Genomic DNA, 225,000 nt, shown 5'->3' with positions numbered 1-225,000 from the left:
GCACGGCGCCGCCGACGCCGCCCGCGAGAAACACGGCGAGCTGCGCGTGTACATCCAGCACCGCGTGGGTCGTCTGCTGCCCGGCGAGGCGAGCATCCTGATCGGCGTGGCCAGCCCGCACCGCCGCGCCGCGCTGGAGGCGTGCGACGACATCATCGAGTACCTGAAGGTGCACGTTCCCGTCTGGAAGCATGAGGGTGACGAGGACGGGCAGCACTGGGTGCCGGGCCAGACCGGGCACGACACCTTATAAGGGGGGCCGGAATCAGCGGCGGCGCTGCGCCTGCTCGAACAGGAAGTACTCGCTGGGGCCGTGCTCACGGGCGTGCGCCTCGAACGCGAGGTAATAGCGGGTGGCGAGGCCGATCATCATCAGCACCACGGCGCCCAGCAGCAGCAGGTGCAGCCAGCCGCCCCCTCCGCCCAGCAGTCCGTTGAATACGGCGTGCAGCGCCACGCTGATCAGGAGGCCCTGTACCACCCAGGCGCGGCCCTGCTGCCAGTGCAGGCCGCCCAGCGCGTAGCCCTGAGGGGCGCTGAACAGCGCGTGCGCCAGCGTTGCCAGCACCGCGTGCCACGCGCCGGCGCCCGTGCCGAAGCCCAGGGTGTACGTGACGTTCTCCATGAACGCGAAGCCCAGCGCGGCCGTCACGGCGTACACCAGGCCGTCCATGGGTTCGTCGAAGGACAGTTCCGTGATGGCGGTCGTGGCCGCCACGAACTTGAAGCCTTCCTCGATCAGGGCCGTGAGCAGCACCACCAGCACGGCGACCAGCGGCAACGGTGAGGTCGTCAGGTGCCCCATGCTGGCGCCCAGCGCCGCCGAGATCACCCACGCCAGCATGCCCCACGCGAACGTGCGCGCCAGCAACCACAGCGGTTCCGGGTGGCGGTCGCGCCGCACGAAGAACCACAGCCACGCGAAGGTCAACGTGACCGACAGCAGCAGCGCGAGGACCAGGGTCATGCGCTCAGCGCAGCGCCAGTCCGGCCGCGCGGGCCTGCATCGGTGCGCTCGCCAGGTGCGTCAGCGCCAGCGCCAGGGCGTCCGCCGCGTGGTTGTTGAACAGTTCCCGGATGCCCAGGCTGGCCTTGACCATGTAGATGACCTGTTCCTTCTCGGCGCGGCCCGTGCCGACCAGCGACCGCTTGACCTGCATGGGGCCGTAGTGGTGCACGGGTACGCCCGCCTGCGCGCAGGCCAGTTGCACCACGCCGAACGCCTGCCCGACCTTGAACGCCACGTCCGCCTGCTTGCGCAGGATCTGATCCTCGATCGCCACGGCGTCCGGGCGGTACTCGGCGATCAGGCGGCTGACTTCCTCGTGGATGTACTGGAGGCGGCGCGGCATGATCCAGGCGCTCTCGGTGGTCAGGCACACGTGGTACAGGTGGCGGGCCTTGCGCACGTCACCCTCCACCAGCCCCAGGCCGAGGTTCGCAAGTCCAGGGTCGATACCGAGCACGATCACCACTGCAGGATACGCGACCCGAAGAGCAACAAATGGAAACCCCCGCCGGAGCGGGGGCGAGGAGCGAAGGGGTGGGATTACAGGCGGCTCTTGGGGTCGAAGGCGTCGCGCAGGCCGTCCCCCAGGAAGTTGAAGGCCAGCACGGTGATCAGGATCGCCAGGCCGGGGTACACCGCGATGAACGGGTGCTCCAGCACGACCTCGTTCGCGTTCGAGAGCATGTTGCCCCAGGTGCTGACGGGCGGCTGGATACCGAAGCCCAGGAAGGACAGCGCGGCCTCGCCGAGAATCGCGCCGCCGACGGCCAGGGTGCCGTTCACGATGATCACCGCGACGACATTCGGCACGAGGTGACGGAACATGATGCGGGGGCTGTTCGCACCCAGGGCGCGGGCGGCGTCCACGTACTCCAGGTTCTTCAGTTTCAGGACCTCGCCGCGCACGAGGCGGGCGGTGCCCATCCAGCCGAAGAAGGTGAAGATCCCGACGATGATGAACACGCTGGAGTTCGGGTTTTCCCGCAGCGCGGCGATGGCCGGGACGTCACTCACGGCGAACAGGCCGCTGATGGTCAGCTGCAGGGGCAGTTCGGGGATGGACAGCATGACCTCGATGAAGCGGCTGATGGCGGTGTCCACCCAGCGGCCCAGGAAGCCCGCCAGGAGGCCCATCAGGGTACCGAGGGCGACGCTGAACAGCGCGACGGTGAAGCCCACGATCAGGCTGACGCGGCTGCCGTAGATGATGCGGGACAGCAGGTCGCGGCCCAGGCTGTCCTGACCGATGACGTGCTGCGCGCTGGGCGGCGCGTAGATCCCCGCGAGGTCCTGCTCGTTCGGGTCGTAGGGGGCGATCAGCGGCGCGAAGATCGCGATCAGGATCAGCGCGGCGATCACCACGAGGCTGATCATGGCGGCCTTGTGCTTGCGCAGGCGCCGCAGGGCGATCTGCATGGTGGAGCGGCTCTTGGCCGGGGCGGCAGTGGCAGGCAGGGTGGTCATCAGGAGTACCGGATCCGGGGGTCAATGACGGCGTAGGCGAGGTCGGTCAGCAGCTGGAACACGACGGTCAGGATGGCCAGCATCATCAGGCACACCATGACCACGTTGAAGTCCTTGCTGACCAGCGCGTCCAGGATGGCCTTGCCCATGCCGGGCCAGGAGAACACCGTCTCGGTGATGACGGCACCCCCGAACAGGCCGGGGATGCTCAGGCCCAGCAGGGTCACGATGGGCGTCACGGCGTTGCGCAGCGCGTGCTTGTACAGCACCCGCCGGTCGGCGAGCCCCTTGGCGCGCGCGGTGCGCACGTAGTCCTGCGTGAGGGTCTCGAGCATGTTGGCGCGCATGAAGCGCAGCGTCACGGCGATCTCGCGCAGCATCAGGATCATCAGGGGGAGCAGCAGGTACTTCAGTTTGTCGGCGAACACCGCCCACCATCCGGCTTCCGGCGGGACGTCGCCGCCCAGTCCGCCGGGCGGCAGCGACAGCGCTCCACCGGTGATCTGCGGGAGGTAGATGGCGAAGAAGTACAGGGCCAGGGCGCCCACCCAGAACACCGGGCGCTGACGGCCAGGAACGCGAAGAACGTCAGGATGTAATCCAGCGGCGAGTACTGTCGCACCGCGCTGAAGATGCCCAGCGGCACGGCGATCAGCGTGCTGATGATCAGCGCCGGGACGGTCAGCAGCAGCGTGTTGGGCAGGCGGCTCTGGAACACGAAGTCCAGCGCGGGAATCCCGAAGTCCTGCGAGTACCCGAAGTTCCCGGTGACGGCCTGCTTCAGCCAGAAGAAGTACCGCGTGAACCACGGCTGGTCCAGACCGTACGCGGCTTTCAGGCGGGCGATGTCATCGGGCGTGATGTTGCTGTTCCCGAACACCAGCTGGTCGACCGGGTCGCCGGGTTGCAGGGCGGTCAGTGCGAAGATCAACAGGCTGATCACCAGCAGCAGCGGGATCATCTGGATGACGCGGCGTAATGCGTAGGTTCCCATGTTCGAACTCCTGAAACAGGGGGCAGGGGGAAGGCGGCGCCGAGGCCGTCCCTCCCCCTGCCCCGCGGCGCGCCCCACTGCAGGCGGCGCGCGGTGAGGCGGTTACTTCTGCTTGTACTCCTCGACGGCGCCCTTGCTGGCCCAGCCGATGTTCGCGGCGTTCCAGCTGGGGTACTGCGTGATGGCGCTGAAGGTGTAGTTCACGAGGCCGGGGACCTTGGTGTACACGTTCACGCGGAAGTACAGGGGCAGGGCGGGCACCTCGGCGTTCCAGATGGCCTGCATGCGGTCGAACAGCTTGATGCGGTCGGCCTGGTTGAACTCGACCTTCGCCTGCTCGTACAGCTTGTCGTACTCGGCGTTCTTCCAGCCGGGGTTGTTCTGGCCGGAGTAGCCGTTGGCGGCAGTGGGGATACCGTCGCTCTTCCAGAGATTGCCTTCCTCGAACACGGGGTTGTTCGACCAGGCGTACATCGCCATGTCCCACTTGCCGCTCTCGCCCTTGCTCAGGAAGTCCGGCCCGAAGATGACGCTGGCGGGGTAGTTCTGGATGTTCACCTGCACGCCCACGGCCTTCCACTGCGCCTGCAGGATCTGCTGGACGCGTTCGCGGGTGCTGTTCCCGGAGGTCGTGGAGAAGTTCAGGCTGAGTTTCTTCCCGGCCTTCTGCAGGATGCCGTCACTGCCGGGCGTCCAGCCGAGCGCCGCGAACAGCTGCTTGGCGCGGGCGACGTTCAGGTTGTAGTCGTTGACGTCTTTCTTGTACAGCTTGCTGACCGGGCCGATCCAGCTGTTGGACACGGCCTGCTTACCCTGGAACAGCGCCTTGGTCAGCGCGTCACGGTCGATGGCGTACAGCAGGGCCTGACGCATGCGCGGGTCATCCAGGTCGAGGTCCTTGGCGCGCTGGCCGCGGGCGTTGATGTCGATGTGCTCCCAGACGGCGCCGGGCACGAAGTACGTCTTGTACTTGCTGCGCTCGTTGCGGGACAGGTCCACGCCCTGGTCGAAGGTGAGGCCCACGGCACTCACGGCGTCCAGCTGCCCGGACAGGATGTTCACCTTCAGGGTGTTCGTGTTCGGGATGAAGCGGTACGTGACGGTCTGTACGTAGTTCTCGGGGTTCTTGGGCTGGTTCCAGTACACCGGGTTGCGGGTCATGGTCAGGCTGTTGCCGGTGCGCCACGCGGTGGGTTTGAACGGCCCGGCCACGACCTTGGGCAGGTTGCGGGCGGTCGTGAAGGACGCGATGAACTTCTTCCACTCCTCGTTGATGACCTTGGCGTCCTTCTCGTTCTTCGTCTTGGCGTCGAAGGCGTTCCAGGCGGCACTCATGACGTGGCTGGGGGCCATGCCGGGGCTGACCTGATCCGCGAACAGGTAGGGCGGCTCGAAGGTGATCGTGAAGGTGTCGGCGTCGTTCACGGTGATCTTCGCGCGGTCCCAGGGGTCACGGTCGGGCACGGGCACGCGGTCGTCGTTTTCCAGCTTCAGCCAGAACTGGAAGTCGGCGACCTTGATGGGCGTCCCGTCGCTCCATTTGGCGTCCTTGCGGATGGTGTACGTGACGCTGTTGCGGATCACGTCGCCCTTGCTGTCCTTCACGACCTTGTAGTCGCCGTTGCCCAGGGTGGGAACGCGGGTGGCGATGTCGGCCTTGGTCTCGCCGTTGTCGTCCTGGTAGGTCAGGCCCGCACCCATGTAGCCGTTGATCTCGCTGGTGATGGCGAGGTTGTTGGTGCTCCAGGGATCGTAGATGTTCGGCGGTTCCTGCGAGGTACCGACGACGAGGCTGTTGTTGGCGGGACCGGCCATGGCCGCGCCGAGCAGGAAAGCAGTGAGGGCAAGGGTCTTCTTCATGGAGCCTCCGTATGACTGACTGGGCAGATCCTGCAGCCCAAACTTTTGGTGATGCAGGCAGTATACGGGTCAGGTGAAGCCCGTCAAGGCTTGAATTCATCCGGCTGTCACACGCGATGGGGGATTGACACGAAAAAAAACCGGCCACCCGCAGGGATGACCGGTCCAGATTCAGAGGCTGAATTCAGTGGCTGCCGCAGCCGCCGGAGCCCTCGCCGTCGGGCGACTGGGCGCCGTCCGTGCGGAAGGAGGACCCACAGCCGCACGCGGACGTGGCATTGGGGTTATGGACGGTGAATCCACCGCCCATCATGTTCTCGACGAAGTCCACCTCGCTGCCGCGCAGCAGGGGCAGGCTCATGCGGTCGACCAGCAGCTTCACGCCGCGGTCCATGACGATCAGGTCGCCTTCGAGTTCGCGGTCGTCGATGGCCATGCCGTACTGGTAGCCGCTGCAGCCGCCGCTCTTGATGAACACGCGCACGCCGGCGTTCTCCTTGCCGCTGTTGGCGAGGATGCCCAGGGCTTTCTGCGCGCCGAATTCGCTGATGGTGATGTCACGGGCGGGCACGCCGCCGCTGGTTTCGGGGGTGGTGGTCGCGGTCATGCGTGAAGCGTACTACCATTCGGGAAAGAAAAAGGTGCCTGGAAAGCAAAGTGTCCAGCCGGGCCAGCCGGGCACACGCAGGGCCTGGGCTTACATTCCTTGAGCGCACCAGTGTTAAGATGGTCGGCATGACGAACCCCTACGCCGAGTGGTTCGAGCAGCTCCGCAGCGAGTACGGGGAGCAGCTCCGCGCCATGCCGCTGCCCGACGGGCTGCCCGAGCACCTGCGCAACCTCATCGATCAGCACGACGAGGACGCCATCCAGTTCATGATCAAACTCGCGTGGCAGTTCGGCGCGCAGGTCGGCTACGCCGCAGGCAGCCGCCAGGGCGACACGCCGGCCGCGAACATCCCCAGCACGCCCCGCGTTCAGGCCTGAACCCAGACCCGCCCGCATCGCCGCCTCCATCCCGGGGGCGGCGTTCACTCTGGTGACTAGTCCTGCCATCAGTGCAGCTCCGAGCGGGGGGCGCTCCAGCAGCCGACCTGCGGGTCCGGGTCAGGCAGCGCCCCACGGGCGATCAGTTCCTCCAGGACCACGCGGGCCAGGGTAGCCAGCACCTCCGGACTGGCGTCGGCGGGCACCTGACCGTCCAGGTTGAGGTCGCGGGCCACCTGCGCCAGATTCCGGGCCAGTGCATCCATGACGCCCAGTGAAGCACACGCTGGGCACAAAGAAAAACCCCGGCGCGGTGGCCGGGGCTTCAGGAGGTTCGGGTTCAGTCGTCCGCGTGGCTGTGCGCCAGGGCGTCGCGTTCGTCGGCCTCGCGCAGCGCGCGGATCATGCGCACGATGCCCAGCGTGGCGGCGTAGCAGACGGCAGGCACGCCGATGGTCAGGATCCACAGGATGGTGTTGGCGTTCGCGCTGGTCAGCAGGCCACCCTGGATCAGTTCGATCTTGTACCCGGCGACCGACAGCACGATCATCATCGCCAGGAACGCCACGCCTGCCGCCAGCCGCACCGGGTGGTTGGTGGGGTTCTCGGCGTAGTACATGTTGTCCTTGCTGCGGTCCAGCATGGGCACGGCGAACATGGCACCGACGATGATGCCGGGGAAGAGCATGGCGCCCACGAACTCGGCGCTGATCACGCCGCCCAGCACTTCCAGTTCGAAGCCGGGGATGATCGCCAGGGCACCGAAGACCCACAGAAGGTACCAGTCGGGCTTGATGCCGCTGATCGGATCAGGGCTGGGCGGACCGTAGTACTCGACCGGGTGGACCGGGATGAACGCGCTGAACAGCACGACCAGACCGGTGAACAGCAGGGCCAGCAGCAGCATGATGGGGGTCTGCTGGGTCATGAGCGGCACGCCCACGATCTTCTTGTACGCCAGTCGCTTGGCGTACTGGGGCTGGGTGTGCTTCTGCTTGATCATGATCAGCATGTGCGCGCCGGTCAGGGCCAGCAGGATGCCGGGCAGCAGCATGATGTGGTAGCCGTAGATACGCGGGATGATGCCGTCTCCGGGGAAGCGGCCCGCGAAGGCGGCCTGCGCCAGCCAGTCGCCCACCCAGGGGACCGACTTGGTGATGGCGTAGATCACGCTGACGGTGTTGTACGCGTAGTTGTCGTACGGGAGGATGTAGCCGGTCACGGCGGTCAGCGAGGCGAAGATCAGCAGCAGCATGCCGATCCACCAGTTGATCTCGCGCGGCTTCTTGAATGCACCCGTGAAGTAGATGCGCATCATGTGAATCACGGCGGCCGCGACCATGATGTTCGCCATCCAGTGGTGGATACGGCGCAGCATGTCCCCGAAGGGCATGGCGTTGATCTTCAGCGCCGAGTGGTACGCGGCAGGCACCAGGTTGGGGTCCGCCTTCGTGCCGGGGTCGAAGGAGTTCACGACCAGCGAGTTGCTGGGTTCGTAGGCCAGGGCCAGCAGGATCCCGGTGATGATCAGCACGATCAGGCTGAACAGCGTGATCTCACCCAGGAAGAAGGAGTGATGCACCGGGAAGGCCTTGCGCAGGAACTTGTCGTTCAGGCGCGAGAGGTGCAGACGGTCATCCAGCCACTGGTTCATCCGATGATCTCCTTGACCTGCTCCAGATAGGTTTCCCAGTCAGCCTCGTTCAGGAAGCCGTAGGGCGCCGTCACGAACGTTTCGGTCACCACCAGCTGGTCGTTTTCCAGCTTGATGGGCAGCTGCGGCATGGAACGCGGGGGCGGACCGCCGATGACCTTGCAGCCCTGCAGCAGGTCGTACTGACCGGAATGGCAGGGGCAGAACAGTTTGGTGGAGTCGTTGGGGTCGTTCGGCACAGCACAACCGGCGTGGGTGCACTTGTTCGAGTACGCCACGACCCCGTCGGCGGTGATGCCGTTCAGTTCCAGAACGACGTGCGCGTGGCCGCCCTCCTCGGGAACCTTGTAACGGTCCCGTTCAAAGCGGTAGACAGCCAGCTGGTTGTTCGGCTCACCCTTGCGGATGACGGGGTTGCCTTCCTTGTCCTTGCCCATCGGCCAGGCGGAGACGCCCTTCTCGCTGAGTTCCGACACGCGGATCGGCTGGCCTTCCTTGTCAGCGGCGGCGTGCACGAGGATGTCGCCCTTGATGGGCGGGGCCTTCTCGGGGGTCAGGCGGAACGCGGGCTTGGCGCTGCCCAGCGCACTCACGAGGCTCAGCACGCCGACGCCCGCGCCGGTGCCCATGGCCACGTTGATGAACTTGCGGCGCGTGATTTCAGGGTCTTGCTTCTTGTAACGGGTCATTTCTATCTCTCCTGATTACCAGGGGAACTCGCCGCTGGCGTCCTCGACGAGCACCTCGCCGTCCATGAAGTACTTCTTGTACAGCGCGATGCTGGCGGCCAGCATCAGCAGGATCATCGCGGCGTAGAAGCCCTCGGCAGTGACATTGGGCGCAACCGGCTCTGCCGCCGCCCAGCCCGCGAAGTCCGTAACCATCTGCCGGACGAACAGCACGCCGAACATCACGGTCAGGCCCAGGCTCGTGATGATCCCCAGGGTCGCCAGTGGCGTCGAACGCACCTTGTGAATGCCGGGGTGCAGTTCCAGACCTTCAGCCCACACGCTGTACAGACCGATCAGACCGTAGGTGAGCAGCACCATCACGAAGGTCGCCAGGAAGATCTCCGGCAGCTTGATGTGATCCGGCACGAAGCGGCTGCGGTTCTTCAGGACCGCCGGGTCGATCTTCGTCTGTCCCTCGGCCACGGTGGCAGGGGTCAGGGGTTCCTCGAGCTTGTTGCCCCACGAGTTCAGGACGTAGTTCGCCACGGCGTACACTTCCGTCTCGGACAGCTGGGACTGCGCGGGCATGCTGCCCTTGCCCTTCGTGATGATCGTGTGGACGTACACGGGGTCCTTGACGATCTTGGCGTTGTTCGCCAGAGCCGGGCCTACTCCGCCCTGCCCCTCGGCACCGTGACAGCCGGCGCAGCCCTGATAGACCGTCTTGCCGACCGTCGGCCATTCCTTGTTGATGGTCGCCACGACCGCCGGGTCCACCACCACAGGTTCCGGTGCCGTTTCCTTGTTGAACAGGAACAGCAGGATGATCCACATGATGGCCGCGCATACGATCGCGACCCAGGGCATGACAGCGTCGTTTCTTTCCACTTTCCCTCTCCCTAAGCGTGAAGTGGCCAGTCATTTCCCGCCGGCTCGCGGATGGAAACCCTGCTCTCAGGTGGCCTAATACGGGTCAGCATACCACGCGCCGAACATGCGCCCAGCCGCGCTTCTCAGGCTGCCCGCCAGACTTCGGCACCCTTTATTCTTCTCCTTACCGAGCGGTTAAATGTCCCCCACCGCTCACCGGAACCTCACCCAGCGCGGCCAGCAGCGACCACAGCGCCCCGGCCAGCGCCGACACGTCCCGGTTCTCCGGATGCTCACGCGGGTCCGCACCCCCCTCCGACAGCAGCGCCACCAGCAGCGGGCGGGGCGTGAACAGCACCCCGACGTCATGGTGCACGCCCAGCAACTCGCCGCTCTTGGTGCCGCTGCGGTACAGCCGCTCACCGTCCGGACCGCAGGGCACGTGCCGGGCGATCAGGTCGCGGTACTGCTGCCGCCCCAGGATGTCCAGCGCCAGCGCCGTGTGCGCCCCGTCCAGCACCTCCCCCGCGACCAGGGCGCGCAGCAGGGCCGTCTGATCGCGCGCGGTCGTCGCGTTGCGCTCGCCGCGCCGCTGCGCCTCGTTGCGCTGCTCGGGCGGCAGTTGCAGCTTCCCGACCAGTCGCGTCCCGGTCAGGCCCTGCGCCGCCAGCCACGCGTTCAGGGCCTCCACACCCAGCCGCCCGATCACGAGGTTCGTCGCCGTGTTGTCACTCACGACGATCATCAGGGTCAGCACGTCCCGCCACGTCAGGGCCAGTCCGCCGTCCAGGTCATGCAGGACGCCCGCGCCCGGCACGCGATCCCCAGGCTGCATGGTCACGCGCCCCGACAGGTCCAGCCGACCCGCCTGCGCCTCCTGTAGGGCGAGCACCAGCAGCGGCACCTTGATGGTGCTCGCCGCCGGGAACACCCGATCCGCGTTCCAGGCGACCAACTCGGTGCCCGTCAGGTCCGTGACCCGCAGGCCCACCACCCCAGGAAATCCGGCGGCAGTCAGCTGCGCCTGGAAAGCGGCCAGCCTCTCCCCTCCCCCACCGGTCACTCCGGCAGGTCCAGCCCGGCCAGCGCCGCGAACGGATGCGCGGTCCCCACCGGACGCAACGTGCAGAAAGGCGGACCACCGTCCGGTTCCACGCGGTGCTCGCAGGTCGGGCACTCCGGGAATGCCTGCTCGGTGTACGCCAGGTCCGCCTCGGCACTCGGGAGGCTCCACTCACGGCCGCACCCGGCACGGAACGTCACGGGCTTTACGGGTGCGCCCGGCCCCACCCGGCGGTTCTTACTCAAGGTTCGCGATGCCCTCGCGGATCGCGTACAGCGCCGCCTGCGTGCGGTTGTTCAGCTGCAGCTTCGTGAAGATCTCCGACAGGCGGTTGCGCACGGTCTTCTCGCTGATGTCCAGCCGCAGCGCGATGTCCTGATTCGAGAACCCCTGCGCGAGCAGCTTCAGGATCATGGTTTCGCGCTCGTTCAGGTCCGCGTGCTTCTCGCTGGGCAGCTCCTCGCGCTTGTCCCGGAAGTCGTCCAGCACGTTCTGCGCCATCTCCGGGTCCAGCAGCGCCTCACCGGCCGCCACGCGGCGGATCACGTCCAGCAGCGTCGCCGCGTCCGCGTCCTTCAGGACGTACCCGCGCGCCCCGGCCTTCACCGCCTCGAACACGTAGCGGTCCTGACGGTACATCGTGATCATGATCACGCGGGCATTCGGATCGATCTCCAGGATGCTCTGCGTGGCCTTCACACCGTCCAGGTCCGGCATCTGGATATCCATCAGGATCACGTCCGGGTGCGTGTCCGCGGCGTACCGGATCGCCTCGCGGCCATTGGCGGCCTCGCCGATCACGCGCATTCCCTCGGACTCCAGCAGGCTGCGCAGCCCCTGACGGAACAGCGCGTGGTCATCGACGAGCAAGACGCGGATCATGCCCCCAGTCTAGGCCAGTCGCCCCGTCCACACCGGGAGGAAAGCCCCAGACCGCCACGCCGCATGAGATCTGTCAGGTTCGCCCTGTACACTGCGAGACGTGATCACCTGGTTCGATGCGCTGCTCGTGACCCTCTGGGCCGCCGTGACCGCACTCGGCGCCCGGCGCGGCCTGGGCGGACTCGCGTGGGGCCTCGGCGGCGTCGCCGCCTGCTTCCTCGCGAACTCACTGAGCGGCAACGCCCTCATCGCCCTGATCCTCGGCGCGCTGATCGCCATGGGCGTCGGCACCGCCATCACCCGCCGCATCCAGAACCCCCTCGACCAGCCCTGGCACCTCGGCGCGGGCGCCGCCGGGGGCTTCGCACTGGGCGGCGTGCTGATCGCCACCCTCGCCCTGAACTTCCCGCTGGACGTGCAGGTCGACGCGCGCGGCGCACGCGGCGTGTACCCCTCGGTCAGCCTGCCCCCCGCGCTGTACACCGCCGTGCGCGGCAGCGCCCTCCAGAACGGCCTGCGCGGCGTATGGTCCGGCAACACCGCCCTGAAAACCCTGCTGATCCCCGACCAGGCCCGCCGCTGAACACCCACACACACGAACCCCCCGAGGCCCCCGACGCAGACGAACCGCGCCGGGGGCCTCCTCAACACTGACGGGATCACAGCGGTGTTCAGGCCCACCCCAGGAGCAGCGGCACGCCCTTCACCTCCACCGCCAACCGCAATCGTTCTCGGGTACTCGCTCCGCTCGATTGATACGGGATGAAATTGACTTGCTTGCACCGTGATCGCGTTCCGTTGTCCCCTCTCCCCCTGTGGGACTCGGAGAGCTGCGCAGCAGAGAGGGAAGGACTCGCAGAGCGGCGCAGCTGAGGAGCGAAGCGACGGAAGGGTGAGGGGGCCACCGGGCGACTCCGAATGATCTGGAATCACTTGAATCCCGTATCAGAGGCATCGAGGCAGACCCTCACTCCCTCTGATTTCTGCGGTCACTCCACCTGCACAGACGGCGTTTCCGCGTGTGGGGCGTCCGCCCGCTGGCTGAGCACCGTCGCCACGACCACCAGCGCCCCGCCCAGCGCGCCGCGCAGGCCCACCTGCTCGCCGATCAGGACGAAACTGAACGCGGTGGCCGTCACGGGTTCCAGCGCGTAGATCAGGCTGGCCTCGGCGGCGCTCACGCTGCGCTGCCCGATCGTCTGCAGCAGGGTGGTCAGGGCCGTGGCGGCCACCCCGAGGTACAGCAGCGGTCCCCACGCGGCCGCCGGAGGCAGCGACGGGACGCCCGCGAGCAGCATCCACACGAGTGCCAGTCCCGTCACGCTGAGGACCTGCGCGACCGTGAACGGCAGCGCCGCGTGCCGGTCCGCCATGCGTTCCAGGGTCACGATGAAGCCCGCGTACGTCACCGCGCACGCCAGCGCCCACACGTCCCCGACGACCAGCGCCCCGCCCTCCCAGGACAGCAGGGCCAGGCCCGCCACGGCCAGCGGCAGCGCCCCCCACAGCGTGGGCGGCATGCGCCGCCGCTGCGCGAAGACCAGCCACAGCGGCACCAGCACGACACTCAGGGCCGTGAAGAACGCCGCGCGGTTCGCGCTCGTGGACTGCAGCGCGATCGTCTGCGTGCCGTACCCGGCGATCAGCCACGCGCCCAGCACCAGCCCGTCCCGCCACAGGCTGCGGCTCCGCCAGCCGTCCGGGGTGCGGGGGGCGCGGCCCGCGTTGCGGCGCGTCCAGGCGATCAGCGGCAGCAGGGCCACAGAGGCGATCAGGAACCGCCAGAAGATCAGGTCCGCCGCCGGGAGCAGCTGCCCCAGCGTCTTGACCACCGCGAAGGTGCTGCCCCACAGGCAGGTCACCACGATCAACAGGAGGGCGCCACGCGCACGGGCCGACATGACGGGGATTCTATGCGGCAGCTCCTGCCCCCCGGTGTGGACTGTCCAGCAGGCGCGGCCCACCCCGGTACAGGGTGGGCCGCGCGTTCAGGCGGGTGAGATCAGCGGATGGCGGTGCGGAAGCACACGCTGCCCTGTTCCCCCACGGCCAGGGCCCCCAGGTTCACGGTCATCGTGCCCCGCCCGAACGACCCGCCGGTGCTGCTCAGCGCGCCCGCGTCACCGTCCGCCCCGCTCGTCAGGTACGAGGTGGTCGGGCTCGCGGTGCTGCGCGTGAGCTTCACGCCGAAGCCGGTCGCCGCGCTCGCTTCCTCAGCGTCGTACCCGCCCGCCTGGGCGTTCGTGTTGCCCGGCACGTGGTCGGTCACCACGAAGTTCGGCAGGGCCGCCCCACCGAAGTTCTCGAAGGCGATGCAGTACTCCAGCACCTCGCCGGGCAGACCGCCGCCGGACGTGCCGAAGGTGGTGTTCTGCGTGACGTTCCGCACGGACTTCGTGAGTTTCGCGCCGACCATCTGCGTGACGGCCGTGGCCGCGTTGTTGGCTCCGTTCGTCTCGGTGGTGGTGGTGCTGACGGACGCGGTGTTCGTCAGGGTCCGCGTGGCGGGCGTGCTCAGCAGCGTCACCTCGTCCGGGGCCGTCACGACCACCGTGATCGCCTGTTGCGCCCCGGCGGGCAGGGTGCCCAGCGTCCAGGTGAGGGTCGACCCGCTGACCGCCCCTGCCGGGGTGCTGCTCACGTACGTGACGCCCGTCGGCAGGGTGTCCGTGACACTCACCCCGTCCGCCGCGTTCGGCCCGGCGTTCGTGACGGTCAGGGTGTAGGTGATCGTGTCGCCGGGCTGCGCGAAGCCCGCGGCGGTCTTCGTGATGCTCACGTCCGCCGTCGCCGTCCCGATGTTGATCGGCACGGTCGCCGTGTCGCACGCGGTGGGGGTGGTCACCGAGCAGATCTGGTACGTCACGGTGTACGACCCGCTGCCCGTACCGGGCGGGACGTTCAGCTGTCCACCGTTCACGCTGAGGCCCGTCAGGCCACCCTTGTCCACGATGCTGACGGTCACGTTGGCGGTCGTGGCAGCTGCCGCACCGAGCGTGTCGTTGCCCAGCACCGTCACGGTCCCACCCGCCCCGAACGCCAGGTTCACGGCGGCGTCGTCCACCGCGTCCACGATCAGCGTCGTCACCGTCCCGCTCGTGTTGTTCCCCGTCACGCCGTCCGTCACCCCGCCCGGCACCACCACGCTCGCCGTATTGCTCAGCGTCCCACTCGTGGGCGCCGTGCCCGTCAGGGTGTACGTCAGGAAGTTGCCGTCCGGGGTGGCGTTCGTCGGTGCCGTGTCCACGCTGAGTGTCCCGCTCGTGATCGTCACGCTGCTCGCCGTGAAGCTCTGCGTGCCGCACGTGGCGGTCCCCGTCGCCGCGCAACTGATCCCCGTCACGGTGAAGCCCGCCGGAATGCTGTCCGTGACGCTCACGCCACTGACACTGCTCGGCCCGTTGTTCCACACGCGCAGGGTGTACGTGACCACCCCGCCGCTGCCGACGGCAGCGGCGCCCGACTTGTCGATGGCGAGGTCCGAGACCGGCGCGATGGTGTCCGTGTCGGTCTCGCTGTTGTTGGCGGGGGTGGGGTCGGTGGTGCCACCGGGCGCGGCGACCGTGGCGGTGTTGCTGACCGACCCGCTGGTAGCGGTGACGGTGGCCGTCACGCGGATCTCGTAGAACTGACCGCTGGCGAGGGCAGGAAGGGCGTACCCGGCCTGGAGCTGGACGATGGTGGGTGCGGCAGCGCACTGGCCGGGCGTGCCGGAGCAGGCCACTGAGGTGACGGTCAGACCCGCGACAGCCGGGTCGGAGAGGGTGGCACCCGTGACGCTGCTGGGACCGTTGTTGGTGACCCGGATGGTGTAGATGGTGCTGGTCAGCGGGGTGAGGCCACTCACCCCGTTCGTCTTCGTGACGCTCAGGTCCGCGACGGGCGTGACGGTGTCGGTGTCGGTGGCGCTGTTGTTCGTGGTGCTGGGTTCGATGGTCGTGGACGGCACGGCGACGGTCACCGTGTTGCTCACGCTGCCGCTCGTGGCGGTGACGTTCGCGGTCACGCTGAACGTCAGGGTGGCGCCGCTGGGAATCTTGCCCAGCGCCAGTCCGCTTTCCAGGCCGGACACGGTGGGTGACGTGGGGCAGACGGCGCCGCCCGTCGCGCCGGTGCAGGTCACGCCGGTCTTCGTCAGGCCGGTCACGACCGGGTCGGTCAGGGTGGCGGTGGTGGAGTTCGGCCCGGCGTTGCTGACCGTGATGGTGTACGTGGTGGTTCCGGCGGCGTTCACGCTGGTCACGCCGTCGGTCTTCGTGACGCTCAGGTCCGCGGTGCGCGGCGCCGTCTGATCAGAGCAGTTGATCAGCGTGAACGAGGACGAGTTGCTGGTCTTCAGGTCGAACGTCACGCCGCGCGTGGCGCTGGAGGTGGCACCCTGCACCCCGGCGCGCAGGGTGAAGGTATTGACGTCCAGGTACACGCCACCTGCCGCGTTGCGCGGGTCGTTCACGGTGTCGTTGTACCCGACGTACGTGGCACTCTGCGCGGCGAGCAGGCCGGTCAGGGTCAGGCGGGTCGGGGAGTTCAGGAACACAGAGTTCGCCCCGGTGAACTGCGCGTAATCCGACAGGGGGTTGCCCACCCCGACGCCGTCGATGTCGAAGGAGTACGCGACCACGTCGATCGGCGTGATGGGCGTGCTCGTCCCGGCCTGCACCAGGTCCACCTTGTAGTCCACGAACGCGCTGGAGGACGTGGTCAGCAGGGCGCTCAGGCCACCCTGGAGCAGCGTGGCGCTGGTCGCGGACAGGTTCGTGACCGTGACCAGCGCGTCGACGCCGGTCGCGACGTTCGAGAAGCGGTACACCGCGCCCTGCGTGTTCGCCGTGCCGCTGACCAGCGTGCCCGCCCCGCTGAAGTTCAGGGACGTGGGGCTGGCGCTGCTCAGCACCGAGCAGTTCTGCGTGCCGGTCGCGGTGGCCGTGATGCTGGTGGGGTCGGTGGCGGTGTTGTTCGCGGTGTTCGTCTCGCCGCCGCCGCTGACGCTGGCGCTGTTGGTCACGCTGGCGGGCGCGTTGGTGTCCACGTCCACGACCAGGGTGATGGGCGGGTAGCTGGCGCCGGGAGCCAGACTGTCACTGCGGGTGCAGGTCAGGGTGCCCAGCGTGCAGGTCCAGCCGGTCCCGCTGATCCGGTATGCCTTCAGGCCGGTGGGGAGCGTGTCGGTGACCGTCACGGTGCCGGTGGTGGCGGCGGCGCCGCTGTTCGTGACCGTCAGGGTGTAGGTGCGGTTCAGGTCCGCCTGCGTCCAGGTGCCGGTGTGCGTCTTGGTGATGGTCAGGTCCGGGACACTGACGGTGGTCGTGGTGGCCTGATTCCCCGCTGCGACGGTATCGCCGTCGGTGAGGATCGGGCCGGGGCCGTCCACGTACGTGATGGTGGCCTGGTTGCTCACCTGTGAGACGCTGCCCCCGATGATCACGCGGAACTTGATGGTGGCTTCCCGGTCGGTGGTGACGGAGGCAGTGGTGTCGGCGCGGAGGTTCCCGGCCACTTCGCCGGGACTCTGGATCAGGGCGCCGCCGCTAACGGCGTACGGCATGACGCCACTGACGTCCGCCACGGCCGTGCCGTTCAGGGTGGTGCTGCCAGCCACGTAGGTGGTGCCTGCGGGGATGCTGTCGCTGAAGGTGGTGCCGGGCGCGACAATGCTGCCACCGTTGCGGACGATGATGGTGTATTCCAGCGTGTCGCCGGTCTGGGCGCCGCCGCCGGTGTTGCCGCTGGCTTTCGTGACGACGCTGGCCGTCTTGGTAGCGGTAACGGCAGGTTCCAGGGTCGGGTACGAGCAACTGGTCAGGTCGCTGTTCCCGCGCGCGGCATTCGCAGCGGCGGCCTGCGTGACCGTCAGGTCCGCAAAGTTGACTTGAATGATGCGCCCACCCACGGAACTGCCGTAAATGTTGTTCCCGATGGCCGCAAATCCCCCGTACGTATCGGTCCCGATGTCAGGATCGTTCAGACGCCCCAGGAACGTCACCGTGCCGTCGGGGCGGATCTTGAAGGTGTCCAGGAAAGACCCGGCACTTCCGTTGTTGACACTCAGGTACAGGTTGCCGCCCGAACCAGCGAAGAAGTCACCACTGCCGACGATGGTAGGAGTCGGGGTCAGGCCGGACGCGTCCGTGTAGGTCAGGGTGGTGGGGCCCGTGATGGTGTAGGGCGCAGAGGTCTGGAAGCTCCACAATTTCGCGCCAGTGCTGAAGTAACCAACATTCGTGCTGGTCACGGCCAGACGCACCACACGCTCTGCGACGGGGTCATAACCGGTGACGGGCACACTGGCCACCCAGGTATTGGTCGTGACGTCGTAGACCTCCAGTGTGCCGACGTCAGTCACCACGAACAGCTTCGTGCCGTCACTGCCGACCCCGAGCGCCGCGTTGAGGTTCGTCGCCTTGGTCGGGACCGTGGTAATGGTGGTGCCCACCACGCCCGCCGGGGAGAGTGACGCGATGGTCTGGAAGCCGTTGGTGGCATCCCCCAGCAGCGCATAGAAGGTGTTGGTGCAGACCAGAGGCGGCGCCGTGACGCTCAGGCGGTAGTCCTCGACCTCACCGCTGTCCAGGCGTCCAGTGGGATTCTGCACGCCCGCAGTGTCATAGCTGGCGCGCAGCCGCACGTAGTTCTGCCCGGCACTCAAGCCACTCAGGCCCGACCAGTTCAGTGTGACGCTGGTCGCCCCGGCACTGAACGACGCGCAGGCCCGCTCTCCGGTATCGAAGATGCCGTTGCGGTTGTAATCCACCCATCCGCACACCTGACCAGCCTGACTGGCACCGCTGATCGGCACGGTCAGGCTGTAGGTGGAGGCGCTGGTCAGCAGGGACGGGAACGACGTGATGGCGTCCTCATCGGCGCCGTCACCGCTGGTGCCCGTGTTGTCAGTCCCAGCAGGAACCGCATTGGGACTGGGGGTGACGGCCGTGCCGCCGTTCAGGGTGCCCGTGTTGTCCACGTCGATGGTGCTGCCCAGTTTCAGGCCACCGACCACGTGGCTGGCAGCCGCCGTGGGATCGTAACTGGCGGGCGCGTCACCGAAGTCCTCGTCGACGCTGACGGCCATGTTAAAGGCATCTGCAGACGGCCCGCTGTCGACGGTGCTTCCGTTGGGTCCGGAATAGACCGCGTAAGGGTAGGGCGTGTTCGTCGAGGTATCTGCCACCACCTTTCTCGTGTCCAGGCGGACCTCGAACTGAAGCTGGGAAAAAGTCCCGTTGAACCTGAAGCTGCCACACCCTGCAGATGTGGTCCCAGCCGCAGGAGTGCACGTTCCCTGGATCACGTTGTACGTGTTGGTTGGCGTGCCAGTTGCAAGTAGTGCTCCGGACCCGAAGGACGTCACCCCGATGGATGGCGCGCCGGACAGCGTTGTGACAGACAGATTAGATGGTGTGCCGAGCGCACTGATTGAGACGCCACTTGTCAGCAGGCGTAAGCGAGAGGCCACTCCCCAGACGTCGTTGGTCCGTCGCGCGTTGCCCCCCATCCCAGTGATGTGCAGGACAGGGTTGGTCACAGGTCGGCTGAAGTTCACAGTCAGGAAGCCGCGAAGGCAACTGCCTGTGCTGCCTGCCGCACCCGTCGCGCCGTAACACGCCGGATCGTCTTTTTCACGTACGGTCTGCGTGTTGGCCCCGCTGGTCACGGTCTTCGTGGTGAAGCTGCCGTCCTGCTTGAGGGCGTTGGCGATGATGAACAGTCCCTCCACATTGGCGGGCGTGAAGTTCGGCGAGAAGCCCGTGAATCCAGTTCCTGCACGGGTCGACATTGGATCTTTCAGTGTCGTGCCACCCAGGGCGGCGTCACCCACGTAGACGGAGTTCTGGTTGTTGGTGGCATCACGACTGGCCGTGACTGTGGTGGTCAGTGCCGACCTGAATGTGGCGGACGCCGTGCCACCGACGTAGTTGGTGCTGTTCGTCTGATAGGTACCAATGGTCCCGCTCCAGGTGGTGGCGGTGCCGCTCATGTCGCCGACAATCTGGTACGCCCCGGCCAGTGTGGCCAGGGTCAGTCCAAGTGCGGTCAGGAACTTCAGGTGTGTCCAGCTGGGGGGTGAACTCATACGGGGCCTCGCTTTCGTGTGGTGTGGGTGCCTACGTGCAGGCTGGCGTGTGGGAACTTTCCTGAGCCTTACAGGTGCGCGGGGTGAAACGGTGTGAGGGCAGGTGAGCGGACGCTAAGGTTGCCGCTCCCTGCCCTGCTGGTGGGGGGTCCTTACTTGCCGAGGGTGTCGTCGAGGGTCAGGTCGAGGCGCAGGTAGGCGCCCTGGCGGGTGTAGGTGTTGCCGATGCCGGTGAAGCCCTGGGGGTTGTACCCGGCGGTGATCCAGGTGCCGGGCAGGGCGCGGACGCTGGCTTCGAGGCCGTAGCCGTACTGGGTGGTGCCGCTGCCGGGCTGGGTGAGGGCGCGGCCCCAGGCGCCGATGCCGATGCGGTCGGTGAGGTAGTAGGTGCCGCTCAGGCCGAGCTGGGCAGTGAAGCTGTCGGGGTCGTTCAGCAGGGTGCGGGTGTCGAGTCCGGCGCGCAGGGCCCAGGTGGGCTGGCGGTATTCGGCGGCGAAGTTGCTGCTGAGTTCGGGCTGGTTTCCGGCGAGGGTGCCGTTGACGTAGCGGGCGCTGCCCAGGGCGTTGAAGGTGCGGTTGCGGTACGCGAAGCCGATGGCGGCGCGCTGGCCGTTCTTTCCGGCGCCGAATTCAACGAGGCCGTCGGCGGTGAGGGTCAGGTGGTCGCTCAGGCTGCCGCTGACGCCGCCGCGCAGGACGACGCCGAAGCCCTTGTTGCTGTAGGTGAGGTCGGTGCCGGTGGTGGCGCTGAGGGTCTGGGTCTTGTAGTTCAGGTCGAGTCCGGCGCCGAGCTGGGGTTCGCGGGTGCTGATGGCGTAGGTGGCGCTGCCGCGTACGCCGGCGGTCAGCTGGTCGCTGAGGGCGACGGTGGTGGTGACGCCGAAGCGGGCGCGGTTGCCCTGGCCGCCTGCGGTGGGGAGGTCGTAGGCGACCTGGTAGTTGGTGCTGCCCAGGCGGCTGTCGAGGGTCAGGGTGGCGCGCTGGCCGGTCTTCCAGTTGATCTCGTCGGTGATGCCGAGGGTGATGGCGTCGGTGACGGCGTAGCGGGTGGTGACGGTGGTGATGGGGTCGAGGTTGCCTCCGGCGGTTCCGGCCAGCGGCTGGGTGTGGGTGATGTCCACGTCGACGGGGGAGCGGTGGTACCCGGCGCTGAGGACGGCGCCGACGCCGTACTGGTCGCCGTAGGCGTACTTGACGCCGGCGCCGACGCTGAAGGGCGCGAGGCGGTAGTCGGCACGGGCGGTGACGCTGCCCCCCTGTTTGTCTTTCGCGGCGGCGCCGAGGGTGTTGTGGTATTCGGCCTGGACGCTGCTGCTGAGGCTGGTGGTGTGCTGGGTGCTGACGCTGGCGTTGGCGTTCAGGCCGGGGGCGATCGGGGCGAGGCCCTGGTACTGGCCGTCCTGGTAGCGGATGCGCGCCTGAATGCTGCTGCGGCCCAGGGTGGTGCTGAGGTCGGCGCTGGCCTGGAAGCCGCCGGAGTACGCGAGCAGGCCGTCGGTGCGGGTGGTGCCGTTGTCGTAGGTGGCGCGGGCGCCGGCGGTGACGGTCCCGTCGAGGCTGATGACGGCGGCGCCGACCGTGGCCTGCGCGGCCTGGTACTTGATCTGGGCGCCGTAGGCGAGCTGGCGCTGGTCCAGGGGGTTGTTCAGGCGGTAGGTGGCCTGCACGCGGATGTCGTTCAGGCGGGCGTCGGTGTCGTCGAGGGCGCGGGCCAGGGTGACGATGCCGGTGCGGGTGTCGAGGATGTAGTCGACGTTGCGGGCCAGGGTCTGCTGGGCGAGGACCTTGCCGGTGCCCTGTTCCAGGGTCTGGACGACCAGGGTTTCGCTGCCCTCGGCGACGTTGCCGCGGGTCAGGCGCAGCAGGCGGGTGCCTTCGGGGGTCAGGGTGTCCTGGGCGCGGTCCTCGGGGACCAGGGCGACGAAGCCGCTGACCTGGGGGTTGCTCTTGCTGGTGACGGTCAGGGCGGTCAGCTGTTCGCCGACGGGCAGCACGTCGATGGGCAGGCTGCTGCGGCGGTACTCGGCGCGCAGGGTGGGGTGGTCGTAGCGGGCGGCGACGGGGTCGATGCCCTGCAGCGGGGTGCTCTGGACGCTGGCGTCCCCGAAGGCCGCGAAGCGCCTGAGGGTGTCCTGTTCGGTGGGCAGGCCGTCCTTGTCGGCGGCGACGTACAGTTTGCCGCCTGCCAGGGGGCCTTCGTAGCTGGCGCGGGCCTGCCAGGTCAGGTCGTCACTCAGGTTCAGGTTTCCGTCGAGGCCCAGGGTGGCGCTGATCAGGCCGACGCCGACGCGGCTGTCGTCGGGGGTGATGTCGAAGGTGCGGGTCAGGACGTCCTGGCCCTGCATGACCTTCAGTTTCAGGGTGGTGGGGGTGGACTGGGGTTGCAGGACGAGTTCGCCCTCGCCGCCCTCCAGGCGGATCTGGTAGCCGCTCTCGCCGGGGTTGGCGTCGGGGTTCAGGGGTTCCAGGGAGCTGCTCAGGGTGACGTTCGCCTGGCTGCTGGGGTTGCCGTTGGCGTCCAGGGTGCGGATCTTCAGGCGGATGGGCGTGGCGCCGTCGGCCTTGAGTGTCACGGGGGTGATCTCGGTGCGGGCGGTGGCGCCGACCAGTTGCACGGTGACGGTGTCGGCCCCGAGCTGCAGGGTGTTCAGGCCTGCCTTGAGGGGCACGCCGACGTAGGTGAGGCGGCGCACGCCGCGGGTGGGGTCGGTGGTGGTCTCGCCGATGCGGTCGTCGCTGATGACCTGGCCGTTGACGGTCAGGGGTTGCGCGGCGCCCTGCGGGACTTCCACGGTGATGTTGATGCGGTCGCGGATGCGGATCAGGCTGCCCTGCAGGGGGAACTTGATGGCGCCCGGGTTCTCGTTCAGGGTGTTCTGGACGCTGCCCAGGGGGCGGGCGGCGCGCAGGTCGCCCTCGTCCACGCGGCCCTGCAGGATCTCGCTGCGTTCGCCCTTGAAGCGGGCGAGCAGGGCGGGCGCGGGCAGTTCGCCCAGCGGGCCGGTGTGGCTCAGGTCGTAGGTGACGGCGCCGCGCAGGGCGCTGCCCGTGCGCTGGGCGGTGCCGGGCAGCGTCCAGTACAGGGTGCCGCTGGGGCCGCGCAGCGGGTCGGCGAGCGGCTGGCCGTTCATGCGGGCGCTGCCGGGCACGTACTGCGCGCCGGTGGGCACGGCGTGCGCGACGACCAGTTCGGTGGCCTGGGCGGGCGCGTCGAACGGCAGCGAGACGCTGCTGCTGCGCTGCGCCTGCGGGGCTGGTGCGGGTTCCGGGGCGGGGGTGGGCTGCGGGGTGGGGGCCGGTGCCTGAGCCTGGATCTGCGCGGAGGTCGTCTGGGTGGCGGCGCAGGTGTCGGTCCCGATGCGGGCGGTCAGGGTGTGCGTGCCGGGCTGCGTGACGCGGGCCGTGTGGGTCAGGGTGCGGGTCTCGCCTGGGGCGAGGACGCCGGTGAACTCGGTGCTGTCCAGCGCTTCGAGTCCGGCGGGCAGGTCGTCGCGCAGGCGGTAGGTGACGCGCTGGTCGCCGGTGTTGCGCAGCGTGAGGCCCAGGGTGATCTCGTCGCCGACGGTGGCCACGCCGGGGGCGCTGCGCTGGACTTGCAGGGCGGTGCTGTCGGCCAGCACGTTGACCTTCACCTGGCGTTCCAGACCCCAGGGGGCCAGGCGGGCGGTGATGGTCAGCGGGCCGGGCTGGGTGGGGGCAGCGGTGAAGCTCAGTTCGCCGGGGGTCGCGGCGTTCAGGGTGCCGGTCTTCTCCTGGGCGTCACCGAGGCCCGGCAGGTCCAGGCTGAGGGTCAGGGGCAGGTCGCCCTGGAATTCGGTGGCCGCGCGGGCGCGGAGGGTGACGGTGTCACCCACGCAGACGTCCAGCTTGTCGGTCTGCAGGTCGAGGTTCACGTCGGGGCGGATCTGCACGCGGGCGTCGCCCCGGCCGTCCTTGGGCACGGTGATCTCGCCGCTGACGCTGACCTGCGCGCCGGGGACGGGCGCGGCGGTCACCGGGTACGTCCCGGCGACGACGCGGCGCTCGAAGCTGCCATTGACTGTCACAGGGGTCTTACCCACGGTGACCTGCGCGGTGGTGGGGCGGGTCTCGCCGGGGAGGATCAGTTCGGCGGTGACGCCCAGCATGCCGGTCTGGTCGACGCGGGCGACCGTGATGGGCGCGGGGCTCCCGGCGCGGATCAGGCCGAAGCCGACGGTGTTGCTGAACTGGCGGGCGGTGGCCGGCTGGCGCAGTTCGACGGTGTAGGTTCCGGCCCGCTCTGGCAGGGGCAGGTCGGTGTAGGTCAGGTCGGCGCTGACCTGCAGGGGGTAGAGGTTGCCTTCGGTGTCGCGCAGGCGGGCCTGGAGTTCCTGGGGGCCGTCGCCGTCGTACATGCGCAGGACGTGGGTGCGGCCGTCGGTGGTGACGTTCACGGCCGGGACCCACTCGCGGGAGTGGACGTTGACGCTGATCTGGTCGGCGTTCACTTCGGCACTGACGCCCGCGAGGCGGATCGCGAAGGTGTTCTTGCCGTTGCCGCTGGTGGCGGCGCGGATGCGGTAGCGCCCGGCGGGAAGTTCCTGGTCGAGCAGGGTCTCCCAGTCGTGCTGGCCAGGGGTGAAGGTGCGGGTCAGCAGGGTGCTGCCGTCCTCGCGCAGCACGGTGAAGGTGGTGGTGACCTGGCTGCGGTTGGCGTCGTACTGCTCGTCCCCGTAGTAGGTGTCGGCGCGGTAGTCGCTCTGGTCCAGGCGCGGGCTGTACAGTTCCAGCCGTACGGGGCCGTCCAGCGGGACTTCCAGGGTCAGGTCCTGGTCACCAACGGTCCACATCAGGCGGTCGCCGACGGTGGTCAGGGGCAGGCTGGTGCTGATGTCCTGTGCGCTGGCCGAGACACTCACGGCCAGCAGGGCCGAGAGGGTCGAGGCGATGCGCTTGAAGTCCGGTTGCACGTTCAGTACCTCCAGCTCAGATCTGGATCGGTGGTGGCGGCCCGTGGCTCGCCCGTCCAGTCGAAGCGGTAGGTGAGATTCAGTTCACCTGCCTCAACGGTACCGTTGTGAATATTTCTGCCTTCTTTCAAAGTGGCGCCCGCTGGTAAGGGATCGGTCAGGTTCACCTCTTCCAGGCGGCGCGGGGTGATCAGGCGCAGCGTGACGACGTAGCCGCCGTCCACGGCGTACACGGTCTTCTCCAGGCGAACGTCGCCGACGGTCAGGGTGGTGCGGCGCAGCGCGTCGATCTGGCCGCCCAGCGGGGCCAGCGGGAAGTCCACGCTCGTCAGGCCGCGCACGAACACGGTGCGGGTGCCGCTCAGGCCGCCGTCCTGCGGGACGTGCAGCGGTGGGTAGGGGGTGGTGTTGGGGTCCAGGCGCAGGGCGTGGGTGCCGGTGGGCACGTTCGGGAAGGAGTAGCGGCCGCGCGCGTCGGTGAGGACCTCGCGGCCCCCGGCGAGCAGCACGCGGGCGCGTGGGACGGGCAGGTCGAGCAGCGGGTCGAACAGGCCGTTGCGGTTGCGGTCCACGAAGACCGTCCCGACGATGTCGGCCAGCGGGGAGAACTTCAGGGGGTTGAGTTTGGTGGTGGCGGTGGCGCGGTTGCTGGCGATCGCGCGGGCCACGCCCCCGGCGCCCTTGCCGCTGACGACCACGGTGTTCACCAGCTGCCCGACCGCTTCGGGGGTCACGCGGGTCTGGTAGGTGATGGTGATGCTCTGCCCGGCGGCGATGCGTCCGGCATTCCAGTTCAGGCTGCCGTTCTCGATCACCGGGTCGGCCAGGGGTTTGCCGCCCAGGGTGCTCGTGCCGGGAACGTACTCCAGGCCGCGGGCGGGCGTGTCGGTGATGAGGGCGTCGTCGATGTCGGTCGTCGCGGACTGGTTGGTGATCTTCAGGGTGTAGGTCAGTTTGTCGCCGTAGGTGGCCTCGGGGCGCTGACGGTCTTCTCGATGAGCAGTTTGGCGCTCCAGACGGGCGTCTGGACCTCGTTGCTGGGGAGCGGCTGGGTCAGTTCGGTACTGACGAGCCTGAAGATGTTCTTCAGGGCTTCGCCGTCCACGGCGCGGTCGCTGACGGTGGTGGTGATGGTCAGGGTGCGGGTCTCGCCGGGGGCGAGGGTGCCCAGGGTCCAGGTGGCGGTCTGGGCGCCGCTCACGCCGCTGAGGACACCGCCCTGGTCGACGGCGGTCGCGTCGAGGTGCGCGGGGATGGGGTCGGTGACGACCACGTTCGTCAGGGGCAGCGTGTACGGGTTGCGGATCGTCAGGGTGTAGGTGACGGTGTCGCCAATGGCGACGGTGCCACCTTCGGGGATGGGGACGGGTTGACCCTGTTCGTTCTTCGAGGTGGCGGCGTAACTCTTCCGGAGTTCTGGCAGGCCGCCCTGCACGCTGCCGACCCGGTCGCTGGTGGTGTTGCTGGTGCCGCGCTCACCCTGGATGGTGATCAGGGCGTTCAGATCGCCGGGCTGAGCGTCGTAGCAGATGCGGACGAACGCCGTCTGACCCGGGTCCAGGGTCAGGGGCTGGACGAGCGGCTGGCCGTTCTCGCCGTACAGCGTGGCGGTCGCGCCGCCCTGCGGGTAGGTGACGGTCACGCGGTAGTTGTCCTGCACGTCGCCGGTGTTCTTGGCGGTGTGGTCGAAGCACACCTGCTGCCCGGCGACGGCGAATGGTTTGCTCTGCTGGTCGGCGGGGGTAGCTTCGGGCGCCTCGGGGTTCCCGACCGGGCCGATGGCGACGGCCGGCTGGTAGCGGACGTCGGCCGTGGCGCTGCCGCTGGCCTGTTCCTGGCCGGTCTGGACGGTGGCGGTGTTCACGACCTGCTGCCCCTCGGCGGCGGCGGTGGCGAGCATGCGGAAGGTCAGCTGGACGCTCGCGCCGGGCGCAAGGCTGGGGACGCGCACGCGCACGCCGCGGACCGGGGCGGTTTCGGCGGCGCTCCAGGTGGTGCCGTCGGTGGTGTACTCCAGCGTGCCGACGTTCGTGCGGGCGCTGCCGGGCACGAAGCTCAGGCCGCGCGCGATCTGATCGGCCAGCAGGTCGGTCAGGATGACCTCGCGGCTCTCGCCCTGACCGGTGTTGCTGGTGGTGACGGTGACGGTGGTTTCCGTGCCGGGGCGGACCAGGGCGGGGCTGAAGGTCTTCTGGACGCCGAGCACGGGGGGCGGGCCGACGCGGACGACGCTGACGTTGTTCGCGTCGCGGTTCTCGCCGCCCGCGCAGGAACTGACAAGGTTCAGGTACGCGTCGCCCTGCGCGGTGCCGGGGTCGACGATCAGCAGCAGTTGCGCGCTGGACTCGGGGGCCAGGGTCACGCTGGTCACCTCGGGTTCGTCCGGGTCGGGTTGCCCGTTGCCGTTGCGGTCCTCGACGATGCGGGTGCCGGGCGTGATGGTTCCGGCCTCCTGCTGGACCGTGACGGGGAAGGCCTCGGTGGTGTTGCCGGTGTTCACGACCGTGTACGTGAACACCGCGTCCTCGCCGGGCAGCAGGGCGGCGCTCTGGCCGGGCTGCGCGACCGTGCCGTCCGGGGTGACGCTGACCGAGCACACCGCCTGCACGACGGTGCGGATCACGTTGGACACGGCAGTGCCGGGGTCCTGCGGGGTGGGAGGCTCGAACTCGGCCTGCGCCTGGTTGATGATCTCGGTGCCGGCGGGGGTCAGGGCCTGGGTGGTGGTGCTCAGGGCGAGCAGGGCGCTCAGGGTGGTCAGGGCTCGGTTCACGGTGGGCTCCTCGGGGGGGGCACCTGCTGTGCGGTGGGTGAGGCGGCGCACTCAAATGTGCGAAATTTCAAATGTGAGTCTGGTGTTGTGAAAAGGGCGCACCCCGCGGTCATGCAGGGCGCGCCCGGATGGACTTACTTGACGGTGACCACGAACTCGGCCGTCAGGGTGGTGGTGGGGGCCAGCGCGTCGGGGACGTTGTCGCCGTTGGCGTCCAGGGCGATGTAGATCACGCTGGGGTTGGCCAGGCCGGCGGCGGGGGCGGTGGCGCCCCAGGCGCCGCTGCCGACCTTGTAGATGACGTTGGTGCTGATCACGGTGCCGCTGGCGTCCAGCAGCTGGATGCTCTTGAACAGGGTGTTCGCGGGCACGGTGTCGCTCAGGAAGAAGTTGCTGATGGTGGTGTTGTAGTTGTTCTTCGCGATGATGCGGTAGGTGATGTCGTCGCCGGGCTTGGCGCCGGTCGCGCCGGTCGCGGTGAAGTTGGCGGGGTTGTCGATGCCGTTGACGGGGTTGCTGGCGGCGGTCACGCCGCTCTTGGCGACGAACTTGGCGACGGCGACGTTCCCGTCCGGGGCGACGCGGATGACGTCGTTGGTGTCGGTCATCGGGATGGTGCTGTAGTTCCCGACGGCGTTCTGCGTGACGGTGTAGTCACCGGTCAGCGTGCCGACCGGGACCTGCACGACCGCGTAGGGCTTGTACTCGGTGCCGGGGGCGATGACGGGCGTGATGAACTTGTTGTAGTCGGGGCTCAGGGGGTCGTTGCTCAGGCGGGGCAGCAGCGAGCCGTCCGGGGCGTAGTACAGCACGGGCACCACGACCGGGTTGCCGGTGGCGGCGTCGGTCAGGGTGACGCTGCCGCTCAGGGTGTAGCTGTCGTTGTACTGGCCGTTGTTCACGACGTCCATCTGGAAGACGGCGGTCGCGTCGCTCAGGTCGGGGCTGGCCACGCCGCTCTGGGTGCCGCCGGGGTTGACGGTCTGGATGGGCGCGGGGGTGCTGACGGCGCCCAGGGTGCCGGTGGCGTCACCGAACTGCGCCGAGGGCGGCAGGATGGTGTTGGTGGTGCTGCTGTCGGACTTGATCCCGGCGTCCTTCAGGGAGTCCGCGCCGATCACGACGGTCACGGGGGTGATCACGGCGCTGTCGTCGGGATCGGGGTAGGTGACTTCCGTGCGGTACACCACGGTGCTGCCCGAGGGCACGGTCACGGTGGGGTACACAGCGGCAGTGGGGTTGCTGGGATCGGTGGAGGCCAGGATGGGGTTGCCGGTCACCGGGTCCAGGAAGCGGATGACCACACCGGTCGTCGCGTTCGTGAAGGTGCCGGTGGCGGGGTCGTAGGTGTAGGCGGGGTCAGGAGTGCCGTCGGCCAGGGTGGGGTACAGCTGCACCTTGTCGGTCGCGCCGCTGGTGTTGGTCAGGTTGTTCGAGAACACCACGGTGTCGGGGTTGGTGTTGGCGTCGGCCTTGGGGTAGGCGATCTGGATGTCACCGGCCACGTTGGGCACGATGGGCGTGCCGCCGGGGGTGGGGTCGCTGGTGGGTGCGCCGGGGGTGATGTAACCGGTGGTGGGGACCACGGGGGTGGCGTCGCCGGTCGTCCCGACCGCTTCGGTGGGGATCTGCACGGTCTGGCTGGGCGGGACCAGCGCCGGATCGGTGATGGGGTTACCGGCGCTGTCGACCGGGGTGGTGGGGTCCACGTTGGGGTTGTTGTCCAGCGCGGGGGCGAACACCGTGATGCGCACGAACTGCAGGTCGGTGTTGACGGCCTTGCCGTCCTCGTAGACGGTGGTGCCGCTGGCGTAGCCGTTGCCGGGGGTCACGAGCGGGTCGGCGCCGGCGGTGCCGGTGACCGTGCCCTCGGGGGACGCGCCGAACACGCTGCTGGGCGTGATCAGGGCCGGGTCGGTGGGCAGGGTCACGACCTGGATGATCTTCACGATGCCCTCGTCGGCGGGGGTGCTGGGATCGTCCACGGGCACGATGACGCTGGTGATGGGGGTGGAGCTGTCGGCCACGCCGTCACCGTTGGCATCCAGGAAGTACTGCACGGTCTGCCCGCTGGCGGCGCCGGTGGTGTCGGCGGCCAGGTTCACGGTCAGGGTCACGTTGCCGTTGTTCAGCACGGAGTACTGCGTGGTGACCTTCTGGCCGGGGACGGCGCCGGTGGTCAGGATCGGGGTGCTGGTGATGTCGTTGCCGTCGGCGGTGCCGCCGGTGTACACGATGTCGAAGCCGGGCAGCGGCAGCACGGTGGTGCTGACGGTGTTGGAGTTGCTGGTCAGGGTGGTGCCGGCGTTGGCGGGATCCTGGAAGCTGGCGCTGGCGGTGTTCTCGATGGTGGTGCCGGCGACGGTGCCTTCAGCGGCGGCGGTGCCGGCGGCCAGGGAGACCATCAGGGCGAGCAGGTGGGACTTTTTCATGGGGTTCCTCCGGGTGGGGCGAGGGTAGGTGGGGGTGGGGTGAACGGTTACTTGACCTGGATGCGGTAGCCGAGTTTCAGGGTCTGGTCGGCGCCGAGTTCACTGACGGTCCAGCGGACGGTGGTGTACTCGCTGGGTTTCACCTCCACCTCCTTCACGACGCTGCGGCCGTTTTCCGTGACGGTCACTTTCTTCATGAGGGGCGCGGGGGCGAAGGTTTTGCCATCGATGGAGTACTCGGCGCGGACGTCGTCCAGGCCCTTCTCCGGAGCGAGGTAGCGGGTGTTCTTGGGGACCGGCAGTGTCACGGGCACGTTCTTCAGGGCCTTGCCGCTGCCGTTGCGGACCGTGACGACCTGGCGGATCACGTCACCGGGCAGGACGGTCTTGGGGCTGGGCGCGAACTGCTCGGTGGCCTTGCCGTCCACCTTGACCGTCTTCACCAGCGACATGACCAGGTTCAGGCTGACCGGACTGGCCGTCTGAGCGGCTGCGGCGCCGGCGAGGGTGATCATCAGGGCGAACTTGAGCTTCATGTGCTTCTCCTTCCAGGCGGGCCACTGCTTGGCCCCGTGTTCCGTTCACCAGAACTGAGCAAAGGTTAGGAGTGGTCGTCTTACGCTCTGCTTACACCGCTCTGAGCGGTCGGAAGTCCGGCTGGAACGCCTGGGGGCAGTCGAGGATCAATCTCATCTTACCGTCCAGCGTTTTCGCGGCAGATACGGCATTTTTCACAAATGAACACCTGCTGAACATGCAGCCCTCAGGGTGCAAGCAACTCTGACACACCCCTGTCGGGGGTATTCTCACGGCACACTCAGCGGATCAAGCCGGTACGTGATCCGGAGCGCGCCATGCCGTGCAACCTCGCCTCGGTCAGGTGACGCAGGTGCCCGGTCAGCGGCCGAAGCGGCGGTCGCGGCCCTGGTAGTCGCGCAGGGCGCGCAGGAAGTCCACGCGGCGGAAGCCGGGCCAGTACACGTCGCAGAAGTAGTACTCGGAGTACACGCTCTGCCACAGCATGAAGCCCGACAGGCGGATCTCGCCGCTGGTGCGGATGATGAAGTCCGGGTCCGGGGTATCGGCGGCGTACAGGTGCGCGCTGATGTGCTCGGGGCTCAGGGTCTGCGCGGCCTGCGCCAGCGTCTGCCCGGCCCGTTCCTGCGCGTGCAGGTGGGCCTTGACGGCGTCCACGATCTCCTCGCGGCCGCCGTAGCCGACGGCGATGTTCAGGCGCATCCCGTCGTAGTGCGCGGTCTTCGCTTCCAGGTCGTTCAGGGCGGCCAGCACCTGCGGCGGGAAGCCGTCGTGCTGCCCGATGGCGCGCACGCGCACGCGGTTGTTGTGGATGCGCGGGTCGGTCGCCAGCGCGCGGGCTTCCTTTTCCAGCAGGGACAGGATGTGCGCGAGTTCCTGCGGGTCACGGCCCTTGTTGTCGGTGGACAGCACCCAGATGGTCGCGGCGGGAATCCCGAGTTCCAGGCACCACTGCAGCACCTCGTGGGCCTTGTCCGCCCCGATGGAGTGGCCCAGTTCGCGCTGCAGGCCGCTGGCGCGCGCGAAGCGGCGGTTCCCGTCGAGGATCAGGCCCAGGTGCTGCGGCAGGCGGCCGTGCGCGCGGACCTCGCGGGCCAGCCGCTGTTCGTACCCCACACCAGGGCGTTCCGGACGGAGTTCCTGATGGTCTGGACGGTCCGGATGATGATCGTGGCGGGGGCAGTCGACTTCACCCGGACAGTCTAACCTCTGCCTGAAACGCCGCGTCGGTCGAAAGCAGCAAGGCGGCGGACCGGGCGGCGTCACAGGCTTCTGACAGCGGGTCGGTCCGGTTCCTGTCGGAGGTGGCCGCAGAGGGGGCGGCTCAGGTGAACAGCGAGTCGGCGTGCGCCTGCGCCAGATGCAGCGCCTTGTGGTCCAGGCGGGACAGCGCGGCGCGCGTGACGTCCTGCGGTGTGGGGCCGCCGCCGGCACGGTGCAGGTGCAGGGTGACGCGGCGGTGCGTCATGACGTGGGTCACCTGCCCCAGCGCCCCGGCGGGCGTGGCATGCAGGCGCGCGCACAGTTCACGCAGCGCCTGCGCCTGCGCGCCGGGCCGGGCCGGGTCGAACACCTGGACCGGGAGGCCCATCAGCCCGCCGAGCAGCGTGCCCTCGCGGCGTTCCAGCACGGCCCTCTGCGGCGTGCCGATCAGGACGGCGACGGCGTGCACCTCCCGCGCGGGCGGGCGGACCTTCGGGGCGGGGTACGCGGCGGGGTGCCCGCTGGCGTGCGCGGCGCACCACGCCCGCAGCGGGCAGGCGCCGCACTGCGGATTTTTCGGGGTGCAGACGGTGGCGCCCAGGTCCATGACCGCCTCGTTCCACGCGCCGGGCCGCGCCGGGTCCAGCAGGGCGTCCGCCTGCGCCTGCACCCAGGCGGGCGTGGGCTGGGGTTCGGCGTGCAGGCGGGCCAGGACGCGGCGGACGTTCCCGTCGTTCACGGCGCGCGGCTCGTTCAGGGTCAGGCTGCTCAGGGCGGCGGCGGTGTACGGACCGACGCCGGGCAGCGCCAGCCACCCGGCGTGATCCGCTGGGAAGCCACGCGCAGCGACCACCTGCGCGGCGCGGTGCAGGTTGCGGGCGCGGGCGTAGTACCCGCAGCCCTCCCATGCTTTCAGGACGTCGTCCTGCGGGGCGTCCGCAAGGGCCTGCACGGTGGGGAAGGCCGCCAGGAAGCGCGCGTAGTAGGTCAGTCCGCGCGCGACCTGCGTCTGTTGCAGGAGCACCTCGGCCACCCAGGCGCGGTACGGGTCGCGGTGACCCTCGCGGCCCTGACGCCAGGGCAGGTCGCGGCCCTGCCGGTCGAACCACGCCAGCAGCGCGGCGCGCAGTTCGGGAAGTTCGGCACTCAAAGCAGGCACCGCGCCAGTGTAGGGGCGCGGTGCGGGGCGGATCGTGTCCGGGGTGAGGGTTGTGGGCCTACGCGGGTACGGCCTCGCGGGTGGGGGCACGCATGCGGCGGCGCAGGCCGTCGGCGTACTCGGCGAGTTCCAGCAGCAGGTCCGACACGCCGCTGCGCAGCAGGTACTGCCCGCCGGGCAGGGGCGTCAGGGCCAGGAAGGGCGCGCGGGTCAGCGTGTCGAGAATGCCGCCCAGCTCGGCGTAGTTCACGCCGCTGCCCAGCCGCTCGGCGAGGCGCTGCACACTGACCAGCGAATGCGCGGGCTGCTGCGCCAGCGTCAGCAGGACCGCGCTGAACGCGCCGCGCTGCGCGAGGTGCGCCCCGACGAGTTCCGCGACGCTCGCGGCGGCCTCCAGGTCCACGCTTCCGGCCTTCCAGTAGCCGCGCAGGTCCACCGGGGTCAGCGGGGCCAGCTGCGCGTGCTCGATCAGGGCGTCGAGCGCCTCGCGGGTCAGGCGGGGGGTATTCACGGCCCGGTCGGCTTCACTGGTCAGCAGCACGCAGTAGTCGGCGCGTTCCTTCCAGGCGTCGGCGCGCACGGCCGCCTCGCTGGTGGCGACCAGCACGGCGTAGCTGTGGGCGCCCAGTTCGGCGTTCAGGCGCAGCACGCCGCTGCCCAGGTCCTCCAGGCGGTACCCGGTCAGGCGCGCGAGGTCCGCGAGGTGCTCGGCGTCACGCAGGTTCAGCGGCGCGGCGGTCTGAACAGCGGGCGCGCTCACCGGCGCGGCGGGCCGCGTGGCAGTCATGGCGACACTCAGGCTGGGTGCATTCAGGCTGGGGGCATTCAGGCCCGGCGTGGTGCCGGGTGCGCTGCGCGCCGGCGGGTCGAAGCGCACGTCGAGCGGGCGGACCGTGGCTGCCTGGGCACTGGTGGCCTGGGGCCGGGCGGCGGGCGGGGTCACGCGGGTCGTCTCGGCGCGCACAGGTTCCGGGCGGACGGCTTCCGTGCGCCCAGCCTCGGCGCGGGCCGGTTCCGGACGCACCGGCGTGGGGCGGACCGTCTCGGCACGGACCGTGTCGGCACGCGGGGCTTCGGGGCGGGCAGCCTCTGCCGGGCGGGTCGCCTCGGCGCGGGGCGTCTCGCTGACCGGCGCGGTGTTCAGGGCCGGGCGGACCTCCTGCACGCGGACCTCGCGGACGTGCGGTGTGGAGGACACGACCACGCGGCGCGTCTCGGGTTTCTTCGGGGCCTCGCGGCGCGGCGTGGTGATGGGCGCGTGAGGTTTGACGATCGCCTCGACCTGATAGCGGCCGGACTGGACCGGCGTGATCATCAGCACGTCGTTCACGCCGAGGTTCTGCGCGTGGTACAGGCTGCCCAGGCCGCTGACCGTGCGGGCGTGGAGGTCCACCTGCGCGTGGTATTCACGGCCCTGATCGTCGGTCAGCACGACCGGCCCGGCGCTGGGGAACGTGGCCTCGAGGTACTTGAGGAGGCGCAGGCTGCCGTCCTGCAGGCAGGGTCGGGTGATGATGTAGCGCTGGGCTTTCACGCGTGGGTTCCTCCAGTTGGGCCGTTTCCGGGCAGGGTGAAACGATTCACTGCTGAATAAAGTGTTCCTAAAGTAGCAGATTGTCGGCTGTCAAGCGCAGGAATTCGGCACGGAGCGCCGGGTCGGCCCTGACGACTGACTGAAGCGTGGACCACGTTCATGAAACGTCGGGGCCGTTCACCTGAACGCTGCATGAAGATGCGTGTCCGGCGGCGGGACGGCGCGGGGGGCGCGCTATGGTTTCAGGCATGACCGACGCGACCCGCACCCTGATCGAGCAGTACTACGCCGCGTTCAACGCCGCCGACTTCGCGGGCATGCTGGCCCTGCTGACCGACGACGTCCGGCACGACATCAACGAGGGCGGCACCCAGGTGGGCGTGGACGCCTTCCGGGCGTTCCTGGCGAAGATGGACGCCCACTACCGCGAGCAGGCGCGGGATCTGGTCGTCATGACGACCCCGGACGGCACGCGGGCGGGCGCGGAGTTCGTGATTCACGGGGAGTACCTGCGGACCGATCCGGGCCTCCCCGAGGCGAGTGGGCAGCGGTACGTGCTGCCGGTGGGGGCGTTCTTCGAGGTGCGCGGCGGGCGGATCGCGCGGGTCACGAACTACTACAACCTCGCGGACTGGTCCCGGCAGGTGGGTGCTTGAGCCTGACCGTACAGGCGGTGAGTGGCGCGGCACTGGCGCCGTTCATCGCGGATCTGGCGCGGCTGCGGACCACCGTCTTCCGGGAGTTCCCGTACCTGTACGAGGGCAGCGCCGCCTACGAGGAAGCGTACCTGCGCACGTACCTGGACGCGCCGGACGCCGTGGTGATTCTCGCGCGGGACGGGGAGCGGGTGGTGGGGGCCAGCAGCGCCCTGCCGCTGACGCAGGAGACCGGCGAGATCCGCGCGCCGTTCGCCGGGTCCGAGTTCGACGAGCGGGACGTGCTGTACCTCGGTGAGAGCGTCCTGCTGCCCGAGTACCGGGGGCGCGGCCTGGGGCACGCGTTCTTCGATGGCCGCGAGGCGCACGCCCGCACGCTGGGCCTGACGGTCACGGCGTTCTGCGCGGTGCAGCGCCTGGAGGATCACCCGCTGCGGCCGCAGCCGTACCGCGCGCACGACGCGTTCTGGGCGGCGCGTGGGTACGTGGAACGCCCGGACCTGCACACGACGCTGTCCTGGCCGGAGATCGGCGGTGGGAACGCGGCCAACGCGATGCGCTTCTGGGTGCGCCGGGACCTTACTTGAGGTTCGGGTGGTTCTGGGCGCGCTTCTCGGCGTCGGCCCGCTTCTTCGCCTGCGCCCAGCCGTAGGAGCGGAAGGCGTCCACGGTGAACCACACGGCGAACACGGCGGCCAGCACGCCCCAGATGATCCGGTCGCTCGTCAGGGCGGCGACGGCGGCCCAGGCGCACAGCGCGGCCAGGAGCAGGCTGAAGGCGAACACGATGTGGGGGGGGACACGGCGACCGAACATTCGTTCAGTGTAGCCAGCCGAACCTGACAGCGCTCTTGCCTCTCCCCTCCCCTCCTCTGCACCCCCGCGCTGCGGTACAGGCGCGCGGCCCGCGCCGGGGGAACCGGGTCGCGGGCCGCGCGGCTACGAGGGGGATTAGTGGCGTTCGCTCTGGAGCTGACCGGCACCCACGACGTCTTCGAGTTTCACGGCGCCGTGCTTGCGCATGACGCTCAGGGCCTCGTCGGCGCGTTCGCCGCTGGGGTCGCGGGCGATGACCATGACGTGCCCGCCCTTCATGCCGCCGTAGAACTGCTCGGCCTGCGCGGCGGGAACGCCCATGCGGCGCAGCAGGTTCACGAAGTCGCCGTGGTCGCTGCCGGCCAGCGCGCCGAACAGGCCGCCCAGGGCGCCGCCGCCGATCACGCCGAACAGGATGCCCAGCACGCCGCCGTCCGCGTAGATGCGGGTGGCGGGGATGATCAGCAGCAGCAGCCAGATGGGGACGGTCAGCACCAGGCCGCCGACGATGCCCAGCCACGCGCCCTTGAGGACGGCGGCGGACCCAGCGGGCTGCCCGGCTTCGGGGCTGACGCCGGTCTGCTGGGCGATGTCCTCCTGCGCGACGACGTCCGTCAGGGCGAAGCCCAGGTGATCACGGTCAAAGCCGCGCTGCAGCAGGGTCTGCAGCGCCCCCTGCGCCTGCTGGGGTTCGCGGAAGAGAGCAACGACACTTTCCATACCCTGTTTTGTAGCATGAGGAGCATGTGACCTGCGAGGGACAAAGCGCTCGGGGCGCTGCGGCGGCCTTCATGCCCGGGCGGACGCTGGGGGGGTGGTACGTTTGGCTCCCGGCGGCGTCCCTATACTGCGCGCATGACTGGCCTTCTCACCCTCGGCCTGCCGGATGCGGCGTTCGAAGCGCGGCTGCGCGAGGTGCTGCGCTCGCGGGTGGAGTTCATCGAGCTGATCGGGGACGATCTGGTCGCGGCGGGCGGCAAGCGGGTGCGGCCGATGATCGCGCTGCTCGCGGCGCAGGTGCTGGGCGCCAGCCCGGCCCGCGCGGACTGGGGGGGCGTGCGGGACCTGGGTGTGTGCGTGGAGCTGCTGCACTCGGCGTCACTGCTGCACGACGACCTGATCGACGACGCGGATACGCGGCGGGGGCAGCAGGCGGCGTTCCGGCGCTTCGGGAACGTGGTGAGCGTCATGAGTGGGGATTTCATGCTGGCGCGGCTGCTGGGGCTGCTCGCGGGCATGCCGGGCGGCGCGGCCCTGACCCGCATGTTCGGCGAGACGGCCAGCGTGATCTGCGAGGGCGAGGTGCTGCAGTTCCAGGTGGCGGCGTACCAGGAGTACGCGCTAGAGCACTACCTGACGGTGATTCACGGGAAGACGGCGGCGCTGACGCAGCTGGCGGCCGAGGCCCCGGCGGTGCTGCTGGGCGCACCGCCGGCACACCGGGAGGCGCTGGCGACCTTCGGGCTGGAGTACGGCATGGCGTTCCAGATGCAGGACGACCTGCTGGATCTCGCGGCGGACGAGGCGACGCTGGGCAAACCGGTGGGCGGTGACCTGCGCGAGGGGAAAGCGACGTTCCCGCTGCTGCACCTGCTTCAGGGGCCGCACGGGGACGAGGTGCGGGACGTGCTGGAACGCCGCGCCTCGCACGAGGGAGACGTGGCGCGCGTGCAGGCACTGGCGGCGCAGGAGGGGGCCTTCGAGGCGACCCGCGCCGAGGTGCGCCGCCGGGCGTGGCTGGCGGTGGACGCCCTGCGCGCCCTGCCTGCCGGGGACGCGCGGGACGCGCTGGAGCGGCTGGCGGTGCGCGAGATCGAACGCAGCCGCTGAGTGGGGACAAGCAGAGAGGGGGGGGCCAGCGCGGCTCCCCTCTTCTGCTGTTGTGCGCCTGCGGAGCTGGTGTGCTCTGGGGGAGCTGTCCGGTCTGCACCCGGTTCAGCCGGACGCAGTCGTCCCGGCGCGTGGGACGGTAACCGGTGGGCCGCGCGCCCCTGCACGCGGAGGGGGGTCTTGCCGTTCGGCAGGTTGTGGACGGTCTCGCCGCGCAGGCCCGAGGTGGAATCGATTCAGGTTTTACGCGTGTTCAGCGTGAGAAAGTGGGGTTGACGCCTCTGTGGATACTGGATACAACTTCGGAGGTTCACGCCTCAGTCCACGGTCGTCATCGTGGGACACGCCCCGGCCCGCACCTGTCTATGCGTCTCACCGGGCGCGTGTATGCTGCGCCTGAACCAACCACACCCACCACAGTTCCCACCGAAGGGAAGGAGAGCGTCGAATGCGGGCATCAGGACTCAACTGGCAGGGCCTCATGGAGCAACTCCGGCTGGCACTGCCCCACTGCGAGGTCACCGACCAGTCCCTCGCGTACTTCAAGTACCCCAAACGCACCGTCAGCGTGAACCTCCCGGTGCGCATGGACGACGGCAGCATCCGCGTGTTCCGCGGCTACCGCACCGTGCACAGCACCTCACGCGGGCCCAGCATGGGCGGCGTGCGCCTGCGTGAAGGCGTCAACGCCCACGAGTGCGAGGTGCTCGCCGCGATCACGACCCTCAAGACCGCCGTGGCCGACCTGCCCCTGGGCGGCGCCAAGGGCGGCGTGGACGTCGATCCCGCCACCCTCAGCCCCCACGAGCTGGAGGGCGTGGTGCGCCGCTACACCAGCGAACTGGTGGAACTGATCGGCCACAACGAGGACATCCTCGCGCCCGACGTGGGCAGCGACGCGCAGGCCATGGCCTGGATGCTCGACACGTACAACGAGAACACCGGCACGACCAGCAACGGCGTCGTGGTCGGCAAGCCCATCCCGCTGGGCGGCAGCTACGGCAGCAAGGACGCGCGTGGCCGCAGCGCCGCGCTGGTCACCGCGCGCGTGCTGGAAGACAGGGGCGAGAGCCTGGAGCGGGCCAAGGTCGCCGTGTACGGCTTCGGGGACGTGGGCCGCCGCGCCGCGCAGACCCTCGCCGCGCAGGGCGCGCTGGTCATCGCCGTGTCCGACCAGGACGGCGCGACCTTCGCCAGCGCCGGACTGGACCTGGACGCACTGTCCGCGTACCGCGAGGAGCGGGGCAGCGTGGCGGGCTTCGCGACCGACATCACCCCCGCCGAGGTCACCGAGCTGGACGTGGACGTCCTGATGCTCGCGTACGACTACGGCACCGTGAACGCCGGGAACGCCCACGCCGTGCGCGCCCGCTACGTCGTGGAGGCCACCAACCGCGCCGTGCTGCCCGAAGCCGAACGCTTCCTGACGCAGGGGGGCGTGCAGGTCATCCCGGACCTGATCGCCAGCATCGGCGGCGTGGTCGTGAACTACCTGGAATGGGTGCAGGACGCCAGCAACTTCTTCTGGACCGAGGAAGAGATCGAGGCCGCCATCGACCAGCGCGTGAACGTCGCCGTGAGTGACGTCATGGGCGTGGCCCGCACGCGCCAGACCGACCTGCGGACCGCCGCGTACGCCCTGGCCCTGAACCGCCTGCACAACGCCACCGTGATGCGTGGCGTGTACCCATGACCGCCTTCCCGGCACGCTGAATTGACCAGCGGCAACGCGCGGGCCGCCCCGCGCGGCGAAGACGAACCACCCATCCCCCTCTCCTTCCCTGGAGGCACTGCCATGACCGCCACGCAAGATCCGACCAACAACGCTGGCCCCAAATCCGGCGCGCACGCCATTCCCAGCTACCTCGACCCGAACAACATCGGGCCGTACGAGATCTACCTCGAGCAGGTCGAGCGCGTCACGCCGTACCTCGGCAAGCTCGCCTACTGGGCCGAGACCCTCAAGCGCCCCAAGCGCATCCTGGTCGTGGACGTGCCCATTCACCTGGATGACGGCACGGTCGCGCACTTCGAGGGCTACCGCGTGCAGCACAACACGTCGCGCGGCCCCGCCAAGGGCGGCGTGCGCTACCACCAGGACGTCACCCTCAGCGAGGTCATGGCCCTGTCGGCGTGGATGACCGTGAAGAACGCCGCCGTGAACCTCCCGTATGGGGGCGGCAAGGGCGGCATCCGCATCGACCCGCGCAAGTACTCCACCGGGGAACTGGAGCGCCTGACGCGCCGCTACACGACCGAGATCGGCCTGATCATCGGGCCGGAAAAGGACATTCCCGCGCCGGACGTGAACACCAACCCGCAGACCATGGCGTGGATGATGGACACGTACTCCATGAACGTGGGCCGCACCGCGACCGGCGTCGTGACCGGCAAGCCCGTGTCCCTGGGCGGCAGCCTGGGGCGCGGCGACGCCACCGGGCGCGGCGTGTTTGTGACGGGCGCGGAGGCCATGAAGAAACTCGGGATGCCCATGCAGGGCGCGCGGGTGGCCGTGCAGGGCTTCGGGAACGTGGGCGAGGCCGCCGCGCGCATCTTCCACGAGCACGGCGCGAAGATCGTCGCCATTCAGGACGTGACCGGCACCATCCACAGCGACGCCGGGATCGACCCGAAGGCCGCGCTGGAGCACCTGCGCCGCACCGGCAAGATCACCGAGATGCCCGGCACCGAGGAGATCAAGCGTGACGAGTTCTGGGGCGTGGACTGCGACGTGATGATCCCCGCCGCGCTGGAAAAACAGATCACCCTGGCGAACGCCGGGCAGATCAAGGCGAAACTGATCGTCGAGGGCGCCAACGGCCCCACCATTCCCGCCGCGGACGACCTGCTTGCCGAGCGCGGCGTGACCGTCGTGCCGGACGTGCTGGCGAACGCGGGCGGCGTGACCGTGTCGTACTTCGAGTGGGTGCAGGACTTCAGCTCGTTCTTCTGGACCGAAGACGAGATCAACAAGCGCCTGGACCGCATCATGAGCGAGGCCTTCGGCAGCCTGTGGGACGTCAAGGAACGCCACGGCGTGACGCTGCGCACCGCCGTGTACATCGTCGCCTGCACCCGCGTGCTCGAAGCGCGCGCGCTGCGCGGCCTGTACCCGTAATACGGACTCCGGTTGAATGGTTTGCGAAAACCGTTCAACCCGAGCGGATGCGAGAAGGAGAGAAACGGGTTCCGGGCGTGGAGTTGGCAGATCGGTGGTGTTCCGATCTGTCAATGAAACAGACGGAATTCGTATGAGCAGTTGATGGTCGAAGGTCGATAGGTGATGGAGGATGGGGAAGGGAACGCGTAAACGTCCCCTCCCCCATCACCTTTCAACCATCACCTTTTACCCATCACCCTGCCCCCGTCATCCTTCCCGACCGCTCTGCCGGGGTTCGATGCGCATGGGCAGCCCGCCGCGGGGCCGGAGGCTGACGGCGGGTTCCAGGCGCAGGGGGCGCAGGGGCGTGAACCGGAACTGCCCCGCCAGGTGCGCCAGGGCGACGGCGGCTTCCAGGCGTGCGAATTCCCGCCCGATGCAGATGCGTCCGCCGCCCCCGAAGGGGAAGTACGCGTACTTCGGCAGGCGGGCCTCCAGGCCGTCCAGCCAGCGTTCCGGGCGGAACTCGTCGGGGTGCTCGAAGAAACGCGGGTCGCGCTGCGTCACCCAGTGGTTGATGACGAACAGCGTGCCGGGCGGGGCGACGTACCCGCCGACCGTGACCTCCTGCCGCGCCTCGCGCTGCGTACTCCAGGCCGCCGGGTAGAGGCGCAGCGTCTCCTTGATCACGGCGTCCAGGAACGGCAGGCTCCGCAGGTCGTCCAGTCCGGGCGGACGGCCGTCCAGGCGGGTCAGTTCCTCCTGCAGGCGCGCGTCGGCGTCCGGGTGGGTGGCGAGCAGGTACAGCGCGAACGTCAGGGTGCTGGCGGTCGTGTCGTGCCCGGCCAGCAGGATGTTCTTCACCTCGTCGAGCAGCTGCGCGTCGGTCATGGGCTGACCCTGGTCGTCGCGCGCGGCGAGGAGCATGTCGAGCAGGTCGTCGTGCGTGCCGCCCTGCTGGCGGCGCGCGGCGATCAGTTCCCGCATGACGTCGTCCAGGCCGTTGCTGCCACGCCGGAACAGGCGCCGGGCGGGGGTGGGCACGCCGGGCGGCAGGGGCACGCCGAAGTCCCGGTTGAAGCCGGTCAGGGCCTGGTCCAGCGCGTGGGAGATCCGCTCGACCTGCGCGCTGTTCTCGGGGAGGCCCATGACGCTGCGCATCACGATCCGCAGGGTCATGCCGGACAGGTCGGCGCTCACGTCCCGCTCGCCGCCCGCCGCCCAGTCCCGCGTCAGGGCCTGCACCTGGGTCTGCATGACCTTCAGGTACCCCTGGATGCGGGCGCCGTGGAAGGCGGGCTGCGCGAGGCGACGCTGCCGCAGCCAGAAGTCCCCCTCGGAGATCAGCAGGCCGCGCCCCAGCAGGCGGGTCAGCAGGGGGTTGCGCCACAGGCCCTTGTCGAACAGGCGGCCGGTCTGAAGGTGCAGCGTCTCGATGTCGCCGGGGTGCCCGACCACCCACACGTCCTGGGCGCCCAGGCGGACGCGGACGACGTCGCCGTGGTCGCGGGTCATGCGGGTCATGAAGCCCAGCACGTCGCGCATCAGGGCGGGGGCGTGGCCCAGCAGGGGCAGGCCTGCGGGGCGGGGCGGCTGGGCCTCGGGGGCGGCGGTCATGTGCGGAGTGTACCGGTCGGGCTGGAGGCCGCAGGTGGTGCCGGGGGTCTGCCTTGAGGGAAATCTCAGACTTGAGCGCATAACACTCAAGTCTATTGACACCCAGCAACTGTGGGCCTATGCTGTATGGCGATCAGAACTGCTGCCCGCGCGGCAGCAAATCCCCATCCCCACAGGAGTCAACATGCCCAAAGCAGTCGGAATTGACCTCGGTACCACCAACTCTGTGATCTCCGTCATGGAAGGCGGCCGCCCCGAAGTGATCGTGAACGCCGAAGGCGCCCGCACCACCCCCAGCGTCGTCGCGTACAAGGGCGACGAGCGCCTCGTCGGGCAGATCGCCCGCCGTCAGGCCGCCCTGAACCCCGCCGCCACGCTGTTCGAAGTCAAACGCTTCATCGGCCGCCGCTGGGACGAAGTGAAGATGGAAGCTGAACGCAGCCCCTTCACCGTGAAAGAAGGCCCCGGCGGCAGCGTGCGCATCGAAGTGAACGGCCAGGACCTCGCCCCCGAGCAGGTCAGCGCCGAGGTGCTGCGCAAACTCGTGAACGACGCTTCTGCCAAGCTGGGCGAGAAGATCCGCGACGTGGTCATCACCGTGCCCGCGTACTTCGACAACAGCCAGCGCGAGGCCACCAAGCAGGCCGGTGAGATCGCGGGCCTGAACGTCCTGCGCGTCATCAACGAACCCACCGCCGCCGCGCTCGCCTACGGCCTGGAACGCAAGGGCAACGAGACCGTGCTGGTCTTCGACCTGGGGGGCGGCACCTTCGACGTGACCATCCTCGAACTGGGCGACGGCGTGTTCGAAGTGAAATCCACCAGCGGCGACACCCACCTGGGCGGCGCGGACTTCGACCAGCGCATCGTCGACTGGCTCGCGGGCGAGTTCCAGAAGGACAACAACTTCGACCTGCGCAAGGACAAGCAGGCCCTGCAGCGCCTGATCGAAGCGGCCGAGAAGGCCAAGATCGAACTCAGCAACGCCTCCGAGACCTCGATCAGCCTGCCGTTCATCACCTTCGACCCCGAGACCCGCACGCCCATGCACCTCGAGCGCACCCTCAGCCGCGCCAAGTTCGAGGAACTCACCAGCGACCTGCTGCGCCGCGTGCGCAAGCCCGTCGAGCAGGCCCTCGCGGACGCCAAGCTGGACGCCAGCAAGATCGACGAAGTGATCCTGGTGGGCGGCAGCACCCGCATCCCCGCCGTGAAACGCATCGTGCAGGACATCATCGGCAAGACCCCCAACGAGTCCGTGAACCCCGACGAGGCCGTCGCGCTCGGCGCCGCCGTGCAGGCCGGGATCATCCAAGGCGACAGCAGCCTGGGCGATATCGTGCTGGTGGACGTGACCCCGCTGACGCTGGGCGTGGAGGTCAAGGGCGGCATGATCGCCCCGATGATCACCCGCAACACCACCGTGCCCGCCAAGAAGACCGAGATCTACACCACCGCCGAGAACAACCAGCCCGGCGTGGAGATCAACGTCCTCCAGGGTGAACGCCCCATGGCGAACGACAACAAGAGCCTGGGCCGCTTCAAACTGGAAGGCATCCCGCCCATGCGCGCCGGACAGCCCCAGATCGAGGTGACCTTCGACATCGACGCCAACGGCATCCTGCACGTCACCGCCAAGGAGAAGACCAGCGGCAAGGAAGCCAGCATCCGCATCGAGAACACCACCACCCTCGACAAGAGCGACGTGGAACGCATGGTGCAGGAAGCCGAGCAGAACGCCGCCGCCGACAAGCAGCGCCGCGAGAAGGTCGAAAAGCGCAACAACCTCGACAGCCTGCGCGTCCAGGCCCTCGGCCAGATCGAGGAGAACGAGGGTGCCGCTCAGGACGCCAAGGACAAGCTCAGGGCCGCCGCCGACGAGGCCGAGGAAGCCGTCCGCAGCGACGACGACACCCGCATCGACGCCGCGCAGAAGAAGCTGGAAGAGGAACTCCGCACCTTCATGACCGCCGCGCAGGCGCAGGGTCAGGACGGCGCCGCGCAGGGCCAGCCCCAGGCGAAAGCCGACGACGACGTGATCGACGCGGACTTCAAACCCGCCGAATAACCGCGCGTCCTCCACGAACAGCACACACCCCAGGGGAGAGGACGGCCAGCGCGCCGCCTCTCCCCTGCCCCACAGACACGGCGGATCGGTGCTGTTCCGTGGACAGCCCGGAATCCGCATGACTCCGACTCGCATCCGCTCGGGCTGAGCGGTTCTCCCAACCTTCACCCGGAGTGAGACTAAGCTGGAACGAATGTTCCGTAAGAGAGGCCCCAAGATGACCGACGACCAGCACAAACCCACCGACACCGCCCCCACCGACACCACCGAAGCCACCGCCAAGACCGTCACGGAGGACGGCCTGGACATCCCCGACACCGAGGCCGACAACATGGCCGAGGACGCCGAGACCGCCTTCCCCGGCATGGACGGCCTGGACGAGGGGATGCTCGGGCAGGTGCAGGAGATGATGGCGAAACTGGAACGCGCCGACGAACTGGAGAAGGAGAACGCCGACCTGAAGAACCGCCTGGCGCGGCTGGCGACTGACTTCGACAGCTACCGCCGCCGCACCCAGGAGGACGTGAACGCCGCGCAGGGCCAGGGGGTCAGCAAGGCCGCCGAGGCGCTGATGCCCGTGTACGACGACATGGACCGCGCCGTGACCATGGGCGCCGCCGATCCCGCCAAGCTGATTCCCGGCATGCAGGCCGTGCAGGGCAAGATCCTGGGCGTGTTCGCGGGCCTGGGCCTGGAAGCGACCGGCAAGGAAGGCGAGGCCTTCGACCCGCAGTGGCACGAGGCGCTGCAGGTCGTGCCGGGCGACGAGGACGACGTGATCGTTCAGGTGTACCAGCTGGGCTTCCGCATGGGCGACCGTCTCGTGCGCCCCGCCCGCGTCGTCGTCAGCCGGAAGGGTTGAAGGGGGAACGTTGATGGTTGATGGAGAGAAAGGCCTGCCGCGTCAGTCATCAACGGCCCGCGATCCTTTACATGGCGTGACGCTGGAACGCGTCGTGACGCACCTCCAGGCCGAGTACGGTTGGGACGAGCTGGCGCGGCGCATTCCGGTGAAGTGCTTTCAGAGCAACCCCAGCGTGACGAGCAGTCTGAAGCTGCTGCGCAAGGAAGGCTGGGCGCGCGAGCAGGTGGAGGGCGAGTACGTGCGGCTCGTGCACCGCGAGAACGCCAACCCGCTGATCGAGGCGCTCAAGACCGGCACCCTGACGGACGACGTGCAGGCCCCAAGTCAGACGAAGACGCACGAGGCGCTGGGCTGGGCGCTGCGGCACGGCGTGGCGGAGGCGGACCTGCTGGCCTTGCTGGGCCGCATTCACGATGTGAACTTCTGGCCGGGCACCTCGACGCTGCCGCTGCTGAACCTCGCCATCGATCGGGACGCGCCGCCCACCTTCGTCCGGGCGCTGCTCCAGGCGGGCGCGCTGCCGGACGACCCGCGTTACTGGCTGCCGCTGCTGCACAGCGTGGACGTGGAAGGACAGGCGTACAAGGATGGGCGCCGCGCGCCGCGCACGGACGTGCTGGACCTGCTCGTGGCGCGCGGCGCGCAGCCGGGGCAGGCGGACCGGCGCGGCGTGACCGCCCGCGAGATCGCCACGGCGTACGGGCTGCGGGTGGTGCTCAACCGCCTGGAACAGCTGGGCGCCTAGAGACGTAACGATCAGGGACGTAACGGGGAACGGAGGGGAGTCATGGCGTACAAGGACTACTACGACGTGCTGGGCGTGTCGCGCGGCGCGTCCGACGCGGACATCAAGAGTGCGTACCGCAAACTGGCCAAGCAGTACCACCCGGACAAGAACGCCGGGGACGAGAAGGCCGCCGAGCGGTTCAAGGAGATCGGCGAGGCCTACGCGGTCCTCAGCGACCCGGAAAAACGCAAGGTGTTCGACCAGTTCGGGCACACCGGGCAGGTGCCCCCCGGCTACCAGGGCGGCGGGTTCCAGGGTGGGGACTTCGCGGGCTTCGACGGGTCGCAGTTCAGCGACTTCTTCCAGGGGCTGTTCGGCGGGGCCGGGCGTCGGGGCGGCGCGGGCTTCCAGGGGGGCGCGCAGGTGAACCTCGAGGATCTGCTCGGCGGCGGCCTGGGCGGCGCGGGGCAGAGTCGCCGCTTCGTGCAGAACGTGGAGGGTGAGCTGCAGGTCACGCTGGAGGAGGCCTTCAGCGGCTCCGACGAGGTCATCAACGTGGACGGCAAGCGCCTGAGCCTGCGCGTCCCGGCGGGCACGCGCGACGGCGCGCGGCTGCGGCTGGCCGGGCAGGGGCCGGGCGGCGGGGACGTGCTGCTGACCATCCGCGTGCTGGAGGACGCCCGCTTCGATCTGGACGGCGACCACCTGACCACCAGCGTGGACGTGCCTGCGCCCGTCGCGGCGCTGGGCGGGGACGTGACCGTGCAGACCCTGAGTGGCAAAGGGAACCTGAGCGTGCCCCCCGGCAGCAGCGGTGGGCGGCGTATGCGTCTGCGCGGGCAGGGCTGGCCGAAGAAGGACGGCACGCGCGGCGACCTGTACGTGCGCCTGAACGTCACCGTGCCTGCCACCCTGAGTGACGAGCAGAAGGAGCTGTACCGCAAACTGCGCGACCTCGGGTAACACCACCAGTGAAACGCCCCCGACCAGATCGGCGGGGGCGTTTCTGTTGCGGCTTTACTTCCCGGTCTGATCGATCAGCTCCTCGCTGAGGGTCCACAGGCGGCGGGCGCTGTCCGCGTCGAGCGCGTGGGGTTTGTACCCGAACAGCGGGTTGGGGCTGGCCTCGTCCAGCGGGGTGCTCTGCTGGAGGTCCTCAAGGAACAGGCCGCCCACGCCGTCCAGTTCGGGCGCGGTGGCCGCCCAGACGCTGGTGCTGGCGCCCTGCGCGGGGGTCTTGAAGGCGGGGTTGGGCACGCCATTCTCGTCCACCCAGCCGCGCCGCTGCGCCTCGCCTTCGGGCATGTGCTTCTGCAGCCCGGTCATGATCCCGCCGGGGTGGACGGCGTTCGCGGTGACGCCCTGGTCGGCGTAGCGGCGGTTGAGTTCCACGGCGAACAGGGCGTTGGCGGTCTTGCTCTGCCCGTACGCCTGCCAGGGCTCGTACGGGGTGCTCTGGAAGTTCGGGTCGTCCCAGCGGATGTCACTGATGCGGTGGCCGCTGCTGCTCAGCGACACCACGCGGGCGGGCGCGGCGGCCAGCAGGGCGGGCATCAGCAGCCGCGTGAACTGGAAGTGCCCCAGGTGGTTCGTGCCGAACTGGGTCTCGAAGCCGTCGGCAGTCTGGCCCTGCGGGGTGGCCATGACGCCCGCGTTGTTGATGAGCATCCTGATCTGTGGGGCGAGCACGAGGATCTCTCCGGCGGCCTGCCGGACCGACGCGAGTGAGGACAGGTCAAGGTGCAGCACGTGCACATCGCTGTTGCCGGTGGCCTGGGCGAGGTCACGGGCGACCTGCTGGCCGCGTGCGGTGTCGCGGACGGGCATGATCACGCGCGCCCCGGCGCTCAAGAGGGCGCGGACGGTCTCGACGCCCAGGCCGGAGGCGCCGCCGGTCACGACGGCGGTCTGCCCGTGCAGGTCGGTGTCCTTCAGGAGGTCGGCGGCGTCGGCGCGGGGGGCCAGTGGGCTCTTGATCGGGGTCATGGGGACACCGTAGTCCTTCGCGTGCGCTCGAAGTCAACACCAGGGTCACAGCATGGATGAACGCTCAAGAGGGGCGGCCCAGGACCAGCCCGGGCCGCCCCCTCTGCCTCAATTCAGATCGTGGGCTGGCTGATGCCCTGAAGCGCCTTCTCGTCCGCGCCGCCACTGGTGCGCGTGGCGAGGTCCGCGAGGCTCACGATCCCCACGACCTTCGCGCCGTCCGTGACGGGCAGGCGGCGCAACTGGCGGTCCGCCATGGCCTTCGCGGCGTCCTGCACGCTGGCGCCCGCGTCCATGGTGAACACGCTGCCGGTGGCGTAATCGGTCGCGGCGCTGCCCAGGTCGTGCCCGTACGCCACGGCGCGAATGACGATGTCCCGGTCGGTGATGATGCCGCTCAGCGTGTCGCCGTCTATGATCAGCACGTTGCCGATGTCCTGCTCGCGCATCAGCGTGGCGACCTCCTTCAGGGTGGCGCGGGGGTCGGTGGTGGTCAGGTCGGTGGTCATGATGTCGCGCAGGGTGGTCATGCCCTGACCGTACCGCCCGGCCCCGCGGGCTGCATGGGAGCTTCCCCAAGCCGGGCAGGGAAAGCCTTGAGGCAACGAACAGGGCCGCCCACGCAGGTGCGCCGGCGGCCCGGAAGAGGTGCGATTACTTCATCAGCCAGTCGAAGGCGGTCTTCATCAGCATGTTGCGGCTGTTGGGCGTCAGGCCTTCCATCCCGAAGCCCATGGTGACGGTGCGGTACTTCCCGGCGTCGTTCGCGACGATCGCCCCGGCGTTCTCACCGGCGGACTGGGCGCTGACGCGCGGGCGGTTCTGCCCCTGCGCCTGGGTGTTCCCGCCGAAGATCTGGCCCAGGACGGTGTTCACGACGCTGGCGGCCAGCTGCTCGACCAGCCCGCGGGGTTCCTTGACCTTCTGCGCGGCGCGGTTCCTGTTGGGGTCCACGCGGATGCTCTGCGCGGTGATCGTCCCGGCGGTCGCGTTGGCGGTGCCCCACGAGGCGACCACGCTGCTGCCGCCCTGGTCGGCGATCACGTCGGGGTAATACTGGTTGGCGGCGCTGCCCTGGGCGTTCAGGGTGAAGGCGGTGTTGCCGAAGGCGCCGCGCGTCACGAATTTCGCCTGGCCGCTGCTGTCCGCCACGAAGCGCGTCTTCAGGATGCCGGTGTAGAAGGCACTCGTGCCGATGTCGTAGCCGATGTCCTGACCGGTGATGAGCAGGTTGCCGCCGCCCGCCACGTACTGCTGCAGGGTGTTCTGGTCGGCGGGGGTGATGGTGTTCTGGTACTGCTCGCCGGTCGCCCACACGACGATGTCCGCGCGCCTGAGTTCACTCAGCGGCACCTGGCCCTGGCTCTGGGTGTTCCACACGAACGCCCCGCCGGTCGCGGCGTTGGCCTTGATGGCGTCGCGCAGCGCGGCCGTCACGTCCGGTCCCTGGCCCATGTCGTCATCCACGAGCATGACGGTGGGTTTCTTGCCAGTGCTGGGTGCGGGCGCAGGAGTCGGGGCAGGGGCCGGGGTGGGCGCGGGCGTGCCGGGGCGGTCCTTGATGAAACAGCCCTTCTTCAGGCCGGGGGCGGGGTCGCGGCCCCACTCGGCGACCGTGCAGTTGAAGCCGTCCGTGCCGACGCCCGTCAGGTACTTCCCGGCGGTGCCGAAGGCGGCGTCCTTCTGCCCGCTGAAGTTGCACTTGCTGCCTTCCAGCGCGCACAGGCTGTACCCGGCCGGACCGGTCGGCGCCGGAGCGGGCGTGGGAGCGGGGGCCGGAGTAGGCGCTGGGGTGGGCGTGGGCGTCGGGGCGGGGGTCGGTGCCGGGGTCGGTGCCGGGGTGGGGGCAGGCGTGGGGGCCGGGGTCGGTGCTGGCGTCGGGGCGGGGGTCGGTGCAGGGGCTGGTGCAGGGGCCGGAGCACTCACGTTGACACCCAGCTTGCCCATCGCGCCGGGCACGCTGATCAGGCCGAAGCCGACGTTGTTGTTCTTGCTGCCCGCGTTGCTGGCGCTGGTGTACAGCGCGTTCTTCACGGCGTCCACGCTGGTGCCGGGTTTCGCCGAGAGCATCAGTGCCACCGCACCCGCCGCGATCGGGCTGGCCTGCGAGGACCCGCTCAGCGCGCCGTACTTCGCACCGGGGAAGGCGCTGGTGATCTCCACGCCCGGCGCGGCGATGTCGGGCTTCACGAACACGCCCTTGATGATGCTGTTCCAGTTCACGGGACCGCGGCTGCTGAAGCTGGCCACCTGTCCGTCCTGGCCCACGGCGCCCACGCCGATCGCATCGGGCAGGTTGCCGGGGCTGCCGGTGCTGGCCGAGGTCGGCCCGAAGTTCCCGATGGCGAACACCGGCACCACGCCCGCCTTGAGCATGTTCTGCACCGGCACGATGAACTCGTCGTACGTGCCGGGAATGCCCAGGCTCATGTTCACGACGTCGGCGCCGTCGTCGGTGTCGGCGTTGTTGTCCGGGTCCAGCACATACTGCATGCCCGCGATGACCTGCGCGAAGGTGCCCTCGTTGTTCGGGAGGACCAGCGCGCTGATGACCTTGGCGCTGGGCGCCACGCCCACAGTGTCGCCGACCAGCAGGCCCGCCGTGTGCGTGCCGTGGTTGGTGGTGTCGCGCGCGGCGGCGTTCGGGACGCGGTCCCCGTCCGCGTTGAACTCCGCGAACGCGGCGACCTTGCCGTTCAGCTGGGGGTGGCTGGCGTCGATGCCGCTGTCCAGGTGCCCGATCTTGATGCCCTGGCCCTTGAACCCGGCGGCCCACGCCTGCGGCGCGCCGATCTTCGCGAGGTGCCACGCCTCGCCGGGCGCGGCGGCGGCGGCGCTCAGGGCGACGGCCCGCTGCGGCTTGGGAATCTGCACCTTGAAGTTCTCGAACACGTCACTGACGAAGGGCAGCAGGGCCAGGGCCCGAGCCTGCACGGGCGTCATGGGCAGGTAGATGCTCTGATCGAGCCACAGCTGGGTGGCCTGACCGCTCTTGAGGGCCTGATTGATGAATCCGGCGGATGGTCCCAGCGCGGCGAGTTTGCTGTTCAGCTGCGCCCGGAGGTTCTTGAACTGCGCGCGTCCCCGCGCGTCGTTGGCGAACTGGAAGCGCACGATGACGCCGACCTTGGTCTGGTCGCCCTTCTGGGCGCGTTGCAGCAGACCGGGGGAGATCCGGCCCGCTTCTGCCTGGCTCAGGCCGCCCAGGGTCAGGGCCGCGCCAAGCATCAAGAGGTTTCGCTTCTTCATGAGGCCCAGCGTAGGCGGTCGCGCGTGACGGCCCCTGAATGGAACGTGAGGACACCTTGACGTCCGGTCAGGCGCTCATCAGGCGGGCGTGCAGGAACCGCCCCCCGCCGGTCCAGCGGTGGACGTCCGCGGGCACGGCCATACGCGGGCGGTTCAGCGGGTGTACTCGACGATCAGTTCGCGGTCGAAGTCGTCCACCCGGCGGTCGATCATGCTCTTGCGCCGGTAGCTGAGCACGACCCGGCCGCTGCTCAGGTGCAGGAGGTTCAGGGTGCCGCGAACGCCGTTGCCGATCTGGGCGTTGTTGCCGTTCATGAGCCACTGGAAGCCGCTGCGGACCAGCAGGCCGCGTTCCGGGTCGTCATTGGCGGGAACCGCGACCGGGCGGGCGCTGAAGCCCTCGGGGCCGCGCATCTCGCCGGTTTTCAGGTCGATGCTGACGCCCTTCAGGACGCCGTTCATGTACGGGCCGTCACTGAAGGTGACGCGGCTGCTATCCCGACTGACGTTCAGGCGGAAGGTCTTGCCGGTGGAGGCCAGGGTACTCTGGAAGACGATGTAGCGCTTGAATTCCTCGGGGCTGACGTTCAGGCGCTTGTCGTAAGTGGGGGCGACGCCGCGCGCGGCGGACGCGGTGACCTGCCGCAGCGCCTCGCGGTCCCCGCCGGCGCTGGCGACGACCAGTTCAAGCGCGACGGTGGAGATACTGGGGCGCCGCTCGAGCAGCGTGACGGTCTGCCCGGTCTGCGGGAGCAGCGCGGCGATCTTCGACTGCCATCCGCTGGGCAGGAGGGGAGGGGTGACACTGGCGACGCTGGCGGCGGCACCCAGTGCGCCCAGCGTGACCATGACCCATGTGGTGTACCCCGCCGCTCTCATTCAACGTGAGGATAGAGCGGCAGGGTGAGAGTTTCCCGCTGTCACGCGGGCCGAAGATGAATGCGGCGGTCAGCCCCGGATCAGCCGACCGGAGCGGACCGCACGCGTGTGGACCGTGAACGGAGTGGTCGGTCAGGCCTTGCCGACGCTGCCGAGCACGCGCATCTTGTGCTCGATGACCTGGCTCATGACGTCTCTCGCCGGGCCGAAGATCTTGCGGGGGTCGAATTCCTTGGGGTTGGCCATGAGGGCCTCGCGGATGCCGACGGTGCTGGCGAGGCGCAGGTCAGTGTCCACGTTGACCTTGGCGATGCCGAACTGCGTGGCGCGCTGCAGGTCCTCGTCGGCGATCCCGGCGGCCTCACCGATCTGCCCGCCGGCGGCGCGGAAGCGCTCGACGATCTCCTGCGGCACGCCGCTGCTGCCGTGCGCGACGAGGGGAATGCCGGTGAGGCTGGCGATCTTCTCGATGCGGGCGTGGTCGATGTAGGGGCGGCCCTTGCCCTTGAACGCGCCGTGGCTGGTGCCGATGGCGATGGCGAGGTAATCGGTGCCGGTCTGCTCGATGAACTGCACGGCTTCCTCGGGGTCGGTCAGGAAGGCGTCCTTCTCGTCCACGACGATGTGTTCCTCGATGCCACCCAGGCGGCCGAGTTCGCTTTCCACGCTGATGCCCATGGCGTGCGCGGCTTCCACGACTCGTTTCGTTTCCTTGACGTTCTCGTCGAAGGAGTGGTGGGAGGCGTCGATCATGACGCTGGTGAAGCCCATCTTGATGGCCTTCAGCGCGCTCTCGTACGAGCTGCCGTGGTCGAGGTGCAGCGCGACGGGCACGGTGGCCCGCTTGGCGAGGTCGATGACGATGTTGGCGAGGTCCTGGCCGCCGTACTTGATGGCGCCCTCGCTCATCTGCACCATGACGGGGCTGCGCAACCGCTCGGCGGTGTGGATGATCGCCTGGGTGATCTCCATGTTGTTGGTGTTGAACGAACCGACGCCGTACTGGCCAGCGCGGGCGGGAATCAGGATGTCGTTACCGGTGACGAGCATGTGAATACCTCCTTGAGCGTCCCCACTCTACCCGGAGTGACCGTGATCACACTCGGGGGCCGTCCACATGACTGGGCCGCGCGGGGTAGACAGGGGACTACCATGCGGGCATGACCACCCCCTCCCCCGCCCCGCTGGCCTTCGATCTGGACGGCACGCTGTCGCGCCGCGCGCAGAGCATGACGGCCAGCGCCATCCGCGAGATCCTGAAGGTCACGCAGCAGCCGGACGTGATCAGTTTCGCCGGGGGCCTGCCCGCGCCGGAGCTGTTCCCGCTGGACGAGGTGCGCGCCGCGAGCAACCGCGTGCTGGACGTGTACGGCCCGGCGGCGCTGCAGTACTCGACGACCGAGGGCCACGCGCCGCTGCGCGAGTGGATCGGCGCGCAGGCGGGCATCCCGGCGCGGAACGTGCAGATCGTGACGGGCAGCCAGCAGGGCCTGGACCTGCTGGGCAAGGTGCTGATCGACGAGGGGGACGTGGTGCTCGTGGAGGCCCCCACGTACCTGGGCGCGCTGCAGTCCTTCCAGCCGTACCTGCCCAGGTACGTGCAGGTCCCCACCGACGACGGTGGCATCGACGTGGACGCGCTGGAGGAGGTGTTGAAGACCACGCGCGCGAAGCTGCTGTACGCCGTGCCGAACTTCCAGAACCCCACCGGCCGCACCCTGAGCGCCGAGCGCCGCCGCCGCCTCGTGGAACTCACGGCGCAGCACGGCGTCCTGCTCATCGAGGACGACCCGTACGGGCAGCTGCGCTTCACGGGCGAGGCCGCCCCCAGCCTCTACAGCCTGGGCCTGGACCTGCACGGCGACGCGGACCGCAACCACGTCATCTACTCCAGTTCGTTTTCCAAGACGCTGGTGCCGGGCCTGCGCGACGCGTGGGTGCAGGCGGCCGCGCCGATCATCAATAAACTCATCCAGGCGAAGCAGGGCGCGGACCTGCACACGCCGACCTTCAACCAGATGATCATCTCGGAACTCGTGGACAGCGTGCTGCCGCGTCAGATCGAACGGGTGCGGCAGGCGTACGGCGAACGCGCCCGCCTGATGCTGGAGCGCATCCACGCGGACTTCCCGGCCGGGGTGCAGTCCACCACGCCCGAGGGCGGCATGTTCCTGTGGCTGACCCTTCCGCACGGCGTGGACACCCAGGCATTGCTGCCCCGCGCCGTACAGCGCAAGGTCGCGTACGTGCCCGGCAGTCCCTTCTATGCGCTGGGAGGCGGGGAGAACACCATGCGCCTCAGTTACAGCAACGCCACGCCCGAGCAGATCACGCGGGGCATCCACGCGCTGGGCGACACGCTGCGCGAGGCGCTGGCCGGGAGCTGAGCGTCCCGTATCATCAGGCGCGATGAGTGACGCACCGCTTGGCGTGTTCGACAGTGGCGTGGGCGGCCTGAGTGTCCTGGGGGACCTGCGGCGGGCGCTGCCGGGCGAGGACCTGCTGTACCTGGCGGACACGGCGCACGTGCCGTACGGCGCGCGGCCCGACGGGGAGATCCGTGACCTGACGGCGCGGGCGGTGTCGGCGCTGCACGCGCGGGGCGTGAAGGGTGTGGTGGTGGCGTGCAACACCGCGTCGGCGTTCAGCCTGGGCGACCTGCGTTCGCGCTTCGACATGCCGGTGATCGGGCTGGTCCCGGCGGTGAAACCGGCGGTCCTGGCGACCCGGTCGGGGGTGGTGGGCGTGCTGGCGACGCCGGGCACGATGCGCGGGACGCTGCTGGCGGACGTGATCCGCGAGTTCGCGGACCCGGCGGGCGTGCAGGTGCTGAAGGCCGTCAGTACGGAACTGGTTCCGCTGGTGGAGGCCGGGCAGGCGGAGTCCGCGCGGGCACGTGAGGTGCTGCGAGAGATCCTGACCCCGCTGGCAGAGGCCGGGGCGGATGGGCTGGTGCTGGGCTGCACGCACTACCCGTTCCTGGCGGGCAGCATCCGCGCGGAGTTCGGGGAGACGTTCACGCTGCTGGACAGTGGCGCGGCGGTCGCACGGCACACCCGGCGGGTGCTGGAGGAGCGCGGCCTTGCTGAGCGCACGCACCTCGGGCGGGACCGAGGCGTTCCTCGTGACGGGTGATCCCGCGCAGGCCGCGCCGGTCGTCACGGACCTCCTGTCCCGTGCGCTGGGGGCCGCGAACGTGCAGAATGAGGGGGAAATTCACCGGGCTCCGCCCAGAATCGAGCGCATACAGACATGACCCAGCCCATCCGCGAAGGCCGCGACCTCCTCACGCCCCGTCCCATCACCGTCAAGCGGGGCGTGAACCCGCACGCGCCCGGCAGCGCGCACCTGATCATGGGCCGCACCGAGATCCTCGCGACCGTGACCCTGGAAGAGAAGCCCGCGCCGCACATGCGCGGCAGCAAGGAGGGCTGGCTGACCGCCGAGTACTCCATGCTGCCCCGCGCCACCAACGACCGGCAGGCCCGCGAGCGGAATCTGCAGAACGGCCGCCGTCACGAGATCCAGCGGCTGCTGGGCCGCGCGCTGCGCGCCGGGATGGACTTGCGTCACTTCCGCAACCAGACGCTGTACGTGGACTGCGACGTGCTGGTCGCGGACGGCGGGACGCGCGTGGCGAGCATCCTGGCGGGGCACGCGGCGCTGCATGACTTCTGCGACCGCCTGATCCAGAAGGGCCGCCTGACCGACTGGCCCATCTCGCGCAACATCGGGGCGGTCAGCGTCGGACTGGTCGGCAGCGAGATCCGCGTGGACCTGGATTACGCCGAGGACAAGGTGGCCCGCGCGGACCTGAACGTGGTCGCCACGAGTGACGGCCTGATCGTCGAGGTGCAGGGCGGAGCGGAAGAAGGCGTCCTGACGCACGACGAGTACGTGGGGATGCTCGCCACCGGCACGCGCGCCGTGCAGGACATCATGGCCGACCTGACCCGGCAGCTGTCGGTCATCCAGGGCATGTAATAAGAACCCCGGTTGAAAGGTCTGCAAAATCTTTCAACCCGAGCGGATGCGACTCGCAGAGCTGCGCAGCAGAGAAGGAGAGAAACGGGTTCCGGGCGTGGAGTTGGCAACCCGGTGCAGTTGCGGGTTGTTAACGAAACAGACGGAATTCGTATGAGCCCACCTCCGCTTCACTGAAGGCTTGCCCAAGCGCGGGGGCGCGCGAGGGCCGGGCGTGCCTGCGCTAGACTCCGGGACAGTTCAAGGAGGGCAAGGCATGAGTGTGACGAGATTCATCGGGCGGGCGCTGCTCGCGAGCATCTTCATCAAGAACGGCCTGGATCACCTGCAGAACCCCGACCCGATCGTGCGCGCGGCGCGCGGCGCGGAGGTGCCGGAGCCCGAACTGGCCGTGAAGGTCAACAGTGGCGTGATGGTCGGCGCGGGCGCGCTGATGGCGGCCGGGTTGATGCCACGCGCGGCCAGCCTCGCCCTGGCGACCAGTCTGATTCCCACCACCGTGATCGGCCACCCCTTCTGGGACAAGCAGGGCAAGGAGCGGCAGCAGCAGCAGGCGCAGTTCCTGAAGAACCTCGCGCTGTTCGGTGCGCTCCTGATCGTCAGCAAGGAGTAGAAGGTTGAAAGGTGATGGTTGATAGACGGGAGCACCCTCTGTCAACCATCAACCGTTCACCATCACCCTCTACAGCACGCGGAGGCGGTAGAACACCCCGGCAACGGCCACGGCGAGCGCCACGGCGAGGCCGAGCACGATCCAGATGCCTTCCGGGTTGTCGTGGAAGGGCACGGGGACGTTCATGCCGAAGATGCTGGTCACCAGGGTCGGGATGGCGACCAGGATGGTCGTCACGGTCAGGACCTTCACGACCTGATTGACGTTGTTGCTGATGACGCTGGCGAACGCGCCCGCCATGCTGGTCAGGATGTTGCTGGCGATGGACGCCATCTCGATGGCCTGCAGGTTCTCGATCAGGACGTCGTCGAGCAGGTCGCTGTCCTCCTCGTACATCTCGAAGATGCGGTCGCGTTTGACGCGTTCCATCATGGCCTCGTTCGCCTTCAGGCCGGTCAGGAAGTACACGAGGCTCTTCTCGAGCTTCAGGAGGTTCAGCAGCTCGCGGTTCTGCTGGCTGTTCTCCAGTTTGTCCTCGATGGCGTCCACGCGCTTGTTGATCTGCCGCACGTCGATCAGGAACCGCTGGGCGTTGCGCAGGAACAGCTGCAGCGTCAGGCGGTTCTTCTTGACGGTGCTGACGCGGCGCACCAGGCCGCCCAGCACGTCCTTGATGACCGGGTTCTCCGGCAGGGCGCACACGGTCACGAGGCAGTGGTCGGTGTGCAGGATGCCCAGCGGGACGGTGTCGTAGGGGATGTCGCTGTCCTCGGGCAGGCGGTAGCTGGTCTGCATGATGATCAGCAGCTGCCCGTCCTCCCGTTCGAAGCGGGAGCGTTCGTCCGGGTCGAGCGGGTACGACAGGTAGTCGAGGTCCAGGCCGGTCTCGCGGGCGACCCGGGCGAGTTCTTCCGGGCTGGGGTCGGCGGCGTTGATCCAGCAGCCGTCGATGTACCCGTCAATCGTGTTCAGTTTGCCGCCGACGCTGCGGTAGTACGTCAGCATGCGCGGCCTTCAGGGTGGGGCATGGGGCGACCTCCGGGGATGGGTGGGGCGTGGTCAGAGGTCGACTGGGCGGTTCGCCGTCCAGGGTGTGGGGGTCTGGGGTCACGTCATCACCTCCTCGGGGGCCGCGCGCCCGTGTGGGGGCGCAGCGGGAGTCATGCTAGCCCCGCCGGGCCGGACGGGGCAAGGGGAGAACGCCCCTCCCCCACCGGCCGGGGTCGGTCACAGCGGCGGGCCGCCCGCCTGTGCGTGCTCGCGCGGGTGCGGTCAGTGGCGCTCGGCGAGCACCTCGATCTCCACGCGGACGTCGCGGGGCAATCGGGCGACCTGCACGGTGCTGCGCGCGGGGTACGGGGCGGGGAAGTGCGTCTCGTACACGGCGTTCATGGCGGCGAATTCGTTCATGTCGGCCAGGAACACCGTGGTCTTCACGACCCGCGCGAGGTCGGTCCCGGCGGCGGCCAGCACGGCCTTGAGGTTCGCGATGACCTGTTCGGTCTGCTCGGTGATGCCGCCCTCGACCAGGGTCCCGTCGGGCGTGAGGGGAATCTGGCCGCTGGTGACGACCAGATTGCCGAACACGGCAGCCTGGCTGTACGGGCCGATGGCGGCCGGGGCGTCGGGCGTCTGGATGATGTCTTTCATGCGGGCAGCATACCCGGCGGCGGGGCTGTTAGCGGGTCTGCGTGACGCTCCGTTCGCGGGCCGGGACTGGCGCAGCCTGGAGGCTCGCGGCGGGCGCGCCGAGCGGCGTGTGCGCGCGGCGGCGCTGCGTGAGGCGCTGCCCGATCAGCAGCGCGATCAGGACGACGGTGCCGATGGCGCCGATGACGGTGCGGCGTTCGGGGACCAGCATGATGCCCAGCAGCGTGAAGTACGCGATCATCAGCAGCAGGTACGTCATGAGGCTGTTGCCGCGCTGGGTGCTGAGCAGCACGTCGATGTACATGGGGCCGTCGTCGCGCCGGGCGGGCAGCGGGTAGGCGGGCAGGGGGGCGTCGCGCTGCACGTCCACGATCAGCGCGGTGATGTTGTCGGGGCCGCCGCCGTCGTTCGCGGCGTTCACGAGCAGGCGGGCGGTCGTCTCGGGCGGCAGGGGCCGGGCGAGCAGGGCGCACAGTTCCTCGTCGGTGACGACGCTGCTCAGGCCGTCGCTGCACAGCAGCAGGCGGTCCCCGGCCTGGATGGGCAGACCGTGCAGTTCCAGCCGGACGCGTTCCTCGCCGCCCAGGGCGTTGCTGACGACGCTGCGCCACTGGTGGTCGCGCGCCTCGGCCTCGGTCATGTGGCCCAGGCGGACCTGTTCGGCCACCCAGGAGTGGTCCTCGGTCAGGCGGTGCAGTTCGGCGCCGCGCAGCAGGTAAGCGCGGGAATCCCCGACGTGCGCGATGAGGACGGCGCCCCGGTCGACCAGCGCGGCCATCAGGGTGGTGCCCATGCCGACGTACTCACCGACGGCGTGCCTGAGCACGGCGAGATTCGCGGCCTGCACGGCCTGCGCCAGGCGGGCCGGTGGGGTGCCGCGCCCGTCGAGGTAGCTCTGGCTCAGCGCGTCCAGCGCGAGGTTCGCGGCGAGTTCCCCGGCGGCGTGTCCGCCCATGCCGTCGGCGACGGCGTACAGGCCGCCCTGCGGCAGGTCCAGGGCCAGGGCGGCGTCCTGGTTCACGCCGCCCTGCCGCTGCCGACCGACGTCGGTCAGCAGACCGGACGTCAATGAGGGCGTCGCGGGGGCGCGCATGAGTTCAATATAAGCCACCTGACTGGCGGTTCGGGTGCAGACCCGTCACCCGGCGTCGCGGGGGGGAGTTGCGCCGCCGCGTGAAGTTCGGTGAAGGCCCGAACGCACGCCGGGTCGAACAGCGTCCCGGCGTGCTGGCGCAGGTACTGCAGGGCGTCCCCGTCGGTCCAGGCGGGTTTGTAGGGCCGGGCGCTGATCAGCGCGTCGAAGGCGTCCACGACCCGCACGATCCGTCCGCCCAGCGGGATGTCCGGGCCGCGCAGCGCGCGGGGGTAACCGCTGCCGTCCCAGCATTCGTGGTGGGACAGCGCGATCTGCGCGGCGAGGTGCAGCAGCGGGCCGCCGTCGGCCGCGCCGGGCTGCGTGAGCAGCTGCGCGCCCAGGGTGGTGTGCGTGGCGATGATGTCCCGCTCGTCGGGGGTCAGCGGGCCTTCCTTCAGGAGGATCGAGTCGGGAATGCCGATCTTGCCGACGTCGTGCAGCCGGGCGGCCAGTCCGAGCTCCTCGGCCTGGGGGGCGGGCAGGCCCAGGTGGCGGGCGACGGCGCCCGTGGCGTCCCCCACCCAGCGGGTGTGGGGACCCAGCGGCGCGTCGCGGAACTCGGCGGCGCTGGCGAGCAGGTCGATCACGGCCCGCTGGCTGCGCCTCAGTTCCAGCGTGCGGGCCTGCACGATCGCCTCGAGTTCGTCGTTGCGCTGCCGGTGCAGTTGCGCCTCGTGCCGGGTGACGTCCAGGGCCACGCGGGCCTGCGCGGCGCGGGCGCGTTCCTGCTGGTGCCCGCGCCGCGCCTGCGCGTCGAGCTGATGGTACTGACGGTGATGCGCCAGCGCCTGGGGGTAGTCGCCCAGGTGCGCGCAGACGTCACTGCCCACGAGGTGCAGCTCGGCATGCTCGTGCGGGTGGGCGGGCGAGGCGGGATCGCGCAGGGCCTCCTGCACGAGGGCCTGCGCCTCGGCGGGGCGGCCCAGCAGCAGCGCGGCGCGGGCCTGGGTGGCCTGGGTGCGCAGCGCGGCGCGCCCCTGCCCCCCGGCGCGCAGCAGGGGCGTGGCCTGTGCGGCGGCGTGCAGCGCAGCCTCGGGCTGCTGCTGGTGCAGGTGCAGCAGCGCCAGGGTCGCCCAGCTCTCCCCGCCGAGCGGTTCGCTCGGGGCGAGCGCCGCGAGTTCGCGGGTGCGGGCGCCCAGCGCGGCCGGCTGTTCGTGCGGCGGGAGGTCCAGTTCGGCCAGGGTCAGGCGGATCAGGGTGCGGGTCAGGCCGGGCTGCCGGTGTGCGCGGCGCAGCCCGAGGCTGGCGCGCAGGGTGTCGCACGCGGCGTGCAGGTCGCCGTGCGCGGCGTGCAGGGTAGCGAGGTCGTCCAGCAGGTCGAGTTGCAGTTTCAGGTCGCCCGCCGTGCGGGCCAGGCGCAGCGCGAGCGCGAGGTACTCCTGCGCGGCGGTCCCGTCGTCGAGGTTCAGGTGGGCGCAGGCCGCCTCGCGCCACACGCAGGCCTGCGCGTGCGGATCGTGTCCGAGGTACGCGACGCTCTCGAGCAGCGCCCCGATCGCCTCGCGCGGGCGGCCCAGGCGGTTCAGCGCGGCGCCCTGGGCGTGCAGCGCGGCGGCGAGTCCCTCGTCGTCCCCTGCCTGCCGGGCCTGCTCGTCGCGGCGCCGGGCGTCGCGCAGGGTCACCTCCCAGCGCTGACGGTCCGGGAGGCTCAGGGCGTCCGGGGGTCCGCAGGGCAGGCTGGTCCAGGTCATGCCTGCGTCATCACATCACCCGCAGGGTGAAAACGCATTCACCTGACAGGTGGCCCCCCGCCGGGTGGGGCCCCGGTCCGCGCTCAGGTAAGCTGCTCGCGCAGCCACAGCATCAGCGCCTCGGCGCTGGCGGGGTTGGTCGCCAGCGGGATGTCGTGCACGTCGCACAGGCGCACCAGGGCGCTCACATCCGGTTCGTGCGGCTGGGCGGTCAGGGGGTCGCGGAAGAAGAACACCGCCAGGACGCGTTCCTCGGCCAGCCGGGCACCGATCTGCTGGTCGCCGCCCAGCGGGCCGGACAGGACGCGTTCGACGCTCAGGCCGGTCTGTTTTTCCAGGATGCCGCCGGTCGTGCCGGTGGCGACCAGGTGGAACTGGCCCAGCACGTCCCGGTGGTTCAGGGCGAACAGGGCCAGTTCGAGTTTCTTCTTGTCGTGCGCGATCAGCGCCACCTGACGGCTGGGGTTGGGGGCCATGGGGGCGATTCTCGCACGCGCCGCGCGGCAGCCCTGGGGGGGCGGTTCAGGCAGCGTCCTCCAGTCGGATGCGGCGGTAACTGGCCTGCACGACGCACCACACGCCGTAGCACAGGGTCCCGAGCGCCACGGCGCCCAGCAGGACGTTCCCGGCGGGCTGGGTGCGCAGCCACGTCAGGGCCTCGCTGATGCCGACCGTCTCGCTCGCCTTGCGGTTCCAGGCGGCCAGCAGCGCGAACACGCCCATGATGACCATCAGCACGCCGCGCGAGGCGATGCCGACCTGACCGATGCGTTTCAGGAAGTCGCAGGTGCGCGCGGGCAGGTCGGTGAAGGTCACGCGTTTCATGAACTTCGCGCCGTAGGCGACGTACAGCTGATTGGCGGCGACGGCCAGCAGGATCAGGCCGCCCAGCGCCAGCCACAGCTGCCCGCCGGGGAGGTTCAGGACGGTCCCCGCCACCTGATCCTCGCTGTTCTGCGAGCGGGCGGCGTTCCCGGCCAGCGCCAGCCGCGCGGTGAAGAAGGCCAGACCCAGGTTCGCCACGCCGCTGAAGGCGTACCCGGCGCGCTTGACGATCCCCTTGGCCTCGTGCCCCTGGTCTTCGGGGTCCAGCGCGGCGCGGATCAGCTGCCACAGCGCGTAGCCGATCAGGCCCAGCGTGAGCAGCCAGATCAGCAGCGTGCCTGCCGGGAGGTCCTGCAACCGCAGCAGGGCGCCCTTGGTGTCGGTGGTGGCCCCGCCTCGACCCAGGGCGACACTCAGGGCCAGCAGGCCGACCGTGCCGTACACGACGCCCTTGCTGGCGTACCCGAAACGGGCCAGGGCCTCCAGCCAGGGCGCGGCGTGGCGGGTGGCGTGCGCGGCGGCCTGCTGCGCGCCCTCCACGCCGCCCTTGAGGGTACTGGCGGTCTGCTGGCCCATCTGTTTGAGGTCTGCCATGAGACCTTAAGTGTGTCCCGCGGGGAGAGCCGGTCGGGTGCGGCGGCCGTTCAGGGGCCTTGAACTGGCCTGGGGGTTTTCTTTACGTCCGCCCGGCGTGGCTGCTGTATTACTCGCCCGGCAGTTCTTCCTCGAAGGCGCTGACGTCCTCGAGGTAGTCGGCGATCCAGGCTTTCACGGTGGCCTGCGTGAACCCGCCGCGGATGGCCAGGGTGCTGTCCAGGTAGTAGCTGCCATCGTAGGCGTACGCCTGGGTGTAGTAGTTGCTGTTCCACTCGTTCACGACGTCCAGGTCGAGGTCCTCGGCGTCGCTGTAGTCCCAGGAGGTGCTGGCGGTGGCGCGGCTGCACACGCCGTTCTTGCAGGAGCTGAGCCACACCTGCACCTCGTGCCCGCCGCTGGTGAAGGTCATGGTGGGGTCGCGGTCGGCCTGGGCTGGTTCCATGGTGACCTTGTACCCGGCGGCCTTCAGGGCGGCCATGACGGCGGCGGGCGTGCCGGGCTGCACCTGCGTGACGGGCGCGGCGGCGCCCCCGGCGACAGCGGGCGCGGCGAGCGAGAGGACGAGGGTGGCGGCCAGCAGGGTGCGGGTCATGCCTCAGCGTACGCTGCCGGGTGCGGGGGCGTCCGGGCAGATGAGGCGGCTGCACCCGGTTCAAGTCTCTCCCTCCCATAACTCATGTTTTTCATGGTTGCTGCATGTCAACGTGAGGAGCATGACTGCGCCCAGCACCCCCTCCCCCACTCCGCGCCGCCGCCGCACCTTCGGGGTGTACATCGGCCGCTTCGAACCCCCCCATACCGCCCACCTCGCCGTGATGCTCGAAGCGCTCCAGAGCGTCCAGAAACTCATCGTCGTCATCGGCAGCGCCCGCGCCGCCCGCAACATCAAGAACCCCTTCACCGCCGAGGAACGCCAGGACCTCATCAGCCGCATGCTCCAGGACGCGGGCATCCCGAAACCCCGCGTGCTGTTCGTCCACGTCCGCGACTACCACTACAACGAAGCCCTGTGGCTCAGCGAGGTCCAGGCCGGCGTCACCGCCCACACGCGCGGCAGCAGCGACGTCGCCCTCATCGGCCACATCAAGGACGAGAGCAGCTACTACCTGCGCTCCTTCCCCGCCTGGGAATTCATTCCCACCCACGTCGTCAGCCCGCTCAGCGCCACCGACGTCCGCCGCGCCTACTTCGAGGGGCACCTGGACACCGTGCAGGGCATGGTGCCCCCCGCCGTCCACGCCTTCCTGACCACCTTCCGGACCACCCCCGACTACCGCGACCTGCGCGACGAGTACGAGTACCTCGCCCGCTACCGCGCCGCGTGGAAAGACGCCCCCTACCCCCCCATCTTCGTCACGACCGACGCCGTCATCACCCGCAGCGGTCACGTCCTCCTCGTGCGGCGCGGCGGGCTGCCCGGCCGGGGCCGCCTCGCCATGCCCGGCGGGTTCCTGGAGCAGAAAGAAACCCTCCTCGACTGCTGCGTCCGCGAGGTGCAGGAGGAAACCGGCCTGGGCAGCGGCCTCGACCTGAAAGCCGCGCTGCGCGCCCAGGCGGTCTTCGACTACCCCGACCGCAGCCTGCGCGGCCGCACCATCACCCACGCCTTCCACTTCGACCTCGGCATCGGGCAGCTCCCACGCCTCAGTGGCGGCAGCGACGCCAGCGAAGCCCTCTGGATGCCCCTGAGCGACGTCCTGGCCCGCCCCGAACTGTTCTTCGAGGACCACCACGCCATCATCGAACACTTCGTCATGCGCGGGTAGGCGCAGGTGCAGACCGGTCAGCGACGCGGACCTGGCATGCTGAGGTGGATGATCGGGACGCCCAGGTGACGCCGGACAAGCCGTACTACGTGTATGCCCTCAAGGACCCGCGCCAGCACCCGGCGCGGCCCTTCTACATCGGCAAGGGCACCGGCACGCGCGCACACGATCACCTGATCCGCCCGGACCACACCCCCAAGGGTGACCGCATCCGCGAGATCGAAGGAGCGGGCGCGCAGGTGCTCGTGAGCTATCTGGTGGAGCACCTGACCGAACCCGAGGCGCTGCGGCTGGAGGCGGAACTCATCGCGGCGTTCGGCACGCAGGCCAGCGGCGGCCTCCTGACGAACACCGTGCTGCCCTCGGGTCTGGGCGGCAAGGCGCGGCCCGGCCTGACCGTGCCCGCAGGCGCGCCGGAGAAGGCGCAGGTGGGCCTCACGCTGCTCAAGGACGCCGTGCTGGAGTTCGCGCAGGCCAACCCGGGCGGCGTGAAGAACGCCGAGGTGGCCAGCCTGCTGGGCCTGCGCAGCGACTACGGGGGCGGCTCGAAGGACTACCTCTCGTACAGCCTGCTGGGGCTGCTGATGCGCGAAGGAAAGATCGGGCGCAGCGGAAAAGGACGGCACGTCGCCCAAGTCAAATGAGCGCGCCCCACACCGGAGTGCGGGGCGCGCGGAGCGGGTGTGGGTTCAGCCCTTGACGGACCCGGCGAGCAGACCGCGCACGAAGTAGCGGCCCAGCAGGATGTACACGAGCAGGGTGGGCAGCGCGGCGAGGATCGCGCCCGCCATGGGCAGGTTCCAGCTGACGGCCTGTCCGCCCGCGAGCTGCGACAGGGCGTACGTGACGGGCTGGCTGGTGGTGTTGGTCAGGGTGGCGGCGAACAGGAATTCGTTCCAGACCTGCGTGAACTGCCAGATGATCACGACGACGAAGCCGGGGATGCTGATCGGGAAGATGACCCGGCCGTAGATCTGCCAGAAGCCCGCGCCGTCGATGGTGGCGGCCTCGATCAGGGCGTCGGGGACGTCGGCGTAGAAGTTGCGGAAGATCAGCGTGGTGATGGGGATGCCGTACACGACGTGCGCGAGGATCAGGCCCCAGATGCTGCCGTACAGGCCGAGGCTCTTGATGAACTGGAACAGGGGGATCAGGACGGCCTGGTAGGGGATGAACATCCCGAAGAGCATCAGGGCGAACAGGGTGTTGGCCCCGCGGAATTTCCATTTGCTCAGGGCGTAGCCGTTCAGGCTGCCCAGCAGGGCGCTGAGGATGGTGGCGGTGACGGCCAGGAACAGGCTGTTCAGGACGTTCCCGCCGATCTTGTTCCACGCTTCGCTGAAGCTGGCCCAGTTCAGCGCGGCGGGCCAGTGCCAGGTGGTGGCGAGGTTGATCGCGTCGGGGCTTTTCAGGGCGGTGGCGAACAACAGGTAGACCGGCACCAGGAAGAACAGCGCGGCCAGGATCAGCAGGGCGTACATGACGACCCGGCCGGGTTTGATGGCGCGGCGGGGCGCGGCGGTGGGGGTGGCGTTGGCGGGCGCGGTGGTGGTCATGCGTGGCCCTCCTCGGTGCGGAACTGGGAGCTGAGGTACGGGACGATCACGAATGCCACGAGGATCAGCAGGATGGTGCCGATCGCGGCGCCCAGCGCGAACTGGTTCTGCCGGAAGCTGGTGAGATACATGTTCAGCGCGGGCACGCTGGTGTTGATGTTGTCGGGTCCGGCCATGGCGTACACGAGGTCGAAGATCTTCAGGCTGATGTGCCCCAGGACGATCATGGCGCTCAGGGTGATCGGGGCGAGCAGCGGGAAGATGACGTGCTGGTACATGCCAATGTCGTTCGCGCCGTCCACGCGGGCGGCCTCGCGGAGTTCCTCGGGAATGCCGCGCAGACCGGCGAGGTACAGGGCCATGGTGTAGCCGCTCATCTGCCACACGGCGGCGATGATGATGCCGATCAGGGCGAGGTTGAAGCCGTGCAGTTCCGGGGCGGGCAGCATCTTGACGTTCGGGCCGATGAACAGCGCCCACAGGAACAGCAGCGCGGCGCATGCGGCGGCGACCAGGGTGCGGGTGCGGTCACCGCTGCGCGCGGCGCGCACGGCCATGACGGCCAGCACGAGGCCCACGACGCTGGCGGTCAGCAGCGGGAGTTTGTTCCAGTCGAATTTCCACAGGGCGTCGGTGCTGCTCAGCCAGCCGAAGGTGCTGGCCTCGCCGCCCAGCAGGGTGGGCGCCTGGTTCACGCCGCCGCCGGGTTGCAGCATCCAGCGCCAGATGGTGCCGGTCACGATGAACGACAGGCTCATGGGGAACAGGAAGATGGTGCGCCACAGGCCCTCTCCTTTCGGGTTACGGTCCAGGATCAGCGCGAGGCCCAGGCCCAGGCCCAGGCAGCCCAGGATGAAGAACAGCGTGAAGAAGATGGTACTGATCAGTTCCTGCCGGAAGCGCCCCTGGAGGAAGCCGGTGAACAGTTCCTGGTAGTTGGCCAGACCCACCCAGCGGATGATGGGGTCGAGCGCCAGAGCCTGGGCGGGGTCGTTGCCCCAGTCGGTCATGCTGACGTACACGCTGCGCGCGATGAAACCGTACACGAACACCGCGATCAGGATGATGCTGGGCGTCAGAACGGCGATGGACCACAGGCGGTCTTTACTCAGGCCTTTCATGCGGGCCTCCTTTCATGGGACGTGGAATGTGGGCTGTGGGGCGTAGGAAAAGCCGTTCCTACAGCCCACAACCCACATCCGACAGCCGGGGTTTACTTGCTGATGCCGGCGCGCACGGCCAGCTGCTGCGCGGCGGCGGCGGCGGCGGCGCTGTTGCGGCTGGACACGTACTGGTCGATCACGGCGCCGAAGGCGCTCATGAAGCTCTCGGGGGCGACGGCGCCGTGCACGAGGCTGCCGACGATCTTGTTGCTCTTCCAGTCGGCGGCGGCGCTCTTGCCGTAGGTGTTGTACTTGCTCAGGTCGCTGTCGGTGCGCGCGGCGATGGAGCCTTTCAGGGGGTTGAAGGCGTCCTGACCGGCCTTGCTGCCCATCAGTTTCAGCCAGTTCAGGGCCTCGGTGCGGTTCTTGGCGCCCTTGGGCAGACCGAAGGAGTCGGCGAGCATCACGAAGGTCTTGGTGGTGCCGGGGGCGGGCGCCCAGCCGAAGCCGGTGTTCGGGGCGAGTTTCTTGGTGGTCGCGAAGTACCCGGCGGCCCAGTCGCCCATCACGTTGAAGGCGCTGGTGCCGTCGATGACGCGGTCACTGGCCTGCTGCCAGCTGAGGCCACTGGCGTCCTTGTTGGCGCAGTCCATGACCTTGCCGAAGGTGGTGAAGCCCGCGACGACCTTGGGGTCCGTGAACTTCAGCTTGCCGGCCCACAGGTTCTCCCAGTTGGCGGCGCCCAGCGTGCCGATCATGACGCTCTCCCAGAGGTGCTGCTGGGTCCAGTTCTCACCGACGACCAGGGGAGCCGCGACGCCCTTGGCTTTCAGGGTGGAGCAGGTCTTGAGGAATTCGGGCCAGGTCTTGGGTACGGTGACGCCCCAGGCCTTGAGTTTGGCGGGGTTGTACCACATAACGTTGCTGCGGTGCACGTTCACGGGCACGCTCCAGGGCTTGCCGTTCGTGCTGATCAGCTTGACGAGGTCCTTGGGGAACACCTTGTCCCAGCCTTCGCTCTTGAAGAGGCCGCTGAGGTCTTCCATGCGCCCGGCGACAACCCAGGTGCCGATGAGTTCCTGACCGGCGTGCGCCTGGAAGGAGTCGGGGGGCGTGCCGCCCAGCATGCGGGTCTTCAGGACGGCCTTGGCGTTCGTGCCGGCGCCGCCGGAGACGGTCGCGTTGTCCACGGCGACCGTGGGGTACTTGGCCTTGTACAGCTTGACCAGGGCTTCCAGGGCGGGACCCTCGTCACCGGACCACCAGGAGAAGATCTCCAGTTTGCCAGCGGCAGAGGCGCTGGTGGTGACGGCGAGGGCGGCGGCGAGCAGCAGTGCTTTCTTCATGGTGTTCCTCCGTGTGAAACGGGTGCGTTCAGGGTCTGGGGGGCCGTCCGGATGGACGGGGGTGGGGCGCGGCTGCCCGCGAGGTCACGGGCGTTCTGGTTCATGCGGGCGATGCCGTACAGGTGCGGCAGGCCCCGTGGGGTGAACAGGGAGTCGAGCATCATGGCCCCGGCGCCCATCACGCCGGCGTCCTGCCCGAGCGTGCCGAGGTCGATGCGGGTGCGGTCGGCGTTGATGCGCATGGTGCGGCTCTGGGCGCTGACGCGGATGGCGCGCAGCAGCACGTCGCCCGCCTGCGAGAGGCGCCCGCCGATGATCACGGCGGCCGGGTTGAAGAGGTTCAGGGTGGTGCTGATCGCGACGCCCAGGTGGTGCCCGGCTTCCTCCCACACGACGCGGGCCAGGGGGTCGCTGCCCGCGTGGGCGAGCAGGTCTTCGAGGCTGATGGGGTCGGGGAGGCTGGTGGGGTGCCCCTGGAGGCGCAGGCTGCGGGCGTGATTCTCGATGACTTGCGCGGCGGCGTAGCTTTCCAGGCTGCCGGGGTTGCCGCTGCGGCCCACCGGGCCCTGCTCGTTGATGCTGATGTGCCCGATCTCCCCTGCCCCGCCGCGCGTGCCGCGGTGCAGGCGCCCGCCGAGCAGCACGCCGGCGCCGATGCCGGTGGCGACCTTCACATAGATGAGGTCCTGGATGCCGCGGTGCGCGCCGAAGCGGGCCTCGGCCAGGGCGCCCAGGTTCGCGTCGTTGTCCACGAGCACTTCGAGGTTCAGGGCGTCCTGCAGGGCGGCGCGGACGTTCTCGCCGTCCCAGCCGGGCATGTTGGGCGGCTGCACGACGCGGCCGGTATCGTGGTCGACGGGGCCGGGGACGCCCACGCCGACCAGGGCGACCTGCGCGGCGTTCAGGTGCGCGTCGGCGAGGACCTGCCGGGTCAGGTCGCGCAGCAGGGCGTAGGTGGCCTGGGGGCCCAGGGCGATGTCGTGCCCGACGGTGCGGCTGGCCAGCGGGCGGCAGTGGAGGTCCAGGGCGTCCACGCGGGCGTGGCTGGCGCCCAGGTCGATGGCGAGCAGCGCGGCGGCGCGGGTGTTGAGGTTCAGCAGCGTGGCGCGCCGCCCCACACCACCGGTGCCGCGCGTGCCGACTTCCTGAACCAGTCCGACGCTGATCAGTTCGGTGACGATGGAGCTGATCGCGCTGCGCGAGAGGCCCAGTTCACGGGCGATGTCCACGCGGGCCAGGTCCCGGTCCCACAGCAGGCCGAGCAGCAGCAGGGTGTGCCGCGCGCGGATGGCCGCGAGGTCCAGGGTGTCCGGGCTGTGGGTGTCGGCGTGCAGCATGAGGGGTCCTCTGTGACCGGGGGCGGTCAGCATGGAAAAGGCGCAGATGGAGCGTCAGTCGACGGACTCGACTGAGGGTCAGGTGGGGCTTGTGTGAAGGTATGCTGCGCCTGAGTAATTTTGTTTGTCAAACGAACGAATTAATGGAAGCGCTTCACAGGCCACTTTTCTGGACAACCGATCTAAGTCGACATCAAACGAAGCGGCCGGAGCCGCAGCCCCGACCGCCCCGGCGACACCTAAACGCTCAGCCGACCGTCACGTCCGGCGCGTCCTCCGCCCCGGCCCCCGTGCCCTCAGGACGCAGCAGCGGGAACAGCAGCACGTCCCGGATGGAATCCCGGTCGGTCATCAGCATCGCCAGTCGGTCCATACCCATCCCCATCCCGGCGGTGGGCGGCATGCCGTACTCCAGCGCCAGCAGGAAGTCCTCATCCTGCTCGTGCGCCTCGTCGTCCCCGGCATCCCGGCGGGCCGTCTGCGCCTCGAAGCGCTCCCGCTGATCCAGCGCGTCGTTCAGCTCCGAGTAGATCGGCGCCAGCTCGAACCCCGCCACGTACAGGTCAGCGCGCTCGGCCAGCCCCTGGCGGTCACGGTGCACCTTCACCAGCGGGCTGATCGCCAGCGGCATGTCCGTCAGGAACGTCGGGTTCTGCAGCAGCGGCTCGACGTACTCACCGCCCAGCTTGTCCAGCAGCTTGTAGTCCGGGGTCTTGCGGTGCTCCGGGTGGTGCACGTCACTCCACTCGCGCAGCTTCACGAGATCCAGCGGATCGAAGTCCAGGCCCGCCTGCTCCTTGAGCGCCGTCACGAAGTCCAGCCGCCTGAACGGCAGCGAGAAGTCCAGTTCGCGCCCCTGGTAGGTGAGTTTCGGCTCGCCCTTGAGTTCCACGACGAGGTCGTGCAGCAGCGTCTCGACCAGCACCATCATGTCGTTGTAGTCGCCGTACGCGAAGTACGCTTCGAGCATCGTGAATTCCGGGTTGTGCGTCCGGTCGATGCCCTCGTTGCGGTAGTTGCGGCCGATCTCGTACACCCGCTCGAAGCCGCCCACCAGCAGCCGCTTGAGGTACAGCTCCAGGCTGATGCGCATGCTGAACTCGTGCCCCAGCGCGTTGTGGAACGTCTTGAACGGCTTGGCCTCGGTCCCGCCGGGCACGACCTGCAACGTGGGGCCCTCGACCTCCATGAAGTCGCGGCTGTCGAGGAAGTTGCGGATGAAGCGCAGCATCTGCGAGCGCGTGCGGTACACCTCGCGGCTCTCGGGGTTGATCATCAGGTCCACGTAGCGGCGCCGCGCGCGGAGTTCCTCGTCCTGCAGGCCATGGAACTTGCTGGGCAGCGGGTGCAGGCTCTTGACCAGCGGCTGCCAGGACGTCACGCGCAGCGTCAGCTGACCGGTCTTCGTGACGAACGGGAAGCCCCGCACGCCGATGATGTCGCCCAGGTCGATCTTCTTCGTGACGTCGAACTGCTCGGTGTCCTGCTTGGAGAAGTGCAGCTGGATCTTCCCGAACTCGTCGGTCAGGTCCGCGAAGGCCGCCTTGCCCATGTGACGCATCAGGGTCACGCGCCCGGCCAGCGCGTACTGCGTCTCGGGCCACTCCTGCCCGGCCTCCCACTTCGGCGCGCCGTCCTCACCCACGGCACCTGCGGGGTGGGCGGACAGCACGTCACGGGCGTGATGCGTGCGCGGGTACGTGTAGGGGTGGGCCTCGAAACCCGCGGCCACCTGCGCGTCCAGGTTGTTCAGGCGGCTGACAGTCTGCTCGTGCAGACCCTCGCGGCGATTGGGGGAACCATCAGACATAACCGCCAGTATAGGCCGCGCCCCACACGCCGCGCCCGCCCGACGTCCAGTTCACACCCCGCCAGAGAACGGGTCGGAGGCAGACCGCACGCAGCGACCCGCCTCCCTGATTCTGGATTCCATCCGCTCCGTGGGCAGAACGGAACCCGTTTCCCTGCTGCCCGCGCCGCTCAGTACTCGATGCTCTTGACCTTGTACTTCATCTGCTTGCCGTTGTCGAGGTTCACCACGAAGGTCTCCCCTTTCTTGCGGTTCATCAGTTCCTTCCCGACGGGGCTGTCCTCGCTGACGCGGGGCAGGCTGCCGCCGGTGACGGTCGCCTCGGCGGCGCTGACAACCTGCACCTTCATGTCCTTCTTGGTGGTCTCGTTGGCGAGCACGACGATCGCGCCGAGTTCCACGCGGCCCTCGTTCTCGTGGTCCTCGATGACGGTCGCGCGGGCCAGGGTGTCCTCCAGCTCGTCGATGCGCGCCTCGATGTTCATCTTCTCGCGCTTGGCGTCCTCCAGCCCGGTGTCCTCGGTGTCCGAGTTGGTTTCCATCTGCTCCTGAAGGATGCGCGTCGCTTCCGCGAGACGGTTCATTTCCTGGTCCAGCGTCTTCTGGAGCCGTTCGAAACCTTCACGCGTGAGCTTCACCTGTCTGGTCGCCTGTGCCACTCTGGAGCCTCCGTTGCGCCGCCGGACTGAACCCGGCGAGGACTTGAATCGTGGGTTGCTGAGAATTCGCCGCGCATTCTGCCACACGTCCCCCCCGCTGACAACGAGGTTTGCTAGAACCCCCCCTCACACGCCCCCCGGCGCGGTCAGGCCAGTCCGCGCGCCCCCCGCCGCGCGAGCGCCGTGAACCCCAGCATCAGCGCCGCCAGGGCCGCCAGCGTCACGGGCACCGCCCCGGCCCCGAAACGTGCGAACACCTGCCCCAGCAACCACGGGGACAGCACGCCGCCCAGCGAGCCCGCCACGAGCAGCAGCGGCACCAGCCGCGCGCTGAGCACCTGCGACAGCCACGCCAGGGTCGTGCCGAACACCGGGGCGAGCACCAGCCCCGAGAGGATCACCGCCGCCGGGGCCAGCGCCGGGACGCGCAGCGCCAGCGCCAGGATGATCAGAGCTGCGCCGCAGGTCAGCACCACGCGCGGCGCGCCCACCCGGCCCGCGAACACGCCGGTCAGGACCCGCCCGACCGTCAGCGCACCCCAGAAGGCACTCAGGACCAGCGCCGCGCCCGGCAGGTCCAGTTCGGTCAGGTAGCGGGCCGCCCAGGCGCCGTACCCGGCCTCCAGGCCCACGTAACACACGATCAGCGCCGCGAACAGCGCCGCCTGAACGGCGGGCCGCGCCGGAGCAGGGGCGTCCGCCGCGCGGGCGGGTGCGTGGATGCCCGGCACGCCCCACACGCGGCCCACCACGAACGTCACCGCGCACAGTGCCGCGACCGTCAGGAACGGCCCCGCCAGTCCGCCCGGCGTGCCGTCCGCGCGGCCCAGGCCCGCCACGAGCAGCGGCGCGAGCATGCTGCCCACCCCGAACACCGCGTTCACGAGGTTCACGGCGCGCGATCCCACGCTCGCGTACGCGGCGTTCAGGCAGGCACTCACGCCGCCCAGCCCGAAGCCGCCCAGGAACGCCGACGCGACCGCCAGCGGCCACGCGGGCGCCAGCACCACGCCCGTCACGCCCAGCGCCAGCAGCAGCAGACTCCAGGACACCCCGGCCCGCACGCTCACGCGGCGCAGCAGCAGCCCCATCAGGGGCGGCGCGACCGCCGACCCCAGGAAGTGCGCGCTGGCGATCACGCCCACCGACGCGGTACTCACGCCGAAGCGCGCCTGGAACAGCCCGAACGCCGGGCCGTACATCGCCTGGATCACGCCCAGCGTGAAGAACGCCGCCACGCCCACCGCCAGCAGCGTCCACGAGAGCGGCGGCGGGGCGGCAGGAGTGCGGGCAGTCACGCCGGGAAGGTACCACCCGGCAGGGAGCGGCGGGGTGAACCCTGTCCACCTTCCGCCGGGGTCCCCCGTCAGCGGTCAGCGGCGGATGTTCACGATGGTCACGCCGTGCCCACCCTGGTTGGGTTCGGCGTCGTGGAAGGATTCGACTTTCTTGTCGTTCTTCAGGTATTCGCGCAGCAGGCGGCGCAGGACGCCCTGGCCCTTGCCGTGCACGACGCGCAGCGGGGTTTCCTTCAGGGCGTGCGCCTCGAGAACGGCGGTGCGGAGTTCCTCGACGGCTTCCTCGACGCCCATGCCGCGCAGCTGGAGTTCCTTCAGAGCGGCGGTGGGGGCGGTGCCGGTGAAGCGCGGGCCGCGCGTCTTGGGTGCCTGGGGTTTGGCTTCCTGCTTGAGGCGCACGTCGCGGCGTTTCACGCCGACCTTCATGACGCCCAGCTGCACGACCAGGTCGTCGCCGCGCAGTTCCAGGACCTGCCCGGTGGCGTTGTACGCGGGGACGTCCACGCTGCTGCCCACCCGGATGGGATCGCCGCGGTCCTCGCGGGGGGCGGGTGCGGGGCGGGTCTTCTGCGCGGCGACGCGCAGTTCGCGGAGTTCCTGCATGACGCGCGGGCGGGCGCTGTCCTCCTGCGCGCGGGCCCGCAGCGTCCGGACGCGCTCGACGGCGTCGGCGTACAGGGATTCGGCCTTCTGGCTGGCCTCGGCGAGCATCTCGTTGCGGCGGGCCTCCAGGGTCTCGCGCTCCTGGCGGACGCGGCCCAGTTCGGCCTCGGCGTCGCGTCTGGCAGCGGCGGTGGCGTCCAGCTGGGCGCGCAGGTCGGCCCGTTCGCGTTCCAGGCCTTCCAGCATGCGTTCCATCAGGCCCGCGTCGGGTCCCAGGAGGTCCTCGGCGCGGCGCAGCACGTCTGCCGGGAGGCCCATGCGCTGCGCGATGGCGAGCGCGAAGGACCGGCCCGGCTGCCCCACCTGCAGCACGTACGTGGGGGCCAGCGTTTCGACGTCGAAGCCCATGCTGGCGTTCTTCAGGCCCGGCGTTTCCAGCGCGAACAGCTTCAGGGGCGAGAGGTGCGAGGTGATCACGCCGCGCGCGTCCTGCGTGAGCAGGCACTCGATCAGCGCCTGCGCGAGTGCCGCGCCCTCGTTCGGGTCGGTGCCGCTGCCCAGCTCGTCCACGAGGACCAGCGTGTCCGGCGCGGCGTGCCGCAGCACGTAGCGCAGGTGCTTGAGGTGAGACGCGAAGGTGGACAGGCTCGCCTCGATGCTCTGCTCGTCCCCGATATCCACCAGCACGTCCCGCACGACCGGCAGCCGCGCACTCGCCGCCGCGACGTACATCCCGCACTGGTGCATCAGCACCGCCAGACCCAGCGTCTTGATGGTCGCGGTCTTGCCGCCCATGTTCGGCCCGGTGATCAGCAGCAGTTTCGTGTCCCCCAGCGCGAGGTCGTTCGCGACCGGGTTCTCGATCAGGGGGTGGCGCACCTCGCGCAGGTCGTACGAGCCGTCCTCGACCTGCTCGGGGCGGTTCAGGCGCCAGTCGCGCGCCAGTCGCGCCTTCGCGGCGATCAGGTCCAGTTCGCCGATCACGGCCAGCGTCATCGGCACCGCCGCGTCGGAGGCGAGCAGGCCCGACAACTCGGTGAGGATGCGGCGCACCTCGGCCTCCTCGTCGAGAATCAGGCGGGTCAGTTCGTTGTTCAGCTGCGTCACCGCCGCCGGTTCCACGAAGTACGTCTGCCCGGTCGCGGACGCGTCCACGATGATGCCCTGCACCTGCCCCACCCGGCTGGCCTGCACCGGCAGCACGTACCGGTCGCGGCGGATCGTGACGATGTGCTCCTGCAGCACGTCCGCCCACTTGTCCAGCGTCGCCGCCAGCCGCTCACGGATACGGCCCCGCAGCGGCTCGATGCGCTTACGCAGGTCCCGCAGGCGCGGACTGGCATCGTCCCGCACGCCCCCGTCGCGGTCCAGGGCAGACAGCACCCGCCGCACCAGTTCACTGTGATCCCCCAGGTCCACCGCGAGTTCCCGCAGCGGCCCGCGCGAATTCGCGCTGATGGCCCGCTTGACGGTCATCGCGCCGTCCAGCGAGTACGCCGCGTTCAGCAGTTCCTGCCCGGCCAGCACCCGGCCCTCCCCGGCGCGGGCATGCAGGTCACGGATGTCCTGAATGCCACCCAGGCTGAGACTCACGCCGAACAGCGCGTCCTCGAGCTCATCGAGTTCCCGCGCGATCCGCCCCGCGTCATCCGACGGGCGCAGGGCCCGCGCACGCTCGGCGCCCAGCGTCGTGGCACTCCGCTCCGCCAGGGCAGACAGGACGCGAGGAAAATCAAGGGCGGACAGGGCGCGGGCATCGAACGACATCTCAATGAGGAGCATAGCGGCCCCCGCCCGGAATGACCGTGCGCCGAGTGGCTTAGAAAGCCTTATCCCAATTCCCTCTGCACCTCTCCCCCGTCTACCCTTACCCTGCACGCATGAAACTCGCCGAGGCCCTGATCACCCGCGCCGACCTGCAGAAACGCGCCGCGCAGCTCGAGGAACGGCTCGTGAAGAACCTCCTCGTGCAAGAGGGTGAGGCGCCCGCCGAGGACCCCCAGGCGCTGCTGCGCGAATTCATGGATGTCACCGCGCAGCTGGAGGCCCTCCTGCCACGCATTCACCGCGCGAACCTCAGCGCCACGCTGCCCGGCGGAGAGACCATCACGGACGCCCTGACCCGCCGCGACCTGCTCGACCTGCGCCTGAAGGTCCTGCGCCGCGCCGCCGCCACCGCCAGCGAACGCCCCACCCGCTACAGCAACAGCGAGGTCCGCATCCTCTCCGCGCTGCCCGCCCGCGACCTGCAGGCGCAGGTGGACACGCTGGCCAAGGCGCGGCGCGAACTGGACACGCAACTGCAACAGGCGAACTGGTTGACGGACCTGCCCGAGTAAGCCCACACTGCCGCTCGGGGACGGCCGCGCGGGCGGAGACCTACCCCGCAGCGGGGAAAAGGCTGCACCCCTGAAGACGCCGGGGCGGCGTCGCCGGACCGACCGGCCCCACCGGGCACGCCCAGCACCCTGCACCCCTCACCCGGCACCGCGCACCCCTCACGACCACGGCCTCGACGCCGGTCCGCCCCCACCCCCGCCCTCCGCACCCCGGAGCGGCGGGGGTCTTCTGCGGCCGTCACGCCCGCGCGGGAACCCGGCCGCGCCGGGCGCGTACCTGGGGACATCCCCCAGGAGGTTCCATGACCCAGCGACCCACCCCCACACCTGTCCGCATCCGCCTGCCCCGCCCGCTCGGGGCGCTGCTGGGCCGCCTGATCGCCGCGCGCACCATTCAGCCGGGCGCGGTGGTGCCGCCGCCCGCCGCGCTGAACGTCACGCGCCGCACGCTGCTGTCCTTCAAGACCGAGGCGTGCGCGGCGTGCGACACGCTGGACGTGTTCCTGGGTCAGCTGGCGCACGCGCACGGCCTGGACCTGCGCGTGATCGACGCGCGGCGCGGCGACCTGCCCCCCCACGCGTACGGGGACGCGCTGCACCTCGACACGGACGGCAGCCTGCGCCGCCCGTACCGCGTGCACGCCTTCCCCACCCTGATCCTGACCGGCCCGGACGGGCGGATCGAGGCGGTCGTCACCAGCGTGCCCGAACAGGACGCGCAGGCCAGCGTCACGCGGGGCCTGGGACTGGCCTGACACAGGACTGATTGGATTCCAAACCAGACGGTGTCACCCGGTGGCCCCCTCACCCTTCCGTCGCTTCGCGCCTCCGTCCCTCTCTGCTGCGCAGCTCTCCGAGTCCCACAAGGGAGAGGGAACAACGGAACGCGATCACGTTGGATGCGAATCACTTCAATCCCGCATGAGATCGGCACGGGCGGCGTCCAGGGCGTCCATGAAGGCGCGGGGGTCGTCCACGCTCAGACTGACCGCCTCTGTCACCTGTGGCCGCCCAAGGAACCCGTACAGCGTGACGGGCCGCGCGAACTGCAACGTCACGTTCGCGCGTGCCTGACGGTGCAGGGGCAGCACGCCCGCCTCACTGGGCGCGCCCGCCTGCACCTGCGCGATGTCACCCAGGGCCACGCTGCCCGTCCAGAGCAGCCCGACGTTCAGGTGCAGCCGCTCGCCCAGCACCACGCCCCGCGCCCGCAGCGCCCGCAGCGCCCGCAGCTGCCCCGCGCACCACAGCACGCCCAGCACGTTCACGAGCAGATGCACCAGCGCCGCCCGCTCATCCCGCGCCGCCAGCAGAAAGTGCACCGGCACGGCCTCCAGGACGCTCAGGAAGATCAGCAGCGTGAACTCCGCGCCCGCCCCCGTGGACGACCGGAACGCCGCGCCGCGCGGCCCGCGCGCCCGCCCCAGCAGGTGCGCCCACACCGCCCCCTCCCACGCCAGCCACGCGCCCAGGCCCGAACGGGGCGTCACGCGCGACCACGACACGATCCGCCGCTCCAGGCCCTCCAGCCGCGCCGCGCCCGCCGGGAGGGGCCGCGTCAGGCCGAACACCACCACGCCCAGCCCCACGGGCACCAGCGCCGCCGCCACCGGCCACCACCCGCGCGACAGCGGCAGCAGCAACCACGCCACCAGCACACCCCGCACCAGCACCCACGCCAGCCCCTCCGGGTGCCGCTCGCCCCGCAACCGCGTGCGGGACGCGATCAGCGCCGCACTCACCGTCAGGTCGAACAGCGCCAACCCCACCAGCCAGGGCCGCACCTCCGGCGGCACCCGACCCGCCAGCAGGAACACCAGCGCCACCGTCACGCCCGGCAGCACCCACTCCGCATTCAGCCGAAACCACGCCCGCCCCGCCACCGGAACTGCCAGCATCACGCCCCCCTTCAGGACGCCCGAAAACAGGCTCCTGCACACCTTATGAAGTACGCCCACCGTACCCGGCCAGGGGGACCGGATTGTCCCGGCGGTCAGTAGCAGTCCCAGTAGTAGACGACGCGGGTGAAGTCCCCCTTCCTCAGATCGTCCGGCTGGATAAAGAAGTTCATGATCCCCACGTCGCCGAACACGAAGCCCAGGTCCTCATTGGAGGCCAGCTGAAAGAGCAGCTGATGCGGCTGCCCGGCGTTTCGCGGATCTAACTGCCTGAAGGCCGGATAGCCACCGATCTGGTCCAGGGTCGGATGCACGGCGGCACACGCCTCCTGATACACGTCGTGCAACTGTTCGCCGAGGACATATCGATCCGGTGTGAGATCTGTCCAGTTGAGCGCCGCGCGGAAATTTCGATCATCCGGCGAGATGGGAAGTTCGACCAGCGTCCCGGTCATTCTCAGCTCGACAGGCCGGATGAATGGACCGTCTTCTGGTTCCTCGTACGGCGGTACATCGGCACGCAGGAGCGCTGGGTCTTCACCAGGATGCTCGTGAAACACGACGCGGTAGGTGTCGTACACCGGCGCATCTTCGACGCTGAAGTGACAGCCCAGCCACCCCAGATCTCCACCCACGAAAAACTGAAGGATCCCTGCGTCCGGAAACCCTGGCAGGTGCGGCAGCTGCGCAAAATTGATCTGTGCCAGGAAGTGCAGCGGGCGACCGGCGGGGTCGGCAGGCCACTCCATGTCCAACGGACGGTACGGCACCCCACCGACCTTGCTGTCCCAGGGAGCAGTCGCTTCCGCATGGAAGGCCAGAGCCGTCACCGGACGGATCGTCGATTCAATCTCGGCCCGCCGGTCCTGCAAGGCGTCGGGCACCTCAAATCGGCGCGTCACTCCTCTCCTCCGTCCCCGTGCGCGTCCCTCAGCTTGCGCCAGCGTTCGGTGACGCGGGCTTCCCAGCCTTCGCCGGTGGGGGCGTACAGGTCCAGTTGCACGCCGTCGGGGAGGTAGTCCTGCTGGAAGCTGCCTTCGGGGTCGTCGAAGTAGTACGCGTAGCCTTTGCCATAGCCCTGCTGGCGCATGAGGGCAGTAGGGGCGTTGCGCAGGTGCAGCGGAATAGGCAGACTTTCTCCGTCGCGGACGGCGTTCAGGGCGTTCTTCCACGCGACGTACACAGAGTTGCTCTTGGGGGCCAGGGCGAGGTACACGACCGCCTGTGCCAGCGCGAGGTCGCCTTCGGGGCTGCCCAGGAATTCGACGGTGTCGCGCGCGGCAATGCAGAGGCGCAGCGCCTGCGGGTCGGCGAGGCCGATGTCCTCGGCGGCCATGCGGACCACGCGCCGCGCGACGTACAGGGGGTCGGCGCCGCCCTCGACCATGCGGGCCAGCCAGTACAGCGCGCCGTCCACGTGGCTGCCGCGCACGCTCTTGTGCAGCGCGCTGATGAGGTTGTAGAAGTCCTCGCCGTTCTTGTCCATCTGCGGCAGGTGCCGCCCGAACGCCTCGGTGATCGCGCCTTGCGTGACGGGGTTGCTGAGGGTGCTGGCGACTTCCAGGGTGCTCAGGGCGCGGCGGGCGTCCCCTTCCGCGAGGCGCGCGAGGAGGTCCAGCGCGTCCGGCTCGGCGGTCACGCCGCTCAGGCCGCGCGGGTCGGTCAGGGCGCGGTCCAGCAGGCCGCGCACTTCTTCCGGCTTCAGGGCCTCGAGGACCAGCGTGCGGGCGCGGCTGCGCAGGGCGGGGTTCACCTCGAAGCTGGGGTTCTCGGTGGTCGCGCCGATCAGGGTCAGCAGGCCCGACTCGACGTGCGGGAGCAGCGCGTCCTGCTGCGCCTTGTTGAACCGGTGAATCTCGTCGAGGAAGAGGATGGTCTTCTGCCCGCGTCCGCGCAGGCGTTCGGCCTCGGCGGTGGCGTCCCGGACGTCCTTCACGCCCGCCGTCACCGCCGACAGGGGGATGAAGTGCGCGCCGACCTCCCCGGCCAGCAGCCGCGCCAGGGTGGTCTTGCCCACGCCGGGCGGCCCCCACAGGATCAGGCTGCCCAGCCGCCCGGACCCCAGCACGCGCGTCAGGGGTTTGCCGGGGCCGAGCAGGTGCGTCTGACCCACGACCTCCGCGACCGTGCGGGGCCGCAGGCGTTCGGCGAGGGGAGCGGGCGGGTCGAACAACGTCACCCGCGCAGGATACGGGCGGGACGCCGGGGTGAATGGGAGGCAGCGCGCGGTGCAGGAGCGGCACAATGGCCGCATGGACGACACGCTGCGCCACCAGATCGACCTCGCCGCCTTCCCCGCCGACGTGCAGGTCACGCACGTCCCCGGCCCCGGCGTCGTGCTGCGCGCCACGCAGGGAGGGCGCGGCCTGGAACTCCAGGTGACACCCGACGCCCAGCGCATCTACGGCGAGGGTCCTGCCCTGTCCGCCGCCCTCGCGCAGCTGAAACAGGCCGCCGCGCAGGGCCTTCCCGAAGCGCACCCGGACGGCAGCTTCGAGCGGCTGGTGTTCATCGGGGACTGACCGCCGCGTGAACCCCTCAGTCGACTGCGCCGACAGCTCCCCTCAAGGGGAGCCAGGAGTTCACGTCGCGTCAGCGGGAGCCTCGTCCAGGCCGCGCAGCGCCCAGCGCAGGCCCAGCGCCGTCAGCACGCCGATGACGGCCAGCGTGAACCATGGCAGCGCCGGGACGCCCAGCCGAGCGCCCATGTCCACCAGCGCGCCGCCCAGGACGCTGCCCACCGCGCCCCCGACGCCCAGGCTGATGGCGGAAAACCCGAAGTAACTGCCGACCAGTGCGGGCGGCGCGAAGCGGGCGGTCAGGGTCTGCTGGGTGGGGTACACGGTCATGGTGCCCAGCGAGTACAGCGCCACGCACGCCAGCAGCGCCGGGAAGGTGGTCGCGACGCTCATCAGGCCCAGGCTCAGGCCGACCAGGGCCACTGCCACCACCAGCGCCGTGCGGGTGGGCAGATAGCGTTCCACGGCGCGCAGCAGCGGGTACTGGAGGATCACCGCCATCCCGGCGGACAGGCCGTACAGCGGGCCGGTCGCGCCGTTCCCCGCCAGTGCAATGGCTTTCAGGGTGACCGCCACGTTGATCTGCGTACTCAGGATGAAGTACCCGATCAGGACCAGCGTGAACCGCCGGAAGCGCGTATCCAGCGCCGCGACGCGCAGTCCGTCCAGGCTGCGGCCCGCGCCCCGCTGCGGGCGCAGGTGCGGCAGGGTCACCGCCAGCACCAGCGCCGCGAGCAGGTACACGCTGGCCGCCGCCAGCGCCGCCGAGCGGAACCCCAGGCCCAGCAGCGCCGCGCCGATCAGCGGGCCCGTCACCATCCCGGCGTTCCCGGACAGGCTGGTCAGGCTGAACATCCGCGTGCGGTGCTCCTCACGCGTCACCTGCGTGATGGCGGCGCTCTTGGGCGCGTCGAACAGGCCGCCGCCCACCCCGGCCAGCACCGCCGCCGCGAGCAGCACGCCCAGCGAGTCCGCGAAGCCCATCCACGCGAAGCCCGCCGTGCGCAGCAGGCACCCCGCCAGGATCAGCGGTTTCGGCCCCAGCCGGTCCGACCACGCCCCGCCGAACACCGTCAGGCCCTGCTGCGTCAACTGCCGCAGGCCCAGCACCAGCCCCACGCTCGCGGCACTCCAGCCCAGCCCGCCCCGGCGACCGAACCGCTGAAGTGCACGGTCACCAGCGGAATCACCGCGAAGAACCCACCCCACATCAGGAAGTTCGACGCGATCAACCCCGCCTGCGCCGCCGACACCCGGAACGGCGCGGGCTCCGGCGCGGGCGGCGGCGCAGACGGGATCACGGACACGGGCGCACTCACGCCGCGCAGGCTACACCCGCCCCGCGCGCCCCGGGGGTACGCTGTCCCGCATGAGCAGCCTGTCTCCCCTGGCCCCCGGCGTTCACTTCCTGCCGGGCGCGGTGAATTCGCTGGTGCTGGAGGACGGGCGAGGTGGGGCGCTGCTGGTGGATACCGGCCTGGACGACGGGCACGCGCGGAAGCTGCTGCGCGGCCTGACCGAGCTGAACCTGACGCCGACGGGGATTCTGAATACGCACAGTCACGCGGATCATCACGGGGGGAACGCGTTCATCCTGAAGAAATTTCCGGAGTTGAAGGTGTTCGCGCCGCCGCTGGAGGACGCGATCATCACGCACCCGATCCTCGAACCGATCGGGCTGTTCGGGGCGCGGCCCCCGAAAGAGTTGCAGTCGAAGTTCCTGCTCGCGCCGCCCAGTCCCGCGCGGCTGGCCCCCGAGCCGGGCCTGACGCGCATCGGTGGGGTGAGCCTGGAGTTGATCGAGGTGGCGGGGCACGCGAGCCTGATGTACGCCGTGCGGGTCGGCGGCGTGCTGTACGCGGCGGACGCGCTGTTCGGGCCGGAGGCACTGGCGAAGCACCCGCTGGTGTTCTGCCAGGATTCGGCGCTTCAGAAGGAGGCGGCGGCGCGGCTGGGTGAACTGGAGGGCGTGGCGGTGACCCTGCCGGGGCACGGTGACCCGACCGGGGACCTGCCGGGGCTGGTCGCGGCGAACCTGTCGGCGCTGGAGCGCGTGACGGACGCGGTGCGCGCGGCGGTACGCGTGGGCGAGGCGGGGGTGGATGACCTGCTGGCGCGCGTGTGCGACGGGCTGGGCGTGACCATGTCGAACGCGGGCGCGGTGGTCCTGAACCGCGCAGTGGTGAGCGCGCACCTGACCGAGCTGCTGGAACGCGGCGAGGTGGGCCTGCGCGTGGTGGGGAACCGGCTGGTGTTCTTCCCGGAAGCGTAAAGGTTTCCCGTATGGGCGCGTGTGGGGGCGCGGGGGTACGGTGACCGCATGACCAAGAAGAGCAAGGCCGCCCCGAAGAAAGCGTCCGCCCCCGAGAAGAAGGCGTCCGGGAAGGCGACGGGCGCCGCGAAGGCCGACGCCGCGCACCTGAACACCACCAACAACGCGCTGGTGGACCACGCGTACCTCTCGGAAACCGAGTTCGGGACGGTCGCGGAGACGCTGCAGCGGAACCTCGCCACGACGATCAGCCTGTACCTGAAATTCAAGAAGTACCACTGGGACATCCGCGGGCGGTTCTTCCGTGACCTGCATCTCGCGTACGACGAGTTCATCGACATGTTCTTCCCCGCCATCGACGAGCAGGCCGAGCGTCTGGTCGCGCTGGGCGGCAGCCCGATCGCCGCGCCGAGCGACATCGAGCGCTTCAGCGTCGTGAAGGTCCCCACCGAGACGGTCCGGGACGCGCGCACGCAGGTGGCGGATCTGGTCGCGGACCTGACCCGTGTCGGAAAAGGTTTCCGGGACGACAGCCAGACGGTGGACGACGCGAACGACCCCGCGACCGCCGACATGTACAACGGGTACGCGGCGACCATCGACAAGATCCGCTGGATGCTCCAGGCGATCATGGACGACGACCGGATGAACTGAGCAGTTCAACGCGGATGGCAGATGGCTGAAAGCGAAGGGCCTCTGCCATCTGCACTCCTATGCCGAAGTTCGATTACTCCCTGAATTACGCGGAACTGGACCTGCGCGCGCATCCGGAGCTGTACCGGGTGGGCGTGGGGGAGCAGGGCGTGCTGCTGGTGCAGCCGTACAAGTCCGAGATCCTACCGCACTGGCGGTTCGCGACGCCGGAGGTGGCCCGCGAGAGCAGCGAGGCGATCTACGGGATGTTCCTGGCGTACCTGGGGGCGGGGGATTTCGTGGGGGCGGACATGGCGCGCAAGTTCCTGCAGATGGGCTTCACGCGCGCCCGGCGGTACGCGAATCACCGGGGCGGGAAGAAGTACGAGGGGCCGGTCCCGGAGGGCAGGAAGGGCCAGAGTGGCGCGCATGGCCGCGCGGAGCGGCCCCGTGATCCGGAGGACCCGGTGAAGGCCGAGTCCGCCCGGATCTTCAAGGCGCGGTGGGATGAGGCGGAGGCGAACGTGGAGTACGCGCGGCTGAAGCGGGAGCACAGGGCGCGCTTCGGGTAGCGCACGTCCAGTCGCCCAGCCCAGCAGCGGTCAGCGGGCGCCGGGCAGGTCGGCGGGCGTGTTCACGTTGCGCAGCAGGGCCGGGTCCACGCCGGGCACGTGCCGGACGTGCGGGGCGGTCACGGCGAAACGCAGACGGCGTTCGCCCGCGTCGAGCAGGTCGGTGACGTGGGCGCGCAGGCTGGTGTGGTACAGCGCGGCGAGCGGCTGGGGGCGTTTCAGTCCGTCGAGGGCCTGCACGCCGAGCACGCCGGGTGCGCGGGCGGCGAGCAGGGTGTCCCAGTACTCGCGGGTCAGGCAGGGGAGGTCCACGCCGGTGAAGGCCACCCAGCCGTCCGGCGCGGCGTTCAGCGCGGCTTCCAGGGCCGCCAGGGGGCCCTCGCCGGGGCGGGTGTCGGGTGTAACGCGCCAGCCGGGCACCTGATACCGGCCCTCGGGCGCGATGATCAGGCGCGTGGCGGCGTGGTCCAGGGGCGTGCAGGCGCGGTTCAGCAGGGTGCGGCCCTGCCAGGTCACGAGGGCCTTGTCGCTGCCGAAGCGGCTGGAGCGGCCCCCGGCGGTGACGACGGCGGTCACGTCTGCCCAGGGGTCCGTCATTCGCGTGGTCCGCTCTGGCGTTCGAGGAGGCGCAGCGCCCACGCGACCAGGCGGGGGCCGGGGCGGCCGTAGGGGGGGTACAGGAAGCGCACGGGGCTGCGGGTGGGTTCGGTCAGGACGGCGCGTTCGTGGCTGAAGGTGCGGAAGCCGTGCTCGCCGTGGTAGTTGCCCATGCCGCTGGGGCCGACCCCGCCGAAGGGCAGGTGCGGGTTGCTGAGGTGCACGACGGTGCCGTTCACGACCATGCCGCCGCTGGTGGTCTCGCGCTGCACGCGGCGGGTGACGGCGTCGTCGCCGCTGAACAGGTACAGGGCCAGGGGGGCGTCCAGGCGGCGGATGAGGTTCAGCGCGTCGTCCAGCGAGCGGTACGTGACGACCGGGAGGACCGGGCCGAACAGTTCCTCCTGCATCAGGGGCATGTCGGGCGTGACGTCGGCCACGACGGTCGGTGAGATGAAGCGCTCGGCGGGGCTGAATTCGCCGCCCAGCACGATCCGGGCGCCCATCTGCACGCTCTGGCGGGTCAGGTGGTGCAGGCGCTCGACGCTGGCGGCGTCCACCATGCGGCCGTAGTCGGGTCCGGCGCGCAGCCACGCGCGGTCCCCGTAGCGGCGGGCGATGACCTCGTCCAGGCGCAGGATCAGCGCGTCCCGCTGCGCCTCGGGCACCAGCACGTAGTCGGGGGCGACGCAGGTCTGCCCGGCGTTGAGCAGCTTGCCCCACGCGAGCCGTTCGGCGGTCAGGTTCAGGTCGGCGCTGCGGTCGATCAGGGCGGGGCTCTTGCCGCCCAGTTCCAGCGTGACGCTGGTCAGGTTGGCGCTCGCGGCGCGCATGACGTGCTTCCCGACGGCGGTGCTGCCCGTGAAGAAGATGTGGTCGAAGGGCAGTTCGGTCAGGGTGCGGGCGGCGTCCGCGTCACCCTCGACAACCGCGACCAGCGCGGGGTCGAAGGTGGCCTCCAGCAGGTTCCGCAGCGCGCGGGCCACGTGGGGGGCCTTCTCGCTGGGTTTCAGGATCACGGTGTTCCCCGCCGCGAGGCTGGCGACCAGGGGCGCCAGGGCGAGGTTCACGGGGTAATTCCACGGGCTGAGGACCAGCGTGACTCCGCGCGCCTGCGGCTGGATCTCGCTGCGCGCACCCGCCAGGACGACCGGGGTGTCCACGCGCCGGGCGGCCATCCAGCGGGGCAGGCGGCGGATGGCGTGCTGGATTTCTTCCAGGACGGGGTGCAGTTCGGTGATCTCGGCCTCGGCGCGGCTCTTGCCCAGGTCGGCGCGCAGCGCGTCGGCCAGGGGCACGCGGTGGGCCTTGATGGCGTCATGCAGGCGGCGCAGGATCGCCTGCCGCTGCGCGGGGGTGCTCTGTGCGGCCGTCCAGCGGTGCGCCCGTTGACGCTCGAACAGCGCCTGGAGATCGGTGGGAAGCGTCTGGGTCTGCGTCATGGTCACACCTCTGCGTGCGGGGGGCGGGAACGGGCGGCGGGGTTTGCACCCAGTATAAGTCTGCACCTGCCCTTCAGGCCCCCTTCAGTGACCCGTCACAAAGCGGGCCGCCTGACACTCTGCCGCGCACCGGTCGGCACAGACTGCCCCGTTCAGATCAGTTCAACCAGCTCAGTTCGACGGAGGTTCCACCATGAAGATCCTGCTTCTGCCCGCCCTGTCCCTCGCCCTGGGGTCCTGCGCCATGATGTACGCCCCCATGACCTACACGCTCGCCAAGCAGCCGGCGGGCGGCGCGCTGAACTCCAGCGGCACCGTGACCGTCAAGCGGGACGGCATGACCGTCATGACCAGCGCGATGGTCAGCGGCCTCGCCCCGAACACGTACTACGTGGGCCACTACCACATGCAGGGCACGCCCAACACCGACCCGTGCAGCAGCGGCGGCGCGCCCATCATGAGCAGCAAGGTCGTCGGCATGACCGATGCCATGGGCATGCTGAGCATGTCCGGTAGCGCCTCGGCCAGTGACGTCATGAACGCCACGTACTTCAACATCCACACCGCCAGCGACGCCGCGGGCACCCCCGCCGACGCGGGCGTGACCTGCACCAGCGTCAAGATGTAAACCCAGCACCAGAGAGGAGGGGGCCAGAGGAATCACACCTCTGGCCCCCTCCTCTTGCAACTTTCAACCATCAACCATTCCCCTACAGCCCCAGCATCTCGCGGTAACTGCTGATCAGCGTGCCGCCCCACAGCAGCGCCACGACGGCGCCCAGCGCGAGGAACGGCCCGAACTTCACGCGGTTCTCGCTGCGCAGGGCCAGCTGCGCCACGCCGAAGATCGCCCCGGCGAACACCGCGACGACCAGCGCCAGCAGCAGCCGCTCCCATCCGAGGAACGCGCCGATCACGGCGGCGAGTTTCACGTCCCCGAAGCCCATGGCGCTGGCGTCCACGTTCGTGTCGTCGCTGGCGCCGTCGTCCTCGCGGTGGCGGCGCCAGTGAATCCACCAGTACACGCCGCAGGCGAGCGACACCGCCCCGGCGGCGGCCAGCGCACCCTGCACCATCAGGATCATGCCCGGGCCGTACCCGGCGCTGCCGAGTGTCACGCTGACGAGAAACCCGCCCAGCGTGAGCAGCTCCGGCACGCGGATCACGCGGCGGGCCGCGACGTTCACCAGGGCGGACAGCAGGCCCACACCGGCCCCCCACCACGGGCCCAGCCACGCGCCCGCGAGCAGGCCGAGGCTGATCTGCTGGTACCCGATGGGGAATTCCGGCCAGGACCGCTCGCGGAAGCGGCGCATCACCCACGACCCGAACTGGTTGATCGCCACGACCACCCCGGCGCCCAGCAGCGCGCCCTGCACCGCGCCCGCGAGGTCCGGGAGGCCCTCCACGCCCGCGCGGCCGTTCAGGACGCCGAACAGGACGCCCAGCGCCACGCCGGGCAGGGTCAGTTCGTCGGGAATGGTGTACGTGTCCAGGTCGATGGCACTGCCGACCAGCAGCAGGGTGAACAGGACCATCAGCCCCAGCGCGCCCCAGCCGACCGTCAGCGGGGGGAACAGCGCCGCGATGGCCGCGTACCCGATGCCGGTCAGGAGTTCCACGACCGGGTAGCGCGCCTTGATCGGAGCCTTGCAGTAGCGGCACTTTCCGCCCAGGCTCAGCCAGGAGAACACGGGCACCAGATCGAGGACGCCCAGGCGGTGGTCGCAGTTCGGGCAGTGGCTGGGCGGGAACGCGATGTTCTCCCCGCGCGGCAGCCGCCAGATGAGCACATTCGAGAACGAGCCCACCAGCAGGCCCAGCAGCCCGGCGAAGATCACGAGAAGGACGTCAGGGGTCACCCCGGCAGTTTAGGGAACATTCATCACACGCGTCTTGCGGTCCGTCACGGCAGGCCGCCTACACGGTCACGCTCCCAGCGTGTGCAGCGCGTCCAGCCACGCCCGCAGGAGCAGCGGCACCCACGTCACGCCATCGGGCAGCGGCGCGGAGGCGTGCGGGAGGTTCAGGCGGGCGATCTCGGCTTCCAGGGCGCGCAGGGCCGCCTCGACATCCACGTCGCCCTTCTCGCCCGGTGGGATCAGGGGAGTGCGGGTCAGCTCAGCGGCGCGTTCCAGGTCCGCCCAGGTCAGGCGGTACACGTCCTCGTAGATGAACGACACCTGCGGCTGGCCCGGCGTGTCGGCCGTGAAGCGCACCGGGGGGCGGCAGTCGCCGTCGGTGATCGACACCTTCGCGCGGCACTGGGTGCATGTGAACCCGCCCACGTACCCGTAGCGGCTGCCCACGTACCGCAGCGCCTCATGCGGCGTGAAGGTGCAGTTCGGGCAGACCGTGAAGATCGGCACGTCCAGCAGCCACGTCGTCGGCGGCCGCCCCGTGCGGTTGCCGGGTCGATTGAAGTGCAGTCGGATCACCCCCGCAGTCTCCCCCATCCCCGCGTGAGCTGCCGCCCGGAAACGGTGAAGGGGCAGGCCACCCAAGCAGCCCACCCCCCCTTCCGTAAGGTAGCCGGGCACAGGACCGCCCGGCCACCGGAGTTCAGTTCAGTGCTTGCCGAAGTGACCCAGCTGCGGCACGTTGGGGCGCCACTCGGGCGTCTCGACGACCTCGCCGTACAGGTCGTACTCGTCGCTGTCCTCGATGCGCACGCGGACGATATCCCCGATCTTCACGGCTCCGGCGAACTCGGCGGCGTACACGTACACCTGTCCGTCGATGCCGGGCGCGTCGCCCTTCGTGCGGCCGATCAGTTTCGTGCCGGGCTGGTCGTCCTCGTCGTCGTTGAACTCGTCGATGATCACGTCCATGACGGTGCCGACCTTCTCGGCGAGTTTCTCGGCGCTGATGCGCTGCGCGACCTCCATGAAGCGCGCCAGCCGCTCCTCCTTGACCTCCTGCGGCACGGCGCCGGGCAGCGCGTTCGCGTCCGCTTCCTCGACGTCGCTGTACGCGAAGGCCCCCACGCGGTCCAGGCGGGCGTCCTCCAGGAACGTCAGCAGCTCCTGGAAGTCCTCCTCGGTCTCGCCGGGGAAGCCCACGATGAACGTCGAGCGGATCACGAGTTCCGGGCAGATCTCGCGCCAGCGGCGGATGGTGTCGAGCTGCTTGCCCGCGCCGGGGCGGCGCATGGCGCGCAGCACCTTCGGGCTGGCGTGCTGCAGCGGCACATCCAGGTACGGGAGGATCTTGCCCTGCGCCATGAGTTCCACGATCTTCTCGACGTGCGGGTACGGGTACACGTAGTGCATGCGCACCCACGCGCCCATCTCCCCGAGTTTCACGGCGAGGTCCGTCAGGTGCGCGCGGACCTGCTCACCCTGGAATTCGGACTCGCGGTAGCGGACGTCCACGCCGTACGCGCTGGTGTCCTGGCTGATGATCATGAGTTCCTTCGTGCCGCCCGCGATCAACCGGAACGACTCGTACAGCACCGCGCCCGCGTCCCGCGACACCTGCAGGCCGCGCAGCTTCGGGATGATGCAGAACGAGCAGGTGTGGTTGCAGCCCTCGGCGATCTTCACGTACGCGTAGTGCCGCGGCGTGAGCTTCACGCTGGGCGCGAACACGTCCCCGTGCCGGGTGTCCTCCCGGGCGGGCTGCTCCGCCCCGGCGCGCATGCCGGGCGCGGCGACCGGCAACAGGCCCGTGAACGCGTCCGTCTCGATGGGCAGCAGGGTCCGCACGTGTCCCATCACGTCGTCCACGGCCTCGCTGCCGGTGATGGCCGCGACCTTCGGGTGGCGTTCCATGATCTTCTCCGGGCGCTCGCCCAGGCAGCCGGTCACGATGACCTTCCCCGTCGCGTCCAGCGCCTCGCCGATCGCGTTCAGGGATTCCTCCACGGCAGGCGTGATGAACCCACACGTGTTCACGATCACGGCGTCGGCGTCCTCGTAACTGGGCGCGACCTCGTACCCCTCCACGCGCAGCTGCGTCAGGATCCGCTCGCTGTCCACCAGCGCCTTCGGGCACCCCAGGCTGATGAACCCCACCTTCCTCGCGCCCGCGGTGGCGGGCTTCACTGCTTCCGTCATGCTCACTCCTCGCCACGCCACACCCGCTCAGGCGGGGGCACGGCATTTCAGCCCGCCACTCTACCGTGACGGGCCGCAGGGGGATGGAACTGGATTACAGGTGGGCGTTTACTGGCAGTTCTGGACGGTCAGCTTCGCGCGTACTTCGGGGCTCAGCGCGAGGTTGCGCGGCAGGAACTGGCTGGCGTTCTGCGTGATGATGCGGCGGGTCTCGTCGCGGGCGGCGGTGAGACGCTGCTCGCTGACGGAAAGGCTGCTGAGGTTCGGCTGCGCGAGGCACAGCGCGCCGTTCTTCACGGTCAGGGTCTTGACCGGAACGGTGTTCGCCTCACCGGGCAGGGGCAGCGCCGCGCAGGTGCTCAGCTTGCCGGTCGGCAGCTTGCCGGTCAGGAAGTACTCGGTGATCGGGCCGTCCACGCAGGCGGTGCCGTAGGGGAACGCGGCGTGCTGCGGCTCGTCGTCGATCATGATCATCTTGGCGCTGGGGGTGCTGTTCAGGGCTTCCAGCGCGCCTTCCTGCGGGGTGGCGGGGTCCAGTTCGTTCTGCAGCATCAGCACGGGCGGCATGTTCGCGGGCAGCGCGGGCTGTTTGACGCTGGGGCCGCCCTTCCAGCCGTAGCAGGGGTTCGCGGCGTCGTACCCGCCGATCAGCGGATAATTCTGCGCGTTCAGTTTGCCCTGCGCGCGGGCCTGGGTCAGGGTGCTGGTCCAGGCGGTGTCGTTGCAGGTGACGGCCGTGAAGGTCGCGCTCGACCCGCTGGCGTCGACCGGGAAGGGCGTCTGCTCGGCCATCATGTCGCGGATGAACAGCAGGTACTGGGCGTTGTCGATGCCCATGCTGTTCATGTCGGGATCGTCGAAGTACGTGGCCTGCGCCGCCAGCGCCATCAGCTCGGGGGTGGTCGCGGTCGGGTTGGCCTTGATCAGGTTGTCCACGACGACCGTGATCTTCAGCAGGACGCCCGCGAAGGGGTAGGCGTCACGCTGGTACAGGAAGCTCGCAATGGTGTTCCCCATGATGCTGCGCAGCGGTTCGGCCAGCCCGTTCTGCGCGGCGTACACCTGCGCGCCGGTGCTGCCCAGTCCGAGCGTGGCGTTCTGCCGGGCGAGGTACGGGGCCATGGCGTCGCGGAAGTCCCGTTCGAACGCGGCGGGTTGCAGGCCGAAGGCGTGCTCCATGCTGGTGTTCCAGGACATGTTGCCGTCGAGCAGCATGCGCCCGGTGTTCTGCGGGAACAGCTTGGCGTACCAGGAGCCGAGCCAGGTGCCGTAGGAGTACCCGATGTAGTTCAGTTTCTGATCGCCCATCAGTTGCCGCGCGAGGTTCAGGTCGCGGGCGGTGGCGTCGGTGTTGATGAACGGGGTCAGCGGGTTCTTCTGGCAGGCCAGCGCGCTCAGGCGGCCGTAGCGTTTCATGGCCTCGAAGTTCGCGTCGCTCTGGTCCTCGGTGGGGGGGTTGATGGGGTCGGCGAGTTCGTTCGTGCCGCAGCTCAGGCGGGTGCTGGCACCCACGCCGCGCGGGGAGAAGCCGATCAGGTCGTACTGCTCGGTCATGGTCTTCAGGTTCGCGGCGCTCGCGGAGGGGTACTTGCCGCCTGCCCACTGGTAGGCGTACAGCGGCGCGAAGATCAGGCCGTCCCCGCCGGGACCGCCGGGGTTGAAGAAGATCGCGCCCTGGCGTTTGGCGGTGTCGCTGGCCGCCACGCGGATCAGCGCGACGCTGGCCTTGCCGGCGGCGAGGTTGCTCCAGTCCATGGGGACGCTCACGTCCGCGCAGGTCAGGCGGGAGGCGACGCTGCCCAGCGCGCCCTGAACGTATTCACTCTGGCTGTCCCAGCCCAGGATGGTGGGGTCGCAGGTCGTCCAGTTCAGTTTCTGGCTGGTGAAGGGGGCCAGGGCGTCGGGGGCAGGCTTGGTCTCGGGGGTCTGGGGGGGCTTGCAGGCGACCAGGGTGGTCGTCAGGGTCAGCAGGGCGAGGGCCGTTTTCTTCATGGTGGTTCCTCCGGTACATGGAGCAGGACGGGTCTTCATGGAACGTGAATGGCACGCTCACGCTGCGACCCGGCCGGAGCGTAGCAGGCACCCCTGTGTGGGTGCGTCCCGAACTGACTTGACTTCCAGCTGAGGCCGTGGTTCACCTCTGTCCCCGCTGGAATGGGTGTCGCGCACCTGATCCACACCCCCTCATGCGCTCGCGCTACACTGCCGGGACATGAATGCCAAGGTGATTGTCGTCACGTCCGGGAAGGGGGGCGTGGGCAAAACCACGACCACCGCGAATATTGGAGCGGCCCTCGCGAAGCTCGGCGAGAAGGTCGCCGTCATCGACGTGGACGTGGGTCTGCGTAACCTCGACGTGGTGATGGGCCTGGAGTCCCGCGTGGTGTTCGATCTCGTGGACGTGCTGGAGGGCAAGTGCCGCATGAGTCAGGCGCTGATCCGCGACAAGCGCGTGGAGAACCTGTACCTGCTGCCCGCGTCGCAGACACGTGACAAGGACGCGCTGGATCCCGAGGTGTTCAAGGGCGTGGTGCGGGATCTGGTGGAGAACGAGGGCTTCACGCGGATCCTGATCGACTCACCGGCGGGGATCGAGTCGGGCTTCCGCACGGCGGCGGCCCCGGCGGAGGGCGCGCTGGTCGTGGTGAACCCCGAGGTGTCCAGCGTGCGTGACGCGGACCGCATCATCGGGCTGCTGGAGGCGCAGCAGGTCAACGAGATCCGGCTGGTCATCAACCGCCTGCGGCCCAAGATGGTCGCCAGCGGCAACATGCTCTCCGAGGCGGACATCCTCGACATCCTGGGCGTGAAGCCGATCGGGATCGTCCCGGAGGACGAGGGGATCATCGTGAGTACGAACGTCGGCGAACCGGCGGTGCTGGGCAAGACGAAGGCCGGGGAGGCGTTCATGGCGACCGCGCGGCGCCTGAAGGGTGAGGACGTCCCGTACCCGAAGTTCGAGGAGGACCGGGGTTTCCTGGCGGCGCTGCGCCGCCTGTTCGGGGGGGCCTGAGATGTTCTCGTGGATGAAACGCGGCCGGACGAAGGAGACGCTGAAGGACCGCCTGGAACTCGTGCTGGCGTATGACCGGGCGCAGATTCCGCCCGGGAAGGTGGACGCGCTGCGCAACGACCTGCTGGAGGTCGTGAAGCGGTACTTCCCGGCGGGGAACAGCAGCGTGGAGATCGAGCAGCGCGGCGACATGGTCGTGCTGATGGCGAACATCCCGCTGGACGAGCCGCCCGCGGGTGGCCGCACCCGCTGACCGCAGGCCTCAGGTTCAGAGTGGCGTCGGGGGCTGACCCTGACGCCTTCTCTTCTGGACTCATGCGAGACGGCAAGCAACTCGGGCTCCCTCGGGGCCACTGGATGAGAGCCGGGCCAGCGGCTCTTAGGTTTTTCTGTGTGCCGGGCTCTACGCTGGGGGGCGTGACCTGCCCCGCCCGGAGTTTCTTGTGAAGTACGACCTGCGTTTCCCCGTGATCATCGCGCTGCTGCTGGTGGCGGGTCTGTTGACGGTCAGCACGGCGGCGCTGTCGCCGCGCGCCTCGGAGGGCATCTTCGTGAAGCAGATGCTGGGGGTGCTGCTGGCGCTGGTGCCGCTGGGGGTGCTGTGGTGGGCGGGCCGGGACCGCATCTACCGCTTCGCGCCGCACCTGTTCGGGCTGGCGCTGCTGCTGCAGGCGAGTACGTTCGTGATCGGCAAGGAGGTGAACGGGCAGAAGAACTGGATCATGCTGGGGCCGCTGCAGTTCCAGCCGCTGGAGATCACGAAACTGGCGTTGATCCTGATGCTGGCGGTGGTGCTGCGCGGGGGTTTCAAGGGGCTGCCGACGTACGCGCAGGCGCTGGCGGTGTTCCTCCCGGCGGTGGCGCTGGTCGTCGTGAACGATTTCGGCGGGGCGATGGTCCTGAGCGTGATGTTCGGCGTGATGCTGCTCGCGGCGCGCGTCCCGTGGTGGCACGCGGCGCTGGCGGTCGTGGCGATCGGCGTGACGGTCCCGACGGTGCTGTTCCCGCACCTGGAGCCGTACCAGCAGAAGCGCCTGACGATCTTCGTGAATCCGTACCAGGATCCGCGCGGGGCGGGGTATCAGGTGATCCAGAGCATCATCGCGGTCGGGTCGGGCGGCGTGGAGGGCAAGGGGTACAAGCAGGGCAGCCAGTCGCACAACGGCTTCCTGCCCGAGGCGCACACGGATTTCGCGTTCAGCACCTGGGCCGAGGAGCAGGGGCTGGTGGGGGCGCTGGGCGTGCTGGCGCTGTACGGGGCGCTGTTCTGGGGACTGGCGGGCATGGCGGCGCAGTCGCCGAGGTTGCAGGATCAGGTGCTGTTCGCGGGCATCCTGGGGCAGATCGGGTTTCAGGTGATCGAGAACATCGGCGCGGCCCTGAGCGTGCTGCCGCTGACGGGCATCACCCTGCCGCTGATCAGTTACGGCCTGAGCAGTCTGGTGTCCACCCTGACGACGCTGGGCGTGGCGTACGTGGTGTACCGCGACCGGCTGGACGGGCAGATCTGACCCGGACGACTGGGCTGGTGGGGAACGGGTAGGCTGGGGACATGACGAGTTTCCGGGTGTTCATCGCGACCAGTCTGGACGGCTTCATCGCGCGGGCGGACGGGCGGCTGGACTGGTTGCCTGGGGCCGCGCCGGACGGAGTGCCTGCCCCGGCGGGTGAGGATCATGGGTTCGGGGCGTTCATGGCCGGAACTGAGGTGATCGTGATGGGCCGCGCGACCTTCGACACCGTGCGGGACTTCAGTCCGTGGCCGTACGCGGGCAAGCGACTGGTGGTGTTGAGCCGCACCCTGACGGCAGCGGACATTCCGGAGGACCTGCGGCGCGAGGGAGTGGAGGTACATCCGGGGCCGGTGGAGGCGCTGGCGGCGGAACTGCGCGAGCAGGGCGTGGGGGGCGTGTACGTGGATGGCGGGCAGACCGTGCAGGCGTTCCTGCGCGCCGGACTGATTGAGGAGCTGATCCTGACGCGGGTGCCGGTGCTGCTGGGCGAGGGGATGGCGCTGTTCGGCCCGCTGGGCGGGGACGTGTGGCTGGAGCATCTGGGCTCGCGGGCGTTTCCTTCGGGGCTGGTGCAGGACGCGTACCGGGTGCGGCGGGCGTGATCGGCGCGTGGGGCGTTGATCCAGGGGGCCTGTCAGGCGCGTGTGAACGTGGCAGGTGCTCAATGGGTGGATGATGCGGCGCGCGGCCCTGACTGGTCCGGACCGGAACCTGGTGAAGGTCCGGGTGCTGCTGATGTTCTTCTCGGCGGGGCTGGCGAGTGTCACGCTGATGGTGTGGGTGCGCGCCCGGTACGGTCTGAGCCCGCCGCGCCTGTGGGTGGTGGAGGCGCTGGTGACGGCGCTGCCGGTGCTGCTGACGGGGGTGGCGGTGGCGTACTTCCGGGGCGAGGCCGACCGGGAGGCGCGGGCGCTGGGGCGGGCGGTGCGGACCGATCCGCTGACGGGGCTGGGGAACCGGCGGGCGCTGTTCGACTCGTTCGAGGCGCGGGTCCCGCGTGCGGGGGAGCAGACGGCGCTGGTGATGCTGGATATCGATCATTTCAAGGGCGTGAACGACCGCTTCGGGCATGCCGAGGGGGACCGGGTGATCCGGGCGCTGGCGGACTCGCTCCGGGCGCACGCGGCGCCGGGGGATCTGCTGACGCGGCACGGCGGTGAGGAGTTCGTGTGGGTGACCGCAACCGGGGACGCGCGGACGCTGATGACGCGGGTGGAGGCGCTGCGCTCGGCGTTCACGCGCGGGGCGGGCCTGCCGGTGACGGTCAGTGCGGGGCTGGTGCTGACGGGAGAGGCGCGTCCGGACCTGCCGGACCTGCTGCGTCGGGCGGACGCGGCGCTGTACGAGGCGAAGGCGGCGGGGCGGAATCAGGCGCGGCTGGCCTCGTGAAGGTCCTGTGACGGTGGTGCCGGAGGACACGCCGGGGAGTTTGCACAGGCCAGCCTCATGGTGATGAGGCTTTCTTTATCCAGTCTCCATCTGACCCCCGGCAGATGCTTTAAGAGATAAAGTGTCGCGCATGGAATACCGGAACCTCGGTCGCAGTGGTCTGAAAGTCAGCGAAGTCGCCCTGGGCGGCTGGGAGACGTACGGCATCAACCAGGACGCCTCGGCGATGGTGCGCGAGATCGTCACCGCCGCGTACGACGGCGGCGTGAACTTCTTCGATCAGGCCGACATCTACGCCAAGGGCCGCAGCGAGGAACTCATGGGCGCCGCCCTCAAGGAATTCCCCCGTCACACGCTGGTCATCAGCTCGAAGGTGTACTGGCCCATGAGTGACGACGTGAACGACCGCGGCCTGAGCCGCAAGCACGTCCTGCACAGCATCGACGGGAGCCTGAAGCGCCTGGGCACCGATCACCTCGACATCTACTTCGCGCACCGCTACGACCCGGACGTGCCCATGGAGGAGATCGTGATGGCCTTCGATCAGGTCATCCGCGACGGCAAGGCGCTGTACTGGGGCACGAGCATGTGGCCCGCGGCGCGCATCGCGCAGGCGGTGGAATTCGCGCGGGCCAACGGCCTGCACGCGCCCGTCACCGAGCAGCCTGAATACTCCATGGTCCGCCGTGACCGCGTCGAGGGCGAGATCCTGCCCTACACGGAAAGCGCGGGCGTGGGCCTGGTCGTCTGGAGCCCGCTGGCGATGGGCCTGCTGACCGGCAAGTACGACGCGGGCAAACCCGAGGGTGCGCGCCTGACCGAGAAGGAGAACTGGGGCAAGAACTTCCTGACGGAGGAGAACATCCAGAAGGTCCGCGACCTGAAACCCATCGCGGACGACCTCGGCATCACCCGCGCGCAGCTGGCCCTCGCGTGGATCCTGCGTCAGAAGGGCGTGAGCAGCGTCATCACGGGCGCCACGAAGGTCCAGCAGATCGAGGACACCGTCAAGGCCGCGGGCGTGCGCCTGAGCAGCGATGTGATCGAGCAGATCGAGAGCATCCTAGGGCGCTGATCGGTGCGGGGCGGGGGGGAGGGAGAGGCGCAGGTCTCCCCTCCCCCCCGACTGTGACCTTTACGCGCGCAGCTGGCCGGGCGTGACGGGTTCGCGCAGCAGCCGCGCGTAGGCGTCCGCGCCGCCCCGGTCGAGTTCGGCGCCCACGAGGTCCCCGCCGACCGAGTACGTGAAGATGTACGCGCGGAAGTTCGGGTTCTGGATGAAGCGCAGGGACTGCGCGGCGCGGGCGTCACTGGCCAGGGCGTAGGTGCGCAGGAAGTCCAGCACCTCGGCCTCGGGGGCGCCGTCGGCGTGCAGGCGCATGGCGGCCTCGCCGCTCACGCCGCCCAGCGCCTTCTTGACGTGGCTGGCGGCCAGGAACGTGCGGATGTCCTCCGGGTCCACGCCCGAGAGCGCGGCGAGGTCGCCGGTCAGCCAGGCCTCCAGTTCCGCGCGGGTCATCACGGCGCGCAGGGCGTTCACGGCAATGCCCTCGGAGACGACGCATTCCGGCGCGTTGATCAGCTGGATGCCGTGTTCAACCCAGCCGCGTTCCCGCACGAGCAGCGCTTCCTTGGTGGCGTGCTCGGTGTGGTGGCCGGGGTAGCCCTCGTGCGCCATCAGGTCGGGCAGGGCGGGCAGCAGCACCGGGAGGTCGGTGTTGATGTCGATGCGGCTGCGCAGGTTCCCCAGCGGCCAGTTGTACCCGCTCCAGGGCTTGTCCGTCACGAGTTCGATGCTGAAGTCCTCGCCCTGGGGCAGACCGAAGCGCTCGGTGACGCGGGCGCGCAGTTCGGCCAGGATCGGCTGCGCCACCCGCAGGATCTCGCCGCGCGGCACGGCCAGCCGGGCGCGCAGGGCCTCCTCACGCGCGGGCAGGGGGCCGCTACCGGGCAACGTGGCGTCCAGTTCGGCCAGCGCGGCGTCCATGGCGCCCAGGTCGGCGCGGCGCGGTTCGATGTCGTACAGGCCGCGCACCTCGTCCGCGTAGGGGATCGCCTCGCCGGACAGCAGGCGGGTCATGGTGTGCATGGCCCGCACCTGCACCTCCAGCCACGCGCGCCGCTCGGGTTCGGGCACGCCCCCCACGTCACCCAGGAGGGCCTGCGCCTCGTCCCGCAGCGCCTGCGGGTCGCGCTTCTCCCGCACGGCCCACTCCTGCGGGCCGCCGTACCCGTCGATGAAGCCCTCGGAGTGCGCGTCGATGGCGTGCGCCAGCCGCACGTAGCGTTCTGCGATGTCGCTCATGCCCCGGAGGATAGGCCCTGCGCGGCCCCAGGGTCAGTGGGCAGCCGGCGATGCCGGACGCCGGTCAGGGCCGCCCGAAGGGGTTCAGGCCCAGGGTGGGCGCGCCGTTCAGGGCGTCCACCCCGGCGCTCAGGAGGCTGTCCACGCCGCGCGTGAGTTCGCGGGTGGTGGCCTCATTCTGCTCACGCACGACGTCCGGCGTGACACTGACCGGGTACGGCGTGCCGTCGGATTTGGCGTAGTTCAGGATGGTCAGTTGCAGCGCGCCCTCGCCCACCGGGAAGACGCGGGTGGCGGTGTTGCCCACCCCGGCGGTCTGCTCGCCCAGGACCGGGCCGCGCCGCGCGTACTGGATCTCGAACGCGAAGAACTCGCTGCACGAGGCGCTGCCCTCGTCGACCAGGACGGCCATCGGCCCGCTCCAGAGGTTCGGGTTGCGGACGCTGCCTGCCAGTCGGCCGTCCTCCAGGCGGGTGCCGCGGCTGACGACCGTGCGGGCGTTCCCGTCGGCGCTGCGGGCCAGTCGCGTCAGGCTGGGCACGAAGGCACTGACGGCACTGTCGCACTCGGCGAGGCTCCCGCCGGTGTTGCCGCGCAGGTCCACGATCACGCCGGTCGCGCCGCGCGCCTGGGCCTGCCCGACCAGATCGTGCACGCGCTGCGCGACGCCGCCACCGGACAGGAAGGTGGGGATGCGGATCACGGCGGCCTCGCCGGACCCGGTGGGCACGAAGCTCAGGCGCGGCAGGTCCACGGTGCTGCTCTCCCGCGCGGTGATCGTCAGCGCCAGAGGCTGGCCCAGTCGCTCGGCGCCCAGCGTGATGGTCTGGCCCTTCTCGCGCGCCGCGCGGAGGTTCTCGTAGGTGTACGCCGCGCCGTCAATGGTCACGAGGACGTCCCCGCGCCGCAGGCCCGCCTCCTCGGCGGCGCTGCCGGGCACGACCTCGGTCACCACGCGGTTCTGTCCGTCCAGTGAGCCCAGCTTCACGCCGAACTGCAGCCGGTTGCCGCCTGTGACGCTGGCGCGGAAGTCGCGGTAGTCCTCGGGCGTCTGGAAGAAGGAATGCTCGTCGCCCAGCGCGGTCAGTTCGGCCTCCACGACCGGGTAGGCCTTCGCCTCGGGGCAGGTGTCGGGCGTGGGCGCGCAGACGTTGTCGAGCCGCTCCTGGTACTCGCGGGTCAGCGCGGCGCGGTCCACGCCAGACAGCCCGCCGTACTCGTTCTGGATGAGCAGGTTCACGCGGTTGAACACGTCCTGCGCGGGCGACACCACCCCCTGCGCCCGCGCCGGGGCCAGACTGCCGCCCAGCAGCAGCGCCGTGAGGCCAGCCGCTCGCGCGACGCGGAGGAAGGGCCGGGCGGTGGGCGGAGTGTATGGGGCGTTCATCGGTCCCCTCATTGTGCGCCGCACGCATGGGAATTTGGTGGGGCGCGATTGCGACGAAACTCACAGGATTCACCCGCCAGGACGGATAAATCACCCCACGCCGGGGGCGTGACTGCGCGGCGGGTCAGAGGGGGCGGGCCAGCGGCGGGAGGGGTCAGTGGCTGGAGGGGTCAGCGGCGCAGCGCCGGGAGGAACGACGCGCAGGCCAGCGTGGCGGCCAGCCCGCCCAGCCCGGCACCGGTCACGCCGCCGAGCAGACCCGCACCACCGGCGCACAGCACGGCCAGCCAGCGCAACGTCCAGCGTTTCGAGAACGGCCCGGCCTCCAGAACCTGACCCGCCGCGTTCACCGTGAGTTCCAGCATGTGTGTCATGTCTCCGTCTACGCGCCGGGCTGCCCGGCGGTTGCCGCGCGTCACGGCGTGGGCGTGCCGGGGCGGGATAGACTGCCCCTTATGATCGGAAAGACTTACAAGACGATGCTCGGGGACCGTGAGCTGAGCATCGAGACGGGCAAGCTCGCCAAACTGGTGAGCGGCTCCGTGACCCTGCGCTACGGCGACACGGTCGTCCTGGTGACCGCGCAGGCCCGCGAGGAGAAGAGCACCCTGGACTTCCTGCCGCTGACGGTGGAGTTCGAGGAACGCCACTACGCCGTCGGGAAGATCCCCGGCAGCTTCCACCGCCGCGAGGGCCGCCCCGGCGAGAAGGCCATCCTGTCCGCGCGCATCACCGACCGCCAGATCCGCCCGCTGTTCCCCAAGGGCTACCGCCACGAGACGCAGGTGATCATCACGGTCCTCAGTGCCGACCAGCAGAACCTGCCGGACGTGCTGGGTCCCATCGGGGCGTCGGCGGCGCTGAGCATCAGCGACATTCCCTGGGCCGGGCCGACCGCCTGCGTGCGCGTGGGTCAGATCGACGGGCAGTTCATCCTGAACCCCACGACCGACCAGCTGGAGCGCAGCCGCATGGACCTCGTCGTGGCGGGCACCCGTGACGCCGTGATGATGGTCGAGGCCGGCGCGCAGAACGTCTCCGAGGAAGATCTGGTGGCCGCGATCGAGTTCGCGCACGCCGGGATGCAGGGCGTCCTGACGCTGATCGAGCAGATGCGCGCCGAACTGGGCCAGGAGAAGTTCAACTTCCTGGCCGACGGCGACCTCAGCACGGACCTCGTGCCGGAACTGACCGAGGCGGCCCGCGCCTCCGGCCTGCGGGACGCGCTGCTGACCGCGAAGAAGAAGGACCGTTCGGCGGCCATCAAGGCGCTGCGCGAGCGGCTGATCACGGCCCGCGTGCCCGACGCGGACGCCGACGGGGCCGCCGAGCAGATCGCCGCCATCAAGAGCGCGTTCGGCAAGGTCGAGAAGCAGGAACTGCGCCGCCTGATCCTCGAAGACGACCTGCGCGCCGACGGCCGCAACAGCCGCACCGTGCGGCCCATCTGGATCGAGGCCCGCGCGCTGCCCCGCGCGCACGGCAGCGCGATCTTCACGCGCGGCGAGACGCAGGTGCTCGGCGTGGCGACCCTGGGCACCGAACGCGACGAGATCCTCGTGGACGACCTGACCACCGAGACCGGCGACAAGTTCCTGCTGCACTACAACTTCCCCCCCTACAGCACCGGTGAGGTCAAGCGCATGGGCGGCCAGTCCCGCCGTGAGATCGGGCACGGGAACCTCGCCAAGCGCGCCATCCGCGCCGTGCTGCCCACCTTCGAGGAGTTCCCGTACGTCATCCGCCTCGTGGGCGAGGTACTGGAATCCAACGGCAGCAGCAGCATGGCGACCGTCTGCGCCGGAACGCTGGCCCTCATGGACGCCGGGGTGCCCATCAAGGCCCCCGTGGCGGGCGTCGCGATGGGCCTGGTCATGGAAGGCGACAAGTACCGCGTCCTGACCGACATCCTGGGCCTGGAAGACGCGCTGGGCGACATGGACTTCAAGGTGTGCGGCACCGCCGACGGCATCACCGCCCTGCAGATGGACATCAAGGTGGGCGGCATCACCCCGCAGGTCATGCGTGAAGCCCTCGCGCAGGCCCGCGAGGGTCGCCTGCACATCCTCGGCAAGATGGCCGAGGTGCTCGCCGCGCCCCGCGCCGAACTCAGCCCCACCGCGCCCCGCATCGTGAGCATCAAGATCAACCCCGAACTGATCGGCAAGGTCATCGGGCCCGGCGGCAAACAGATCCGCGAGCTCGAAGCCATGGGCGCGCAGGTCACCGTCGAAGAGGACGGCACCATCCGCATCTTCAGCGCGGACGGCGCCGCCGCCGAGGCCGTCAAGGCCCGCATCGAGGGCATCACCCGCGAGGCGAAGGTCGGCGAGGAATTCGACGGCACCGTCGTCAAGACCGCCCCCTTCGGCGCGTTCATCAACCTCTTCCCCGGCCAGGACGGCATGCTGCACATCAGCCAGATGAGCGAGGAACGAATCAATGCCGTCGAGGACGTCCTGAACGTCGGCGACAAACTCCGCGTGAAGATCGCGAACATCGACGACCGCGGCAAGATCGACCTGATCCGCCCCGAACTCGAAGGCAAGATCGCCCCCCGCGAACCCCGCCCCGCCCGCACCGGCGACCGCGGCGACCGTGGCGGCCGCCCACCCCGCCGCGACTGAGGGTCAGCGTCGCAGGTTGAAAGTTGATCGTTGAAGGAGGGGCGTGCGGATCACTCGCACGCCCCTCCTCCTTCTGCCCTTCCTACAACCCACAGCCCACACCCCTCCCCTACCGGTTCAGCAGTCGGTACAGACCGACCCCAGTGCCGATCAGTCCGGCGATCAGGGCGGGCAGCAGCGTCGCCAGGGGCGCGTCCAGCAGCAGCAGCGCCCCCAGCAGCGCGAAGGTCAGCACCTCGCCCACGATGCCGGGAATGGACACGCGCGGCAGGTCGCGGGTCAGGAGCGTCACGCTGCCGAACGCCAGGGCGGCGGCCAGCAGGGCCATCAGCCAGAACAGGGCCGTCATGCGCGCAGTGTAGAGCGCCGGGCAGCCCCATCCTCCGGAAGCGGGACTGGATCACGGGTTCCGTTTCGCTGCCACTCTGCTGAGCAGCTCTACGAGTCGCATCCACTCGGACTGAACGGTGTCTGCACGCCATTCAGTCGGAGTCCGCATCATACGGATTCCGTTTATTTCGTGAACAGATCGGAACACCACCGATCTGTTCACTCCATGTCCGGAACCCGCTTCGACTTCTACTCGCTCCGCTCGGATTGAACGGCTTTATAAGCCATTCAATCGGAGTCCAGATCAGTTCAGGGGCGGAACTTCGTTGATGGGCTGGTCCAGGTCCTGCCCGTCGGCGGGGATCTCGTCCTGGTTCTCACCCTGGTCTCCCTGCTCGCCGGGGTTCTGGTCCGGGATGACGGTGGGGTCCGGTTCGACCGGGAGGGGTTCGGGCGGGTTCTCCACCGGCACCTCCGGGACGGGGACGGGTTCCGCCTCGGGGGCGGGTTCCTCGACGGGCGTGGCGGGAATGGCGTCGACCGGGTCGATCGGGTCAGGTTCCGGAGCAGGCTCGGGTTCGGTCATCTCAGGCACGGGGGTGGGTTCGGGTTCCGGTGCGGGCTGCGCGGGTGGGGCGGGCTGGCGGCGGCGGCCGAAGAAGCCCGTGTTGCTGCCGCTGCCGTCTCGGGCGACGGGTTCGTTGTCGGCGTCCTCGGTGCGGAAGGCCATGTTCACGTTCCGCACGACTCGGTACGTGATGCCGTCCGGCTGCCGGAATTCCGCCTCGGGCTGCCCGGCCAGGGTGCCGGCGACCGACTGCTGCCAGATGGGGGTGGGAATCTCGCCGCTGTACGCCCAGCCGGGCAGCACGCCGCCCTCCTGCTTGCCCACCCAGACGGCTCCGGCGACGGTGGGGGTGACGCCCGCGAACCACAGGTCCTTGATGTCGTTGGTGGTGCCGGTCTTCCCGCCGACGGGCCAGCCGGGAATCAGGGCGCGCGTGGCGAGCCCCCCCTGGGAGGCCGTCAGGTCGTTGACGACGCCGCGCAGCATGTCCAGTCCCAGCCAGGCGGCGCGGGCGTCCCACACGCGTTTCGGGGTGGGGGCGGCGCGGGTGTAGATGACCTTGCCGCGCGCGTCCTCGACCTTGCGGACCAGGGTGGGCGCGTAGTACAGGCCGCCGTTGGCGAAGGTGGCGTACGCGGACGCCATCTGCAGCGGGCTGGCTTCCAGCGTGCCGATGGTCAGGGACAGTCCGGCGTTCGGGGGGGGCGTGAGGCCCAGGTCGCGCAGTTTCGCCTCGAAGGTCGGGATGCCGAGTTCCTGCCCGATGCGGACGGTGGGGAGGTTCAGGCTGTGGTCCAGCGAGTAGCGCATGGTGACGTACCGGCCGGTCCAGCGGCGGTCGTAGTTCATGGGCTGGTAGTCACCCTGGATGGGAGCGTCGAGGACGGTGTCGCTCTGCTTCCAGCCCTTCTCGAGCGCCAGGGCGTACAGCAGGGGCTTCACGCTGCTGCCCACCTGCCGCCGGGCCTGCGTGGCGTTGTTCCAGTCGCTGGGGCGCCCGTCCGTGAGCTTCTGCCCGACCAGGGCCAGCACCTCGCCGCTGTCCGGGCGGACCAGCGCCGCGCCCAGGGTCGCGCCGTCGGGCAGGCGGGCGCTGCGGCTGGCCTGCTCGGCGGCCGCCTGAGCCTGGGCGCTCATGCCGGTGTAGATCTTCCCGCCGCCGTACAGCGCCTTGCGGCCGATCAGAGGCAGCAGTTCCTTTTCCACCGCCTGCAGGTAGTAGAAGTTCGGGTAGCGCTGCGCGCCCTCGGTCCGCTGGAGGTTCTCGCCCAGGCGGTCCGGGCGTTCCAGGTTCGCGGTGCGCAGCGTGCCGTCCGCGTTCCAGCCGATGCGCCACCCGGCGGGGTAGATCGGGGTCTTCCAGGCGGCGTCCGCCTCGGCCTGCGTGACCTGCCCGTCCTCGACCATGCGGGCCAGCAGGCTCTTCATCAGGGGCCGGTACGACTTGAATTCCTTGTAGCGGCGGTTCGGGGCGGGAATGATCGTGGCGAGGTACACGCTCTCGGCGAGGTTCAGTTCCGCCGCGTCCTTCCCGAAGTACGCGTGCGCCGCGCCGCCCGCCCCGATGATGTCGCGGCTCCCGCCGTCGCCCCAGTAGATGACGTTCAGGTACGCGTTCAGGATCTGCTTCTTGTCGAAGTTGCGTTCCAGCTGGTAGGCCAGGACCGCCTCCTTGAACTTGCGTTCCGCGGTGCGCGCGCCCTGCAGGTCGGCCAGCAGGGTGTTCTTCACGACCTGCTGCGTGATGGAACTGCCGCCCTCCAGGTCGTTCTTCAACAGGCCCTTCAGGAGGCCGCGCCCGATGCCGATCACGTCCACGCCGCCGTGCTGGTAGAAGCGGCGGTCCTCGCTGGTCACCACGGCCTTCTGCAGCCACGGGCTGATCTGCCCGGCCTTGAGCAGGTCGCGGTTCACGCTGCCGCCACTGCTGAGGCTGGGCGTCAGCGTGCCGACCAGCGTTCCGGCGCGGTCGTACACGCGGGTCTGCCCGCTGAATTCCAGGACGTCCAGGTCGGACACGCTGGGCAGGTCGCGGCCCCAGGCGACCCACAGGCCGCCCACGCCAGCCGCTCCGGCGAGCAGCGCGCCGCCCAGGATGTTCAAGGCTCTCATCGGGGCCACTCTAGCGGGTGAAGCTGAACGGAAGCTGCGGCCACGGAAGCAATGAATGGGGGGGCGGCGGTGGCCGTCATGACAGGCAGTCTGCCACGCGCGGGCCGCTACGCCGTCCACAGAAAGCATGAGCGTCCCTTGCGGCTTGCGGACCCCCGGGGCGGGGTGCGGGAATCAGGGAACACTTGCCCCGCCCCGCAGCGCGTACCATGACCCGTTAGCGCGCCATGACCCAGACTGCCCCCACCTCTGCCACCGACCCCCGCCTCTTCCAGACGATCGTGAAGGGGGTGGGACAGGCGATCGGCGACTACCGCATGATCGAGGACGGGGACCGCGTGATGGTCTGCCTGTCCGGCGGGAAAGACAGCTACACGCTGCTGGACGTCCTGCTGCACCTCCAGAAGAAGGCGCCCATCGACTTCGAGATCGTCGCGGTGAACCTCGACCAGGGCCAGCCGGGCTTCCCGAAGGACGTCCTGCCCCGCTACCTGACGGAACTGGGCGTGCGCTTCGACATCCTCACCGAGGACACGTACAGCGTCGTCAAGGAGAAGACGCCGGAAGGCAAGACCACCTGCGCGCTGTGCAGCCGCCTGCGCCGCGGCATCCTGTACGCCCACGCCCGCAAGATCGGCGCGACGAAGATCGCGCTGGGCCACCACCGCGACGACATCCTGGAAACGCTGTTCATGAACCTGTTCTTCGGCGCGCGCCTGAAGGCCATGCCGCCCAAACTCCAGAGCGACGACGGCACGAACGTCGTCATCCGCCCCCTGGCGTACGTCGCGGAGGCCGACATCATCCGCTACGCGCAGGCACGCGAATTCCCGATCATTCCCTGCAACCTCTGCGGCAGCCAGGAGAACCTCCAGCGCAAGGTCGTCGGCGAGATGCTGGGGGGCTGGGAGCGGGAACACCCGGGCCGCCTGACGAACATCGCACGCGCCCTGACCCGCGTGACGCCCAGCCACCTGATGGACCGCACCCTGTTCGACTTCGCGTCCCTGAGCGTCACGCCCGCCGAGGGCGACCGGGGCTTCGACCCGGACGAGTACCCACAGCGTGAATTCCTGAGCGGCGTGCAGGAACTCGACATGCTCGGCTGACGCCGCGCGCGACAGGTGGGGCGGGTAGGCTGCCGGGGTGCGTCCCGACCTGCCCGCCCTGCTGCGCTTCCTGGCCTTCGATTTCGACGGCACGCTGACCGATTTCGTTGCGGCGGACATTCACGCGCTGGACACGCTGCGGCGTGCGGCCTGCCCGGATGTGCCGCAGACGGCGTTCGAGGACCGGGCGGTGGACCCGCCCGGATTCATCCGATTCCCGAACGTCCGGGACACCACCGGACGTTCGTCCATCTCCTGAAGTCCGGTCGTTGTTGCTTCTCCCTCCGGTCGGGTTCGTCTGCGACTCACCGCAATTCTTTTCGAGATCATGGCCTTCCACGACCGGGTGGAGGCCGGGCTGGCCGACCCGCTGCGGCAGGACGCCGAGCGGCTGGGGCGGACGCTCGCGGCGTCCGGCGTGACCCTGACGGAGGAGCACCTGGGCCTGTACACGCGGGCGCTGGTGGCGGCGACGGTGCCCATGCCGGGCGCGGCGGAGCTGCTGCGTGACCTGCGGACAGGCGGGGTGCGGCTGGCACTCCTGTCGAACGCGTATGACGGCCCGGCGCAGCGGTCGCGGGTGCAGGCCTGCTTCCCCGACGTGTTCGAGGTGGTCGTCATCGCGGGCGAGGTGGGGGCGCTGAAACCCGATCCTCTCCCCTTCCGGGTGATGCTGGACGCCCTGAACCTCCCAGCGGCAGCAGGGGCGTACGTGGGGGACAGTCCGGAGCATGACGTGCGCGGCGCGGTCGCGGCGGACCTGAGCGCGTGGCACGTCCACGCGCACCCGCGCGTGCGCGAGCGGGCACTGGCGGGAGGCGCGGCACTCAGCGTGGCGGCGCTGGCAGACCTGCCCCGGCCCTCATAACCCGTGGGGGATCAGGGCGGTGCCCACGCCCAGCGCGACGTACACCCCGCCGGACACCTGCTGCTGCCGCCGGGCGAAGGTGCGGCTCCCCTGCCAGCGCTGCCCCAGGCTGCCCGCCAGCAGGGCGTACGCGCCGTCACTCAGCGTGGCGAGCCCCAGGAACACCAGCCCCAGCGTGAGGGTCTGCGCCCACACCGGCCCGTGCCCGGGGTGTACGAACTGCGGCAGGAACGCGACAGCGGCTTTCAGTTCCGTGACCGGAGGAACAGCGCCCCCGGCCACTTCACTTTCACCCGCTGCTGGTCACGGTGACTCGCGCTGCTCGGTTCAGGTGAGACGCAGGAACAGTGCCTGCACCTCACCTGAACGCCGCCTGTGGAAGAACAGCGCCGTCTTGGGGTTCAGGGCGTTCACGACCGCGCCCTGCCGGTAGATCCGCGTCAGGGGCTGAGCGTCCGGCACAGTGACGGTCAGGGCGTCCGGGGTGGGGGCGCGCAGGGTGCGCAGGGTGCGCAGGCCCAGCACGATCAGGTACGCGGCCCCCACCCACTTCAGGACGCTGAACAGCAGCGCGCTGGACAGCACGAGCGCGGAGACGCCCAGCGTGGCGGCCAGGACGTGCACCAGTCCGCCGGTCTGCACGCCCAGCGCGGAAACCATCCCGGCGCGCCGTCCCTGGTGGAGGCTGCGCGCCACGATGTACAGCACGCTGGGGCCGGGAATGACGATCAGGGCCAGTGCCGCGACGCTGAAGGCGAGCAGGGTGGGCAGGTCAGGCATGCCCGAGCATAGCCGCGCCCTGCCAGAACAGGCGCGGACCGCCCGGTCAGGGGTAGGGCCGCGCCTGTCGGGGGTGGGTCAGGGCGTTTCGGTGTAGGCGCCCAGGCGGCGGAAGCGCGCGGCCCGGTCGGTCTTCAGCGTGGCGGGGTCCTGCGCGGCCAGCTCCCGGAGGTGCCGGGTGACGGCCTCACCGACGGCGCGGGCAGCCTCGTCGGCGTTCTGGTGCGCGCCGCCTGCGGGTTCAGGGATGACTTCCTCGACGATCCCGAGTTTCAGGAGGTCCGGGGCGGTCAGGCGCAGCGCCTCGGCGGCCAGGGGGGCCTTGCTGGCGTCCTTCCAGATGATGCTCGCGGCGCCTTCCGGGGAGATCACGGAGTACCACGCGTTCTCCTGAATCAGGACGCGGTTGCCGACGCCGATGGCGAGCGCGCCGCCGGAGCCGCCCTCGCCGATGACGACGTTCACGACGGGCACGCGCAGGTTCAGCATGCGGCGGATGCTCTCGGCGATCGCCCAGCCCTGCCCGCGTTCCTCGGCTTCCAGGCCCGGGTAGGCACCCTGGGTGTCCACGAGGGCCACGACGGGCAGCCCGAACTTGTCGGCCAGGTCCATCAGGCGCACGGCCTTGCGGTAGCCCTCGGGGTTGGCGCTGCCGAAGCGACGTTTGATCTTGCTCTTGGTATCGCGGCCTTTCTGCTGCAGCAGCAGCATGACGGGCACGCCCTGCCAGCGGGCGGGGCCGCCGATCAGGGCGGGGTCGTCGCCGTAGCGGCGGTCGCCGTGCAGTTCGGTGAACTCGGTGCACAGGCGGTCCACGTAGTCCAGCGCGGTGGGGCGGCCCTGCGCGCGGGCCAGCTGCACGCGTTCCCAGCGGGTCGGGGTGACCCTGGGCTGCGCGGCGCGCAGGCGGTCCACCTCGGCGCGCAGGGGGGTCAGGGCGGCGTCGAGGTTCTGCCCGGTGCGCTGCGCGGTGACTTCCAGGTCGCGTACGCGGGCCTCGAGTTCCTTCAGGGTGTCGATGGGGGCGGTCACGCGCTCACCTCCCGGCGGGTCAGCAGGCCCAGCAGCGACGCGAGGTACGCGCGTTGCTCGCGGCGGTCCACGACGGCGTCCACCATGCCATGCTCCAGCAGGAACTCGGCGCGCTGGAAACCCTCGGGGAGGTTCTGGCGGATGGTCTGCTGGATCACGCGCGGGCCCGCGAAGCCGATCAGCGCGCCGGGCTCGGCGACGATCACGTCGGCGATGGTCGCGAAGCTGGCGGTCACGCCGCCCGTGGTGGGGTCGGTGAGCAGGCTCACGTACGGCAGGCCCCGCTCGGTCAGGCCTTCCAGGGCGACGGTGGTCTTGGCCATCTGCATCAGGGACAGCGCGCTTTCCTGCATGCGGGCGCCGCCACTGGCGGTCACGATGATCAGGGGTGTGCCGTGCGCGGCGGCGTGCTCGGCGGCGCGGGCGATCTCCTCACCGACGACGCTGCCCATGCTTCCGCCGGAGAAGGCGAAGTCCATGACGGCCAGCGTGACCGGCACGTCCAGGATGGTGCCGGTCCCGGTCAGGATCGCGTCGGGGCGGCCAGTCTTCTTCTGCGCGCGGCGCAGGCGGTCGGTGTAGGCCTCGGTGTCCTGGAAGTTCAGGGCGTCGGTGGGCTGCACCCGACCGGACAGCTGCGTGAAACTGCCCTCGTCGAGCAGCACCTGCACGCGCTGAGCGGCGTCGAGGCGGATGTGGTGCCCGCACTTGGGGCACACGTAGGCGCCCGCTTCCAGGTCACGGTTGTACACCCCTTCCTTGCAGGCGGGGCACTGGGTCCACAGGTCAGGCACGTCCGTGCCCGGCTGCTGCTGGGGGCGACGGCGGCGGAAAAAACGGTCAAGGGCCATGCGGTGTACTCCTCCGTGGGCATTCTAGGCGGCGCGGCCCGCCGCTTTTGCACCGGGTGCAAGGAGCGTCCAGCCGCGCCGCCCGGCGCCCGCACCTCATACGGATTCCGTTTGTTTCGTTGACAGATCGGAACACCACCGATCTGTCAACTTCACGCCCGGAACCCGCTTCTCTCCCGCTCGCTCTGCTGCGCAGCTCTGCGAGTCCGCTCGGGTCGAAAGATTTTGCAAACCTTTCAACCGGAGTCCGTATCAGCCCAGCTTGGTCTTCAGGTAGTCGTCCATCTGCGCCAGCTGCACGTTCAGGTCGCGTTGCAGGGCGTCCACGCGGGCGGTCAGGGCCGCGACGTCCGCGCCGCCGCTGCCCTGACCCAGCACCCGGAAGCGCTCGTCGAGGTGCGTCTGCAGCTGCGCGAAGCGGCTGCCCTCCTGCTGGTCGAGGCTGACGCGCAGGGCTTCCATGTCGCGCAGCAGCTTGGCGCTGTCCGCCTGGGCGCGCAGGCCCGTGATGCCCGCCCAGAAGTAGAAGACCAGGCTCAGGAGGGTCGCCACGATCAGCAGGATCAGGCCCATGGGCACGCCGGTGTACGTGACGAACCCCAGGCTCAGCGTGTGGGGGAACATCAGCGCGTTGGTGTTCAGCACGGCGAACAGGCCCAGCAGCACCAGCACGACGATCAGCACGACGGTTCTCATCCGTTCAGCGTAACGGCGCGCGGTCCGGGTGGCCTTGCGGGAACGTTGACGCTGCGGGCGTCCCCTGCCGGGGATGGGGCGGGGTGGTCGTCCACGCTCGCGGGCCATGCCCCCTGGTGGACTCAGGTCTAAAGTGATATCACTTTGATAGTTATTCGAGATCGCCCGGAGGTTCCACCATGAACGAACTGCAGCAGGCTCCCACCCCCACCCCCCACGGCGGCGTCTCGACCCGCAGCGGCGTCGCCAGCACCGAACGCCCCGCCTTCGGCCTGCCCGGCATCCCGGTCTTCCTGGCATGGCTGATCGCCGCGATGGGCACCGCCGCACTGCTCATCGCGCAGATCCTCCCACTGGCCGTCCTGGCCCTGCTGCTCCTGACCTTCACCCTGGTCGGCTTCTTCATCGTGCAGCCCAACCAGGCGACCAACCTCACCCTGTTCGGCCGCTACGTGGGCACCGAACGCCGCAACGGCCTGTACTGGACCAACCCCCTGACCGTCCGCAAGAGCGTCAGCCTGAGGATCCGCAACTTCAACAGTGAACGCCTGAAGGTGAACGACGCCGCCGGGAGCCCCATCGAGATCGCCGCCGTGATCGTCTGGCGGGTCGTGGACAGTGCCCGCGCCGTGTTCGACGTCGAGGACTACGCCGAGTTCGTCGCCATCCAGAGCGAGACGGCGCTGCGCCACCTCGCCAGCCAGTACCCCTACGACGAGTACGACGGCGCGGGCATGAGCCTGCGCGGCAACGCCGACGACGTCGCCGAGGCGCTGGGCCTGGAACTCGCCGCCCGCCTGCGCCACGCCGGCGTGGAGGTCCTCGAAGCGCGCCTGTCGCACCTCGCGTACTCCCCGGAAATCGCCGGGGCGATGCTGCAGCGCCAGCAGGCCAGCGCCATCATCGCCGCGCGCAGCCAGATCGTGCAGGGCGCGGTGGGCATGGTGCAGATGGCCCTGAAGGAACTCAGCGAGCAGGACATCGTGCAGCTCGACGAGGAACGCAAGGCGCAGATGGTCAGCAACCTGCTGGTCGTCCTGACCAGCGAGCGCGGGACACAACCGGTCGTGAACGCCGGTAGCCTGTACTGATCATGCCGCCGCGCAAGAACTTCCCCCTGCGCATCAGCCCGGAGCTGTACGCCGCGCTGGAACGCTGGGCGGCGGACGACCTGCGCAGCGTCAACGCCCAGATCGAATACCTCCTGACCCGCGCCGCACGCGACGCCGGACGCCTGAAAGACAAGAAGAAAGAGGACGGGGAATAGAGGATCGAGGTCCCGTCACCCCTCCCCCCCCGGTCCCCCCGCGCGTGTCAAGGTCTTCATCCACCCTTGAGACTCGCGGGGGGCGCTATGCTGCGGGGCGCCATGTACGTCGTCGTCGAAGGGCCCATCGGGGTCGGAAAAACAAGCCTCGCCCGGCGGCTCGCCGCGCGCCACAACGCCGAACTGAACCTGGAGATCGTCGAGGAGAACCCCTTCCTGGCGAAGTTCTACGAGCAGCCCGACGCGTACTCCTTCCAGGTGCAGGCGTTCTTCCTGCTGTCGCGCTTCAAGCAGCTCTCGGCGCTGTGGCAGCCGGGCCTGTACCGCGACTCGGTCGTCAGCGACTACCTGTTCGACAAGGACTTCATCTTCGCGTCCATGAACCTCCGCGACGCCGAGTTCGCGCTGTACGAGGACCTGTACTCGCACCTGTCCCCGCGCCTGCCCACCCCGGACCTCGTGGTGTACCTGCGCGCCGACACCGACGAACTGCTGCGCCGCATCGCGCTGCGCGGCCGCCCGTTCGAGCAGGACATGCAGGCCGCGTACCTCGCCAACCTCACGGGGCGGTACGACGAGTACTTCCGCACGTACCCGCACCCGCACCTGATCATCGACGCGGCCGGGATCGACTTCGTGAACAACCCCGAGCACGAACAGCAGATCATGGCCCGTATCGGGGACGCCCTGCGCGCCGGACAGGCCGCCGACTGATGTACCTCGCGATCTCCGGAAACATCGGCAGCGGCAAGAGCACCCTGACCCGCATGCTCGCCGGGCGCTACGGCCTGCGCCCCGTGTACGAACCCTACGCCGAGAACCCCTACCTGGAGGACTTCTACGGCGACATGCGCCGCTACTCCTTCCACTCGCAGGTGTACTTCCTGTCGCGCCGCCTGGAGCAGCACCTGAACCTCGTGACCGGCGCCCGCTACGTCATCCAGGACCGCACGGTGTTCGAGGACGCCAACATCTTCGCGCGGAACCTCTACGAGAGCGGGCAGATGGAAGAACGCGACTGGGCCACGTACCGCAGCCTGTACGAGGGCGTGCTGCCCGCCCTGCGCGTCCCGGACCTGCTGATCCACATCGACGCCAGCCTGCCCACCCTGAAGCGGCGCATCGCGCAGCGCGGCCGCGAGTACGAACAGGCCATCCCCGAGGCGTACCTGGGCGGCCTGAACCGCCTGTACGACACCTGGGTCGCGGGTTTCGACGCCTGCCCGGTCGTGCGCGTCCCCGGCGACCAGCTGGACTTCGTGGCCGACCCGCAGGCCTTCGAATGGGTGTGTCAGCGCGTGCAGGCCAACGGCTACGGGCTGCCGCTGCTGCGCTGACAGGCCCGCAACCGGATGCCCGGTCAGATGAGGCAGTGCGCGGCGCGCCCACTGGGTACGCTGCGCGGGATGCCCACAATTCAGCCGTCCGTCCTGACCCTCGCCCTGCTCGGCACTGCTGTCAGTTCCGCCCACGCGCAGGCCACCCCAGATCCGCTCATGGGCTGCCCCGCGTGGCAGACCCTGAATCCCGGCGAACTGCGCGCCGCGCGCGTCGGCATGAACCGCGCCGTGTTCACCGACGCGGCAGGTAAACCCGGCCGAGCCTACGTGGTCAAGGGCGACCTGCTCCTCCAGGGCCCCGCCGTGAACGGGCGGCGCTGCAGCTACTTCGTGCGAGGCGGCGCCCCGACCGGCGTGGGCGGGTACCTGAACGCCATGCAGGTGCAGAACGTTCCCACCAGTCCCGCCCTGAGCGGCACCTGGAAGTCCGGGACGGGCACCCTGATCCTCGCGAAGACGGCCGCCGGCACGTGGCGGGTGCAGGGGGACGCGCTGTACCCGACGCCCGGCGGCAGCGCGAACCTGGGCGAGGTGGACGGGACCCTGACCCGCCAAGGCGGCGCGTGGCAGACCGCAGCAGACGGCTGCGAGCTGAGCCTGTGGCCGGTCGGCCCGTGGCTGGTCGCGCTGGACAACGGCGCGTGCGGCGGCCTGAACGTGACGTTCAGCGGCCTGTACACCCGCCAGCGCTGAGGGGCTCAGGTGGCGGGCCGCTATGATCCCGGCATGCGCCTTGCCGAGCTGGCCGACCACCTGCACGCCCACCTGACCCCTGTTGGCCCGGACCTGAATCCGGAAGTGACGGGCGTCACGCACAACGCCGACTGGGTGCAGCCCGGCTCGGCGTTCGTGGCGATCCGCGGGGCGCGCTTCGACGGGCACAGCTTCATCGACCGGGTCGCGGCGGCGGGCGCGGTGGCCGTGATCGGCGAGGGCCTCCCGGACGGCATGACCAGCCCCCTGCCGTACCTGCGCGTGTCGAGCGCCCGCGCGGCGCTGGCGGACGCCGCCGCCGCACTCGCCGGGCACCCCAGCCGGGGGCTACGGGTGGTGGGCGTGACCGGCACGGACGGGAAGACCACGACCAGCTGGCTGGCCCGGCACCTGCTGCGCGCCGCCGGTCTGCGCACCGGCCTCCTGAGCACCGTCGGGTACGAACTGCCCGACGGTGCGCTGCGGCACTTCCCGGCGCACTTCACGACGCCCGAGGCGCCGCAGGTGCAGGCCACCCTGGCCGAGATGGTCACGGCGGGCGCGGACGCGGCGGTGCTGGAGGCCAGCAGCCACGCCCTGGCGCTGGAGCGCGTGCGGAGCGTCGCGTGGGACGTGGCCGTCTGGACGCACCTGTCGAGCGAGCACCTGGACTTCCACGGCACCCTGGAGAACTACTTCGCGGACAAACGCCGACTGGTCGAGGCCGCGCCGTTCGCGGTGCTGAACGTGGACGACCCCTGGACGGCGCAACTGCGCGGCGTCGCCCCCGCCGAGACCACCTACTCCGCCGAGGGGCAGCACGCCGACTGGCGCGCCACCGACATCGAGGAACGCAGCACCGGCCTGCACTTCCACGTGATCAGCCCGCTGGGCGAGTTCGACGCGCACCTGCCGATGATCGGACGCTTCAACGTCGCCAACGCCCTGGCCGCCATGGCCGCGAGCGCGCACCTCGGCGCGGGCTGGGAGGCGCTGGCGGCAGGCCTCGCGTCGTTCCGGGGCGTGCCGGGCCGCATGGAACTCGTGCCCGACACGCGCGGGCGGCGCGTCGTGGTGGACTTCGCGCACACGCCCCCCAGCCTCGAGAAAGCCCTGGGCACCCTGCGGACCACCACTGCGGGCCGCCTGACCGTGGTGCTCGGCTCGGCCGGCGGGCCGCGTGACCCCGGCAAGCGCGCCCCGCTCGGCGAGGTCGCCACCCGCCTCGCGGATCACGCGGTCTTCACCGAGGAGGACTGCCGCGACACCCCCTGGACGACATCCTGCGCGAGATGCAGCGCGGCGCCCAGGAAGGCGGACACACGAACTTCGAGGCCATTCCCGACCGCCGCGCCGCCATCCGCGCCGCCATTGCCCTGGCGCAGCCCGGCGACACGGTCCTGCTGGCAGGGAAGGGACCCGAGGACACCCTGGAACGCGCCCACGAGACCCTCCCCTGGAACGAGACGCAGGAAGCCATGGACGCCCTGAAGCTGCGCTGACCCCACCCGGGAGGCATGATGGGGCATGCGACCCCTGTGCCTGCTGCTTGCCGCCTCGCTTCTGCCCGCGCACGCCGCGCAGGTGCCAGTCCCGACACCCACGGGCGGCATTCCCGCCGGGGCGACCGTCGCGCGGCACGAGGGTCCGAACCTGACCGTGCAGACCACCGCGCCCGCACGGGAGGGCTGGCTGACCGGGCTGCGCGTCACCGCCGGGGGCACAACGCGGACCTTTCCCGCATGGCGGACGATCAGCAACCCCACCTTCTGGCCCGGCCTGAGCGTCACGGACCTGGGCGGCGACGCCAGGCCCGAGGTGCTCGTGACCCTCATGACCGACGAGGGGACCGGCGTGGCCGTGTACGACGCGCGCGTCCTGAGCCTGCCGGACCTGCGCGAGTGGCCGGTCACGCCGCCCGTCCCGTACCTGCGGCAGCAGGTGCGCTTCGGGTCGAACACCCTGACCCTGCCCGGCCGCAGCGTGAAACTCCCCCACTGCCGGGCCTGCGTGGCGAGGCGGCCCGCATCGGCGATCAGGTCCGCTGGACCGTGCAGGGGGGCAGCCTGACCGCGCTGGTCGAGGTGCAGCGCGCCTGGGCGTTCACGGGCCGCCTCGTCCTGACGTACCGCGCGCAGGGCGGGCGGCTGATCCCCGACCGGGTCCGCTTCGACCCCACGCCACTGGACGAACTGCTGGAGTAGGCACTGGCCTACGCCGCCCATCCGCCACCATGCGGATGCCCGCTGCCCCACCCAAGCGGCACACTCACCCAGACCCGATTCAGGGAGAGGAGGCGACCATGCCCGCAGGAACACCCGACAGCACCACAGCCAGAACGCCCGACGCCCCGGACGGCGATCCCGGCGACCGGACACCCACACCCGGAGGCCCCACCCCCCAAGGCAAAGTCGCCTCCCCATCCACCTGAAAGAGAGAGACCCATGAACGGCAAACACCTCGTGAAACTCGGCCTGGAAAAGAAAGCCATCGCCCTCGCCCAGACCGCCGCCACCCAGCGCGAAACCGCCGGACTGACCCGCGACGACATCCTGAGCGAACTGCGCGCCGTGCAGCAGAACCCCGCCGCGTACGCTGCGGGCGGCGTGTACGCCCCGCTGGCCGCCGAACTCCTCGCGCAGCAGGCCATCCTCGACGCCCGCAAGGGCAGCGACCTGCGCCCCGCACCCCTTCCCTACCCCACCTGGGGCGCGGACCTGATCGATCCCGGCGCGCACCGTCAGATGGACGTCGCCATGCGCCTGCCCATCAGCCGCGCCGGAGCCCTGATGCCCGACGCGCACGTCGGTTACGGCCTCCCCATCGGCGGGGTCCTCGCCACCGAGAACGCCGTCATCCCCTACGGCGTCGGCGTGGACATCGGCTGCTCCATGATGCTGTCCGTCCTGCCCATCCAGCCCGGCGCGCTGCGCACCGACGAGGCCACCACCCTCCTGCTCAAGCACACGCGCTTCGGCGCGGGCGTCGCCTTCGAGAAACGCGACCGCCAGGACCACGACGTCCTCCACGAAAGCACCTGGCAGGACCAGCCCATCCTGCGGCACCTGTACGACAAGGCCGCCACCCAGATCGGCACCAGCGGCAGCGGCAACCACTTCGCCGAATTCGGCACCCTCACCCTCCCCCACGCCGACCTCGGCCTCGACGCCGGCGAGTACCTCGCCGTCCTCACCCACAGCGGCAGCCGCGGCCTCGGGGCGCAGGTCGCCGGACACTTCACCGCCCTCGCCGAACGCCACCACCCAACCCTCGCCCCCGAAGCGAAAAAACTCGCGTGGCTCCCCCTCGACCACGAAGACGGACAGGCGTACTGGCAGGCCATGAACCTCGCCGGACGCTACGCCCTCGCCAACCACCACCTCATCCACACCCGCCTCGCCCGCGCCCTGAACGTCACCCCCCTCGCGCAGGTCAGCAACAGCCACAACCTCGCCTGGAAACAGACCGTCAACGGCCAGGAACTCATCGTCCACCGCAAAGGCGCCACCCCCGCCACCCACGGCCAGCTCGGCCTCATCCCCGGCAGCATGGCCGACCCCGGCTTTGTAGTCCGCGGCCTCGGCCACGAAGGCGCCCTGCACAGCGCCAGCCACGGCGCCGGACGCCAACTCGGCCGCAAAGCCGCCACCAGCACCCTCAACAAAAAAGACGTCCAGGCGTACCTCACCGGGCGCGGCGTCACCCTCATCGGCGGCGGCATCGACGAAGCCCCACAAGCCTACAAACGCATCGAGGACGTCATCGCCCGGCAGACCGACCTCGTGAACGTCATCGCCAGCTTCCAGCCTCGTGTGGTCCGCATGGACACCGGGAGTGAGGACATCTAGCAGTTGGATTGGTTGCGCCTGCGGCGGGCTGCCCCACCCCCCAGCCCCCTACCCCAGAGGGGCAGGGGGGGCTTACGTTGCACTGGGCAAGAGTGTTGACTGGTGCGGCGGTCTTGTATTGGGCGATGACGGGTCCGGCTTCGACGCCATCCTCCGCCCCCTCGTAGGCCCGCGCGCTGCGCGCACGACGGCCGGTGGCGGTCTGCGGTCAGGTGATCAGTGGGACGCTTCGCGCCGCTGATCGACTTTCAAAACCACGCTTTTGCCCAAGCGAGAAAAAGTAGAACTTTCCGGCACGCACCAAGTTGACTGGCCCCACAAACGTCGTGGCAGACGAGCCCGTCGTGCGCGAAGCGCGCGGGGCGCCCGCAGCGATACCGGAGGTCTGCAGCCCCATCCGTGGCCGAACCCGCCAGTCACCCACCCATAAAGCCAGAGAAATACCTGCCGAGCGCAGCGACTGCTCCCCCTGCCCCCCTGGGGTAGGGGGCTGGGGGGTGGGGCAGCCCGCCGCCAGGCGCACCCCTTCCAATGGGGAACCCCAATGCGTCAGTCCCGAACGGTGGCCAGCAGTGATTCCAGCCCTCCCTCGTACCCGTCCACGCGTCCCCATTCGGGCAGGAAGGCTTGTGTGCGGGTGACGTCGTTGGGCACGACGACGACGTGGAGTCCGGCGGCGGCGGCGGCGGTGGCGCCGTTGAGGCTGTCTTCGACGGCGAGGCACTGGTGGGGGTGGAGGCCGAGTTGGTGGGTGGCGAGGGTGTAGAGCTCGGGGTGGGGTTTGACGCGGGTGACGTCGTCGCGGGTGGCGAGTGTTTCGAAGTGGTCGTAGAGGTGGTGGTGGTGGAGCCAGCGGGTGACCCAGGTGCGGTCGCTGCTGGTGGCGAGGGCGAGGCGGAGTCCGGCGGGTCGGATGGCGTCGAGGACGGCGCGGACGCCGGGGCGGAGGTCGCTGTGTTGGATGGTGTGGTAGATGTCGGTGCGCAGGCGCTCGTGGGTGGCGTGGCGGTCCTGTTGGACGCTGTCGGGGAGGCCGAGCCAGGGGTCGAAGGCGTCCCAGGTGCCGATGCCGCGTTGCCAGTCGTGGAGGTGGAGTTCGCGGTCGTGTTGTCGGTAGAGGGCTTGCCAGTGGGTGAATTCGGGGGTTTCGGTGTCGAGGATGGTGCCGTCGAAGTCGAAGATCACGGCTTTGATGGTCATGCGCCGAGTGTAGGGGTGGTGGGTCAGGGCGTGTGCGTGAAGTGGGCTTCACTTTGGGTGGACGCCTGCCCTGTGCTGGGGCGGGTAGGCTCGGGGGTATGGCTGAGTGGGTTCAGAATTTGATGGACAGCATGGGGTACCTGGGGATCCTGCTGTTGATGGTGCTGGAGAACGTGTTTCCGCCGATTCCGAGTGAGTTGATCATGCCGTCGGCGGGGTTCGCGGCGTCGCGTGGGGATCTGAATCTGGTGCTGGTGATCCTGATGGGGACGCTGGGGAGTGTGATCGGGACGCTGCCGCTGTATTACGTGGGGCGGGCGTTCGGTGAGGAGCGGTTGGTGGCGTGGGCAGATAAGCATGGGAAGTGGTTGACGCTGAGTGGTAAGGACATCCGGCGGGCGGACGACTGGTTTGACCGGCATGGGTCGAAGGCGGTGCTGTTCGGGCGGATGGTGCCGGGCATCCGGTCGCTGCTGAGTCTGCCTGCGGGCATGAGTGAGATGCCGATGGGGAAGTTCCTGCTGTTCAGCGCGATCGGGTCGGGCATGTGGGCGTCGTTGCTGGCGGGGGCGGGGTTCCTGCTGGGGGAGCATTACGACCGGGTGGAGGAGTACGTGGGTCCGGCGAGCCGGATCATCCTGGGCATGCTGGCGGTGGCGGCGGTGGCGTGGTTCCTGCGCCGTAAGCGCGAGCAGGAGCACGCCGAGGTGTGAGGGCTGTGGGTTGTAGGTTGTAGGAAGTCAGAGGGGCGACCGCAGATTCCGGTCGCCCCCTTTCTTTTGCCTTTCCCACTCCCCACTCCCCACTGCCCACTCCCTACAACCCCTGTTCAGTGTTCGAGGCGGATGTGCGGCAGGCGCTTGTCGAGCCACGCGGGGAGCCACCAGTTCCACTTTCCGGCGAGTTTCAGGAAGGCGGGGACGAGGACGAGGCGGACGAGGGTGGCGTCGAGGGCGACGGCGATGGCGAGGCCCAGGCCGATGCTTTTACTGGCGACGACGCGGCCGAAGATGAAGGCGCTGAAGACGATGAACATGATGATGGCGGCCGAGGTGATGATGCGGGCGGTGTGGCCGACGGCGAGGACGACGGCTTCGTCGTTGGGGTGCCCGGCGAGGTATTCCTCCTGCACGCGGGACAGCAGGAAGATCTCGTAGTCCATGCTGAGGCCGAACATCACGGCGAACAGCAGCACCGGCAGGCTGGCGTCGAGCACGCCGACGTCGCCGGGAATGCCCAGCGGTGCGGCCAGGACGCCCTCCTGCACGATCAGGGTGACGAGGCCGATGGCGGCGCCGACGGTCAGGGCGTTCATGAGGATGCTTTTCAGGGGGATCAGGAGGCTGCGGAACGCGACCATCAGCAGCAGGAACGTGCCCGCGAACACGGCGAGGACGACGGTGGGCAGGGAGTCGGTGATGGCGCGGCTGAATTCCTCGCCGCCGACGGGGGCGCCGCCGAGCAGGTAGGCGTAGCCACTGGTCTCGATGGTGTCCCGGATCTGCCGTTCGAAGGCGGGAATCTCGCGGGCGGGGAGCGTCCGGTCGGGGATGACGGTGACGCGCAGCAGGGTCCGGTCGCGGCTGAACGAGCGGGTGGTCAGGGCGCTCAGCGCGGCGAGCTGGTCGGTGCTGCCCCCACTCGTGCCCGCGAGGTCGCTGGGGGTCAGGAAGGGGCTGAGGACGCCCTTCACGCCGGGCAGGGCGCGCAGGTCCGTCACGAGCGCCTGGAACTTCGCGCGGTCCTGCGGGGTGTAGCGTTGTCCTTTCAGGTCGAGGATCACCTCGAACTGGCTGAGGAGGCCGCCGGCGCCGAGCGCCTCGACGGCTTTCAGGGTGTCGCGGCTTTCCACGCCGGGGGTGAGGCCCCACGCGCCGGCGTACCCGGTGCGGATGTTCAGGGCGGGTGAGGCGAGCAGCAGCAGGAAGGCGGTGCTGCTCAGCACGGCGATCCAGGGTCGGGCGGTGACGCGCCGCGCGAAGGCCGTCCACCCGCCGGACGCGGCGCCGCTCTGCGCCCAGTTCAGGCGCGTGAAGCGCGGGTGGTTCACGCGGTCGCCCAGCAGCGCCAGCAGCGCGGGGAGCGCGGTGAGGCTGGCGAGGACGGTCAGCAGGACGGCCAGCACGCCGCCGATCCCGATGGAGCGCACGAATGCGATCGGGGGGAGGATCAGGCCTGCCATGGCGATGGCGACGGTCAGGCCGCTGAAGGTGACGCTCCGCCCGGCGGTGTGGACGGTGCGTTCGGCGGCGAGGCGCGGGTCGGGCGTGCGGTTCAGTTCCTCCCGGAAGCGGTTGACCATCAGCAGGGCGTAGTCGATCCCGGCGCCCAGGCCGAGCATGGTGATGACGCTCTGCGCGAAGGTGCTGACGTCCATGACGTGCGTCAGGCCGTACAGGGCGGCCATGGCGACGCTGATGCTGAGCATCCCGACGGCCAGCGGGAGGCCGGTGGCGACGAGTGCGCCGAACACGACGAGCAGCAGCGCGCCGATCAGGGGCAGGGCGACGAGTTCGCTGCGTTTGGTGTCGCTCTCGGCGAAGTGGGTGAAGTCGTCGGCGATGGCCTGCCCGCCGGTGACGCGGATGTCCAGCGCGGCGCTCTCTGTCCGCGCGGTGTAGGCGCGCACGCGGCGCAGGGTGTCGCTCGCGCCGTCCAGCAGTGGAATCTGCGCGAGGGTCAGGGCCAGGGTGCCGTCCGCCGAGCGGGTGCGGTAGGGGCCGCCTCCCTGCGCGGCGGTGACGCGGGTGACGCCGGGGACGTCCTCCAGGCCGTCCAGGAAGCGCTGGTAGGTGGCGTCGCCGTCGCGGGTGCCCAGGGGCGGGGTGCTGCGGGTGACGAGGACGACGGTGTTCGTGTCGCGTTCTCCGAAGCGGTCGCGCAGCAGGTCGGTGACACGGGTGGCTTCGGACCCGGTCAGGCCCCCGGCGGGGTCGGCGGTCAGGGCGGCGGGGGCGCGGGCGGCGAAGGGGAGGCTGAGGGCGGCGGCGAGCAGCCACGCGAGCAGCACCGCCCAGGGGTGCCGGGAGACGAGTCGGCCGAGGGTGCGCATGAGCTCGAGTAGAGCACGGGTGGGCCGGGAAGACCGGGGGGCATGCGACGAAGCGCATTTATGATCAATTGGCGCCATCTTGCACCATCTGTTGACATCAGGCATCAGATGGCGCAAGATAACCTCACCTGAGAGGAGGTGCCGGTATGAACGAAGCGACGACCCCCACGGACGAGGTCCTGACCCTGGAGGAACTGGCCGCCTACCTGAAGGTGAGCGAAACCACCGCGTACACCCTGGTGCGCAGCGGTGAGATCCCGGGCCGCAAGGTCGGCCGGGAGTGGCGTTTCCTGAAAGCCCGCGTGACCCACTGGCTGATGCAGGCCGGGACGGAGGAAGACATGGAGAAGACCGGATTCGTGCAGCGCGATGAACTGGGCGGGGAATTCAAACAGGAAGGCGGCCAGGAATACGTGGCCCTCTGGCTCCCCATCACCCGCGAGGAGAAGGCCGCCCAGATCGAGAAGGCCACCCGTGACGGCGTGAACGTCAGCGAACTCGTCGCCGACTACCTCCGCAGCTGGGTCAAGGCGTAAGGGACATGGAGGCACTCATGGACAGGACCGGATTCGTGCAGCGCGACGACCTGGGCGGGGAATTCAGGCAGGAAGGCGGCCAGGAGTACGTGGCCCTCTGGCTCCCCATCACCCGCGAGGAGAAGGCCGCCCAGATCGAGAAGGCCACCCGTGACGGCGTGAACGTCAGCGAACTCGTCGCCGACTACCTCCGCAGCTGGGTCAAGGCGTAAGGGACATGGAGGCACTCATGGACAGGACCGGATTCGTGCAGCGCGACGACCTGGGCGGGGAATTCAGGCAGGAAGGCGGCCAGGAGTACGTGGCCCTCTGGCTCCCCATCACCCGCGAGGAGAAAGCCGCCCAGATCGAGAAGGCCACCCGCGACGGCGTGAACGTCAGCGAACTCGTCGCCGACTACCTCCGCAGCTGGGCGAAGGCGTAAGGGGGTTGTAGGCAGTGGGGTGTGGGGTGTGGGAAGGGATCGGAGCCCACACCCCACAGCCCACACCCCACACCCCATTCAGAACAGTTCGTCGTGCAGGCGGTAGTACGCGAGTTTCGTGTCGTCCACGAGGGCGCGGCCGTACAGGTCGAGGAACTGGGTGGCGTAGCGTTCGCCCAGTTCACTGCGGACACTGCGGTGGGCCAGGGCCAGGTCGGCGTGCCGGTCGGCGATGCCGAGGCGGCCCACGTCGATCAGGCCTTCCACGTACTCGCCGTTCAGGATGATGTTGTCCAGCGTGGCGTCGCCGTGCGTGACCACGAGGTCGTCCTGGGGGGGGCGGGTGCGGGCCAGTTCGTTGAAGACGCTCACGGCGCTGCGTCCGGCGCGCTCTTCGTCGAAGTCGCTCCCATCGATCAGTCCGGCCTGCACGCGTTCGCGGGCCAGGGGCAGGGTGACGTCCAGCGTCTGGCGGAAGGGGCAGTCCCGCAGGGGCAGGGCGTGCAGTTCCCGCAGCGCGCGGGCCAGGAGGTTCACGACCCGTTCGGGATGCAGGCGGGCGTCGGGGTGGCTCATGGGAATGCCGTTCAGGCGGGTCATGGCCAGGAAGTCCTGGTCTCCTCCGGTCTCGAAGGCCACGACCTGCGGGGCGGGAATGCGCCCGGCCAGCCAGCGCAGCCGCTCGCGTTCCTGTTGCAGGGTGCTCGCAGCGTGTGCGGTGCGGGGCTGCACTTTCAGGACGTAGCGGGTGGATTTCCAGACCTGCGCGCCGCTCTGGCCGCCGCTCACGCGTTCCCAGCGGGCGGCGGGCAGCACGCGTTTCAGGGATTCAGGGAGAGTGGGGCGGTCAGGCGCGGCAGTCACGCCGGGCAGTCTGGCAGCGCGGCGGACGTTCAGGCAAGCGTGAAGCCCGGCCCGCACGGCCCGCGCCGGGGGACCGCCATGATGAAGGGCGTGACCCGCTCCTCCCCTGCCCCGCGCCCACCGAACCCCGAACCGTCCAAGCGGGAGTGGTTCAGCGAGATCATCGGCCGCACGCGCTTCGTGGTGCTGATCGCAGTGATTGCCGTGCTGCTCGTGTCGTTCAGCCTGTTCCTGCAGGGGACGCTGCTGGCGCTGCACACCATCTACGATTCCTGGCGGGACACGTTCACGCAGGGCATCGCCAGTCAGGAGGGCAACATCGCCGTGGAATTCCTGGAGATCGTGAGCACCATGCTCAAGGCGGTGGTGTTCTACCTGATCGGGGTGGGCCTGTACTCGCTGTTCATCACGCCGCTGAACCTGACGTCCGCGCTGGGCGTCGAGAGCCTCGCGGATCTGGAGCAGAAGGTCGTGTCGGTGATCATCGTGATTCTGGGCGTGACGTTCCTGGAGCATTTCGTGCGCTGGGACAAACCGCTGGACACCCTGTACTTCGCGGGGGCGCTGGCGCTGGCGGGGGGCGCGCTGGTGTTCTTCCAGCGGGTGCACCGGGGTAGCGGTTCTGACCTGGGGCAGCCGCAGTCGAAGGTGCGCGCGCGGCAGGAACTGTTCGAGCACCACACCGAGCAGCGCCACATCGACGATCACGACGTGCAGCTGGCCGAGCAGGCCACCCAGGCCAAGCAGGAAGGCAAGGTGGACGCCGAGGAGGGCAGCGGCTGAGGTCCTGCCTCCGGAGCGCCCTGGACACCTGGCCCCCCGCGCGCGGGTACACTGTTCAGAATGAGGGTTGGTCTGCTTGAAACTCACGCCGCGCGCCTGCCGGGCTACTGGTCGGCGTTCCTGAAGGAACTGGGCTCAGAGCCGGTTCTTCCCGCCCTGGACGACGCGGAGGCGCTGGCGCTGGGCCGCGAGAGCCTCCCGAACGAACCGCTGAGCGTGCAGCTGACGCTGGGCCGCATCCTGTCGATGGGCCGCGTGGACGCCGTGCTGCTCGGGCAGTGGCCCGCCGTGAGCGGCGACGCCTGGAGTGAGGCGCTGCCGGACCTGCTCGCGCGGCGCATCAGCGGCCTGCCCACCCTGATCAGCGTGCCCGACGGCCCCGACGGGCTGGAGGGCGCGGCGACCGAACTGGGCCTGCGCGTGTCGCAGAACGCCGGTCGGGTGCGGCTGGCGCTGGAGAAGGTGCGCCCCATGGCGCAGGACCCGCGCGCGTCGCAGCCGGCCCTGACCCGCGCGAGCCGCGTGACGGTCGCCGTGATCGGCCCGCGCGCCCTGCTGAGCGAACCGCTGGTGCAGGGGCCGCTGCGCGCGGCGCTGGACGACCTGGGCCTGCACGCCGTGTTCAGTCACGAGCTGCCGGTCGCGGACGTCCTGAAACGCGCCGAGCGCCTGGAGCAGCCCCGCGCGACCGCCGGGGACCGCGAGCTGTTCGGCGCGGTGTCGATGCTGGGCGGCAAGGGCGCCGTGAAGGGCTTCATGTTCGTGAGCGGCGCGCGGGACGGCTCGACTGCGGCGGCCCTGTCCCGCCTCGCGGAGCGGCAGCACAAGCCGACGCTGCTGCTGAGCGTGGACGGTCAGGCGGACTTCCCGGAACTCGCGGCGTTCCGGGACCGCGTGACGCTGGGCGGCGTGACCCGCACCCCGGTCAGCGAGTCGGAGGGTGAGGGCGCGTGAAGCTCTGGCGCTGGCTGACCACCCCGGACCCCGCGCCGGGCTTCACGGCAGGCAAGATGCTGAAACTCACCGCGCGCGTCATGCTGTTCGCGCTGGTCGCCACGCTCCTGAGCAGCCTGCTGCAGCTGACGCCGCTGAAGGACACCCTGAACACTTGGTGGGGCAGCCTGCTGTTCGTGCTGCTGCTGTACATTCCCGCCGCGCGTTTCCTGACGATGGACACTTTCGCGCCCCGCCGCCCGGTCGCCACGCCGGGCACGGGCGCGAAGGGCGCAGCGGCGAAGGGCAGCAGCGCGCAGCGCCGCAAGGAACGCAACCGCTACGCCGGGGTCCGCAAGGGCGCACCCAAGTACGGGGGCCGCCGATAGAGTCCGGGCTCGCCCGCACGCGCAAGGCCCGTCCGGCGCGCGAGTGGGCGGGCGAACGGCTGTTCCGACCCGCCGCGCAGACCCTGGTGCCGCCCCTGGCGCGGCTGAATGTCAACCCGCAGCACGTGGTGCTGCTGCACACCGCCCTGGGCCTGTACGCCGCGCTGCTCATCCGGCGCGGCGAACGCGTGCGGCCCGCGCTGCTCCTGCAGGTCAAGACGCTGCTTGACGGTCTGGACGGGCAGCTGGCCCGCGCGACCGGGCAGACCACCGAGACCGGCCGGTACCTGGACACCGAGGGGGACCTGCTGGTGAACCTCGCGCTGAACGTGGCGATCCTGGGCCGCCCGGGCGTGCCGGTCACGCTGCTGCAGAGCCTGATCCTGACCGTGGACTTCCTGTGGGAACGGGAATACCGTGCCGCGCGCGGTGAGGTGTTCCGGGCACCCGCCGCGCAGGACGGGGATGACCCGATCGTGCTGGGGGCGCTCCAGGCCGTGTACGCCGCGTACTTCGTGCCGCAGGAGCGGGCGCTGGACCACGTCTTCCAGAGCCGACTGCGCCGCGTGACCGGGTCGGCCACGCCGGGGGCGGCGCAGCGGCAGGCGTACACGCCGCTGGCCGTGAACGCCCTGAGCGCCAACCTGGGGCTGGCCACACAGTTCCTGCTGCTGGGCGCATGCGTCCTGGCGGGGCGCCCGCACTGGTACGCGCGCAGCCTGGGGCTTCAGGTGCTGGCCCTGGCCGGCGCGCAGGTGTGGCGGGAAGCGCAGGCCCGGACAGTCGGCGCGGATCAGCCCTCCTCCAGTGGGTAGGTGCGTGCGGCGCGGGCGGCCAGGGCGATCAGGTGCGCGTAGAAGCCGCCCACGAGTGTGAACACCAGCCAGCCGGGGAAGTTCCCGATGTCCGCCAGGGAGAACGCCGCCGGGAATTCCAGCACCCAGCCCTTGGGCTGCGCGAGGTCCAGTTTCGCGAACCACGCGGCGAGGACCGCCGCGTAGATCCACAGGTAGTTGCGGTTCAGGCGCCAGCCCAGCGCGTCGGCGCGGCTCATGGGGCTGCGCGGCTTGCTCAGTTCCGCCAGCAGCAGCTGGTGCCAGCCGGGGTCCACGCGGTCGCCCAGCATGGCGGGGTAGAAGAACCGCTCCATGATCCGCACGCGGTGGTGCGCGATCTCGTACGTGCGGAACCGGCGGGCTTCCAGGCGCAGGAAGAAGTAGTTCATGAACATCGCGAACAGGAACGTCGCGTGGCTGTTGTTCACGTCGCCCAGCGCGAAGGACGACAGGCCCGCGGTGGTCACGACGGACCAGTTGGTCGTCATGTCCAGCCGCTGCCGGTACGCGGTCATCTTGCCGACCTCGGCTCGGTACAGGTGGATCAGGGCGTTGGCGGTGTTCGTGCTGTAGCTCACGTCGGTGAGGCCCGCAGCGGCCTGCGCGCCCGGTCCCAGCCCTGTTCCTGGCATCACGCCCTGCATTGTGGCACGCGCTGAGTGGCCTGCCGTTCATGAGTCTGCCCGTCAGACGACTGAAGGTCAGCAGGTGGCACACTGCCTGTGGCCTCACCCTCCCGGGGGGGGTCGGGCCGTATTGAAACTCACCCCACAAATGACCGGCCGCATATCGGCCTATGGTTTCCAGACCATTCCCACACGTCCCACTCACCGTGGCCGGGCTTTCACGCCCATCCACGCCGGAGGCTTCATGAACCGTACCCGTCTGACTGGCCTGCTGACCCTCTCCGTCCTCCTCGCCGCCTGCGGACAGACCCCCGCGCAGCTCACGCCCGACGCCACGCAGGCCAGCGCGCCCGCCTACGTGGACGGCGAACTGCTCGTGCAACTCAACGGCGGCCTCAGCAGCCAGGCCCTGACCAGCCTGGGCGCTCTGGGCGTGCAGAGCGTCGAGACGCTCGCCACCGTGAACGGCGCCGCGCTGCTGCGCGCCCGCATCACCGACGGGCAGAGCGTGACCGCCAAGGCGCAGCAGTTGCAGGCCAGCGGCGTCGTGCGCTTCGCGGAACCCAACTGGACGTACCAGACCCAGGCGCTGCCCAGCGACAGTTACTACACCAACGGCACGCTGTGGGGCATGAAGGGCAACTTCGGCTCGGGTGCCGAGACCGCCTGGGCCGCCGGGAAGACCGGCAGTGACAACGTATACGTGGGCATCATCGACGAGGGCTACCAGTTCGACCACCCGGATCTGAAGAACAACGCCTGGCTGAACCCCTTCGACGCGGTGGACGGCAAGGACAACGACGGCAACGGCTACGTGGACGACACGCGCGGCTGGGACTTCGCGAACCGTGACAATACGGTCTACGACGGCGGCACGCGCGGCAGCCTGGATGCGCACGGCACGCACGTCGCCGGGACGATCGGCGGCACCGCGAACGACGGCGGCGTGGTCGGCGTGAACCACAACGTCACGTTCATCAGCGGCAAGTTCCTGGGCCGCCGCGGCGGGAACACCGCCGACGCCATCAAGGCCGTGGACTACTTCACGGACCTCAAGACCCGCCACGGGCTGAACATCGTCGCCACGAACAACAGCTGGGGCGGCGGCGGCTACAGCCAGGCCATGTACGAGGCGATCGTCCGCGCCGCCAAGGCGAACATCCTGTTCGTCGCGGCCGCCGGGAACAGCGGCACCGACAACGACGCGACCGCCAGCTACCCCAGCAACTACGACACGACCGCCGGGGCCGGGTACGACGCCGTGATCGCCGTGGCCGCCATCGACAAGGCCGGCGCGCTGGCCTCGTTCAGCCAGTACGGGAAGACCAGCGTGGACATCGGCGCGCCCGGCGTGGCGATCACCAGCAGCGTGCCGTACAACAAGTACAGCAGCTACAACGGCACCAGCATGGCGACCCCGCACGTCACGGGCGGCGTCGCCCTGTACGCCAGCGTCAACCCGAACGCGACCGCCGCGCAGATCCGCGCCGCGATCCTCGGCAGCGCCACGCCCACCGCCAGCCTGAACGGCAAGACCGTCACCGGCGGCCGCCTGAACGTCAGCGGCTTCTAACCTCTTCCAGATCAGCGCCGTCCCCGGTGAACGGGGGGCGGCGCTGTGCTCATTGCAGGACTGTGCTCATAGCAGGAACGGGTTCGTCTGCGCTTCCGTGGCAATCGTCGTGCGCGGCCCGTGCCCCGGATACACCGCCGTGTCGCCCGGCAGGGTCAGCAGCTGCTCGCGGATGCCCGCCAGGAGCTGCGGGTGGTTCCCGCCCGGCAGGTCCGTGCGGCCGATCCCACCCCGGAACAGCGTGTCCCCCGCGACCACGAGGCCCGGCGCGGTGAACACCACATGCCCCGGCGCGTGCCCCGGCAGGAACCGCACCGTGAGGGTCAGGTCGCCCGCCGTGAACGCCTGCCCCGGCGCGATCGCATGGTCGGGATCGGCAGGCTGGATGAACGGGAGGTTCCAGCGCGCGGCACTCTGCGCGCCCGCGCGGTACAGCGGCAGGTCCGCCGGGTGCAGCCACACCGGCACCTGCAAGGCCTCGCGCAGGGGCTGCACCGCGCCGATGTGATCGAAGTGCGCGTGCGTGAGCAGGATGCCGCGCACCGTCACGCCCGATCCGCGCACCAGCGTCAGCAAGCGGTCCGCGTCGTCGCCCGGGTCAATCAGGAACCCCTCCTGCTCGGCCCCGGCGATCAGGACCGCGTTCTCCTGAATGGGACCGGTCGGCACCGACCAGAGGCGCAGCGCGCCGTGCGTGAAAGGAGCACTCATGCCCGGCAGTCTACGCCGGGGGGCCGGTCGGTCCGGTTCAGGCGTGCCCGAACGCGTCCCGCAGCGCCAGCGCGAACACCTGGAAGCTCAGGCTGGGACTGGCGTACGCCTCCAGCGCCTCCTGCAACGCCGTCAGGGCCGTGTCGGCCCGCGCGCGGACGTGCGGCGGCTGGTCCCGCCACGTGAAGCGCAGCGTCTCGGGATGCCACGCCGGGTCGAAGCGTTTCTCCAGTGCCTCGGCGGCCTCCAGCGCGGCCAGCAGGCTCTCCCCCAGCGCGTTGGTGAGTTCGCGGGCGTCCTGCAGCGCCCCGCGCACCGGGTCCGGGTCGTTCAGGACCCCGGCGCGTCCGGCGGCGAACGCCACGAGTTCCGCGTCGGGTCCCTGTCCGGCGCGCAGCAGGGCGCGTTCCAGGGCCGGGTCGCTGACCGGCGTGACGTTCAGGCGGGCGCTGCGGCTGACGATGGTGGGCAGCACGGCGCGCAGGTCCTCGGCGAGGAACACGAACAGCGCGCCGTGCGGGGGTTCCTCCACCAGTTTCAGCAGGGCGTTCGCGGCCTCCGGGCCGAGGTACTCGGCGCCCTGCACGATCACGACGCGCCGCGTGAAGGTGGGCCGCACCTCCAGGAACTCGAACACGTGCGTCTCGTACTCGCGGGCCTTGTCGCGACCGGACAGGACCGCGCCGATGGGAATCAGTTTGCGGCGCGCGACCTTGCCGGTGCTCGTCGTGGCGCGAGGCTCGACGAGCAGCAGGTCCGGGTGCGCGCCGGCCGCCAGCGCCCGGCACGACGGGCACGCCCCGCAGGCCTCGCCGTACATGCCCCGCGCGCCCTGACAGTTGTGCTGCGCGGCCACGGCGCGCGCCACGTCCAGCTTCCCGACGCGGGCCGGGCCGGTCAGGAGCAGCGCGTTGCCCCGGAAGGCCCCGGTCTGCTCCAGCAGCGGGCCGTGCAGGTCGGCGGCGGTCGTCACGGCGCTGATCGTCACCGTTACTTGCCGATCGCGAGCCGCGCGGCGAGCACCTGCGGCAGGCCCGCTTCCAGCGCCGCCTCCTGCGCGCGTTCGATGTCGTACGCGACGCGGAACACCTCGTAGTACCCGCGGACCGAGTCGTAGATGGCGTAACTGGCCTTCGGGTTCCCGTCACGCGGCTGACCGACACTGCCGGGGTTCAGGATCACGCGGGTGCTGGGCGCCACCATGTAACTCCCGCCGTCCGGGAAGGCCTGCACCTTCACCCAGTCGCCTACCGGGGAGTTGTTCAGCGTGGCGTACGCCGCCGGGACGTGCGTGTGCCCCACGAAGCCCAGGCGCCCCTGCCACTGCGCGAAGGCCTCGCGGGCCGCCGGGACGGAATCCGTGTAGTGATCCAGGCTGACGGGCGTGCCGTGTCGGTAGCGGGCGCCGACGTCCGGGTCGTCGATCCCGTCACGCCACAGCCGCACCCACGCCACATCCCGTTCGGACAGGCGGGTCAGCTGCCACGTCAGGGCCATACTGACGATCGAGTCCTTCACTTCCTTGCGCCCGTCGGCGTACTGCAGCAGCATCTCGTCGTGGTTGCCGAGCACGCAGATGGCGTCCAGTTCACGCAGGACGTCCAGGACCTCGCGCGGGTGCGGGCCGTAGCCGAGCGCGTCGCCAAGGTGGATGACCTGATCGTACCGGCGTTTCTCGGCGTCGTTCAGAACCGCCTGCAGGGCGGTGTGGTTCGCGTGGATATCAGAAAGCAGCAGCAGCCGCACACTGCCCATGATAGCGCGCCGCGCGTCTGGAACGGATGTGCGCGCCCCCCAGCCGGGGGTGAGGTCAGGGGAACACCGTCACGCGGCCCGCGCCGCGGTCCAGCCGCACCGGGGCGCCCAGCGGCAGGGTCAGCTGCGGACTGGTGTGCCCGAAATCCACGTTCGCCACGACCGGCAGGTCAGGTCGGTCCGCCTCGTGCAGGACGCGGCGCACCCAGGCGTACAGGTCCGCGACCATCTCGGGCGTGTAGCGGCGCGGGCGGGCCAGCAGCAGGCCCGCCAGCCCACCCAGGATGCCCTGCGCGGCGAGGTTGCGCAGCCAGTACCCCACCTGCCGGGGCGGGGGGACGTCCTCGCTGGTCTCCAGGGCCAGGACCGCGCCGCGCCACAGGACCGGTTCGGGCCAGCCGGGCGTGCCATTCAGCATGTCCAGCACCTCGATGCAGCCGCCCAGCAGGTGCCCCTGCGCGGGCGCGTCGCCCTGCAGCCACACCCAGCCGTCCCCGGCGTCGAAGGTCCGCGGCGTGTCCTGCGCGGCCTCGTCGGCCCAGTCCGGACTGACCTGCGTCCAGCCGGGCGCGGGCGCCAGATCGAACGGCGCGGGCGGATCGATCAGCGCACGCCTCACCCCCTGCACCACGAAGGGGTGCATCCCGCCGTTCTCCGCGAGGTCGGTCAGCAGCGCCGGACCGTGATACGCCATGACCCCGGCCCGCACGAACTGCGTGAGGGTCACGGTGGTGTCGCTGAAGCCCAGCAGCGCCTTGGGGTGCGCGCGGATCACCTCCGGGCGGAGGAACGGCAGCAGGCGCACGCTGTCGTCCCCGCCGATGATGCTCACCATCCCGTGAATGTCCGGCGCCTCCAGCGCCCAGTGCAGGTCGTCCGCGCGGGCTTGCGGGTTCGCCGCCAGGAACGCCGGGCCACGCAGCGCGTTCGGGGCGGCCACGACCTCCCACCCGAATTCCCGCGCGACCTGCCGCACCCCGGCCCGGTAGCGGTTCATGACCTCGGTCACGAAGCCGCTGGAGAGGCTCAGGGCCGCCACCCGCGACCCCGGAACCAGCCGCGGCGGACGCACGAAGACCGGGGAGTCTGCCGTCAGCACTTCAGGACCAGCCAGTGCTCGGCGTGCACGCGGCCATCGCGGTGAACGGCGTCCGGCTGGGTGCCCCACACGCGAAAGCCGCAGCGTTCATACAGTCGCCGCGCCGCGTCCTGCGAGTCCATGACGGCGAGGTGCAGGGACGTCACGCCCACCCACGAGCGCGCCAGCGCCACCCCCGCCCGCACGAGCGCCTCGCCGAGGCCCTGCCCGCGCGCCCCCGGGGCGACGGACACGCCGTACACATTGACGCGGTGCGCCAGCGGAGGGGCCGTTTCGCGCACCAGGGTCAGCAGGCCCAGCAGCTGCCCGTCCACGAAGGCCCCCAGCGTGACGCCCGCCGCGTCCGGCGCGAGACGGGCGGCCAGTGCCTCCTCAGCCTGCGCCGCGAACTCCGGGGCGGTCATCAGGAACGCCGCCGGGTCCTCCTGCAATGCCGCCAGCCGCGCCATGCGGTACGCCGGGGCGTCCTCGGGGGTCAGGCGGCGGACCTGCACGGCCGTCACACGCGCTCCGGGACGCCGCCCAGGCTCACGATCTGCGCGGGCGTCGGGCGAGTCGCGCCCACCATGCGGTCCCGCCAGTTCAGGACGTGCCCATCCGCGCGCACGTTGCGGGTCAGGCGCAGGTCCAGGTCCGTGACCAGCCAGCCCGGCTCGTTCCAGCCGAGCTGCGCGACGATGCCCTCCTCCGGGAGGCCGTTGTCCGACGGGGCGTACACGCTGGCGGCCCCGTGCGCGTCCTCGACGGCGTACGTCCAGGGGGCGTCCGCGATCAGCGGGGCGTGCAGCGCGTAGCACTGGTTTTCCAGCGCGCGGGCCATGCTGCCCACCCGCACCCGCGTGAAGCCCGCGCGGCTCCCGGTGAAGGACGGCACGACCAGCAGCTCCGCACCGCCCTCGGCGAGTTCGCGCGCCAGGGTGGGGAACTCGCTGTCGTAGCAGATGGCAATCCCGAAGCGCAGCGTCCCGCCCGGCAGGGGCAGGTCGAACACCGCCGCGCCCTCGCCCGGCGCGATGTGCCACTCCTCGGCCTCAAAGCGGGTCATCAGCAGCTTGTCCTGATGTGCGTGCGTGCCGTCCGGGCCGAACACGAACGCCCGGTTCACGAACCCCTGACCCTGCGCCACCGGATAACTTCCGGCGACGATACCCACGCCATGCTCGCGGGCCAGCCGGGCGTGCAGCGCCACGAAGTCCGGCACGAACGCCTGGAGCGCCGGGCGCATGCCGATCACATCATGATGCAGGTCCTGCGGGAGCAGGCTGATCAGTTCCAGCGGCGCGTACTCCGGGAACACCAGCAGCCCCGCGCCCTGCCCCGCCGCGTCCGCCACCCAGCGCGACACTTTCGCCTCGTACGCGGCCCAGTCCGCCAGGAAGTCCACCGGGTACGCCGCCACTGCCACCCGCACCGTCGCCACCCGCACCACCTCTGCCCGCACGCCATCACTCATGCGCCCGAGTGTAGACCCCGCGCCCACGCCGCGCCGCCGCCAGATGACCTATGTGGGAGGTTGTGGGTTGTGGGTTGTCGGCTGTGGGAGGACTGCCATTCTCCACGCGCAAGGCTCTGCTAGCGTGCGGGCATGACCACGGCAGGCGCAGTCCGGGAGAGCGTGTGGGACGACCTGATGGGCCGCCAGGCCTGCGCGTACCCGCTGCCGCCGCACGGGCACTGCCCGAACTTCACGCACGCGAAGAAGGCCGCCACGCAGCTCCTCGCGCACCCCGACCTGCAGGCACGGCACACGCTGATCGTCGGGCCGGAACGCGCGCTGCTCCCGCTGCGGCAGCAGGCGCTGAAGGCCGGGAAGACCCTGTACGTCCCCCACCAGAAAAAAGAAGGCTGGTACTGGCGCGTCACCGACCCGCGCGGCGCGCGCCTGAGCACCCTGCCCGAATACGGCGAGCCCACCCTGACCCCTGACGGCGCGCAGGCTGTCGTCCTCGCGTGCGTCGCCGTGGACACGCGCGGCACGCGGCTCGGGAAAGGCTTCGGCTGGGGCGCACGCGGCCTGAACCTGGACCTGCCCGAGTACACCCTGGCACACCCACTGATGCTCCGCGAGACCCTCCCCTGCCCCGCCGACTCCCACGTCACGCTGATCGGCCTGCCCGACCGGGTCCTGACCTGCCCCCCCTGACCCCCCCGGCGGACGGAACCCCACCCCCCCGAAGCGCGTACCATGCGGCATGAGCCAGCGAAGAACCAGCCCCGCCGTGCCCGCCCTGATCACGGTCGCCACCGTCGGCGTGGCCGCCGGCGCCGCGTACCTCGCCCGCACCCGCCAGCGCGACATCAAGGGCGCCGTCGTCAGCCGCGTCTTAGAGCGCCCCGCCGGCCGCAGCTCCTACCAGGAACTCGCCCACAGCCTCGAAACCAGCGGCACGCATCTCACCGGCCGCGCCGCGCGGGCCGCCGACACCCACGCCAACCGCGAAACCCTGGCGCACATCATCGGCATCGAACGCTGGGGCCAGTACCGCCTCGGCGCCGCGCTCGGCAAGCACCCCGACCTCAGCGCGCCCTACCACGACCACCGGCCCCCCCAGGACACCACCCTGCCGCAGCTGCAGGCCCTGATCACCAGCACCCGCGCCGCCAGCGTCGACCTCGCCCGGCGCCTCCACACCCGCCCGCCCAGCGACGACCTGACCATCCATCACAACAGCCTCGGCCCCATGACCGCCAAGGCCTGGCTGCGCTACCTGACCCACCACGCCGACCTCGAAAGCCGCAAGCTGCGCGGCGCGGCCCCCCCGACGGGGGTCATGAACGCGGCCGAAACCCACCCCGGCGCAACGAAACTGTAAGACCCCAACCCCTACCCTGAGGGCACCATGAGTGTCCTGAACAGCGTACTGACCGCCATTGTCAAAGAAGGAGCCAGTGACATCCACCTGCGCACCGGCAGCGCCCCCGCCGGGCGCATCAACGGCGAGATCAAACGCTTCGGGGAAACCCGACTCGGACACGAACACGTCGAAGCCTTCGCCCGCGAAATGATGAACGGCGCCATGTGGGACGACTTCACCACCCGCCGCGAAGCCGACTTCGCGTACGGCATCCCCGGCCTCGCCCGCTTCCGCGTCAACGCCTACTGGCAACGCGGCAGCATCGGCCTGATCATGCGCGTCATCGAGGACAAACCCATCCCCAGCTTCCAGCAGCTCGGCCTCCCCGTCGAGACCTTCGAGCAACTCGCGCAGCACGAACGCGGCCTGATCCTCGTCACCGGCCCCCACCGGCAGCGGCAAGACCACCACCCTCGCCAGCCTGCTGGACCACATCAACGCCACCCAACCCGTCAACATCGTCACCCTCGAAGACCCCATCGAGGTGCTGCACAAAGACCGCATGGCCATGATCAGCCAGCGCGAACTGGGCCTGGACACCATGAGCTTCTCCAACGGCCTGCGCGCCAGCATGCGCCAGGACCCCGACGTCATCCTCATCGGCGAGATGCGCGACAAAGAAACCGTCGAAGCCGCCCTGTCCGCCGCCCAGACCGGCCACCTCGTCTTCAGCACCCTGCACACCCAGGACGCCATCCGCAGCGTCAACCGCATCATCGACTTCTTCGCCCCCCACGAACGCGACCAGATCCGCCAGGGCCTCTCGGAAAGCATCGTCGGCATCGTCAGCCAGCGCCTCCTGCCCAAAGTCGGCGGCGGCCGCGTCCTCGGCCTCGAAATCATGCTCGGCACCCCCACCGTCCGCGAATGCATCAAAGACCCCGAACGCATGGAAGAAATCAAACAGGCCCTCCAGGAAGGCGGCGCCCGCGGCATGCACACCTTCGACCAGCACCTCGCCCACCTCGTCCAGAGCGGCCTGATGCACGAAGACGACGCCCTGCAAAGCGCCACCAGCCCCCACGAACTCAAGATCATGATGATGCGCACCAAATACGCCTGAGCGGAAGGCGACCCCTCAGTCAGCTTCGCTGACAGCTCCCCTCCCTACGGGCTCTCCGAGGCAAGGGGAGCCTTTTTTATTCCCCGGTGGCCGAGGCGATCAGGGCCGCCACACCAGGCAGGTTCCGCATGACCTCCGTGTTCCGCACGCGCAGCACCCGGATCCCCGCACCCGCCAGCACCCGCGACCGCTCGGCGTCATACATCACCGCATCCGGCGAATCATGCGACGAGCCATCCACCTCCACGCACAACCTCGCCGACGGCGCGTAGACATCCAGGATGAAGCCCAGCAGCGGCACCTGACGACGAAACCGCACGGGGTGCGACCGCAGCAGATCGAACCACAACCGCCGCTCCGCAGGCGTCATGGCCCGCCGCAGCTCACGCGCACGCGGCACCAGACGCCTCGAATGCAGGTCACGCATGCCCCGCAGCGTAACCCCTCCGACCCCTGCGGGAACCCCCTCAAGGGGAGGCAGAAAGCAGAAAAAGGCTCCCCTCTGAGGGGAGCTGGCAGCGCAGCTGACTGAGGGGTTCTCCGCGCAGCGGAGGGGTCCGCCCGCGCTTACGCCCGCATGCCGCCGTTCTGTTTGTTCATCCAGGCGGGTGGTTTGGGGGCGAAGCGGCCGAGGATGGTCTGCTGGTCGTAGGCGAGGTACGCGTCGGCCCAGGGGAAGGTGTGGTTGAGGACGCGGATGGCGTCTGGGCTGCCCATGCCGTGGTCGAGCTGGTACAGGACGAACTGTTCGGGTGTCTCGAGGCGGAGGTAGGTGGGCATGCTGCCGGCGTGTTCGTCGAGGAGGCTCTGGAATTCGCCGAGGGCGTCGGGGGTGGCGTTCTCGAGGTCAATGGTGACGTACATGACTTTGGGGACTTCGCCGAGTTGTTCGGTGCTGACGACTTCCTCGGCGATGGCGCGCAGGCCGCCGTCCTCGCTTTCGAGTTCGACGATGACGAGGGCGGGGGTGTCGTTGATGAGTTTGTCCTGAATGCGGTCGTAGGCGCGGCTGAAGGCGACGAGTTCGGTCTGGCCGCTTTCGTCGGCGAGGATGAAGCGGGCCATCATGCCGCCGGATTTGGTGGGTTTCTTGACGACGCTCTCGATCATGCCCGCGAGGACGGCCTTGATGCGTTTGCCGGGGGCGACGTTCTGCGTCTGGAACCACGTGTCGAGGTCGCTGATGCGGCAGCTGGCGGCTTCGCGCAGCCCTTCGTGCTGTTCGAGCGGGTGGCCGGAAATATAGAGACCGAGGGCTTCTTTCTCGATGCTGAGGCGTTCCAGGTCGGTGTAGGGGGTGATGCCCGCTTTGAGTCTGGGTTCGGGGGCGACTTCCTGCGCGCCGAACAGGGCGTCCATGCCGCTGTTGGCGAGTGCGGCGGCGCCCTGTGCCCAGGTCATGGATTCCTCGAGGCTCTCGAGGAGCTGGCGGCGGTCGCCGAACTGGTCGAAGGCGCCGCTCTTGATGAGGCTTTCCATGGCTTTGCGGTTGCAGACCTTGTTGCCCAGGCGGGAGCAGAAGTCCGCGAGGCTCTTGAAGGCCCCGGCGCGTTCGCGTTCCTCGAGGATCTTCAGCACGGCGCCCTCGCCGAGGCCCTTGATGGCGTACAGGCCGAAGAGGATGTCCTGCCCGACGACCGCGAAGTCGGGCGCGGACTTGTTGATGTCGGGGGGGAGGACGTGGACGTCCATCTTGCGGGCGTCGCTGACGTACTCGGCGACCTTGTCGCTGTCCTTGCGTTCGACGGTCAGCAGGGCGGCCATGAACTGCACGGGGTAGTTCGCCTTGAGCCACGCGGTCTGGTACGTGATGACGCCGTACGCGGCGGAGTGGCTCTTGTTGAAGCCGTAGTTCGCGAACGCGTCGAGCAGGTCGAACAGCTTGTTCCCCTCGTCCTTGGGCACGCCGTTGCCCTCGGCGCCCTCGACGAAGATCTGCCGCTGGCGTTTCATCTCCTCGGCGTCCTTCTTACCCATCGCGCGGCGCAGCAGGTCGGCGCCGCCCAGGGAGAATCCGGCGACTTCGGAGGCGATCTGCATGATCTGCTCCTGGTACACGGGGATGCCGTACGTTTCGGCGAGGATCTTCTGGAGGTACTGGGCGCTGTTCGGGAAGCCGTCGCGGACGTAGTCCACCTGTTCGAGGCCGTGGTGGCGGCGGACGTAGGTGGGGATGTTCTCCATGGGGCCGGGGCGGTACAGCGCCGAGAGGGCGATGATGTCCGCGAGGCGGCGCGGTTTGAGGCGGCGGCTGGCGTCGGCGATCCCGGCCCCTTCGAGCTGGAAGACGCCCTTGGTGTCCCCTCGGCTGAGGAGTTCGTAGGTGCGGGCGTCGTCGAAGGGAATGTCGTCGAAGGTGCCGTACTTCGCCTCGAAGTCGGTGCCGGATTCCTTGAGGATGCGTTTGGCTTCGTCCAGGAAGGACAGGGTGCGCAGGCCCAGGAAGTCCATCTTGATCAGGCCGATGTCCTCGACGGCCTTCATGTCGTACTGGCAGACCATGCCCGCGCCCGACGTGTCGCGCATGACGGGCACGAGATCGGTCAGTTGCGTCTTGCCGATGACGACCCCGGCGGCGTGGACGCTGGCGTGGCGGGTGAGCCCTTCGAGTTTCTGCGCGAACTCGTACGCTTCTTTCAGCTGGGCGTCCTCGTTGAGCATCTGCTGGATGTCCGGCACGGCCTCGCGCGCCTGCTCGAGGCTGTAGCTCTTGCCGAACTTGATCGGAATGAGCTTGCTGACCTTGTCGACCTTGGCGTACTCCAGGCCCATGACGCGCGCCACGTCCTTCAGGCACGCCTTGGACGCCATGGTCCCGAAGGTGGCGATCTGCGCGACCTTGTCCTCGCCGTACTTGTCCTGCACGTACTGGATGACTTCGGTGCGCCGGGCGTCGTTGAAGTCGATGTCGAAGTCCGGCATGGAGATACGGTCGGGGTTCAGGAAGCGTTCGAACAGCAGCTCGAATTCCAGCGGGTCGAGGTTCGTGATGCGCATCGCGTACGCCACCAGCGAGCCTGCGCCCGACCCACGGCCCGGCCCGACGCTGATGTCCTGATCCTTGGCCCAGTTGATGTAGTCCGCGACGATCAGGAAGTAGTCGGGGAAGCCCATGTTGTTGATGACGCTCAGTTCGTACTCGGCGCGGCGCAGGATCACCAGCGCGTGCCGGTGGTGGGCCAGCGGGTCGTCCTGCCCGGCGACGGCGGCCGCGTACGCGGGGAGTGTCCCGGCCTCGCCCTCCTGTTCCATGAGTTCCAGCGCGGGGTACTTCGTGTACTTCTCGCCCGCTGCCTTGCCGCGCGCCTCCCATTCGCTGCCCGCAAAGGCCAGCAGGGTGTACAGCGTCTCCAGGTCGCAGCTCTGCGGGTCGCAGTTCCCGGCGCGGTCCAGCACCTTCTGCGCGTCGGCGCCCAGCGCGGTCAGGGTGCGGGTCGCGTAGTCGCGCAGCAGCGCTTCCGTGGCGTGCGCCGGGTAGCGTTTCACGGTGCCGCGGTACGTCTGCACGCGCAGTTCCTCGGGCATGGTGCGGCCCTCGGGGATGGGCAGGGCGGGCATCTGGTACACGCGCTTCTTCCCGACCGGCAGGTCCACGTTGCACATCTCGGCGATCAGGGCGGTGTTGTCGAAGGGTTCCTCGCCCCACTCGCTGACCGGCAGGGACGCCTGCATCTCCTCGAGGTTCTTCACGTAGAACTCGTCGCAGGGGAACTTGAAGCGGTTCTCGTCCGCCAGGGTCGCCTTCGTCTGGATGGCCAGCAGCGTCTCGTGCGCGGTGGCGTCGCTTTTCTTGACGTAGTGCCCGTCGTTCGTGGCGACCATCCCGATCCCGAGTTCCTGCGCCCAGGCCCGCAGGATGGGGTTGTTGCGCTTCTGCTCGGGCAGCCCGTGGTCCTGGATCTCGATGAAGTAGTTCTCGCCGAACAGCTCGCGGTACCACAGCAGGCGTTTTTTGGCGTCGTCCTCGCGCCCCTGCAGGAGCAGCTGCTGCACCTCGCTGCCCAGGCACCCGGAAAAGGCGATGACACCCTTGTGGTGCTCCTGCAGCAGTTCGTGATCGATGCGCGGCTTGTAGTAGTAGCCTTCCGTGTACCCGCGCGAACTCAGGCGGCAGAGGTTCTGGTACCCCTCGAAGTCACGCGCCAGCAGCGTCAGGTGGAAGATGCCCTTCTCGCCGTCCTGCGCGCGCGTCCGGTCGCGGCGGGTGCCCTCGCCCGGCACGACGTACGCCTCGTAGCCGATGATCGGTTTGACGCCCATCCCAGTCGCGTAGTTGTAGAAGTGCACCGCGCCGTGCATGTTCCCGTGGTCCGTCATGGCCAGCGCCGGGGTCTGCCCTTCCGGCGTGACCTCCTTGGCCCACTTGAGCAGGTCCTTGAGTTTCGCCGCGCCGTCCAGCAGCGAGTACTGCGTGTGCTGGTGCAGGTGCGCGAATTTCTTCGGGGTGCAGCAGGAGCCGTCCGGAACGTGAATGTGAGGCTTCGCGGAATCGGCAGGGGCGGTCATCCAATCAGGATAGAGCCCGCCCGGTCACGGCGCTGTGACACCGGGACTTGACGCGCCGGGCGTCACGATCAGCACCGAATGGAACGCCTGCCCCCGCAGCCAGGAGGCCAGTTCAGGAGCCGGGGCCGCGCCCGATGCCGGGGCCGGGTCGCGCCGGGACACAGCGGTCACGGTGAACGGCTGGGTGTCGTCCTCGGTGATGCGGCGCAGCGGCACGGTCCACTGCCCGCCCGTCACGCCGCCCGCCTGCCGGAAGGGCAGGTCCAGCTCCACGGGCTGTCCGGCGTCCGTGAAGGTCAGCCGCTCGACCTGCACCCACGCGCGCACCGTGTCCGCGAAGGACCGCCCCTGCGGGAAGTCCTGCCACGCGACCAGACACAGCGAGTCCGGCTGCACGCGGCCCGCCGGGAAGTCCCGGCAACTCACCCGCGTGAAGCCCAGTATCTTGGCGGACGTCCACTGGCTGAGTACAGCGTACCGGGCGGCAGACTGCCTTCCCTGTCGTGTCACGTCCTGCATAGCCCACGCGAACATGCTCCCCATCAGCGCCAGCGGCACGGCGTACAGGAGAACAGCCGTCCGCAGCGGCAGGGGCGGCAGAGCAGGCAGCGTCCGCAGTTCCGGGTGCCGCCAGAGTTGAATGGGCGCGGGCGCCTTCCCCAGGGTGCCCAAGGCCCCCCAGTAGGCGTGCGCGTACGCGCCGAAGAACAGCGCCTGCACCAGGAACCACCAGGGGAACAAATCCATGACCCGGTCCGCCAGGCGTGACAGGGGACTGCTGACCAGCAGCACGGCCAACCCGGTCAGCATTCCCAGCAGGAACACCCCCTGCAGGACCAGCATCAGCCGGAACGGGCCAGGGCGCGGTCGGAACTGCGGGCCGTCCTCACGGGCCGGGGTCGAGGTGCGCTCAGTCATGGGCGCGCTCCAGGGTGGCCTGCGCCAGGGGCAGCGCCGAGTCGGGCAGGGGCGCGGCGCGGCCCACGATCACCGGGCCGTCGTACCGCAGTGTGAACGGCACCTGCCGCAAGCCAGCGCGCAGCGTAATCTTCGCTTCACCCGTCACGCGGTCCCCCTGGCGGGTCAGGGGCAGGGTGCCGCCCGCGATCCGGCCCCCGGCATCCGTGACCGCCGACTGCAGCAGTTCGGCCATCAGGGGACCATCCACGTTCGCCTGCACTCGCGTGCACGACCGGGCAGCACCGGACGCGCAGGAGGTGGCCCGCAGTTCGACCTCACGGGCGCTCTGCACAAACGCGTTCAGGCTCAGAGCGTCGCCACGCTGCGCCTGAACGCGGTCGATCAGCAGCGCGCCGCCCAGCAGCAGCGCCAGGGTGGGCAGCAGGTAGAAGGGCAGCGACGCCCGCCAGTCCCGGACCGGCCGCTCGCCCCGCACGGGCCACAGGGCGTGCAGCAGCGTCCCGAGGGCCGCGCCCAGGATCAGCGCCGCGCCGATCAGGCTGAACCAGGGGAAGTCCGCTGCGGGGCGCTGCACGTCGCGGATCAGGCCGGGAACCTGCAGGGCAGCGGCGGCGCCCATCAGGGCCGCGCTGATCAGCATCTGCCGTCGAAGGTTCATGTCCCGCCAGAGTACCGGCCCCGGTGGCGGTCCGCACGCCGATCCGCGGACCCGTTCAATGTGGAAGGAGCGTAAGAACCCTGCAAGGGCGGGCAGGGCACCCTGTACTCATGAAACCGGGTCAGCTGGAGTTGAGGGTGGCGTACATGCTGTTCGCCCTGCTGATCCTGGAGTCGTTCCTGGTGGCGCTGCTCGTGCCGCGCCCGCAGGCGTTCGTGGTGATCCTGCCGGTCCTGGCGACGCTGGGCGTGGCGGGCTGGCTGGCGCCGCGACTGGTGCGGATGCTGCGCGGGCACCGCGAGTTGAAGGAAGCGTACGGGCAGGAGCTGCACTTCGCTCGGCAGGTCATGGAGTCCGTCGAGCACGGCCTGACCGTGACGGACGAGGACGGGCGGTTCGTGTTCGTGAACCGGGCGTACGCGCGGATGCTGGGCCTGACGCCCGAGCGGGTGCTGGGACGCACGCCGTTCGAGTTCACGGTCCGCGAGGACCACTCGGCGCTGCGTGACGCGCGCGAGCAGCGCTCGGCAGGCACGTCGACCACGTACCGCACGCGACTGCGCCGCCCGGACGGGTCGCTGCTGGAGGTCGTGATCACGGGCTCGCCCCGCTGGCACGCCGGGCGGATCGTGGGGAACGTCGCGGCGGTCGTGCCGCTACGCGAGCTGCGGGACGCGGACGACGGGGCGTAGCGTCAGCACCGTTCAGGGAAGGTCAGTACAGCTTGTCGAGCACGTCGTCTTTCATGACGAAGGCGTTGTCGCGGGTGGGGAATTCGCGGGCGCGGACGTCGGCGGCGTACGCGGCGATGGCCTCGCGGGCGGCGCGGCCCAGTTCGGCGTAGCGCCGGGCGATCTTCTTCTCCTCGCCCTCGTAGATGCCCAGGAGGTCGTGCGTGACGAGCACCTGCCCGTCGCAGTTCACGCCCGCGCCGATCCCGATGGTGGGGACGGTCAGGCGTTCGCTGATGAGGCGCGCCAGCCGCGCGGGGATGGCTTCCAGGACCACGCTGAACGCCCCGGCGTCCTCCAGGGCCAGGGCGCCGTCCAGGGTGGCGCGGGCGCCCGCGTCGTCCTTGCCCTGCACGCGCAGGCCACCCTGCGCGGTGGCGGTCTGCGGCATCAGGCCCACGTGGCCCATGACGGGAATACCGTTGCGGGTCAGGGTCTGCACGACCTGCAGGATCTCGGGGGTGGCGCCTTCCATCTTGATGGCGTCCGCGCCGGTCTCCTGGATGACGCGCACGGCGTTGCGCATGGCGTCCTGCACGCCGGTGTGGTACGTGCCGAAGGGCAGGTCCACGACCATGAACGTGTCTGGGGCGCCGCGGCGCACGGCGCGGGCGTGGTGGATCATGTCGCCCAGCGTGACGGGCGCGGTGCTGTCGTAACCCAGCACGACGTTCCCCAGGCTGTCCCCGACCAGGATCAGGTCCACGCCAGCGGCCTGCGCGTGTTTCCCGCCGGGGTAGTCGTACGCGGTCACCATGACCAGCGGCTGCGCGGAGTGCTGCAACTCCGGAATGCTGCGTTTCATGCCCGGAGCGTAGCAGGGCGCGCGGGAGGGGAACGGTGACCGGCGCAGGGAACAGGCGGCGGGAGTCTGCGTCCGGTTCAGTCCCCGATGTCCGTGAGGTTCATGGCGCGCAGTTCGTGCGGAAGCCGGGTGGGGTGCGCTGCGGCAGGGGGGCGACCGGTCAGGCCGCCCCCCTGATCGGTGCCTGCGGCGTCAGTTCTTGATGACCTCGCCGTAGCTGTGCAGCACGAGGTAGATGATCCAGCCGGTCACGGCGACGTACAGCCACACCGGGACCGTCCAGCGGACCCAGGCGCGGTGCTTGTTGAAGTAGCCGCGCGCGGCGGGCAGGTCGATGTTGTTCAGGTTCCCGGCGGCCCGCAGGCCCCTGTACGCGTTCCACAGGGCGCCCAGCGCGAGCGGGAGGTTCGCGGCGGCCAGGATGATGTGGCTGATCAGCAGCACGAAGTACGCTGCGCGCCACTCCTCGGGCCCGGCGTATTTCTTCTCGTAGCCCAGGCCCAGGCGGGTCAGGTACAGCACGAGGAAGATGGTGGCCAGGGTGCTGGCGACGATCATGGCTTTCATGTGGGCTTCTTTCAGCCCGCGTTTGATGAGGTACACGCCCACGCACAGCGCCAGGCCGCTCAGGATGATCGTGATGACCGCCCACTGGTTGATGGTTTCCGCCATAGTCCCGCCCAGTGTACGGGCGTGGCCGAAGGTCAGGTGTCCGGGGTGGGGTGTGCGTCCGCCGGGGGTGGGGGGACAATTCTCAGCGGGGGGGCACGCATAGAATACCGGGCGAGAGACCCCCGCCCTGGCCCCTGCGGCCGGGCCTGACGGGCGGCGAGGATGGTGACGATGAGTGGAACGCTGACAGTTCCGCGCGCCCGCGCGGGCGTGTGGCTCCCCCGGCTGGCGTGGGCGGCGCTGATCTATAACGTGCTGGTGATCCTGTGGGGCGCGGTGGTGCGCATCACGGGGGCCGGGGCGGGCTGCGGGGATCACTGGCCGCTGTGTAACGGCGTGGTGGTCCCGCAGAGCCCCACGTTGCATACCGTGATCGAGTACAGCCACCGCCTGACGAGCATGGCCAGCGGCCTGCTGGCGATCGCGCTGATCGTCGTGGCGTTCCGTGCGGTGCCGCGGGGTCACCCGGCGCGGCTGGGCGCGGTGGTGTCGTTCGGGCTGATCCTGCTCGAGGGTCTGGTGGGGGCCGCGCAGGTGCTGCTGGGCCTCACGGCGGACAGTACCGACCCGGCGCGTGGGTTCGTGCAGGGCATTCACCTGTCGAACACGTTCCTGCTGCTGGCGGCGCTGCTGCTCACGGCGCTGTGGGCGGGCGGCGCGCCGGGCCTGCGGCTGCGCCGTCAGGGGCTGGTGGGCGGCTGGAGTTATGTGGGCCTGGGCCTGATGCTGGTGCTGGGCATGGCGGGCGCCGTGACGGCGCTGGGGGACCTGCTGTTCCTCCCGGCGGACGGCAGCACGCCCATCGAGACGGTCAAGCGTGACTTCGCGGTGACGGCCTCGATCATCGAGAACCTGCGCGTGGTTCACCCGATGCTGGCGGTGCTGACGAGTGCGTTCCTGGTGTGGCTGGGCGTGTTCCTGCGCCGCGAGCGGCCGGGCGCCGGGGTGCAGCGCTGGAGCGCCGTGGTGTGGGGTCTGCTGGCCGCGCAGATGGTGGCGGGTTTCGCGAACGTGATCCTGAAAGCGCCGGGCTGGATGCAGCTGGTGCACCTGCTGCTGGCGCTGGGCCTGTGGCTGGCGCTGGTGATGCTGGTGTACCGCGCGCTGACGGGTCTGTCGGTGCAGGGGCGCGCTAGGGTAGGGGTGAACGTATGACGACTTCCGATCCCATCCCCGCTGACCGCGTGCCCGCCCGGGCGACGTGGCGGGATTACCTGTCGCTGACCAAACCGAAGGTCATCAGCCTGCTGCTCTGGACGACCGTCACGGCGATGTTCATGGCCGAGCGGGGCGTGCCGGACCTGTGGCTGCTGGTCGTCGTGAGTCTCGCGGGGTACATGTCTGCGGGGTCGGCGGGCGTGTTCAACATGATCATCGACCGCGACATCGACCTGAAGATGGCCCGCACCGCCCAGCGGCCCACCACGAGCGGCCTGATCAGTACGCGGGACGCGGCGGCGTTCGGCGGGGCGCTGCAGATCCTGTCGTTCGCCATGCTGTGGGTGTGGGCCACGCCCTTGAGTGCGTGGATGAGCCTCGCGGGCTTCCTGACGTACGTGGTGGTGTACACGCAGCTGCTCAAGCGCAACACCTGGCACAACATCGTGCTGGGCGGCGCCGCCGGGTGCTTCCCGCCGCTGGTCGGCTGGGCGGCTGTGACGGGGGACCTGAACCTGTTCGCGTGGTTCCTGTTCGCGATCATCTTCTTCTGGACGCCCGTACACTTCTGGGCGCTGGCGCTGATGATCAAGGAGGAATACCGCGAGGTCGGCATTCCCATGCTGCCCGTCGTGCACGGTGACCGGCTGACGGTTGCGCAGATCGGCCTGTACGCGATCTACACGGTGGTCCTGTCGGTCATGCCCGTGTTCTTCCGGGAGGTCGGGGCGATCTACTTCGTGGCGGCCGCCGGGCTGGGCGGGTGGCTGCTGGTGCTGTCGTGGCGGCTGTACCGGCACGTGATGGCCGGGAAGGCCGTGGAACGCAAGGTGGCGGTGCCGCTGTACCTGTACTCGATGCTGTACCTGGCGTTGCTGTTCGTGGCGGCAGCGGCGGACCGGATGATCTTCGCGGCCCTGGGCTGAGGGCTTGCTGTCTGCGGCCCCCGCACCGTCAGGTGTGCGGGGGCCGCGTCCATGTGGGTGCGGTTCCCACCCGTGCTGGACCGGAATGGAGCATGATAGCGGGTGACTGGGAGGGTCAGGACACTTGCCCGCGCCTCATCTGTTCTCATGGGGGGTATGCCTGACCGGTCGGTAGAATGTGGGCGGAAGCTTGAGCGCTGACCGCGAGCGGCGGCCCACGCGTTCCACGCGCCCGCGTGACGCTTTAGACTGCAAGCAGAGGAAAGGAGTGACGTTGAATACCATCACACACCGCAACAGCGGCACACGGAGGCGGGGCCGACGGGTCCTGCCCAGCCTGACGATCCTGGGCGCGACCCTGCTGACCGGCTGCCAGCAGACGAACCAGTCCCTGAGCATCGGGGACATGGCGTCCGCGTACAACCGGGAAGTCTGGTGGATGAGCATCTGGGCGATCGCTCTGTCCATCATCATCTTCATCGGCGTGTCCTACGCGCTGTTCTACACGGTGCAGAAGTTCCGTGAGGACCGGCACGACGCGCCGCCCGCCCAGTTCCACGGGAACAACAAGCTCGAGACCATCCTGGTCGCCGTGCCGGTCGTGATCGTGATCCTGCTGAGCGTCCTGACCGTCAAAAGCATGGCGGTCCTGAACCCCACGCCCGACCAGGCGACGAAGATCGACGTGCTCGCCAAGCAGTTCTGGTGGAACTTCGCGTACCCCGAGACCACCAGCGACGCGGGCGGCGTGGTCACGAACGGCAACGAGATGATCATGCCCACCAAGCAGCCCGTGGCGCTCACCATGACCAGCGGCGACGTCATTCACGGCTTCTGGGCGCCGAACATCGGCGGTCAGCGCGCCGCGATGCCCAGCGTGAAGAAGACCTGGCAGGTCGACACCGACCGCGCCGGGGCGTACCAGGGCAACTGCTCGCAGCTGTGCGGTGCCAGCCACGCCAACATGCGCTACAAGGTCATCGCACTGGATCAGGCTCGCTACGACGCGACCCTGGCCGCCATGAAGGCCTACCGCGCTCCCGAACCCGCCCCCGGCAGCGCCGAGGCCCGCGGGTACACCCTGTTCATGCAGGGTAAGGCCAGCACAGGCGCGACCTCCTGCGCCAGCTGCCACCGCGTGCAGGGTACGCCCGCCGCCGGTGCGGTCGGCCCGGACCTGAGCTTCTTCGGCACGCGCCGCACCCTGGGCGCCGGCATGTGGGAAGCCATGACCGCTGCGCAGTGGGAGGACCCCAAGGCGGCCAGGGAACTCAGCGACTGGCTGAAGAACAGCCCCCGCGTCAAGCCCGGCAGCCTGATGCCCACCTATGACGGTAGCGAGTACATGGTCAAGGGCAAGATGGAAAAGGGTGGCACGCTGACCGACGCCGAGATCGACGACATCGCCGCGTACCTGCGCAGCCTCAAGCTGCCCGAGGAAGCGGACTACTGGAAGGGCACGCCCGTGAACGGCGCGCCTGACGGAGGCACCCAGTGACCGTTCAGCACGCCCCCGTTCAGGAGTCCGGGGCCCGTCCGGGCCTCTGGGCCGTCCTGAAGGACTACATGATGACGACCGATCACAAGAAGATCGGGACGCTCTATATCGCCACCAGCATCCTGGGCTTCGCCATCGCGGGGATCCTCGCGGTGCTGATCCGTGTTCAGCTGGCCATACCGGACAACACCTTCCTGGTGGGCAACACCTACAACCAGGTGCTGACCATGCACGCCGCGCTGATGATCTTCTTCTTCCTGATCCCGATCGGCCTGTTCGGCTTCGGGAACTGGTTCCTGCCGCTGCAGCTGGGCGTGCGGGACGTGGCACTGCCGCGCGTGAACACCTTCGCGGTGTGGCTGTTCATCTTCAGCCTGATCCTGGTGGTGCTGGGCCTCGCCAACGGCGGCGCGCCCGGCGTCGGCTGGACCTTCTACTACCCCCTGAGCGTCGACGCGAACCAGACCGGCGTGGCCGTGCTGATGGTCGCCCTGACCCTGAACGGCATCGCGTCCCTGCTGGGCAGCGCCAACTTCGCCGCCACCGTCGTGAACATGCGCGCCCCCGGCATGAGCCTGTGGCAGATGCCGATCTTCGCCTGGAGCATCTTCGCGACCTCCATGCTGCAGCTGGTGTCCCTGGGCGGCCTGACCGCCGCGGCGCTCGTCACGTACCTGGAACTGAAGCTGGGCATCAGCATGTTCAACCCCGGTATCGGCGGCGTGCCCGTGATGTTCCAGCAGTTCTTCTGGTTCTACTCGCACCCGGCGGTGTACGTGATGCTGCTGCCCTACCTGGGCATCGGCGCGGAAATTGCCAGCACCATGGCCCGTAAGCCCATGTTCGGCTACCGCGTGATGGTGTACTCGATCCTGGGCATCGTGCTGGTCAGCCTGCTGGTGTGGGTCCACCACATGTTCGCCGTGGGTCTGCCCGAGGCGTGGCAGATCGCGTTCATGATCGCCACCCTGATCGTGGCCGTCCCGACCGGCGTGAAGATCTTCAACCTGATCGGCACGCTGTGGGGCGGGCGGATCATCATGAAGTCCCCCACCTACTGGCTGGTGGGCTTCATCTTCAACTTCCTGATCGGTGGGATCACCGGCGTGTCGCTGGGCCTGATTCCCTTCGACTACCAGGTGACGATGTCGTACTACGTGGTGGCGCACTTCCACAACGTGATGATGTTCGGCACGGCGTTCCTGGCCATGGGCGGCCTGTACTACTGGTGGCCGAAGATGACCGGCCGCTTCATGAGCGAGAAGCTGGGCCTGGCGCACTTCTGGCTGTTCATGATCGGCTCGTGGATGACCTTCCTGCCCCAGTACATCCTGGGTCTGCTGGGCATGCCCAGGCGCTACTACACCTACCCCGAAGGCAACTTCGCGTGGACGGAACTGAACTTCATCTCCACCCTGGGCGCGCTGACGCTGCTGGCCGGCGGCATCGTGTGGGTGTGGAACATGCTCCAGAGCTTCCGTCAGCCCGCCACGGCCTCCGCCAACCCCTGGGGTGGCTTCACGCTGGAGTGGACGGCGGACAGCCCGCCCAAGCCCTACAACTTCGCGCACGACTTCCCCACCACCTTCCCCACCGAGCGTCCCCTGTACGACTGGGAGCAGAGCGGGCAGACCCTGACGCCCGTGGACCCCAAGAGCATCCACCTGCCGCAGGACAGCATCTGGCCGTTCATGACCGCCGTCGGCCTGCTGCTGATGGGCTACGGGCTGAGCTTCGGCTGGTTCACGAACTACTCCGCCACGGAGGGCCTGCAGCCCTTCGCCGACGCGAGCTTCGCGTTCAAGCTGGCCACCGTCGTGCTGTACCTCAGCTTCCCGGTGTTCCTGTACAGCCTGTTCAAGTGGGCCGGCACCCGCGAGTACGCCGTGCCGGTCGCGCACCATCACCTGACGAAGTACGACAACGGCTTCATGGGCATGGCGTGGTTCATCATCAGCGAAGTCGGCCTGTTCGGCGTGCTGATCGCCGGGTACGCGTACCTGCGCGTGATCGGCGCCGCCGAGCCGCCCGCGCTGCGCCCCAGCATCTGGCTGGCCGCGCTGAACACCCTGGTCCTCGTCGCGAGTTCCTTCGTGATTCACCGCGCCGAGCAGGACAACCACCACGGTAAACTCACCCGCTTCCGCATCGGCATGTTCGTCACGCTGCTGCTCGGCGCGATCTTCATGATCTTCCAGGTGTACGAGTTCACGCTGTTCGGCGTGGAAAGCGACTGGAAGCAGAACCTGTGGCAGGCGTGCTTCTTCACCATCGTCGGCCTGCACGGTCTGCACATCCTGATCGGCGGTACCGGCATCGCCCTGCCCTTCTACCAGTCCCTGACCGGCAAGATGGACAAGTACAACCACGGCTCCATCACCCCCGCCAGCCTGTACTGGCACCTGGTGGACGTCGTGTGGCTGCTGATCGTCGCGATCTTCTACGCCTGGTAACACCGCGCGGAAGACAGAGGGGGACGCCTGAGCGGGCGTCCCTTTCGCGTTGTGTGAGGTCAACCGTCCGAGGCCGCCAGCGTCGTCCCCCACTCCCCACTCCCCTGTCTGGGGACACGTCACCCCGCGCCTCTCCCCTACCCTGCGGGCATGACGGGTGTGTCGAAATGGGTGACGGCGGCGCTGCTGGTGGTGGCGGCGGTGCTGGGTGGACTGCTGGTGATGCGGCGGGCGGCGCCGGGCGTGTCGGCGGGCGAGGCGCTGGATCAGCCGAAGGCCCTGCCGGCCCTGGCGCTGGTGGATGATCGGGGGCAGGCGACGACGCTGGCGGCCGCGGATGGGCGGGTGCGGCTGGTGTTCTACGGGTTCGTGCGCTGCCCGGACGTGTGCCCGGCGACACTGGCGGTCCTGAAGAACACCTACGCGGCGCTGAGCGAGGAGCAGCGGTCGCGGGTGCAGGTGCAGTTCGTCACGGTGGACCCGGCGCACGACACGCCGGGCGTGGTGCGTGAGTACCTGAACCGCTTCGATCCGGCGTTCACGGGCCTGACGGGGAAGGCGGCGGTCATCGACGAGGCGGCGCGGGAGATGTTCGTGGCGAACGTGGCGCCCATGCCCGCCGAGGATCACAGCGCGCATATGACCGCCCCGCAGGGCCAGACGTCCAGCGGCGCGGCGAATGCGCAGGCGGTGGGCGCGGGCGCGGCGGTGGCGGCGCGCATTCACGGGGATCAGGTGAGTGTCGTGGATGGTCAGGGCCGTTTCGTGCGGGTGTACGGGAATCTGGACGTGGTGGGCGGCGCGCTGGCCCGGGATCTGCCGGGTCTGATCCGGCTGTACGCGGGGAGCTGAGGCTGAAACGGCCCGCCCATATTCCGCTGACAGCGAACTTGCGCTAGACTCTCTGTTATGACTGAACCGCTCGACGCCGCCCTGCGGCCCAAGACCCTGACAGAGTACGTCGGGCAGGCGCGACTGAAGGAGAAACTCGGCGTGTACCTCCAGGCCGCCCGCGGCCGCAAGGAAGCGCTCGACCATACTTTGCTGTTCGGCCCGCCCGGCCTGGGCAAGACCACCCTGGCGCACATCATCGCCGCGGAACTCGGCGTGAACATCCGCGTGACCTCCGGCCCGGCCATCGAGAAACCCGGCGATCTGGCCGCGATCCTCACGAACAGCCTGGAGGAAGGCGACGTGCTGTTCATCGACGAGATCCACCGTCTGGGCCGCGTCGCGGAGGAACACCTGTACCCCGCCATGGAGGACTTCAAGCTGGACATCGTCCTCGGGCAGGGCCCGGCCGCGCGGACCATCGAGCTGCCGCTGCCGCGCTTCACGCTTGTCGGCGCGACCACCCGCCCCGGCCTGATCACGGCGCCCATGCGCAGTCGCTTCGGGATCATCGAGCACCTGGAGTACTACACGCCCGACGAGATCGGCGTGAACCTCCTGCGCGACGCCCGCCTGCTGGGCTTCGGGCTGGACGAGGACGCCGCCGTCGAGATCGGCGCCCGCGCGCGCGGCACCATGCGCATCGCCAAGCGCCTGCTGCGGCGCGTGCGCGACTACGCCGACGTGGCGGGTGAGACGACCATCGGGCTGCCCCGCGCGCAGGACGCGCTGGACAAGCTGGGCCTGGACAGCGCGGGTCTGGACGACCGCGACAAGAAGTACCTCGAAACCCTGATCCACCGCTTCGCGGGCGGCCCGGTCGGCGTGGACACGCTCGCCACCGCGATCAGCGAGGACAGCCTGACCCTGGAGGACGTGTACGAGCCGTACCTGATCCAGCTCGGCTTCATCAAGCGCACGCCCCGGGGCCGCGTCGCCACCGCGCACGCCTACGACCACCTGGGCCTACCCGTCAGCGGCGACCACGACCTCGGCTTCTACGCAAACTGAGGAACGCGGGGAGCGGGCAGTAGTGAGGGGTGAGTGGATCGCGGCTGATCACGCCCGCATCGGCTGAATGCAGACGGGCGACGTGCCCGCCCACCTCCGACCAACCCACTGCCCACTTCCTACTCCCCACTGCCCCTCCCCTACACTTGAGGCATGAGCGAGTTGCAGGTTCAGGTATTCGGCACGCGCAAGAGCAAGGAGACGCGCGCCGCCGAGCGGTTCTTCAAGGAACGCAAGATCAAGATCCACTTCGTGGACCTGAAGGAGCGGCCCATCGCCAAGGGTGAGTTGAGCCGGTTCGTGCAGAAGTTCGGCCTGAACGCCCTGCTGGACCTGGAAGGCAAGGCGTACGAGCGCAGCAACCTCGCGTACCTGCGGACCACCGAGGACGGCGTGATCGCGAAGATCATCGACGATCCGGAACTGCTGCGGCTGCCACTGGTACGCGCCGGGAAGCACCTGACCGTCGGTGAGGACACCGAGGGCTGGAAGGCGATGGTGGCGGGCGGCTGATCCGGATTCCGTTGGTTTCGCTGACAACCCGGAACTACACCGGATTGTCAGCTCCACGCCCGGAACCCGTTTCTCTCCTCCTCTGCGGGGCAGCTCTACGAGTCGCATCCGCTCGGATTGAACGGCTTTGTAAGCCATTCAATCGGAGTCCGTATGAGCCGCGCGGCGTTCAGCGGCGGCGCATGAAACCCAGGCGGGAGCGTGGGGCTGCCGCGGCCGGTTCGGGGGCCGGGCTGACGAGTTCGTACTCGCGCACGGCACCCTGGAGCCATTCGGGTGCGCCACCCGGTTCGAGCAGTTCCGTGCCGGGAATCCACTCGGCGACCGTGAACTGCGCGGGGTCCGGGTCGAGAATCCCGGCGCTGTACTCGGTGCCGAAAATCAGGTGCAGGCGGGCGTCGCCGTGACCGCCCTGCGTGCCGCGCGCCACGTAGGACCCGACCAGGCGCAGGTCACTGACGACCAGTTTCATCTGCTCGCGGATCACGCGGCGCAGGTGCAGTTCGACCGGGTTGCTGCCGGGTTCGGCGTTCAGGATCAGGCCGGGGAGGCCCTGCGCGCCGGGCTGCAGCGGGTGCACGGGTCGGGTGATCAGGTACCCCCCCTGGTGGTGAATCAGGGCGAACGCGCCGACCTGGTAGGACATCTGGGTGGTGTGTTCAGTGTGGTGCATGGTCACGGGGGCACTCCTGTGAAGCGCGGGGTTTCATGAAAAATTGTACGCAACAGCGGACGGGCTGACCTTCCCCTCTCGGGTGTGTCGCGTGCGGGCGGGGTGGGACTTGCGTGCGGCGTGCGGCCCTCGGCGTCCCTTCTGGATAGCACGCGGGCCGCTTAAGATCGAACGGACTTCTCCCCTCTCCCCATTCGGGGGTACGGGGGGACCAGGGTGTGCGCGCCGAGGTCGGCGGCCAGCGCCAGGAACGCCGGGTCATGCGCGGGGTTCGTCCAGGCCGGGGACTGCACCAGCAGCACGCTGGTCACGCAGGCCGGGTCGGGCAGGGCCGCGCCGCGCCGGGCCTGCCGGGTCAGGGTCACGCGGTCCAGCAGCGCGGGCGGCAGCAGGTCGCGGATCTCACCGCGCGTGCGGTCCAGATCGAAACCCTCGGCGACGGGCAGGTCCGCGTGCCAGTCCGGGTACAGCGTCGTGACCGTGCGGATCAGGCCGCGCGCCAGCCCCAGCCCCGCCCAGTTGCCGGGCCGCACCCGCGCGGGGTCGCCGCTGCGGCTGCCCAGGTCATGGTGCGAATCGAGGTTCAGCACGTCCAGACCCGGGTACTGCTCCAGCCACGTCCACGCGTCCGCGTGACTGAGCGTCACGAACGCCGGAACGCCCGCATACGCACGCAGGGCTTCCCAGCCGGGGTACAGCGGGAAATCGGCTTCCAGCGCTGTCCAGGCGTCCCCGCCACGCTTCAGGACCCGCGCGGTCCAGGCGTCCAGGCGATCCTCCTCCCGGTCGCGGGTGCCCCAGATGGGCGCGTCGAACACCAGTTCACGCGTCCCCGAGAAGGCGTCCCAGTCGATACTCAGCAGCACGGGTCCAGCTTACGCGGATGTGCGGATGGCGGATGGCGGATGGCGGATGGCGGATGGCGGATGGTCAACAGCGTGTGCGCGGCGTACCCGCTCAGGTCAAGCCGACCCACTCCCCACAACCCACTGCCCACTCCCCCTCACCTGAAGCAGATCACGTACGACACGCTGGCGGGATCACGGACGAAGCCCAGGCGGTCGTTGATGGCGAGCATGGGGGCATTGTCGCTGGCGTTGTCGGTGCGGATGGTGGTGGCGCCCAGGGTGCGGGCGGCGCGGATCGCGGCGAGTTTCAGGCCGGTGGCGATCCCCTGCCCGCGCCAAGGGCGGGTGACGCCGGTCAGGCCGGTCAGGAGGTCGGGGCTGGCGTCGCTGCGGAACAGCGCTGTCTGCCCTGCCCATGTGCCGTCCACCTCGGCGATCAGGTACGCGTCGGGGAGGAGGCCGGGGTCGCCCAGCACGGCGTCCTCGAACACTTGGAAGCTCAGAGGCGTGGCGGGTTCGGCGCGCGGCACGTCCTGGCGCACGTCGCTCATCAGGGCGTGCAGCCGCCGCGCGAGGTCCGGTGTACCTGCGGCACGTAACTCGGCGAGGCTGCGGATGCGGACACCCTGGTCGTGCAGGCGGCCTTCCAGCGCGGCGTACGGGGCGGGGTCGAAGTCCGGGACGTGCAGGGCGGACATGAAGTACCGTTTGTCGCCGCTGAAGCCCCGGCGGGTCAGGAAACCGGGCGCGACCGGGTGGTCCTCGCGGGCGAGGATACGGGCGGATTCGGCGTTCCGGGCGCGCAGGGCGGCGTCCAGTGCCGTCCACAGGGCCGCGCCCGCGCGCCCGACCCTGTGCGTGCGGCGCGACGGCGAGGTCCAGGCCATAACGGTCCGGGTGGAACGCACCGGGGTTCTGGTAGTACACGGCGACGCCCAGCACCTCCGGTCCCTCGTGGGCGACGAGCACGGCCCAGCCGTATCCCCAGTCCTGCTGTTCGCGCATCTGGCGGCGCAGGTCCTCGCCGGTCAGGGGGTCGTTCGGGTTCGCGCCGGTCAGGATGGTGGCGGCGGCGTCCCACTCGTGCTCGGCAATGGGCGTGACGGTGATCATGCGTCCACCTGACCGCGCTGCATCTCGACCCACGCGACGCGCGGGCGGAAGCCCAGGCGGTCGTTCAGGGCCAGCATGGGCGCGTTGGTGGTGGCGTTCCCGGTCCAGACCTCGCGGGCACCCAGGTCCCGGGCGACGCGCAGCGCGGCGACCTTCAGGGCCAGCGCCAGCCCCTGGCGGCGCCACGCGCGGGTGGTGCCGGTCAGGCCGGTGTTCAGCCGCTGCGGGTCGTGCAGGTCGCGGTGCAGTTCGGACAGGGCCGCGACCTCGCCCGCCGGGGTGACGGCCAGCAGCGTGCCGTGGGGCATCGTCTCAGGCCGGTCCAGGCGCGTCAGGAAGTCCTCGAAGGCGACCGGGGTCGCGGCGGCGGTGCGGGGCACGTCCTCCCGCGCGGCCAGCCAGCCCGCGTAGAACGCGCGCCGGGCGGCGTCCTCGCCCAGTTCGGCGCTCAGGTCGGCCAGGGTCACGGCTCGCAGCCCATCAGGCAGGGGCGCCCGGTCCGTCCATGCGTCCGCGTCGAAGTCGGCCATATCCAGCACGTTGTCGAAGAACCGCATGACCTCCCGGAACCCCCGCGCCGTCAGGAAGTGCAGGCTGAGCGGTTCGTCCTCGTACGCCCCGGCCAGCACCTCACGCGCGCCCCGCTCGCGCAGATGCGCGTCCATGAGCGCCGCCAGTGCGGTCCCCACGCCCCGCCCGCGCGCGTCGGGGTGCACCGCCACCTCGGCGTGGTAGCGGTCCGGGTGGTACATCCCGCCGAACTGCAACGCGGACGCCGCGCCCAGCAGCGTTCCGTCCGGGGTGTGCGCCACCCACTGCGCGACGTGCAGCCCCAGCGGGTGCGCCCGCAGCGAGTGCAGGTCGTGCGCCAGCGAGTCGGCGGTCTGCGGGTGGCGGGGATTCACGGCACTCAGCAGGTCCGCCAGGGCGCCCAGGTCGGCGTCCGTGGCGGGCCGCAGCGCGAAGGGTCGCGGGGTGGTCACGCCAGCTCCGAAGGCACGGGCACGGGGCGCCGTTCCCCGGTCACGGGGTCCAGGTGCAGTTCGTAACGGCTGCGGGTCGGGCCGCGCCGGAAGCCCAGCGCGCGGTTCATGCCCAGCATGGCCTTGTTGGGCGGGTCGTTGAAGGTGCGGATCTCGCCGCCCCCGGCGGCGGCCAGGGCGCGCATCGCGGCGACCTTCAGGGCCTTCGCCACGCCGCGCCCGCGGTCCTCGCGGCGCACGCCGGTCATGCCGATGACAAAGAAGCCCGCCGGGTTGCTCATCAGGGTGCTGTAGCCCACGTACGGGCCGGTTTCCGGGTCGTTCACGTCGGGGCGCAGGGCCACGAAGGACAGCTCGTGGCTGAAGGTCGGGTCGTCCAGTTCCTGCTTCACCCACGCCTCGAAGGGCCGCCGGGTGAGGGTCTGCCCCATCGGCACGTCCTGAAAGAGGCGCCAGTCGAGTTCCCACAGCCTGCGGTTCCGCTCCGGATCGCCCGCCAGTTCCGCGATGGACCGCAGCTCCACACCGTCCGCCGCCACGGCCGCCATCAGGTCGTCGAAGGCGCCCAGGTCGGCGTCGACCGTGTGCAGGCGGGACTCATAGCGGTCCCAGGTGCGCACGTACCCCCGCGCGGCCAGGAACGCCCGGCCCGGCGCGTCGTGGTCCTGATCGCTGAGCATCGTGCGGATGTCCTGCGCGCCCCGCTCCCGCAGCCGCGCTGTCAGTGCGTCGTACAGCGCCGTCCCGATCCCCTGTCCGCGCGCGTCCGGGTGAACGGTCAGCCCCCCGAAGTACCGCCACTCCTCGAACGCGAAATCGTCGTGCCCGACGTTCCCGACGCCCACGATCCGCCCGCCCTGCTCGGCCAGCAGTTCAAGGCGGTACAGCGCCGGGTCGTGCGCCTCGTCCCAGGTGACCAGCATCTCGGCCGTGACCGGCCAGTCGGGATCGGCGGCGCTCAGCAGGGCCGCGATCTCGGCGAAATCGTCGGGTTTGCGCATCTCGCGCAGCGTGAAGGGCTGTGGGTCGGTCATGCGCCCATCATGCGAGCCGCCCGGCCGGAGGCGCATCCGCCAGCACGCCTACGCCTGCCCGCCGCGTATCCGGCGCGTGCCCCACGCGGTGACGGGCAGGCGGGCCTATGCTGGGTGGATGAGTGACGGACTGAAACTGCTGCTGATCGTGCCGCACCCGGACGACGAGGTGTACGGCGCGTCCGGGACGCTGATGGGCCACCTGGAGGCCGGGGAGGCCTGCGGGCTGGTCACGCTGACGCGTGGCGAGGCGGGCCGGACGCTGGGCCTGTGCGACACGCCGGAGGAACTGGCGCGGATGCGTGAGGTGGAACTCGCGGCTTGCCTGGACGTGATCGGCCTGACGGGCGAGGAGGCGCGGGCGGGTGGGAGCGTGTTCGAGCATCACCGCTTCCCGGACAAGTACCTGAAGGATCAGCCGCTCTCGGCGCTGACCGAGGTGGCGCGCGAGGCGATGGTGCGCCTGCGGCCCGAGGTGGTCCTGACGTTCCCGCCGAACGGCAGCAACGGGCACCCGGATCACGTGACCACGCACCGCGCGGTGAAGGCCGCCTGGGACGCACTGCCCGAAGAGGAGCGGCCCCGCCTGTGGTACTACGCCAGCGACGTGCCGCCGGAAAACGAGGCGCTGCGGGCCGAGTGGCTGCCGCCGAACGTGCGCCACGACGTGACGCGCTTCATCGTGCGCAAGTTGCAGGCGATTGCGTGTCACCGCACGCAGGCGCTGAGCACCGTGGATTTCATCCGCAAGTTCCCGGACCGCGTGACCGAGGAGACCTTCCACGAGGTGAAGTCATCATGCGGACAGGTTCATCACTTCAGGGCAGACCAGCGATGAACACGCAGTGTTGACCCCTCCCCCTTGAGGGGGGAGGCTGGGAGGGGGTGAACAGGAATGGCGTTACAGAAGACGTTTTCCATGCTTGTCCCCCCTGGCGCCCGAAGGGTGTCCGCACCATTGATCACAGCGGTTGGAGTTCACGGGGCGCGGCGCGCGGGAGGCCTTGACCGCTTCCCGCGCGCCGCGCCCCGCCACTCCCGCTCCTATTCCCATTCGCTGACGGGGATGAAGTCGACGTTCTCGCCGTCGGTGGCGGTGACGCGGTAACTGCGGTCGAAGCGGACGATCAGTTCGCCCCGGTCGAAGTGCTGGGGGCTGACGACGGGTTTGCGGTACAGGTAGCCGCCGTCGTCGTCCGCGCCGATGTGCGCGCCTTTCGTGAAGCGGAACTCGACGACTTCCCCGTGGGGGCGGGTGCGGACGCGCACGCGGTACGTCTGCGCGTCGTCCTGTTTCACGTTCGGGTTGGCGGGCGTCTTGCGGAACAGGTTGAACACGGGAGGCCTCCGGGGGGCAGGATAGCGTCCCTCCCCCCATCCGGGGGCAGCCGTCCGGATCGGCTGTGAGCTTTTCCGCGTTCTGGACGCGCATGAGCGATTCTGCCCCGCTGGGTCGCGTTCCGGCGCGTCAGGTCCGGTATGAATTCTGTGCGGAAGCGCTTCATACGCTCTGGTTGGAATGGGGGAAGGAGCCGCTGGACAACGTGAACTGCAGACCGCCTGGCGGCGCATGCTGCTGTGGGGACTGCCCATGGTGCAGACGTCGGTGCTGCTGGCGCTGCTGATGGGGCGCGGGGACGCCTGGGACCGGCTGGTGGACCCGTGGCTGTACGCCTGCATGAGTGCCCTGCTGGTCGTCAGCTGGGTGGCGGTGCTGCGCCGCTGGGCGGGCATCGGGCAGTTGACGCTGGTCCTCACGGCGGGCAGCGGCGCGTTCATGGGCGTGAAGGTGCTGCTGATCGCGCTGCTGTTGCGGGACCAGCGGGCGGTTCTGCCGGAACTGATCGAGACGCTGGTGTGGCTCCCGGCGGTGATCACCTGGACGATGCTGACCGACCTGTCGCAGCGGGTGCGGCGCGTGCTGAACCTGACGGTGGGGGGCATCGCGGCACTGAGTGCCGCTGTGGTGCTGCGGCCCGTGCTGGAAGGTCAGGGCGTGAACGTGGACGTCCTGCGGGCACTGGTGCAGATCAACTTGGCGGCGGCGGTCGGGCTGTACGGCGCGTCGTACTTCGTGCGGCGCAACGACGTGGTGGGCCGCGCGCAGGGCGAGCAGCAGGTGCTGCGGGAACTGGTGTACACCGATCTGCTCACGCGCCTGCCGGGGCGGGTGCGGCTGCGTGAGCGGCTGGACCTGCTCACGGCGCGCGGCGGGACGTTCGCGGTGCTGTTCGTGGATATCGACGCGTTCAAGGTCGTGAACGACACGCTGGGGCACGCGGTCGGGGATGACCTGCTGCGCGGCGTGGCGCAGGAGTTGCAGCGCCTGTCCCCGCAGGGCAGCTGCGTGTACCGCCTGAGCGGCGACGAGTTCGTGGTGCTGCTGCCGGGCCTCAGTGCCGACGCGGCGCACCTGGAAGCCACGCGCCTGCTGCAGACGGTCCCGGCCGTGCCGGGCGAGCAGGTCGGGATGGACATCACGCTGAGCATCGGCGTGAGCGTGTACCCGGACGACGCGACCGACGCCGAGGAACTGCTGCGGCACGCGGACAGCGCCATGTACGCCGTGAAACGCGCCGGGCGGCGGCAGGTGCGCCGCTACCAGCCGCAGCAGGACGCCGCGACCGAACGCTTCCAGGTGCTGGCCCGCGACCTGAGCCTGGCGCTGGCCCGCGAGGAACTCAGCCTGCACTTCCAGCCGGTGTTCCGCCTGAGTGACCTGCGGCCCGTGAAGGCCGAGGCGCTGCTGCGCTGGACGCACCCGCACCTGGGCGCCGTGTCGCCCGGCGAGTTCATTCCGGTCGCGGAGCGGGTGGGGTTGATCACACCCATCGGGACGTGGGTGCTGCGCGAGGCGTGCCGGGAAGCGCTGCGGTGGGAGGACGTGACGGTCAGCGTGAACGTGAGCGCCATGCAGCTGCTGCAGACGGATTTCGCGGAGCTGGTGCGGGAGGCGCTGCTGGACACCGGGCTGAGTGCCGCGCGGCTGGAACTGGAGTTGACCGAGACGGCCGCGCTGTACGAGGACGAGCGGGCCGCGCGGACCATGCTGGAGTTGCGGGACCTGGGCGTGCGCCTGAGCATCGATGATTTCGGGTCCGGGTACTCGAACCTGGCGCGGCTGCGGACCCTGCCGATCACGGGCGTGAAACTGGACCGCTCGTGCACGGTGGACCTCCCGGACGCCGAGGCGGGGCAGTTCTCACGGGCGCTGCTGCGCGCGGTGCTGGGCCTGACGCAGCACCTGCCGCTGGACCTGACGGCCGAGGGCGTGGAATCGGCGGCGCACCTGGCGGTCCTGCAGGACCTGAACTGCCCGCTGGGGCAGGGGCACGGCCTGTCGGTGCCGCTGACCGCGCCGGAGTTCCGGGCGCTGCTGGACCGGCCTCACCCGCTGGCCCCGCAGGCACTGGACGCGTCCAATGCCGCCGCGTCCTGACGAGGCGTGCCCCCCGGCAGCGCCGCGGTTCAGACGCAGCCCCGAGGTTCCCGCCTAGACGCGGCGCAGGAGTTCGGTCAGCAGGCGGACGTGGTCGGGCCAGCGGTCCAGGCGGACGTGTTCGTGCTGGGCGTGCGCGCCGTCGCCGGGGGCGCCCAGGCCGTCCAGGGTGGGGATGATCGGGGCCGTGAAGTTCCCGTCGCTGCCGCCGCCCACGACGGCGTGCGTCAGGTCGAAGCCCAGTTCCCCGGCGACCTCGCGGGCCTGTTCGAAGAGGGCCAGGGTGCCTGCGCTCTGCTCGAACGGGGGGCGGTTCAGGCCGCCCGTGACCTGCACGGTCACGCGGGGGTCGTGGGGCGTCCAGGCGCGCACGGCGGCGTCCACCCGGTCTGCTTCCGCGAGGGTGCTGACGCGCAGGTCGATCTCCAGGGTGGCGTGGGCGGGGATGACGTTCACGGCGCTGCCGCCACGGATCAGGCCGACGCTGACCGTGGTGCCCAGGTCCGGGCGGGCGAGGGCCTGGAGGTCCAGGGTGGCCTGCGCGGCGGCCGTGACGGCACTGGCGCCTTCTTCGGGTTTGTTTCCGGCGTGGCTGGCGACGCCGGTGAAGGTCAGAAGGTAACTGCCGGTGCCCTTGCGGCCGGTCTTGAGGGCGTGCGTGTCGGCGACGGGCGGCTCGACGACCAGCGCCACGCGGGCGGCGTGCGCGGCGCGTTCGATGTGGTCGCGGCTGCTGGGGCTGCCAATCTCCTCGTCGGGGGACAGCAGGATGGTCACGCCGCCGCGCGGCCACTGGCCCTGCAGGGCGCGCAGGGCGTGGAACAGGCCGACGATGCCGGCTTTCATGTCGTACGTGCCGGGGCCGTGCAGGCGGTCGCCGTCCACGCGCCAGGGCATGTGCTCCAGCGTGTCGTGCGGCCAGACGGTGTCGGCGTGCGTGAGGATCAGCACGGGCCGGTCGGCCCTGCCGGGCTGCACGCCGAGGTGGAACACGCGGGTGCCGCCGCCCAGCGCGTGCGTCTCGGCGCCCAGGTCGCGCGCCCAGCCTTCGATGACGTCCATGACGTGCTGAATAGCGGCCGGGTCGGTCGAGGGAGATTCGAGATCGGTCAGGATCTTCAGGTCGGCGATCAGCGCCTGGAGGTCCACGTCTGCCGGGGTGGTCATGCGGGAATGCTACCGCCCGCGCGTGAAGGGGCGCCCGGCACAACAGTCAGGCCCCACTCATGTGAGGGGGCCTGAGCGTGTAGGGGATTTCAGCTGAGCAGGGCGACCTGCTGGGGGTCGAGTTTCAGTTTGGCGCTGCCCTTGAGGTACAGGTCGTGAACGGCCTGCTTGCCGAACAGGCGGGCGAGTCGGGTGCTGGTCATCTCGATGGTGCGACCGGCGATCTTGAGTCGGACGACGTCAAAGGTGCCGGGAACCCAGGTGCAGGACAGTTCTTGCATAAGACCTCCAGGGATGATGGGGTGGCGGGCGCCAGTTCGGATTGACGGGGCCGGAAGGGAATGAGAAAGGCTGAGTTGAGTCGAGACGGGGGCATCATGGGTTCCGTCCGTCAGCGGAGTGTGCGCTGGCGCCAGGAACAGGGGCCTGTGGGGGCCGGGTAGGATCAGCGTACGAAAAGAGCGTTTGGAAATAGAGAGAGGCGTTCCACTTTCCCTTTAGCCAGTGATCATGAAGCTCTGGAATCGCCTGGACTCCCACCAGGACGGCATTTCGGGAGCGCTTCCACGAGGGATGATCCGCTGTCCGTCACGCGACAGGCGGATCGCCGTGCTTGACTGTGGAGCATGACCCAACCCATCCCTGGGCCTGACAGCCTGCTGCCCCTGGTGTTCCCTTCCGACCCGCAGGTCAGCCCGGACGGCAAGCGCGCCGCGTTCGTCCTGACCCGCATCGAGGAGGACGACCCGCACAAGCCCGACGCGGCGTACGCCAAACCCCGCTACAAGTCGCAGATCTGGCTGGCGGACGCGCAGGGAAAGCGCGTCCTGACGCGCGGCGAGGGCCGTGACGGCAGCCCCCGCTGGTCCCCGGACGGGCAGACCCTGGCCTTCACCCGCAAGGCTGGCGAGGGCGCGCAGCTGCACCTGCTGCCCCTCGCGGGCGGCGAGGCGCAGGTCATGACCCGCTTCCGGAACGGCGTCTCGGACATCCAGTGGAGCCCGGACGGGCAGTACGTGGCGTTCATGACCACCGCCGACGACGAGGACAAGCGCGACGAGCGAGGCGAGGCCCGCATCATCACCAGGCCCCGCTACCGCTTCAACGGCCGCGACTGGCTGCCCGAGCGCGCCGCGCGCCTCTACCGCCTGCACGTCCCCAGCGGCGAGCTGCGCGAGTGGCACACGCCAGAGGTCGAACTGGGCGGCGTGACCTGGCTGCCCGACAGCAGCGGCGTGCTGTTCATCGCCGCGACCGACGAACTGAGCGGCGCGCACTGGCAGCAGGAGGTCTGGCACCTGTCCCTGCACGGCACGCCCCGGCAGGTCACCCGCTGGGCGTCCGCCGTCAGCGCCGTCATCCCCCACCCGGACGGGCAGCACTTCGCGCTGGTGGGCCGCCCCGCCGGGCAGGGCAACACCGAGCACACCCACCTGTACCTCCTGCCCCTGACCGGCGACGCCGCCCCGGTGCGGCTGGACGCCGGGCATGACCACCCGGTCGGGAACGGCGTGGGCGGCGACTGCCACGTGGGCGCCATGCCCGACAAACCCGCGTGGCTGGACGACCGCACCCTGCTGTTCAGCAGCACCGTGCGCGGCAGCTGCGGCCTGTTCACCGCCACCCTCGCCGCCGACGGGCAGTCCGGTTCGGTGCAGGCCCACACCCACGACCCGCAGGGCGTCGTCCCAGCCTTCACGGCGCGCGGCGGCGGCCTCGCCCTGATCCGCGAACGGGCCGACCAGTTCCCCGAGGTGATCCTGAACGGCCAGCCGGTCACGGACCTGCACGCGAACCTCCCCTTCACGCCCCGCACCCCCGTGCGCGTGACCTTCCCCACCGAACTCGGCGAGGGCGAAGGCTGGATCATCCTCCCCGACGGCGCAGGGCCCGTCCCCGCGATCCTCAGCATCCACGGTGGCCCGCACACCGACTACGGGCACGCCTTCACGCACGAATTCCAGCTGTACGCCGCGCGCGGTCAGGCCGTGTGCTACAGCAACCCGCGCGGCAGCGTCGGTTACGGGCAGGCCTGGGTGGACGCCATCCACGGCCGCTGGGGCACCGTCGACGCCGACGACCTGCTGGCCTTCTTCGACGCCTGCCTGGACACCCACCCCCGCCTGGACCGCACGCGCACCGCCGTCATGGGCGGCAGCTACGGCGGCTTCATGACCAACTGGCTCACCTCGCACACCACCCGCTTCCACGCCGCCATCACCGACCGCAGCATCTGCAACCTGCTCTCATTCGGCGGCACCAGCGACATCGGCCTGCGCTTCTGGGACGACGAACTCGGCCTGAACTTCCACCGCCGCGCAGACGCCCTCAAGCTCTGGGACATGAGCCCCCTCCAGTACGTCGAGAACGTCCGGACCCCCACCCTGATCGTCCACTCGGTCCTCGACCACCGCTGCCCCATCGAGCAGGCCGAGCAGTGGTACGCCGCCCTCACCCTCCACAGCGTGCCAGTGCGCTTCGTCCGCTTCCCCGGCGAGGACCACGAACTGTCCCGCTCCGGCCGCCCGGACCGCCGCCTCACCCGCCTGACCGAATACCTGGGCTGGCTCGACCGGCACCTCGCGCCCAGCACCACACCCGCTGAAACCGCCACCGCCTGACCCAGCCAGCAGAGCGGGGCGGAGGTTCGCCGTGAACCTCCGCCCCACGTCATGCCTTCACTGCGAGTTGAACACGTTGTCCGGGTTGTTGCCCGACACACTCCCACCCGGCTGGGCGTACACACCGACCCGCGTGTTGAACACGCCGCCGCCATTCCGGGCCGAGTTGCCCGTCACGCTGCCACTCTGAATCGTCAGCTTCCCGTCGTTCCAGAACCCACCGCCATCACGACCATCGGCCCGGTTCCCGCTGACCGTCGCGCCGGACAGCACGAACGTGGACGTCGGGGAAGTTTGGTAAGCCCCATTGGTCTCCACACCCCCGCCGAACCACGCCGTGTTGTTGCTGATCGTGCCCCCACTGGCGGTCACGCTGGCCCCGGCATACAGGCGGATGCCACCGCCACCACCCTGACCCTCCGTGCGGCTCGTGACGGTATTTCCCGTGATGCTGCCACCGGTCATCTCGACCCGGCCCTTGTCTGCCACCACGATCCCACCGCCCGTCGTGACGACGGTATTCCCCGTGATCGAGCCGCTCACCAGCTTCAGCGCCGAGCCGGTCCACACCGCCACGCCACCGCCAGCCGTCTGCGCCGTGTTCCCCTGAATGGTGGCTCCCTGAATGACATGCGTGCCGACGCCCTGCTCCGCCGAGCCGATCGACACCCCCCCACCACGGTCCGCGCGGTTGTTCCGGATGACCAGCGTGCCGCCCAGCGTGACCGTGGGCTGCGTGCCGGACTGCGCGTACGTGGCGATGCCACCCCCGACACCCGGCGTGGTGTTGTCCTCGATCACGCCACCCGTCAGGGACATGGGCGAATCACTGTTGATGCCGCCACCTGCGAGTCCAGCAGTATTGCCACGCATGATGCCGCCGGTCATGCTGAATCCAGCACTGTTACTGTCAATCTGAAGGGCCCCGCCGTACCTAGTCGCGGTGTTCTTTTCGAACGTACCGCCAGAGATGGTCAGCGTGCCCCCGCGGAACTGATCGTAGACGCCGCCAAATGTGGCGGTATTGCCGGTGAACGTGCCCCCTGCGACGGTCACCTTGGAGGACTGGGCCTGCAGGATCACGCCGCCGCCACCATCACTGGCTGTGGAGTTTCCGGTGAATGTGCCTCCGGTGATGAGCGTCTCGCCTGTTCCGAAGGCGGCGATCACCCCTCCGCCACAGCCCTGAAGGGTGCAGCTGTTCGTGTCGAAGGTGCCTCCCTTGATGGTGAGCGTGCCGGTGGTGTGCCGGATGACACCGGCATGCGACGCAGAACTGTTGTTCCTGAAGCTTCCGCTCTCGACGGTCAGCGTGCCGCGGTTGGCAATCGCGCCACCCGAGCCCACAGTCTCATTCTCGATCGTTGCTGCAGGCAGGGTCGCGCGGTTGCCCGTCACCGTCACGTTCTTCAACGTGAGGGTCGCGCCCGGCGTGTTGAAGATCGCCCCACCGTTGTTGGCCTGCCCGTCCTGCACCGTCACTGAATCCAGTGTGAGGTTCCCCTGATTCATCAGGTTGCCGCCCCAGGTGGCGACGGTCGATCCACTGTCTGGGAGTTCAAAAATGGACAATGCCACCGTCGCCCCAGTACCACCCTTGAGCGTCCCGCCCTGCATGGTGACGGTGGCGCCCTTGGCGATGTCCAGTGCGCGGCCTTTTCCGGCGGCGTCGATGGTCACGCCCGTGGCGATGATCGTCACGTTCTTGTCGATGTTCAGTGGGCTGGCGAGGGTCAGGGTGCCGGTGCCGGTCAGGCGCAGCGTGTCGCCACTCTTGGCGGCGGCCAGCGTGTCCCGCAGGCTGCCGGCGCCGCTGTCCGCGAGGTTGGTGACGGGCGTGCCGACGGGTTCGGGCGTCCCGCCCCCACCACCACAGGCGGCGAGGGTCAGGGTCAGCAGCAACAGGGCGGGCATCCGGGCATTCATGGTCATGGTCTTCCCTCCATGCCCCCAGGGCGGCCGGGCGGAGGGAATGGTGCCCGCCCGCGCGCTGAAGGTGACTGGAGTGTCCGAAACGGGCAGTGACCGCACCGTGACCGGCTGAGTTCCGGGGAAATGAGAAAGGGCCGGACGCTGTGGCCCGGCCCTTCTGTCAGTAGGTGTTACTCGTCTGTGTTACTCGTCGTCGCGGCGGTTGTTCCAGCCACGGTCCGCGCGGGCGCGGGGGCGGAACTCGCCGCCCTGCTCGGCGGGACGGTCTTCACGGGGGCGGAACGCGGGGCGGTCGCCGCCACGGTCTTCACGGGGACGGAAGCCACCACGGTCACCGCCGCGGTCGCCACCCTGGAAGCCACCGCGGTCGCCACGGTCGTCGCGGGGGCGGAAGCCGCCACGGTCGCCGCCCTGGAAGCCACCACGGTCTTCACGGGGGCGGAAGCCGCCGCGGTCGCCGCCGCCCTGGTACCCGCCGCGGTCCTCGCGGGGACGGAAGCCGCCGCGGTCACCGCCGCCCTGGTACCCGCCACGGTCCTCGCGGGGGCGGAAGCCACCACGGTCGCCGCCGCGGTCTTCACGGGGACGGAAGCCGCCACGGTCGCCGCCGCGGTCGCCACCCTGGAAGCCGCCGCGCTCGCCGCGGTCCTCGCGGGGGCGGAAGCCGCCCTGGCCCTGGCTTTCGCGCATCTCGCGCATCTCGCGGCGCAGGCCACGGATTTCCTTGCCCTGCGCTTCGAGCAGTTCCTTCAGTTCGGCCAGGACGGCCATCAGTTCGTCGGCGTCGATGAATTCCTCTTCGAATTCCTCGCCTTCGGCACCTTCGGCGCTGACGCTGGTGTCGGCGGCGGCTTCCTCGGCGTCGAGGACGGCGTCCTCGTCGGGTTCACCTTCCAGCTGGGGGATCAGGTCACGCAGTTCTTCTGGCGTCTGCTCACCGGGGCGCAGCTCGTTGTTGTCGGTCATGGGTTTTCTCCTTTGATTCCTGCCGCCGCCACCTGTGCGCGCGCGTTTGCGCGGCCGGGGCACGGGCTCCCGGAGGCCGGGGCGTGTGCGGGCGTGCCCCCGAGTGTACCACCCGTCAGCGCGGGCCGGGCGTTGCGCGGGCGTTCATGCTGCGTGGGGCTTCAGCGGCGGAAGTACACGCGCAGGGCCGCGCGGGCCACCAGCCACACGATCACGGCGTCCACGGCGGCGAGCAGCAGGGCCAGCAGGGGGTTCCAGCCAGTACCGAGCCACAGGGCCAGGAAGGTGAACACGGCAGACGCCGTGGCAATCAGCGTGGCGAAGCGGCGAGCGTTGTCGTCCGGCGTCCAGGAGTTCAGGTCCATGCGCGCAGCGTGACACGTGCGGGCCGCGCCTCGTGTCCCACGCGCTTTTATCGGACTTGTGGATTCGGCTCATCAGGCGGGCTGATGGGACGGGGGTCGGGTCGGCAGGCGAGGGGAATGATATGAACTCCGGTTGAAAGGTTTGCAAAACCTTTCAATCCGAGCAGATGCGAGAAGGAGAGAAACGGGTTCCGGACGTGGAGTTGGCCATCCGGTGAAGTTCCGGATGGTCAGCGAAACAAACGGAATCCGCGTGAGGGTCACGGCGCGGTCAGCTGGCCCGCCTATACTGCCTCTCATGAAGCGTGCCGCTTTCCTCCTGCTGGGCCTGCTGGCCACCGCCGCGTCCGCGCAGCGCACCGTGAACATCGGGCTGGGGTACAACCCGGACGTGCAGTTCACGCCGTTCTACGTGGCGGACAAGCTCGGGTACTTCCGCGCCGAGGGCCTGAGTGTGAAGTACCAGCACGGGTATGTGTCGCAGCTGCTGCCGCTGCTGCTGCAGGGCAAGCTGGATTTCGTGGTGGGCGACCCGGAGGACGCGATCTTCGCGCGCAACCAGGGCGCGGACGTGCGCTACGTGATGACGATGTACCAGAAGAACCCGGTGACGGTGTTCAGCTTCTCACCCCTGAACGGCCCGGAGAGCCTGAAGGGCAGGTCGGTGGGGATTCCGGGGCCGTTCGGCAGTTCGTACCACGCGATTCAGGCGGTGCTGGACAGCGCGAACCTCACCGAGGGGCGCGACGTGCGCCTGAACAGCATCGGGTTCACGCAGGTGGACGCCGTGCGCGCCGGGCGGGTGGACGCCGCGGTGGGCTACGCGAACAACGACGTGCTGCAACTGGCCCGCACCAGCGGGAAGAAGGTGTACACGCTGGACGTCACGGACGCCTACCCGATGGTCGGCGTGGGCCTGATCGGCACCGGCAAGAGCCTGACCGGGGACCTGGCGAAGAAGGTCGTGCGGGCCAGCCAGCGCGGCGTGAAGTTCACGGTGGCCGACCCGGCCCGCGCGTTCAAGCTGGCGCAGCCCGTGTTCGGCGCGAGCGGCAGCCTGGACGTCCTGCGAGCCAGCGTGCCCCTGATGACCGGCCCATACACGCAGGCGAACGGCCTGGGCGCCATGAACCCCAGCGCGTGGACGAAAGCGGTTGCGGCACTGGTCAAACAGGGCAAACTGCCCGCCGGGGCGAAAGCGACCGATTACTACACGAACGCTTACATCAGCAAGACGCTGAAATAAGGGCGACTCCGGTTGAACGATCTGCAGCATCGTTCAACCCGAGCGGATGCGACTCGTAGAGCTGCTCTGCAGAGTGGGAGCAAAGCGGGTTCCGGGCGTGGAGCCCGCAGGTCGGTGGTGTTCCGATCTGCGGGCGAAACAGACGGAATCCGTCCAGGGGAGCGGGAGGCGGGGCGCGGTGGTGCGGCCCCGCCTCCTCTGCTGCTTACAGGACGCCGCCGCCGAGGAACAGGCGCAGCGCGGCCAGTCCGAGGACGACGACGTTCAGGGTGGTCGCGCCCCGGTCCTTTGCGAGGACGGCGAGGATCAGGCCCAGCACGGCGGGCGGCAGGACCAGCAGCCAGTTCAGCCAGCCCAGCAGGGGCAGCAGGCCCAGCAGCAGGCCGATGGCGGCGAGGATGCCCAGCAGGATCGCGGCGAGTCTCATGCTCCCAGGTACGCGGATCGGCAGGCGTGGGTTGCGGCCCCTGGCTGTCCCAGACGCGCGGACGTGCGTGACGGGCGGGGTGTAGCGTGGCGGGGTGACCGGGCAGACAGGTGGGACAGGGCAGACAGGTGGGAAGAAGAAGAGTGCGGCGAGGCTGCCGCCGGGCGCGCGGGTGCGGGCCCCGCAGGTCCTGACGGCGCTGGAGGGCCTGTACCCGGACGCGCGGACGGAACTGGAGTTCCGCACGCCGTTCGAGCTGCTCGTGGCGACGGTCCTGAGCGCGCAGGCGACGGACGTGAGCGTGAACGCCGCGACACCCGCGCTGTTCGACGCTTACCCGGACGCGCACGCCATGAGCCGCGCCGACGCGGAGGACATCGAGCCGTTCATCCGCCGGATCGGGCTGTACCGCGCCAAGGCCCGCAACCTCGCGGCGCTGGCGCGGCTGCTGGTCGAACGGCACGGCGGGGAGGTCCCGAACGATTTCGACGCGGTGGTGGCGCTGCCCGGCGCGGGCCGCAAGACCGCGAACGTGGTCCTGTCCAACGCGTTCGGGTACCCGGCGATCGCGGTGGACACGCACGTGGGCCGACTGGCGCGCCGCCTGGGCCTGAGCGTGCAGACCAACCCCGACAAGGTCGAGGCGGACCTGCAGCGGCTGTTCCCACGTGAACGGTGGGTGTTCCTGCACCACGCGCTGATCCTGCACGGCCGCCGGGTCTGCGCGGCCCGTAAACCCGAGTGCGGCGCGTGCGTCATGGCGAGCTTCTGCCCGAAAGTCGGCGTGGCGTGAGCGGCAACCTGGGGCCGCAGCGGGGGCAGACGTGGCGCTTCTCGCGGCAGGTGTGGCTGTTCCTGGCGTCGGTGTTCACGTTCGGGCTGTCGCAGGCGTTCACGGCGCTGTTCCTGAACTTCTACCTGCGGGCGCTGGGCCTGGGTGCCGAGTGGCAGGGCGTCATGAACGCGCTGCCCGCCATCACCCTGGCGTGCCTGAGCCTCCCGGCGGTGGCGGTCGCGCGGCGCATCAGCAACGCGCACGCGCTGAAGGTCGGCGCGGCCCTGAACCTGCTGGGCCTGGGCCTGCTGGTCCTGGCGAACGGGCCGGTGCTGGTCATCGTGGGCGCGATCGTGCAGGGCGCGGGCGGGGCGCTGAGCATGGTCGCCGCGTCGCCGTTCATGGCGAACAACAGCGACGAACGCAGCCGCGTCACGCTGTTCAGCGTGCAGAACGCGTTGATGACCGGCGCGGGCTTCCTGGGGAACCTGCTGGGCGGGCAGATTCCCACCCTGTACGCCCAGAGCACCGGCACCGCGCCCGACGCGCTGGGCGCGCTGCGGGCCGCGCTGCTGGTCGCCGCCGGACTGCAACTCCTGGGCGTGCTGCCCGTCCTGGGCCTGAAACCCACCGGGAAGACGAAACCCACCGGGCGCAGCTTCCACGTCCGGGACCGCGCCACCATGGCCCGGCTGGTCCTGCCGAACATCCTCGTGGGCCTGGGCGCGGGCGCGACCATCCCGTTCCTGAACGTGTTCATCGAGGGGAAATTCAACGTGTCCTACGCGGGCCTGGGCACCCTGTTCGCCTGGACCAGCCTGGCGACCGCCGCCACGGCTCTGCTGCAACCCCTGCTGGTGCGCCGCATGGGTCAGCTCCAGGCGGTGCTGCTCGTGCAGGCGTGCAGCCTGCCGTTCCTGGCGGTGCTGGGCTTCGCGCCGCAGCTGTGGATGGTCACGGCGGCGCTGTTCACGCGCGGCGCACTGATGAACGCCGCCGGGCCCGTGTACAGCGCCTACGCCATGACCGCCCTGCCCGAGGAGGACCGGCCCATGTACTCCGCCGTGAACCTCATCGCGTGGGACCTGGGCTGGGCGATCAGCAGCATCCTGTCCGGCGTGGTGCGCGGCGCGCTGCCCTTCACCACCGCCTTCAACGCGCTGTTCGCGTGGACGCTGCTGATGTACGGCGCGAGCGTCCTGGCGATCTACCTGGGCCTGTACCGCCGCGCCCAGCGCACGCCCACACCCGCGACACTCAATCCATGAACGCCGCGCCGCAGGGCGAAATGAATACTCAGTTGACCTCCGAACTCATGAACGGGGGTAGACTGCCAGTGATGAGCGACACCTCCCCCCTTCGCCGCCTGCACCGCGTTCAGGAACTCGACCTGAACCTCGACCGCCTGCGCGACGAGGAAGGCAACATTTCCACTGAACTGCGTGACGCCCGCGCCGAGCAGGAACGCCTGAACAACGCCCTCGAGGACACCGAGATCACCCTGGAAGGCGTCGAGAAGAACATCCGCCGCACCGAACTCGACCTGTCCAGCATCCGCGAGCAGACCGCGCGGGCCCGCGAGGAGCAGGAGAAGAACGCCTTCGACGCCCGCGCGCAGTCACAGTACGGCAGCCGCATCCAGATGCTCAGCGAACGCGCCGACGAACTCGAAGAGGACCTCACCCCCCTGCGCGAGCAGCAGCAGGTGCTGACCGCCCGCGCGGCCGACCTGCGCGGCCAGCACCGCGCCCTGCGCCCCACCCTGGGCGCGCTGGAAGAGCAGGACGAGACCCGCGTGCAGGGCCTGCGCGACCAGGGCGAAGCGGACCGTCAGGAACGCGCGCAGCTCGCCGGGAACCTCGACGCGCGCACCATCCGCGAGTACGACATGATCCGCCGCGCCAAGAAGGGCCTGGGCGTCGTGGAGATCAAGGCCGGACGCTGCAGCGGCTGCAACGTGAACCTCCCCGTGAACGTCCAGCAGAAGGCCGCGCAGGGCAAACTGCCCCCCGTGAAGTGCCCCAGCTGCGGCCGCTTCCTGATCCGCCTCGACCTCGCGTAAACCACAAGGGAGAAACCCCACCCCAGGCCAGCAAGGCGGGGTGGGGTTTCACTTGGATGTCCGTCAGAACTCGTCGCGGTCGAACACCGTGCGGATCTGCTCACGCGTGAGGCCCTGCCCGAGCAGGATCAGCAGCAGCAGCCGGGCCTTGTGGGCGTTCAGGAAGCTGGCGGGAATCGCCCCAGCCTCGACGAGGGTGGCGCCGCCGCCCGCGTAGCCGTACACCGGCAGGACGGGTCCGGCGTGGGTGCGGGTGGCGATCACGACGGGCTTCTCGGTGCCCTGGATGAGCGGCAGGAGTTCGGCGGGGAGGTTCCCGGTGCCGAGCGCCGCGATGACCAGTCCGTCGGCCCGCGCGGCGGCCTCGGCGTAGCCCTCGCCGGTCCAGCCGGCGTAGGCGTAGAGGATCTCCACGCGGGCACGCAGGTGGGCGGGGTGGTACGTGGCGCGCGGTTCGGGCATGGCGAAGTAATGCAGACGCGGCGCGTGCCCCTCGCGGTCGATGCGGCCGATGGGACCGGGGTACCCGCCGAAGGCGTCCACGGCGGTCGTGTGGATCTTCGTGACGGTCCGCGCGTCGAAGATGTCCCCGCCGATCACGACCAGCGGCCCCCGCCCGGGGCTGTGGGGGTGCAGGGCGACGTGCGCGGCGTCCAGCAGGTTGGCGGGACCGTCCCAGCTGATCTCCTCGGCGTGGCGCATGCTGCCGGTCAGGACGACCGGGACCTTCACGTCCAGCATCAGGTGCAGCGCGAACGCGGTTTCCTCCAGGGTGTCGGTGCCGTGCGTGACGACCACGCCGTCGTGCGTGGGGGCCAGTTCGCGGATCAGGGCCGCCAGCTGCCCCATGTGCGCCGGGGTCATGTGCGGGCTGGGAAGGCTGAAGGGTTGCGCCTCGGTGACCTGCACCTGTTCCAGGCCGGGCAGGGTGGGGGGCGTCTGGGGGGTGAGGCCGCGCCCGTCGGGGCTGGGGCGGCTGGCGATCGTGCCGCCCGTGTGGATCAGTGCCAGTCGGGGCGCGCGGGCGGGCGGGGTGGCGTCACTGGGCATCACTGGCATGGTAGTCGCGGCGGCGGGGGGCCGCAGCCAGGGGTCTAGGGTCGAAGGGTCTGAGGGCGAGGGTGGCCCGCTGGGCCGGACGGCCTCCGCAGAGCGCCCCCGGAAGTCTTCGGCTCTTCGACCCTCAGACTGTTAGACCCCGCGAAACGACAGCGCCCGCCAGACCTGTGTGCTGGCGGGCCGAAGGTGGTGTGCTCAGCGGGGGCGCAGGCGCTGCCAGACGATCGCCACGGCGAAGATCGCGGCGGTCAGGGGCAGTTCGGCCAGCAGCGCCGCCTGGAGGGACGTGCCCGCCTGGGTGCGCTGCCACAGGCCGATGCCCAGCCACAGCAGCGCGGCGGCCAGTGCGATCAGCAGCGTGCGCGCCAGGGGATTCACGGTCAGGCGCGCGCGGCGTCGATCAGGGCCTGCGCGCCGCGGTCGAGCATGTCGGCGGCCAGTTCGGCGCCCAGGTCGGCGCATTCGCTCGGGTCGCCCTGCGTGGTGGCGCGGATGACGTGCCCGCCGTCCAGGGCGCCCACCCAGCCTTCGAGGGTCAGCAGGCCGCCCTTGACGGTGGCGTGCGCGCCGACCGGGGCCATGCACCCTGCACCGAGGCCCGCGAGGAATTCGCGTTCGGCGGTGATGCGGTCGTCGGTGGTGTGGTCATGGATGGCGTACGCGACCTCGATGGTCAGGTCGTCGTCGGCGCGGGTTTCCAGGGCCAGGGCGCCCTGGCCGGGGGCGGGGAGCATGATGTCGGGTTCGACGAATTCGTCGATGCGGTGGCGCATCTCGGTGCGGATCAGTCCGGCGGCGGCCAGGATGATCGCGTCGTACTCGTTCCCGGCCAGCGCGGCGAGGCGCGTGTCGATGTTGCCGCGCAGGTCGATGATCTGCAGGTCCGGGCGGTAGGCGCGCAGGAACGCCTTGCGGCGCACGCTGCTGGTGCCCACGCGGGCGCCCTGCGGGAGGTCCGCGAGGCGTTTCATGCCTTCCTTGCCGATCAGCACGTCGCGCGCGTCCACGCGTCGGGGAATGGAGCTGACCTCCAGACCCTCGGGCTGCTCGGTGGGCAGGTCCTTGAGGGAGTGCACCGCGATGTCGATCCGCTTGGCGAGCAGCGCGTCCTCGATCTCCTTGACCCAGAAGCCCTTGTCGCCCTTCTGCGCCATGGCCTCCAGGCTGCCGCGGTTGCGGTCGCCCTTCGTGCTGATGGTCTGAATGCGGAAGTCCGTGTCCGGCCATTCCTCTTTCAGGCGAGCCACCACCCACTGGGTCTGTGCAAGCGCAAGAGTGCTGCCGCGCGTTCCTACCGTCACCATCCGCATAACCCGCGCATTATACGGGCCGCGCGCCCGCCCTGCACGCCACAGGTGGGGGGCGGGGCAGAATGTGAAGGATCATGGTACGGATTCCGTCTGTTTCGTTCACCGCCCGGACAGGACACCGGGCGGCTCACTGCACGCCCGGAACCCGCTCGACTCCTGCTCGCTCTGCGGCGCAGCTCTCCGAGTTCGCTCGGGTGGACGTGGTGCTGCGCCCCATGCCACCGGAGGCCGTATGACAGGCTTTCCGGACGGGTTCGTGTGGGGTGTGGCGACATCGGCGTACCAGATCGAGGGCGCCGTGCAGGAGGGCGGGCGCGGCGTGAGCGTGTGGGACACGTTCAGCCATGCGCCGGGGCGGACGCGGGGCGGCGCGACCGGCGACGTGACCTGTGACCACTTCCACCGCTTCCCGGAGGACGTGGCGCTGCTGCGCGAGCTGGGCGTGGGCGCGTACCGCTTCAGCGTGGCGTGGCCGCGCGTGCAGCCCGGCGGGCGCGGCCGGGCGAACCCGGCGGGCGTCGCGTTCTACGACCGGCTGGTGGACGAGCTGCTCGGCGCCGGCGTGCAGCCGTGGGTGACGCTGCACCACTGGGACCTGCCGCAGGAACTGGAGGACGCGGGCGGCTGGCTCAGCCGCGACACGGCGTACCGCTTCGAGGAGTACGCGTTCCTGGTCGGGGAGCGGCTGGCGGACCGCGCGGCGGCGTTCATGACCCTGAACGCGCCGTCCGTGGTGATGCTGCGCGGGTACGCGCACGGCACGCACGCGCCGGGGCGGACGCTGGGCCTGGGGGTGTTCCCGGCGGCGCACCACCAGCTGCTGGCGCACGGGCTGGCGGCGCGGGCGCTGCGGGAGGCGGGCGCGCGGCAGGTGGGCATCGCGAACCAGTACGCCCCGGCGCTGCCTGCCACGGACCGCGACGCGGACGTGCAGGCGGCGGCCCTGATGGACGCGCTGCACAATCACCTGTTCACCGATCCCCTGCTGCGCGCCGCGTACCCCGCGCCGGTCCTGGACCTGCTGCGCGAGCACGCCCCGCAGCTGCTGGAGGCCGTGCGCCCCGGTGACCTGGACGTGATCGCCGCGCCGCTGGATGTCCTGGGCGTGAACGATGCCCCGCCGGACTGGGTGCGGGTCGATCCGCGCCGTCCCTTCGGGGCCGCACGGAACGCCGTCCCGGAGGATGAGGCGACCCGGGCCGGAAGCCTCACCCAGACGCTGCTGGACCTGAAGGCACGCCACGGGGACGCCTGCCCGCCGCTGGTCGTCACGGGCCGCGGGTGCGCCCTGCCCGACACGCCGGACGCGGACGGGCGGGTGCGGGACGCGGCGCGCATCCGCTCCCTGGAAGCGCACATCGAGGCCACCCGATTGGCAGTCCAGAAAGGTGCGCCGGTCACCGGGTATCTTGCGTGGACTCTCATGGACAACTTTGAATGGGCGGACGGCTTCGACCAGCGTTTCGGGCTGGTGCACGTGGATTTCGGGACGCAGGTGCGGACCCGCAAGGACAGCTTTTCCTGGTGTCAGGCGTGGCTGCGGGAGCAGGCGTGAGCGCCGCCGCCCCCGCACCCCTGGTGCCCAGCACGCCCGTGTCGTGGCGGTTCATGCTGCCGTACACGCTGGCGACCCTGGCGATGTGGATGGCCTTCAACGCCCCCGGGCAGGTGCTGATCGGCGAGCAGCTCATCAGCCTGGACGAGGGCCGAAAGGAAGCCAACCTCGCCCTGATTCTCGGCGTGGGCGCGCTGATCAGCCTGCTCGCCAACCCCATCTTCGGCGCGCTGAGTGACCGCGCCCGCGGACGCCTGGGCCGCCGCCGCCCGTACCTGATCGGCGGGGCCATCGCCGCGACCGCCGGACTGCTGCTGCTGGGCGTGGGCGGCAGCGTGCCCATCCTGGTCGCCGGGTGGGGCCTGACGCAGCTCGCCCTGAACGCCTACCAGGCTGCGCTGACCGCCGTCATCCCCGACCGGGTCCCGCCCAGCCAGCGCGCCACCGTCAGCGGACTGGCGGGCCTGTCCCAGGTGCTCGGCACGATCCTCGGCGTGGGCCTCACCGGCCTGCTGCCCGTCATGCTCGCCAAGTACGCGCTGCTGGCCGCGCTGCTGCTCCTCGCCATGCTGGGCTTCGTCCTGACCAGCCGCGACCCGCAGGCCCCCACCACCCCACCCGCCCCCCTGACCCTGGCCGGGTTCCTCAGCCCCCTGCGGCACCGGGACTTCGCGCTGGCGTGGCTCACGCGCGGGCTCGTCACGCTCGGGTACGCGCTGGGCACCACGTACCTCCTGTACTTCCTGCGCGACCGCGTCGGCCTGAAAGACCCCGCCGCCGGAGTGTTCCAGGCGAACCTCGCCGCCGGGGGCGCGCTGCTGCTCACCGTCATGCTCGGCGGCATCCTCAGCGACCGCCTGGGGCGGCGCAAGGTGTTCGTGATCGGCTCCACCGTCGTCATCGCCGCCGGGCTCCTGACCCTCGCGCTGCTGCCCACCTGGCCCGGCACGCTCGCCGCCGCCGCCCTCATGGGCGCAGGCTTCGGCGTGTACCTCGCCGTGGACGTCGCCCTCATCACCGAGGTGCTGCCCAGCGCGCACGACAGCGCCCGCGACCTCGGCGTGATCAACGTCGCCCTGACCCTCCCTCAGACCTTCGCGCCCGCCCTGTGCGCCCTGTTCGTCACCAGCCTCGGCGGGTACACCCCCCTGTTCCTCGTCGCGGCCGTCATCACCCTCATCAGCGCCGCGCTCGTACAGGGCATCCGCGGCGTGCGCTGACGCACCCGGGCCGCCCCTTGCCGCACAATCGGTGAAAGGTCACGGCCCGCCCGCGCGCCGTGGCGTACCGTCAGCGCATGACCATGCATGCCTTCACGGCCACCCAGCCCGGTGAACCCCTGACCCTGCAGTGGACGCCCGTGCCCACCCCGGCGCCCGGCCCGGGTGAGATCCGCGTGCGGCTGGCGGCCGTGACCGTCAACCCGGTGGATTTCAAGCTGCTGCGCGGCGGGCATCCGGCCTGGACGTACCCGCACGTGCCCGGCGTGGACGGTGCCGGGATCGTCGAGGCGGTCGGACCGGGCGTGGAGACCCTGAGGCCCGGGGACCGCGTCGCGATGCACGTGGACCTCACGCGGCCCGGCGTGTTCGCCGAGGCGGTCGTCACGAGCGCCCACACGGTCGCGCGCGTGCCCGACGGGGTGCCGCTGACGGTCGCGGCGGCGCTGCCCTGCGCGGGCATGACCGCGTACCAGAGCCTCGACCGGCGGCTCGGCGTGCGGCCCGGTCTGTGGCGGCCCGGCGACTGGGTGCTCGTGAACGGCGCGAGCGGCGGGGTGGGCGGGTACGCCACGCAGCTCGCGCGGCGGGCGGGGGCACGCGTGATCGGCGTGGCGTCCGCCGCGAACCACGAGTACCTGCGGGCGCTGGGGGCCGAGGTGACCCTGGATTACCGCGTGGGGGATCTGGCCGCGCAGGTGCGCGAGGTGACGGGCGGGGCGGGCGTGCCGGCAGTGGTCGAGACGGCCGGGCAGGCGACGGCGCTGCTGGACGCCGTGGCGTTCGGTGGGGGCATGGCGTGCGTGTTGGGCCTGCCGGACCTGCCCACCTACCGCGTGCACCCGGCGAAGATCAGCGTGCACCCGATCGCGCTGGGGGCCGCGCATGCCAGCGGCGACCGTCGCGCGCAGGAGGATCTGGGCGTCATGCTGGGTGAACTGCTGGCGCTGGTCGTGGCCGGCGAGTTCGATCCGCTGGTGACGGATGTCCGGGAGCGGGAGGCGCTGCCCGCGACCCTGGCGGAACTCGCGGCGGGGGGCGTGCGCGGCAAGCTGGTCGTGCGCATGAGCGGCGAGGCGTGACCGGGACCGGCCACCCCCTCTGTCCCGCGCCCTGCGTCCCCATGTCCATGCGCCACTCGGCGGATGCGTTTCCAGCGCCGGGTGGCTAGCCTGGGAGGATGTCGTCTTCTGCCGCTGTGTCTTCGTCTGTTCCGCCTGATTCGCCGCCGCGGAGTGCGTTGGGGGTGCTGGGCACGTACCTGGGGCCGCTGCGGTGGCAGGTGGGGGCGCTGGCGGCGCTGCTGCTGACGGGGACGGGCCTGAACCTGCTGCTGCCGCAGCTGTTGCAGCAGTTCGTGGACAACGCGAAGCGGGGCGCGGGCGCGGATGTGGCTGGGCTGGTGCGGCTGGCGGGCCTGTACATCCTGCTGGCGGTGGGCGTGCAGCTCATGACGGCCGGGGCGACGTACGTGGGTGCGCGGGTCGGATGGACCGCCACGAACCGCCTGCGCGCGGACCTGATGGCGCACCTGCTGTCGCTGGACATGCGCGAGCACAAGGAGCGCACGCCGGGCGAGATGATCGAGCGGATCGACGGGGACGTGACGGCCCTGAGTAATTTCTTCTCGCAGTTCGCGGTTCGGGTGTTTGGCGCGGCGCTGCTGCTGACCGGCGCGCTGGTCATGTTCTTCCGGGAGGACTGGCGGATCGGGCTGGGCGTGACCGTCTTCACGGCCATCACGCTGACCGCCATGAACCGCGTGCGGAAACTGGGTGTGGAACCCACCCGCCTGGAACGTGAGGCGAGCGCGCGGCTGTTCGGTTTCGTCGAGGAGCGACTGGCGGGCCTGGAGGACGTGCGGAGCCTGGGCGCCGGTGGGCATCATCTGCGGCGCTTCCTGGACGTGCAGCGCACCTTCTTCACGCGCTCGATCAACTCGTGGCGGCGGCGCAGCGTCGTGTGGCAGCTGAGCATGGCGCTGTTCGCGGTCGGGTACGTGGGCGTGCTGGGCGCGGCGGTCGGCCTGTACGCGAGCGGCGCGATCACGCTGGGCACGGCGTTCCTGCTCTACCAGTACATGACGCTGGTGGAGGAACCCATCGACCAGCTCACGCAGCAGCTGCAGGACCTGCAGAAGGCCGGGGCGAGCCTGGGGCGCGTGTCGGAACTGCTCGCGCTGCGCAGCGCCGTCCGCGGCGGGACCACCTCCCTCCCGGCGGGACCGCTGCCGCTGGCGTTCCGGGACGTGACGTTCAGCTACGCCCCCGAGGACGCGGCGGCGCGCGGCGTGCTGCGCGGCGTGACCTTCGACCTGCCCGCCGGGCAGACCGTGGGCCTGCTGGGCCGCACCGGCAGCGGCAAGACCACCCTGACCCGCCTGATCTCGCGCCTGTACGACGCGACGCAGGGCGAGATCCTGCTGGGCGGCGTGAACGTGCAGGCCACGCCCCTGCACGACCTGCGCTCCCGCGTGGCGGTCGTCACGCAGGACGTGCAGCTGTTCCAGGCGAGCGTCCGGGACAACCTCAGCTTCTTCGACCCGCACGTCACCGATGCGCAGGTGGAGGCCGCGCTGCACGAGGTCGGCCTGAGTGCCTGGCTGGCCCGCCTGCCCGAGGGCGTGCGGACGCCGCTGCCCACTGGGAGCCTGTCCGCCGGGGAGGCGCAACTCCTGGCGTTCGCGCGCGTGATGCTGCGCGACCCGAGCCTGATCATCCTGGATGAACCCAGCAGCCGCCTCGACCCCGCCACCGAGGCCCTGCTGACCGCCGCGATGACCCGCCTGCTGTCGGGCCGCACCGCGATCATCATCGCGCACCGCCTCGACACCGTCGCCCGCGCCGACCGGATCCTGGTCCTCGGGGACGGCGAGGTGCTGGAGGACGGCCGCCGCGAGGACCTCGCCCGCGACCCCCGCAGTCACTACGCGGCCCTGCTGCGCGCCGGACAGCTGAACGAACACGAAGGAGTGCTGGCGTGAGGCGGGGAGTAGGGAGTGGGAAGTGGGCAGTGGAACCACCTCACACGCCTCTCTTCGTTCCACTCACCACTGTCCACTCACCACTTTCTGGAGTCCGACTATGACCACCTCTCCCCTCCCCCAGCCGCCCGTGCCTGTGAAGGAGCGGACGTTCGCGCTGTCGAAGGAACTGTTCCGCTACAAGCCGGGTCTGTTCGCGTTCAACCTGTTCATGTGGAGCATGGTGCACGCCAGCCCCGCCCTGCTGACCCTGGCGGTCAGTGGCGTGTTCCGCGCGCTGGAGCAGGCGGACGGCCTGAAGACCGGCGGGCAGCCCTTAGGCCCGGCGATTGCCGCGGCGTGGGTGTCGGTGGCGTGGTTCGCGTTCGTGCGCCTGAGCCGCTTCGGGATCTTCTACGGCGCGTTCCGCGCGTGGATCGAGCTGTGGTACACCCTGGACGCCCTGGTGCGCCGCAACCTCCTGAACTACCTGCTGACCGCCCGCCGCTCCCGGCGCCTGCCCGACACGCCCGCCGAGGCGGTCAGCCGCTTCCGGGACGACGTGGACGACGTCGCCGGGTACACGGAAGTGTGGGTGGACGGCGCGGGCTTCGTCCTGTACTCGGTGGTGGCGATCACGCTGATGGCGCGCGTGGACCCGCTGATCACGGCGCTGGTGTGCACGCCGCTGCTGCTGATGGTGGTGTTCGTGCAGCGCCTGTCCCCCACCATCCGCGCGTACCGCCGCCGCATGCGCGAAGCGACCGCCCGCGTCACGGACTTCATCGGTGAGACCTTCGGGGCCGTGAGCGCCGTGAAACTCGCCGCGCGCGAGAACGGCATGGTCACGCACCTGCGCGCTCTGGGTGAGACCCGCCGCCACGCCGCCCTGCGGGACGTGCTGCTGACCGAACTGATCCGGGGCGTGAACACGAACATGGTGAACCTCGCCGTGGGGCTCGTGCTGCTGCTCGGCGCGAACAAGGTCCGCGGCGGGACGCTGGACGTCGCGGACTTCGTGCTGTTCATCGGGCTACTGCCCCGCCTGACCGGCAGCATGGGCTTCTTCGGGGACGCCATCGCCCGTCACCGACGCACGGGCGTCAGCTACGACCGCATGACCCGCCTGCTGCAGGACGCGCCGGACACCACCATCGTCGAGCACCACGACGCCTACCTGAACCGCGAGGCGCCCGCCGCGCCCCCCGCCCCCGCCGCCATCCCCCTGCGCGAGTTGCGCGTGGACCGCCTGACTGCCCTGCACCCCAGCGGCCTGGGCGTGAGTGAGGCGAGCTTCAGCGTGGGGCGTGGCGAGTTCGTGGTGGTCACCGGCCGCATCGGCAGCGGCAAGAGCACCCTGCTGCGCGCCGTGCTGGGCCTGATCCCCACCCAGTCCGGCACCGTCGCCTGGAACGGCGAGATCCAGGACGACCCCGCCTCGTTCCTCGTCCCGCCCCGCAGCGCGTACACCGCGCAACTCCCGAACCTCTTCAGCGACACCCTGCGCGAGAACATCACCAGCGGCGCGAATGAAGCCCACCTGAACCGCGCCGTGCAGCTCGCCGTGCTCGAACCCGACCTTCACGCCCTCAGCGGCGGCCTCGACACCCCCGTCGGCGCGCGCGGCGTGAAACTCAGCGGCGGGCAGATCCAGCGCGCCGCCGTCGCCCGCATGCTCGCCCGCCCCGCCGACCTCCTCGTGTTCGACGACGTCAGCAGCGCCCTGGACGCCCGCACCGAGGCGCAACTCTGGCAGGGCCTCGCCCAGACCGACGCCACCTGCCTCGTCGTCAGCCACCGCCGCGCCGCCCTCCTGCGCGCCGACCGCATCCTCCTGATGGAAGGCGGTCGCATCACCGACGAGGGTACCCTGCCGGACCTGCTGGAACGCAGCGACGAGATGCGCGCCCTCTGGGCCGAACAGGACGCGTAACCGTACAACGAGAACAGGGGGTGTCCGCTCAGCCGACGCCTCCTGTCTCCATGCCCGCTCAGCGGTCTGTGGTGATGGTGTACGTGCCGTCGCCGCTGCCCTGGACGGTGACGGTGCCCTGGCGGTCGGTGCGGTACACGCGCGCTCCGGCCTGCTTGTAGAGGTTCAGGGCGGTTTTCGTGGGGTGCCCGTAGGTGTTGGAGGCGCCGACGCTGATGACGACGTTCTCGGGGCGGACGTACGCGAGCCAGGCGGCGCTGTCGCCGTTCGCGGCGCCGTGGTGGATGCTCTTGTACACCTGGAAGGGGCCCCTGAGATCGTCGCGTTCCTGCGCGAGCCAGCCTTCGGTTTCCGGGGTTTCGCTGTCGCCGGTCATCAGGGCGCGGAAGGTGCCGAACTGCAGGGCGACGCCGACGCTGTTCTCGTTCTGCCCGTCGCCCATGCCGGGGGGTGGGGCGATCACGCGGAGTTTGACGCTGCCGAGGTTCACGGTCTGGTTGCTGGCTTTCGTGAAGGTGCTCCCGGCGTCCTGAAGGTTCTTCACGAGGCGGTCCCAGGTCTGGGTGGTGCCGCCCAGGCCGTTGTTGATGAACACGCGTGGTTTCAGGGTGGCGGCGGGGACGAGGCCCGCGATGTGGTCGGCGTCGGCGTGCGAGGCGATCATCAGGTCGAGCTTGTCGAGGTTCAGGTCGCGGATGTAGTCGCGCATGCGGTCGCTGCTGCGGCCCCCGTCGATCAGGGCGGTCTTGCCTTCGGGGCTCTGGATGAGGATGGCGTCGCCCTGCCCGATGTCGAGGAAGCGGATGGTGACCTGACCGGCGGGGCCGCCGGTGGGTTTCGTGTCGCCCTGGCCGCCCTGTTTCATCCAGCCGCACGCGGCGAGGCTGGCGGTGCCGATCAGCACGAGGACGCCCAGCAGGTCCGAGGGACTGGGGCCCTTCCGGTCGGGCGTTTTGCCCTTTGTGCGATTGCGGGGTGGGGGTTTCGCCCCGGCGTTCGCGGTGGCTTTCGGTAGGGCTTTCGGGGTGGCGGGCGCGGCGGGGTCGGTCCGCGTGTCGGCCTTCTTCGCGCCGGGCTTCTTCGGGCTGGGCTTTCCGGGGGCGGTCTTCTTCGCCCGGTCGGATGCGGCGGGTTTCTTCGGGCCGGTCACAGGTCGATCTCTCCCTGTTCGTTGGTGGGCGGGGCCTGACGGGCGTTCAGGGCGTCCAGCTTCGCCTGCGCGTGCTCGCGCCGCTCCTGCGTCTCCTGGGGCAGCGCGCGGAAGATCACGCCGTCCGGGCCGTCCTGCACGGCCAGCAGGTCTCCCTCGCGCACACCGTCCGGGAGGTGATGGGCGGGGACGTCCACGGTCTCCCCGTCGGGGCGTTCAAGTCGCGCGACCGGCCCGCGCGGGGTGTCCTCGATGGCGTCCACCGTCCAGCGTTCCGGCCAGTGGTCCGGCCGGGCCCCCTGTTCTGTCTCGGGACGAAGTTCTTCGCTGCTCATGTCCTCAGCGTAGCGCGTGGCTGGGGGGTCAGGGTCGGTCATGACGTCTCCTCCGGGAACATGATCAGGTGCGCGCGGGCACGTTTCGCGGCGTACATGTGCCGGTCCGCGCGGCGCATCCAGTCCATCAGCGACTCGTCGGCGCGGCGCCCGGCCAGCCCCACGTTCACGAACGGCACGTCCGGCAGGTCCCGCGCCGACAGGCCCTCCAGTCCCGCCCGCAGCAGCGCCGCGGCCCGCTCCGGCCCGGCAGGCAGCAGCAGCGCGAATTCATCCCCACCCAGCCGGAACGCCTCCCCGCGCGTGGCGGTCAGGTCCAGCAGCGCCTCCCCGATGCCGCGCAGCACCGCGTCACCCGCCGCGTGCCCCAGGCGGTCGTTCACGCGTTTGAAATCCTGCACGTCCAGCACCGCGAGCGTCCACTCGCCGGCCGTCCGGCGCGCCTCCTCGCCCCGCAGCGCGAACTGCCGGCGGTTCAGCAGCCCGGTCAGCGGATCGGTGTTCGCCTCGCGGGCCAGCCGCTCGTGCAGCGCGGCGTTCTCCAGCACGATGCCCAGCTGCACGCCCAGCAGGTTCAGGAACTCCAGGTCCTCGGGCGTGAAGGCGTCCCGCTCGTAGCTCTGCACGGACAGCACGCCCAGCACCTCCCCCCCGGCGCGCAGCGCCACGCCCATCCAGGACAGGGTGTGCGGCAGGTCCGCGCGGTAATGCACGCGCACGACCGTCAGCCCCTCGCGTTCCAGGTAGGTGGGCAGGTCGTTCTCCAGCGTCACGCGGCCCGTCACGACCCGTTCCAGCAGCCCGTCCGGGCGCGGCCCGATCCACTGCTCGCTGATCACGTCGATCTCCAGGGTCTGCACCGACCAGCCGCCGCCCGGCGTGGGCCGCGCCAGGACGGTCACGGGGGACGCGAACAGCGCCTGCACCTGCTGGTGCATGCTGCGCAGCAGGTCCTCGGTCCGGGCGGTCCGGGACAGCGCGGCGATCACCTGCACCAGCGAGCGGTAACGGGCGATCTGCCGGGTGGAATCGGTGTCGAGGGGGTTCACCTTCCGGAAATTGTGTCATATCCGATCTTTCGTGATCGTCACATCCGCCCAGGCGCCGAAGTGAGGATCGGGGACATTCCCGCGCGGGGGCCGGGCGTATCCTGCCGGTATGAACTGGCTCTCCGACCCGGCGCTCGCGCCCATCGTCCAGAAGGTGGAAGCGGGCCAGCGCCTGAACTTCGAAGAGGGGATGCAGCTGTTCAGGACACGGGACCTGAACACCCTGATGCGCCTCGCGAACCTCCGCAAGACGGCGCTGCACGGCGACAAGGTGTACTTCGTGCACTCCATGCGACTGGAGTTCACGAACATCTGCTACGTGGGCTGCACGTTCTGCGCGTTCGCCGCGCACAAGAACGAGGCCCGCGCCTGGGACTACAGCCCCGAGGAAGTCACGCGGCAGGTGGGCCGCCGCTACGTGCCCGGCATCACCGAACTGCACATGAGCAGCGGGCACCACCCGAACCACAAGTGGGAGTACTACCCCGCCATGGTCCGCGCGCTGCGCGAGGCGTACCCGGACCTGCAGGTGAAGGCCTTCACCGCCGCCGAGATCGAGCACCTGAGCAAGATCAGCAAGAAACCCACCCTGGAGGTGCTGCGCGAACTCCAGGCGGCAGGGCTGAGCGCCATGCCGGGCGGCGGCGCCGAGATCTTCGCCGACCGCGTGCGCAAGCAGGTCGCGAAGAACAAGGTCAAGGCCGAGAAGTGGCTGCAGATCCACAGCGAGGCCCACAGCCTGGGCATGCGCACGAACGCCACCATGCTCTACGGGCACATCGAGACGCTGGAAGAACGGCTGGATCACATGCACCGCCTGCGCGACCTGCAGGACGACTCCCTGGCCCGCCACGGCGGCGGCTTCCACGCGTTCATCCCACTGGCATTCCAGCCGCTCGGCAACACCCTGGCGCAGAACCTCGGGAAGACCGAGTACACCACCGGCCTGGACGACCTGCGCAACCTCGCCGTGGCGCGCATCTACCTCGATAACTTCCCGCACATCAAGGGCTACTGGGTGATGATCGGCTCTGAACTCACGCAGGTGAGCCTCGACTGGGGCGTGTCCGACATCGACGGCACCATCCAGGAGGAACACATCGCACACGCCGCCGGAGCGACCAGCCCCATGAAACTCAGCGAGCAGGGCATGATCCGCATGATCCAGCACGCCGGACGCCTCCCCGTCCTGCGCGACGCGTACTACAACGAACTCGCCACGTTCCCCGCGCAGAGTGAGGCCGCCGACTGACATGCCCACCCTGGACGCCCTGCTGGCCCTGGACGACCGCTGGAACGCCGCGTACCACCACGGCGACCCAGGTGCCCTGGAAGGCGTCCTGGCCGCCGACTGGCTGGGCTTCCTCCCCGACGGAAGGAGCATCGGCCGCGCCGACCTGATCACGCACTTCCCCACTGACCCGGCCCCCACCCTGATGATCGAACGGCACGCCGCCCGCATCCACGGCCACACGGGCATCACCCGCCTGACCCTCTACGAAGGGCCTCAGCGCATCCAGTCCGTCCTGCGCGTCTACACCCAGATCGAAGGACGCTGGCAGGCGATCAGCGCGCAGGTCGTCCCGTGACGGACTACGAGACCATTCTGGACACGGGTCAGGACGCCTCGCTCGTCGTGGAGGGCGTGATCGACCACGTGCTCCCCTACCCACAGGACGCCGATCCGGCCACCTCTCCCTACTGGACCGTCCTGTTCCGGCGGGGCGTTCAGGCCCGCCCCGACAGCGCGGAGCAGGGGGAACTGATCCTCAGCCGCGCCACGCATCAGGCCATCGACTGGTCGCGAGGCTTCAAGTTCCTGCGCCTCTCCTGCCAGGAGTGGCCCGCACCCGATCCGCTCAGCGGACGTCACACGCTGGGCGAACCGCAGCTGGGTCGGCTGGAACTCGGCCTGGGCGACGTGTGGCATGCCTTCTACCGCTCGGGTGCGCCCGTGACGACGTGGGTGGAGGGTGTGGCGCAGGAGTACGCCTGGAATTACCGCGACCGGGTAGAGGACCTGAACATCGTGAACGACACCCAGGTGTACCTGTACGGCCAGACGAACCACGAGAGCTACCCCCAGGACCCGCGGATTCCGGATCTGAGGAGTCTGGAAGGCCGCACCGTGCGTTTCGGATTCAGTCAGCCGCCCGTTCCCTCCGAGTATCCCGTCCGGGACGCCGGTCACCGCGCCGCCCTGATCGCCGGAGAGGTCGCGCAGGTGGACTGGGGAACGCCCGACCCGTACCGGGCCGGTTGGATTCATTTCACGAATGTCGCGCCCATCCTGGATTCGCTGGTGCTGCCGCCGGGCGTGACGGCGATCACGGGCGTGCCGACGCAGATGAACGCGGCGCTGCTGTCGGGTCAGGTGGATATCGCGAACATCAGCGCGGTGGAGTTCATCCGGAACGCGGACGTGCTGGAGGCCCTGCCGGATTTCAGCGTGGCGGTGCTGGGGCCGGTGTACTCCGTGAACCTGTTCCACACGCGTCCGCTGGAGGACCTGCGGCGGGTGGCACTGACGGCGCAGTCGGCGATGAGCGTGGCGCTGCTGGAGGTGCTGCTGCGCGAACGCGGCCTGAACCCGACGCTGGAACGCGCCGAGGGCGAGGCGGAAACCCTCCTGGCGCAGGGGTTCGACGGGGTGCTGCGGATCGGGGACAGCGCCCTGCGCGAGTGGTACGGCGTGGTCGGCCCACTGACGCCCGAGACGACCATGACCGGCCTCCCGCACGCCGCGCGCGGCATCACCGTCACGGACCTGGCAGAGGAGTGGTTCCGCCTGACCGGGCACCCGTTCACGTTCGCGGTGTGGGCGTACCGCAAGCACAACCCACCCCCAAGCGAACTCGTACAGGCCATGCGCGAAGCGCGCCGCGAAGGGATCGGGCACCTTGCCGCCGTCGCACAGAGGCACGCGCGGAAACTGGGCCTGCCGGAACGCGTCGTGCAGCACTACCTGTGGAACTTCCGCTACCACCTCGAAGCGCCCGACCGCCTGGGCCTGCACGAGTTCGCCGCGAAAGCCGTCCCCGGCCACGCCCCACTGACCTTCGGCCCCCGCCCCGGCGAGGAACGCACGCGGAGCGCAGCGGACTGAAGGGGCAGTGGGTTGTAGGAAGTGGGAAGTGGGGCGGGGCTCTGGGCTGTGAGGGACACCGGGACGGGTGCGGCCCGTCCACCCCCACCCGGCCTCCCCCCTCAAGGGGGAGGAGAAAGAGCAAAAAGAGAAAAAGTCGATCAGCGGTGCGAAGCGTCCCCTCTACCAACTGACCGCTGACTGCCACCGGCCGTCGTGCGCGCAGCGCGCGGGCCTTGCGGGGGGCGGCAGGATGGCGTCGAAGCCGGACACGTCGGCGCCCGACACCAACACGCCACCCCAGTAAAAACTCTTGCCCAGTGCCAACGTAAGCTCCCCCTGCCCCTCTGGGGTAGGGGGCTGGGGGGTGGGGCAGCCCGCCGCAGGCGCCCACCTTCCAGCGAGCACCACCCACCTTGCTTAATCACAGCAAATCCATTTACCATAGAAAGCAGATGCCCCTGACCGACACCGAATCCGCCCTCCTCGCCCTGATCCGCGAGACGCCCCTGGCCACGCCGGAGGAACTGGCGCGCCGCCTGGGGTCCACGCGGGCGTCCGTGAACGTGCACGTGAGCAATCTGGTGAAGAAGGGCGCACTGCTGGGCCGGGGCTACCTGCTGCCCGAGGCGGGCGGGCCGGGCCGCGTGGTGGTGGTGGGCGGCGCGAACGTGGATGTGAAGGCGCGAACCATCCAGACAGCCGTGCCGGGGACGAGTAATCCGGGCGTGTCGGCGCAGGCGCCGGGGGGTGTGGCGCGGAATGTCGCGGAGAATCTGGCGCGGCTGGGCGTGCCCGCGTCGCTGCTGAGTGTGGTGGGCCGGGACGCGCTGGGCGACTGGTTGCTGCGGGAGACGGAGGCGGCGGGCGTGGATGTGCGGGCGGTGCTGCGCGCGCCGGACGTGACGACGGGGACGTACACGGCGGTGCTGGACGCGAGTGGGGAGCTGCTGGTGGCGGTGGCGGCGATGGCGGCGGTGGAGGCCCTGACCCCGGCGGCGTTGCAGGAGCGGCGTGGGGTGCTGCGGGGCGCGGCGTGGGTGGTGGCGGACGGGAACCTGCCGGAGGGGTCGCTCTCTCACTTGCTGTCCCTGGCGGCGGAGGCGGGGGTACCGGTGGTGTTCGAGCCGGTGAGCGTGCCGAAGGCGGCGCGGTTGCGGTCGTCGCTGGCGGCGGGGCTGGTGCCGCAGGTGGTGACGCCGAACGTGCCGGAACTGGGGGCGCTGCTGGGCCGGGATGTGCCGGACGAGCCGGGGGTGCTGCGCGGGGCGGCGGCCGAGTTGCACGCGCAGGGGGTGCGGCTGGTGTGGGTGCGCCGGGGCGCGGCGGGCAGCCTGCTGTCCACGCCGGAGGGCGTCACCGAACTGGCGGCCCTGCCCGCCGAGGTGCGGGACGTGACCGGCGCGGGCGACGCGATGCTCGCGGCGTTCCTGGCGGCGCTCGCGTCGGGCCTGCCACCCGCTGAGGCGGCGCGGCACGGGCACGCGGCGGCGGCGATCACGGTCGAGAGCGACCATGCGGTCTCCCCCACCCTCACCCCGGCGGCCATCCAGGCGCGCCTGACGGGGGCCGCCACGACCGGTTAGCCGCACCGTCCCTCCTCCGTTTCATCCTCTCACCACTCATCATTCCGGGCTGACTGCCCCAGCGAGGTTTCCCATGACTCACGACATCAACCCAACCGTTGCCACCTACCTGGACATTCACCCCGAAGTGGCCGCCGCGCTGGCCGAGGGCCGCGCGGTGGTCGCGCTGGAGAGCACGATCATCAGTCACGGCATGCCGTTCCCGCAGAACGTGGAGATGGCGCGCGGCGTGGAGGACGTCGTGCGCGCGCACGGCGCGGTGCCCGCGACCATCGCGGTGCTGGGTGGCCGCCTGAAGGTGGGCCTCACGCCCGAGGAACTGCACCTCCTGGCGACCGACAAGGGCGTGGAGAAGATCAGCACGCGTGACCTGCCGGTGACGGTGGCGCTCGGGAAGCACGGCGCGACGACGGTGGCGAGCACCATGCGCGTGGCGGCGCTGGCGGGCATCCGCGTGTTCGCCACGGGCGGCACCGGGGGCGTCCACCGCGGCGCGGAGCGCAGCATGGACGTCAGCGCGGATCTGCTGGAGCTGGCGCAGACGGACGTGTGCGTGGTCAGCGCTGGCGTGAAGAGCATCCTGGACATCGGCCTGACGCTGGAGGTCCTCGAAACGCACGGCATTCCGGCGCTGACGCTGGGCAGCGAGGAGTTCCCGGCGTTCTACTCCCGCCAGAGCGGCTTCAAGGCTCCCCTGACGGTCGCCACGCCCGACGAGGCCGCGCGGGTCCTGAAGGCGAAGTGGGATCTGGGCGTGTCGGGCGGCGTGATGCTCGCCAACCCCATCCCCGAGAACGCCGAGATTCCCGCCGAACAGATCACCCCGCAGATCGAGCAGGCGCTGCGTGACATGGACGCCCTGGGCCTGACCGGGAAGGACACCACCCCGTACCTGCTGGGCCGCATGGTCGAGATCACCGGCGGCCGCAGCCTGCAGGCGAACATCGCCCTCGTACGCCACAACGCCATGGTGGCCGCGCAGGTGGCCGTCGCGTACGCACAGCTGGGTTAATGGTTGAAAGTTGATGGTTGATGGACGGGGCGTTCCCCACTCCATCAACCATCAACTTTTCACTATCAACTCTACGCGGGCTGTGCGCTGCCCAGCTTGCGTCCTTCGCCGTGTTCTTCGGCCTGGACGTCGGCGGTGGCGGGGGGGAGTTGTTCGCCGTTGAGGACGCGGGTGAGGCGGTTCATGTCGAGTGCTTTCTCGCTGCGGGCGACGACGAGGGTGGCGACGCCGTTGCCGATGATGTTGGTGATGGCGCGGCCTTCGCTCATGAAGCGGTCGATGCCGAGGATCAGGGCGAGGCCCGCGACGGGGACGGTGCCGAGGGCGGCGAGGGTGCCTGCGAGGACGACGAAGCCGCTGCCGGTGACGCCCGCGGCGCCCTTGCTGGTGAGCAGGAGGATGCCGAGCAGGGCGACTTCCTGCGCGAAAGACAGGTTGGTGTTGGTGGCCTGGGCGATGAACACGGCGGCCATGGTCAGGTAGATGCTGGTGCCGTCGAGGTTGAAGGAGTACCCGGTGGGGACGACGAGGCCGACGACGCTCTTGTTCGCTCCGGCGTGTTCGAGTTTGGCCATGAGGCGCGGCAGGGCGCTCTCGCTGGAGCTGGTGCCGAGCACGAGCAGCAGTTCTTCCCGGATGTAGCGCAGGAACTTCACGAGGCTGAATCCGGCCAGTTTGGCGATGATGTTCAGCAGGACGAACACGAACAGGGCGCAGGTGACGTAGAAGGTGCCCATCAGGTACGCGAGCTGCTGGAGGCTGCCGACGCCGTACTTGCCGATGGTGAAGGCCATCGCGCCGAACGCGCCGATCGGGGCGAGTTTCATGATGAAGCCCAGGATCTGGAACACCATGACGCTGACCGCGTCGATGCCTTTCAGGACGCGCTGGCCCAGGTCGCCCATGCGGATCAGGGCGAAGCCGCTGAGCAGCGCGATGAGCAGCACCTGCAGCAGGTCCCCCTCGGTGAAGGCGCTGACGAAGGTGGTGGGAATGACGTGCAGGATGAAGTCCGCGACGGTCTGCTCGCCGGCGGCGTCGGTGTACTTGGTGATGGCGCTGGTGTCCAGCGTGGCGGGGTTGATGTTCATGCCGCGTCCGGGGCCGACGAGGTTCACGACGACCAGCCCGATCAGCAGGGCGGCGGTGGTGACGACCTCGAAGTACAGCAGGGCCTTGCCGCCGACGCGGCCGATCTTCTTGGTGTCGCGCATGCTGGCGACGCCGCTGACGACGGTGCAGAAGATGATGGGGCCGATGACGACCTTGATCAGTTTGATGAAGCCGTCCCCGAGGGGTTTGAGCCCTTCCCCGACGGTGGGGAAGAAGTGGCCGACGAGCACGCCGATCACGATGGCGATCAGCACCTGCGCGTAGAGACTGCGGAACAGTTTGGGCATGAGGTGTCCTCCGGTGCGCCGACGGTGGGCGCGGATTGGGGGGGCGCGGGGGCGTGCGCCGTGGGGGGTGAGCCTGCGCGGGTGCAGGACCGGGTGGGGGTTGTGGTGCCGCCCAGCATGCGCGCGGCGCGGGACGCCTGTCCCCGGCAGTGCGCGGCGGCGACCGGGTGGGGTGGGGCTGGAGGCCGTCCTGCCGGGCGCGCAGCCCCTGCCTGGGTGGGGTGGGGATTCGTACACCCGGTGAACACAAGGGCCGTGGAGGGTGGTTCATCAATGGTGCGGACAGGTTCATCACTTCAGGGCAGACCAGCGAGAAATACGCAGTGTTGACCCCTCCCCCTTGAGGGGGGAGGCCGGGAGGGGGTGAGCAGGAATGGCGTTACAGAAGACGTTTCAATCGGAGTCCGTATCAGGGGTGGGGGTGGGGCCTACACTGCGGTCACCGTGCCCTCCCGCCTGCCTGCCCCGTCCCGCGTGCCGCCGCTGGCGCGTGAGGTGGCGCTGCCGCACACGCCGCGCCTGCTGCGGGTCGGGCCGAGGTTGTTCCTGACGACGCTGGGCGCGTTCCTGCTGCTGGGCCTGCCGGTGGCGGGGCTGGTCAGTCAGGGCGTGTCGGGCGGCATTCACCGCTCGTTCGCGGAGCGGTCCCTGCGCGAGTCGCGGCTGGTGGCGACCCTCCCGCCGGTCGTGGCGGCCCTGTCGGGGAACGCGGCCGAGCGGGCGAACCTGAACGCCCTGATGAACCGCTACCGGGATCAGCTGGGCGCGGATTACGTGGTGGTCACCGACCGGGACGCGCGGCGGCTGACGCACCCGAACGCGGCGCAGGTGGGGCAGCGCATGCAGGGCGGGGACTTCACGGCGTTCCTGCGGGGCCGGAGCATCACGGAGACGGTGCAGGGCACGCTGGGCCGCTCGGTGCGATCGAAGATACCCATCGTGGACGGTGCGGGGCGGGTGCTGGGCCTGGCGAGCGTGGGCTTCCTGCTGCCCCGGTTGCGGGACGTGTTTCTGGAGGTGCTGCGCGCGGGACTCCCGTGGTACCTGCTGGCGCTGGGGCTGGCTCTGGCGCTGGCGCTGGGGGTGGCGCGGCGCGTGAAGACCGAGATGCTGGGTCTGGAACCCGAGCAGATCGCCGGGGGCCTGCGGCAGTACCGGGCGGTGCTGAACACCCTGGAGGAAGGGGTGCTGGTGGCCCGCGCGGGGCAGGTGTTCGTGATGAACCCCCAGGCCCGCGCGCTGCTGGGCACCCCGGACGCCGCGCTGCCGCTGCCGTGGCCGCCGGGCCTCCCGCTGCCCGTGCCGGGGGCGGGGCCGCTCACGGCGGAGGTCGGGGGCCGCCCGGTGCTGCTGGCCGCGCAGGAGGCCGGAGAGGGCGCGGTGGTGGTCACGCTGCGGGACCTGGCGCGGGTGCGGGCGCTGGCGGACGAGTTGACGCAGTCGCAGCGTTACGCGGAGCTGTTGCGGGCGCAGACGCACGAGTTCACGAACCGCCTGCACACCCTGGCGGGCCTGCTGCACCTGGGCGAGACGCGCGAGGCCCTGGCCCTGATCCACGCGCAGTCCGCGCGGCACGAGGCGCACCTGCAGGCGGTGGGGGCGCTGCGGCACGTGCGGCTCTCGGCGCTGCTGCTGGGCAAGTTCGACCGCGCGGCGGAACGGGGCGTGACCCTCACCCTCGATCCGCTGTCGGCGCTGCCGGGCACGCTGCCGCCGGGGGTGCTGGACCTGCTGGAACTCGCGGCGGGGAACCTGATCGAGAACGCGCTGGAGGCGGCGAGCGGCCCGCCGGACGCCGAGGTGCGGGTGCTGATCGCCACCGACCCGGAAGGCCTGATCCTGGAGGTGCGCGACACGGGCGATGGCGTGCCCCCGGCGCTGGCGGACACCCTGACGGTGCGGGGCGTGAGCAGCAAGGGCGCGGGGCGCGGCGTGGGGCTGGCGCTGGTGTCAGACCGGGCGCAGGCGCTCGGCGCGGCCCTCTCGCACGACCGCGTGCAGGCGGACGGGCGGGACTGGACGCGCTTCACGCTGGACGTGCCCCTCCCCGAGGCCGAAGAATGAGCGGTGTGACCTCTCCCCCACCCCTGCGCGTGCTGATCGTCGAGGACGACCCGCAGATCGCGGCGCTGCACTGGCGGCTGCTGGAGCGCGCCGGGGGCTTCACGGTGCTGGGGCAGGCGGAGTCGCTGCGGGTGGCGCGGGCCATGCTGCGGACCCTGCACCCGGACCTGCTGCTGCTGGACGTGCACCTGCCCGACGGGCGCGGCCTGGACCTGCTGCGCGAGGCGCGCATGAGTGGCGCGCGGGTGGACGCGATCCTGGTCACGGCCGCCAGCGACGCGCCCAGCGTGCAGGACGCGCTGCTGCACGGCGCGGCGGATTACCTCGTGAAACCCGTGACGCCGGGGCGTTTCACGCTGGCGCTGGATCGCGCCCGGGAGCGTGCGGCGCTGTGGGCGCAGGGGGACGTGCGCCAGGGCCACCTGGACGCCCTGTTCGCCCCACCGGCCGCCCCGGACGCCTCGGGGCTGGACGGGGACACGCTGCGCCGCGTGCGCGCCGCCCTGCGCGACCTGGGCGAGGCGAGCGCCGCCGAGCTGGGCACCCGCGTGGGCCTGTCACGCGTGACCGCGTGGCGGTACCTCGAACACCTCGTCGAGACCGGCGAGGCGAGCGTGGGCACCGACGCCCGCACCGGGGGCCGCCCAGCGAAACGCTACCGGCGGGGGTGAGGATGGGTGATGGTCGATGGGTGATAGACCAGCTCTGGCCTCCGCTTCAGCAGAAGCTTCCATCAACCATCAACCGTTCACCATCTCCCCCCTCTGTCCCTGAGCGGGGAACGCGTCACGCTGGGCTTTTCGGGGCGGTGGTACGCTGCGAGACGCTATGGATTCTTACGACGTTCTGGTGATTGGTGGCGGCCCCGCGGGGTACGTGGCGGCGATTCGCGCGGCGCAGCTGGGCTTCAAGACGGCCTGCGTGGACGCCTTCGAGCGGAATGGCAAGGCGTCCCTGGGGGGCACCTGCCTGAACGTGGGCTGCATTCCCAGCAAGGCGATGCTGGACAGCAGCGAGAAGTTCGAGATGCTCCAGCATGACTTCGCCGAGCACGGCATCAACGTGCAGGGCGCGTCCGTGGACGTCGCGCAGATGCTGAAGCGTCAGAGCGGCGTGGTGGACAAGCTGACGGGCGGCGTGGCGTTCCTGTTCCGCAAGAACAAGATCACCAGCATTCACGGCCTGGGCCGCCTCGTGCGCCAGGACGGCGACGGGTGGATCGTGGACGCGGCGGGCACCGAGGTGAAGGCGAAGCACGTGATCGTCGCGACCGGCAGCAGCCCCCGCGCGCTGCCCCTGGCCCCCTTCGGTGGGCACGTCGTGGAGAACAGCGGCGCGCTGAGCTTCACGGAAGTGCCCGGCAAGCTGGGTGTGATCGGCGCGGGCGTGATCGGCCTGGAACTGGGCAGCGTGTGGCGCCGCCTGGGCGCCCAGGTGACGGTGCTGGAGGCCCTGCCGGGCTTCCTGATGGCTGCCGACGACGCGATTGCCAAGGAGGGCCTGAAGCTGTTCCAGAAGCAGGGCCTGGACTTCCACTTCGGCGTGAACATCACCGCCGTCGAGCAGGACGAGACCGGCGTCAGCGTCACCTACACCGAGAAGGATCAGGCGGTCACGGCGCGCTTCGACAAGCTGATCGTGTCCATCGGCCGCGTGCCCCACACCCAGGGCCTCGGGGCCGACGCGGTGGGTCTCGCGCTGGACGAGCGCGGCTTCGTGAAGGTCGATCACCACTACCGCACGAACCTCCCCGGCGTGTACGCCATCGGCGACGTGATCGGCGGCGCCATGCTCGCCCACAAGGCCGAGGAAGAGGGCGTGGCCCTCGCCGAGATGCTGGCCGGGCAGGCCGGGCACGTGAACTACGACGTGATCCCCTGGGTGATCTACACCAGCCCCGAGATCGCCTGGGCCGGCCTGACCGAGAAGCAGGCGAAAGAGAAGGGCCTGAGCATCAAGACCGGGCAGTTCCCGTTCAGCGCGAACGGGCGCGCCCTGGGCCACGGCGACACGCGCGGCTTCGTGAAGATCATCGCCGACGCGCAGACGGACAGGCTGCTGGGCGTGCACATGATCGGTGGTGGCGTCAGCGAACTGATCGGCGAGGTCGTGGCGATCATGGAGTTCGGCGGCAGCAGCGAGGACCTCGCCCGTACCGTCCACGCCCACCCCACCCTGTCTGAAGTCGTCAAGGAGGCCGCCCTGGCCACCGACAAACGCGCGCTGCACATGTAAAAACCGCACTCCGGGCGGGGCGTGACCACCGCGGTCCGCCCCGCCCCTGCCATGCCACGCACGGCACCCGCACACACCGCTTGACGAAATCACGGAAAGCCTGTATCTTTCTGTGCGTGCCGGAAACGGCGCCCCTTGAAAGGCAGGAAGCGAAGGCGCAAGCCGACGACAACTGAAGTGGTGTGGCCCCATCGTCTAACGGTTAGGACACTACCCTTTCAAGGTAGCGATACGGGTTCGAATCCCGTTGGGGTCACCACGAACGCTCGCCTCTGCACCCGCAGAGGCGAGCGCTTTTTGCATACCAATCGCTTTTTACATACCCCGGGGCCTGACGCCGCGGGGGCCGATGTATGGACCCGGCCCAGATATGAGAAACGCCTCAAGGAAAAATGAGCCAGTGATAGGCTGAGCACAATTCCCGGCTCACGCCCCCGCGCTATAGCTCTCATGGGGACATGCAGCCCACACCACACCCGAGGCACACATGACTGACACACAAACCCGGCCCGCCCTGGAAGACCGCATCCTCAGCCGCGAGGCACGCATCGGCGTGATCGGCCTCGGCTACGTGGGCCTGCCGTTCCTCGTCGAGAAGGCCAAGGTCGGCTTCCACGTCACCGGTTTCGACCGCAGCGCCGCCCGCGCCGAGCAGGTCCGCACCGGGCAGAACTACATCAGCGACGTCAAGGACGAGGAACTGCGCGACGTCGTCCAGCGCGGACTGGTCGACGCCACCACCGACATGACCCGCCTCGCCGACATGGACGTCCTCGTCATCTGCGTCCCCACCCCCCTCGACCAGAACCTCTCCCCCGACCTCAGCTACGTCCGCAGCGTCACCGAACAGATCGCCGCGCACCTGCGCCCCGGACAGCTGATCAGCCTGGAAAGCACCACCTACCCCGGCACCACCGAAGAAATCATGAAACCCATCCTGGAACGCAGTGGGCTCAGAGCCGGACAGGACTTCTACCTGGCGCACTCCCCCGAACGCGTCGACCCGGGCAACAAACGCTACAGCACCAAGAACACCAACAAGGTCGTCGGCGGACACGACCCCGAAAGTCTGCGCGTCGCCGTCACCTTCTACCAGCAGGCCATCGAACACATCGTGCCCGTCAGCAGCGCCAAGGCCGCCGAGATGGTCAAGGTGTACGAGAACACCTTCCGCGCCGTGAACATCGCCCTGGCGAACGAGATCGCCCTGCTGTGCGACCGCATGGGCCTGAACGTCTGGGAAGTCCTCGACGCCGCGTTCACCAAACCCTTCGGGATCATGCCCTTCTACCCCGGCCCCGGCGTCGGCGGGCACTGCATTCCCCTGGACCCGCACTACCTGGAATGGAAAGCCCGCGAGTACAACTTCCAGACGCACTTCATCGCGCTGGCCGGTGAAACCAACCGCAAGATGCCCGAATTCGTCGTCGACAAGGCCGCCCGCGTCCTGAACATGGACCGCAAGGCGCTGAACGGCAGCCGCGTCCTGCTGCTCGGCATGGCCTACAAGGGCGACCTGGACGACTACCGCGAGAGCCCCGCCATCCACATCTACCAGTTGCTCCAGCAGGCGGGCGCCGACGTGCAGTTCCACGACACCTGGACCCCGCACGTCACCGAACACGGCCTCGACGCCCGCAGCGTCGACCTGACCGACGACCTGCTCGACACGGCCGACCTGATCATCATCACCACGCAGCACAGCGACGTCGACTACCAGAACGTCATCAACCGCGCCCAGCGCGTCCTCGACACCCGCAACGCCACCCGGCACCTGACGGGCAAAGACCGCGTGGTGATGCTGTGAGCGCCCCCACCCCCCTGCGGTTCGGCCTGACCGGCGCCAGCGGCTACATCGCCCCGCGCCACATGAAAGCCATCAAGGACACCGGCAACGTCCTGACCGCCGCGCTCGACCCCTTCGACTCGGTCGGCATCATGGACAGCTACTTCCCCAGATGCGAGTTCTACACGCAACCCGAGAAGTTCGAACAGTACCTGCACGCCGCCCGCCGCGCCGGGACCGGCCTGGACTACCTGAGCATCTGCAGCCCCAACCACCTGCACGACCCGCACATCCGCATGGCCCTGCGCGCCGGCGCCGACGCCCTGTGCGAGAAACCCATCGTGCTGCACCCCAGCGACATCGACAGCCTCCAGGACGTCGAACAGGAAACCGGACGGCGCGTCTGGACCATCCTGCAACTCCGCACGCACGCCGCGCTGGTCAAACTGAAAGAACAACTCGACGCCGCAGGCGACCAGGGCCAGAAGGACGTCGACCTGAGTTACGTCACCAGCCGCGGCACCTGGTACCTCCGCTCCTGGAAGGGCCGCGTCGACGAAAGCGGCGGGCTCGCCACCAACATCGGCGTACACTTCTTCGACATGCTCACCTGGCTGTTCGGTGACCTGAAACACGTCGAGGTCCACACCCGCACCGACACCCTCAACAGCGGCTACCTGGAACTCGAACGCGCCCGCGTCCGCTGGATGCTCGCCATCGACGAGAGCTACGTCCCCCAGGACCTCCAGGCCAAAGGACAGCGCACCTACCGCTCCATCACCATCGACGGGCAGGAAATCGAGTTCAGCGAAGGCTTCACGGACCTGCACACCGACGTGTACCGCCGCACCATCGCCGGGAACGGCTTCAGCCTGGAAGACACGCGCGGCGCCATCGAAACCGTCGCCCGCATCCGCACCCTGCCGCTGATCACCCCCACCGCGCAGACCCGCCACCGCCTGCTGCCATGAGCGACACCCAGACCCCCAGCGACTACTACGCCCACCCCACCGCCACCATCGACGACGGCGCCCACATCGGAGCCCGCACCAAGATCTGGCATTACAGCCACGTCAGCCCCCGCGCGCACATCGGCGAAGGCTGCAGTCTCGGGCAGAACGTGTTCGTCGCGCCCGGCGTCACCATCGGCAACGGCGTGAAAATCCAGAACAACGTCAGCATCTACGAAGGCGTCATCCTCGACGACTACGTCTTCTGCGGCCCCAGCATGGTCTTCACGAACGTCCGCACGCCCCGCAGCGAATTTCCACGCAACACCAGCGCCGACTACACCGTCACGCACGTCAAACGCGGCGCCAGCATCGGCGCGAACGCCACCATCGTCACCGGCATCACCCTGCACGAAGGCGCGTTCGTCGCCGCCGGAGCCGTCGTCACCCACGACGTCCCCCCCTACACCATCGTCGCCGGCGTCCCCGCCCGACCCGTCGGGTACATGAGCGCCAGCGGCGACCGCCTGGACTTCACGGACACCGACACCGTCACCGACAGCACCGGCCACACCTACCACAAGGTCAGCGACACCGACATCAGGAGACTCACTTGACCACCCAGACCCACATCCCCATCCTGGACCTCAGCCCCGAAATCAACGAGCTGCGCCCCGAGATCCTCGCCGCCATCAGCCGCGTCCTCGACCGCACCGACTTCATCATGGGCGAAGACGTCCACGCCTTCGAACAGGAAGTCGCCACGTACCTCGGCGTCAAACACGCCATCGGCGTCAACAGCGGCACCGACGCCCTCGTCATCGCCCTGCGCGCCCTGAACATCGGCCCCGGCGACGAAGTCATCACCACCCCCTTCACGTTCTTCGCCACCGCCGAAAGCATCAGCATGGTCGGCGCCACCCCCGTGTTCGTGGACATCGACCCCACCACCATGAACATCGACCCCGACCTGATCGAAGCGGCCATCACCCCCCGCACCCGCGCGATCATGCCCGTCCACCTGTACGGCAACCCCACCGACATGACCCGCATCCAAACAGTCGCCCACAAACACGGCCTGCGCGTCATCGAAGACTGCGCCCAGAGCTTCGGCGCCCGCTGGAACAACCAGCACACCGGCACCATCGGCGACATCGGCGCGTACTCCTTCTTCCCCAGCAAGAACCTCGGCGCGTACGGCGACGGCGGCCTCATCGCCACCAACGACGACACCCTCGCCGACACCGCCCGCATGCTCCGCGTCCACGGCAGCCGCAAGAAATACCACAACGAAACCGTCGGGTACAACAGCCGCCTCGACACCATCCAGGCCGCCATCCTCCGCGTGAAACTCCCCCACATCGAACGCTGGAACACCCACCGCCGCGCCGTCGCCCAGGCGTACAACGACGCCCTGCAGGACATCCCCGGCATCATCACGCCCACCATCACCGACGGGCACGTCTTCCACCAGTACACCATCCGCGTGCAGAACGGCCGCCGCGACGCACTGCAACAACACCTCGCCGCGCACGGCATCGGCACCATGGTCTACTACCCCATCCCCCAGGACCAGCTGCCCATCTACAAGGGCCAGTACCCCACCTACCCCCACAGCGCCCAGGCCGCACAGGAAGCACTGAGTCTGCCCATGGGACATTACATGGAATTTACGGCAGATTATAATATTGCACGCCTTCTTCAATTAGAATGACCATAATATCAAAAATCGCACTTCTTTCATCCGGATCAATTGTCTCACAATTGATTCCACTTGCTTTTACACCACTTTTGACTCGGGTATATTCACCAGAGGATTTTGGGCTTTTTGCAATTTACTTTTCCGCTTCATCACTCATAGCTGTAGGAGGTTCACTGAAGTATGAGCAGGGTATCATACTTTCAAATAACAGAGCTGAAATCAGCGGATTTTACTACACATCCCTTTTAATTGGATTGGCTTCCAGTATTATAGTCAGCGGGCTATTTTATCTGATACCCAACAGGTGGGTAAGTACACCATATGACTTTTTAGTTCTGCTGCTATTCTGCGCATCCTCCATATTTATCCAGTCTCTTACTCTACTCACACTTAAACTAGAAGCAACTAGAGATTTAGCTATCTCAAAAATCGTGCTGACAACAACAACTGTCGCCTTTCAATTTCTCATAGCAGTTAAATTTATCACAATGACAGGCAGCGGTTTGATCTTAGGTGCCATCGTTGGAAATCTTGCCTGCATTCTTTTTTTACTGAAAGTAACAAGTGGCAAACTGCATCCCCTAAAAAGCAACGGGGATCACATAAGAATAATGGAAACAATAAAAAGCCGCACTGAATATCCATTAAAAATACTACCAGCAGCCCTACTCAACTCTGCGTCAACTCAAATCCCCGTTCTCGGGTTTGCCAGTTTATTTGGCACCCACTTTGCGGGGCAATTTGGACTCGCAAACAGAGTAATGAATATTCCATCGGCTTTTATAGGAAGTTCAATTGGGCAAATATATTTACAGCAGATCTCAAAAATAAATCGGATTCAAATCATATCCAGCAACTCACACGAAAGCTCTCAATCCTCCTATTTACTGTGAGTACTCCGCTGGCGTGCTTATTTATGATGTACGGGGGGTCGATTTTTGGTCTTTTTTTCGGGATCGAGTGGCAAGATGCAGGAAGACAGGCGGAAATTCTGACACCCTGGTTTATGGTTGTTTTCATAGCTTCTCCTCTATCAAATTCGCTTATTGTTCTTGAAAAATTCACCGAGAATCTACTTTTCAATATATTTCTTTTTATATCTAGAATTGCAGTAATATTCATTGGAGCAAAATTAACATCTTCAAGCGAGGCGAATCTCGCAATTTTCAGCGCCACAGGCTTTATTTCATGGATAATAATGCTGCTCTATATATTAAATATTTGCAAAGCACATTCTAGCAAGCTAACACTATTAATAATCACGTCGATTGCAGCTATCACACTCACCAGCATTGCATCATACTACAACTAAGGAGGCCAAGATGTTTCATATATCAAATAATTCAGGCTTTCAGTGGCACACACTGGGAAATGATTACTTTAAAGGATATTTCTACCATAAAGATGACTTCTATGAAGGACTGGATGCAATATTATTTCTGAGAGACACATTAAATATTAATGATGCAAGACAGGTTATATTAACGCAGCTCAATGGTATGTTTGCATTCAAGATAGATACAGATAATTATTCAATTGTATGTACCGATAAAATAAGAACTTTCCCTATTTTTTACTGTAAAGTCGATGGAAAATACGTTTTTAGGGACGAATTGCTAGCATCAGATATCAGCATAACTATAGACGACCTTGCCAGAAGTGAATTCTTGGCGTCAAGCTACACGTTTAACGATAGGACTTTACTTACCGACTGGCGACAATTAATGCCAGGCCAGACTGCCGTATTAGACAAAAATGATAATCAACTGAGCATCGATTATTACTGGAGACACACTCATCACAGGAATAATCACGATACAGTCAAGATAAAACATGAATTATCAAACATATCGATTCGCGTCTTCCAGAGGCTAATACAGTCATCGAAAGGAAAGCAACTCGCCATTCCTTTAAGTGGTGGCTACGACTCACGCTACATCGTCACAATGCTCAAAATGCTGGGAGCAAAAAACGTAATATGCTACACCTACGGCAGATCAGATAGCTTTGAAGTTAAGATCGCCCAACAAGTAGCTCAGAAAATTGGCTACGATTGTGCATTTGTTGAATATACGCCGGAAAAATGGCGAATGGCTGCCGAATCAGCATCCTTTCATAAGTATATTTCCGAGCACCACTACTTTTCAGCAGTCCCACATATTCAAGACTTTATTGCACTTAAGCATTTGAAAGACAATGATCTCATTGAGAAAGATGCAATAATCGTTCCTGGATTCTGCGGGGATCTCATCGGCGGCAGCTATCTTCCTGCATCATACATAAATTCTGACGGAGAAGAAGCTAGCTACCCGGATATCACCGATTACATAATCCAGAAACATCTCATCAATATTACATCGCCCGATAAAGAATTCCAGAGAGAGCTTATTAAAAATGATGTCCGGTTATTCTTGTCACACCTGATGCCAGTCGGCAGCAATTCGGAAGAATTTATAGAGGCGAACGAGATTTGGTTTACAGAGCACAAGGTTAGCAAATTTGTCGTCAATGCAGTTCGCCTGTTTGAGTACTTTGAATACGAGTACAGACTCCCCCTGTGGGATGACGAGCTGGTTAACTACTGGTATTCAATAAATAACACTCTGAGAATCGATAACAAGCTCTATAACGCCTTTTTATTTGAGTATCTATTTAATAAACAAGAGGTAGGTTTTCTAAAGCCGACCCCAAAATCGAGAGGCAAACTGGGCAAAAAGATATCCAAGATCGTGCCACCGCTTCTTTTAAATACAATGCTTAAAATATACTATAAGATAGATAATACAATAAACCCAAAGGACATAAACAACTTTGGATATTTAGAGCAATATCTGTCCAAAGAATCATCTATTAATCATGGGAGTTACGCCACTGTCAATGGGTATTTAGCGCACTACATACTTCACAATCTCATCGGAGGAAAAAAGTGAAGATCGTTACAGTAATAGGAACGCGACCGCAAATTATAAAATACGCCATTCTATCAAAAGCAATCAGGGAAAGCGGGAAGATTGAATCAATACTGATAGAGACAGGACAGCACTACGACTCAAACATGAACGCCGTGTTCTTTGAAGAATTAGATATTGAACCACCCAAATATTCACTTAACGTGGGATCATCCAATCACGGTCACCAAACAGGCCAGATGCTTTCTGTTATTGAAGAAATACTTATGCACGAAGAACCAGCAGGGGTCATTGTCTTCGGCGACACCAATTCCACCATTGCAGGCGCATTGGCCGCCAGCAAGCTGAATATCCCCGTCTTTCATATCGAATCTGGCTTGAGATCATTTAACCGCCGAATGCCCGAAGAAATCAACAGAGTGTTGACTGATCACATCTCCACGCTTTTATTTTCCCCCACAGAAGAAGCAGTCAGCAATCTTCGCAAAGAGGGCATTGATGGCGCGCTGATCTATAATTATGGCGACGTGATGTATGACGCAGCAGTGCATTACGGAAAACGTCAATCATCGATTCTTGACGACCTGTCCATACAGCACAAGCAATTTATACTGGCGACCATTCATAGAGCCGAAACCACAGACAATCCCACCGTTCTTCAAGATGTTTTCACTTTTCTAAATCGCATTGCCGAATCTGAAAAAGTTGTACTGCCCCTTCATCCAAGAACCAGAAAGAAAATTCAAGAAAGCGGTATCGACAGAATTCTCAATGACAACATACTGTTAATTGATCCAGTTTCCTATATCAACATGGTCAAACTGGAAAGATCCGCACGCGTGATAGTGACAGATTCAGGAGGAGTCCAAAAAGAAGCGTACTTTCACAAAACACCATGCTTGACACTGAGAAGCGAAACCGAATGGAATGAGTTGATTCATCACGGTTGGAATAAACTTGTTAACCCCAATGATATAGAAATAGCCATGAGTGCTTTCAACAATATCACTCCCGGAAATCCGGAGGCTAAGTTATACGGTGGCGGCGATGCATGCACTCTGATCGTCCACCAGATCGAAGAATATCTTAGACATCGGAAAGTATGATATTTCTTTCCATTGCACATGCTTTTGTATGCTTTACGGTTTTAATTATTGCATTCTTTGCAATTAGGAATCAGAAATCTTCCATTCTTTCTTTAACAGTCGTAGGCTTTATCTTATTAGATTCAATAAGCCTATCATATATACCGTACTTTGATCTCAGTAATATCCCATACCTAGATAATCCAGAATTTCTCATTAATGATCTGGATGCCGACAGATACTCCTCGCAAATTTTTTCTCACTGGATTTTTCTCTCAATTTCTTCACTGCTCCTATTTTTTCAGTCGAAATCTACTAATGAACATTATCGTAAAAACATCTCCTTTAGATCCTCAATCGTAATATCTTTATTTGCGCTAGGCCTAATCTCCACAGCAAGATACATGTTTCTTGGTCCAGGTTTGGAAATCTTACTAACAACACAAATTTCTTTTGCTAGCACATCAGATGCAATTGCCTCAAGATCACTTCTTCGTGAAAAAATTGAGAATGGACAAGGCGCCTATCTCGCTTCTCTATCATCAAAAATAATATTTCCACTCTTCGCATCATATATTATATACTCAGGGAATAAATACAAATATGCTTGGTGGGGATTATGCAGCATGCTTTCTCTCGTTTACGCAATTCAAACTCGAGAAAAGGCGCCTGTAGTACTTTCACTACTGTTATACATAGCAATTCTCCTATGGGGCAACCTAACTAAAAGCGGGTTATTGAAATCTGCCCTATCTCAGTACCTCAAAGCTATTTCGATAGCATCAATAGTATTTATAGTTTCGGGAACCGCAATTTATAGCGTAAACTTCGGCCTCACTCCCACTGTCGCAATACAAAGCATTCTTCTGCGCACTCTTGCCGTCCCTGGTGCAACTGAGACTAATTTTTTTGAAGTTTTCCCTAAAGACTTTCGATACCGAGGGCTACACAAGATATTTAAAATGCCACTAACCCCTGGATCAAGCTCTGCTTCAGATACATCCATTTATGAAGTTGCTACCACGGCAACGGGAAGAACTTTCGCAAGCAACGCTTCTATAGTTGCCGTTGCGTGGTCAGGGGCGGGTTATTTCGGGGTTGGTATTATTTCATCGATATTATTTTCCATTCTGTTTTTTATCGATGGTCGGTTCAAAAAATTTGATCCCAACATTCATTCACTTGCTATGTATCTATCAATACCATCTCTATTAGGTTTAACTTCCGGGGGATTTGCAGATTATACAACCTGGGGAGGTATTCTGCTGCCTGCCATAGTTCTTGGAGTTTTGGTAAGCAAAAACAGTGAGGAGGTTAACTAGAATGAAGATCGCCTATTTTCTTCAATTAAATATGCCGCCCAGCAGTGGTGTATTTAAAAAGATAATTTTACAAGCCAAAGAGTGGTCGCAATCGGGAGAAGTTGTTACGCTATTCATTTCATCCAAAATAAAAGAGTATCAGGACATTAATATCGATGGGGTGAATGTAGTCGTCGCTATATATGACGGCAACCTGCCGTCCCCATTAGATGGAAGACTCGCATCAATCAACAGATTGATTAGTGAGGTAAATGTTTTTGCGCCAAATATTGTGTATACCAGACAGGATACATTCTTTATTAATATGCTCCCGCTATACATTAAACACCACGTTGTGACAGAAGTTAACACAGATGATTTAAGTGAGATAAGGCATCCATCATTTTTATTTATGACATATTATAAAATCACTAGATCAATACCTCTTTTGCTCAGCAAGGGGGCTATTTACGTATCGCGCGAAATATCAAGAAAACCATACTATGCTAGGTATAATAGAGAATATCAGATCATAGCAAATGGAATTGACTTAGATAACTATCCACCCTTGTCCATAAATTCTGATGCTAAAAGTTTTGTTTTCATCGGTCACCATGGACAATCGTGGCATGGCCTAGATAAAATAATCAAACTAGCCAAAAGCGTGCCGAACAGGCGATTTCATGTAATAGGAAGCAATACTCCGGACAATCTTGAAAACCTTCCAGAAAACATTAGCTTTCACGGCTATATGACTCAGAAAGAATATCTCCCAATTTTTTCAGACTCGGTGTGCGCAATTGCAAGCCTTGCTATGCATAGAAATAATATGAGCGAAGCCTCTCCCTTAAAGTCAAGAGAATATCTAGCATTTGGACTTCCAATCATAGCCGCATACATTGATACAGATTTTCCAGATGGCGCAGAATTTATCCTGAATCTTGAAAACGTCGAGGATAATATAATGCATAACATTGATGCTATACTAGCTTTTGCTGAGCATTGGGATAATAAGAGGGTGAAGAGATCCGCAGTTGACAAAATAGATAGCAAGGTAAAGGAACAGCAGAGACTCAAATTCTTTAGAGAGTTAATTTAAATGGCTAAAATCACTGTCGGTCTTCCAATCTTTAATGCAGGGAAATACCTGAATGATGCTATTCAGTCCGTAATAAATCAAACATATACAAATTGGCTATTAATTATTATCGATGATGGGTCCACGGACGATTCCCTGAGTATTGCTAGAGGATTTACCGATGACCGGATTAAATAATTTGCGATGGGAGTAATTTAGGGTTGGCAGCGCGCTTAAATCAGATTGCATCTATGTGTAATAGCGAGTTTCTGGCTCGGATGGATGCAGATGATATTATGCATCCAGAAAGACTTGAAAGGCAAATTAAATATCTCACGCTTTATCCTAATACTGATGTTGTTGGATCATCGGCAATAATAATTGATACTCAGAATGATCCCGTGAATCATCGCTCTGCCACTGCTGCCTCTAATGCACTGGATGCAGCTCGGTCAGGATCTTTTATACATCCCACAATATTGGCTCGTGCCTCATGGTTTAAGAATAATCCATACTCCGAGGATATATTGAGAGCAGAGGATTACGATTTATGGCTCAGAACTGCAGATTATTCAATATTCAGAAATATAAGCGAGCCCCTATTGTACTACAGAGAAATAGGCATAAGTCACAAAATAAATACCTGAAAAGCTCAAAGGGCATTAGAAAATCACTCGCAAGAACTCGACTAATTCCACTACGTGCAAAAATTCCGCTAATCTTATCTATATATATTAAAGATCTTATATATTTAGTTGCAGGATTGATTGATAAAGAGGAGTTATTAATAAAACGCAGGGGTGCAAGGCTACAAAATGCAGAAGTGTTGTCACACAAGCAAATCATTTCAAAATCTATAGCAAAATGAAGATCCTCTATCTAGTTACTATTCCTCTAAGCGCAAAGTCATTCCTTTCTAAGCAGCTTGCTTATATGGTGGAATGCGGGCATGAAGTTCATATTGCCACTTCATATTCCGACACAATAAGCTTGGAGGATTTTGCCCGAAGCGAAGGAGTATTCTTTCATTATATCCCATTCAAAGAGAGATATCGCTCCTCTCAGATATTAATTCCCTTATTAGGGCCATGGTTCTCATAAATACTATCAAACCTGACGTGGTCAATAGTGGAACTCCAAAAGCGGGCTTAATTGGAACACTAGCATCACGGATTTTAGGCATCCGCAAAGTGATATATACTCTGCATGGACTAAGACTTCAAACCACCACAGGTGCAAAACGCAGGCTCCTATATCTAATGGAACGCATTGCATGCAGTTCTGCAGACGTAATCGTATGTGTTAGCAAGAGCCTCATGACTGAAGCAATTAATTTGGATCTTGCCCCCGAGAGGAAATTTATAGTTATCAATAACGGCACTGCCAATGGCGTGAATACTACATTATTCCGAAATCCCGCAGATGATCCAAGCACGTTGAAATCCACACTAGGGATACCGGCCGAAACAAAAGTTATTGGCTTTGCCGGGAGGATAACCCGAGATAAAGGCATAGAGGATCTATATCGCGCCTTCAGACTCTTGACTGGCGACTACATTCTCCTCATTATTGGATCTATTGAATCGAACGATCCAATAGATCCAGTTATTCTACAGGAAATCCGATCGCGTCAGGACATCATAATGCCAGGCTTTGTTGATAATATTGCCGATTATTATCACATTATGGATGTACTGGTGTTACCTAGTTACAGAGAAGGATTTGGGATGGTGGCTCTGGAGGCCGCGGCTGCTGGGGTACCAGCGATTGTTTCGGATTCCACGGGAGTGCGCGACGCGGTAATACATCAACACACAGGCTTGGTATTTAAGACGGGTGATTTTGTTCAGCTTTCTCGATCAATGGAAGAAATTTTATCAAATGCTGCGAAAAGGAAAAGGCTCGGAGAACAGGCACAACGACGTGTCGAGACTGAATTTATACCACAGGAAATATGGATTCAGCTAAATCGTATCTATCATAAATAGTTATCTGCACGCTAAATCAGGCATCAGCATGGCACTTAGCCTCTGATGCCTGATTATTTAGAATGCAAATCATTGAATCAATAGCACGACTGGTTATAATTCCGTTGCCAACACGACACACCCTTGTTTTAATATGTGGCTAGGCAAAATCAATCTCTAGAGTATTGCCTGTTGTAGGTGTATCCGTATCCGTATCCGTCCCTCTGCGTGATTTTATTGATAATGGCGCCGATAAGATTGACTTGGTTGCCTTTCATCAGCTGAACTGATTTCTCAAATTCACCTGGGGCTGTGCCGTTGGCTTCCGTCACCAGGACCACACCATTGGTGTGCGGGGCGATGTTGACGGCGTCGGCGACAGAGAGGATGGGGGCACTGTCAAGGATCACGATGTCGAATCCGTGGAACCACTGCTTGATGCGTTGTGAGAACTGAGCGGTGGTCAGCACGCCGGCTTCACGTCGACTGGCCTGACCTGCGGGCAGCAGGTAGATTCCTCCGCCGATGTCGATGGCGCTGGCATGTTCCGGTTTCTGGTAGGCCTGGAGCAGGGTGGTCTGTTGCGCCTGGTGTGCGCCGTGCAGGGCAATCCACGGTCGGCCTGATACGTTCCAGTATTCGTGTTGCGTGGGGCGGTGAACGTCGAGGTCGATGACGAGTACTTTTTTGCCGGATGCGGCGAAGCTGCTGGCGAGTGTGGCGACGACGGTGCTTTTGCCTTCGCCGGGGCGTGAACTGGTGACGACGAAGGCACTGGGTTGCCCGTGTTGTTCCGCCAGTGCGGTGGACAGGTTCACGCGGATGAATCCGGCGGGTTCGTAGAGTTCGCCGGACATGGCGGCGTTGACCATGCTGCTGCGTTGTGAGCGGCGCAGGCGTGGCAACTCGCCGAGGACGCTGACTCCGATTCCGATGATGTCGGCTGCGCTTCGGATTTTGCGGCGGCTGAGTTCCAGGAGGAGTACGGTGGCGGCTGCGCCGATCAGTGCGAGAAGCGTGGCGATGGCCGCGGTGCGGGTGGGTCGGGGGGCGATGGGGCGGAGGGGGGGGTTGGCTTCGGCCAGGAGGCTGAGGTTTCCTTTGGCGCCCTGTTCGAAGGCGGATGCCTGCGCGAGGCTGAGGAGGAGTTGCCCGCGGGCGGACACCAGACTTTCGTATTCGAGTGAGCTGGGTGGTGTGCCTTTCAACTGGGTGTTGATGTTGTCGAGCTGCTGCTGGATGTTCTGTCGGGCGCGGCTGACGCCTGCCTGTGCGCGTTCGAGGTCCCATTTGAGCAGGGCGTCGGTTGCGGCGGTTGCGAGTTCGCTGGCAAGCTGTGGTGTTTCTGCTGTGGCGTTGATGTCGTAGACGCCGCGTTGCAAGGCGTCCAGTCGGGCTCTGACGGTAATGCGGCGGAAGGTGCCGGTGGAGAGTTCCTGCTGCAGGCTGCGTTCAATGGCCTGGCGGGCGGCAGGGTCGATGGATTGCGAGTCGAGGATCTTGCTGATCTGTTCGACGGTGGAGCGACTGTGGATGACTTTTTCGACGGCGCCGGGCGGGAGTTGCGAGGCTGTGATTGAGGCACTGCCGACGAAGGAGTTGCTCGTGTCGGGAACGACGGACATGAGGCTCGTGGAGGCCTGATAGGTGGGGGGCTGGTTGCGCGAGGAGATGTAGACGCTCGGACCGACCAGTAGGGCGGGGAGGAGGACGTGCATCCAGCGGCGCTGCAATATCGTTAGGATATTGCTCGAATTTCCATTCTCTCTGATCTGGGTCGCGCTGCTCATACAGGGTAGAGTCTACACTGCCGTGCGGTGGGTTCGAGGTTCCAGGGGTTAAATTTATTTATTTCATCATGAGGGGGAGCGACATCGGAAACAAGCTTCAGTTCAGAATCAATTTCAGCAAGGTCTTTCTCACCCTACTTCCAATTGTCCCCTTTTTATCTTGGTTGTCACCTTTATTTTTCAGATTGCAGTGGTTAAACAATTATGCACTGCGCATTGTATTCTTTGCCTGCATGATCCCCCTCTTGCCCGCAACGTTATCAGGGATGGGGGCATTAGATTTTGCACTCCTCATACTTAAGCAAATTGGCATATTTTACATGATACTTTTTGGATTCCATCTGAATAATAAGGACATAAAGTACCTAATTCCGGGCATCTGTCTCGCTTCCATAATCGCAATTTTTTATTCCTACTGGCCGGATTTTGGCCTAAGCGAGATGAAGCGCCTTATTCATCCATATTTCACGACAACTACGCTAGGATTCATCGGATCCATAGCAATAATATTATCATTTGAGATAATATCAAGAAATCCAATACCGAGGATCATCCTATTTTTAAGCGGCGCGACACTTTTTACTTTTTCGTATTCTCGTGGCGCTATTCTTATGGCCGCCGTATACGCCGTAGTCAAATTTTCAGTCGTACTTTCTTTGAAGAAAAGCGAGGGGAAATCATATATAGCATATATGCCTCTGGCATTCGGATTAATCGCAATCGGGGTTTCAACGACTACTCCTATCGGAGAGCGACTTCTCTCCTCTTCGCTCTCTGGTCGAGAGTTAATTTGGGATCAAGCAATTTCAAATATAGACAGCTACCGTAATTATGGAAACGGCATAATTGGCTTCGGTCAGTCCATAGCTTCTTTGCACGACTCCTCAGCTTGCACGAATACCAGCAATAAAGAATTCTTCTGCGATTTTTTAGACGGTGGCTTTCATAATGCTTGGCTCATCGCCCATAATGGGATACTTCAGAATTTAGGTGAATCTGGCGTAACAGGTTTATTCAGCATTGTTTTTATCTTTGGCATATTTATTTATGCTGCCGCTAAATCAAGATCGATCGCCGGAATATCGATTATCGGGGGCATGATTTTAGCAGATGCTTTTGACAATACTCTATCCTTCCAGACCTTTTTTATCTCTTCCATTCCGTTGATTTATGGTGGAATGTCAATAAAATCCGCGTTCAGCGATGATACTCAATCACTCCGGGGCAACAGCATGCTTACGGCATTTGTTATATTTGCAATATGGTATGCTCCGCTTGTTCCGCTGCAACTTGATAATCAACATACCTCAGAATTGAGAGTATGGCACAGCAATAGCATCGGAGAATCGAAAATATATTCTATCGTAACAGAAAAAATAAGTCCCACCTCTTATGTACAGGTTGATGCATGCAATAACGAGTTGTGTCGAAGTACCGCCATATACGAGCCACAAAGGGGAAAGAATTACACATCTTTCACGATTGAATCCAGGATTCTGCCTCAGCCGCCGCTAGTTTTAAGACTAAAGATCAGAGATCAAAGCACACCCGCATGGAAAAGCAATCTTTTTTCGGAAGGCAGTTGGGCCATAAATGAATAGTAAGATAAAAACGGGGTTTCTGGTTTTTCTCTCGGCAATTACCGTAGCAGCGATTTACGTCTTGAATAATAGAAGGAACAATCAATCAGCGGTTTATCTGCTCAAATCACTGGATCCCAATATCGCATGCGACACCAGGGCAACTGATTTATATCAACTATCAGTGCCTTCAGGATTAGAAATCACACAGGGCACGGAAGCCGCTCTCTCTGGTCCCCAGGGCGTTCGATATTTCACCTGCAAAGATGGACTCCTCACTGTTTCAATAACCAAGGTCAACAAAGATGGCACTCCCGTTATCGATTCTTTTCTGAAAAATATTCCAGAAGAATCCTACCGCCTCGATCAAGATGAATTAATACTAACGAAAAAACTCAGAGCAGGTGAATCATTTGATTTATGGCTCAGCAATCCATATGTAGAACAGCGGAGAAGGTATATAATTTTCAATTTTTTTAATCTGAATGAATTATGCAGAAATGGCGACGCCATCGCTATCAATGGCGCATGGCTTTCCAATGATCTTTCCGCCGGCGATATAAAAAGCAGCGGCAAGATAATTTTTAAGGGATGCAAAAAGGGCATACTTCTGGGTGAAGTCAGGGGCTTCACATCAGACGGCGAATATCCAATTATGAAAATTGCAAGCGGGTCATCCAATTTAAGCAAATCGACCAGTCGCAGCAGAGAGCCCCTAAGATTAGAAATACTCGCAGATGCATCAGCAGAGATATATATTAGTAATCCACTTCAGTCCACTTCTTCATCAAACTCCGTAAATATCAAGGCAGCATGGGAAAGACAATGAATCAAATTCGACCAGACAAAAGCCTGAAACGCGTTCTTGATGTGGTCCTGGCGGGTGGGGCGCTGCTGCTGCTGGGGCCGTGGCTGCTGCTGCTGGCGGCGGTGGTGCGCTCGCGGCTGGGGTCGCCCGTGCTGTTCTCGCAGGTGCGGCCCGGTCTGGACGGGCGGCCGTTCCTGATGCATAAGTTCCGCAGCATGACCGACGGGCGTGGCCCGGACGGGGCGCTGCTGCCGGACGCGCAGCGGCTGACGGCGTTCGGGCGGTTCCTGCGCGCGTCGAGTCTGGATGAACTGCCGGGCCTGCTGAACGTGCTGTGGGGGGACATGAGTCTGGTGGGGCCGCGCCCGCTGCTGATGGAGTACCTGCCGCTGTACAGCGCGCGGCAGGCGCGGCGGCATGAGGTCCGACCCGGTCTGACGGGGTGGGCGCAGGTGAATGGCCGTAACGCGCTGTCCTGGGAGGAGAAGTTCGAATTGGACGTGTGGTACGTCGAGCACCGTTCGCTGCGGCTGGACCTGCGGATCCTGGCGTTGACGGTGTCGAAGGTGCTGCGCCGGGACGGGATCAGCGCGCCGGGCGAGGCGACCATGGAACGGTTCCGGGGGTCGCCGGATGCCTGAACTGCATGTGATCGGGGCGGGTGGGCACGCGAAGGTGCTGGTGGCGCTGGCCCGCGCGGCGGGTGAGCGGGTGGTGGGCGTCTGGGACGACCGGGGTGAGGGCGAGGTGCTGGGCGCGGCGGTGCTGGGGCGCGTGGAGGACCTGCCGGACCGGGTGGGGGTGCGGGCGGTGGTGGCGGTCGGGTCGAACGCGGCGCGTCTGCGGCTGGCGGGGCTGTTCCGGAATGTCAGCTGGGCGGCGCTGGTTCACCCGGCGGCGTGGGTAGCGCCGGGCGCGCGGCTGGGGCCGGGGTGCGTGGTGATGGCGGGCGCGGTGGTGCAGCCGGACGCGTGTCTGGGCGCGCAGGTGATCGTGAATACGCTGGCGGGCGTGGATCATGACGGGCTGCTGGAGGACGGGGTGCATGTGGCGCCTGGGACGCGACTGGCGGGGAACGTGACGCTGCGCGAGGGGGCGTTTCTGGGTGTGGGGGCGGCGTGCGTGCCGGGCGTGACGGTGGGGGCGTGGGCGACGGTGGGTGCGGGAGCGGTCGTGACGCGGGACGTGCCGCCGGGGGTGACGGTGGTGGGTGTCCCGGCGCGGCTGATACGAAATTAAATTGACTTGCTCTCAACGTGATCGCGTTCCGTTGTCCCCTCTCCCCTTGTGGGAGAGGGAGGGAGGAGCGGAGCGACGGAAGGGTGAGGGGGCCACCGGGTGACCCCGTCTGGCTTGGAATCAATTTGGGCGCGGCTGATCGGTTCCTGAGAGATCGGTGAAATCCGTCTGGGGAGGCGGCTGAGGGCGTGCCTGGGCAGGCGGTATGCTGCTGGGTATGACGCAGGTGCCTTCAGCGCCCGCACGGGTGACTCTGCCCGGCTGGCCCGTGTTCGAACAGGATGAGATTCAGGCGGTGACGGAGGTCATGCAGTCGGGCCGCGTGAACTACTGGATACGTGTGGGCGCGGGTCCGCACGACCGCCCCGACGGGGGTCGAGATGGAGGCCCTGACGGCGGTGACGGTCGCGGCGCTGAACGTGTACGACATGCTCAAGGCGGCCAGCAAGGCCATCGAGGTGACCGGCGTGCGCCTGCTGGGCAAGAGTGGCGGCAAGAGCGGCGACTACGCGGCGCCCCCCTCTTCGGGTGGTGTGGTGGCGCCGGGAACTTCCGGCGAAGGTTGAACGTAGAAGGACCGTATGGGCGTGGAGACTCTTCGATCGGGGGATGGACGGGCGTGGCTGGAGCTGCTGCACCGCGAGGCGGACGGTGACCTGACCCCCGCCGACACGGCACTGCTGCGCGCCCTTCCGCCGGAGGTGCAGGCGCAGCGTGCGCGGCTGGAGCGCGTGGCGCCTGCGCTGCGGGCCGTGCCGGGACTGCCGCGCAGCGTGGCGGCGGACGTCGCGCGTGAGGTGCGGCTGTCGGCGCGGCTGGTCTCCCCTCCCCTGCCCCGGTCCCTGGCATCTCAGGTGGCGGCAGAGGTGACCCTGTCCGCGAGGATGGCTGACGTGCCCGCCCTGCCCCGCAGTGTGGCGGCGGCGGTCGCGCGGGACGTGCGGCTGGAACAGGCCCTGACCCGCACGCCCGCGATGCCCGGCAGCGTGGCGGCCAGCGTGGCCCGTGACGTCCGGCTGGGCGCGCAACTGGCGACCCCGCCGCTGCCGCGCTCGGTGGCCGCCAGCGTCGTGCAGGACCTGCGACTGGACCGCACGCTGGGGGCGCCGGTCCCCGCGCGGCCGGGGAGTGTCGCGGCTGCCGTCGCGCAGCAGGTGCGCCTCACCCCGCCAGAGCAGTTGTCGCCCGCTCCGGCCGCTGCCGCCGCGTTGATCGGGAACCGGCCGCGCAACCCGGCGCCGCTGATCATGGTGGTGTCGCTGCTCCTGGCGCTGACGTTGCTGGCCGTGTCGACCGCGTGGCCGAACCTCGCGGCGGGCGCGCTGGTGCTGCAGACGCTGCTGGCGCAGGTGTCGCCGCTGGCCGGTGTGGGGCTGCTACTGCTGCTCATCACGAGCGCCGCCGTGACGTGGCGGCCCGCACCCGCTGCGCAGCGCTTCGGGGGGCTGGCGTTCGCGGTGAGTGCCGCGCTGACACTCCCGGCGCTGTACGGGGTGGTCACGCACGGCACGGTCAGTTTCGGGCAGGACGTGGTCGTGCACGGCCCCGTGAAGGGCAACGTGCTCGCGGCGGGCGGGAATATCGTGCTGGCCCCGGACGCCCGCGTGGAGGGCGAGGTCGTGACCCTGCTGGGCGACATTCGCCGCGAGGCCGGTGCGCAGGTGGGCGGGTCCGTCACAGCCCTGCTGGGGCAGGTGCCCGGTGACAGCGCCGCCCGCGAGATCCAGGCCCCGAGCGGGCTGGGCGCCGTGACGGCCGCCGCGTTCCGCCCGGTGCTGGGCTGGCTGGGCGGCGCGGCGTGGCCGCAGGTGTTCGTGGGCCTGACCGGCGGGGCGCTGCTGCTGCTGTTCGTGTCGGGTCTGGCGCCACTGCTGGCGCGGCGACAGCGGCACGCGCCGGTACGGACGCTGGCGCTGGGCGTGCTGTCGCTGGCGGCGCTGCTCGGCCCGGCAGGTGGACTGGCGCTGGCGGGCCTGCTCGGCCCGGCGCTGCTCGCGGCGGCGCTGGCGGTGCTGCTGATCGCGGTGGGCCTGAGCGTCAGCGCGTACGATGCGGGGCGCGCACTGGCGTACCGCGCGGGGCTGCCCGTCCCGGACGCGGTGGGGGCCATGGTGGGCCTGAGTGCCGTGGCCGCCAGCCTGAGCGTGCCTCCAGTGGCGTTCGCGCTGGCGGTGGTGGGCGGCACCTGGGGTGCGGGCACGCTACTCCTGAGCCGCGCGGGCAGCCCGGCTGAAGTCGGGGAACCGCAGGCGGCCTGAGCGGACCAGCCGATACGGGATGAAATTGACTTGCTTGCAACGTGATCGCGTTCCATTGTCCCCTCTCCCCTGGTGGGACTCGGAGAGCTGCGGAGCAGAGAGGGAGGGACTCGCAGAGCTGCGCAGCTGAGGAGCGAAGCGACGGAAGGGTGATACGGACTCCGGTTGAAAGGTTTGCAAAAACGTTCAACCCGAGCGGAGCGAGCAGGAGAAAAACGGGTTCCGGGCGTGGAGTTGACAGATCGGTGGTCTTCCGATCTGTCAACGAAACAGACGGAATCCGTATGAGGGGGCCACCGGGTGACCCTGTCTGGACTGGAATCAATGGAGTCCCGTAGGCCTGGACCACAAGAAGCCCCCACCCGTGCAGGTGGGGGTTTATTGGCACTGAACGTCAGTTCAGGATGCGTTTGAGGTGCAGGTAGATCTCGTACCAGTCCTGCTTGTCGCGGGGCCGTTTGCCGCGCAGTTCGATGCGGGACAGGGTGCGGACCCAGTCGGGCGTGATCTGCGGCCCCAGGGTGGGGTCGGCGACCAGGTCGGCGAGGCCCTTGGGCAGCGCGCCCTCGGTGGACGCCCCGTAGAACTCGACCCCTTCGAGCAGGTCGTGAACGGTGATCGCGTACGCGCCGGCCAGGGTCTGGAGGGTTTCCAGGCTGGGGTTGGTGCGGCCGCGTTCGAGGTCGCTGAGGTACGGGACGCTGATCCCGGCGGTCTCGGCGACGTCCTTGAGCCGCAGCCCGCGTTCGCTGCGCAGTTCGCGGAGTCTTTCGTGCAGTTTCATGTTTCACCTCCTCGGCTGCGGCGTGGCCTCATGCCTGGACCGGCCCGCTGGGGGCTGGGGGGCGCGTGCCGCCTGGGGCTCATTCGTGCTGCCGCAGGGTTTGCCTGTGGGCAGAATACGGGAGCCTTGGTTGGAGTGTAACACCACCCCCCGCTACGGTCAAGACAGAATAAGGATTAACCCTTCTTGCCCTTCACGATCCCCTCTGCTAAGATCGTAATCACAAGAAGGATTCGCCCACAGCAGAATTTCACCCTGCTCGCCTCGCCGCCCCGTCCGGGCGGGAAGGAGTCCCCCCATGCGCGCCCTGGACACCATCGCTGAAAGCATCCGCGTCGGCTACGCCCACCCCACCACCCTCCTGAACACCCTGATCGAGGTCGAGAACGAGGGTGGCCTGGGCGCCGTCCGCCGCGTCGAACGCCAGCTGAACCTCAGCGTCCAGGCGCTGCGCGACCGCCAGCACCCCCACAGTGACCTCGCGCAGACGTGGCTGAACTCCGCCCGCGCGTACCTCGTCACGAACGCCCAGCGCCGCCAGGCCGTCTGACCGACAAGACCACGAAGGGCGCCCCGACCAGCTGACGGTCGGGGCGCCCTCTTTTCCCCTCAGCTCAGGTTGTAGATCTCGCCGTACTTGCGCGTCAGGTACGCCACGTAAGGATCGGCACTCAGGGGCCGCCCGGTGGCCTGCACGGTCAGCTCGGCCGGGCTCAGGCTGCGGCCGTGCTGGTGGACCTGCTCGACCAGCCACGCGCGCAGCGGGCCGTACTCGGCGCGGTCGATGCCCGCCGCGACCCCGGCGTCCTGGCGGGCGGCCTCCAGCAGCTGCACGCTCAGGAGGTTCCCCAGCGTGTACGTCGGGAAGTACCCGATCAAGCCCGCCGACCAGTGGATGTCCTGCAGCACGCCCGACGCGTCGTCCGGCGGCGTGAGGCCCAGGTACGCCTGCATCTTCGCGTTCCACGCCTCGGGCAGGTCGCGGACACTCAGGCTGCCCTCCAGCAGCGCGAGTTCCAGTTCGAAGCGCAGCATCACGTGGAAGTTGTAGGTGACCTCGTCGGCCTCCACGCGGATCAGGCTGGGCTGCACGCGGTTCACCGCGCGGTACAGCGCCGCCGCGTCCAGGCCCGCCGTGACCTGCGGCGCGGCCTCCTGCAACTGCGGGAAGTAGCGCTGCCAGAACGGCAGGCTGCGGCCCAGCAGGTTCTCGAACATCCGCGACTGGCTCTCGTGCACGCCCAGGCTCGCCCCGGCGGACACCGGGGTGCGTTCCCAGCGTTCGTGCACGCCGCGTTCGTACATGGCGTGCCCGGTCTCGTGCCAGGTGCCGAACAGGCACGCGGGCCAGTACTCCTCGACGCGGGTCGTGATGCGGATGTCGCTGCGGCTGAAGTTCGACTGGAACGGGTGCGCGCTCTCGTCCTGCCGGGCGAAGTCGCCGGTCAGGCCGAAGGCCTCGCCCGCCACGCGCCACGCGAACGCCTTCTGCGCGTCGGCGGGGAAGGGGCGGGTCAGGACGCGGTAGTCGGCGGCGTCCCCGGCGGCACGGATCCGCTCCAGCAGGGGCAGCGTGCGGTCCCGCAGATCCGCGAACACATCTTTCACCTGCGCGGCGCGCATGCCGGGCTCGTAGTCGTCGATCAGGGCGTCGTAGGGGTGATCCTCGAAGCCCATCAGGTCCGCCTGACGGCGCGCGAGGTCCATCATGCGTTCCAGGTACGGCGCAAAGCTGGCGAAGTCGCTGTGCTCGCGGGCGTGCACCCAGGCGTGGTGCGCCTCGTTCTGCGCGCGGGTGCGTTCCTCCACGAACGATGTGGGGAGGCGCGTGGCCTTCGCGTAGTCGCGCCGCGCGACCCGCACGACCGCTGCCTGCGTGTCGCCGTCGGGCAGCGCGCCGTCCAGCAGCGCGCCGGTCTCGGGCGCGGTGAACAGTTCGTGCGAGAGGCCCGCCAGGGTCGCAAGTTGCAGGCCGCGCACGCGGGCCGCCTCGGGCGGCATGAAGGTCTCCTGCTCCCAGGACAGCAGGCTCGCGGCGGCGCCCAGGTCGCTCACCTGACCCAGGCGGCGGCTCAGTTCATCGAAGGTGGTCATCACCCCCCAGGGTAGCGCGCCGTGACACCCGGTCCAGCGGGAATGCGGTCACTGCCAGCGCTCGCGGTCCTCGCTGGCCTCACCGAGCAGCAGGGGGCGCACCTCGCCCAGCAGGTACAGGCTGCCGCACACCAGGGCCTGCGGGGCGCGCCGGGCCGCCAGGGCCTCCAGCGCCACCTCTGGGGTGTCCGTGACGGTCAGCGGCACCTCCGGGAAGAGGGGCGCGAGGCTGGCCGGGTCCGCCGCACGGGGACTCAGCGCGGCCCGCGTGAGGATCACCTCTGAGGCCAGAGGCCGCAGGGCCGCCGCGACCCCCGCGAGGTCCTTGTCGCCCGCCGCGCCGAACACCAGCGGCAGGCGGTCCACACCCAGGTCCCGCAGGGCCGCCGCGACCGCCTGCGCGCCGTCCGGGTTGTGCGCGCCATCCAGCAGCACCCGCGTGCCACGCCACGGGATGACCTCCAGGCGGCCCGGCCACTGCGTCGCCTGCGCGCCCGCCTGCACCGAGTCGGGGCTCAGGCCCAGGCGTAGGGCGGCCAGCGCCGCCAGTCCCGCGTTCGCCGCGCCGTGCGTCCCCAGCAGCGGGGTGCGCAGCGTGACCATCCCCACCGGGCTGTCCACCGTGACGTCCGAGCCGTCCCAGCCGCGCCCCTGCACGCTCAGGTGCGCCTCCTCGCCCAGCGCCCACAGGTCCGCGCCCTCCGCGCGCAGGATGGGCCGGAGATCCGCCGCCACGCCCGTCACCGCCGGACGCCCCGCGCGCAGGATGCCCGCCTTCTCCCGCGCGATCGCCTCGCACGTGTCACCCAGCACCTCGGTGTGGTCCAGGCCCACGTTCGTCAGGACGCTCAGGACCGGGTCGAGGGCGTTCGTGGCGTCCAGCCGACCTCCCAGCCCCACCTCCATCACGGCGACCTCCACGCCCGTCCGGCGGAACAGCTCTGCGCCCAGCGCCGTGATGACCTCGAAGAACGACGCGCCCACCTCCTCCGCGTGCGGGCGCAGCTCCGCGAGGGCCACCGCGACCTCCGCCTCGGGGAGTTCCGCGCCGTCCACCACGAACCGCTCGGTGAAGCGCGTCAGGTGCGGACTGGTGAACAGCCCCGCCCGCACGCCCCCGGCGCGCAGCATGGCCGCCAGGGACGCCGCCGTGGACCCCTTGCCGTTCGTGCCGCCCACCAGCACCGTCCGGAAGGCCCGCTGCGGGTCACCCAGCCGCGACAGCAGCGCCTCGACCCGCCCCAGGCCGGGGTGCATCCCGAAACGCTGCCGCGCGAACACCCACGCCAGATCACCAGAAGGGCCACCAGACTCAGTCATCCGCCCAGCATAGGGCGACGGAACGCCAGAGGCCCGCCCCCCGTGCAGGAAGCGGGCCACCGGTTCAACGGGCGTCAGCCCTGCGGCGCGAAGTACCCTTCCAGGGTCGGCACGATCTGCTTCTTGCGGCTGATCCGCCCGCCCAGGTCCGCCACCTGACCGTCCACCTCGGCGCCGAAGGCCTCTCGCAGCACCTTCTCCTCGGTGGCACTCAGGACCAGCGTGCGGTTCGTCTCGTTCAGGATGTCCACGACGCTCAGCAGCACGCCGCTCAGGCCGTCCTGCGCCTTGGCCTGGTCCATCGCGGCGAGCAGTTCCGCCTGACGCCCGAACACGTAGCCGGGGTTGGTGGTCTCGATCACGCCGATGCCCCAGCTGTGCGGCGCGATCACGTCACCGAACGGGAACACCTTGTAGTCCATGCGCAGCAGCGTGTCCGCCGGGGTGTCCCCCAGGTCGCTCTTCGCGGCGAACATCGCCAGTGCGTACGCCTCCACATCCTCGATACCCGCCGCGGGGGCCAGGAACGCCACGGCGTCGCGGTCCTCCTGCGTGGTGGTCGGGCTGCGGAAGTGCAGCGTGTCACTCAGGATCGCGCTGAGCATCAACCGGGCATCCAGCGCCTCCACGTCCAGGCCCGCCTCGCGGTGCAGTTTCAGCAGGATCGTCCCGGTGCAGCCCACCGGCTCGAAGCGCAGGTAGGGCGGCTGCGCGGTCGTCAGGTCCCCCAGCTTGTGGTGATCCACGACCCGCGTCACGTTCAGCTCGGCGAGGTTCGGGGTGGACTGGGCGCTCTCGTTGTGATCCACGAGGGCCACGGGCGCCCCGGCGGGCAGTTCAGGTAGCAGGGCCGGAGCTTCAATCCCCGCCTGTTCAAGCACGAACGCCGTCTCGAAGTTCAGGTCGCCCAGGCGGTACGCGGTCGCGTCCACGCCCTGGCGGGTCAGGAGCCGCGCGTACACCAGCGCGGCCGTGATGGCATCGGTATCGGGGTTCAGGTGACCAAACACAGCAATCATGCGGCGATTCTACCGATTTGGCATTCCGGAAACGGCGACCTGCCCGCACAGCCCCAAAAGAAAACCCCCCGCACGGGGCGGGGAGTTCATTCAGCCGGTGAACTTTAGAAGTTGACCTTGTAGCTGATCTTGAAGACGGAGCCCTTGGCGCTCTGGGCGGGCTGGGCGGGGGTGGTGCCGCTGGCGGCCAGGGCGCTGAGGCCCAGGTTGCCGTAGCCGTAGCCGAAGCTCAGGTCGTAGTAGTTGGCTTCCACGTACAGCAGGTCCTGGCTGACGGTGCGGCCAAGGTTGTTCTGATCCTGGAAGTAACCAGTGTCCGTGCCGACCGTGCTGACGTAGCCACGGTTGGTGCCCTGGTAACCGGCGTAGTACACGGCCAGTTTGGTGTTGGGGAGCAGGAACTCGTTCAGCTTGGCGCCCACCAGGTACTTCATGGCGGTGGCGGTGTAGTCGTTCGCGGTGCCTTCGAAGTCGTGCTTGTTGGTCATGTACCCGAACTGACCTTCGAAGCTGGGCTTGAAGATGGTGTTCAGCTGATCGGTCACGACCTTCACGCCGAAGGCGGCGAAGGTTCCGTTACCGACTTCGTCAGTCAGGTCTTCTTCAGCGTACGTATCGGTCGCGAAGGCACCCCGGAGGCTGACGTTGGCGATACCGATCTTGTTGCTGTACAGCGCTTCGCCGTACACGCGTCTGTTTACCGACTTCGTCAGTCAGGTCTTCTTCAGCGTACGTATCGGTCGCGAAGGCACCCCGGAGGCTGACGTTGGCGATACCGATCTTGTTGCTGTACAGCGCTTCGCCGTACACGAAGTTGTTGCTGTAGCTTTCGGTTTCCATGCTGTAGCGCGCGCTGTAGCCGAGACGCAGGTCGAGGTTCTTGACCAGAGCGTTGGCCGCCTTGCCGCTGTGCATCACTTCGACGCCATACTCGCTGAAGCAGGCCGGGCCGCTCAGGTCGCCCAGAGCGAAGGTCAGGGCGCCGCCCACGCCGTCGCTGTCACGGCCGGTCAGACCGGGGGTCATGTCGCCGCAGCCCTCCTGGTCCTTCAGGTCGTTGGTGGCCAGGTCGAAGTAGCTGTTGTACTTGCCCTTGGCGAACAGGGTGTTACCGTCTTCATCGATGACATCGGCAGTCACGCGCACACCGTTGAGGGTGACGTCGCGGTAGAACGCGCCGATGCTGAAGCCCAGGCCGGGGGTGATGTCGCCGCGCACGTTGTAGCGCACACCGGCAAGATCCAGGGGGCTGCTGAGGTACTCGTAGTAGCCGCCGCGCACGGTGACCAGGTTGAACACGTTCAGCTTGGCAGTCACGCCACGGTCCACGATGGCGCTGGGCTCAGTGGCGGTGTCCAGGGGGCTCTCGCCGTAGGCGACGGTGTTGTCCCAGTAACCGGCGAGGGACACGGGGCCGACGGTGGTGCCGACCTTGACACCGAAACCGGTCTGGTTGGCGGCGTAGGGAGCAGTGCTGCCGTTGGTACCGTCTTTGGGGTTGGCTTCCATGATGCCCGCGACCTTGTCGTAGCCGGCGCTGATGGTGCGGTAGTTCAGGGTGTACACCTTGACCGGGCCCAGGGTACCGCTGGTCTTGGCGTAGAAGGCCTGTTCTTCGCGCGTCGCGTTGGTGGTGGCCAGCGTGATGGCTTCGACGGTCGTGGTGACGACGGTGCTCTTGGCATACTCGCTGTCCAGCTGCCAGCCAGCCACGGTGCCGTGCAGGTCAGCGCCGAAGGTGGTCACGTCGTTCGTGAAGCTGTTGGTGACGCCCACGTAGGCAGGGGTCGTACCGGCGGCCGCACGGTCGGACGCCAGGTAACGGGCGGTCGCCAGTGCGGAGGCGTCGGCGCCTTCCTGCAGGTAGTGGATGCCGGCCGTCAGGCTACCAACCGGGGTGATGGTGGCGCGGACGCCACGGTAGTACAGGCCGTCGCCGTTCGCGCCGCCCTTGCTGCCGTACACGGCCTTGATGGTGGGCTTCAGGCTGCCGATCAGGGGCAGGTTGCTGCCGTCCACATCGACGATGTAGCCGTCGCCGCGGCCGGTCTTGTCGTTGTCGCCAATGTAGTCAGCGAACTTGAACTTCAGGGCCTTGCCGAAGCGGACCGTCACGGGAGCATTACCGACCGTGAACTCGGCGGTGGCGTTGTTGAAGTAGAAGAACAGGGGGCTGTAGGTGATGCCCGTGTCGCCGTCCGTAATGTTGGGGTAGTTGGGGTTGCCCTGGGCGTCGTTGAAGCCAGCGTCAGCGGAGGTGACACTGCTGGGCAGGCCTGCACGGATGCCAAAGCTCACATCAACCTTGTTGATGGTCAGGCCGCCGGGGCCAGGAACGTAGGCGCCGCTCACGCCGCTCTTGA

General features: G+C 68.2%; 209 protein-coding genes, 1 tRNA gene and 4 pseudogenes (2 of these 214 running past the window's edge). 104 read left to right on the top strand and 110 right to left on the bottom strand.

Features of this window, described 5'->3' with window-relative positions; translation table 11 throughout:
- Window positions 1-253: the 3' portion of a molybdopterin converting factor subunit 1 gene (gene moaD, locus EXW95_RS13030; RefSeq protein ID WP_174367802.1), read on the top strand. 434 nt of this gene lie to the left of the window's left edge; only the last 253 of its 687 coding nucleotides appear in the window; its start codon lies off the left edge, out of view; the stop codon is at window positions 251-253.
- 12 nt (window positions 254-265) lie between these two features.
- On the opposite strand, the gene EXW95_RS13025 is transcribed toward moaD, so the two are convergent.
- From EXW95_RS13025 to EXW95_RS13000, 7 genes are all read right to left on the bottom strand, one after another.
- Window positions 266-967, bottom strand: a complete 702-nt coding sequence (locus EXW95_RS13025; protein WP_119673850.1) for a PrsW family intramembrane metalloprotease — start codon at window positions 965-967, stop codon at window positions 266-268.
- Window positions 968-971: 4 nt separating this feature from the next.
- Window positions 972-1,472 carry a crossover junction endodeoxyribonuclease RuvC gene (gene ruvC / locus EXW95_RS13020; RefSeq protein WP_174367801.1) on the bottom strand — a complete coding sequence of 167 codons (501 nt, stop codon included), beginning with the start codon at window positions 1,470-1,472 and terminating at the stop codon, window positions 972-974.
- 77 nt (window positions 1,473-1,549) lie between these two features.
- A complete protein-coding gene (locus EXW95_RS13015) occupies window positions 1,550-2,473 on the bottom strand; it encodes an ABC transporter permease (protein WP_174367800.1) in 924 nt (307 codons plus the stop codon).
- The gene (locus EXW95_RS21400; RefSeq protein ID WP_371810183.1) at window positions 2,473-2,976 is read right to left on the bottom strand and encodes an ABC transporter permease; all 504 of its coding nucleotides are present in this window, start codon (window positions 2,974-2,976) and stop codon (window positions 2,473-2,475) included. Before EXW95_RS21400 ends, EXW95_RS13015 begins: the two co-directional genes overlap by 1 nt.
- Window positions 2,883-3,467 carry an ABC transporter permease gene (locus EXW95_RS21395; RefSeq protein WP_371810058.1) on the bottom strand — a complete coding sequence of 195 codons (585 nt, stop codon included), beginning with the start codon at window positions 3,465-3,467 and terminating at the stop codon, window positions 2,883-2,885. The genes EXW95_RS21400 and EXW95_RS21395 overlap by 94 nt, the downstream gene beginning before the upstream one ends.
- 102 nt (window positions 3,468-3,569) lie before the next feature.
- On the bottom strand, window positions 3,570-5,327 hold the full coding sequence (locus EXW95_RS13005) for a peptide ABC transporter substrate-binding protein (RefSeq protein WP_174367799.1): 1,758 nt from the start codon (window positions 5,325-5,327) through the stop codon (window positions 3,570-3,572).
- A 184-nt stretch (window positions 5,328-5,511) separates the two neighbouring features.
- Window positions 5,512-5,934 carry an iron-sulfur cluster assembly accessory protein gene (locus tag EXW95_RS13000; RefSeq protein ID WP_174367798.1) on the bottom strand — a complete coding sequence of 141 codons (423 nt, stop codon included), beginning with the start codon at window positions 5,932-5,934 and terminating at the stop codon, window positions 5,512-5,514.
- A gap of 128 nt (window positions 5,935-6,062) precedes the next feature.
- Between EXW95_RS13000 and EXW95_RS12995 the strand changes: the two genes are divergently transcribed.
- Window positions 6,063-6,314, top strand: a complete 252-nt coding sequence (locus EXW95_RS12995; RefSeq protein WP_174367797.1) for a DdrH — start codon at window positions 6,063-6,065, stop codon at window positions 6,312-6,314.
- A 68-nt stretch (window positions 6,315-6,382) separates the two neighbouring features.
- Here the strand turns inward: EXW95_RS12995 and EXW95_RS12990 are convergent, their stop codons facing one another.
- The 7 genes from EXW95_RS12990 to EXW95_RS12960 form a co-directional block, all read right to left on the bottom strand.
- Window positions 6,383-6,580, bottom strand: a complete 198-nt coding sequence (locus tag EXW95_RS12990) for a hypothetical protein (RefSeq protein WP_174367796.1) — start codon at window positions 6,578-6,580, stop codon at window positions 6,383-6,385.
- A gap of 74 nt (window positions 6,581-6,654) precedes the next feature.
- Window positions 6,655-7,968: a cytochrome bc complex cytochrome b subunit gene (locus EXW95_RS12985; RefSeq protein ID WP_174367795.1), complete on the bottom strand. Its 1,314-nt coding sequence runs from the start codon at window positions 7,966-7,968 to the stop codon at window positions 6,655-6,657.
- Complete coding sequence (locus EXW95_RS12980; protein WP_174367794.1) at window positions 7,965-8,657, bottom strand: ubiquinol-cytochrome c reductase iron-sulfur subunit; 693 nt, start codon at window positions 8,655-8,657, stop codon at window positions 7,965-7,967. Before EXW95_RS12980 ends, EXW95_RS12985 begins: the two co-directional genes overlap by 4 nt.
- Before the next feature lie 15 nt (window positions 8,658-8,672).
- Window positions 8,673-9,506, bottom strand: a complete 834-nt coding sequence (locus EXW95_RS12975; RefSeq protein WP_217449195.1) for a cytochrome c — start codon at window positions 9,504-9,506, stop codon at window positions 8,673-8,675.
- A gap of 187 nt (window positions 9,507-9,693) precedes the next feature.
- The gene (locus EXW95_RS12970) at window positions 9,694-10,572 is read right to left on the bottom strand and encodes a serine hydrolase (RefSeq protein WP_371810057.1); all 879 of its coding nucleotides are present in this window, start codon (window positions 10,570-10,572) and stop codon (window positions 9,694-9,696) included.
- A complete protein-coding gene (locus EXW95_RS12965) occupies window positions 10,569-10,772 on the bottom strand; it encodes a hypothetical protein (RefSeq protein ID WP_371810056.1) in 204 nt (67 codons plus the stop codon). The genes EXW95_RS12970 and EXW95_RS12965 overlap by 4 nt, the downstream gene beginning before the upstream one ends.
- A gap of 37 nt (window positions 10,773-10,809) precedes the next feature.
- Window positions 10,810-11,454 carry a response regulator transcription factor gene (locus EXW95_RS12960; RefSeq protein WP_046844034.1) on the bottom strand — a complete coding sequence of 215 codons (645 nt, stop codon included), beginning with the start codon at window positions 11,452-11,454 and terminating at the stop codon, window positions 10,810-10,812.
- A 100-nt stretch (window positions 11,455-11,554) separates the two neighbouring features.
- On the opposite strand from EXW95_RS12960, the gene EXW95_RS12955 reads away from it, so the two are divergent.
- Window positions 11,555-12,037 (top strand): hypothetical protein, encoded by a 483-nt coding sequence (locus tag EXW95_RS12955; protein ID WP_371810055.1) that lies wholly within the window; start codon window positions 11,555-11,557, stop codon window positions 12,035-12,037.
- 406 nt (window positions 12,038-12,443) lie between these two features.
- Here the strand turns inward: EXW95_RS12955 and EXW95_RS12950 are convergent, their stop codons facing one another.
- From EXW95_RS12950 to EXW95_RS12910, 10 genes and pseudogenes are all read right to left on the bottom strand, one after another.
- Entirely contained in the window at window positions 12,444-13,355 is a 912-nt protein-coding gene (locus EXW95_RS12950) for a DMT family transporter (protein WP_174367792.1), read from the bottom strand.
- A gap of 101 nt (window positions 13,356-13,456) precedes the next feature.
- Window positions 13,457-18,523: an S-layer family protein gene (locus EXW95_RS12945; protein ID WP_174367791.1), complete on the bottom strand. Its 5,067-nt coding sequence runs from the start codon at window positions 18,521-18,523 to the stop codon at window positions 13,457-13,459.
- Between the two features lie 1,154 nt (window positions 18,524-19,677).
- Entirely contained in the window at window positions 19,678-24,456 is a 4,779-nt protein-coding gene (locus EXW95_RS12940) for a DUF11 domain-containing protein (protein ID WP_174367790.1), read from the bottom strand.
- Window positions 24,457-24,458: 2 nt separating this feature from the next.
- Entirely contained in the window at window positions 24,459-25,391 is a 933-nt protein-coding gene (locus tag EXW95_RS21390; RefSeq protein WP_371810182.1) for a hypothetical protein, read from the bottom strand.
- A 14-nt stretch (window positions 25,392-25,405) separates the two neighbouring features.
- Window positions 25,406-27,229 (bottom strand): hypothetical protein, encoded by a 1,824-nt coding sequence (locus tag EXW95_RS21385; protein WP_371810054.1) that lies wholly within the window; start codon window positions 27,227-27,229, stop codon window positions 25,406-25,408.
- Between the two features lie 134 nt (window positions 27,230-27,363).
- On the bottom strand, window positions 27,364-29,661 hold the full coding sequence (locus EXW95_RS21175) for a hypothetical protein (RefSeq protein ID WP_174367789.1): 2,298 nt from the start codon (window positions 29,659-29,661) through the stop codon (window positions 27,364-27,366).
- Between the two features lie 47 nt (window positions 29,662-29,708).
- Window positions 29,709-30,197: a hypothetical protein gene (locus EXW95_RS12925; protein ID WP_174367788.1), complete on the bottom strand. Its 489-nt coding sequence runs from the start codon at window positions 30,195-30,197 to the stop codon at window positions 29,709-29,711.
- 361 nt (window positions 30,198-30,558) lie between these two features.
- Window positions 30,559-31,367, bottom strand: a pseudogene (locus EXW95_RS12920) (isoprenyl transferase).
- A gap of 155 nt (window positions 31,368-31,522) precedes the next feature.
- On the bottom strand, window positions 31,523-32,560 hold the full coding sequence (mutY, locus tag EXW95_RS12915) for an A/G-specific adenine glycosylase (protein ID WP_174367786.1): 1,038 nt from the start codon (window positions 32,558-32,560) through the stop codon (window positions 31,523-31,525).
- 58 nt (window positions 32,561-32,618) lie between these two features.
- Window positions 32,619-34,094, bottom strand: a complete 1,476-nt coding sequence (locus EXW95_RS12910; RefSeq protein ID WP_174367785.1) for a hypothetical protein — start codon at window positions 34,092-34,094, stop codon at window positions 32,619-32,621.
- Between the two features lie 248 nt (window positions 34,095-34,342).
- Here EXW95_RS12910 and EXW95_RS12905 point away from each other — a divergent pair, with 248 nt between their 5' ends.
- The gene (locus EXW95_RS12905; RefSeq protein ID WP_174367784.1) at window positions 34,343-34,750 is read left to right on the top strand and encodes a ketosteroid isomerase-related protein; all 408 of its coding nucleotides are present in this window, start codon (window positions 34,343-34,345) and stop codon (window positions 34,748-34,750) included.
- On the top strand, window positions 34,747-35,337 hold the full coding sequence (locus tag EXW95_RS12900; protein ID WP_174367783.1) for a GNAT family N-acetyltransferase: 591 nt from the start codon (window positions 34,747-34,749) through the stop codon (window positions 35,335-35,337). Before EXW95_RS12905 ends, EXW95_RS12900 begins: the two co-directional genes overlap by 4 nt.
- Here EXW95_RS12900 and EXW95_RS12895 read toward each other — a convergent pair.
- On the bottom strand, window positions 35,330-35,566 hold the full coding sequence (locus EXW95_RS12895; protein ID WP_174367782.1) for a hypothetical protein: 237 nt from the start codon (window positions 35,564-35,566) through the stop codon (window positions 35,330-35,332). The genes EXW95_RS12900 and EXW95_RS12895 overlap by 8 nt on opposite strands.
- A gap of 135 nt (window positions 35,567-35,701) precedes the next feature.
- Window positions 35,702-36,286, bottom strand: coding sequence for a general stress protein (locus tag EXW95_RS12890; RefSeq protein ID WP_174367781.1), 585 nt, complete (start codon window positions 36,284-36,286; stop codon window positions 35,702-35,704).
- A gap of 135 nt (window positions 36,287-36,421) precedes the next feature.
- Between EXW95_RS12890 and EXW95_RS12885 the strand changes: the two genes are divergently transcribed.
- From EXW95_RS12885 to EXW95_RS12875, 3 genes are all read left to right on the top strand, one after another.
- Window positions 36,422-37,396, top strand: a complete 975-nt coding sequence (locus EXW95_RS12885; protein ID WP_174367780.1) for a polyprenyl synthetase family protein — start codon at window positions 36,422-36,424, stop codon at window positions 37,394-37,396.
- Window positions 37,397-37,844: 448 nt separating this feature from the next.
- On the top strand, window positions 37,845-39,089 hold the full coding sequence (locus EXW95_RS12880) for a Glu/Leu/Phe/Val dehydrogenase (RefSeq protein ID WP_174367779.1): 1,245 nt from the start codon (window positions 37,845-37,847) through the stop codon (window positions 39,087-39,089).
- Between the two features lie 102 nt (window positions 39,090-39,191).
- A complete protein-coding gene (locus EXW95_RS12875) occupies window positions 39,192-40,514 on the top strand; it encodes a Glu/Leu/Phe/Val dehydrogenase (protein WP_174367778.1) in 1,323 nt (440 codons plus the stop codon).
- 249 nt (window positions 40,515-40,763) lie between these two features.
- Here the strand turns inward: EXW95_RS12875 and EXW95_RS12870 are convergent, their stop codons facing one another.
- The gene (locus EXW95_RS12870) at window positions 40,764-42,113 is read right to left on the bottom strand and encodes a cytochrome P450 (RefSeq protein ID WP_174367777.1); all 1,350 of its coding nucleotides are present in this window, start codon (window positions 42,111-42,113) and stop codon (window positions 40,764-40,766) included.
- Between the two features lie 184 nt (window positions 42,114-42,297).
- Here EXW95_RS12870 and dnaK point away from each other — a divergent pair, with 184 nt between their 5' ends.
- From dnaK to EXW95_RS12850, 4 genes are all read left to right on the top strand, one after another.
- Window positions 42,298-44,181 (top strand): molecular chaperone DnaK, encoded by a 1,884-nt coding sequence (dnaK, locus tag EXW95_RS12865; protein WP_174367776.1) that lies wholly within the window; start codon window positions 42,298-42,300, stop codon window positions 44,179-44,181.
- A gap of 193 nt (window positions 44,182-44,374) precedes the next feature.
- Entirely contained in the window at window positions 44,375-45,043 is a 669-nt protein-coding gene (locus EXW95_RS12860) for a nucleotide exchange factor GrpE (RefSeq protein WP_254605614.1), read from the top strand.
- A gap of 13 nt (window positions 45,044-45,056) precedes the next feature.
- Window positions 45,057-45,791: a VF530 family DNA-binding protein gene (locus EXW95_RS12855; protein WP_174367775.1), complete on the top strand. Its 735-nt coding sequence runs from the start codon at window positions 45,057-45,059 to the stop codon at window positions 45,789-45,791.
- Window positions 45,792-45,833: 42 nt separating this feature from the next.
- On the top strand, window positions 45,834-46,736 hold the full coding sequence (locus tag EXW95_RS12850; protein ID WP_174367774.1) for a DnaJ C-terminal domain-containing protein: 903 nt from the start codon (window positions 45,834-45,836) through the stop codon (window positions 46,734-46,736).
- A gap of 54 nt (window positions 46,737-46,790) precedes the next feature.
- Here the strand turns inward: EXW95_RS12850 and EXW95_RS12845 are convergent, their stop codons facing one another.
- The 5 genes from EXW95_RS12845 to fba all read right to left on the bottom strand — a co-directional run bounded on the left by EXW95_RS12845 (window position 46,791) and on the right by fba (window position 52,937).
- A complete protein-coding gene (locus EXW95_RS12845; protein WP_174367773.1) occupies window positions 46,791-47,759 on the bottom strand; it encodes an oxidoreductase in 969 nt (322 codons plus the stop codon).
- Between the two features lie 113 nt (window positions 47,760-47,872).
- Window positions 47,873-48,289 carry a CBS domain-containing protein gene (locus tag EXW95_RS12840; RefSeq protein WP_174367772.1) on the bottom strand — a complete coding sequence of 139 codons (417 nt, stop codon included), beginning with the start codon at window positions 48,287-48,289 and terminating at the stop codon, window positions 47,873-47,875.
- 124 nt (window positions 48,290-48,413) lie between these two features.
- A complete protein-coding gene (locus EXW95_RS12835) occupies window positions 48,414-51,008 on the bottom strand; it encodes a S8 family serine peptidase (protein WP_174367771.1) in 2,595 nt (864 codons plus the stop codon).
- Between the two features lie 153 nt (window positions 51,009-51,161).
- A complete protein-coding gene (locus EXW95_RS12830) occupies window positions 51,162-51,887 on the bottom strand; it encodes a hypothetical protein (protein WP_174367770.1) in 726 nt (241 codons plus the stop codon).
- 132 nt (window positions 51,888-52,019) lie between these two features.
- A complete protein-coding gene (gene fba / locus EXW95_RS12825) occupies window positions 52,020-52,937 on the bottom strand; it encodes a class II fructose-1,6-bisphosphate aldolase (RefSeq protein WP_174367769.1) in 918 nt (305 codons plus the stop codon).
- Between the two features lie 110 nt (window positions 52,938-53,047).
- Here fba and EXW95_RS12820 point away from each other — a divergent pair, with 110 nt between their 5' ends.
- From EXW95_RS12820 to EXW95_RS12805, 4 genes are all read left to right on the top strand, one after another.
- Entirely contained in the window at window positions 53,048-54,274 is a 1,227-nt protein-coding gene (locus tag EXW95_RS12820) for a PLP-dependent aminotransferase family protein (RefSeq protein WP_254605613.1), read from the top strand.
- Window positions 54,275-54,296: 22 nt separating this feature from the next.
- On the top strand, window positions 54,297-55,022 hold the full coding sequence (gene murI / locus EXW95_RS12815) for a glutamate racemase (protein WP_254605611.1): 726 nt from the start codon (window positions 54,297-54,299) through the stop codon (window positions 55,020-55,022).
- 117 nt (window positions 55,023-55,139) lie between these two features.
- Window positions 55,140-55,871 carry a ribonuclease PH gene (rph, locus tag EXW95_RS12810; RefSeq protein ID WP_174367768.1) on the top strand — a complete coding sequence of 244 codons (732 nt, stop codon included), beginning with the start codon at window positions 55,140-55,142 and terminating at the stop codon, window positions 55,869-55,871.
- A gap of 256 nt (window positions 55,872-56,127) precedes the next feature.
- Complete coding sequence (locus tag EXW95_RS12805) at window positions 56,128-56,484, top strand: DoxX family protein (protein WP_174367767.1); 357 nt, start codon at window positions 56,128-56,130, stop codon at window positions 56,482-56,484.
- 69 nt (window positions 56,485-56,553) lie between these two features.
- Here EXW95_RS12805 and EXW95_RS12800 read toward each other — a convergent pair whose 3' ends face one another.
- From EXW95_RS12800 to EXW95_RS12770, 7 genes are all read right to left on the bottom strand, one after another.
- Window positions 56,554-57,489: a magnesium transporter CorA family protein gene (locus tag EXW95_RS12800; protein ID WP_174367766.1), complete on the bottom strand. Its 936-nt coding sequence runs from the start codon at window positions 57,487-57,489 to the stop codon at window positions 56,554-56,556.
- A 267-nt stretch (window positions 57,490-57,756) separates the two neighbouring features.
- Window positions 57,757-58,134 carry a RidA family protein gene (locus tag EXW95_RS12795; protein ID WP_174367765.1) on the bottom strand — a complete coding sequence of 126 codons (378 nt, stop codon included), beginning with the start codon at window positions 58,132-58,134 and terminating at the stop codon, window positions 57,757-57,759.
- 28 nt (window positions 58,135-58,162) lie between these two features.
- The gene (locus tag EXW95_RS12790; RefSeq protein ID WP_174367764.1) at window positions 58,163-59,227 is read right to left on the bottom strand and encodes a PP2C family serine/threonine-protein phosphatase; all 1,065 of its coding nucleotides are present in this window, start codon (window positions 59,225-59,227) and stop codon (window positions 58,163-58,165) included.
- Window positions 59,200-60,960 carry an HD domain-containing phosphohydrolase gene (locus tag EXW95_RS12785; protein WP_174367763.1) on the bottom strand — a complete coding sequence of 587 codons (1,761 nt, stop codon included), beginning with the start codon at window positions 60,958-60,960 and terminating at the stop codon, window positions 59,200-59,202. The genes EXW95_RS12790 and EXW95_RS12785 overlap by 28 nt, the downstream gene beginning before the upstream one ends.
- A gap of 83 nt (window positions 60,961-61,043) precedes the next feature.
- Window positions 61,044-61,436 (bottom strand): methylglyoxal synthase, encoded by a 393-nt coding sequence (locus EXW95_RS12780; protein WP_174367762.1) that lies wholly within the window; start codon window positions 61,434-61,436, stop codon window positions 61,044-61,046.
- Window positions 61,437-61,482: 46 nt separating this feature from the next.
- Window positions 61,483-62,379 (bottom strand): DUF1206 domain-containing protein, encoded by an 897-nt coding sequence (locus EXW95_RS12775; protein ID WP_254605608.1) that lies wholly within the window; start codon window positions 62,377-62,379, stop codon window positions 61,483-61,485.
- A 109-nt stretch (window positions 62,380-62,488) separates the two neighbouring features.
- Window positions 62,489-62,974 (bottom strand): YbjN domain-containing protein, encoded by a 486-nt coding sequence (locus EXW95_RS12770; protein ID WP_174367761.1) that lies wholly within the window; start codon window positions 62,972-62,974, stop codon window positions 62,489-62,491.
- A 121-nt stretch (window positions 62,975-63,095) separates the two neighbouring features.
- Between EXW95_RS12770 and EXW95_RS12765 the strand changes: the two genes are divergently transcribed.
- Together EXW95_RS12765 and EXW95_RS12760 are read left to right on the top strand one after the other, a co-directional pair.
- Window positions 63,096-64,148, top strand: coding sequence for a bifunctional nicotinamide-nucleotide adenylyltransferase/Nudix hydroxylase (locus EXW95_RS12765; protein WP_174367760.1), 1,053 nt, complete (start codon window positions 63,096-63,098; stop codon window positions 64,146-64,148).
- A 44-nt stretch (window positions 64,149-64,192) separates the two neighbouring features.
- Window positions 64,193-64,792: a GIY-YIG nuclease family protein gene (locus EXW95_RS12760; RefSeq protein ID WP_217449194.1), complete on the top strand. Its 600-nt coding sequence runs from the start codon at window positions 64,193-64,195 to the stop codon at window positions 64,790-64,792.
- Window positions 64,793-64,837: 45 nt separating this feature from the next.
- Here the strand turns inward: EXW95_RS12760 and EXW95_RS12755 are convergent, their stop codons facing one another.
- The 8 genes from EXW95_RS12755 to EXW95_RS12720 all read right to left on the bottom strand — a co-directional run bounded on the left by EXW95_RS12755 (window position 64,838) and on the right by EXW95_RS12720 (window position 75,627).
- Window positions 64,838-65,704: a carbohydrate ABC transporter permease gene (locus EXW95_RS12755; RefSeq protein ID WP_174367759.1), complete on the bottom strand. Its 867-nt coding sequence runs from the start codon at window positions 65,702-65,704 to the stop codon at window positions 64,838-64,840.
- Window positions 65,701-66,825: a carbohydrate ABC transporter permease gene (locus EXW95_RS12750; RefSeq protein WP_174367758.1), complete on the bottom strand. Its 1,125-nt coding sequence runs from the start codon at window positions 66,823-66,825 to the stop codon at window positions 65,701-65,703. The genes EXW95_RS12755 and EXW95_RS12750 overlap by 4 nt, the downstream gene beginning before the upstream one ends.
- Window positions 66,826-66,917: 92 nt before the next feature.
- Window positions 66,918-68,153, bottom strand: coding sequence for an ABC transporter substrate-binding protein (locus EXW95_RS12745; RefSeq protein ID WP_174367757.1), 1,236 nt, complete (start codon window positions 68,151-68,153; stop codon window positions 66,918-66,920).
- Window positions 68,150-69,490 (bottom strand): ROK family protein, encoded by a 1,341-nt coding sequence (locus EXW95_RS12740; RefSeq protein ID WP_174367756.1) that lies wholly within the window; start codon window positions 69,488-69,490, stop codon window positions 68,150-68,152. The genes EXW95_RS12745 and EXW95_RS12740 overlap by 4 nt, the downstream gene beginning before the upstream one ends.
- 247 nt (window positions 69,491-69,737) lie before the next feature.
- Complete coding sequence (gene lysS / locus EXW95_RS12735) at window positions 69,738-71,300, bottom strand: lysine--tRNA ligase (protein ID WP_174367755.1); 1,563 nt, start codon at window positions 71,298-71,300, stop codon at window positions 69,738-69,740.
- Between the two features lie 170 nt (window positions 71,301-71,470).
- Window positions 71,471-71,959: a GreA/GreB family elongation factor gene (locus EXW95_RS12730; RefSeq protein WP_174367754.1), complete on the bottom strand. Its 489-nt coding sequence runs from the start codon at window positions 71,957-71,959 to the stop codon at window positions 71,471-71,473.
- 146 nt (window positions 71,960-72,105) lie between these two features.
- Window positions 72,106-73,257, bottom strand: coding sequence for a sugar MFS transporter (locus EXW95_RS12725; protein WP_371810053.1), 1,152 nt, complete (start codon window positions 73,255-73,257; stop codon window positions 72,106-72,108).
- A 75-nt stretch (window positions 73,258-73,332) separates the two neighbouring features.
- The gene (locus EXW95_RS12720; RefSeq protein WP_174367753.1) at window positions 73,333-75,627 is read right to left on the bottom strand and encodes an endonuclease MutS2; all 2,295 of its coding nucleotides are present in this window, start codon (window positions 75,625-75,627) and stop codon (window positions 73,333-73,335) included.
- A gap of 113 nt (window positions 75,628-75,740) precedes the next feature.
- Between EXW95_RS12720 and EXW95_RS12715 the strand changes: the two genes are divergently transcribed.
- Entirely contained in the window at window positions 75,741-76,199 is a 459-nt protein-coding gene (locus EXW95_RS12715; protein ID WP_174367752.1) for a DIP1984 family protein, read from the top strand.
- A gap of 302 nt (window positions 76,200-76,501) precedes the next feature.
- Window positions 76,502-76,954, top strand: a complete 453-nt coding sequence (locus EXW95_RS12710) for a hypothetical protein (RefSeq protein WP_174367751.1) — start codon at window positions 76,502-76,504, stop codon at window positions 76,952-76,954.
- Window positions 76,955-77,110: 156 nt separating this feature from the next.
- On the opposite strand, the gene EXW95_RS12705 is transcribed toward EXW95_RS12710, so the two are convergent.
- The 3 genes from EXW95_RS12705 to EXW95_RS12695 all read right to left on the bottom strand — a co-directional run bounded on the left by EXW95_RS12705 (window position 77,111) and on the right by EXW95_RS12695 (window position 80,276).
- A complete protein-coding gene (locus EXW95_RS12705) occupies window positions 77,111-78,097 on the bottom strand; it encodes a hypothetical protein (RefSeq protein ID WP_174367750.1) in 987 nt (328 codons plus the stop codon).
- A gap of 95 nt (window positions 78,098-78,192) precedes the next feature.
- Window positions 78,193-78,999 (bottom strand): DUF1963 domain-containing protein, encoded by an 807-nt coding sequence (locus EXW95_RS12700; protein WP_174367749.1) that lies wholly within the window; start codon window positions 78,997-78,999, stop codon window positions 78,193-78,195.
- Complete coding sequence (locus EXW95_RS12695) at window positions 78,996-80,276, bottom strand: replication-associated recombination protein A (protein WP_174367748.1); 1,281 nt, start codon at window positions 80,274-80,276, stop codon at window positions 78,996-78,998. Before EXW95_RS12695 ends, EXW95_RS12700 begins: the two co-directional genes overlap by 4 nt.
- Window positions 80,277-80,349: 73 nt before the next feature.
- Here EXW95_RS12695 and EXW95_RS12690 point away from each other — a divergent pair, with 73 nt between their 5' ends.
- Window positions 80,350-80,619, top strand: a complete 270-nt coding sequence (locus EXW95_RS12690; protein WP_046843986.1) for a hypothetical protein — start codon at window positions 80,350-80,352, stop codon at window positions 80,617-80,619.
- A 60-nt stretch (window positions 80,620-80,679) separates the two neighbouring features.
- Here the strand turns inward: EXW95_RS12690 and EXW95_RS12685 are convergent, their stop codons facing one another.
- Together EXW95_RS12685 and EXW95_RS21380 are read right to left on the bottom strand one after the other, a co-directional pair.
- Window positions 80,680-81,735, bottom strand: coding sequence for an MFS transporter (locus tag EXW95_RS12685; protein ID WP_371810051.1), 1,056 nt, complete (start codon window positions 81,733-81,735; stop codon window positions 80,680-80,682).
- Complete coding sequence (locus tag EXW95_RS21380) at window positions 81,705-81,935, bottom strand: hypothetical protein (RefSeq protein WP_371810050.1); 231 nt, start codon at window positions 81,933-81,935, stop codon at window positions 81,705-81,707. Before EXW95_RS21380 ends, EXW95_RS12685 begins: the two co-directional genes overlap by 31 nt.
- Before the next feature lie 50 nt (window positions 81,936-81,985).
- On the opposite strand from EXW95_RS21380, the gene EXW95_RS12680 reads away from it, so the two are divergent.
- From EXW95_RS12680 to EXW95_RS12670, 3 genes are read left to right on the top strand one after another with little or no spacing between them, the layout of a single operon-like run.
- Complete coding sequence (locus tag EXW95_RS12680) at window positions 81,986-82,888, top strand: MBL fold metallo-hydrolase (protein WP_174367747.1); 903 nt, start codon at window positions 81,986-81,988, stop codon at window positions 82,886-82,888.
- Between the two features lie 48 nt (window positions 82,889-82,936).
- Window positions 82,937-83,542, top strand: coding sequence for a DNA starvation/stationary phase protection protein (locus EXW95_RS12675; RefSeq protein WP_174367746.1), 606 nt, complete (start codon window positions 82,937-82,939; stop codon window positions 83,540-83,542).
- A gap of 59 nt (window positions 83,543-83,601) precedes the next feature.
- The gene (locus EXW95_RS12670; protein WP_174367745.1) at window positions 83,602-84,093 is read left to right on the top strand and encodes a DUF4385 domain-containing protein; all 492 of its coding nucleotides are present in this window, start codon (window positions 83,602-83,604) and stop codon (window positions 84,091-84,093) included.
- Between the two features lie 30 nt (window positions 84,094-84,123).
- On the opposite strand, the gene EXW95_RS12665 is transcribed toward EXW95_RS12670, so the two are convergent.
- Together EXW95_RS12665 and EXW95_RS12660 are read right to left on the bottom strand one after the other, a co-directional pair.
- Window positions 84,124-84,690 (bottom strand): molybdenum cofactor guanylyltransferase, encoded by a 567-nt coding sequence (locus tag EXW95_RS12665; RefSeq protein WP_174367744.1) that lies wholly within the window; start codon window positions 84,688-84,690, stop codon window positions 84,124-84,126.
- Entirely contained in the window at window positions 84,687-86,132 is a 1,446-nt protein-coding gene (locus EXW95_RS12660; protein ID WP_174367743.1) for an aldehyde dehydrogenase family protein, read from the bottom strand. Before EXW95_RS12660 ends, EXW95_RS12665 begins: the two co-directional genes overlap by 4 nt.
- Window positions 86,133-86,325: 193 nt before the next feature.
- Here EXW95_RS12660 and EXW95_RS12655 point away from each other — a divergent pair, with 193 nt between their 5' ends.
- The gene (locus tag EXW95_RS12655; protein WP_174367742.1) at window positions 86,326-86,760 is read left to right on the top strand and encodes a superoxide dismutase; all 435 of its coding nucleotides are present in this window, start codon (window positions 86,326-86,328) and stop codon (window positions 86,758-86,760) included.
- A gap of 82 nt (window positions 86,761-86,842) precedes the next feature.
- On the opposite strand, the gene EXW95_RS12650 is transcribed toward EXW95_RS12655, so the two are convergent.
- The 4 genes from EXW95_RS12650 to EXW95_RS12635 all read right to left on the bottom strand — a co-directional run bounded on the left by EXW95_RS12650 (window position 86,843) and on the right by EXW95_RS12635 (window position 92,182).
- Entirely contained in the window at window positions 86,843-87,994 is a 1,152-nt protein-coding gene (locus tag EXW95_RS12650; protein ID WP_174367741.1) for an A24 family peptidase, read from the bottom strand.
- A 66-nt stretch (window positions 87,995-88,060) separates the two neighbouring features.
- The gene (locus tag EXW95_RS12645) at window positions 88,061-88,570 is read right to left on the bottom strand and encodes a hypothetical protein (protein WP_174367740.1); all 510 of its coding nucleotides are present in this window, start codon (window positions 88,568-88,570) and stop codon (window positions 88,061-88,063) included.
- Between the two features lie 129 nt (window positions 88,571-88,699).
- Window positions 88,700-90,190 (bottom strand): 30S ribosomal protein S12 methylthiotransferase RimO, encoded by a 1,491-nt coding sequence (rimO, locus tag EXW95_RS12640; protein WP_174367739.1) that lies wholly within the window; start codon window positions 90,188-90,190, stop codon window positions 88,700-88,702.
- Window positions 90,191-90,298: 108 nt separating this feature from the next.
- Window positions 90,299-92,182 (bottom strand): alpha/beta hydrolase, encoded by a 1,884-nt coding sequence (locus EXW95_RS12635; protein ID WP_174367738.1) that lies wholly within the window; start codon window positions 92,180-92,182, stop codon window positions 90,299-90,301.
- Between the two features lie 220 nt (window positions 92,183-92,402).
- Here EXW95_RS12635 and minD point away from each other — a divergent pair, with 220 nt between their 5' ends.
- The 6 genes from minD to EXW95_RS12605 all read left to right on the top strand — a co-directional run bounded on the left by minD (window position 92,403) and on the right by EXW95_RS12605 (window position 97,181).
- Entirely contained in the window at window positions 92,403-93,203 is an 801-nt protein-coding gene (gene minD, locus EXW95_RS12630; RefSeq protein WP_174367737.1) for a septum site-determining protein MinD, read from the top strand.
- A gap of 1 nt (window position 93,204) precedes the next feature.
- Window positions 93,205-93,456, top strand: coding sequence for a cell division topological specificity factor MinE (gene minE / locus EXW95_RS12625; protein WP_174367736.1), 252 nt, complete (start codon window positions 93,205-93,207; stop codon window positions 93,454-93,456).
- 190 nt (window positions 93,457-93,646) lie between these two features.
- Window positions 93,647-94,714 (top strand): FtsW/RodA/SpoVE family cell cycle protein, encoded by a 1,068-nt coding sequence (locus EXW95_RS12620; protein ID WP_174367735.1) that lies wholly within the window; start codon window positions 93,647-93,649, stop codon window positions 94,712-94,714.
- Between the two features lie 41 nt (window positions 94,715-94,755).
- Window positions 94,756-95,319, top strand: coding sequence for a dihydrofolate reductase family protein (locus tag EXW95_RS12615; RefSeq protein ID WP_174367734.1), 564 nt, complete (start codon window positions 94,756-94,758; stop codon window positions 95,317-95,319).
- 70 nt (window positions 95,320-95,389) lie between these two features.
- On the top strand, window positions 95,390-96,106 hold the full coding sequence (locus tag EXW95_RS12610; RefSeq protein WP_174367733.1) for a GGDEF domain-containing protein: 717 nt from the start codon (window positions 95,390-95,392) through the stop codon (window positions 96,104-96,106).
- A gap of 130 nt (window positions 96,107-96,236) precedes the next feature.
- Window positions 96,237-97,181 (top strand): aldo/keto reductase family protein, encoded by a 945-nt coding sequence (locus EXW95_RS12605; protein WP_174367732.1) that lies wholly within the window; start codon window positions 96,237-96,239, stop codon window positions 97,179-97,181.
- Window positions 97,182-97,241: 60 nt separating this feature from the next.
- On the opposite strand, the gene EXW95_RS12600 is transcribed toward EXW95_RS12605, so the two are convergent.
- The 3 genes from EXW95_RS12600 to EXW95_RS12590 all read right to left on the bottom strand — a co-directional run bounded on the left by EXW95_RS12600 (window position 97,242) and on the right by EXW95_RS12590 (window position 100,172).
- Window positions 97,242-98,411: a hypothetical protein gene (locus EXW95_RS12600; RefSeq protein ID WP_174367731.1), complete on the bottom strand. Its 1,170-nt coding sequence runs from the start codon at window positions 98,409-98,411 to the stop codon at window positions 97,242-97,244.
- A 64-nt stretch (window positions 98,412-98,475) separates the two neighbouring features.
- Complete coding sequence (locus tag EXW95_RS12595) at window positions 98,476-99,798, bottom strand: S41 family peptidase (RefSeq protein ID WP_174367730.1); 1,323 nt, start codon at window positions 99,796-99,798, stop codon at window positions 98,476-98,478.
- A gap of 170 nt (window positions 99,799-99,968) precedes the next feature.
- Entirely contained in the window at window positions 99,969-100,172 is a 204-nt protein-coding gene (locus EXW95_RS12590; protein WP_174367729.1) for a hypothetical protein, read from the bottom strand.
- Window positions 100,173-100,253: 81 nt separating this feature from the next.
- Here EXW95_RS12590 and pnp point away from each other — a divergent pair, with 81 nt between their 5' ends.
- Window positions 100,254-102,425: a polyribonucleotide nucleotidyltransferase gene (pnp, locus tag EXW95_RS12585; protein ID WP_174367728.1), complete on the top strand. Its 2,172-nt coding sequence runs from the start codon at window positions 100,254-100,256 to the stop codon at window positions 102,423-102,425.
- A gap of 109 nt (window positions 102,426-102,534) precedes the next feature.
- Here the strand turns inward: pnp and EXW95_RS12580 are convergent, their stop codons facing one another.
- Complete coding sequence (locus EXW95_RS12580; RefSeq protein WP_174367727.1) at window positions 102,535-102,774, bottom strand: hypothetical protein; 240 nt, start codon at window positions 102,772-102,774, stop codon at window positions 102,535-102,537.
- A gap of 285 nt (window positions 102,775-103,059) precedes the next feature.
- Window positions 103,060-105,435, bottom strand: coding sequence for a transglycosylase domain-containing protein (locus tag EXW95_RS12575; RefSeq protein WP_174367726.1), 2,376 nt, complete (start codon window positions 105,433-105,435; stop codon window positions 103,060-103,062).
- A gap of 227 nt (window positions 105,436-105,662) precedes the next feature.
- Here EXW95_RS12575 and ttcA point away from each other — a divergent pair, with 227 nt between their 5' ends.
- From ttcA to EXW95_RS12560, 3 genes are all read left to right on the top strand, one after another.
- Window positions 105,663-106,544 (top strand): tRNA 2-thiocytidine(32) synthetase TtcA, encoded by an 882-nt coding sequence (gene ttcA / locus EXW95_RS12570; RefSeq protein WP_160975851.1) that lies wholly within the window; start codon window positions 105,663-105,665, stop codon window positions 106,542-106,544.
- A 37-nt stretch (window positions 106,545-106,581) separates the two neighbouring features.
- Window positions 106,582-106,803: a hypothetical protein gene (locus EXW95_RS12565; RefSeq protein ID WP_174367725.1), complete on the top strand. Its 222-nt coding sequence runs from the start codon at window positions 106,582-106,584 to the stop codon at window positions 106,801-106,803.
- A gap of 69 nt (window positions 106,804-106,872) precedes the next feature.
- Window positions 106,873-107,412, top strand: coding sequence for an HAD family hydrolase (locus EXW95_RS12560; protein WP_174367724.1), 540 nt, complete (start codon window positions 106,873-106,875; stop codon window positions 107,410-107,412).
- Here the strand turns inward: EXW95_RS12560 and EXW95_RS12555 are convergent.
- The 5 genes from EXW95_RS12555 to EXW95_RS12535 all read right to left on the bottom strand — a co-directional run bounded on the left by EXW95_RS12555 (window position 107,407) and on the right by EXW95_RS12535 (window position 110,771).
- On the bottom strand, window positions 107,407-107,694 hold the full coding sequence (locus tag EXW95_RS12555) for a hypothetical protein (protein ID WP_174367723.1): 288 nt from the start codon (window positions 107,692-107,694) through the stop codon (window positions 107,407-107,409). The two genes, EXW95_RS12560 and EXW95_RS12555, sit on opposite strands and share 6 nt — an antisense overlap.
- A gap of 45 nt (window positions 107,695-107,739) precedes the next feature.
- Complete coding sequence (locus EXW95_RS12550; protein WP_174367722.1) at window positions 107,740-108,192, bottom strand: LysE family translocator; 453 nt, start codon at window positions 108,190-108,192, stop codon at window positions 107,740-107,742.
- A gap of 78 nt (window positions 108,193-108,270) precedes the next feature.
- The gene (locus EXW95_RS12545) at window positions 108,271-109,224 is read right to left on the bottom strand and encodes an acetyl-CoA carboxylase carboxyltransferase subunit alpha (protein ID WP_174367721.1); all 954 of its coding nucleotides are present in this window, start codon (window positions 109,222-109,224) and stop codon (window positions 108,271-108,273) included.
- Window positions 109,221-110,075: an acetyl-CoA carboxylase, carboxyltransferase subunit beta gene (gene accD, locus EXW95_RS12540; RefSeq protein ID WP_058974796.1), complete on the bottom strand. Its 855-nt coding sequence runs from the start codon at window positions 110,073-110,075 to the stop codon at window positions 109,221-109,223. The genes EXW95_RS12545 and accD overlap by 4 nt, the downstream gene beginning before the upstream one ends.
- 252 nt (window positions 110,076-110,327) lie before the next feature.
- Window positions 110,328-110,771: a LapA family protein gene (locus EXW95_RS12535; protein ID WP_174367720.1), complete on the bottom strand. Its 444-nt coding sequence runs from the start codon at window positions 110,769-110,771 to the stop codon at window positions 110,328-110,330.
- Window positions 110,772-110,950: 179 nt separating this feature from the next.
- On the opposite strand from EXW95_RS12535, the gene EXW95_RS12530 reads away from it, so the two are divergent.
- The 9 genes and pseudogenes from EXW95_RS12530 to EXW95_RS12490 all read left to right on the top strand — a co-directional run bounded on the left by EXW95_RS12530 (window position 110,951) and on the right by EXW95_RS12490 (window position 117,919).
- Window positions 110,951-111,862: an SPFH domain-containing protein gene (locus EXW95_RS12530; protein ID WP_174367719.1), complete on the top strand. Its 912-nt coding sequence runs from the start codon at window positions 110,951-110,953 to the stop codon at window positions 111,860-111,862.
- Window positions 111,863-111,864: 2 nt separating this feature from the next.
- Entirely contained in the window at window positions 111,865-112,038 is a 174-nt protein-coding gene (locus tag EXW95_RS12525; RefSeq protein WP_168927154.1) for a hypothetical protein, read from the top strand.
- Between the two features lie 102 nt (window positions 112,039-112,140).
- Window positions 112,141-112,752, top strand: a complete 612-nt coding sequence (locus tag EXW95_RS12520) for a deoxynucleoside kinase (protein ID WP_174368968.1) — start codon at window positions 112,141-112,143, stop codon at window positions 112,750-112,752.
- Window positions 112,752-113,375, top strand: a complete 624-nt coding sequence (locus EXW95_RS12515; protein WP_174367718.1) for a deoxynucleoside kinase — start codon at window positions 112,752-112,754, stop codon at window positions 113,373-113,375. The genes EXW95_RS12520 and EXW95_RS12515 overlap by 1 nt, the downstream gene beginning before the upstream one ends.
- Before the next feature lie 69 nt (window positions 113,376-113,444).
- Entirely contained in the window at window positions 113,445-114,071 is a 627-nt protein-coding gene (locus tag EXW95_RS12510; RefSeq protein WP_174367717.1) for a hypothetical protein, read from the top strand.
- Window positions 114,072-114,104: 33 nt separating this feature from the next.
- Window positions 114,105-115,573: pseudogene (locus EXW95_RS12505) on the top strand (UDP-N-acetylmuramoyl-L-alanyl-D-glutamate--2,6-diaminopimelate ligase).
- Between the two features lie 25 nt (window positions 115,574-115,598).
- Window positions 115,599-116,141, top strand: a complete 543-nt coding sequence (locus tag EXW95_RS12500; protein ID WP_174367716.1) for a hypothetical protein — start codon at window positions 115,599-115,601, stop codon at window positions 116,139-116,141.
- Window positions 116,123-116,275 (top strand): hypothetical protein, encoded by a 153-nt coding sequence (locus EXW95_RS12495; protein WP_174367715.1) that lies wholly within the window; start codon window positions 116,123-116,125, stop codon window positions 116,273-116,275. The genes EXW95_RS12500 and EXW95_RS12495 overlap by 19 nt, the downstream gene beginning before the upstream one ends.
- A 240-nt stretch (window positions 116,276-116,515) precedes the next feature.
- Window positions 116,516-117,919, top strand: a complete 1,404-nt coding sequence (locus tag EXW95_RS12490; protein ID WP_174367714.1) for an RtcB family protein — start codon at window positions 116,516-116,518, stop codon at window positions 117,917-117,919.
- Between the two features lie 549 nt (window positions 117,920-118,468).
- Here the strand turns inward: EXW95_RS12490 and EXW95_RS12485 are convergent.
- Entirely contained in the window at window positions 118,469-119,119 is a 651-nt protein-coding gene (locus EXW95_RS12485; RefSeq protein ID WP_174367713.1) for an HAD-IA family hydrolase, read from the bottom strand.
- Between the two features lie 98 nt (window positions 119,120-119,217).
- On the opposite strand from EXW95_RS12485, the gene EXW95_RS12480 reads away from it, so the two are divergent.
- On the top strand, window positions 119,218-119,832 hold the full coding sequence (locus EXW95_RS12480) for a DedA family protein (RefSeq protein ID WP_174367712.1): 615 nt from the start codon (window positions 119,218-119,220) through the stop codon (window positions 119,830-119,832).
- A gap of 116 nt (window positions 119,833-119,948) precedes the next feature.
- Here the strand turns inward: EXW95_RS12480 and EXW95_RS12475 are convergent, their stop codons facing one another.
- Window positions 119,949-122,171: an MMPL family transporter gene (locus EXW95_RS12475; RefSeq protein WP_174367711.1), complete on the bottom strand. Its 2,223-nt coding sequence runs from the start codon at window positions 122,169-122,171 to the stop codon at window positions 119,949-119,951.
- 146 nt (window positions 122,172-122,317) lie between these two features.
- Here EXW95_RS12475 and EXW95_RS12470 point away from each other — a divergent pair, with 146 nt between their 5' ends.
- Genes EXW95_RS12470 through EXW95_RS12460 form a run of 3 tightly spaced genes read left to right on the top strand, consistent with a single transcriptional unit; the run spans window position 122,318 to window position 123,131 of the window.
- Window positions 122,318-122,707, top strand: coding sequence for a helix-turn-helix domain-containing protein (locus tag EXW95_RS12470; protein WP_174367710.1), 390 nt, complete (start codon window positions 122,318-122,320; stop codon window positions 122,705-122,707).
- Window positions 122,708-122,724: 17 nt separating this feature from the next.
- Window positions 122,725-122,919, top strand: coding sequence for a hypothetical protein (locus EXW95_RS12465; RefSeq protein ID WP_254605607.1), 195 nt, complete (start codon window positions 122,725-122,727; stop codon window positions 122,917-122,919).
- Window positions 122,920-122,936: 17 nt separating this feature from the next.
- Window positions 122,937-123,131 (top strand): hypothetical protein, encoded by a 195-nt coding sequence (locus tag EXW95_RS12460; RefSeq protein WP_254605605.1) that lies wholly within the window; start codon window positions 122,937-122,939, stop codon window positions 123,129-123,131.
- A 78-nt stretch (window positions 123,132-123,209) separates the two neighbouring features.
- Here EXW95_RS12460 and EXW95_RS12455 read toward each other — a convergent pair whose 3' ends face one another.
- Window positions 123,210-123,995, bottom strand: coding sequence for an APH(3') family aminoglycoside O-phosphotransferase (locus EXW95_RS12455; protein ID WP_174367709.1), 786 nt, complete (start codon window positions 123,993-123,995; stop codon window positions 123,210-123,212).
- Between the two features lie 90 nt (window positions 123,996-124,085).
- On the opposite strand from EXW95_RS12455, the gene EXW95_RS12450 reads away from it, so the two are divergent.
- The 4 genes from EXW95_RS12450 to EXW95_RS12435 all read left to right on the top strand — a co-directional run bounded on the left by EXW95_RS12450 (window position 124,086) and on the right by EXW95_RS12435 (window position 126,915).
- Window positions 124,086-124,778: a YqhA family protein gene (locus EXW95_RS12450; protein WP_371810049.1), complete on the top strand. Its 693-nt coding sequence runs from the start codon at window positions 124,086-124,088 to the stop codon at window positions 124,776-124,778.
- A 60-nt stretch (window positions 124,779-124,838) separates the two neighbouring features.
- Window positions 124,839-125,732 carry a hypothetical protein gene (locus tag EXW95_RS12445; RefSeq protein ID WP_174367708.1) on the top strand — a complete coding sequence of 298 codons (894 nt, stop codon included), beginning with the start codon at window positions 124,839-124,841 and terminating at the stop codon, window positions 125,730-125,732.
- The gene (locus EXW95_RS12440; RefSeq protein WP_174367707.1) at window positions 125,729-126,100 is read left to right on the top strand and encodes a hypothetical protein; all 372 of its coding nucleotides are present in this window, start codon (window positions 125,729-125,731) and stop codon (window positions 126,098-126,100) included. The genes EXW95_RS12445 and EXW95_RS12440 overlap by 4 nt, the downstream gene beginning before the upstream one ends.
- Before the next feature lie 86 nt (window positions 126,101-126,186).
- Complete coding sequence (locus tag EXW95_RS12435) at window positions 126,187-126,915, top strand: CDP-alcohol phosphatidyltransferase family protein (RefSeq protein WP_371810048.1); 729 nt, start codon at window positions 126,187-126,189, stop codon at window positions 126,913-126,915.
- Here EXW95_RS12435 and EXW95_RS12430 read toward each other — a convergent pair.
- Window positions 126,894-127,568 (bottom strand): DUF2270 domain-containing protein, encoded by a 675-nt coding sequence (locus EXW95_RS12430; RefSeq protein WP_160975891.1) that lies wholly within the window; start codon window positions 127,566-127,568, stop codon window positions 126,894-126,896. The two genes, EXW95_RS12435 and EXW95_RS12430, sit on opposite strands and share 22 nt — an antisense overlap.
- 238 nt (window positions 127,569-127,806) lie before the next feature.
- On the opposite strand from EXW95_RS12430, the gene EXW95_RS12425 reads away from it, so the two are divergent.
- Window positions 127,807-129,135, top strand: coding sequence for a S8 family peptidase (locus tag EXW95_RS12425; protein ID WP_174367706.1), 1,329 nt, complete (start codon window positions 127,807-127,809; stop codon window positions 129,133-129,135).
- Window positions 129,136-129,201: 66 nt separating this feature from the next.
- On the opposite strand, the gene EXW95_RS12420 is transcribed toward EXW95_RS12425, so the two are convergent.
- The 6 genes from EXW95_RS12420 to EXW95_RS12395 are packed head-to-tail and all read right to left on the bottom strand — an operon-like array spanning window position 129,202 to window position 134,153.
- On the bottom strand, window positions 129,202-129,846 hold the full coding sequence (locus tag EXW95_RS12420) for an MBL fold metallo-hydrolase (RefSeq protein ID WP_174367705.1): 645 nt from the start codon (window positions 129,844-129,846) through the stop codon (window positions 129,202-129,204).
- A gap of 37 nt (window positions 129,847-129,883) precedes the next feature.
- A complete protein-coding gene (locus EXW95_RS12415; protein WP_371810047.1) occupies window positions 129,884-130,819 on the bottom strand; it encodes a DNA polymerase III in 936 nt (311 codons plus the stop codon).
- A 17-nt stretch (window positions 130,820-130,836) separates the two neighbouring features.
- Window positions 130,837-131,601: a metallophosphoesterase gene (locus EXW95_RS12410; protein ID WP_174367703.1), complete on the bottom strand. Its 765-nt coding sequence runs from the start codon at window positions 131,599-131,601 to the stop codon at window positions 130,837-130,839.
- Window positions 131,602-131,656: 55 nt separating this feature from the next.
- Window positions 131,657-132,673 carry a S66 peptidase family protein gene (locus tag EXW95_RS12405; RefSeq protein ID WP_371810045.1) on the bottom strand — a complete coding sequence of 339 codons (1,017 nt, stop codon included), beginning with the start codon at window positions 132,671-132,673 and terminating at the stop codon, window positions 131,657-131,659.
- Window positions 132,674-132,693: 20 nt separating this feature from the next.
- A complete protein-coding gene (locus tag EXW95_RS12400) occupies window positions 132,694-133,203 on the bottom strand; it encodes an N-acetyltransferase family protein (RefSeq protein ID WP_371810044.1) in 510 nt (169 codons plus the stop codon).
- The gene (locus EXW95_RS12395; protein WP_174367702.1) at window positions 133,200-134,153 is read right to left on the bottom strand and encodes a carbon-nitrogen hydrolase family protein; all 954 of its coding nucleotides are present in this window, start codon (window positions 134,151-134,153) and stop codon (window positions 133,200-133,202) included. The genes EXW95_RS12400 and EXW95_RS12395 overlap by 4 nt, the downstream gene beginning before the upstream one ends.
- Window positions 134,154-134,285: 132 nt before the next feature.
- Between EXW95_RS12395 and EXW95_RS12390 the strand changes: the two genes are divergently transcribed.
- The 3 genes and pseudogenes from EXW95_RS12390 to EXW95_RS12380 all read left to right on the top strand — a co-directional run bounded on the left by EXW95_RS12390 (window position 134,286) and on the right by EXW95_RS12380 (window position 136,618).
- Window positions 134,286-134,843, top strand: a complete 558-nt coding sequence (locus tag EXW95_RS12390) for a 5-formyltetrahydrofolate cyclo-ligase (protein WP_174367701.1) — start codon at window positions 134,286-134,288, stop codon at window positions 134,841-134,843.
- 49 nt (window positions 134,844-134,892) lie between these two features.
- Window positions 134,893-135,513, top strand: a complete 621-nt coding sequence (locus EXW95_RS12385; RefSeq protein ID WP_174367700.1) for a DinB family protein — start codon at window positions 134,893-134,895, stop codon at window positions 135,511-135,513.
- Between the two features lie 27 nt (window positions 135,514-135,540).
- A pseudogene (locus tag EXW95_RS12380) lies at window positions 135,541-136,618 on the top strand (PilT/PilU family type 4a pilus ATPase).
- A 76-nt stretch (window positions 136,619-136,694) separates the two neighbouring features.
- Here EXW95_RS12380 and EXW95_RS12375 read toward each other — a convergent pair.
- From EXW95_RS12375 to EXW95_RS12360, 4 genes are all read right to left on the bottom strand, one after another.
- Window positions 136,695-137,045, bottom strand: coding sequence for an endonuclease domain-containing protein (locus EXW95_RS12375; protein WP_174367699.1), 351 nt, complete (start codon window positions 137,043-137,045; stop codon window positions 136,695-136,697).
- A 140-nt stretch (window positions 137,046-137,185) separates the two neighbouring features.
- Entirely contained in the window at window positions 137,186-141,124 is a 3,939-nt protein-coding gene (gene dnaE, locus EXW95_RS12370) for a DNA polymerase III subunit alpha (protein WP_174367698.1), read from the bottom strand.
- Between the two features lie 24 nt (window positions 141,125-141,148).
- Window positions 141,149-142,042, bottom strand: a complete 894-nt coding sequence (locus tag EXW95_RS12365; protein WP_174367697.1) for a hypothetical protein — start codon at window positions 142,040-142,042, stop codon at window positions 141,149-141,151.
- Window positions 142,035-142,703, bottom strand: coding sequence for a hypothetical protein (locus tag EXW95_RS12360; RefSeq protein ID WP_174367696.1), 669 nt, complete (start codon window positions 142,701-142,703; stop codon window positions 142,035-142,037). The genes EXW95_RS12365 and EXW95_RS12360 overlap by 8 nt, the downstream gene beginning before the upstream one ends.
- Before the next feature lie 110 nt (window positions 142,704-142,813).
- On the opposite strand from EXW95_RS12360, the gene EXW95_RS12355 reads away from it, so the two are divergent.
- The gene (locus EXW95_RS12355) at window positions 142,814-143,395 is read left to right on the top strand and encodes a PAS domain S-box protein (protein ID WP_174367695.1); all 582 of its coding nucleotides are present in this window, start codon (window positions 142,814-142,816) and stop codon (window positions 143,393-143,395) included.
- A 22-nt stretch (window positions 143,396-143,417) separates the two neighbouring features.
- On the opposite strand, the gene panB is transcribed toward EXW95_RS12355, so the two are convergent.
- Together panB and EXW95_RS12345 are read right to left on the bottom strand one after the other, a co-directional pair.
- On the bottom strand, window positions 143,418-144,239 hold the full coding sequence (gene panB, locus EXW95_RS12350) for a 3-methyl-2-oxobutanoate hydroxymethyltransferase (RefSeq protein ID WP_174367694.1): 822 nt from the start codon (window positions 144,237-144,239) through the stop codon (window positions 143,418-143,420).
- A 192-nt stretch (window positions 144,240-144,431) separates the two neighbouring features.
- A complete protein-coding gene (locus tag EXW95_RS12345) occupies window positions 144,432-144,911 on the bottom strand; it encodes a DUF420 domain-containing protein (protein WP_174367693.1) in 480 nt (159 codons plus the stop codon).
- 171 nt (window positions 144,912-145,082) lie between these two features.
- Between EXW95_RS12345 and EXW95_RS12340 the strand changes: the two genes are divergently transcribed.
- The 7 genes from EXW95_RS12340 (at window position 145,083) to EXW95_RS12310 (ending at window position 153,361) form a co-directional block, all read left to right on the top strand.
- Window positions 145,083-146,066 carry a COX15/CtaA family protein gene (locus EXW95_RS12340; protein WP_174367692.1) on the top strand — a complete coding sequence of 328 codons (984 nt, stop codon included), beginning with the start codon at window positions 145,083-145,085 and terminating at the stop codon, window positions 146,064-146,066.
- On the top strand, window positions 146,063-146,995 hold the full coding sequence (locus EXW95_RS12335; RefSeq protein ID WP_174367691.1) for a heme o synthase: 933 nt from the start codon (window positions 146,063-146,065) through the stop codon (window positions 146,993-146,995). The genes EXW95_RS12340 and EXW95_RS12335 overlap by 4 nt, the downstream gene beginning before the upstream one ends.
- Before the next feature lie 274 nt (window positions 146,996-147,269).
- A complete protein-coding gene (coxB, locus tag EXW95_RS12330; RefSeq protein WP_217449193.1) occupies window positions 147,270-148,493 on the top strand; it encodes a cytochrome c oxidase subunit II in 1,224 nt (407 codons plus the stop codon).
- Window positions 148,490-150,946, top strand: coding sequence for a cbb3-type cytochrome c oxidase subunit I (locus tag EXW95_RS12325; RefSeq protein ID WP_174367689.1), 2,457 nt, complete (start codon window positions 148,490-148,492; stop codon window positions 150,944-150,946). The genes coxB and EXW95_RS12325 overlap by 4 nt, the downstream gene beginning before the upstream one ends.
- A 150-nt stretch (window positions 150,947-151,096) precedes the next feature.
- Window positions 151,097-151,798 (top strand): SCO family protein, encoded by a 702-nt coding sequence (locus tag EXW95_RS12320; protein WP_174367688.1) that lies wholly within the window; start codon window positions 151,097-151,099, stop codon window positions 151,796-151,798.
- Between the two features lie 57 nt (window positions 151,799-151,855).
- Window positions 151,856-152,848, top strand: coding sequence for a Holliday junction branch migration DNA helicase RuvB (gene ruvB / locus EXW95_RS12315; RefSeq protein WP_174367687.1), 993 nt, complete (start codon window positions 151,856-151,858; stop codon window positions 152,846-152,848).
- Between the two features lie 153 nt (window positions 152,849-153,001).
- Window positions 153,002-153,361, top strand: a complete 360-nt coding sequence (locus tag EXW95_RS12310) for an ArsC/Spx/MgsR family protein (RefSeq protein WP_174367686.1) — start codon at window positions 153,002-153,004, stop codon at window positions 153,359-153,361.
- 169 nt (window positions 153,362-153,530) lie between these two features.
- Here EXW95_RS12310 and EXW95_RS12305 read toward each other — a convergent pair whose 3' ends face one another.
- The 5 genes from EXW95_RS12305 to EXW95_RS12285 form a co-directional block, all read right to left on the bottom strand.
- The gene (locus EXW95_RS12305; RefSeq protein WP_174367685.1) at window positions 153,531-154,034 is read right to left on the bottom strand and encodes a hypothetical protein; all 504 of its coding nucleotides are present in this window, start codon (window positions 154,032-154,034) and stop codon (window positions 153,531-153,533) included.
- A 161-nt stretch (window positions 154,035-154,195) separates the two neighbouring features.
- The gene (locus EXW95_RS12300) at window positions 154,196-154,900 is read right to left on the bottom strand and encodes an arginase (protein WP_174367684.1); all 705 of its coding nucleotides are present in this window, start codon (window positions 154,898-154,900) and stop codon (window positions 154,196-154,198) included.
- A gap of 137 nt (window positions 154,901-155,037) precedes the next feature.
- The gene (locus EXW95_RS12295; protein ID WP_254605604.1) at window positions 155,038-155,769 is read right to left on the bottom strand and encodes a GNAT family N-acetyltransferase; all 732 of its coding nucleotides are present in this window, start codon (window positions 155,767-155,769) and stop codon (window positions 155,038-155,040) included.
- Between the two features lie 222 nt (window positions 155,770-155,991).
- A complete protein-coding gene (locus EXW95_RS12290; protein ID WP_174367683.1) occupies window positions 155,992-156,978 on the bottom strand; it encodes a GNAT family N-acetyltransferase in 987 nt (328 codons plus the stop codon).
- Window positions 156,975-158,012, bottom strand: a complete 1,038-nt coding sequence (locus EXW95_RS12285) for a GNAT family N-acetyltransferase (protein WP_174367682.1) — start codon at window positions 158,010-158,012, stop codon at window positions 156,975-156,977. Before EXW95_RS12285 ends, EXW95_RS12290 begins: the two co-directional genes overlap by 4 nt.
- 118 nt (window positions 158,013-158,130) lie before the next feature.
- Between EXW95_RS12285 and EXW95_RS12280 the strand changes: the two genes are divergently transcribed.
- Window positions 158,131-158,850 (top strand): PIG-L deacetylase family protein, encoded by a 720-nt coding sequence (locus EXW95_RS12280; protein ID WP_174367681.1) that lies wholly within the window; start codon window positions 158,131-158,133, stop codon window positions 158,848-158,850.
- 206 nt (window positions 158,851-159,056) lie between these two features.
- Here the strand turns inward: EXW95_RS12280 and EXW95_RS12275 are convergent, their stop codons facing one another.
- Window positions 159,057-159,350 (bottom strand): hypothetical protein, encoded by a 294-nt coding sequence (locus tag EXW95_RS12275; protein WP_174367680.1) that lies wholly within the window; start codon window positions 159,348-159,350, stop codon window positions 159,057-159,059.
- A gap of 181 nt (window positions 159,351-159,531) precedes the next feature.
- On the opposite strand from EXW95_RS12275, the gene EXW95_RS12270 reads away from it, so the two are divergent.
- Window positions 159,532-161,451: a bifunctional diguanylate cyclase/phosphodiesterase gene (locus tag EXW95_RS12270; protein ID WP_174367679.1), complete on the top strand. Its 1,920-nt coding sequence runs from the start codon at window positions 159,532-159,534 to the stop codon at window positions 161,449-161,451.
- A 54-nt stretch (window positions 161,452-161,505) separates the two neighbouring features.
- Here the strand turns inward: EXW95_RS12270 and EXW95_RS12265 are convergent, their stop codons facing one another.
- Window positions 161,506-162,618, bottom strand: coding sequence for a M20 family metallopeptidase (locus EXW95_RS12265; protein ID WP_174367678.1), 1,113 nt, complete (start codon window positions 162,616-162,618; stop codon window positions 161,506-161,508).
- A gap of 89 nt (window positions 162,619-162,707) precedes the next feature.
- Window positions 162,708-162,899 (bottom strand): hypothetical protein, encoded by a 192-nt coding sequence (locus EXW95_RS12260; protein ID WP_174367677.1) that lies wholly within the window; start codon window positions 162,897-162,899, stop codon window positions 162,708-162,710.
- A gap of 345 nt (window positions 162,900-163,244) precedes the next feature.
- Between EXW95_RS12260 and EXW95_RS12255 the strand changes: the two genes are divergently transcribed.
- Window positions 163,245-165,239 carry a S9 family peptidase gene (locus EXW95_RS12255; RefSeq protein WP_174367676.1) on the top strand — a complete coding sequence of 665 codons (1,995 nt, stop codon included), beginning with the start codon at window positions 163,245-163,247 and terminating at the stop codon, window positions 165,237-165,239.
- A gap of 57 nt (window positions 165,240-165,296) precedes the next feature.
- Here the strand turns inward: EXW95_RS12255 and EXW95_RS12250 are convergent, their stop codons facing one another.
- The 3 genes from EXW95_RS12250 to EXW95_RS12240 form a co-directional block, all read right to left on the bottom strand.
- Window positions 165,297-167,171, bottom strand: coding sequence for a hypothetical protein (locus tag EXW95_RS12250; RefSeq protein ID WP_174367675.1), 1,875 nt, complete (start codon window positions 167,169-167,171; stop codon window positions 165,297-165,299).
- A 183-nt stretch (window positions 167,172-167,354) separates the two neighbouring features.
- Window positions 167,355-168,137 carry a hypothetical protein gene (locus EXW95_RS12245; RefSeq protein ID WP_174367674.1) on the bottom strand — a complete coding sequence of 261 codons (783 nt, stop codon included), beginning with the start codon at window positions 168,135-168,137 and terminating at the stop codon, window positions 167,355-167,357.
- A gap of 161 nt (window positions 168,138-168,298) precedes the next feature.
- Entirely contained in the window at window positions 168,299-168,502 is a 204-nt protein-coding gene (locus tag EXW95_RS12240) for a hypothetical protein (protein ID WP_174367673.1), read from the bottom strand.
- Window positions 168,503-168,800: 298 nt separating this feature from the next.
- On the opposite strand from EXW95_RS12240, the gene EXW95_RS12235 reads away from it, so the two are divergent.
- Complete coding sequence (locus EXW95_RS12235; RefSeq protein ID WP_174367672.1) at window positions 168,801-169,748, top strand: ABC transporter substrate-binding protein; 948 nt, start codon at window positions 168,801-168,803, stop codon at window positions 169,746-169,748.
- A gap of 205 nt (window positions 169,749-169,953) precedes the next feature.
- Here the strand turns inward: EXW95_RS12235 and EXW95_RS12230 are convergent, their stop codons facing one another.
- Window positions 169,954-170,175, bottom strand: coding sequence for a hypothetical protein (locus EXW95_RS12230; RefSeq protein WP_062159414.1), 222 nt, complete (start codon window positions 170,173-170,175; stop codon window positions 169,954-169,956).
- Between the two features lie 94 nt (window positions 170,176-170,269).
- On the opposite strand from EXW95_RS12230, the gene nth reads away from it, so the two are divergent.
- The 3 genes from nth (at window position 170,270) to EXW95_RS12215 (ending at window position 173,012) form a co-directional block, all read left to right on the top strand.
- Entirely contained in the window at window positions 170,270-170,968 is a 699-nt protein-coding gene (gene nth, locus EXW95_RS12225) for an endonuclease III (RefSeq protein WP_174367671.1), read from the top strand.
- The gene (locus EXW95_RS12220; RefSeq protein ID WP_371810041.1) at window positions 170,965-172,218 is read left to right on the top strand and encodes an MFS transporter; all 1,254 of its coding nucleotides are present in this window, start codon (window positions 170,965-170,967) and stop codon (window positions 172,216-172,218) included. The genes nth and EXW95_RS12220 overlap by 4 nt, the downstream gene beginning before the upstream one ends.
- 71 nt (window positions 172,219-172,289) lie before the next feature.
- Window positions 172,290-173,012: a zinc ribbon domain-containing protein gene (locus tag EXW95_RS12215; RefSeq protein ID WP_174367670.1), complete on the top strand. Its 723-nt coding sequence runs from the start codon at window positions 172,290-172,292 to the stop codon at window positions 173,010-173,012.
- Window positions 173,013-173,075: 63 nt separating this feature from the next.
- Here the strand turns inward: EXW95_RS12215 and EXW95_RS12210 are convergent, their stop codons facing one another.
- The 3 genes from EXW95_RS12210 to hemC form a co-directional block, all read right to left on the bottom strand.
- On the bottom strand, window positions 173,076-174,062 hold the full coding sequence (locus EXW95_RS12210) for an asparaginase (RefSeq protein WP_174367669.1): 987 nt from the start codon (window positions 174,060-174,062) through the stop codon (window positions 173,076-173,078).
- Between the two features lie 204 nt (window positions 174,063-174,266).
- Window positions 174,267-174,449 carry a hypothetical protein gene (locus tag EXW95_RS12205; protein WP_174367668.1) on the bottom strand — a complete coding sequence of 61 codons (183 nt, stop codon included), beginning with the start codon at window positions 174,447-174,449 and terminating at the stop codon, window positions 174,267-174,269.
- Between the two features lie 2 nt (window positions 174,450-174,451).
- Complete coding sequence (gene hemC, locus EXW95_RS12200; RefSeq protein WP_174367667.1) at window positions 174,452-175,381, bottom strand: hydroxymethylbilane synthase; 930 nt, start codon at window positions 175,379-175,381, stop codon at window positions 174,452-174,454.
- A gap of 232 nt (window positions 175,382-175,613) precedes the next feature.
- Here hemC and EXW95_RS12195 point away from each other — a divergent pair, with 232 nt between their 5' ends.
- From EXW95_RS12195 to EXW95_RS12175, 5 genes are all read left to right on the top strand, one after another.
- On the top strand, window positions 175,614-176,936 hold the full coding sequence (locus EXW95_RS12195; protein ID WP_174367666.1) for a GH1 family beta-glucosidase: 1,323 nt from the start codon (window positions 175,614-175,616) through the stop codon (window positions 176,934-176,936).
- Window positions 176,933-178,156, top strand: a complete 1,224-nt coding sequence (locus tag EXW95_RS12190; RefSeq protein ID WP_174367665.1) for an MFS transporter — start codon at window positions 176,933-176,935, stop codon at window positions 178,154-178,156. The genes EXW95_RS12195 and EXW95_RS12190 overlap by 4 nt, the downstream gene beginning before the upstream one ends.
- 77 nt (window positions 178,157-178,233) lie before the next feature.
- Window positions 178,234-179,238, top strand: a complete 1,005-nt coding sequence (locus EXW95_RS12185; RefSeq protein WP_174367664.1) for a zinc-binding dehydrogenase — start codon at window positions 178,234-178,236, stop codon at window positions 179,236-179,238.
- Between the two features lie 98 nt (window positions 179,239-179,336).
- Window positions 179,337-181,139 carry an ABC transporter ATP-binding protein gene (locus EXW95_RS12180; RefSeq protein WP_174367663.1) on the top strand — a complete coding sequence of 601 codons (1,803 nt, stop codon included), beginning with the start codon at window positions 179,337-179,339 and terminating at the stop codon, window positions 181,137-181,139.
- A gap of 100 nt (window positions 181,140-181,239) precedes the next feature.
- Entirely contained in the window at window positions 181,240-183,051 is a 1,812-nt protein-coding gene (locus EXW95_RS12175; protein WP_174367662.1) for an ABC transporter ATP-binding protein, read from the top strand.
- Window positions 183,052-183,109: 58 nt separating this feature from the next.
- Here EXW95_RS12175 and EXW95_RS12170 read toward each other — a convergent pair whose 3' ends face one another.
- From EXW95_RS12170 to EXW95_RS12160, 3 genes are read right to left on the bottom strand one after another with little or no spacing between them, the layout of a single operon-like run.
- Window positions 183,110-184,201 carry an MBL fold metallo-hydrolase gene (locus EXW95_RS12170; RefSeq protein ID WP_371810040.1) on the bottom strand — a complete coding sequence of 364 codons (1,092 nt, stop codon included), beginning with the start codon at window positions 184,199-184,201 and terminating at the stop codon, window positions 183,110-183,112.
- Window positions 184,198-184,578, bottom strand: coding sequence for a DUF3006 domain-containing protein (locus EXW95_RS12165; RefSeq protein ID WP_254605603.1), 381 nt, complete (start codon window positions 184,576-184,578; stop codon window positions 184,198-184,200). Before EXW95_RS12165 ends, EXW95_RS12170 begins: the two co-directional genes overlap by 4 nt.
- Complete coding sequence (locus EXW95_RS12160; RefSeq protein WP_174367661.1) at window positions 184,575-185,585, bottom strand: sensor domain-containing diguanylate cyclase; 1,011 nt, start codon at window positions 185,583-185,585, stop codon at window positions 184,575-184,577. Before EXW95_RS12160 ends, EXW95_RS12165 begins: the two co-directional genes overlap by 4 nt.
- Before the next feature lie 109 nt (window positions 185,586-185,694).
- Between EXW95_RS12160 and mqnE the strand changes: the two genes are divergently transcribed.
- From mqnE to EXW95_RS12135, 5 genes are all read left to right on the top strand, one after another.
- Window positions 185,695-186,837: an aminofutalosine synthase MqnE gene (mqnE, locus tag EXW95_RS12155; protein ID WP_174367660.1), complete on the top strand. Its 1,143-nt coding sequence runs from the start codon at window positions 185,695-185,697 to the stop codon at window positions 186,835-186,837.
- A 1-nt stretch (window position 186,838) separates the two neighbouring features.
- Complete coding sequence (locus EXW95_RS12150) at window positions 186,839-187,174, top strand: nuclear transport factor 2 family protein (RefSeq protein WP_174367659.1); 336 nt, start codon at window positions 186,839-186,841, stop codon at window positions 187,172-187,174.
- 635 nt (window positions 187,175-187,809) lie between these two features.
- Window positions 187,810-188,691 (top strand): menaquinone biosynthesis protein, encoded by an 882-nt coding sequence (locus EXW95_RS12145; protein WP_174368960.1) that lies wholly within the window; start codon window positions 187,810-187,812, stop codon window positions 188,689-188,691.
- A 434-nt stretch (window positions 188,692-189,125) separates the two neighbouring features.
- Entirely contained in the window at window positions 189,126-190,256 is a 1,131-nt protein-coding gene (locus tag EXW95_RS12140) for a carbohydrate kinase (RefSeq protein ID WP_174367658.1), read from the top strand.
- Window positions 190,257-190,329: 73 nt separating this feature from the next.
- On the top strand, window positions 190,330-191,268 hold the full coding sequence (locus tag EXW95_RS12135) for a pseudouridine-5'-phosphate glycosidase (RefSeq protein ID WP_174367657.1): 939 nt from the start codon (window positions 190,330-190,332) through the stop codon (window positions 191,266-191,268).
- 71 nt (window positions 191,269-191,339) lie between these two features.
- Here EXW95_RS12135 and EXW95_RS12130 read toward each other — a convergent pair whose 3' ends face one another.
- On the bottom strand, window positions 191,340-192,668 hold the full coding sequence (locus EXW95_RS12130; protein ID WP_174367656.1) for a dicarboxylate/amino acid:cation symporter: 1,329 nt from the start codon (window positions 192,666-192,668) through the stop codon (window positions 191,340-191,342).
- A gap of 444 nt (window positions 192,669-193,112) precedes the next feature.
- Between EXW95_RS12130 and EXW95_RS12125 the strand changes: the two genes are divergently transcribed.
- The 16 genes from EXW95_RS12125 (at window position 193,113) to EXW95_RS21370 (ending at window position 209,766) form a co-directional block, all read left to right on the top strand.
- Window positions 193,113-194,732 (top strand): ATP-binding protein, encoded by a 1,620-nt coding sequence (locus tag EXW95_RS12125; protein WP_371810039.1) that lies wholly within the window; start codon window positions 193,113-193,115, stop codon window positions 194,730-194,732.
- Between the two features lie 5 nt (window positions 194,733-194,737).
- Window positions 194,738-195,403 carry a response regulator gene (locus EXW95_RS12120; RefSeq protein ID WP_371810038.1) on the top strand — a complete coding sequence of 222 codons (666 nt, stop codon included), beginning with the start codon at window positions 194,738-194,740 and terminating at the stop codon, window positions 195,401-195,403.
- Between the two features lie 157 nt (window positions 195,404-195,560).
- Window positions 195,561-196,967, top strand: a complete 1,407-nt coding sequence (lpdA, locus tag EXW95_RS12115; protein ID WP_174367654.1) for a dihydrolipoyl dehydrogenase — start codon at window positions 195,561-195,563, stop codon at window positions 196,965-196,967.
- A 184-nt stretch (window positions 196,968-197,151) separates the two neighbouring features.
- Window positions 197,152-197,226: transfer RNA gene (locus EXW95_RS12110), tRNA-Glu, on the top strand.
- A gap of 228 nt (window positions 197,227-197,454) precedes the next feature.
- Window positions 197,455-198,774, top strand: coding sequence for a nucleotide sugar dehydrogenase (locus tag EXW95_RS12105; protein ID WP_174367653.1), 1,320 nt, complete (start codon window positions 197,455-197,457; stop codon window positions 198,772-198,774).
- A complete protein-coding gene (locus EXW95_RS12100) occupies window positions 198,771-199,724 on the top strand; it encodes a Gfo/Idh/MocA family oxidoreductase (protein ID WP_371810037.1) in 954 nt (317 codons plus the stop codon). The genes EXW95_RS12105 and EXW95_RS12100 overlap by 4 nt, the downstream gene beginning before the upstream one ends.
- Window positions 199,721-200,320 carry an acyltransferase gene (locus EXW95_RS12095; protein WP_174367652.1) on the top strand — a complete coding sequence of 200 codons (600 nt, stop codon included), beginning with the start codon at window positions 199,721-199,723 and terminating at the stop codon, window positions 200,318-200,320. The genes EXW95_RS12100 and EXW95_RS12095 overlap by 4 nt, the downstream gene beginning before the upstream one ends.
- Window positions 200,317-201,417, top strand: coding sequence for a DegT/DnrJ/EryC1/StrS aminotransferase family protein (locus EXW95_RS12090; protein WP_174367651.1), 1,101 nt, complete (start codon window positions 200,317-200,319; stop codon window positions 201,415-201,417). Before EXW95_RS12095 ends, EXW95_RS12090 begins: the two co-directional genes overlap by 4 nt.
- A complete protein-coding gene (locus EXW95_RS12085; protein ID WP_174367650.1) occupies window positions 201,414-202,298 on the top strand; it encodes an oligosaccharide flippase family protein in 885 nt (294 codons plus the stop codon). The genes EXW95_RS12090 and EXW95_RS12085 overlap by 4 nt, the downstream gene beginning before the upstream one ends.
- Window positions 202,299-202,727: 429 nt before the next feature.
- Window positions 202,728-204,335 carry an asparagine synthase-related protein gene (locus tag EXW95_RS12080; RefSeq protein WP_174367649.1) on the top strand — a complete coding sequence of 536 codons (1,608 nt, stop codon included), beginning with the start codon at window positions 202,728-202,730 and terminating at the stop codon, window positions 204,333-204,335.
- Window positions 204,332-205,420, top strand: a complete 1,089-nt coding sequence (gene wecB, locus EXW95_RS12075; protein ID WP_174367648.1) for a non-hydrolyzing UDP-N-acetylglucosamine 2-epimerase — start codon at window positions 204,332-204,334, stop codon at window positions 205,418-205,420. Before EXW95_RS12080 ends, wecB begins: the two co-directional genes overlap by 4 nt.
- The gene (locus EXW95_RS12070; protein ID WP_174367647.1) at window positions 205,417-206,721 is read left to right on the top strand and encodes a hypothetical protein; all 1,305 of its coding nucleotides are present in this window, start codon (window positions 205,417-205,419) and stop codon (window positions 206,719-206,721) included. Before wecB ends, EXW95_RS12070 begins: the two co-directional genes overlap by 4 nt.
- 1 nt (window position 206,722) lies before the next feature.
- The gene (locus EXW95_RS12065; RefSeq protein ID WP_174367646.1) at window positions 206,723-207,799 is read left to right on the top strand and encodes a glycosyltransferase; all 1,077 of its coding nucleotides are present in this window, start codon (window positions 206,723-206,725) and stop codon (window positions 207,797-207,799) included.
- Window positions 207,800-207,976 carry a glycosyltransferase family A protein gene (locus EXW95_RS21375; protein ID WP_174367645.1) on the top strand — a complete coding sequence of 59 codons (177 nt, stop codon included), beginning with the start codon at window positions 207,800-207,802 and terminating at the stop codon, window positions 207,974-207,976. It begins immediately after the preceding gene.
- A 23-nt stretch (window positions 207,977-207,999) separates the two neighbouring features.
- On the top strand, window positions 208,000-208,425 hold the full coding sequence (locus EXW95_RS12055) for a glycosyltransferase (RefSeq protein WP_256435012.1): 426 nt from the start codon (window positions 208,000-208,002) through the stop codon (window positions 208,423-208,425).
- A gap of 324 nt (window positions 208,426-208,749) precedes the next feature.
- On the top strand, window positions 208,750-209,766 hold the full coding sequence (locus EXW95_RS21370; protein ID WP_371810181.1) for a glycosyltransferase family 4 protein: 1,017 nt from the start codon (window positions 208,750-208,752) through the stop codon (window positions 209,764-209,766).
- A 149-nt stretch (window positions 209,767-209,915) separates the two neighbouring features.
- Here EXW95_RS21370 and EXW95_RS12045 read toward each other — a convergent pair whose 3' ends face one another.
- Window positions 209,916-211,535 (bottom strand): polysaccharide biosynthesis tyrosine autokinase, encoded by a 1,620-nt coding sequence (locus EXW95_RS12045; protein ID WP_174367642.1) that lies wholly within the window; start codon window positions 211,533-211,535, stop codon window positions 209,916-209,918.
- 233 nt (window positions 211,536-211,768) lie between these two features.
- On the opposite strand from EXW95_RS12045, the gene EXW95_RS12040 reads away from it, so the two are divergent.
- The 6 genes and pseudogenes from EXW95_RS12040 to EXW95_RS12015 all read left to right on the top strand — a co-directional run bounded on the left by EXW95_RS12040 (window position 211,769) and on the right by EXW95_RS12015 (window position 217,420).
- Window positions 211,769-213,136 (top strand): O-antigen ligase, encoded by a 1,368-nt coding sequence (locus EXW95_RS12040; RefSeq protein ID WP_174367641.1) that lies wholly within the window; start codon window positions 211,769-211,771, stop codon window positions 213,134-213,136.
- Window positions 213,129-213,944 (top strand): hypothetical protein, encoded by an 816-nt coding sequence (locus EXW95_RS12035; RefSeq protein ID WP_174367640.1) that lies wholly within the window; start codon window positions 213,129-213,131, stop codon window positions 213,942-213,944. Before EXW95_RS12040 ends, EXW95_RS12035 begins: the two co-directional genes overlap by 8 nt.
- Window positions 213,929-214,564 carry a sugar transferase gene (locus tag EXW95_RS12030; RefSeq protein WP_254605602.1) on the top strand — a complete coding sequence of 212 codons (636 nt, stop codon included), beginning with the start codon at window positions 213,929-213,931 and terminating at the stop codon, window positions 214,562-214,564. Before EXW95_RS12035 ends, EXW95_RS12030 begins: the two co-directional genes overlap by 16 nt.
- The gene (locus EXW95_RS12025; RefSeq protein ID WP_174367639.1) at window positions 214,557-215,162 is read left to right on the top strand and encodes a NeuD/PglB/VioB family sugar acetyltransferase; all 606 of its coding nucleotides are present in this window, start codon (window positions 214,557-214,559) and stop codon (window positions 215,160-215,162) included. The genes EXW95_RS12030 and EXW95_RS12025 overlap by 8 nt, the downstream gene beginning before the upstream one ends.
- A gap of 344 nt (window positions 215,163-215,506) precedes the next feature.
- Window positions 215,507-215,728 (top strand): annotated as a pseudogene (locus EXW95_RS12020) (cyclic pyranopterin monophosphate synthase MoaC); the annotation flags it as partial.
- 15 nt (window positions 215,729-215,743) lie between these two features.
- Entirely contained in the window at window positions 215,744-217,420 is a 1,677-nt protein-coding gene (locus EXW95_RS12015; protein ID WP_174367638.1) for a polymer-forming cytoskeletal protein, read from the top strand.
- Between the two features lie 394 nt (window positions 217,421-217,814).
- Here EXW95_RS12015 and EXW95_RS12010 read toward each other — a convergent pair whose 3' ends face one another.
- Entirely contained in the window at window positions 217,815-218,204 is a 390-nt protein-coding gene (locus EXW95_RS12010) for a helix-turn-helix domain-containing protein (RefSeq protein ID WP_046843586.1), read from the bottom strand.
- Between the two features lie 298 nt (window positions 218,205-218,502).
- Between EXW95_RS12010 and EXW95_RS12005 the strand changes: the two genes are divergently transcribed.
- Window positions 218,503-218,754, top strand: a complete 252-nt coding sequence (locus EXW95_RS12005; RefSeq protein ID WP_174367637.1) for a hypothetical protein — start codon at window positions 218,503-218,505, stop codon at window positions 218,752-218,754.
- A gap of 59 nt (window positions 218,755-218,813) precedes the next feature.
- On the opposite strand, the gene EXW95_RS12000 is transcribed toward EXW95_RS12005, so the two are convergent.
- The 5 genes from EXW95_RS12000 to EXW95_RS20670 form a co-directional block, all read right to left on the bottom strand.
- Window positions 218,814-220,298 (bottom strand): carboxypeptidase M32, encoded by a 1,485-nt coding sequence (locus EXW95_RS12000; protein WP_174367636.1) that lies wholly within the window; start codon window positions 220,296-220,298, stop codon window positions 218,814-218,816.
- 48 nt (window positions 220,299-220,346) lie between these two features.
- Entirely contained in the window at window positions 220,347-221,618 is a 1,272-nt protein-coding gene (locus tag EXW95_RS11995; protein WP_254605600.1) for a folylpolyglutamate synthase/dihydrofolate synthase family protein, read from the bottom strand.
- 74 nt (window positions 221,619-221,692) lie between these two features.
- The gene (locus EXW95_RS11990; RefSeq protein WP_174367635.1) at window positions 221,693-222,637 is read right to left on the bottom strand and encodes a manganese-dependent inorganic pyrophosphatase; all 945 of its coding nucleotides are present in this window, start codon (window positions 222,635-222,637) and stop codon (window positions 221,693-221,695) included.
- Window positions 222,638-222,741: 104 nt separating this feature from the next.
- Entirely contained in the window at window positions 222,742-223,326 is a 585-nt protein-coding gene (locus EXW95_RS11985; protein ID WP_174367634.1) for a hypothetical protein, read from the bottom strand.
- On the bottom strand, window positions 223,241-225,000 hold the 3' portion of the coding sequence (locus EXW95_RS20670; protein WP_254605599.1) for an S-layer homology domain-containing protein. It continues 1,060 nt past the right edge of the window; the window shows 1,760 of its 2,820 coding nt (coding positions 1,061-2,820); its start codon lies beyond the right edge, outside the window — the gene reads right to left on this strand; its stop codon occupies window positions 223,241-223,243. Before EXW95_RS20670 ends, EXW95_RS11985 begins: the two co-directional genes overlap by 86 nt.

This window comes from Deinococcus sp. JMULE3, from assembly GCF_013337115.1.
GTDB lineage: Bacteria > Deinococcota > Deinococci > Deinococcales > Deinococcaceae > Deinococcus.
The sequence above is the reverse complement of the archived record's forward strand: the minus strand, read 5'-3'. Positions and strand labels throughout refer to the sequence as shown.

What these genes read in the sequence shown, in the direction of transcription:
- dnaE (WP_174367698.1), bottom strand. Translation starts at nt 141,124, where the DNA reads ATGACCGCCCCTGCCGATTCCGCGAAGCCTCACATTCACGTTCCGGAC.
- EXW95_RS12550 (WP_174367722.1), bottom strand. Translation starts at nt 108,192, where the DNA reads ATGCCTGACCTGCCCACCCTGCTCGCCTTCAGCGTCGCGGCACTGGCC.
- EXW95_RS12875 (WP_174367778.1), top strand. Translation starts at nt 39,192, where the DNA reads ATGACCGCCACGCAAGATCCGACCAACAACGCTGGCCCCAAATCCGGC.
- EXW95_RS12635 (WP_174367738.1), bottom strand. Translation starts at nt 92,182, where the DNA reads ATGAAGAAAACGGCCCTCGCCCTGCTGACCCTGACGACCACCCTGGTC.
- EXW95_RS12600 (WP_174367731.1), bottom strand. Translation starts at nt 98,411, where the DNA reads ATGAGCGACATCGCAGAACGCTACGTGCGGCTGGCGCACGCCATCGAC.
- EXW95_RS12880 (WP_174367779.1), top strand. Translation starts at nt 37,845, where the DNA reads ATGCGGGCATCAGGACTCAACTGGCAGGGCCTCATGGAGCAACTCCGG.
- EXW95_RS12175 (WP_174367662.1), top strand. Translation starts at nt 181,240, where the DNA reads ATGACCACCTCTCCCCTCCCCCAGCCGCCCGTGCCTGTGAAGGAGCGG.
- EXW95_RS12785 (WP_174367763.1), bottom strand. Translation starts at nt 60,960, where the DNA reads ATGACCTGGACCAGCCTGCCCTGCGGACCCCCGGACGCCCTGAGCCTC.
- EXW95_RS12375 (WP_174367699.1), bottom strand. Translation starts at nt 137,045, where the DNA reads ATGCGTGACCTGCATTCGAGGCGTCTGGTGCCGCGTGCGCGTGAGCTG.
- EXW95_RS12335 (WP_174367691.1), top strand. Translation starts at nt 146,063, where the DNA reads ATGACGACTTCCGATCCCATCCCCGCTGACCGCGTGCCCGCCCGGGCG.
- EXW95_RS12675 (WP_174367746.1), top strand. Translation starts at nt 82,937, where the DNA reads ATGACCAAGAAGAGCAAGGCCGCCCCGAAGAAAGCGTCCGCCCCCGAG.
- EXW95_RS12005 (WP_174367637.1), top strand. Translation starts at nt 218,503, where the DNA reads ATGCGCGCCCTGGACACCATCGCTGAAAGCATCCGCGTCGGCTACGCC.
- EXW95_RS12295 (WP_254605604.1), bottom strand. Translation starts at nt 155,769, where the DNA reads ATGGCCTGGACCTCGCCGTCGCGCCGCACGCACAGGGTCGGGCGCGCG.
- EXW95_RS12800 (WP_174367766.1), bottom strand. Translation starts at nt 57,489, where the DNA reads ATGCTGACGTACTACCGCAGCGTCGGCGGCAAACTGAACACGATTGAC.
- EXW95_RS12485 (WP_174367713.1), bottom strand. Translation starts at nt 119,119, where the DNA reads ATGACCATCAAAGCCGTGATCTTCGACTTCGACGGCACCATCCTCGAC.
- EXW95_RS12580 (WP_174367727.1), bottom strand. Translation starts at nt 102,774, where the DNA reads ATGACGGCCCTGTTCTGGCTGATGGCCCTGCTGGCCGCCGCCCTGGCG.
- EXW95_RS12670 (WP_174367745.1), top strand. Translation starts at nt 83,602, where the DNA reads ATGCCGAAGTTCGATTACTCCCTGAATTACGCGGAACTGGACCTGCGC.
- EXW95_RS12705 (WP_174367750.1), bottom strand. Translation starts at nt 78,097, where the DNA reads ATGCTGGCAGTTCCGGTGGCGGGGCGGGCGTGGTTTCGGCTGAATGCG.
- EXW95_RS12445 (WP_174367708.1), top strand. Translation starts at nt 124,839, where the DNA reads ATGAGGGTTGGTCTGCTTGAAACTCACGCCGCGCGCCTGCCGGGCTAC.
- murI (WP_254605611.1), top strand. Translation starts at nt 54,297, where the DNA reads ATGAGTGACGCACCGCTTGGCGTGTTCGACAGTGGCGTGGGCGGCCTG.
- EXW95_RS12560 (WP_174367724.1), top strand. Translation starts at nt 106,873, where the DNA reads ATGGCCTTCCACGACCGGGTGGAGGCCGGGCTGGCCGACCCGCTGCGG.
- EXW95_RS12185 (WP_174367664.1), top strand. Translation starts at nt 178,234, where the DNA reads ATGACCATGCATGCCTTCACGGCCACCCAGCCCGGTGAACCCCTGACC.
- EXW95_RS12805 (WP_174367767.1), top strand. Translation starts at nt 56,128, where the DNA reads ATGAGTGTGACGAGATTCATCGGGCGGGCGCTGCTCGCGAGCATCTTC.
- EXW95_RS12855 (WP_174367775.1), top strand. Translation starts at nt 45,057, where the DNA reads ATGGTTGATGGAGAGAAAGGCCTGCCGCGTCAGTCATCAACGGCCCGC.
- EXW95_RS12235 (WP_174367672.1), top strand. Translation starts at nt 168,801, where the DNA reads ATGAAGCGTGCCGCTTTCCTCCTGCTGGGCCTGCTGGCCACCGCCGCG.
- EXW95_RS12775 (WP_254605608.1), bottom strand. Translation starts at nt 62,379, where the DNA reads ATGGCAGACCTCAAACAGATGGGCCAGCAGACCGCCAGTACCCTCAAG.
- EXW95_RS12430 (WP_160975891.1), bottom strand. Translation starts at nt 127,568, where the DNA reads ATGCCAGGAACAGGGCTGGGACCGGGCGCGCAGGCCGCTGCGGGCCTC.
- EXW95_RS12070 (WP_174367647.1), top strand. Translation starts at nt 205,417, where the DNA reads ATGATATTTCTTTCCATTGCACATGCTTTTGTATGCTTTACGGTTTTA.
- accD (WP_058974796.1), bottom strand. Translation starts at nt 110,075, where the DNA reads ATGGCCCTTGACCGTTTTTTCCGCCGCCGTCGCCCCCAGCAGCAGCCG.
- EXW95_RS12995 (WP_174367797.1), top strand. Translation starts at nt 6,063, where the DNA reads ATGACGAACCCCTACGCCGAGTGGTTCGAGCAGCTCCGCAGCGAGTAC.
- EXW95_RS12230 (WP_062159414.1), bottom strand. Translation starts at nt 170,175, where the DNA reads ATGAGACTCGCCGCGATCCTGCTGGGCATCCTCGCCGCCATCGGCCTG.
- EXW95_RS12195 (WP_174367666.1), top strand. Translation starts at nt 175,614, where the DNA reads ATGACAGGCTTTCCGGACGGGTTCGTGTGGGGTGTGGCGACATCGGCG.
- EXW95_RS12850 (WP_174367774.1), top strand. Translation starts at nt 45,834, where the DNA reads ATGGCGTACAAGGACTACTACGACGTGCTGGGCGTGTCGCGCGGCGCG.
- EXW95_RS12360 (WP_174367696.1), bottom strand. Translation starts at nt 142,703, where the DNA reads ATGAACCTTCGACGGCAGATGCTGATCAGCGCGGCCCTGATGGGCGCC.
- EXW95_RS12470 (WP_174367710.1), top strand. Translation starts at nt 122,318, where the DNA reads ATGAACGAAGCGACGACCCCCACGGACGAGGTCCTGACCCTGGAGGAA.
- EXW95_RS12515 (WP_174367718.1), top strand. Translation starts at nt 112,752, where the DNA reads ATGTACCTCGCGATCTCCGGAAACATCGGCAGCGGCAAGAGCACCCTG.
- EXW95_RS12975 (WP_217449195.1), bottom strand. Translation starts at nt 9,506, where the DNA reads ATGCCCTGGGTCGCGATCGTATGCGCGGCCATCATGTGGATCATCCTG.
- rph (WP_174367768.1), top strand. Translation starts at nt 55,140, where the DNA reads ATGACCCAGCCCATCCGCGAAGGCCGCGACCTCCTCACGCCCCGTCCC.
- EXW95_RS12045 (WP_174367642.1), bottom strand. Translation starts at nt 211,535, where the DNA reads ATGAGCAGCGCGACCCAGATCAGAGAGAATGGAAATTCGAGCAATATC.
- EXW95_RS12820 (WP_254605613.1), top strand. Translation starts at nt 53,048, where the DNA reads ATGACCACCCCCTCCCCCGCCCCGCTGGCCTTCGATCTGGACGGCACG.
- EXW95_RS12255 (WP_174367676.1), top strand. Translation starts at nt 163,245, where the DNA reads ATGACCCAACCCATCCCTGGGCCTGACAGCCTGCTGCCCCTGGTGTTC.
- EXW95_RS12655 (WP_174367742.1), top strand. Translation starts at nt 86,326, where the DNA reads ATGAAGATCCTGCTTCTGCCCGCCCTGTCCCTCGCCCTGGGGTCCTGC.
- EXW95_RS12750 (WP_174367758.1), bottom strand. Translation starts at nt 66,825, where the DNA reads ATGAAAGGCCTGAGTAAAGACCGCCTGTGGTCCATCGCCGTTCTGACG.
- EXW95_RS12040 (WP_174367641.1), top strand. Translation starts at nt 211,769, where the DNA reads ATGATCCCCCTCTTGCCCGCAACGTTATCAGGGATGGGGGCATTAGAT.
- EXW95_RS12860 (WP_254605614.1), top strand. Translation starts at nt 44,375, where the DNA reads ATGTTCCGTAAGAGAGGCCCCAAGATGACCGACGACCAGCACAAACCC.
- EXW95_RS12035 (WP_174367640.1), top strand. Translation starts at nt 213,129, where the DNA reads ATGAATAGTAAGATAAAAACGGGGTTTCTGGTTTTTCTCTCGGCAATT.
- EXW95_RS12340 (WP_174367692.1), top strand. Translation starts at nt 145,083, where the DNA reads ATGAGTGGAACGCTGACAGTTCCGCGCGCCCGCGCGGGCGTGTGGCTC.
- EXW95_RS12080 (WP_174367649.1), top strand. Translation starts at nt 202,728, where the DNA reads ATGTTTCATATATCAAATAATTCAGGCTTTCAGTGGCACACACTGGGA.
- EXW95_RS12605 (WP_174367732.1), top strand. Translation starts at nt 96,237, where the DNA reads ATGGAATACCGGAACCTCGGTCGCAGTGGTCTGAAAGTCAGCGAAGTC.
- EXW95_RS12345 (WP_174367693.1), bottom strand. Translation starts at nt 144,911, where the DNA reads ATGGCGGAAACCATCAACCAGTGGGCGGTCATCACGATCATCCTGAGC.
- EXW95_RS12355 (WP_174367695.1), top strand. Translation starts at nt 142,814, where the DNA reads ATGAAACCGGGTCAGCTGGAGTTGAGGGTGGCGTACATGCTGTTCGCC.
- EXW95_RS12000 (WP_174367636.1), bottom strand. Translation starts at nt 220,298, where the DNA reads ATGACCACCTTCGATGAACTGAGCCGCCGCCTGGGTCAGGTGAGCGAC.
- EXW95_RS12765 (WP_174367760.1), top strand. Translation starts at nt 63,096, where the DNA reads ATGACTGCGCCCAGCACCCCCTCCCCCACTCCGCGCCGCCGCCGCACC.
- EXW95_RS12285 (WP_174367682.1), bottom strand. Translation starts at nt 158,012, where the DNA reads ATGACCGACCCACAGCCCTTCACGCTGCGCGAGATGCGCAAACCCGAC.
- EXW95_RS12265 (WP_174367678.1), bottom strand. Translation starts at nt 162,618, where the DNA reads ATGACCACCCCGGCAGACGTGGACCTCCAGGCGCTGATCGCCGACCTG.
- EXW95_RS12890 (WP_174367781.1), bottom strand. Translation starts at nt 36,286, where the DNA reads ATGGAAAGTGTCGTTGCTCTCTTCCGCGAACCCCAGCAGGCGCAGGGG.
- EXW95_RS11995 (WP_254605600.1), bottom strand. Translation starts at nt 221,618, where the DNA reads ATGACTGAGTCTGGTGGCCCTTCTGGTGATCTGGCGTGGGTGTTCGCG.
- EXW95_RS12480 (WP_174367712.1), top strand. Translation starts at nt 119,218, where the DNA reads ATGGCTGAGTGGGTTCAGAATTTGATGGACAGCATGGGGTACCTGGGG.
- EXW95_RS12680 (WP_174367747.1), top strand. Translation starts at nt 81,986, where the DNA reads ATGAGCAGCCTGTCTCCCCTGGCCCCCGGCGTTCACTTCCTGCCGGGC.
- EXW95_RS12780 (WP_174367762.1), bottom strand. Translation starts at nt 61,436, where the DNA reads ATGGCCCCCAACCCCAGCCGTCAGGTGGCGCTGATCGCGCACGACAAG.
- EXW95_RS12240 (WP_174367673.1), bottom strand. Translation starts at nt 168,502, where the DNA reads ATGGACCTGAACTCCTGGACGCCGGACGACAACGCTCGCCGCTTCGCC.
- EXW95_RS12460 (WP_254605605.1), top strand. Translation starts at nt 122,937, where the DNA reads ATGGACAGGACCGGATTCGTGCAGCGCGACGACCTGGGCGGGGAATTC.
- EXW95_RS12140 (WP_174367658.1), top strand. Translation starts at nt 189,126, where the DNA reads ATGCCCCTGACCGACACCGAATCCGCCCTCCTCGCCCTGATCCGCGAG.
- EXW95_RS12165 (WP_254605603.1), bottom strand. Translation starts at nt 184,578, where the DNA reads ATGACCGACCCTGACCCCCCAGCCACGCGCTACGCTGAGGACATGAGC.
- EXW95_RS12755 (WP_174367759.1), bottom strand. Translation starts at nt 65,704, where the DNA reads ATGACCACCACCGCGCCCGCCAACGCCACCCCCACCGCCGCGCCCCGC.
- EXW95_RS12105 (WP_174367653.1), top strand. Translation starts at nt 197,455, where the DNA reads ATGACTGACACACAAACCCGGCCCGCCCTGGAAGACCGCATCCTCAGC.
- hemC (WP_174367667.1), bottom strand. Translation starts at nt 175,381, where the DNA reads ATGCGGATGGTGACGGTAGGAACGCGCGGCAGCACTCTTGCGCTTGCA.
- EXW95_RS12745 (WP_174367757.1), bottom strand. Translation starts at nt 68,153, where the DNA reads ATGAAGAAAGCACTGCTGCTCGCCGCCGCCCTCGCCGTCACCACCAGC.
- EXW95_RS12520 (WP_174368968.1), top strand. Translation starts at nt 112,141, where the DNA reads ATGTACGTCGTCGTCGAAGGGCCCATCGGGGTCGGAAAAACAAGCCTC.
- EXW95_RS11990 (WP_174367635.1), bottom strand. Translation starts at nt 222,637, where the DNA reads ATGATTGCTGTGTTTGGTCACCTGAACCCCGATACCGATGCCATCACG.
- EXW95_RS12015 (WP_174367638.1), top strand. Translation starts at nt 215,744, where the DNA reads ATGGGCGTGGAGACTCTTCGATCGGGGGATGGACGGGCGTGGCTGGAG.
- EXW95_RS12790 (WP_174367764.1), bottom strand. Translation starts at nt 59,227, where the DNA reads ATGCGCGCCCCCGCGACGCCCTCATTGACGTCCGGTCTGCTGACCGAC.
- lysS (WP_174367755.1), bottom strand. Translation starts at nt 71,300, where the DNA reads ATGTCTGATGGTTCCCCCAATCGCCGCGAGGGTCTGCACGAGCAGACT.
- EXW95_RS13000 (WP_174367798.1), bottom strand. Translation starts at nt 5,934, where the DNA reads ATGACCGCGACCACCACCCCCGAAACCAGCGGCGGCGTGCCCGCCCGT.
- EXW95_RS12395 (WP_174367702.1), bottom strand. Translation starts at nt 134,153, where the DNA reads ATGAGTGATGGCGTGCGGGCAGAGGTGGTGCGGGTGGCGACGGTGCGG.
- EXW95_RS12425 (WP_174367706.1), top strand. Translation starts at nt 127,807, where the DNA reads ATGAACCGTACCCGTCTGACTGGCCTGCTGACCCTCTCCGTCCTCCTC.
- EXW95_RS12870 (WP_174367777.1), bottom strand. Translation starts at nt 42,113, where the DNA reads ATGACCGCCGCCCCCGAGGCCCAGCCGCCCCGCCCCGCAGGCCTGCCC.
- lpdA (WP_174367654.1), top strand. Translation starts at nt 195,561, where the DNA reads ATGGATTCTTACGACGTTCTGGTGATTGGTGGCGGCCCCGCGGGGTAC.
- EXW95_RS12960 (WP_046844034.1), bottom strand. Translation starts at nt 11,454, where the DNA reads ATGATCCGCGTCTTGCTCGTCGATGACCACGCGCTGTTCCGTCAGGGG.
- EXW95_RS12990 (WP_174367796.1), bottom strand. Translation starts at nt 6,580, where the DNA reads ATGGATGCACTGGCCCGGAATCTGGCGCAGGTGGCCCGCGACCTCAAC.
- EXW95_RS12180 (WP_174367663.1), top strand. Translation starts at nt 179,337, where the DNA reads ATGTCGTCTTCTGCCGCTGTGTCTTCGTCTGTTCCGCCTGATTCGCCG.
- mqnE (WP_174367660.1), top strand. Translation starts at nt 185,695, where the DNA reads ATGAACTGGCTCTCCGACCCGGCGCTCGCGCCCATCGTCCAGAAGGTG.
- dnaK (WP_174367776.1), top strand. Translation starts at nt 42,298, where the DNA reads ATGCCCAAAGCAGTCGGAATTGACCTCGGTACCACCAACTCTGTGATC.
- EXW95_RS12085 (WP_174367650.1), top strand. Translation starts at nt 201,414, where the DNA reads ATGACCATAATATCAAAAATCGCACTTCTTTCATCCGGATCAATTGTC.
- EXW95_RS12905 (WP_174367784.1), top strand. Translation starts at nt 34,343, where the DNA reads ATGACCGACGCGACCCGCACCCTGATCGAGCAGTACTACGCCGCGTTC.
- EXW95_RS21395 (WP_371810058.1), bottom strand. Translation starts at nt 3,467, where the DNA reads ATGGGAACCTACGCATTACGCCGCGTCATCCAGATGATCCCGCTGCTG.
- EXW95_RS13025 (WP_119673850.1), bottom strand. Translation starts at nt 967, where the DNA reads ATGACCCTGGTCCTCGCGCTGCTGCTGTCGGTCACGTTGACCTTCGCG.
- EXW95_RS12615 (WP_174367734.1), top strand. Translation starts at nt 94,756, where the DNA reads ATGACGAGTTTCCGGGTGTTCATCGCGACCAGTCTGGACGGCTTCATC.
- EXW95_RS12665 (WP_174367744.1), bottom strand. Translation starts at nt 84,690, where the DNA reads ATGACGGACCCCTGGGCAGACGTGACCGCCGTCGTCACCGCCGGGGGC.
- EXW95_RS12490 (WP_174367714.1), top strand. Translation starts at nt 116,516, where the DNA reads ATGAACGGCAAACACCTCGTGAAACTCGGCCTGGAAAAGAAAGCCATC.
- EXW95_RS12830 (WP_174367770.1), bottom strand. Translation starts at nt 51,887, where the DNA reads ATGAGAGCGGCGGGGTACACCACATGGGTCATGGTCACGCTGGGCGCA.
- ttcA (WP_160975851.1), top strand. Translation starts at nt 105,663, where the DNA reads ATGACCCAGACTGCCCCCACCTCTGCCACCGACCCCCGCCTCTTCCAG.
- EXW95_RS12715 (WP_174367752.1), top strand. Translation starts at nt 75,741, where the DNA reads ATGAAACTCGCCGAGGCCCTGATCACCCGCGCCGACCTGCAGAAACGC.
- EXW95_RS12945 (WP_174367791.1), bottom strand. Translation starts at nt 18,523, where the DNA reads ATGGCCGTCAGCGTCGACGAGGACTTCGGTGACGCGCCCGCCAGTTAC.
- EXW95_RS12465 (WP_254605607.1), top strand. Translation starts at nt 122,725, where the DNA reads ATGGACAGGACCGGATTCGTGCAGCGCGACGACCTGGGCGGGGAATTC.
- EXW95_RS12885 (WP_174367780.1), top strand. Translation starts at nt 36,422, where the DNA reads ATGACTGGCCTTCTCACCCTCGGCCTGCCGGATGCGGCGTTCGAAGCG.
- EXW95_RS12610 (WP_174367733.1), top strand. Translation starts at nt 95,390, where the DNA reads ATGATGCGGCGCGCGGCCCTGACTGGTCCGGACCGGAACCTGGTGAAG.
- EXW95_RS12660 (WP_174367743.1), bottom strand. Translation starts at nt 86,132, where the DNA reads ATGACGCAGACCCAGACGCTTCCCACCGATCTCCAGGCGCTGTTCGAG.
- EXW95_RS12280 (WP_174367681.1), top strand. Translation starts at nt 158,131, where the DNA reads ATGAGTGACGGACTGAAACTGCTGCTGATCGTGCCGCACCCGGACGAC.
- EXW95_RS12135 (WP_174367657.1), top strand. Translation starts at nt 190,330, where the DNA reads ATGACTCACGACATCAACCCAACCGTTGCCACCTACCTGGACATTCAC.
- EXW95_RS12390 (WP_174367701.1), top strand. Translation starts at nt 134,286, where the DNA reads ATGACCACGGCAGGCGCAGTCCGGGAGAGCGTGTGGGACGACCTGATG.
- EXW95_RS12410 (WP_174367703.1), bottom strand. Translation starts at nt 131,601, where the DNA reads ATGGGCAGTGTGCGGCTGCTGCTGCTTTCTGATATCCACGCGAACCAC.
- EXW95_RS12320 (WP_174367688.1), top strand. Translation starts at nt 151,097, where the DNA reads ATGACGGGTGTGTCGAAATGGGTGACGGCGGCGCTGCTGGTGGTGGCG.
- EXW95_RS12260 (WP_174367677.1), bottom strand. Translation starts at nt 162,899, where the DNA reads ATGCAAGAACTGTCCTGCACCTGGGTTCCCGGCACCTTTGACGTCGTC.
- EXW95_RS12525 (WP_168927154.1), top strand. Translation starts at nt 111,865, where the DNA reads ATGCCGCCGCGCAAGAACTTCCCCCTGCGCATCAGCCCGGAGCTGTAC.
- EXW95_RS21175 (WP_174367789.1), bottom strand. Translation starts at nt 29,661, where the DNA reads ATGAAAAAGTCCCACCTGCTCGCCCTGATGGTCTCCCTGGCCGCCGGC.
- EXW95_RS13015 (WP_174367800.1), bottom strand. Translation starts at nt 2,473, where the DNA reads ATGACCACCCTGCCTGCCACTGCCGCCCCGGCCAAGAGCCGCTCCACC.
- EXW95_RS12025 (WP_174367639.1), top strand. Translation starts at nt 214,557, where the DNA reads ATGCCTGAACTGCATGTGATCGGGGCGGGTGGGCACGCGAAGGTGCTG.
- EXW95_RS12150 (WP_174367659.1), top strand. Translation starts at nt 186,839, where the DNA reads ATGCCCACCCTGGACGCCCTGCTGGCCCTGGACGACCGCTGGAACGCC.
- EXW95_RS12710 (WP_174367751.1), top strand. Translation starts at nt 76,502, where the DNA reads ATGACCCAGCGACCCACCCCCACACCTGTCCGCATCCGCCTGCCCCGC.
- EXW95_RS12130 (WP_174367656.1), bottom strand. Translation starts at nt 192,668, where the DNA reads ATGCCCAAACTGTTCCGCAGTCTCTACGCGCAGGTGCTGATCGCCATC.
- EXW95_RS12385 (WP_174367700.1), top strand. Translation starts at nt 134,893, where the DNA reads ATGAGCCAGCGAAGAACCAGCCCCGCCGTGCCCGCCCTGATCACGGTC.
- EXW95_RS12845 (WP_174367773.1), bottom strand. Translation starts at nt 47,759, where the DNA reads ATGACCCCGATCAAGAGCCCACTGGCCCCCCGCGCCGACGCCGCCGAC.
- EXW95_RS12500 (WP_174367716.1), top strand. Translation starts at nt 115,599, where the DNA reads ATGCGACCCCTGTGCCTGCTGCTTGCCGCCTCGCTTCTGCCCGCGCAC.
- fba (WP_174367769.1), bottom strand. Translation starts at nt 52,937, where the DNA reads ATGCTCGTCACCGGTAACGACATCCTGATTCCCGCCCGCGCTGGCCAG.
- EXW95_RS12530 (WP_174367719.1), top strand. Translation starts at nt 110,951, where the DNA reads ATGAACGAACTGCAGCAGGCTCCCACCCCCACCCCCCACGGCGGCGTC.
- EXW95_RS12770 (WP_174367761.1), bottom strand. Translation starts at nt 62,974, where the DNA reads ATGACCCGCACCCTGCTGGCCGCCACCCTCGTCCTCTCGCTCGCCGCG.
- EXW95_RS12690 (WP_046843986.1), top strand. Translation starts at nt 80,350, where the DNA reads ATGGACGACACGCTGCGCCACCAGATCGACCTCGCCGCCTTCCCCGCC.
- EXW95_RS12595 (WP_174367730.1), bottom strand. Translation starts at nt 99,798, where the DNA reads ATGAACGCCCCATACACTCCGCCCACCGCCCGGCCCTTCCTCCGCGTC.
- EXW95_RS12475 (WP_174367711.1), bottom strand. Translation starts at nt 122,171, where the DNA reads ATGCGCACCCTCGGCCGACTCGTCTCCCGGCACCCCTGGGCGGTGCTG.
- EXW95_RS12010 (WP_046843586.1), bottom strand. Translation starts at nt 218,204, where the DNA reads ATGAAACTGCACGAAAGACTCCGCGAACTGCGCAGCGAACGCGGGCTG.
- EXW95_RS12895 (WP_174367782.1), bottom strand. Translation starts at nt 35,566, where the DNA reads ATGTTCGGTCGCCGTGTCCCCCCCCACATCGTGTTCGCCTTCAGCCTG.
- EXW95_RS12840 (WP_174367772.1), bottom strand. Translation starts at nt 48,289, where the DNA reads ATGACCACCCTGCGCGACATCATGACCACCGACCTGACCACCACCGAC.
- EXW95_RS12575 (WP_174367726.1), bottom strand. Translation starts at nt 105,435, where the DNA reads ATGAGAGCCTTGAACATCCTGGGCGGCGCGCTGCTCGCCGGAGCGGCT.
- EXW95_RS21375 (WP_174367645.1), top strand. Translation starts at nt 207,800, where the DNA reads ATGGCTAAAATCACTGTCGGTCTTCCAATCTTTAATGCAGGGAAATAC.
- EXW95_RS12950 (WP_174367792.1), bottom strand. Translation starts at nt 13,355, where the DNA reads ATGTCGGCCCGTGCGCGTGGCGCCCTCCTGTTGATCGTGGTGACCTGC.
- rimO (WP_174367739.1), bottom strand. Translation starts at nt 90,190, where the DNA reads ATGACGGAAGCAGTGAAGCCCGCCACCGCGGGCGCGAGGAAGGTGGGG.
- EXW95_RS12065 (WP_174367646.1), top strand. Translation starts at nt 206,723, where the DNA reads ATGAAGATCGCCTATTTTCTTCAATTAAATATGCCGCCCAGCAGTGGT.
- minD (WP_174367737.1), top strand. Translation starts at nt 92,403, where the DNA reads ATGAATGCCAAGGTGATTGTCGTCACGTCCGGGAAGGGGGGCGTGGGC.
- EXW95_RS12215 (WP_174367670.1), top strand. Translation starts at nt 172,290, where the DNA reads ATGAGCGACACCTCCCCCCTTCGCCGCCTGCACCGCGTTCAGGAACTC.
- minE (WP_174367736.1), top strand. Translation starts at nt 93,205, where the DNA reads ATGTTCTCGTGGATGAAACGCGGCCGGACGAAGGAGACGCTGAAGGAC.
- EXW95_RS12310 (WP_174367686.1), top strand. Translation starts at nt 153,002, where the DNA reads ATGAGCGAGTTGCAGGTTCAGGTATTCGGCACGCGCAAGAGCAAGGAG.
- EXW95_RS12030 (WP_254605602.1), top strand. Translation starts at nt 213,929, where the DNA reads ATGGGAAAGACAATGAATCAAATTCGACCAGACAAAAGCCTGAAACGC.
- EXW95_RS12740 (WP_174367756.1), bottom strand. Translation starts at nt 69,490, where the DNA reads ATGCTGCACGCCGACACCCACAGCCCGGACACCCTGGACCTCGCGGCC.
- EXW95_RS12925 (WP_174367788.1), bottom strand. Translation starts at nt 30,197, where the DNA reads ATGAAGCTCAAGTTCGCCCTGATGATCACCCTCGCCGGCGCCGCAGCC.
- EXW95_RS12835 (WP_174367771.1), bottom strand. Translation starts at nt 51,008, where the DNA reads ATGAAGAAGCGAAACCTCTTGATGCTTGGCGCGGCCCTGACCCTGGGC.
- EXW95_RS12795 (WP_174367765.1), bottom strand. Translation starts at nt 58,134, where the DNA reads ATGAAAGACATCATCCAGACGCCCGACGCCCCGGCCGCCATCGGCCCG.
- EXW95_RS12095 (WP_174367652.1), top strand. Translation starts at nt 199,721, where the DNA reads ATGAGCGACACCCAGACCCCCAGCGACTACTACGCCCACCCCACCGCC.
- EXW95_RS12210 (WP_174367669.1), bottom strand. Translation starts at nt 174,062, where the DNA reads ATGCCCAGTGACGCCACCCCGCCCGCCCGCGCGCCCCGACTGGCACTG.
- EXW95_RS13005 (WP_174367799.1), bottom strand. Translation starts at nt 5,327, where the DNA reads ATGAAGAAGACCCTTGCCCTCACTGCTTTCCTGCTCGGCGCGGCCATG.
- ruvB (WP_174367687.1), top strand. Translation starts at nt 151,856, where the DNA reads ATGACTGAACCGCTCGACGCCGCCCTGCGGCCCAAGACCCTGACAGAG.
- EXW95_RS12305 (WP_174367685.1), bottom strand. Translation starts at nt 154,034, where the DNA reads ATGCACCACACTGAACACACCACCCAGATGTCCTACCAGGTCGGCGCG.
- EXW95_RS12590 (WP_174367729.1), bottom strand. Translation starts at nt 100,172, where the DNA reads ATGACACACATGCTGGAACTCACGGTGAACGCGGCGGGTCAGGTTCTG.
- EXW95_RS12365 (WP_174367697.1), bottom strand. Translation starts at nt 142,042, where the DNA reads ATGACTGAGCGCACCTCGACCCCGGCCCGTGAGGACGGCCCGCAGTTC.
- EXW95_RS12720 (WP_174367753.1), bottom strand. Translation starts at nt 75,627, where the DNA reads ATGTCGTTCGATGCCCGCGCCCTGTCCGCCCTTGATTTTCCTCGCGTC.
- EXW95_RS12270 (WP_174367679.1), top strand. Translation starts at nt 159,532, where the DNA reads ATGGGGGAAGGAGCCGCTGGACAACGTGAACTGCAGACCGCCTGGCGG.
- pnp (WP_174367728.1), top strand. Translation starts at nt 100,254, where the DNA reads ATGATCGGAAAGACTTACAAGACGATGCTCGGGGACCGTGAGCTGAGC.
- EXW95_RS12245 (WP_174367674.1), bottom strand. Translation starts at nt 168,137, where the DNA reads ATGACCGACAACAACGAGCTGCGCCCCGGTGAGCAGACGCCAGAAGAA.
- EXW95_RS12250 (WP_174367675.1), bottom strand. Translation starts at nt 167,171, where the DNA reads ATGACCATGAATGCCCGGATGCCCGCCCTGTTGCTGCTGACCCTGACC.
- EXW95_RS12420 (WP_174367705.1), bottom strand. Translation starts at nt 129,846, where the DNA reads ATGAGTGCTCCTTTCACGCACGGCGCGCTGCGCCTCTGGTCGGTGCCG.
- EXW95_RS12535 (WP_174367720.1), bottom strand. Translation starts at nt 110,771, where the DNA reads ATGAGAACCGTCGTGCTGATCGTCGTGCTGGTGCTGCTGGGCCTGTTC.
- panB (WP_174367694.1), bottom strand. Translation starts at nt 144,239, where the DNA reads ATGAAACGCAGCATTCCGGAGTTGCAGCACTCCGCGCAGCCGCTGGTC.
- EXW95_RS12510 (WP_174367717.1), top strand. Translation starts at nt 113,445, where the DNA reads ATGCCCACAATTCAGCCGTCCGTCCTGACCCTCGCCCTGCTCGGCACT.
- EXW95_RS12980 (WP_174367794.1), bottom strand. Translation starts at nt 8,657, where the DNA reads ATGACCCGTTACAAGAAGCAAGACCCTGAAATCACGCGCCGCAAGTTC.
- EXW95_RS12985 (WP_174367795.1), bottom strand. Translation starts at nt 7,968, where the DNA reads ATGAACCAGTGGCTGGATGACCGTCTGCACCTCTCGCGCCTGAACGAC.